The organism is Terrimonas alba, assembly GCF_042434975.1.
In the GTDB taxonomy this organism is placed as follows: domain Bacteria; phylum Bacteroidota; class Bacteroidia; order Chitinophagales; family Chitinophagaceae; genus Terrimonas_B; species Terrimonas_B alba.
In genome coordinates this window covers 288,357-497,729 of sequence record NZ_JBHMQM010000005.1, presented here as the reverse complement: position 1 = coordinate 497,729, position 209,373 = coordinate 288,357, and the positions used below count along the sequence as shown (strand labels likewise).

General features: G+C 41.4%; 186 protein-coding genes. 84 read left to right on the top strand and 102 right to left on the bottom strand.

Translation table 11 applies throughout. The features are described 5' to 3' along the window. A partial coding sequence (locus tag ACFEL9_RS17100) for a PKD-like domain-containing protein (RefSeq protein WP_385892606.1) occupies window positions 1-1,277 on the top strand: 1,277 nt, incomplete at its 5' end. Between the two features lie 98 nt (window positions 1,278-1,375). On the opposite strand, the gene ACFEL9_RS17095 is transcribed toward ACFEL9_RS17100, so the two are convergent. Next, window positions 1,376-2,626, bottom strand: a complete 1,251-nt coding sequence (locus ACFEL9_RS17095) for a C1 family peptidase (RefSeq protein ID WP_385892603.1) — start codon at window positions 2,624-2,626, stop codon at window positions 1,376-1,378. A 491-nt stretch (window positions 2,627-3,117) separates the two neighbouring features. Continuing rightward, the gene (gene acs / locus ACFEL9_RS17090) at window positions 3,118-5,067 is read right to left on the bottom strand and encodes an acetate--CoA ligase (protein WP_385892601.1); all 1,950 of its coding nucleotides are present in this window, start codon (window positions 5,065-5,067) and stop codon (window positions 3,118-3,120) included. Window positions 5,068-5,205: 138 nt separating this feature from the next. Between acs and ACFEL9_RS17085 the strand changes: the two genes are divergently transcribed. Then, a complete protein-coding gene (locus ACFEL9_RS17085) occupies window positions 5,206-6,735 on the top strand; it encodes an MFS transporter (RefSeq protein ID WP_385892598.1) in 1,530 nt (509 codons plus the stop codon). Between the two features lie 83 nt (window positions 6,736-6,818). Next, window positions 6,819-7,064, top strand: coding sequence for a DUF6814 family protein (locus ACFEL9_RS17080; RefSeq protein ID WP_385892595.1), 246 nt, complete (start codon window positions 6,819-6,821; stop codon window positions 7,062-7,064). Between the two features lie 20 nt (window positions 7,065-7,084). Here the strand turns inward: ACFEL9_RS17080 and ACFEL9_RS17075 are convergent, their stop codons facing one another. From ACFEL9_RS17075 to ACFEL9_RS17055, 5 genes are all read right to left on the bottom strand, one after another. Next, the gene (locus tag ACFEL9_RS17075; RefSeq protein ID WP_385892592.1) at window positions 7,085-8,947 is read right to left on the bottom strand and encodes a proton-conducting transporter transmembrane domain-containing protein; all 1,863 of its coding nucleotides are present in this window, start codon (window positions 8,945-8,947) and stop codon (window positions 7,085-7,087) included. Window positions 8,948-9,009: 62 nt separating this feature from the next. Next, a complete protein-coding gene (locus ACFEL9_RS17070; RefSeq protein WP_385892589.1) occupies window positions 9,010-11,655 on the bottom strand; it encodes a YbcC family protein in 2,646 nt (881 codons plus the stop codon). 87 nt (window positions 11,656-11,742) lie between these two features. Beyond that, complete coding sequence (locus ACFEL9_RS17065; RefSeq protein WP_385892588.1) at window positions 11,743-13,374, bottom strand: SulP family inorganic anion transporter; 1,632 nt, start codon at window positions 13,372-13,374, stop codon at window positions 11,743-11,745. Between the two features lie 118 nt (window positions 13,375-13,492). Further along, a complete protein-coding gene (locus ACFEL9_RS17060; protein ID WP_385892585.1) occupies window positions 13,493-14,152 on the bottom strand; it encodes a carbonic anhydrase in 660 nt (219 codons plus the stop codon). A 120-nt stretch (window positions 14,153-14,272) separates the two neighbouring features. Next, on the bottom strand, window positions 14,273-14,632 hold the full coding sequence (locus ACFEL9_RS17055; RefSeq protein ID WP_385892582.1) for a hypothetical protein: 360 nt from the start codon (window positions 14,630-14,632) through the stop codon (window positions 14,273-14,275). A gap of 291 nt (window positions 14,633-14,923) precedes the next feature. On the opposite strand from ACFEL9_RS17055, the gene ACFEL9_RS17050 reads away from it, so the two are divergent. From ACFEL9_RS17050 to nth, 8 genes are all read left to right on the top strand, one after another. Beyond that, window positions 14,924-15,559 carry a carbonic anhydrase gene (locus ACFEL9_RS17050; protein WP_385892579.1) on the top strand — a complete coding sequence of 212 codons (636 nt, stop codon included), beginning with the start codon at window positions 14,924-14,926 and terminating at the stop codon, window positions 15,557-15,559. A gap of 64 nt (window positions 15,560-15,623) precedes the next feature. Further along, window positions 15,624-16,727: a glycoside hydrolase family 130 protein gene (locus tag ACFEL9_RS17045; RefSeq protein WP_385892576.1), complete on the top strand. Its 1,104-nt coding sequence runs from the start codon at window positions 15,624-15,626 to the stop codon at window positions 16,725-16,727. A gap of 73 nt (window positions 16,728-16,800) precedes the next feature. Beyond that, window positions 16,801-17,721, top strand: a complete 921-nt coding sequence (gene gldA, locus ACFEL9_RS17040; RefSeq protein ID WP_385892574.1) for a gliding motility-associated ABC transporter ATP-binding subunit GldA — start codon at window positions 16,801-16,803, stop codon at window positions 17,719-17,721. 138 nt (window positions 17,722-17,859) lie between these two features. Then, a complete protein-coding gene (locus ACFEL9_RS17035; protein WP_385892572.1) occupies window positions 17,860-19,413 on the top strand; it encodes a DUF4832 domain-containing protein in 1,554 nt (517 codons plus the stop codon). Window positions 19,414-19,533: 120 nt separating this feature from the next. Beyond that, on the top strand, window positions 19,534-20,823 hold the full coding sequence (gene eno, locus ACFEL9_RS17030) for a phosphopyruvate hydratase (RefSeq protein WP_385892569.1): 1,290 nt from the start codon (window positions 19,534-19,536) through the stop codon (window positions 20,821-20,823). A 77-nt stretch (window positions 20,824-20,900) separates the two neighbouring features. Further along, window positions 20,901-21,215 carry an FtsB family cell division protein gene (locus tag ACFEL9_RS17025; RefSeq protein WP_385892566.1) on the top strand — a complete coding sequence of 105 codons (315 nt, stop codon included), beginning with the start codon at window positions 20,901-20,903 and terminating at the stop codon, window positions 21,213-21,215. An 88-nt stretch (window positions 21,216-21,303) separates the two neighbouring features. Continuing rightward, window positions 21,304-21,534 (top strand): hypothetical protein, encoded by a 231-nt coding sequence (locus ACFEL9_RS17020; protein WP_385892563.1) that lies wholly within the window; start codon window positions 21,304-21,306, stop codon window positions 21,532-21,534. Window positions 21,535-21,702: 168 nt separating this feature from the next. Then, window positions 21,703-22,353 carry an endonuclease III gene (gene nth, locus ACFEL9_RS17015; RefSeq protein WP_385892560.1) on the top strand — a complete coding sequence of 217 codons (651 nt, stop codon included), beginning with the start codon at window positions 21,703-21,705 and terminating at the stop codon, window positions 22,351-22,353. A gap of 57 nt (window positions 22,354-22,410) precedes the next feature. Here nth and ACFEL9_RS17010 read toward each other — a convergent pair whose 3' ends face one another. The 3 genes from ACFEL9_RS17010 to ACFEL9_RS17000 form a co-directional block, all read right to left on the bottom strand. Further along, entirely contained in the window at window positions 22,411-22,839 is a 429-nt protein-coding gene (locus tag ACFEL9_RS17010; protein ID WP_385892557.1) for a RidA family protein, read from the bottom strand. A 63-nt stretch (window positions 22,840-22,902) separates the two neighbouring features. After that, complete coding sequence (bamG, locus tag ACFEL9_RS17005) at window positions 22,903-24,162, bottom strand: BamG family beta-barrel-assembly machinery protein (RefSeq protein ID WP_512701523.1); 1,260 nt, start codon at window positions 24,160-24,162, stop codon at window positions 22,903-22,905. A 3-nt stretch (window positions 24,163-24,165) separates the two neighbouring features. Further along, window positions 24,166-25,500 carry a DUF4270 family protein gene (locus ACFEL9_RS17000; protein ID WP_385892553.1) on the bottom strand — a complete coding sequence of 445 codons (1,335 nt, stop codon included), beginning with the start codon at window positions 25,498-25,500 and terminating at the stop codon, window positions 24,166-24,168. 259 nt (window positions 25,501-25,759) lie between these two features. On the opposite strand from ACFEL9_RS17000, the gene ACFEL9_RS16995 reads away from it, so the two are divergent. The 4 genes from ACFEL9_RS16995 to ACFEL9_RS16980 are packed head-to-tail and all read left to right on the top strand — an operon-like array spanning window position 25,760 to window position 29,083. Continuing rightward, window positions 25,760-26,779 (top strand): Kelch repeat-containing protein, encoded by a 1,020-nt coding sequence (locus ACFEL9_RS16995; protein ID WP_385892546.1) that lies wholly within the window; start codon window positions 25,760-25,762, stop codon window positions 26,777-26,779. Beyond that, window positions 26,772-27,137, top strand: coding sequence for a DUF4907 domain-containing protein (locus tag ACFEL9_RS16990; protein WP_385892544.1), 366 nt, complete (start codon window positions 26,772-26,774; stop codon window positions 27,135-27,137). The genes ACFEL9_RS16995 and ACFEL9_RS16990 overlap by 8 nt, the downstream gene beginning before the upstream one ends. After that, window positions 27,112-28,395 (top strand): sensor histidine kinase, encoded by a 1,284-nt coding sequence (locus ACFEL9_RS16985; protein ID WP_385892542.1) that lies wholly within the window; start codon window positions 27,112-27,114, stop codon window positions 28,393-28,395. Before ACFEL9_RS16990 ends, ACFEL9_RS16985 begins: the two co-directional genes overlap by 26 nt. Then, complete coding sequence (locus tag ACFEL9_RS16980; RefSeq protein ID WP_385892539.1) at window positions 28,388-29,083, top strand: LytR/AlgR family response regulator transcription factor; 696 nt, start codon at window positions 28,388-28,390, stop codon at window positions 29,081-29,083. Before ACFEL9_RS16985 ends, ACFEL9_RS16980 begins: the two co-directional genes overlap by 8 nt. 50 nt (window positions 29,084-29,133) lie before the next feature. Here ACFEL9_RS16980 and ACFEL9_RS16975 read toward each other — a convergent pair whose 3' ends face one another. Beyond that, complete coding sequence (locus ACFEL9_RS16975; RefSeq protein WP_385892537.1) at window positions 29,134-30,978, bottom strand: 2-oxoacid:acceptor oxidoreductase subunit alpha; 1,845 nt, start codon at window positions 30,976-30,978, stop codon at window positions 29,134-29,136. Window positions 30,979-31,196: 218 nt separating this feature from the next. Here ACFEL9_RS16975 and ACFEL9_RS16970 point away from each other — a divergent pair, with 218 nt between their 5' ends. Then, window positions 31,197-34,055 (top strand): M16 family metallopeptidase, encoded by a 2,859-nt coding sequence (locus tag ACFEL9_RS16970; protein WP_385892535.1) that lies wholly within the window; start codon window positions 31,197-31,199, stop codon window positions 34,053-34,055. 72 nt (window positions 34,056-34,127) lie between these two features. On the opposite strand, the gene ACFEL9_RS16965 is transcribed toward ACFEL9_RS16970, so the two are convergent. Both ACFEL9_RS16965 and ACFEL9_RS16960 read right to left on the bottom strand, forming a co-directional pair. Further along, window positions 34,128-34,496, bottom strand: coding sequence for a hypothetical protein (locus ACFEL9_RS16965; protein WP_385892534.1), 369 nt, complete (start codon window positions 34,494-34,496; stop codon window positions 34,128-34,130). Between the two features lie 12 nt (window positions 34,497-34,508). Then, window positions 34,509-35,312: a TIGR00266 family protein gene (locus tag ACFEL9_RS16960; protein ID WP_385892531.1), complete on the bottom strand. Its 804-nt coding sequence runs from the start codon at window positions 35,310-35,312 to the stop codon at window positions 34,509-34,511. A gap of 191 nt (window positions 35,313-35,503) precedes the next feature. On the opposite strand from ACFEL9_RS16960, the gene ACFEL9_RS16955 reads away from it, so the two are divergent. Beyond that, window positions 35,504-37,570 (top strand): OPT family oligopeptide transporter, encoded by a 2,067-nt coding sequence (locus ACFEL9_RS16955; RefSeq protein WP_385892528.1) that lies wholly within the window; start codon window positions 35,504-35,506, stop codon window positions 37,568-37,570. Window positions 37,571-37,713: 143 nt separating this feature from the next. Here ACFEL9_RS16955 and ACFEL9_RS16950 read toward each other — a convergent pair whose 3' ends face one another. The 4 genes from ACFEL9_RS16950 to serS all read right to left on the bottom strand — a co-directional run bounded on the left by ACFEL9_RS16950 (window position 37,714) and on the right by serS (window position 42,691). Next, window positions 37,714-38,913 (bottom strand): DUF1501 domain-containing protein, encoded by a 1,200-nt coding sequence (locus ACFEL9_RS16950; protein ID WP_385892526.1) that lies wholly within the window; start codon window positions 38,911-38,913, stop codon window positions 37,714-37,716. A gap of 151 nt (window positions 38,914-39,064) precedes the next feature. Next, window positions 39,065-40,546 (bottom strand): DUF1800 domain-containing protein, encoded by a 1,482-nt coding sequence (locus tag ACFEL9_RS16945; protein ID WP_385892523.1) that lies wholly within the window; start codon window positions 40,544-40,546, stop codon window positions 39,065-39,067. Between the two features lie 92 nt (window positions 40,547-40,638). Beyond that, on the bottom strand, window positions 40,639-41,286 hold the full coding sequence (locus ACFEL9_RS16940; protein WP_385892521.1) for an outer membrane beta-barrel protein: 648 nt from the start codon (window positions 41,284-41,286) through the stop codon (window positions 40,639-40,641). Window positions 41,287-41,419: 133 nt separating this feature from the next. Further along, window positions 41,420-42,691 (bottom strand): serine--tRNA ligase, encoded by a 1,272-nt coding sequence (serS, locus tag ACFEL9_RS16935; RefSeq protein WP_385892518.1) that lies wholly within the window; start codon window positions 42,689-42,691, stop codon window positions 41,420-41,422. An 89-nt stretch (window positions 42,692-42,780) separates the two neighbouring features. Between serS and ACFEL9_RS16930 the strand changes: the two genes are divergently transcribed. Then, window positions 42,781-43,125: a hypothetical protein gene (locus tag ACFEL9_RS16930; RefSeq protein WP_385892516.1), complete on the top strand. Its 345-nt coding sequence runs from the start codon at window positions 42,781-42,783 to the stop codon at window positions 43,123-43,125. Window positions 43,126-43,177: 52 nt separating this feature from the next. After that, window positions 43,178-43,885, top strand: a complete 708-nt coding sequence (locus tag ACFEL9_RS16925) for a peptidylprolyl isomerase (protein ID WP_385892513.1) — start codon at window positions 43,178-43,180, stop codon at window positions 43,883-43,885. Window positions 43,886-44,044: 159 nt separating this feature from the next. Here ACFEL9_RS16925 and ACFEL9_RS16920 read toward each other — a convergent pair whose 3' ends face one another. Then, window positions 44,045-46,504: a TonB-dependent receptor domain-containing protein gene (locus ACFEL9_RS16920; RefSeq protein ID WP_385892511.1), complete on the bottom strand. Its 2,460-nt coding sequence runs from the start codon at window positions 46,502-46,504 to the stop codon at window positions 44,045-44,047. Window positions 46,505-46,691: 187 nt separating this feature from the next. Here ACFEL9_RS16920 and gcvH point away from each other — a divergent pair, with 187 nt between their 5' ends. The 4 genes from gcvH (at window position 46,692) to ACFEL9_RS16900 (ending at window position 49,028) form a co-directional block, all read left to right on the top strand. Continuing rightward, complete coding sequence (gcvH, locus tag ACFEL9_RS16915) at window positions 46,692-47,069, top strand: glycine cleavage system protein GcvH (protein ID WP_385892508.1); 378 nt, start codon at window positions 46,692-46,694, stop codon at window positions 47,067-47,069. 76 nt (window positions 47,070-47,145) lie between these two features. Beyond that, on the top strand, window positions 47,146-47,691 hold the full coding sequence (locus ACFEL9_RS16910; RefSeq protein WP_385892506.1) for an RNA polymerase sigma factor: 546 nt from the start codon (window positions 47,146-47,148) through the stop codon (window positions 47,689-47,691). Between the two features lies 1 nt (window position 47,692). After that, window positions 47,693-48,475 (top strand): anti-sigma factor, encoded by a 783-nt coding sequence (locus tag ACFEL9_RS16905; protein ID WP_385892503.1) that lies wholly within the window; start codon window positions 47,693-47,695, stop codon window positions 48,473-48,475. 166 nt (window positions 48,476-48,641) lie between these two features. Further along, window positions 48,642-49,028 carry a VanZ family protein gene (locus ACFEL9_RS16900; RefSeq protein WP_385892501.1) on the top strand — a complete coding sequence of 129 codons (387 nt, stop codon included), beginning with the start codon at window positions 48,642-48,644 and terminating at the stop codon, window positions 49,026-49,028. Window positions 49,029-49,438: 410 nt separating this feature from the next. Here the strand turns inward: ACFEL9_RS16900 and ACFEL9_RS16895 are convergent, their stop codons facing one another. Continuing rightward, entirely contained in the window at window positions 49,439-50,074 is a 636-nt protein-coding gene (locus ACFEL9_RS16895) for a hypothetical protein (protein WP_385892499.1), read from the bottom strand. A gap of 64 nt (window positions 50,075-50,138) precedes the next feature. Next, window positions 50,139-51,206: a peptide chain release factor 1 gene (gene prfA, locus ACFEL9_RS16890; protein ID WP_385892496.1), complete on the bottom strand. Its 1,068-nt coding sequence runs from the start codon at window positions 51,204-51,206 to the stop codon at window positions 50,139-50,141. A gap of 89 nt (window positions 51,207-51,295) precedes the next feature. Here prfA and ACFEL9_RS16885 point away from each other — a divergent pair, with 89 nt between their 5' ends. Next, window positions 51,296-52,462, top strand: coding sequence for an amidohydrolase family protein (locus ACFEL9_RS16885; RefSeq protein ID WP_385892493.1), 1,167 nt, complete (start codon window positions 51,296-51,298; stop codon window positions 52,460-52,462). 11 nt (window positions 52,463-52,473) lie between these two features. On the opposite strand, the gene recO is transcribed toward ACFEL9_RS16885, so the two are convergent. Both recO and porZ read right to left on the bottom strand, forming a co-directional pair. Beyond that, window positions 52,474-53,220 carry a DNA repair protein RecO gene (recO, locus tag ACFEL9_RS16880; protein WP_385892491.1) on the bottom strand — a complete coding sequence of 249 codons (747 nt, stop codon included), beginning with the start codon at window positions 53,218-53,220 and terminating at the stop codon, window positions 52,474-52,476. A 2-nt stretch (window positions 53,221-53,222) separates the two neighbouring features. Beyond that, window positions 53,223-55,520: a type IX secretion system anionic LPS delivery protein PorZ gene (gene porZ, locus ACFEL9_RS16875; protein ID WP_385892488.1), complete on the bottom strand. Its 2,298-nt coding sequence runs from the start codon at window positions 55,518-55,520 to the stop codon at window positions 53,223-53,225. Window positions 55,521-55,673: 153 nt separating this feature from the next. On the opposite strand from porZ, the gene ACFEL9_RS16870 reads away from it, so the two are divergent. From ACFEL9_RS16870 to ACFEL9_RS16845, 6 genes are all read left to right on the top strand, one after another. Beyond that, window positions 55,674-58,001, top strand: coding sequence for an efflux RND transporter permease subunit (locus tag ACFEL9_RS16870; RefSeq protein ID WP_385892485.1), 2,328 nt, complete (start codon window positions 55,674-55,676; stop codon window positions 57,999-58,001). A gap of 359 nt (window positions 58,002-58,360) precedes the next feature. Continuing rightward, window positions 58,361-61,732 carry a SusC/RagA family TonB-linked outer membrane protein gene (locus tag ACFEL9_RS16865; protein ID WP_385892482.1) on the top strand — a complete coding sequence of 1,124 codons (3,372 nt, stop codon included), beginning with the start codon at window positions 58,361-58,363 and terminating at the stop codon, window positions 61,730-61,732. A gap of 10 nt (window positions 61,733-61,742) precedes the next feature. Continuing rightward, the gene (locus tag ACFEL9_RS16860) at window positions 61,743-63,218 is read left to right on the top strand and encodes a RagB/SusD family nutrient uptake outer membrane protein (protein WP_385892479.1); all 1,476 of its coding nucleotides are present in this window, start codon (window positions 61,743-61,745) and stop codon (window positions 63,216-63,218) included. Window positions 63,219-63,228: 10 nt separating this feature from the next. Next, window positions 63,229-64,143, top strand: a complete 915-nt coding sequence (locus ACFEL9_RS16855; protein ID WP_385892476.1) for a zinc-binding metallopeptidase — start codon at window positions 63,229-63,231, stop codon at window positions 64,141-64,143. 73 nt (window positions 64,144-64,216) lie between these two features. Then, on the top strand, window positions 64,217-65,539 hold the full coding sequence (locus ACFEL9_RS16850) for a DUF4302 domain-containing protein (RefSeq protein ID WP_385892473.1): 1,323 nt from the start codon (window positions 64,217-64,219) through the stop codon (window positions 65,537-65,539). A gap of 145 nt (window positions 65,540-65,684) precedes the next feature. Further along, window positions 65,685-66,293 (top strand): hypothetical protein, encoded by a 609-nt coding sequence (locus ACFEL9_RS16845; protein WP_385892470.1) that lies wholly within the window; start codon window positions 65,685-65,687, stop codon window positions 66,291-66,293. Between the two features lie 93 nt (window positions 66,294-66,386). Here ACFEL9_RS16845 and ACFEL9_RS16840 read toward each other — a convergent pair whose 3' ends face one another. The 4 genes from ACFEL9_RS16840 to alaS form a co-directional block, all read right to left on the bottom strand. After that, window positions 66,387-67,568, bottom strand: coding sequence for a redoxin domain-containing protein (locus ACFEL9_RS16840; RefSeq protein ID WP_385892467.1), 1,182 nt, complete (start codon window positions 67,566-67,568; stop codon window positions 66,387-66,389). A gap of 38 nt (window positions 67,569-67,606) precedes the next feature. After that, the gene (gene gatB, locus ACFEL9_RS16835; RefSeq protein WP_385892464.1) at window positions 67,607-69,055 is read right to left on the bottom strand and encodes an Asp-tRNA(Asn)/Glu-tRNA(Gln) amidotransferase subunit GatB; all 1,449 of its coding nucleotides are present in this window, start codon (window positions 69,053-69,055) and stop codon (window positions 67,607-67,609) included. A gap of 106 nt (window positions 69,056-69,161) precedes the next feature. After that, a complete protein-coding gene (locus ACFEL9_RS16830) occupies window positions 69,162-70,163 on the bottom strand; it encodes a PDZ domain-containing protein (protein ID WP_385892461.1) in 1,002 nt (333 codons plus the stop codon). A 401-nt stretch (window positions 70,164-70,564) separates the two neighbouring features. Next, on the bottom strand, window positions 70,565-73,219 hold the full coding sequence (gene alaS / locus ACFEL9_RS16825; RefSeq protein ID WP_385892458.1) for an alanine--tRNA ligase: 2,655 nt from the start codon (window positions 73,217-73,219) through the stop codon (window positions 70,565-70,567). A 233-nt stretch (window positions 73,220-73,452) separates the two neighbouring features. Between alaS and ACFEL9_RS16820 the strand changes: the two genes are divergently transcribed. Next, a complete protein-coding gene (locus ACFEL9_RS16820; protein WP_385892455.1) occupies window positions 73,453-74,424 on the top strand; it encodes a M23 family metallopeptidase in 972 nt (323 codons plus the stop codon). Between the two features lie 12 nt (window positions 74,425-74,436). On the opposite strand, the gene ACFEL9_RS16815 is transcribed toward ACFEL9_RS16820, so the two are convergent. The 4 genes from ACFEL9_RS16815 to ACFEL9_RS16800 all read right to left on the bottom strand — a co-directional run bounded on the left by ACFEL9_RS16815 (window position 74,437) and on the right by ACFEL9_RS16800 (window position 78,544). Next, window positions 74,437-76,251 (bottom strand): bifunctional metallophosphatase/5'-nucleotidase, encoded by a 1,815-nt coding sequence (locus ACFEL9_RS16815; RefSeq protein ID WP_385892453.1) that lies wholly within the window; start codon window positions 76,249-76,251, stop codon window positions 74,437-74,439. A gap of 45 nt (window positions 76,252-76,296) precedes the next feature. Then, a complete protein-coding gene (locus tag ACFEL9_RS16810) occupies window positions 76,297-77,295 on the bottom strand; it encodes a c-type cytochrome (protein ID WP_385892450.1) in 999 nt (332 codons plus the stop codon). Window positions 77,296-77,412: 117 nt separating this feature from the next. Further along, window positions 77,413-77,946 carry a DUF6691 family protein gene (locus ACFEL9_RS16805; protein ID WP_385892447.1) on the bottom strand — a complete coding sequence of 178 codons (534 nt, stop codon included), beginning with the start codon at window positions 77,944-77,946 and terminating at the stop codon, window positions 77,413-77,415. 34 nt (window positions 77,947-77,980) lie between these two features. Next, window positions 77,981-78,544 (bottom strand): YeeE/YedE family protein, encoded by a 564-nt coding sequence (locus tag ACFEL9_RS16800; protein WP_385892445.1) that lies wholly within the window; start codon window positions 78,542-78,544, stop codon window positions 77,981-77,983. Window positions 78,545-78,995: 451 nt separating this feature from the next. On the opposite strand from ACFEL9_RS16800, the gene ACFEL9_RS16795 reads away from it, so the two are divergent. Then, on the top strand, window positions 78,996-79,688 hold the full coding sequence (locus ACFEL9_RS16795; RefSeq protein ID WP_385892442.1) for a thioredoxin domain-containing protein: 693 nt from the start codon (window positions 78,996-78,998) through the stop codon (window positions 79,686-79,688). 37 nt (window positions 79,689-79,725) lie between these two features. Here the strand turns inward: ACFEL9_RS16795 and ACFEL9_RS16790 are convergent, their stop codons facing one another. From ACFEL9_RS16790 to ACFEL9_RS16750, 9 genes are all read right to left on the bottom strand, one after another. Then, window positions 79,726-80,250 carry a TlpA family protein disulfide reductase gene (locus tag ACFEL9_RS16790; RefSeq protein WP_385892440.1) on the bottom strand — a complete coding sequence of 175 codons (525 nt, stop codon included), beginning with the start codon at window positions 80,248-80,250 and terminating at the stop codon, window positions 79,726-79,728. A gap of 73 nt (window positions 80,251-80,323) precedes the next feature. After that, window positions 80,324-81,745: an OprD family outer membrane porin gene (locus tag ACFEL9_RS16785; RefSeq protein ID WP_385892437.1), complete on the bottom strand. Its 1,422-nt coding sequence runs from the start codon at window positions 81,743-81,745 to the stop codon at window positions 80,324-80,326. 41 nt (window positions 81,746-81,786) lie between these two features. After that, the gene (locus ACFEL9_RS16780) at window positions 81,787-82,218 is read right to left on the bottom strand and encodes a DsrE family protein (protein WP_385892435.1); all 432 of its coding nucleotides are present in this window, start codon (window positions 82,216-82,218) and stop codon (window positions 81,787-81,789) included. Window positions 82,219-82,282: 64 nt separating this feature from the next. After that, window positions 82,283-82,492 carry a DUF6132 family protein gene (locus ACFEL9_RS16775; protein WP_385892432.1) on the bottom strand — a complete coding sequence of 70 codons (210 nt, stop codon included), beginning with the start codon at window positions 82,490-82,492 and terminating at the stop codon, window positions 82,283-82,285. A gap of 19 nt (window positions 82,493-82,511) precedes the next feature. Then, a complete protein-coding gene (locus ACFEL9_RS16770; protein ID WP_385892429.1) occupies window positions 82,512-82,721 on the bottom strand; it encodes a hypothetical protein in 210 nt (69 codons plus the stop codon). Beyond that, window positions 82,722-83,039, bottom strand: coding sequence for a rhodanese-like domain-containing protein (locus tag ACFEL9_RS16765; protein WP_385892426.1), 318 nt, complete (start codon window positions 83,037-83,039; stop codon window positions 82,722-82,724). It abuts the gene before it with no gap. Window positions 83,040-83,456: 417 nt separating this feature from the next. After that, window positions 83,457-84,863 (bottom strand): rhodanese-like domain-containing protein, encoded by a 1,407-nt coding sequence (locus ACFEL9_RS16760; RefSeq protein ID WP_385892423.1) that lies wholly within the window; start codon window positions 84,861-84,863, stop codon window positions 83,457-83,459. Window positions 84,864-84,918: 55 nt separating this feature from the next. Next, window positions 84,919-85,731, bottom strand: a complete 813-nt coding sequence (locus tag ACFEL9_RS16755) for a sulfite exporter TauE/SafE family protein (protein WP_385892420.1) — start codon at window positions 85,729-85,731, stop codon at window positions 84,919-84,921. Window positions 85,732-85,886: 155 nt separating this feature from the next. After that, window positions 85,887-86,519 carry a Crp/Fnr family transcriptional regulator gene (locus ACFEL9_RS16750; protein WP_385892417.1) on the bottom strand — a complete coding sequence of 211 codons (633 nt, stop codon included), beginning with the start codon at window positions 86,517-86,519 and terminating at the stop codon, window positions 85,887-85,889. Between the two features lie 188 nt (window positions 86,520-86,707). Between ACFEL9_RS16750 and ACFEL9_RS16745 the strand changes: the two genes are divergently transcribed. Next, window positions 86,708-87,259 carry a MerR family transcriptional regulator gene (locus ACFEL9_RS16745; RefSeq protein WP_385892414.1) on the top strand — a complete coding sequence of 184 codons (552 nt, stop codon included), beginning with the start codon at window positions 86,708-86,710 and terminating at the stop codon, window positions 87,257-87,259. A 163-nt stretch (window positions 87,260-87,422) separates the two neighbouring features. Beyond that, entirely contained in the window at window positions 87,423-87,935 is a 513-nt protein-coding gene (locus ACFEL9_RS16740; RefSeq protein ID WP_385892411.1) for a thioredoxin family protein, read from the top strand. Window positions 87,936-87,937: 2 nt separating this feature from the next. Here ACFEL9_RS16740 and ACFEL9_RS16735 read toward each other — a convergent pair whose 3' ends face one another. The 7 genes from ACFEL9_RS16735 to rsfS all read right to left on the bottom strand — a co-directional run bounded on the left by ACFEL9_RS16735 (window position 87,938) and on the right by rsfS (window position 94,574). Further along, window positions 87,938-89,026 carry a mechanosensitive ion channel family protein gene (locus tag ACFEL9_RS16735; RefSeq protein WP_385892408.1) on the bottom strand — a complete coding sequence of 363 codons (1,089 nt, stop codon included), beginning with the start codon at window positions 89,024-89,026 and terminating at the stop codon, window positions 87,938-87,940. A gap of 49 nt (window positions 89,027-89,075) precedes the next feature. Beyond that, window positions 89,076-89,888: a hypothetical protein gene (locus ACFEL9_RS16730; protein ID WP_385892405.1), complete on the bottom strand. Its 813-nt coding sequence runs from the start codon at window positions 89,886-89,888 to the stop codon at window positions 89,076-89,078. Continuing rightward, on the bottom strand, window positions 89,885-90,667 hold the full coding sequence (locus tag ACFEL9_RS16725; RefSeq protein WP_385892402.1) for a UDP-2,3-diacylglucosamine diphosphatase: 783 nt from the start codon (window positions 90,665-90,667) through the stop codon (window positions 89,885-89,887). Before ACFEL9_RS16725 ends, ACFEL9_RS16730 begins: the two co-directional genes overlap by 4 nt. An 8-nt stretch (window positions 90,668-90,675) precedes the next feature. Then, entirely contained in the window at window positions 90,676-91,098 is a 423-nt protein-coding gene (locus tag ACFEL9_RS16720) for a gamma-glutamylcyclotransferase family protein (RefSeq protein WP_385892399.1), read from the bottom strand. Between the two features lie 191 nt (window positions 91,099-91,289). Continuing rightward, on the bottom strand, window positions 91,290-91,925 hold the full coding sequence (locus ACFEL9_RS16715) for a LutC/YkgG family protein (RefSeq protein ID WP_385892397.1): 636 nt from the start codon (window positions 91,923-91,925) through the stop codon (window positions 91,290-91,292). An 89-nt stretch (window positions 91,926-92,014) separates the two neighbouring features. Beyond that, window positions 92,015-94,102: an ATP-dependent zinc metalloprotease FtsH gene (gene ftsH / locus ACFEL9_RS16710; protein WP_385892394.1), complete on the bottom strand. Its 2,088-nt coding sequence runs from the start codon at window positions 94,100-94,102 to the stop codon at window positions 92,015-92,017. Between the two features lie 67 nt (window positions 94,103-94,169). Beyond that, complete coding sequence (gene rsfS / locus ACFEL9_RS16705) at window positions 94,170-94,574, bottom strand: ribosome silencing factor (RefSeq protein WP_385892391.1); 405 nt, start codon at window positions 94,572-94,574, stop codon at window positions 94,170-94,172. A 136-nt stretch (window positions 94,575-94,710) separates the two neighbouring features. Here rsfS and ACFEL9_RS16700 point away from each other — a divergent pair, with 136 nt between their 5' ends. From ACFEL9_RS16700 to ACFEL9_RS16685, 4 genes are all read left to right on the top strand, one after another. Next, window positions 94,711-95,511, top strand: a complete 801-nt coding sequence (locus ACFEL9_RS16700; protein WP_385892390.1) for a biotin--[acetyl-CoA-carboxylase] ligase — start codon at window positions 94,711-94,713, stop codon at window positions 95,509-95,511. A gap of 69 nt (window positions 95,512-95,580) precedes the next feature. Then, complete coding sequence (locus tag ACFEL9_RS16695) at window positions 95,581-96,162, top strand: RNA polymerase sigma factor (protein ID WP_276503035.1); 582 nt, start codon at window positions 95,581-95,583, stop codon at window positions 96,160-96,162. After that, window positions 96,152-97,513 (top strand): porin family protein, encoded by a 1,362-nt coding sequence (locus tag ACFEL9_RS16690; protein ID WP_385892388.1) that lies wholly within the window; start codon window positions 96,152-96,154, stop codon window positions 97,511-97,513. Before ACFEL9_RS16695 ends, ACFEL9_RS16690 begins: the two co-directional genes overlap by 11 nt. 92 nt (window positions 97,514-97,605) lie before the next feature. Further along, window positions 97,606-97,983: a c-type cytochrome gene (locus ACFEL9_RS16685; RefSeq protein WP_276503037.1), complete on the top strand. Its 378-nt coding sequence runs from the start codon at window positions 97,606-97,608 to the stop codon at window positions 97,981-97,983. Window positions 97,984-98,067: 84 nt separating this feature from the next. Here ACFEL9_RS16685 and ACFEL9_RS16680 read toward each other — a convergent pair whose 3' ends face one another. The 4 genes from ACFEL9_RS16680 to ACFEL9_RS16665 all read right to left on the bottom strand — a co-directional run bounded on the left by ACFEL9_RS16680 (window position 98,068) and on the right by ACFEL9_RS16665 (window position 102,255). Then, complete coding sequence (locus ACFEL9_RS16680) at window positions 98,068-99,000, bottom strand: DUF5777 family beta-barrel protein (RefSeq protein ID WP_385892385.1); 933 nt, start codon at window positions 98,998-99,000, stop codon at window positions 98,068-98,070. Between the two features lie 53 nt (window positions 99,001-99,053). Next, entirely contained in the window at window positions 99,054-99,524 is a 471-nt protein-coding gene (bcp, locus tag ACFEL9_RS16675; RefSeq protein ID WP_385892383.1) for a thioredoxin-dependent thiol peroxidase, read from the bottom strand. Window positions 99,525-99,564: 40 nt separating this feature from the next. Continuing rightward, window positions 99,565-101,373 carry a peptidoglycan DD-metalloendopeptidase family protein gene (locus ACFEL9_RS16670; protein WP_385892381.1) on the bottom strand — a complete coding sequence of 603 codons (1,809 nt, stop codon included), beginning with the start codon at window positions 101,371-101,373 and terminating at the stop codon, window positions 99,565-99,567. An 84-nt stretch (window positions 101,374-101,457) separates the two neighbouring features. Continuing rightward, window positions 101,458-102,255, bottom strand: coding sequence for a hypothetical protein (locus tag ACFEL9_RS16665; protein ID WP_385892380.1), 798 nt, complete (start codon window positions 102,253-102,255; stop codon window positions 101,458-101,460). Window positions 102,256-102,425: 170 nt separating this feature from the next. Here ACFEL9_RS16665 and ACFEL9_RS16660 point away from each other — a divergent pair, with 170 nt between their 5' ends. The 6 genes from ACFEL9_RS16660 to ACFEL9_RS16635 all read left to right on the top strand — a co-directional run bounded on the left by ACFEL9_RS16660 (window position 102,426) and on the right by ACFEL9_RS16635 (window position 108,541). After that, the gene (locus ACFEL9_RS16660) at window positions 102,426-102,812 is read left to right on the top strand and encodes a hypothetical protein (RefSeq protein ID WP_385892378.1); all 387 of its coding nucleotides are present in this window, start codon (window positions 102,426-102,428) and stop codon (window positions 102,810-102,812) included. A 121-nt stretch (window positions 102,813-102,933) separates the two neighbouring features. After that, window positions 102,934-103,596, top strand: a complete 663-nt coding sequence (locus ACFEL9_RS16655; protein WP_385892375.1) for a DedA family protein — start codon at window positions 102,934-102,936, stop codon at window positions 103,594-103,596. Window positions 103,597-103,634: 38 nt separating this feature from the next. Continuing rightward, window positions 103,635-104,426 carry a TerC family protein gene (locus ACFEL9_RS16650; protein WP_385892373.1) on the top strand — a complete coding sequence of 264 codons (792 nt, stop codon included), beginning with the start codon at window positions 103,635-103,637 and terminating at the stop codon, window positions 104,424-104,426. 155 nt (window positions 104,427-104,581) lie between these two features. After that, window positions 104,582-104,788: a hypothetical protein gene (locus ACFEL9_RS16645; protein ID WP_385892371.1), complete on the top strand. Its 207-nt coding sequence runs from the start codon at window positions 104,582-104,584 to the stop codon at window positions 104,786-104,788. 274 nt (window positions 104,789-105,062) lie between these two features. Beyond that, the gene (gene carB / locus ACFEL9_RS16640) at window positions 105,063-107,906 is read left to right on the top strand and encodes a carbamoyl-phosphate synthase large subunit (RefSeq protein WP_385892368.1); all 2,844 of its coding nucleotides are present in this window, start codon (window positions 105,063-105,065) and stop codon (window positions 107,904-107,906) included. A gap of 164 nt (window positions 107,907-108,070) precedes the next feature. Beyond that, window positions 108,071-108,541, top strand: a complete 471-nt coding sequence (locus tag ACFEL9_RS16635; RefSeq protein ID WP_385892366.1) for a DinB family protein — start codon at window positions 108,071-108,073, stop codon at window positions 108,539-108,541. A 4-nt stretch (window positions 108,542-108,545) separates the two neighbouring features. On the opposite strand, the gene ACFEL9_RS16630 is transcribed toward ACFEL9_RS16635, so the two are convergent. The 3 genes from ACFEL9_RS16630 to ACFEL9_RS16620 form a co-directional block, all read right to left on the bottom strand. Then, window positions 108,546-109,208 (bottom strand): response regulator, encoded by a 663-nt coding sequence (locus ACFEL9_RS16630; protein WP_385892364.1) that lies wholly within the window; start codon window positions 109,206-109,208, stop codon window positions 108,546-108,548. Between the two features lie 2 nt (window positions 109,209-109,210). Beyond that, the gene (locus ACFEL9_RS16625) at window positions 109,211-110,014 is read right to left on the bottom strand and encodes a sensor histidine kinase (protein ID WP_385892361.1); all 804 of its coding nucleotides are present in this window, start codon (window positions 110,012-110,014) and stop codon (window positions 109,211-109,213) included. Window positions 110,015-110,724: 710 nt separating this feature from the next. After that, window positions 110,725-111,198 (bottom strand): hypothetical protein, encoded by a 474-nt coding sequence (locus tag ACFEL9_RS16620; protein WP_385892359.1) that lies wholly within the window; start codon window positions 111,196-111,198, stop codon window positions 110,725-110,727. A 335-nt stretch (window positions 111,199-111,533) separates the two neighbouring features. Between ACFEL9_RS16620 and ACFEL9_RS16615 the strand changes: the two genes are divergently transcribed. The 3 genes from ACFEL9_RS16615 to ACFEL9_RS16605 all read left to right on the top strand — a co-directional run bounded on the left by ACFEL9_RS16615 (window position 111,534) and on the right by ACFEL9_RS16605 (window position 116,327). Beyond that, entirely contained in the window at window positions 111,534-113,627 is a 2,094-nt protein-coding gene (locus ACFEL9_RS16615; RefSeq protein WP_385892357.1) for a ComEC/Rec2 family competence protein, read from the top strand. Between the two features lie 51 nt (window positions 113,628-113,678). Next, window positions 113,679-115,202 (top strand): bifunctional phosphoribosylaminoimidazolecarboxamide formyltransferase/IMP cyclohydrolase, encoded by a 1,524-nt coding sequence (gene purH / locus ACFEL9_RS16610; protein ID WP_385892354.1) that lies wholly within the window; start codon window positions 113,679-113,681, stop codon window positions 115,200-115,202. A 117-nt stretch (window positions 115,203-115,319) separates the two neighbouring features. Beyond that, window positions 115,320-116,327, top strand: coding sequence for a DMT family transporter (locus ACFEL9_RS16605; RefSeq protein WP_385892352.1), 1,008 nt, complete (start codon window positions 115,320-115,322; stop codon window positions 116,325-116,327). 31 nt (window positions 116,328-116,358) lie between these two features. On the opposite strand, the gene ACFEL9_RS16600 is transcribed toward ACFEL9_RS16605, so the two are convergent. From ACFEL9_RS16600 to ACFEL9_RS16590, 3 genes are read right to left on the bottom strand one after another with little or no spacing between them, the layout of a single operon-like run. Next, window positions 116,359-117,660 carry a polysaccharide deacetylase family protein gene (locus tag ACFEL9_RS16600; RefSeq protein WP_512701519.1) on the bottom strand — a complete coding sequence of 434 codons (1,302 nt, stop codon included), beginning with the start codon at window positions 117,658-117,660 and terminating at the stop codon, window positions 116,359-116,361. 13 nt (window positions 117,661-117,673) lie between these two features. After that, on the bottom strand, window positions 117,674-119,050 hold the full coding sequence (locus ACFEL9_RS16595) for a LutB/LldF family L-lactate oxidation iron-sulfur protein (RefSeq protein WP_385892346.1): 1,377 nt from the start codon (window positions 119,048-119,050) through the stop codon (window positions 117,674-117,676). 5 nt (window positions 119,051-119,055) lie between these two features. Then, window positions 119,056-119,670 (bottom strand): DUF3109 family protein, encoded by a 615-nt coding sequence (locus ACFEL9_RS16590; protein WP_385892344.1) that lies wholly within the window; start codon window positions 119,668-119,670, stop codon window positions 119,056-119,058. Window positions 119,671-119,885: 215 nt separating this feature from the next. Between ACFEL9_RS16590 and ACFEL9_RS16585 the strand changes: the two genes are divergently transcribed. Both ACFEL9_RS16585 and ACFEL9_RS16580 read left to right on the top strand, forming a co-directional pair. Beyond that, complete coding sequence (locus ACFEL9_RS16585; protein ID WP_385892342.1) at window positions 119,886-120,560, top strand: DUF2306 domain-containing protein; 675 nt, start codon at window positions 119,886-119,888, stop codon at window positions 120,558-120,560. A gap of 42 nt (window positions 120,561-120,602) precedes the next feature. Further along, entirely contained in the window at window positions 120,603-120,950 is a 348-nt protein-coding gene (locus tag ACFEL9_RS16580) for a hypothetical protein (RefSeq protein ID WP_385892341.1), read from the top strand. A 66-nt stretch (window positions 120,951-121,016) separates the two neighbouring features. On the opposite strand, the gene gldD is transcribed toward ACFEL9_RS16580, so the two are convergent. The 3 genes from gldD to ACFEL9_RS16565 form a co-directional block, all read right to left on the bottom strand. Beyond that, window positions 121,017-121,616: a gliding motility lipoprotein GldD gene (gene gldD / locus ACFEL9_RS16575; protein ID WP_385892339.1), complete on the bottom strand. Its 600-nt coding sequence runs from the start codon at window positions 121,614-121,616 to the stop codon at window positions 121,017-121,019. Between the two features lie 13 nt (window positions 121,617-121,629). Next, complete coding sequence (gene gldE, locus ACFEL9_RS16570; protein WP_385892336.1) at window positions 121,630-122,988, bottom strand: gliding motility-associated protein GldE; 1,359 nt, start codon at window positions 122,986-122,988, stop codon at window positions 121,630-121,632. Window positions 122,989-123,085: 97 nt separating this feature from the next. Continuing rightward, window positions 123,086-123,520, bottom strand: a complete 435-nt coding sequence (locus ACFEL9_RS16565) for a single-stranded DNA-binding protein (RefSeq protein WP_385892334.1) — start codon at window positions 123,518-123,520, stop codon at window positions 123,086-123,088. Window positions 123,521-123,739: 219 nt separating this feature from the next. Between ACFEL9_RS16565 and ACFEL9_RS16560 the strand changes: the two genes are divergently transcribed. The 3 genes from ACFEL9_RS16560 (at window position 123,740) to ACFEL9_RS16550 (ending at window position 126,266) form a co-directional block, all read left to right on the top strand. Further along, complete coding sequence (locus tag ACFEL9_RS16560) at window positions 123,740-124,132, top strand: hypothetical protein (protein ID WP_385892331.1); 393 nt, start codon at window positions 123,740-123,742, stop codon at window positions 124,130-124,132. 57 nt (window positions 124,133-124,189) lie between these two features. Next, complete coding sequence (locus tag ACFEL9_RS16555) at window positions 124,190-124,777, top strand: penicillin-binding protein activator LpoB (RefSeq protein WP_276503069.1); 588 nt, start codon at window positions 124,190-124,192, stop codon at window positions 124,775-124,777. A gap of 70 nt (window positions 124,778-124,847) precedes the next feature. Then, window positions 124,848-126,266, top strand: a complete 1,419-nt coding sequence (locus ACFEL9_RS16550; RefSeq protein ID WP_385892329.1) for a COG3014 family protein — start codon at window positions 124,848-124,850, stop codon at window positions 126,264-126,266. Between the two features lie 44 nt (window positions 126,267-126,310). On the opposite strand, the gene mutY is transcribed toward ACFEL9_RS16550, so the two are convergent. Then, complete coding sequence (gene mutY / locus ACFEL9_RS16545; RefSeq protein WP_385892328.1) at window positions 126,311-127,405, bottom strand: A/G-specific adenine glycosylase; 1,095 nt, start codon at window positions 127,403-127,405, stop codon at window positions 126,311-126,313. A gap of 144 nt (window positions 127,406-127,549) precedes the next feature. Here mutY and ACFEL9_RS16540 point away from each other — a divergent pair, with 144 nt between their 5' ends. The 3 genes from ACFEL9_RS16540 to ACFEL9_RS16530 all read left to right on the top strand — a co-directional run bounded on the left by ACFEL9_RS16540 (window position 127,550) and on the right by ACFEL9_RS16530 (window position 130,771). Beyond that, complete coding sequence (locus ACFEL9_RS16540) at window positions 127,550-127,867, top strand: HU family DNA-binding protein (protein WP_385892325.1); 318 nt, start codon at window positions 127,550-127,552, stop codon at window positions 127,865-127,867. 93 nt (window positions 127,868-127,960) lie between these two features. Beyond that, window positions 127,961-128,824 carry a tetratricopeptide repeat protein gene (locus tag ACFEL9_RS16535; protein WP_385892323.1) on the top strand — a complete coding sequence of 288 codons (864 nt, stop codon included), beginning with the start codon at window positions 127,961-127,963 and terminating at the stop codon, window positions 128,822-128,824. Window positions 128,825-129,217: 393 nt separating this feature from the next. Further along, the gene (locus ACFEL9_RS16530; RefSeq protein WP_385892320.1) at window positions 129,218-130,771 is read left to right on the top strand and encodes an Rne/Rng family ribonuclease; all 1,554 of its coding nucleotides are present in this window, start codon (window positions 129,218-129,220) and stop codon (window positions 130,769-130,771) included. Window positions 130,772-130,844: 73 nt separating this feature from the next. Here the strand turns inward: ACFEL9_RS16530 and ACFEL9_RS16525 are convergent, their stop codons facing one another. From ACFEL9_RS16525 to ACFEL9_RS16510, 4 genes are all read right to left on the bottom strand, one after another. Next, window positions 130,845-133,376 carry a M14 metallopeptidase family protein gene (locus ACFEL9_RS16525; protein ID WP_385892317.1) on the bottom strand — a complete coding sequence of 844 codons (2,532 nt, stop codon included), beginning with the start codon at window positions 133,374-133,376 and terminating at the stop codon, window positions 130,845-130,847. A 116-nt stretch (window positions 133,377-133,492) separates the two neighbouring features. Further along, window positions 133,493-134,857 (bottom strand): RagB/SusD family nutrient uptake outer membrane protein, encoded by a 1,365-nt coding sequence (locus ACFEL9_RS16520; protein ID WP_385892315.1) that lies wholly within the window; start codon window positions 134,855-134,857, stop codon window positions 133,493-133,495. Between the two features lie 20 nt (window positions 134,858-134,877). Further along, on the bottom strand, window positions 134,878-138,006 hold the full coding sequence (locus tag ACFEL9_RS16515) for a SusC/RagA family TonB-linked outer membrane protein (protein WP_385892313.1): 3,129 nt from the start codon (window positions 138,004-138,006) through the stop codon (window positions 134,878-134,880). A gap of 145 nt (window positions 138,007-138,151) precedes the next feature. Beyond that, window positions 138,152-138,847: a zinc metallopeptidase gene (locus ACFEL9_RS16510; RefSeq protein ID WP_385892311.1), complete on the bottom strand. Its 696-nt coding sequence runs from the start codon at window positions 138,845-138,847 to the stop codon at window positions 138,152-138,154. Between the two features lie 481 nt (window positions 138,848-139,328). Between ACFEL9_RS16510 and radA the strand changes: the two genes are divergently transcribed. From radA to ACFEL9_RS16475, 7 genes are all read left to right on the top strand, one after another. After that, the gene (radA, locus tag ACFEL9_RS16505; protein WP_385892308.1) at window positions 139,329-140,729 is read left to right on the top strand and encodes a DNA repair protein RadA; all 1,401 of its coding nucleotides are present in this window, start codon (window positions 139,329-139,331) and stop codon (window positions 140,727-140,729) included. Between the two features lie 43 nt (window positions 140,730-140,772). Continuing rightward, window positions 140,773-141,474 carry a ComF family protein gene (locus tag ACFEL9_RS16500; protein WP_385892305.1) on the top strand — a complete coding sequence of 234 codons (702 nt, stop codon included), beginning with the start codon at window positions 140,773-140,775 and terminating at the stop codon, window positions 141,472-141,474. A gap of 66 nt (window positions 141,475-141,540) precedes the next feature. Next, complete coding sequence (locus tag ACFEL9_RS16495) at window positions 141,541-142,935, top strand: choice-of-anchor Q domain-containing protein (RefSeq protein WP_385892302.1); 1,395 nt, start codon at window positions 141,541-141,543, stop codon at window positions 142,933-142,935. A gap of 91 nt (window positions 142,936-143,026) precedes the next feature. Then, window positions 143,027-143,545 carry a glutathione peroxidase gene (locus ACFEL9_RS16490; RefSeq protein ID WP_385892299.1) on the top strand — a complete coding sequence of 173 codons (519 nt, stop codon included), beginning with the start codon at window positions 143,027-143,029 and terminating at the stop codon, window positions 143,543-143,545. A gap of 80 nt (window positions 143,546-143,625) precedes the next feature. Continuing rightward, window positions 143,626-144,852, top strand: a complete 1,227-nt coding sequence (locus ACFEL9_RS16485) for a DNA polymerase III subunit (protein WP_385892296.1) — start codon at window positions 143,626-143,628, stop codon at window positions 144,850-144,852. A 250-nt stretch (window positions 144,853-145,102) separates the two neighbouring features. Continuing rightward, a complete protein-coding gene (locus ACFEL9_RS16480) occupies window positions 145,103-146,461 on the top strand; it encodes a PSP1 domain-containing protein (protein ID WP_385892293.1) in 1,359 nt (452 codons plus the stop codon). Window positions 146,462-146,543: 82 nt separating this feature from the next. Next, entirely contained in the window at window positions 146,544-147,311 is a 768-nt protein-coding gene (locus tag ACFEL9_RS16475; protein ID WP_385892290.1) for a DUF4241 domain-containing protein, read from the top strand. Between the two features lie 92 nt (window positions 147,312-147,403). Here ACFEL9_RS16475 and ACFEL9_RS16470 read toward each other — a convergent pair whose 3' ends face one another. Continuing rightward, window positions 147,404-150,283, bottom strand: coding sequence for a serine hydrolase domain-containing protein (locus tag ACFEL9_RS16470; protein WP_385892288.1), 2,880 nt, complete (start codon window positions 150,281-150,283; stop codon window positions 147,404-147,406). Window positions 150,284-150,405: 122 nt separating this feature from the next. On the opposite strand from ACFEL9_RS16470, the gene mutL reads away from it, so the two are divergent. Beyond that, a complete protein-coding gene (mutL, locus tag ACFEL9_RS16465) occupies window positions 150,406-152,298 on the top strand; it encodes a DNA mismatch repair endonuclease MutL (protein WP_385892285.1) in 1,893 nt (630 codons plus the stop codon). A gap of 168 nt (window positions 152,299-152,466) precedes the next feature. Here the strand turns inward: mutL and ACFEL9_RS16460 are convergent, their stop codons facing one another. The 4 genes from ACFEL9_RS16460 to ACFEL9_RS16445 form a co-directional block, all read right to left on the bottom strand. Continuing rightward, window positions 152,467-153,831: a D-alanyl-D-alanine carboxypeptidase gene (locus ACFEL9_RS16460; protein ID WP_385892283.1), complete on the bottom strand. Its 1,365-nt coding sequence runs from the start codon at window positions 153,829-153,831 to the stop codon at window positions 152,467-152,469. 10 nt (window positions 153,832-153,841) lie between these two features. Next, complete coding sequence (locus ACFEL9_RS16455) at window positions 153,842-154,894, bottom strand: Gfo/Idh/MocA family oxidoreductase (RefSeq protein WP_385892280.1); 1,053 nt, start codon at window positions 154,892-154,894, stop codon at window positions 153,842-153,844. A 9-nt stretch (window positions 154,895-154,903) separates the two neighbouring features. Beyond that, window positions 154,904-155,341 carry a putative toxin-antitoxin system toxin component, PIN family gene (locus ACFEL9_RS16450; protein ID WP_385892277.1) on the bottom strand — a complete coding sequence of 146 codons (438 nt, stop codon included), beginning with the start codon at window positions 155,339-155,341 and terminating at the stop codon, window positions 154,904-154,906. A 147-nt stretch (window positions 155,342-155,488) separates the two neighbouring features. After that, window positions 155,489-156,625, bottom strand: coding sequence for a formimidoylglutamase (locus tag ACFEL9_RS16445; RefSeq protein WP_385892275.1), 1,137 nt, complete (start codon window positions 156,623-156,625; stop codon window positions 155,489-155,491). Between the two features lie 126 nt (window positions 156,626-156,751). On the opposite strand from ACFEL9_RS16445, the gene ACFEL9_RS16440 reads away from it, so the two are divergent. The 4 genes from ACFEL9_RS16440 (at window position 156,752) to ACFEL9_RS16425 (ending at window position 160,924) form a co-directional block, all read left to right on the top strand. Continuing rightward, window positions 156,752-157,783 carry a phenylalanine--tRNA ligase subunit alpha gene (locus tag ACFEL9_RS16440; RefSeq protein ID WP_385892272.1) on the top strand — a complete coding sequence of 344 codons (1,032 nt, stop codon included), beginning with the start codon at window positions 156,752-156,754 and terminating at the stop codon, window positions 157,781-157,783. A 46-nt stretch (window positions 157,784-157,829) separates the two neighbouring features. Next, window positions 157,830-158,672, top strand: coding sequence for a 3-hydroxyacyl-CoA dehydrogenase family protein (locus ACFEL9_RS16435; protein WP_385892269.1), 843 nt, complete (start codon window positions 157,830-157,832; stop codon window positions 158,670-158,672). Between the two features lie 53 nt (window positions 158,673-158,725). Beyond that, window positions 158,726-159,730: an NAD-dependent epimerase/dehydratase family protein gene (locus tag ACFEL9_RS16430; RefSeq protein ID WP_385892267.1), complete on the top strand. Its 1,005-nt coding sequence runs from the start codon at window positions 158,726-158,728 to the stop codon at window positions 159,728-159,730. Window positions 159,731-159,856: 126 nt separating this feature from the next. After that, window positions 159,857-160,924 (top strand): carboxypeptidase-like regulatory domain-containing protein, encoded by a 1,068-nt coding sequence (locus ACFEL9_RS16425; RefSeq protein ID WP_385892265.1) that lies wholly within the window; start codon window positions 159,857-159,859, stop codon window positions 160,922-160,924. Between the two features lie 150 nt (window positions 160,925-161,074). Here ACFEL9_RS16425 and ACFEL9_RS16420 read toward each other — a convergent pair whose 3' ends face one another. Further along, the gene (locus tag ACFEL9_RS16420) at window positions 161,075-162,025 is read right to left on the bottom strand and encodes a UDP-3-O-(3-hydroxymyristoyl)glucosamine N-acyltransferase (RefSeq protein ID WP_385892262.1); all 951 of its coding nucleotides are present in this window, start codon (window positions 162,023-162,025) and stop codon (window positions 161,075-161,077) included. Between the two features lie 695 nt (window positions 162,026-162,720). Between ACFEL9_RS16420 and ACFEL9_RS16415 the strand changes: the two genes are divergently transcribed. The 4 genes from ACFEL9_RS16415 (at window position 162,721) to ACFEL9_RS16400 (ending at window position 165,927) form a co-directional block, all read left to right on the top strand. Then, window positions 162,721-163,596, top strand: coding sequence for a YicC/YloC family endoribonuclease (locus tag ACFEL9_RS16415; RefSeq protein ID WP_385892260.1), 876 nt, complete (start codon window positions 162,721-162,723; stop codon window positions 163,594-163,596). Between the two features lie 78 nt (window positions 163,597-163,674). Then, complete coding sequence (locus ACFEL9_RS16410; protein ID WP_385892257.1) at window positions 163,675-164,154, top strand: gliding motility lipoprotein GldH; 480 nt, start codon at window positions 163,675-163,677, stop codon at window positions 164,152-164,154. Window positions 164,155-164,162: 8 nt separating this feature from the next. Further along, on the top strand, window positions 164,163-165,155 hold the full coding sequence (locus tag ACFEL9_RS16405) for a sensor histidine kinase (RefSeq protein WP_385892256.1): 993 nt from the start codon (window positions 164,163-164,165) through the stop codon (window positions 165,153-165,155). Between the two features lie 64 nt (window positions 165,156-165,219). Then, on the top strand, window positions 165,220-165,927 hold the full coding sequence (locus ACFEL9_RS16400; RefSeq protein ID WP_385892253.1) for a response regulator transcription factor: 708 nt from the start codon (window positions 165,220-165,222) through the stop codon (window positions 165,925-165,927). Window positions 165,928-165,932: 5 nt separating this feature from the next. Here the strand turns inward: ACFEL9_RS16400 and ACFEL9_RS16395 are convergent, their stop codons facing one another. Together ACFEL9_RS16395 and ACFEL9_RS16390 are read right to left on the bottom strand one after the other, a co-directional pair. Further along, window positions 165,933-167,735: a BatD family protein gene (locus ACFEL9_RS16395; RefSeq protein WP_385892252.1), complete on the bottom strand. Its 1,803-nt coding sequence runs from the start codon at window positions 167,733-167,735 to the stop codon at window positions 165,933-165,935. A 106-nt stretch (window positions 167,736-167,841) separates the two neighbouring features. Next, window positions 167,842-168,549 carry an SDR family oxidoreductase gene (locus tag ACFEL9_RS16390; protein ID WP_385892249.1) on the bottom strand — a complete coding sequence of 236 codons (708 nt, stop codon included), beginning with the start codon at window positions 168,547-168,549 and terminating at the stop codon, window positions 167,842-167,844. A gap of 66 nt (window positions 168,550-168,615) precedes the next feature. On the opposite strand from ACFEL9_RS16390, the gene ACFEL9_RS16385 reads away from it, so the two are divergent. Then, on the top strand, window positions 168,616-169,311 hold the full coding sequence (locus ACFEL9_RS16385) for a YjjG family noncanonical pyrimidine nucleotidase (RefSeq protein ID WP_385892247.1): 696 nt from the start codon (window positions 168,616-168,618) through the stop codon (window positions 169,309-169,311). A gap of 96 nt (window positions 169,312-169,407) precedes the next feature. Here ACFEL9_RS16385 and ACFEL9_RS16380 read toward each other — a convergent pair whose 3' ends face one another. The 3 genes from ACFEL9_RS16380 to ACFEL9_RS16370 form a co-directional block, all read right to left on the bottom strand. Further along, complete coding sequence (locus ACFEL9_RS16380; RefSeq protein ID WP_385892244.1) at window positions 169,408-170,064, bottom strand: phosphatidylserine decarboxylase family protein; 657 nt, start codon at window positions 170,062-170,064, stop codon at window positions 169,408-169,410. Between the two features lie 109 nt (window positions 170,065-170,173). Then, a complete protein-coding gene (locus ACFEL9_RS16375) occupies window positions 170,174-171,094 on the bottom strand; it encodes a phosphatidate cytidylyltransferase (protein ID WP_385892241.1) in 921 nt (306 codons plus the stop codon). Window positions 171,095-171,173: 79 nt separating this feature from the next. Then, window positions 171,174-172,085 carry a CPBP family glutamic-type intramembrane protease gene (locus tag ACFEL9_RS16370; protein WP_385892239.1) on the bottom strand — a complete coding sequence of 304 codons (912 nt, stop codon included), beginning with the start codon at window positions 172,083-172,085 and terminating at the stop codon, window positions 171,174-171,176. A gap of 143 nt (window positions 172,086-172,228) precedes the next feature. Here ACFEL9_RS16370 and dusB point away from each other — a divergent pair, with 143 nt between their 5' ends. Further along, window positions 172,229-173,266 carry a tRNA dihydrouridine synthase DusB gene (gene dusB / locus ACFEL9_RS16365; RefSeq protein WP_385892236.1) on the top strand — a complete coding sequence of 346 codons (1,038 nt, stop codon included), beginning with the start codon at window positions 172,229-172,231 and terminating at the stop codon, window positions 173,264-173,266. Between the two features lie 111 nt (window positions 173,267-173,377). Continuing rightward, complete coding sequence (locus tag ACFEL9_RS16360; protein ID WP_385892234.1) at window positions 173,378-175,159, top strand: MutS-related protein; 1,782 nt, start codon at window positions 173,378-173,380, stop codon at window positions 175,157-175,159. Between the two features lie 47 nt (window positions 175,160-175,206). Here the strand turns inward: ACFEL9_RS16360 and ACFEL9_RS16355 are convergent, their stop codons facing one another. The 4 genes from ACFEL9_RS16355 to ACFEL9_RS16340 all read right to left on the bottom strand — a co-directional run bounded on the left by ACFEL9_RS16355 (window position 175,207) and on the right by ACFEL9_RS16340 (window position 178,433). After that, a complete protein-coding gene (locus ACFEL9_RS16355; protein ID WP_385892232.1) occupies window positions 175,207-175,533 on the bottom strand; it encodes a DMT family transporter in 327 nt (108 codons plus the stop codon). A gap of 86 nt (window positions 175,534-175,619) precedes the next feature. Then, entirely contained in the window at window positions 175,620-176,312 is a 693-nt protein-coding gene (locus tag ACFEL9_RS16350) for a glutathione peroxidase (RefSeq protein ID WP_385892229.1), read from the bottom strand. A 75-nt stretch (window positions 176,313-176,387) separates the two neighbouring features. After that, window positions 176,388-177,770, bottom strand: coding sequence for an aldehyde dehydrogenase (locus ACFEL9_RS16345; protein ID WP_385892226.1), 1,383 nt, complete (start codon window positions 177,768-177,770; stop codon window positions 176,388-176,390). 435 nt (window positions 177,771-178,205) lie between these two features. After that, window positions 178,206-178,433, bottom strand: coding sequence for a YtxH domain-containing protein (locus tag ACFEL9_RS16340; protein ID WP_385892225.1), 228 nt, complete (start codon window positions 178,431-178,433; stop codon window positions 178,206-178,208). Window positions 178,434-178,619: 186 nt separating this feature from the next. Between ACFEL9_RS16340 and ACFEL9_RS16335 the strand changes: the two genes are divergently transcribed. Both ACFEL9_RS16335 and ACFEL9_RS16330 read left to right on the top strand, forming a co-directional pair. Continuing rightward, window positions 178,620-179,078: a nucleoside deaminase gene (locus tag ACFEL9_RS16335; RefSeq protein WP_385892223.1), complete on the top strand. Its 459-nt coding sequence runs from the start codon at window positions 178,620-178,622 to the stop codon at window positions 179,076-179,078. 3 nt (window positions 179,079-179,081) lie between these two features. Beyond that, window positions 179,082-179,393, top strand: coding sequence for a DUF6958 family protein (locus tag ACFEL9_RS16330; RefSeq protein WP_385892220.1), 312 nt, complete (start codon window positions 179,082-179,084; stop codon window positions 179,391-179,393). Between the two features lie 47 nt (window positions 179,394-179,440). On the opposite strand, the gene ACFEL9_RS16325 is transcribed toward ACFEL9_RS16330, so the two are convergent. Together ACFEL9_RS16325 and ACFEL9_RS16320 are read right to left on the bottom strand one after the other, a co-directional pair. Continuing rightward, complete coding sequence (locus ACFEL9_RS16325) at window positions 179,441-180,853, bottom strand: SusD/RagB family nutrient-binding outer membrane lipoprotein (protein ID WP_385892218.1); 1,413 nt, start codon at window positions 180,851-180,853, stop codon at window positions 179,441-179,443. 10 nt (window positions 180,854-180,863) lie between these two features. Continuing rightward, window positions 180,864-183,971: a SusC/RagA family TonB-linked outer membrane protein gene (locus tag ACFEL9_RS16320; protein ID WP_385892215.1), complete on the bottom strand. Its 3,108-nt coding sequence runs from the start codon at window positions 183,969-183,971 to the stop codon at window positions 180,864-180,866. A 252-nt stretch (window positions 183,972-184,223) separates the two neighbouring features. On the opposite strand from ACFEL9_RS16320, the gene ACFEL9_RS16315 reads away from it, so the two are divergent. Beyond that, window positions 184,224-184,826, top strand: coding sequence for a superoxide dismutase (locus tag ACFEL9_RS16315; RefSeq protein ID WP_385892213.1), 603 nt, complete (start codon window positions 184,224-184,226; stop codon window positions 184,824-184,826). Window positions 184,827-184,958: 132 nt separating this feature from the next. Here the strand turns inward: ACFEL9_RS16315 and ACFEL9_RS16310 are convergent, their stop codons facing one another. Continuing rightward, complete coding sequence (locus ACFEL9_RS16310) at window positions 184,959-186,275, bottom strand: Gfo/Idh/MocA family protein (RefSeq protein WP_385892211.1); 1,317 nt, start codon at window positions 186,273-186,275, stop codon at window positions 184,959-184,961. Between the two features lie 11 nt (window positions 186,276-186,286). Further along, window positions 186,287-187,252: a formylglycine-generating enzyme family protein gene (locus tag ACFEL9_RS16305; protein ID WP_385892208.1), complete on the bottom strand. Its 966-nt coding sequence runs from the start codon at window positions 187,250-187,252 to the stop codon at window positions 186,287-186,289. A 148-nt stretch (window positions 187,253-187,400) separates the two neighbouring features. Between ACFEL9_RS16305 and ACFEL9_RS16300 the strand changes: the two genes are divergently transcribed. The 4 genes from ACFEL9_RS16300 to ACFEL9_RS16285 all read left to right on the top strand — a co-directional run bounded on the left by ACFEL9_RS16300 (window position 187,401) and on the right by ACFEL9_RS16285 (window position 189,906). Beyond that, window positions 187,401-188,318 (top strand): hydroxypyruvate isomerase family protein, encoded by a 918-nt coding sequence (locus ACFEL9_RS16300; RefSeq protein WP_385892206.1) that lies wholly within the window; start codon window positions 187,401-187,403, stop codon window positions 188,316-188,318. 39 nt (window positions 188,319-188,357) lie between these two features. Further along, window positions 188,358-188,948 carry a Crp/Fnr family transcriptional regulator gene (locus ACFEL9_RS16295; RefSeq protein ID WP_385892203.1) on the top strand — a complete coding sequence of 197 codons (591 nt, stop codon included), beginning with the start codon at window positions 188,358-188,360 and terminating at the stop codon, window positions 188,946-188,948. A gap of 87 nt (window positions 188,949-189,035) precedes the next feature. After that, window positions 189,036-189,389, top strand: a complete 354-nt coding sequence (locus ACFEL9_RS16290) for a SnoaL-like domain-containing protein (RefSeq protein ID WP_385892200.1) — start codon at window positions 189,036-189,038, stop codon at window positions 189,387-189,389. Window positions 189,390-189,408: 19 nt separating this feature from the next. Next, the gene (locus ACFEL9_RS16285; protein ID WP_385892197.1) at window positions 189,409-189,906 is read left to right on the top strand and encodes a DoxX family protein; all 498 of its coding nucleotides are present in this window, start codon (window positions 189,409-189,411) and stop codon (window positions 189,904-189,906) included. Here the strand turns inward: ACFEL9_RS16285 and yidD are convergent, their stop codons facing one another. The 19 genes from yidD to ACFEL9_RS16190 form a co-directional block, all read right to left on the bottom strand. Beyond that, the gene (yidD, locus tag ACFEL9_RS16280; RefSeq protein WP_385892194.1) at window positions 189,907-190,137 is read right to left on the bottom strand and encodes a membrane protein insertion efficiency factor YidD; all 231 of its coding nucleotides are present in this window, start codon (window positions 190,135-190,137) and stop codon (window positions 189,907-189,909) included. It lies immediately after the preceding gene. Further along, window positions 190,134-190,535, bottom strand: coding sequence for a ribonuclease P protein component (rnpA, locus tag ACFEL9_RS16275; protein WP_385892191.1), 402 nt, complete (start codon window positions 190,533-190,535; stop codon window positions 190,134-190,136). Before rnpA ends, yidD begins: the two co-directional genes overlap by 4 nt. A 119-nt stretch (window positions 190,536-190,654) precedes the next feature. Continuing rightward, window positions 190,655-190,810 carry a 50S ribosomal protein L34 gene (rpmH, locus tag ACFEL9_RS16270; protein ID WP_385892189.1) on the bottom strand — a complete coding sequence of 52 codons (156 nt, stop codon included), beginning with the start codon at window positions 190,808-190,810 and terminating at the stop codon, window positions 190,655-190,657. Window positions 190,811-190,995: 185 nt separating this feature from the next. Continuing rightward, a complete protein-coding gene (gene murI, locus ACFEL9_RS16265; protein ID WP_385892186.1) occupies window positions 190,996-191,823 on the bottom strand; it encodes a glutamate racemase in 828 nt (275 codons plus the stop codon). A gap of 118 nt (window positions 191,824-191,941) precedes the next feature. After that, the gene (locus ACFEL9_RS16260) at window positions 191,942-192,493 is read right to left on the bottom strand and encodes an OmpH/Skp family outer membrane protein (protein ID WP_385892184.1); all 552 of its coding nucleotides are present in this window, start codon (window positions 192,491-192,493) and stop codon (window positions 191,942-191,944) included. Window positions 192,494-192,602: 109 nt separating this feature from the next. Continuing rightward, the gene (locus tag ACFEL9_RS16255; RefSeq protein WP_385892181.1) at window positions 192,603-193,118 is read right to left on the bottom strand and encodes an OmpH/Skp family outer membrane protein; all 516 of its coding nucleotides are present in this window, start codon (window positions 193,116-193,118) and stop codon (window positions 192,603-192,605) included. Window positions 193,119-193,173: 55 nt separating this feature from the next. Further along, the gene (locus ACFEL9_RS16250) at window positions 193,174-195,903 is read right to left on the bottom strand and encodes a BamA/OMP85 family outer membrane protein (RefSeq protein WP_385892178.1); all 2,730 of its coding nucleotides are present in this window, start codon (window positions 195,901-195,903) and stop codon (window positions 193,174-193,176) included. 217 nt (window positions 195,904-196,120) lie between these two features. Then, complete coding sequence (gene uppS / locus ACFEL9_RS16245) at window positions 196,121-196,882, bottom strand: undecaprenyl pyrophosphate synthase (protein WP_385892176.1); 762 nt, start codon at window positions 196,880-196,882, stop codon at window positions 196,121-196,123. 91 nt (window positions 196,883-196,973) lie between these two features. After that, a complete protein-coding gene (gene porG / locus ACFEL9_RS16240) occupies window positions 196,974-197,831 on the bottom strand; it encodes a type IX secretion system protein PorG (protein WP_385892174.1) in 858 nt (285 codons plus the stop codon). Window positions 197,832-197,996: 165 nt separating this feature from the next. Next, window positions 197,997-198,875 (bottom strand): NAD kinase, encoded by an 879-nt coding sequence (locus ACFEL9_RS16235; RefSeq protein ID WP_385892173.1) that lies wholly within the window; start codon window positions 198,873-198,875, stop codon window positions 197,997-197,999. A gap of 55 nt (window positions 198,876-198,930) precedes the next feature. After that, on the bottom strand, window positions 198,931-200,397 hold the full coding sequence (locus ACFEL9_RS16230; protein WP_385892171.1) for a POTRA domain-containing protein: 1,467 nt from the start codon (window positions 200,395-200,397) through the stop codon (window positions 198,931-198,933). 71 nt (window positions 200,398-200,468) lie between these two features. Further along, complete coding sequence (locus ACFEL9_RS16225) at window positions 200,469-201,131, bottom strand: CBS domain-containing protein (RefSeq protein WP_385892168.1); 663 nt, start codon at window positions 201,129-201,131, stop codon at window positions 200,469-200,471. Window positions 201,132-201,169: 38 nt separating this feature from the next. After that, window positions 201,170-201,949 carry an alpha/beta fold hydrolase gene (locus ACFEL9_RS16220; protein ID WP_276504328.1) on the bottom strand — a complete coding sequence of 260 codons (780 nt, stop codon included), beginning with the start codon at window positions 201,947-201,949 and terminating at the stop codon, window positions 201,170-201,172. Between the two features lie 145 nt (window positions 201,950-202,094). Then, a complete protein-coding gene (locus ACFEL9_RS16215; RefSeq protein ID WP_385892165.1) occupies window positions 202,095-202,220 on the bottom strand; it encodes a hypothetical protein in 126 nt (41 codons plus the stop codon). A gap of 141 nt (window positions 202,221-202,361) precedes the next feature. Then, entirely contained in the window at window positions 202,362-202,700 is a 339-nt protein-coding gene (locus ACFEL9_RS16210; RefSeq protein ID WP_385892163.1) for a hypothetical protein, read from the bottom strand. Between the two features lie 138 nt (window positions 202,701-202,838). Beyond that, a complete protein-coding gene (locus ACFEL9_RS16205; RefSeq protein ID WP_385892161.1) occupies window positions 202,839-203,384 on the bottom strand; it encodes a CvpA family protein in 546 nt (181 codons plus the stop codon). 85 nt (window positions 203,385-203,469) lie between these two features. Next, window positions 203,470-203,922 carry a GatB/YqeY domain-containing protein gene (locus ACFEL9_RS16200; protein ID WP_385892160.1) on the bottom strand — a complete coding sequence of 151 codons (453 nt, stop codon included), beginning with the start codon at window positions 203,920-203,922 and terminating at the stop codon, window positions 203,470-203,472. 104 nt (window positions 203,923-204,026) lie between these two features. Continuing rightward, window positions 204,027-204,374: a gliding motility protein GldC gene (gene gldC, locus ACFEL9_RS16195; RefSeq protein ID WP_385892158.1), complete on the bottom strand. Its 348-nt coding sequence runs from the start codon at window positions 204,372-204,374 to the stop codon at window positions 204,027-204,029. A 36-nt stretch (window positions 204,375-204,410) separates the two neighbouring features. Further along, on the bottom strand, window positions 204,411-205,529 hold the full coding sequence (locus tag ACFEL9_RS16190) for a glycosyltransferase (RefSeq protein WP_385892155.1): 1,119 nt from the start codon (window positions 205,527-205,529) through the stop codon (window positions 204,411-204,413). A gap of 287 nt (window positions 205,530-205,816) precedes the next feature. Here ACFEL9_RS16190 and ACFEL9_RS16185 point away from each other — a divergent pair, with 287 nt between their 5' ends. From ACFEL9_RS16185 to murA, 3 genes are all read left to right on the top strand, one after another. Further along, window positions 205,817-207,016 carry a choice-of-anchor E domain-containing protein gene (locus ACFEL9_RS16185; RefSeq protein WP_385892152.1) on the top strand — a complete coding sequence of 400 codons (1,200 nt, stop codon included), beginning with the start codon at window positions 205,817-205,819 and terminating at the stop codon, window positions 207,014-207,016. Between the two features lie 161 nt (window positions 207,017-207,177). Next, window positions 207,178-207,879, top strand: a complete 702-nt coding sequence (locus ACFEL9_RS16180; RefSeq protein ID WP_385892150.1) for a DUF4290 domain-containing protein — start codon at window positions 207,178-207,180, stop codon at window positions 207,877-207,879. Between the two features lie 167 nt (window positions 207,880-208,046). Then, the gene (murA, locus tag ACFEL9_RS16175) at window positions 208,047-209,354 is read left to right on the top strand and encodes a UDP-N-acetylglucosamine 1-carboxyvinyltransferase (protein WP_385892147.1); all 1,308 of its coding nucleotides are present in this window, start codon (window positions 208,047-208,049) and stop codon (window positions 209,352-209,354) included. The last annotated feature ends 19 nt before the right edge of the window (window positions 209,355-209,373 follow it).

Below are 209,373 nucleotides of genomic sequence, written 5' to 3'. Positions count from 1 at the left end.
GAGACTTTACAGTCATTCTAAAAATAAGAGCAGCAAACGGTACCGTCTATGACTTCGCCAATTGCCATTACCCGGTAACGGTTAACCCGATTCCAACTTGCAGCATCGAAGGACCAGATCCTGTTTGCGGTGGTTCTACAGGTAATACCTATACTTCAACCGTTGACCCTGCAGGCGGTACGGTAACTCATAGCTGGTCAATCACCGGCGATGGAACTATTACCAGCGCTGATCTTACAGGTGCTTCTATCGAAGTGACAGCAGGTGCTTCCGGTTCTTATACTGTAACTGACAACATCACCAGGAATGGATGTATCAGCTCTTGTAGTAAAACTGTAACCGTCAATCCAGTTCCAACTTGCAGCATCGAAGGACCAGATCCTGTTTGCGGTGGTTCTACAGGTAATACCTATACTTCAACCGTTGACCCTGCAGGCGGTACGGTAACTCATAGCTGGTCAATCACCGGCGATGGAACTATTACCAGCGCTGATCTTACAGGTGCTTCTATCGAAGTGACAGCAGGTGCTTCCGGTTCTTATACTGTAACTGACAACATCACCAGGAATGGATGTATCAGCTCTTGTAGTAAAACTGTAACCGTGGATCCGATTCCAACCATTTCGACAGTTTATAATCCTCCTGGCTGTAATGACAAAACGTTTACGGTTGATGTAACTTCTCCAACTCTTGGATATACCTACAGCATCGATCAGCCAGGTAATGATGAAGATTTTTCTTCCCAAAATCAAACACCAACTACTCAAAACCCTGATGTTCATTTTACAGGACTTATTGCTGGTGACGGTTTTATTGTCACTGTAACTACCAACTTAGCCGGTTGCACAGCTACTTCAGAATGCGAAGGCAGCAACAATACGAATAGTTGTACAGACAATGAGGCAGTTTTAACAAGAACAGCTGCCACCAGTACCAATGTGGTCGGCATTACAGAAAAAACTGTAATCAATCCATCAACGAGAACTCTTGAAACTTATAAGATCGTTATGGAATCTCCAACAAAAGTGAACGCAGTTCCTAATCCTTATACTGATAAGGTGAGATTTGATCTTGTATCAGGAGTATCCGGTTATGGCTCGCTTGAATTGTACAATGTATTGGGCCAAAAGATAGGCGTTGTTTACCAGGGCTATATCCAGGCAGGCAGACCACTTTACCGTGAATATTCTGTTTCAAAAGGAAGCAGCGGCACGATGATTTATGTTTTCAAAGTAGGTGATCAAAAAGTGACTGGAAAATTGATAGGAGTGAAATAATTTTTTTAATTGATTCGTAAAATAAAATAGGCGCTTTTATGCGCCTATTTTATTTCACAGAACAAATTTTCTGTAGCTATTTACAGCTTATTTAAAAACTATGGATTGATCACATACGCTGCAACATCTCCCGTTTGGGGCAAGAAATCATAATCAATCCATGAATACCCGGCATCTCCCCATGATGTTCCCCAGGAGTTCATCACTTTATACGCATGCTTTGCATCATCATAGCCACAAATTGTCAAAGAATGGCCTAAACCGCCTGATCCGGAAAAAGATTTCCAAATAAATCCTGGTCCTGCCATCGGAAAACTTTGATCAAGAACAACGCTTATTATAAGCGGGTGGTTTTGGACCAGCAGATTTTTTATAGCTGTTATATCGCTTTTATACACTGATGAATAAGAAATAATCTTATAATTAGCAGCCTCATTTAATTGAGAACTGGTCGGTAAAAGTGAGCAACCATTTGTATTACTGTAAGGCATAGACTGCCAGGTGGAAACACCTGTGTTTTTTAGGAATTCAAGTGTTCTTATGGTTGATGCTCCTGATCCACAATCTCCAACCTTTGTTTGGTTGTATAAAAACTCAGGACTAAAAATGTTGCTTACGTAATCATAACTTGAAGCGTTGGTCTGGTAATAGTATTCAGCAGACCTCGCAGCATATCCGGCAGCAAATGCTACGCATGAAAACTCTCCTCCCTGATTTCCTACCGGAGGCATTACTAGCTGAAAACTTGAGGGGAGTGGCGTTGGTGGTACAACAACTGGTGGTGTATCGGGACATCCATCGGTATCCTCGAACCCATTTACGGTTTCCGCTTCAGCCGGGCAAAGATCTTGTGTATCGATAATGCCATCACCATCTGTATCGGGCACTGTATCCGGGCAACCATCTGTATCCTGGTACCCATTGACCGTTTCTGCCTGTGTGTCACAGGCGTCAGTGGCATCAGCAATACCATCGCCATCGGTATCAGTTGAAGTAGACGGTGCTGTGTCAGGGCATCCATCTGTGTCCTGGTAGCCATTCACAGTCTCCTTCAGTTTGGGACATCCATCACTCACGTCAGGAATGCCATCCCTATCAGAATCTTTTTGGGAAGATGTTCCACCTCTTGCACCCACCACCTGGTTCATTGAATTGTAAAACTCTGAAGATACGATCATGGGAACTTTTGCAATGGCACCGGGATCATCGGGAACAGTACCGGAAGTGCGTAGTTGAGATTTTTCCGAATCAGTGCTTTCTGTGTTATGGGAGACTTCTTTCTGACAAGCAGCAAACAAAATCGCTACAGCACACACAAATAGCCATAGTCGTGCGATTGGTGTTTTCATGGTTTTTCATTTACAGATTAAAAAATAAAATATTGGATCAACAGTCAGCTATAAGGCTGAACCGGTGCGTCTACAAAAGCCATTAATAGGTTGGGGAATAAAAAAGATAGGACTGTTTTCATCAGGGTATTGAATCAACATTATCTCCTCCTTCCCAAAATCATCACCATATTAATAATAATGCCAATGCCTATTGAAGCAACAAACATACCAGACAGGCCCAAAAACATTGATCTGAGGAAAGAAATTATCATGTTTAGCAATATGACTTCGAAAGCAATCAAAATAAATGTCGAAATAACACTTAGTAACTTTACGTTACTTATTAAGAATTATTGCGAACTTTTCCCCAAAATAATTTTTTTGAGTGGAGATGATTTAAAAGGTATGGTTTTTGGGTCTGTGAGTGAAAAATATTCAAACCGTATTCGAAAAACCTTTTAAAGCAGCATATCCGGCTGCTTTATTATTTTGTAGCAGCCGGTTTTACATTAAAGTTTTCCATTCTTTATTTCATCGACCACCGCAGGATCAAGCAAAGTAGTAGTGTCTCCCAAATTGGAAGTTTCTCCTTCAGCGATCTTTCGCAGAATGCGTCGCATGATCTTTCCGCTCCTTGTTTTGGGCAGACCACTTACAAACTGGATCTTATCCGGCTTGGCAATGGGCCCGATGATACGGGAAACAGTTTGCAAAATGTCTTTTCTCGTCAGTTCCTGGTCCCCATGTTTTGTGGCACTATAAATTACATAGGCGTATATGCCTTGCCCTTTAATGTCATGCGGATAACCTACCACTGCACTCTCGACAACACCAGCATGCATATTTATAGCATTTTCTACTTCGGCAGTTCCGATCCGGTGACCGCTTACATTTAATACATCATCTACCCGGCCGGTGATACGATAAAAACCTTCATCATTTTTCAAAGCACCATCACCGGTAAAATACAAATCTTCGTAAGTAGCAAAATAATTGGTACGGCAACGTTCATGATCACCCCAGGTAGTTCTTAAAATACCAGGCCACGGCGCTTTAATACATAAATTACCAGAAGTCACTAAAGCCCCTCCTTCGGATGGGTTTGGGGAGGCTTCTTTCCCGTTTTCATCTACCAACAATGGCTGTACACCCGGCATTGGCAAAGTAGCCCAGGATGGCACGGCTGGTGTCACTCCCGCCATATTACTGATTAATGCACCTCCTGTTTCGGTCTGCCACCAGGTATCTACAATGGGACATTTCTTTTTCCCGATATGTTCATCATACCAATGCCAGGCCTCCTCATTGATGGGTTCACCAACAGTGCCAAGCACTTTCAATGAAGAAAGATCTTTTCCTTTCAGCGGCTCCAGGCCAAAACCCATCAAACTGCGGATGGCTGTTGGGGCCGTATATAAAATATTTACCTTGTATTTATCCACGATATTCCAAAATCTACCGGCATCGGGCCAGGTCGGTATGCCTTCAAACATCAGGGAGGTAGCGCCTGCGCTCAATGGACCATACACGATATAGCTGTGGCCGGTTATCCAACCGATATCAGCGGTGCAAAAATGTATTTGACCGGGCTGGTATTGAAATACATTGACGAATGTATAATTTGTCCAAACCATATAACCGCCAATTGTATGCACGACACCTTTAGGCTTGCCCGTACTTCCAGACGTATATAATATAAATAAGGGATCTTCGGCATCCATTTCTTCTGCGGGAAAGGAAACTACACCGTCCTTCTCTACCTGTGATTCGGCATATTCCATTTCATCTTCCCACCACACATCACGTCCTTTGATCATGCTCACCGGCGTCCTGGTACGTGTATATACAATCACTTTTTTCACCAGCTTATTACCGATCAGTGCATCATCGATCACACTCTTTAGCGGAATATCTTTGCCACCCCGGTAAGCACCATCACAGGTTACGATAAACTCAGCCTTTGCATCTTCCAGCCTGTCTGCAATGCTTTGCGCTGAAAATCCACCGAAGATCACACTGTGAATAGCGCCGATACGGGCACAGGCTAATACGGCGTAAGCCAACTCCGGCACCATGCCCATATAAATACAAACCCGGTCACCTTTTTTTACGCCATTATTTTTTAGCACCTGGGCAAACTGGCAAACTCTTTTGTGCAAACGTTCATATGTAACAACTCTTGTTCGTTCTTCGGGATTATTGGGCTCCCAAATGATAGCTGGCTTATCCTTTAATGTTTCGAGATGACGGTCTATACAGTTTTCCGTGATATTTAATTTGCCTCCGGCAAACCATTCTATTTTCGGTTCTTTAAAATTCCAGTTGAGTACTTTATCCCATTTTTTCCTCCATTGAAAATGCCCGGCTATATCAGCCCAGAATGTTTCCGGCTCGTCAATGCTTTTTTTATAGGCTGCTTTGTATTCATCGTAAGATTTTATCTGGTAAGGATATGACATAAACAATCTGCTTTTTTTGGGGCCTTAAATGTACGAAGACAATTTTTTTTATTTCGCTGATAAATATCAATTCGTATTTTAAACCCTTGAAATAAAAGGATCGCAATAAATATTTGTATTCAAAATGAAAATTGCCAGATGAAAAACAATGCACCGAATGGAATTGTAAAAGTTATTTCAGCTTCGTCAGTTGGCACCATGATCGAATGGTACGACTTCTACATTTTTGGCATGCTCGCCAAAACTATCTCTACCCAATTTTTTCCCGAAGGCAATGCGACTGCGGCCCTGTTAAGCACACTCGCCATTTTTGCGGCAGGTTTTATCGTTCGGCCATTTGGAGCTTTGGTGTTTGGCAGATTAGGTGATCTGATTGGCCGCAAGTACACTTTTTTGCTAACACTTGTTCTGATGGGCGGTTCTACTTTTTTGATTGGCCTTGTGCCCTCCTATTCATCTATTGGCATTGCAGCACCTTTATTAGTTCTGCTATTAAGACTTGTACAGGGGCTTGCACTCGGCGGTGAGTATGGTGGCGCTGCCACATATGTTGCCGAACATTCACCTGCTAACAAGCGTGGTTTTTATACAAGTTGGATTCAAACAACGGCAACACTGGGTTTATTTGTGGCACTGGGCGTGATCATGCTGGTGAAACTAAATATGAGTGATGAGCAATTCAATGCGCATTGGGGTGGCTGGCGTTATCCATTTTGGATCTCGATATTGTTGGTTGCGGTGTCAGTGTATATACGGTTAAAAATGTCGGAGTCGCCGTTGTTTTCCAAATTAAAATCAGAGGGCAAGACTTCCACCAATCCATTAAAAGAGAGTTTCAGTCACAAAGCCAATTTTAAAATGGTATTGCTGGCTTTGTTTGGCGCCGTGATGGGGCAGGGTGTGATCTGGTACACCGGCCAGTTTTATGCACAAAGTTTTTTGGAAAATGTTTGCAAAATAGAGTTTGAACAAAGCCGTACGATCATGTTGTGGGCTATTGCCTTTGCAACACCTTTCTTTTTATTCTTTGGCTGGTTAAGTGATAAGATCGGGAGAAAATGGATTATGCTGGCCGGGATGTTGCTGGGGATTTTAACCTACAGACCTATATTTAATACTTTTCTTGAGGAAGCAAGTATTGAAAAAAATAATTTTACAAAATCTGCTATAGCTGTTCCTCTTATAAAGACAGAAGGCATCAAGGAAAGTATGGACTCTCTATGGATCACCACCACAACATTTTCTCTGTCGGATGGAAGCCGTTTTACTGAAATAAAAAAAGATACGTTGTCTGCGGAAACCGACAAAATCATTGGTTCCACTAAAAAAGAATACAAAGACAAACAACTTGCGAGTTCAACTTATTGGAAGTTCGTCGGGCTTGTTTTTCTACTAATACTGTATGTCACCATGGTTTACGGCCCCATCGCCGCTTTCCTTGTTGAACTGTTTCCTACAAGAATCCGTTACACATCCATGTCACTGCCTTATCATATCGGCAATGGTGTGTTTGGTGGACTAGTTCCCTTTATCGGCCTGTTATTAACAACAACGTATCCAAAAGATCCGTTGGTTGGCCTGTGGTACCCGATTGGGATCGCAGCATTATGCTTTATCATCGGCATTATGTACCTGCGAAATAAGATTGATAAAGACGTGAATGATTAAGGGCCTCCTCCCTATCCCGACGAAATGCCGGGACCATCAGGGTAGAGTCCCGGGCTTATTGAAATAATTTGAAAAAGACAATAATGAATACATTGAAAAAATATTTAGGAATTATCTGGCTATTGCTGGGACCAATTGTCATCTATTTTTTAATAAGTGGCGCTATCAGCAACATCGATCCTGCCGGTAAAAAGGACATTAACAATCCCGTTATCTGGATCATCATCATTGCCATCTTCACGCCTATTGCTATTGGGCTGATGATTTTTGGCTGGTACGCCTTCAAGGGAGAATATGATCACCTGCCTGAAGATTCGGGTGAATTGTGAGATGATAACACCGCGAATTGTCAGGATGATCTGAATGCAATAGGGTGATTGAGCTTTTTATGTTGACCCAAAAAGATGCGCAGGAAAATCCGGATCGCAGCCAGTTCGATAAAAATAAGACACAAAGCCAGCAGCGTTATGAGGAAACCCTGAGTGTGTTCGACATAAGTAAACAGTACATCAATCCCGACAAAGGCCGCTGTAATAGGAAAGCCCAGCATGCCAATGGCTGCCAGCAGGAATAAAAATGCAATGGTTTTTTCCTCATAAACATAGCCATGATAGTTATTGAGGGAAATATCTCCATCAATTGCCTTAATTTTTTGCAGACAATAATAGCCTAGTGCAAAAGCAATTGTTACGCCGCTGCCATAAAAAAGAATTTCAACAGCGTTAATATACTCCGCATTGATATTAATTCCTGCAATAATAAAAATATGGGCCAGCAATAAATATTGCCAGGTCAACAAGGCCGAGCCACGATGGGAAAATGTAAAAAGAATGATCGCTAAAGAAATAGATAGAAAAGTAACAGCAATATCTGTCTTTTGCGCCACGAAGAATTCTGGCTTATAGACCGAGCCAATCATTGCTGTCAATGCGATACAGACAAATGCGCCCAGGAAAATTTTAGAATTCAAAAAATGGAATTGCTTGCCTATCCATTTAAATGGGCTCCACAAATACCTGTACAATATGCCATCAAGGTTCCATTCTTTAATCCCGAGCATGTATAATCCGGCTTTTGCACCCTGCATCGGTTGCTGCTCTTGCGGACGATAATGAAAATACTGATGATGCACCAGGTAATTTAAAACTGATGGAGAAACCAATAACTGGTAGGTCCGTAAAAAAGCATTTCCTGCAAAATGGATTAAAGCGAGAATATGAAAACCCAATGCCACTTCAATAAATATGATACCGATTTGGGCAGCCGATGAATACGCAATCTGGGTTTTCACTGTTGGCTGCACCCTTGCTATTAATGTTGCAACTATTCCCGTCACTGCACCAACCGCGATGATAATTATTTTAATTGCTGTCATATCCTGCCAGAAGGGCCAGGTACGAAGCAAGATAAACACGCCGATATGAACGCTCAAAGAGCCATAAAAAATGGCAGACGATGAAGTGGGTCCTTCCATGGCACGGGGAAGCCAGGAGGTAAATGGAAATTGAGCGGATTTAATAGTGGCTGCCAGCATTATCATGATTGCAATAAATAAAGCCATTCCTCCGCCATGATCCTGTAATAGTGCGGTCATCCTTGCCTCGTTTAGCTGGGCAAATGTGATATTCTGGTGAGTGAGGTGATGCATCATCCACATAGCAAGAATCAATGCCAGGTCGCTTATGCGATAGTTGGAAATTGTTTTAAAAGCATTTTTCACCGGCAAATAACGATTACGATAAAAGGCGATTAACAGGAATGAAGAAAGACCGATGATTTCCCAACCAATAAACAGGGTTTCGAAATTGCCTGAAAAGATGATCAGGTTATAACCCAATGCAAAAAAAAGGATGGTATTGAAGAAGCGTTTATATCCTTCATCCCGGTGCATATAATAACGACTAAAGGTAGATACCAGGAAAAATAAAATGGCGCCGACAATACTGTAAACCGCGGTGATGTGATCGTAATAGAACTGGATCGCAAAAACAAAATGATGAGTTTTATAAAGCGTAGCGAAGTGTTGGTTGAAGGGAGTACTACCGTTAATAATCCACACCGCACAGTATACGACTGCCGCAACCACATAAAAAGCCTTGGTAAACTGTACAATCAGGGCAATAGGTTTTTCCTGTTTGTTTTGCCAAAACAAAGATGCTAAAAAAGCCACCAGGGGAATAAACACAAAAAGGCTTATGAGTTGAAGTAGCATTTGGCTGAGTTGATTCACTATATAAATTTTATGACAAGTAATGTTAAGCCTATGAATAACGGTCAATCCAACAGATACACCGGAAGATTCTCCTCTGTAGCATGTACAATATGATTTGTTTCCATTTCTTTAGCGTTCTCTACAAATTCTTCCATGTCCCTGATCGTTTTGATTTCTGCTGTATCAGTAATCGGTTCATACTTTGAAAACGAACCATTATGGAAATAATAAAACTGTTTTTCTTCCGGGTGAAATGACACGATATGCACCCATTCGTTTTTATACCACTCAAATACTTCAGGGGACGATTGAATGGCTTTCAACACAATGTCTGGCTGATGTTCAACGATTACCAACAACCTGACGGGGTCGTGCACTTCAATCATTTGCCAGGGAAGGCCGGGACGCAGATCACCATCACTGCTGTTGGCTACGCCAAACAGGCCCATTACATTGTGAGGCAGTTTAGTGCCGGCACCCATTTTTATATTATCCACTCTTGAGAAGTAATATTCAAGATTAATGCCTCCACACACCAAACCAATTGGTTTCATTACACCCGTAAGAATGGTCCCATCCGGGTCGGTTGTATAGTCATAGCTATTTAAGAAAGCTCTGCGATCAAGGAACAGACCCTTTGTAGTTTCTCTTCTTCCTATGATCGCTAAAGTATTGGTACCATGTCCCAGCTCTGGCCGGGGTTCGAATAAAGAAACACTGCGGTTATGGATAGCTTTGCGAACATGTTCTAATCTTCGCCGGGTGTCAATAGAAGCAAATCTTCGGCTTCTTTCTTTCGCATTTAAGTTTAATGCTGTTTCGAAGTTTTGTTTATTTATAAAATGACTCTTTAAATTTTCTTCGGTCAGAGGTTGTTCATCATAATACCCTATCACGTCCGCCGCAGTATCATGCATGCTGCCTATAAACTGTGTCGCTCCAGGAATTACAATGCCTTTTGTCTGCAGGATTTCTCTGACTTTCTGATGATTCAAAATAAATGCCTGCACTCTTGCATTGGTAGCGCCGGGTCTGCCGCTACAGGCGCCACAGTCATGGGCGCCGTGATGCGGATTGTTGGCACTACTGCTACCGTGTGCAACGATGTAAATGACCGGAGCAAAATTTTTGATCAGGCCAATACTCTTTAAAAACCCTTCCGCTCTTGTCGCCATTTCATCTATTGTATAACCTACCTGTAATCCATTTTCTATATTATCGGCATTTTTATTCTCAATCGTAAGCACTGACTGACGATCCATGTGTCCGTAGGCATTTGAAATAGCCGGGCTCATTGCAGGTTTAAACAGGTTGAGCACCGTTTTTATAAAAGCCCAAAAGCCGAGGCTGATACTAAGCGCAAAGCCCGTCAAAAATCCATGTGTATGTTTCGTATAAAGAGTTTCTCCTTTTCGTGTTGTTTTCGCTTCAAATTCTTTGATCAAATATTTTGGGGTTACCGGTGCGGGACAAAGCTTATCATAGAACTTGCTGCCCTGTTGCTGAAAATAAAATTCAACACCAAAAAAGCCGGGAGCTCCGAATGTTTCACAGTTTTTGTCAACAGCTTCTATATGTCGTCGTAAAGAACATTCTCTTTCATCTATACAAAAGATGGCCTGGAAACTGGGGTTGCGTTCTCCCCTGTTTTGCTTAACAGCCGGCACGCCATTCCCCATGGAAAGGGGCTGAGGAACTCCATTGGTTGAAAGCAGTTTCTTTTTATCATTCAGTTGAATGCCTTTCAATACCGAATCGTAATAGCTCCACTCAAATGCGTCTTGCCACAGCTCGATCACTTCGGCTAATTCCGTTTTTTCTATATCTGCTAACAGATCAATGGGAGGAGTGTCTACATGAATAACCAGGGGTTCCCAATTATTTCTGAAATGTGCATTCAATGCATCCAGTTCCAGCAATAATTCAAACTCGACCAGTTCCCTCAGCGTAATAATTTTCCTGTCCAATAATGTGTGAGGAGTATCTTCTACTGCACTTACAAAACCACTCCAGCCATGATGCGCAAATTGCTGGTCAAAAAGGTATTGTTCAAAATAGGCTTCATCACCCACAATGGTCTGCAACAATTCAGTAGTTGAATAATTGCCGGATAAAAATTTTTGTCTAACGGAACGGGTCTTAAAAAAGCTGACCGGGCTATTTTTCTCCAGTTCTTTTATACTATCAGTAAAACTTTTATTGCTTACCGGGAAATTTTCCACTGCAATACCCTGGTCCAAAAAAGCACAAAGGATACGGAACAACAGTGGATGTACTTTATTATCGAGGTCAATACGATAAACGCTTTTCCAGAGTTTTCTCAACTGCCCGATCCGCGGCTGATTAATAGTATCATATTCCTGGTACAGTAGCCTGTCCTTCCATTCAGAAACACTTTCCTTTTTATTCTCTATTATCATCAGCAACACATCCTCCCGTATCCTTCCTGTCTTATAAAGCTCCCGGTATTCATCCAACTGTAGATGAACCTGGAATCCAAAAATTTTAGACGCTTTAAAAATAGCGTCATAAAACTTCATGTGCTGAAAAGCATGCAATGAATTATGATGAATAAAATCCTTTAATGCCTGCTGTGAGGGCAAAAAATGCTTTAATTCATGCAGCACATGATTTTCATCAAAATGTGCATGGGTATCATTTCCTGCAGTAGACGTGATTTTATAAGCCTGAACTAAAGTAGGGTTCATTGGCATATTTTATTTTTTTACCAGATTTTACTCTTCCGATGCATCTTAAGAAAGTTCAATAAATATTCGTCAAAGGCTCTCTATCATTTATTTTTCAATGAAGAGCAGTTCTTTGTTTTGTAATACTTTCTTGCTTTCAATCACTTCATCTTTTTCAGAATGAACGTGCACAGCATCTTCCATTTTATAAGCCTTTTTGAAATTCAGCAGTTTTACACTGATGTTTTTATCCTTTGAACCGAAGTCTAAAAAGTCCCTGATCAGTTCCAATACATCATAATCGATATAAACAGTATTGGCTGCATTTATAACCACCTTGCTATTAGCCGGCAAATGAGCCAGCGTCTGTTTGATAGCTGCTTTGTTCAGAAATGATACTTCCTGTGCCAGGTCAATATGAATGGTTTCGCCTTCGTGGTGCCTTTCTTTTTTAAAAAAGTAAGCGAGTTTCATATTACCTCTCAGGATGAAAAATACACTGACAGCCAAACCAATTCCCACGCCTTTTAACAGGTCAGTTACTACCACTGCAATCACGGTAACAATAAATGGTACAAACTGATGCTTACCGTTATCCCACATGTGTTTGAAAACCTTTGGACTTGCCAGCCTCAAACCGATCATAATTAGAATAGCAGCCAGACTGGCCATGGGTATTTTATTCAGCAGAAACGGTATCGTTACTACTGCCAACAAAAGAAAAACCCCATGCGCAATAGCGGATAACCTGGTTTTAGCACCAGCATTGATATTGGCTGTCGTTCTTACAATAACAGAAGTCATGGGCAAACCGCCAATTAACCCTGATAATATATTACCAATACCCTGGGCCTTTAATTCAGTATTGGCGCCGGAGAACCGCTTCATAGGGTCCATCTTATCTCCGGCTTCAAGACATAAAAGTGTTTCAATACTTGCTACAATAGCAATAGTAAGACCCACAATCCACACATTTGGATTTCCAAAACCTGAAAAATCAGGCGTAGTGAACTGTCCAAGAAATTCCCTGAAAGAAGAAGCGGTCGGTAATGTTACCAAATGATCCTGCGATATCGCTAATTTTGATCCTGTTGCTTTGAATAATTCATTTACAATAATACCCATTGCCACCACTACTAAAGCTCCGGGAATTACCTTAATCTTTTTTAAGGAGGGAATTTTGTTAAAAGCAACCAGTATAGCCAGTGAAATCACTGTAATGATGATGGCTCCCAAATGTGCATAGTTTATGGAATTGATGATCTCCGTAAAGTAGCCGCTGCCTGCGCCATTTTCCAGGGCAAACCAATCACCTTCGTGTGCTTTATCATATCCGATTGCATGTGGCAGCTCTTTCTTGATAATAATAATGCCTATTGCTACCAGCATTCCTTCGATAACGGCCGTAGGAAAATAAGCCGAAATAGTTCCGGCTTTGACAAAACCAAGTGTCAGTTGTAAAAAACCTGCGATCAATACTGCCACCAGAAAAATTTCATAACCAAGGTCGGTAATAGCTACCAGGACAATTGCAATGAGACCGGCAGCCGGTCCCGATACGCTTACATTCGATCCACTTAACGAGCCGACCACTATACCAGCTATAACCCCACAAATAATACCTGCAAAGGGAGGCGCACCGCTGGCAACTGCAATACCCAGGCAAAGTGGCAAGGCTACTAAAAAAACTACTAATCCTGATAACAAGTCGGTTTTCAAAAATTTTGTATTAAGTTTCATCCCTGTATTTTTTTATTGTTTTTAGCCGAATGGACGCCCTATAACACTCTTTATGTTTCAAAAACTTTATATGGGCGTTTCATTTTATCTTTTTTAATCCATCAACCTTTTGATGATATTATTGAGCGTTGGCTAATTGTTTATTTTCCTTCTTTTTTTTAGTCAGGTTTTTAAAAAAATCTACGCTGCCATTCTCTACATTATAAATGCCGCCTACTAAACCGATCTCGCCTTTTTTAAACATTTCCTTGACGATATCACTTCTGGTCAATATTTCTTCCAGACTGTTCTCCACATTTGCATAGGCAACCTCATCGTGAAACAGGTGATTGTTGTTGTCCTGCAGTAAAGCTTTACTGATAGAAGGCTGAATACGGCTGAGCAGGGAGGTAATATGTCCGTCTGTCACACCTTGCCTGGCGCTTTTAATGGCGCCGCATTCGGTATGGCCAAGTACCATCAGCACTTTTGAACCGACATACTTGATTGCGTACTCAATGCTGGCCAGTATATCATTGTTTACAATATTGCCGGCAACCCTGATGCTGAAGATGTCCCCAAGTCCCTGGTCAAAAATGAGCTCGGTAGAAGTACGGGAATCCATACAACTTAAAATGACTGCGAAGGGATATTGTCCTTCCCTTGTTTCATTGATCATTTCAAGGTGATCATGATCGGCTTTGAGATTGTTAATAAAGCGCTGGTTACCTTCAACCAGTAGTTCATACCCCTGGTAGGGCGTAAGATTCTCTAAGAATTCTTTAGAATGCTTTCTCATCATATATATGTTTAAGTACATAGCTATTGCCCGCGGCAACACTATGCAGTAGAAAAAAATTATAACGTCAGAAAATTCTGGCTATGGTCAGCCAGGGATTAAAAATGCAGGCTTTATAGATTAAGCTGCGTTGGGTGGAGGCACTAATAATTCACCATGGAATGCATGATAGGTATCTGCATTCTCACATTTGTGGAAGCGGAAAATAATAGAAAAGAAATGTTCAGCATGATGCTGATCGTGCAGATATTCTTCTGAAAAAGAGCTGCTGTTGCCGGGAGCTTTTTCCTCGGTATTATTGCCAAAAGGGTTGGCACAATCGTCATCATCGGCAGTGGTAGCCGTCGCTTTCGATTGCTTGGTTATTTCCTGCTGACCAGCGTATACAAAGGGAGCACTGATAGTGAGCCATAGCAATGCCATGATCATAAAAACGGCTGATGCCATTTGTAAAGCATTATATGTCTTTTTTTCACTCATCAGAAGTATTGCAAAATAATCAATTGATTGTTTTGAACCAAACCGTTAGTGGATAAGTTTTGTAATATTATTATTAACAACCCGAATCAACTAACACCTGTTCTGTTTTATCCAGGTATCTATCTTTAGTGGTTACGTAAAACAAATACGATACCAACCAGACTAACTGTAACAGCACAGCAATACAATTGTTGGCTGGTATGAAAATTATTTCCAACCTTTTTCTGTTCATTGACATTAGAACCAGTAATCTTTAAATTAAAACTAAATTTGGCAATTGACTTACTCATTATGAAATCATACGAGGTCTTATTACATGAAAATAAAATATGGGCTGCAGGAAAACTTGCACAGGATCCGGGTTTTTTCGAACGGCTTGCTCATATTCAGACACCGGAGTTTCTTTGGATAGGCTGTAGCGACAGCCGCGTTCCGGCCAATGAAATCACCGGCACTGATCCCGGTGAAATATTTGTTCATCGCAATATTGCCAACCTGGTTATTCATACTGACGTAAATCTTTTAAGTGTTTTGGAATATGCCGTAGTGCATCTTAAAGTAAAGCACGTGATCGTTTGTGGTCATTATGGATGTGGCGGTATTAAAGCGGCTATGGGCAACAAAGATTACAAGCAGGTATTAAATATGTGGCTCCGTAATATTAAAGATGTATACCGGCACAACCGGGAAGAACTGGACGCTATCGAAGATGATGAACAAAGGGCTGACCGGTTGACAGAATTGAACGTAATGGAACAGACACAGCGCCTGGCAAAAACATCCATTATTCAAAAGGCATGGAAGACTGAACAACGCCCTGATCTGCATGGCTGGGTGTATGGATTAAAGGATGGACTCATTAAACCGGTACTTGAAATGAAAGCCGGGTCGCCAATTGATCCGCTTTATGAGTTTACGGATCTTTAAAATCTTAATAAATAAAAAGCTGTCCTGTGACGGCTTTTTTTATCTTTAAAAATAACTGCCTTCTATGCGATTACTTGCTATGCTTATTGCGACTATATTAGTTGCAGGTTGTAACAATACCCCTTCGTCCAAAAAACAGGACGAAAAACTTGATGAGTGGACAATCGGTCCTTTTGTAAAATCAACTGAAACAAACCCCATCTTGTTCCCCGACCCAGCTTCAGCATTTCGTTGTCCCATAAGGAACACAATAGTTAACTGGGAGGAAAAAGATGTGTTCAATCCCGCTGCTGTTGTAAGGCATGATACAGTTTTTTTATTGTACCGGGCTGAAGACAAAATTGGAAAGTTTGCCGGTACTTCAAGAATAGGCCTGGCCTGGAGCCTTGACGGATTAAATTTTACCAAATATCCTGCCCCGGTTTTTTTTCCCGATTATGATTCGTTGAAAAAATGGGAATGGGAAGGTGGATGCGAAGATCCCCGCATTGCGGAAGATGAAAATGGCACTTATTATTTAACCTATACCGCCTATGACGGAGATAAAGCAAGATTGCTGCTAGCCACTTCAACTGATTTGTATCACTGGACAAAGCATGGTCATGTTTTTCAAAAGGCTTTTAACGGAAAATATGTAAATGAATGGAGCAAGTCCGGTTCTATTATTTGTCAATACAAAAATGGAAAAGCTATAGCTACCAGGATAAATGGTAAATATTGGATGTATTGGGGCGATACGGATATCTTTCTCGCTTCATCGGGTGATTTGATTAACTGGACACCTGTGGAAAATAATGATGGCAGGCTTCTGAGTGTCTTCGGTCCAAGAAAGGGAATGTTTGACAGTGATTTGGTGGAACCGGGACCCGCCGCCATGCTAACCGATAATGGCGTACTACTTATATATAACAGCCGGAATGTACCTGCAAAAGGTGACACATCTCTGGCTGAAGGAACTTATGCCGTAGCACAAATTTTATTAGATAAGAATGATCCGTCTAAAGTAATCGACCGGATGCAAACCTATTTTATGAAACCTGATAAACCTTATGAAATAAGCGGCCAGGTCAACCAGGTATGCTTTGCAGAAGGATTGGTAAATTATAAAAGCAAATGGTTTTTATACTACGGTACAGCTGATTCGAAGATTGCTGTTGCAGTAAAGTAAAAGCCGGTAAACGGTCTGATTAGAATGAAACGAAATGATCTAAATTCGCAAATCAACAAGTGCAAAGCTGCCCATGTCAATCGAAGTAAGGAATCTTCTTAAAGTTTACGGCGAACAAAAGGCCGTCAATAATATTTCTTTTAAAGTAGACAATGGGGAAATCGTAGGGTTTCTTGGCCCCAATGGCGCGGGCAAATCAACAACGATGAAGATCATCACGGGCTACCTGCAACAAACCGGCGGCGAAGCTTTTGTATGCGGGATAAGTGTTGCGGAAAATCCATTAGAAATAAAAAAGAAGATTGGTTACTTGCCGGAGTTAAACGCTCTTTACTATGATATGTATGTGAAGGAGTATTTAGGCTTTATAGCAGAACTGCACGGCGTGAAGGATAAACAAACTGCCATAGAAGAAGTGATTAAAACAGTAGGCTTAACAGTTGAAAGTAAAAAGAAAATTGGCCAGCTTTCCAAGGGCTATAAGCAAAGAGTAGGTTTGGCAGCGGCACTCATTCATCAACCGGAAGTATTGATACTGGACGAGCCCACCAGTGGCCTCGATCCTAACCAGATCATTGAGATACGGGAAGTGATCAAACAACAGGGCTTAAATAGAACGGTTTTATTCTCCTCGCATATCCTACAGGAGGTAGAAGCCATTTGCGACAGGGTCATCATCATCAACAGAGGGGAATTAGTAGCAGACGATAAACTTAGCCATCTGCAGGCAGGAAATAAGGAAAACCATGTGGTGATTGTTCAATTCAACGAGCCTGTCAATAAAGAGCTACTGACTCAAATGAAAGAGGTGACAGGACTGGATCAAATTCAGCCATCGCACTATAAATTACATACGTCCAACCCTGAAATGGTTCGTAAACAAATACTCGAATTGGCGCTCTCCAACAATCTGAATATTGTCTCCCTGCAAAGCGAAAATCAAAGCCTGGAAGAAATTTTCAGGTCGTTGACAAATGCCGGCAATTTGAGTTGACTTCGAATTCTTTTTTGCTTAAATTAGTTGTGGGTATTAAGGCAACCACCATTTAAGGCAACCACAATTACTAACGTAGCACCCATCCTGATTTGCTTGCTGTTTCTTTTTTCCTGCAAAAAAGAAATCAATGAATCCTTGCCAGAGGCAAGACAAAATAGAACCGCGGCTTTTTCTTCTCAGAGCTTTTGTAACGCCTGCCAAACACAAACCCTTTATTTCCGTGGTATCCGGCCGGATGATGTAAACGGAAATGAACCGCTTCCCAATCCCGAAAGAGGCTTAAGACTGGAACACATGATGCAAGCCAGTACTCTGATGAATCCATTTAGCGGCCTGTATTACAAAAACAATATGCCGGCTATCCTCGAAACTCATGAAAAAACTTACAACGAAAAAACAAAGCTCACCCAGGTCTATTTTTATCTCACCGACTACCTGGGCACTAAAATACCAGGTAATGCTTTTAGCAATATGCAGTCAGTCTTTGACCAGCTAAAAACATCAGGCTACAAAGTGATCCTTCTTTTCGCTTATCGTTATAATGACAGAATCAGGTATGAGTCTTATAATGATATCCAAAGACATCTTACTCAATTAAAAAGCTTTCTTCAAAAAAATGAACCATTGATTTTTGCTTTCCAGGCAGGATTTCTGGGTTTATGGGGAGAGTGGCATCATTCAGGACTCGACAATCTCGATCTGGACAAAAAGTTGGTGATTCGTGACCTGTTGAATGCTTTTCCTCCCGGCAGAAAAATGCAGGTTAGAGAAACCATCTATAAAACTAACGCAGCAGGTTATATCAGGCAAACTGCTAACAGTCCTGTTTTATATTATCCTTTGACTCCGGAGGAATATAACAGGATCGGTTTTCAAAATGCTTATTTTGTATTAGACCAGGGGCCATATGCCCTGTGGGATTACCGCTATGGCGATGACGACTATAAGCTGGTGGAGAAAGAAGCCATTTCGTCCATTGTCGATGGCGAAATGCCATACGATGGACGTGACCCCTATGCATTTAACATGATCGCATTGGGTAATAGTGGTGGATTACAGGCCATCAAACGGATGCAAGCGCATGCCCATAGTAGCTTCAGTGTGGTTCATAATTATGCAACGAACATAGCAGCATGGAAAAAGCAGTTCTATTCCATTGGTCAGTTCAGGCAACAGCATATTGCCATTTCGCCGGATTATTTTTTAGATCAACAAGGACAGGAAATCACAAGAAGTGCATATGACTATATCCGGGATCATCTTGGATATCGGTTCCAGGCGACTGAAGCAACCATTCCGTCTTCTGTGAACCGGGGCGATTCTGCCAATTTCACATTGCAACTAAAAAATTTTGGCTTCGCTCCACTTATCAATAGCCGGCAGGTATATTTTGTATTGATAGACGAACAGGACAATATAAGAGAAATCTTAACCCCCGCAGATCCCACCAGCTGGATGCCTGTAGCTATGGCGGGAGAGAAACTTTATACGATCAACCAATCGATCTTGTTTGACGAGTCATTTAACCCCGGCAAATACCGGGTCGGGGTTTGGATGCCTGATTGCTCTTCAGAGTTGAAATATGATCCGAGATATGCCATCTACCTGGCAAATGGGAATATGGAATGGTGGCAGGACGCCGGGAATAAGTATCTCATCAATATCATTGGAAGTTTCCAGGTCAATTAACCGTTGGCTGATAACCGTTAGTACAAAAAACTCCGGCATTCTCACAATACTAAAGTTGATTACATTTGCAACCGCTTGCCAACGTCATTTATTTATCGTATTAAAAAACCAGTCAAAGCTATGAGTTACATTTCCGAGATTTTTGCCAGGCAAATTTTAGATTCAAGAGGCAATCCCACCGTGGAAGTAGATATTATCACCGATGAAGGTGCAGTAGGCCGTGCAGCCGTTCCAAGTGGTGCCAGCACCGGCATACACGAAGCAGTAGAATTGCGGGATGATGATAAAAAGAAATATTTAGGCAAAGGCGTTTTGAAAGCGGTGAAGAATGTGAATACCGTGATTGCTCCGGCTTTATTGGGCTATGATGTGGCAGATCAAACAGGGATTGATGAAATAATGATAGAATTGGATGGCACAGAAAATAAAGGCAAGCTCGGTGCTAATGCATTGCTGGCGGTGAGTATGGCGGTTGCCAAAGCGGCGGCTGAAGAAGCTTCTTTGCCACTGTATCGTTATATCGGTGGTACGAATGCCAAAACGCTTCCCATCCCGATGATGAACATCCTGAATGGCGGCGCTCATGCGGATAACAAAATAGATTTCCAGGAATTCATGATCATGCCGGTCGGAGCTCCCAGCTTTAGCGAAGGTCTTCGCTGGGGAGTTGAAATCTTCCACGCCCTTAAATCAGTGCTGAAGAAAAAAGGCTTTAGCACCAATGTTGGTGATGAAGGTGGTTTTGCACCCAATATTCAAAGCAATGAGGAAGCAATTGATACGGTGATGCAGGCCATCCAGGCTTCCGGTTACAAAGCAGGCTCACAGATTGTGATTGCAATGGATGCTGCTAACAGTGAATTGTGGGATGCTAAAAAGAAAAAATATGTTTTCCATAAAAGCGATGGCAAACAACTCAGCAGCGACCAGTTGGTAAAATTCTGGGAAGGTTGGGTGAAACAGTACCCTATTGTTTCCATTGAAGATGGTATGGCTGAAGATGACTGGAATGGCTGGGCTGCATTGACACAGGCAGTAGGCAGCAAATGCCAGCTGGTAGGTGATGATCTTTTTGTAACCAATGTTACCCGCCTGCAAACCGGTATTGACAAGAGTATTGCAAATGGCCTCCTCGTAAAAGTAAACCAGATCGGAACCATTACTGAAACCATCAATGCCGTGACATTGGCACAGCATAACGGATATAATACCATCATGAGCCACAGAAGTGGTGAAACAGAGGATACCACTATCGCTGATTTGGCAGTGGCGCTGAATTGCGGCCAAATCAAAACTGGTTCGGCTTCCCGTACCGACCGGATCGCCAAATACAACCAGCTGATCCGGATTGAAGAACAATTAGGAAGCAGTGCATTTTATCCAAAGGGAAAGATTAAATTTGGGAAATAAGCGTTGGCCGATGTTTGTTGATCGTTGCCCGTCGTTAAGACGATCAACGATCAACAGCCAACAAAAAACATCGAAACATGAAACTACTCACCCACATTCCTTCCTGGCTCAAAAACAAATACATTATTGCCATGGGTGTGTTTGCGGCGATTATGCTTTTTTTTGACAAAAATGATGTTTTTACCCAATCGGCCCGGAACAGACAGCTGAAAGACCTGCAGGAAAGCAAGCAGTATTATACTGATCGTATCGCTACAGAACGCAAAGAATTAGAGCAACTTAAGTCAAATCCGGGCACCCTGGAGAAGTATGCGAGAGAAAAATACCTCATGAAACGGGATAATGAAGACCTGTTTATCATTCCTGATGCACCTGCCGGAGATAATAAGTAGGTTTAAGGCAATAACGCCGTTAATTCTTCGTTATTAAAACTGGACAATTTTTCTGGATCTCACATTTTAGGACATTAATGGTTTGCGAATGACAAAATTTACCCCGGAGGACCTTTTAATGTATTTATACAAAGAAAGCTCTCCCCAACAGACTGCAGCCATTGCGCATGCACTCAGGTTGGACTGGACACTACGGGAAAAATTCAATGTATTAAAAACCTCCATGCTAAGGCTTGACCAAATCCAACAATCCCCACGCACCGAAGTGATTTTAAACATCCTGAACTACGCCCGTGAGAAATCAAAGGAAATGGTGTAACCCTTTCCGGTTTCTGATTTAAAAATTTAGCATCTGCCGATTGGTGGATGCTTTTTTTATGCCTTTTCTTCATTGCTATTTCTTTTCTCTTTCAACTCGTGGTTTTTATAGCCTGACTTGCTTATTTTGCCTTTTCCGGCTCCCCTTTAGGGGCTGGGGGTTTCATCTATGACAAGAAAACAGCGTTACGAGTTCGTAATCGATTATTTTGAGAAAAATGTTCCTGAGGCCGAGACAGAACTGATCTATGACAATCCTTACCAGTTACTGGTGGCCGTTATTCTCTCGGCACAATGCACGGATAAAAGAGTGAACCTAACCACACCGGCCATTTTTGAAAAATATCCCGATGTTAAATCATTAAGCCAGACAAACTTTGATGAACTGTTTCCATTGATCAAAAGCATCTCCTATCCCAATAACAAAACCAAACACCTCATCGGCATGGCGAAGATGGTTGAAGAGAAATTTGCGGGAAAGATTCCGATGACGGTGGATGAACTGGTGCAACTACCAGGTGTAGGAAGAAAAACAGCCAATGTAATCACATCGGTAGTAGATCAGCAACCGAATATGGCCGTGGATACACATGTAAACAGGGTAAGTAAAAGAATAGGATTAGTACCACAAACGGCTACTACTCCCTTAGCAGTAGAAAAAGAATTGGTGAAAAATATTCCCGAAGAGTTAATACATAAAGCTCATCATTGGCTCATCCTCCATGGGCGTTATATCTGCATTGCCCGAAATCCGAAATGCAGGGAATGTGGCTTGCAACAGGCTTGTAATTATTTTCAAAAAAAACTTCGAAACAACTGATACTATCTTCAACTCCGCATTCACTGTTTTCTAAATTAAAATTTAGTGGAGGTATATTCATTTCGGCAAATGCGCAATCAACTCCACTTCAAGTTTCGCATCAGCCATAAAAAGCCGGCTTATCTGAACCCAGGTGGCCGCCGGGAAATCTCCCTTATAAAATACTTTTCTCGCATCATTGTATTTCTTCATCGCTTCTATATCGGTAGTGTATAAATTTTCTTTGATCACATTCTGAAATGTAGCGCCAAATTGCTTCAGCGATCTTTCCAGCGCTTTGTAGACATTAGTGATACCTTCCGGAGTGATATCCGTCGCTACTGTTCCGGATATATACAAGACATTATCCACTTTCACTACCTGTGCATAGCCAGCCGATGTATCCTGGTCACTCCGCCAATGCCATTTTTGTTTCTGAATATTTTGTTGAGCCGGTAATTGGGTGGTAATAAAAATGCAACCAAGCAGCCAATAAAGCTTATACATAATTAAGTTTTCCTGTAAATTAATTCATACATCATTACCCCTTGTTCTTTTTATGACGACCGGTCAATCATATTTTCTTCCCTTACTCGCCAGGAAATCCCTGTAGGAAAAACTAAACGTTAATTGCACATAATTTTCTTTGATAAGCTTTTGTTGTGTCGTACCCCGCCTGCCCGCCTCCAATGAAAGTGTATATAAAAGTCCGTTACCGATAATACCGCCCATGCCTGCTGTTACGCCAAATTCTTTAATGGGCTGATTCCTTACCTGTAACCAGGAACTGTTGTAAAAACCACCAAGCTGGAAAAATCTTTTTTCCATCACCATATTCTTTACCCTCGCTTGCCGGGAAAATTCAACACCAGCGGAAAGCCGGCTATTACTGATCATTTGCCAGCCCTGTCCCCTGATCTTTAAAGATGACCAGTCTTCATAAACATAGTCAGCTGCAAACGTTGTTTTTTGATTATGCTTTAGCGCCAATCCTACCCCGTATGTTTCGGGCAGGCTAAACTTACTATATGTCAATGCCTCATTTTCCAATATAGTTGTATTATCCTGCGTAACGGTCAAGTACCTCTCTGATACCATTTTTGTTTTTGGAATATATTTTCCCCCAATAGAAAAATCAAGCTTTTTTGTAATGGGGGCAGAATAAATAGCACCAAACTGGAATCTCGCTTTCCCGTAGTAGTCCTGCACTTTTGTAGAAATAGCGGAACTTAGGTTCTCATCCACCACCGTTTCTGTTTGATTAATAGCGCCGGCGATAATAGAAGATCTTACGCCAAAGGACCAATGTTTACCCAGTGATACCGCATTGTTCCAATAGTACTCGTTCAATCCCCCATCTCCCTCGTAAGAAGCCAGGTAGTTGGCGGTGGAGCCTTCTACTGTTTGGGTTCCATAGAGTTTATAATTGACATTACTGTATTGACCAAAGCCGACACTACTCGCCCAATAATTATTCAGCTTTATACCCAATGACAATCGCTTTATCCAAAAATCTTTGTTGTTACTATTTGTCGCATCGATGGGATCGCCTTTGTACACAACGGATTTCCCCGTCACAGCAGCATCAACGATAAAAAAACTACGGGTAAGCCCGGCAATAGCAGCAGGATTGTTATCAATGACAAAATAAGAAGACCGTAAAGCCAAACCGGTCCCCCCCATGCCACTGGTACGATTGTAAGCCCTGGTGTCAATATCGCCAATTCCATAGATTGAATAAGGGCTGTTCATATTCTGCGAAAATGATTTTGCCGGAATAATGATAACAAGGCAGAAAAGAAAAGAAAAACATGTTATAGCGTGGCGCATGATTTACTGGTTGATGATCATAAATGATAATAGCAATTGTGATGGTTGACTCGCCTTTAAAAGATTGTTAACCACCAGCCTGTCTACATTCACTAAAGAAGTGGCTGAATTGTTTATTACAAAAACACCCCTGTTGCTGCTGCCGGTTGTGTACAGCAATTCATTGATATAACTGGTTATATTAAAACGGTAGTAATTGTTTTCACCATAGATGTCATCTGTAACAGGGCTTGCATACTGGACTGAATAACCAGTCGAATCCATGATGGTATTACCTGTGCTATTAGTAGCATCCGTCTGTGCCAGGTATAGTTGCGACGGCAACTTGTATTGATGTTTGTCAAACGACAGATAGGTTGGTCGTATTAATAGTTCCGCCTTCAGCAGCTTCACGATGTTTTCATTATTCAGTACCGAGCTCAGTGTTGGAAAAATCATTTTTAACAGTAAACCGGTACCGGGCTGTGTAAAAGAAAAACCATTTGTTTTATCAGCAACAATTTCGGTTGTTCCCGTTGTGCCGGGAATAAGACCTGTAGCCGACCTGTCAGTCAGAATTTGATTAAATGCATAACTGTTTGCCAGCGATGTAAAATCAGCGTGCTGGCTTTCAGGATAAGGGATGGTGTTATGATAGTGAACCCGCATCACCACGCTGCCTGCCGACCCCGTCAGGCCATATACGGCGGTTGTGTCATTATTATCTATTGCTATCGAAATACCGCGGAAATAATTCAGGAAATCATTCTCAGTGGTAATATCAGCAGCGGATTGACGCAATTTTGAAAACAATTCCAACCCTTTGTTATCATCCAGGCGGATGACAATTGAATCAACGGCATTGGGACTGATCTTTAGTGTTCTTGATCCAAGGAGTGATGGCTTTACAGCAACATCACTGGTATTATAGAGCTTATTATTGTAGCTATAACTTATAGCATTCGCTAATTCGTGCACCTGTATCGTTTGAGTCTTGCTGGTATCGCCGTAATAATAATGATTGAGCCGGACGATCAGGCTGAGCGAATCAAACTGGGCAGTGGCAGGTATTTCAGGCAGCGACGAGGGAACAGTCATTTGAAAAAAAGAACGTGCACTGACAGGCCCCAGGTAAGGATCTTTATAACGACCGATTAAAAATGCCGAATCACCATTGGTAGCAAATGAATCCGTGAGAACTGTGGAGACGCTAACATTAATAGTATCGGTAAAAACCAGGCTGGTGTAATTATTCTCCGGAACGGTGCCAAAAGCAATATCCTTTCTTTCGCAGGCATATAAAAAAAGAATAAGCACTGCGGGTGGTATGATTTTAAATCTCTTTATCAAATCATGCATAATAATTTCATTTAGTGCAATTGGCCGCAATTTATCCCGGCGTCCTGCGCATAATTTGTTATACTATATCAACTATCATTTAAAATCGGCGAATTCGACGGCCACACCGATAAATGATTTCAGGAATGTTTGCCTCAATTACTTCTGTTAAAAACAGGGTAATAGTTACCGATTCCTGATTCATCTATATGTTTGGTCTGTTCATCTATTTTAAGATAGTGTTGCATTCATCCGCCAATACTTTTATCAAAATTTTTTTATGACTAAAACAAAGGCATATTGGATCGGGGGACTGCTTATTTTATCATCTGCCGTCATTTCGCAGAGTTGCAGTAAATCAACGGACGACGACGAAGAACTGGTCGGCAATTGGAAACGCTATGATGATTTTGAAGGCAATGCACGCAGTGAAGCAGTAAGTTTTACAATCGGCGACAATGCGTATGTCACTACCGGCTCAACAAATACGGATCGTTTCAAGGATCTGTGGGAATACAATCTTTCACGCCGTTACTGGATACAGAGAGCCGACTTGCCCGGCGCAGCACGAAATTCGGCCGTTGCTTTCACTGTCGGTACCAAGGCTTATGTAGGTACCGGTTATGATGGTGTGTCAAAGCTGAATGATTTTTGGGAATATGACCCGGCCACTAATCAATGGACCCAGAAAGCAAATTTTGCAGGCAATGGCCGTTATGATGCTGTTGGTTTTGCAGTCGGTGCTAAAGGATACATCGCCTGCGGCTATGACGGCAACTACCTGAAAGATATGTGGGAATATGATCCGGTCGCTGATCAATGGACGCAAAAGGCGAGTGTGGGTGGATCAAAACGTTCAGCAGCTATAGCTTTTGTTACAAATAATAAAGGATATATCTGTTCAGGAAATAATAATGGCGAGATATTAAAAGATCTATGGATGTATGATCCGGCAGCCAATGAGTGGACTGAAAAAAAGAAGATCTATAATTACTCAGATGAAACCTATGATGATGATTATGGCACAATCGCCCGTCAAAATGGAGTTGCTTTTGCTATGGACAATTACGTATATATCACGTCCGGGGAAAATAGCTCTATCGCTTCGTATACCTGGCAATATGATCCGGCCAATGATAGCTGGGCAGAAAAAACGCAATTCGAAGGAACAGGAAGAACAGGTGCGGTTGCTTTTTCTTTAAATAATCGTGGTTTTGTATTGACCGGCAGAAGCGGGTCTTTGATGATGGACAATATGTATGAACTTTTACCCAATGATGAACAGGTCGACAATGACTAACCGGCATAATATTCTTGTAATAGGAATCTCTGCATTGATCGCTGTTGCCGTCTTCATTATTACAATTGACCGGTCATCCAAAAAAAAGAAAAACCATATCAGCACCTACGTGTATGAAGGTATCCATGGCTGGGGATATGATATCCTGGTGAATGATGAACTGTTTATTCACCAGGAGTTGATCCCCGCTATACAGGGCCAAACAGGATTTCAAACTAAAATGCAGGCTGAACAGGCCGCCCGGCTAATAATTAACAAAATGGAAAGAGGTCAACTTCCCACAGTTACTACATTTGAGCTTGAGCCGATACTTTCTTTAAACAAGACGCAGTATGATAAGCAGGGAACAACCAAATAACTTTCTGCATACTCTTTTTGGCTTTCAAAAAACAAAGAATAAAGCTCATATTTTACTGATTGTATTGATTCATGCTGCCGGCTGGTGCCTGCTTTTCATATTGCCGGTGTTATTATACCCTGTTCGTATCAACGACAATAGCTTTATCACCCGGGAATTGATTGACAAATCATTGCTGGTGATCTTATTTTATCTCAACTATTATTTTCTTATTCCCCATTTTTTTGAGAAGAAAAAATATGTCATTTATTTTTCGTTGGTCCTCCTGGCTTTCGTACTATATTTTTCATTGCATGTCAGCCTGCGTTTTTTTTACTTCCGTGGTGAAGGAAGGCCTTTTATACAAATGGTACGATCCAATGCGATAGATGCAAAAAAAGGCGGCTCCACTTTCATTGTAAATAATACGATTCAAGGTTTCGGTGTGCATGTAATAAGAGATTCGGCAGGTTTTGTCACTTCCTTTGAAGGACCAGGGTCTCCCAATGATTCGCTTATTCATACAGCATCACGACCACCTTTTCCTGAACCTTTTTTATTTGGCATACCAAGAGGCGCCTGGTTAATGACTTTAAACAATGCCATCAGCTCATTTACATTGCTATTGCTGATTGGCGGTTTTATCCGGCTCAGCTATTCGTTTATCCGCAATCAAAATGAAAAGAAAGCTCTGGAAAACGCTAACTTAAATGCGGAAGTAAATTTTTTAAAATCGCAGATCAACCCGCATTTTTTATTTAATACGCTGAACAGTATCTATTCCCAGGCCCATTCACGATCAGTGAATACGGAACACTCCATTTTAAAATTATCCGAACTTCTTCGTTATGTATTATACGATTCCGGCGATAATAAAGTGGAATTATCCAAAGACATTCAATACATCAATAACTATATCGACCTGCAGCGTCTCCGCCTTTCCCAAAAGATAAAGATCAATTATTCCGTTACCGGCAATATGGAGAGAAAAAAGATAGCCCCGCTTTTACTGATCACTTTTATTGAAAATGCGTTTAAACATGGCATCAGCTATTCGCTTGCATCCTGTATCGACATCAGCATCGTGATTTTTGAAAAAACATTAACGTTGTCCGTAGTCAATCCCATTTTGGAAAAAGATAGCTTTGAAACCGGTGGCCTTGGCCTAAAGAATGTAAGGAGAAGGCTTGAATTATTATATCCCGGTCACCAGCTCGATGTTTTTTGCAACGAAAGCCTGTACATCGTTAATTTAAAAATTGATTTAGCCAATGCTTAACTGCCTGATCATTGATGATGAACCACTGGCCCTGCAATTGCTGGAAGACTTTGTCAATAAAACACCTTACCTGAAACTGGCAGGTAAATATGAAGAGCCCTTGCAAGCTCTATCGGTGTTAGAGTCCCAAAAAATTGATTTGCTTTTTCTCGATATCAAGATGCCGGATATCTCGGGCATAGATTTCTACCGGTCACTGGTGAATAAACCTGAAGTAATTTTTACCACAGCTTATAGTGAATACGCTATTGACGGATTTGAATTAAAAGCGATGGATTACCTGGTAAAACCTATTTCGTTTGAAAAATTCATCACCGCCTGTAACCGGGTAAAAGAATTTATCGAAATAAAAAATCAAAGAGACAAAGCCAAAGAGTTTTTCTTTATCAATGTATCACATAAGATGCACAAGATCTTTTATGACGACATTTTATACCTGGAAGGATATAAAGATTATACCAAAGTGCATTTGATCAGCTCAAATAATCCTTTACTCATCTTACACAACCTGAAATACTTTGAAGACCTGCTGGATAAAAAACAATTTATCCGCATTCATCGTTCGTATATGGTTTCTCTGCGAAAGATCAATACGGCATCCAGGAAATCGGTAACGATTAATAATAACTCTTTGCCGGTTAGTGACAACTACAGGGATAGTTTTTTTTCTTTGATAGAACAGCATTAAAAAATCCACCAGTGCAAACTGATGGATTAAAACTATTATCTCAATTATTCTTATAAATACTTCTTGATCTCTTCCACTAATTCCGTCTTCGTAATTGGCACACCCATGATCTTGTGATATCCTTTGGCATCTACAAAATAAACATCACGGATAATTTTGATCAATTGTCCGTTGTTGATCTCGGGAACCAGGATAGTATCGAAATTGTGTAAGATCTCACCCAGGTTTTTTGGAAAAGGTCTTAAGTACCTGAGATGCGCATGGCTTACAGCATGACCCTTTGCTTGCAATTCAGCGACAGCCGATTTAATAGCACCAAACGTAGAGCCCCATCCTAATACAAGCACTTTCCCTTTATCAGCGCCGCTATCTATTTTTTGTTCAGGAATATATTCAGCGATCTTGTCCACTTTTTCCTGTCTTATTTTCACCATCAGCTGGTGATTCTCGGGATCATAGCTGATATTACCGGTGATGTTCTGTTTTTCCAAACCACCAATCCGGTGTTCTAAACCCGGCGTTCCCGGCACAGCCCAGGGGCGGGCCAGTTTTTCATCCCGCAAGTAAGGTTGCAGCTTTTCCTCTCCGTGCCCTAATTCTGTTTTGAATTTGACATGAATGGGAGGCAATTGATCTGTAGTCGGGAACTTCCACGGTTCGGCGCCGTTGGCGATATAGCCATCGCTTAAAAAGATAACAGGGGTCATGTGTTGTACAGAAATGCGAACTGCCTCATATACGGCATCAAAACAATCTGCCGGAGTGGCCGCAGCAATAACCGGCATCGGGCATTCTCCATTTCTTCCATAGTAAGCCTGCAGCAGATCACTCTGCTCAGTTTTTGTAGGCAAGCCGGTGGATGGTCCACCCCGTTGTACATCGACTATCAGCAGGGGAATTTCCAGCATCACTGCTAGCCCCATTGCTTCTGCTTTCAGCGCCATACCGGGACCGGATGTGGTTGTCACTCCTAATGCGCCCCCGTAGGCTGCACCGATAGCGCTGGTAATCGCCGCAATTTCATCCTCCGCCTGGAAAGTACGTACGCCAAAATTCTTATGTCTTGCCAGCTCATGTAAAATATCCGACGCCGGGGTGATGGGGTAAGAACCCAAAAACATCGGCAAGCCACTTACCTGTGAAGCGGCAATAAGACCGTAAGCCAGCGCCTGGTTGCCCATAATGGAGCGGTAAGCACCCGGCTCCATCTTAGCCTTTCCAACTTTATAGGTAGTAGTAAAGGTTTCGGTGGTATCGCCAAAATTATAGCCTGCCTGTAATACCCGGAGATTACTCTCCAGTATGTCAGCCTTTTTACCAAACTTTTCTTTCAGGAAGCTGGTGGTATTGTCCATATCCCTGTCATACATCCAGTAGAGAAACCCGAGTACGAACATGTTTTTGGCCCGGTCCTTTTCCTTCATACCCATGGTAAAGTCCTTCAGTGCCTCACGGGTCATTTTGGTGACATCCATTTTGATCACTTCGTAACTATCGAGGCTGCCGTTTTCCAACGGGTTTTCACCCTCGGGATAATTAGCAAGGCGGAGATTTTTTGAATCAAAGCCGTCGGTATTGACAATGATCTTTCCCCCCTTTTTCAATGCAGTAAGATTTGCTTTTAGAGCAGCCGCATTCATAGCCACCAGCACATCACAAGCATCGCCGGGAGTAAAGACGCGGTCACTGGAAAACCGGAGCTGGTAACCACTCACGCCGGGCAAAGTGCCCTGAGGGGCCCTGATCTCGGCCGGAAAATCCGGGAAGGTAGACAAATCAATACCTAACAGGGCCGTATTATTAGTGAATTGAGTACCTGTTAATTGCATCCCATCGCCACTATCACCGGCAAACTTTATAACTACATCCTGTAATACTTCTTGTTTGCGAATCATTGTAAAAAATTGTTTTGCAAAATTAGGGTAGTTTATGCTTGTTTAGCCAACCAAATTCGTAGACTTTAAAATTGATAAATGGTGCGGTTTGAAAGCCCAATTGTACTATTTTGCTAATTCTCTTAATCAAAAACTAATTAACAACACATGAAATGAGTCCCGACGTTTACAGTGGGGACGAATCGCATCTGGCTAATTTAAAAACAAAAAATCTACAGATGAAACAAAGACAAAAACTATTACTGCTGCATGCATTTGCACTACTTACAACAGTTGTGATAAATGCTCAGGCAAGACTGGTGGAAAAAGTCACCCGCAAGGGAGATGAACTGGTGATACCCTATGAGAAATATGTTTTGCCAAACGGCCTTACCCTTATCATTCATGAAGATCATAGCGACCCTGTGGCACATGTTGATGTGACGTACCATGTTGGTTCTGCCCGTGAAGAGATAGGAAAATCCGGCTTTGCTCACTTCTTTGAGCATATGATGTTCCAGGGCAGTGACCATGTTGGTGATGATCAGCATTTCAAACTGGTAACCGCATCAGGAGGAACATTGAATGGCTCTACCAATACAGACCGAACCAACTATTTTCAAACCGTACCTGCCAACCAACTGGAAAAAATGTTGTGGCTGGAGGCCGATCGCATGGGCTTTTTGCTGGATGCGGTAACACAAAAAAAATTCGAGAACCAGCGGGAAACCGTTAAGAACGAAAGAGGTGAACGGGTAGACAATGTTCCCTATGGTTTGCTTTTCGAAGAAATATCAAAAAACCTTTATCCGTATGGTCACCCTTACTCCTGGTTAACTATTGGATATGTGGAGGACCTGAACCGGGTGAATGTGGATGATCTGAAAAATTTCTTCCTGCGCTGGTATGGCCCCAACAATGCAACGATTACCGTTGGTGGCGACGTAACCTCAGAGCAGGTAATAAAACTGGTTGAAAAATATTTTGGACCCATTCCTGCCGGACCAAAAGTTGAAAAAATGCCGGCCATGGTGCCTACGGTGGACAAGCATCGTTTTGTTTCATACGTAGACAATTATGCCCGCCTGCCGATGCTGGTGAAGGCTTATCCAACGGTGCCTGATTATCATCCTGACCGTGCGGCGTTAGCTTGTCTTGCACAAATATTGGGGCAAGGAAATAACTCCTTCATGTATCAGCAGTTGACAAAAAAACAACAGGCGTTGCAGGCCGGATGTTTTAGCGTATTGTTCGAGTTGTCGGGCTTTTTCGCTTTCCAGGTAATTCCCTACCCAGGCAAACCGCTTTCAAACATGTATTACCAGTTGGATAATACATTGGACAGCTTTGAAGCAAGAGGAGTAACCGATGACGATATTGCGAAATTCAAAGGTGGTTATGAGTCACAACTGATCAATGGATTGCAAAGTGTAGCAGGTAAAGTGTCCCAGCTGGCAGCATTCCAAACTTATACCGGCAATCCAAACATGATCGGGGAACAATTGAAAACCTACCTCGCTGTTACCAAAGAGGACGTAATGCGGGTATATAATAAATATATCAAGCATAAACATCCTGTTGTAGTAAGCATATTGCCCAAAAACCAGGAAAAAATGATCGTGGGTGAAAACAATTTCAAAATTGACAACAGCAACTATACAGCCCCGGATTATGGCTATGCAGGATTAAAATATGTAAAAGCCAAAGATAATTTTGACCGAGCCGTGATGCCACCCAATGGCCCTAACCCGGTTGTAAAAGTGCCCGCATTCTGGAGAAAGGATTGGGAAAATGGAATTAAACTCATTGGCTCTGAAAATTCAGAGTTGCCAACGGTTACGTTGTCGGTTAAAATACCGGGAGGGCATTTACTGAACGCCAATGATCTTTCAAAAGCAGGCCAGGCATCTTTCTTCACCGACATGATGAATGATGATACCAAAAACTACACGGCTGAAGAAATGAGCAAGGAACTCCAAAAGTTGGGTAGCTCTATCAATGTATTTAGCGGTAACGATGATATTACCTTCCAGGTGCAGTCGCAAAAGAAAAACCTGGATGCTACGCTGAAATTGCTGGAGGAAAGAATGTTCAATCCCAAGTTCACGCAGTCAGCTTTTGATCGCATCAAAAAACAAAACCTGGAAAGTTTCAAACAGCAAAAAACGCAACCTGCCGCCGTAGCAGATAATGTATTTGCAAAATTGAATTATGGCGCCAACCATATCCTGGGTATCTCGGGTGATGGTGATGAAGAAACCGTGAAGGCTTTTACCATTGCTGATATACAATCATATTACGACAACTATATGACATCGCAGGATGCGGAGGTCGTGATCGTAGGCGACATCAAAGAGGATGAAATTTTACCCAAGCTTTCATTCCTGAACAATTTGCCCAATAAGAAAGTAGCGATCCCAACTATTGCCGCTGCACCTGCTGTTGAAAAAACAAAGATCTTTTTGGTGGATGTGCCGAAGTCAGCACAGACTGAATTTCGTGTTGGTTATGTCACAGGACTTAAATATGATGCCACTGGTGAATATTACAAATCTGGTTTAATGAATTATGCTTTGGGCGGAGCCTTCAATAGCCGCTTAAACATGAACCTGCGTGAAGACAAAGGCTGGACTTATGGTGCAAGAAGTGGCTTTTCGGGTGGTAAACAAACCGGCGATTATGAATTCAGTTCCGGCATCAGGGGCAATGCTACAGACAGCGCCGCCATTGAAATCATCAGGGAATTGAAAGACTATGCTGAAAAGGGAATTACTGAAGACGAATTAAGCTTTATGAAGAGTGCGATCGGCCAGCGGGATGCGTTGCGCTATGAGACCGGTTTTCAAAAAGCAGGTTTTATCGGCAACATTTTAGAATACAATCTGCCGGCGAATTATGTAGATCAGCAAAACAATATTGTAAAAACTATCAGCAAGGCAGAAATTGATGCATTGGCAAAAAAATGGATCAATACCGATAAAATGAATATCCTGGTGGTAGGTGATAAAGCTAAAATAGTACCCGGCTTACAAAAACTCGGCTATGAAATTATCGAGTTGGATGCAGATGGAAAACTCTTAGAGAAGAAAGCATTTTAGCAGATCATTTTGCTTAGATTGAAAACGCCACTCTTTTTTGAGTGGCGTTTTTTTAGTTATATACAGTTATATCTAAACCTCACGATAATTCTCTCCGTCAATTGCCTTTAGATATTTTCTGCCGTCTTCTAAAATCTTTGGGTCCAGATAAATATTGATATGGTTAATTGTTGGATAATCTAAAACCCAAAACAAATAGACCTGGAAATCATTTCTTATATCACCATTGAACTTATCTGCATTTGCAAAAATATCATTCAGGTAACCGCATATTTTTTGAATTAATTTACGATTTTGAATCGCATCAGCCGATAATTCTTTTAGCCATGAACCAATTGTACCAAGAGGGCTAATACCAGTTTCGATATAGTCTTCTTCGTCAAAAACGCTATAGCTCTTGAATTCAGGAATTTTTGAAATAAGATCATAGTATAAAATCATCTTCAATGCTTCTTATTCTCTCCCATCCAGTAAATTACCAAAACCTCCCAACAGGCTACCTTCTTCTTTCCGATTATAGGTGCCATAGGCCATGATGCGGCTTGCCAATCGACTAATTGGTAATGATTGTATCCATACTTTTCCAGGACCTGTTAACCTGGCAAAAAATAATCCTTCGCCACCAAATACGAGGTTTCTTACTCCCCGCACAAATTCAATATCAAAGTCAACACCAGGTGTATATGCTACTACACAACCTGTATCTACTTTTAAAACTTCACCATGTTTCAATTCCTTTTCGATCACATATCCTCCCGCATGCATAAAAGCGAAGCCATCACCTTCCAGTTTTTCCATGATAAAACCTTCGCCGCCGAATATACCTGTACCCAGCCTGCGTTGAAAATGGATGCCCACACTAACACCTTTGGCTGCGCAGAGAAAAGCGTCTTTTTGTGCAATGATCGTCCCGCCCAGTTCTTGCAGATCCATGGCAATGATCTTCCCGGTATAAGGAGCGCCAAAACTTACTTTTCTTTTTCCCTGGCCAATATTGGTAAAGGCGGTCATGAATAAGCTTTCACCGGTGAGTATGCGTTTGCCGGCACTCATCAGTTTACCAAAAAAGCCTGTTGGCTGTTGGGCTGATCCGTCACCAAAAATGGTTTGCATTTGAATACCTTCCTCCATCATCATCATAGCGCCACTTTCCGCTATGGCTGTTTCATTAGGATCTAATTCAATTTCTACAAATTGTAATTCTTCACCATAAATTTTGTAGTCGATCTCATGGTTTATCCGGGGTCTGCCGTTCATAATAAAAATAATTTTCGCCAAAGTTAATGAAGCAATATCCGTACAAGTATTACCAATTATATAAAAACGGTAAACGCACTTTTTAGACCGGTAAGTAAATTCTAAAGCTATGAGCTGTGAGCTGTGAACTGCGGGCCGGGAGAGCTAACGGTCATAAGTTTTTCCTTATCTTCCTGTAATAAAACCAATTTATGGCCGAACAAACCAACTTCAAACCATTTGTATCACCTGAAACGCAAATGGCCGAACTAACTGTCAAGTCAATCCTGACAGGTGCAGCTTTTGGAATTATTTTCGGTGCGTCTACAGTATACCTCGCATTAAAAGCGGGTTTAACTGTTTCCGCGTCCATACCCATCGCCGTTTTGGCCATAACGTTGGGAAGAAGATTTTTAAAAACCACAATTCTTGAAAATAACATCATTCAAACAACAGGATCAGCTGGTGAAAGTATTGCTGCCGGTGTTGTATTCACATTACCGGGCTTTTTATTTTTAAGTGAACCGGAGAGCGCCAGCTTCTTTAATTATTTCACCATACTTATCCTCGCCATTTTTGGCGGTATACTCGGCACATTAATGATGATACCGCTTCGACGTTCATTGATTGTAAAAGAACATGGCACTTTACCTTACCCCGAAGGCACCGCCTGCGCCTCTGTATTAAAAGCAGGCGAACGTGGGGGTGAGTTTGCCAAAACGGCTTTTATGGGTTTGGGCTTTGCATTTGCCTATGCCATTTTACAAAAGATATTTCATGTAATAGCTGAGGTTCCGGCATTTTTCACCAAACAAACCAATAAAGTATTTCCATCTGCAAGAGTAAGTGGTGAGATCACTCCTGAATATATGGGTGTGGGTTATATAATCGGACCAAAGATCGCAGGAGTATTAGTGGCTGGCGGTGTTTTAAGCTGGTTTGTGATGATCCCCTTATTGGCTTCCCTTGTTGATGCTTCTGTTATTGCCAATCAATTAGTCAAAATTGGTTACCTGGCTGATATTGCTAAACCGGGTGGCTCATTTGGTTGGGATCCTGCCACAAAAGATTTTGCGAATTGGTCGGATGCTATATATCGGGCTTATATCCGTCAGATTGGCGCCGGCGCTGTAGCAGCAGGAGGTTTCATCACGCTGGTCAAAACAATTCCTACCATCATCTCTTCATTTAAAGGAAGTATCGGTTCGTTGAAGCAGAGCGATGTGGAAGGAGTAAACGAACAAAATGTTCCGAGAACAGAAAGGGATCTTTCTATAAAAGTTGTTGGCATTGGCAGCCTTGTTTTATTACTCGTTATTGCCTTGTTGCCTAATACGCTTATTCCCGGCACCAATATCGGCAGCAAATTATTATTGGGCTTGCTGGTTATCATCTTTGGAGCTTTCTTTGTTACCGTCGCATCACGTATTGTTGGCCTGATCGGTTCATCCAACAGCCCCATCAGCGGTATGACTATAGCCACTTTAATGGGAACTTGTTTGATCTTTATTATGGTAAAATGGACGGGGCATATTTATGAGCCTATGGCACTCGTGGTGGGTAGTATGATTTGTATTGCGGCTGCGAATGCAGGTGCTACATCGCAGGATTTAAAAACAGGTTATCTTGTTGGCGCCACACCCAAATACCAACAAATCTCCTTGTTTGTTGGGGCTATTGTTTCATCACTGGCCATTGGTGCAACCATTAAAATATTGGATCAGCCCACAGCGGAAATGGCTGCACAGGGAATTCAGCATGCAATAGGCACGGATAAATTTCCTGCACCGCAGGGTACGTTGATGGCTACACTGATCAAAGGTATTTTATCTTTCAATCTTGACTGGCAGTTTGTGCTGGTGGGTGTATTTATTGCAATTGTAGTAGAGCTCTGCGGTATCAAAGCCTTGAGTTTTGCAATTGGGATTTATCTTCCTTTATCAACTACCTTACCCATCTTTATCGGCGGTGCTATCCGTGGCATTATTGAATGGAGAAACAAAAAGAGAAATATTCACGTTGCGCCGGAAGAGGAAGACCTTGGCAAAGGAAATCTTTTTGCAACAGGACTCGTAGCCGGCGGCGCATTGGCCGGTGTATTGGTAGCTTTTCTTTTTGCAAGTGATAAAGTAAGTGCCGGCCTGGCTAATCTGAATGCCGAACATGGACTGCAATCTGCTTTGGGAGGTGAAGGTTATAAATGGTTAGGTGTTGCCTTCTTCGCTTTGATGGGAATAGTATTGTACCGGATTGCGACTGGAAAAAACAAATCGATCTGACAATCTATCGGATCGATAAATATGTAAAAGTCCTGCTTCTTGCAGGAGTTTTGTTGATGGGTACGGATTAAAGTAATGCACTAAACCAACTGGTATCAAGGTACTTTATTTCAACAGCTATTTTTTGCTGTTGACAAATCATTTTAAATAAAGCCCAGGTGCTCATATTGATGTCCGAGTATTTTTTTATCGTCTGTATTCAACCATTTATTCAGCACGGTAGCATATACATTTTTAAAATCAATTTTATATTTCAGATCACCATCCTGCAGATCGCCGAGATCAGGCATGCCGTTGATCAAACCTTTTTGCTTCAATCCGCCGCTAACCAAAAACATATTATTAGCAGTACCATGGTCAGTTCCGCCACTGGCATTTTGCGATACTCTTCTTCCAAATTCTGAAAAGCTAAACAGCAATACATCCTCAAACCGGTTGTTTGTCTTCAAATCTTTTACAAATGCTTTTACCGCGTCATTCATTTCTGTAAATAAACGCTGCTGTTGTGCCCCCTGGTTAATATGTGTATCAAAACTGCCCAGCGAAACATAGTATACCTTGGTATTGATGTCAGAAAAAATGAGCGATGCAATTGTTTTAAGGCTATTACCTAATTGGGTCTTTGGATAATCCGCCGCTGTAGGATGCAACCTGCTTTGTTTAAAAATATAATCAGCAGAGGAAAGTGTTTGCGCCATCGTCTTGTACAGATAATCCACTGACTGTTCACCCGAATCCTGCTGGCGGCTCCGGCTTACATCACGGAAAAATTTTTCATTGGCTGTTCCGTATAAACGCTTCGGATCTTTTACCGCAATGCCATTCGTTGTATTACCCTTCATCGAAAGGCTCAATACATCATCAATTTCAATAGCCTGTGTGGGTTTATCGCAACCGCTGCATTGTGCATCCAGGTAACGGCCAATCCAACCCGAGTTCCAATACTCTGTACTCTGGCTGGCAGTCTGCCAAATATCCATGCTCCTGAAATGCGACCGGTCAGGATTAGGATATCCCACACTGTTGATGATGCCAAGGCTTCCATCGTCATGCAATTCTTTAAATCCGGTCAACGCGGGATGTAATCCCACTTCATCATTTAATACCAACGCTTTTGTTTTCTCAATTCCTAATTTTGGCCTGGCCTTATAGTACAAATCGTTTCTTACGGGGATAACGGTATTCAATCCATCGTTACCGCCACTTAATTGTAATACTACTATCACTTTATTACCTGCTGGCACCATCGCTTTGCCTTCAAATGCTTTCAAGAATTTTGGAAGCATCAGGGAGGCTGTTGCCAGTGAGCCGATTTGAATAAATTCTTTTCTTTTGATTTGCATATAAAACCCTCCAAACCTTCCTAAAGGGAGGCTTACCACTCACAGCCCTAAAAGAAATAAGTGGTTTATTTTTACGACAATTGTTGATTAAAGAACTTATAAAGAGCATTTATTATCTCCGACCTAAGTTTCCTCTTTAGGGCGACAGGCGTTAACAAAGTTGGTACTCGGGTGTACTCATTATTTGTATAGTCACCGAACGTATAAAACTATTCCTGTCGGACTCATCTGAATATTGCTTCAGGATGCCGGCATCTACTGCCGTTTTTGTTTGCAATAACACAGCGGCCATTCCATTGATCAGCTTATCCCGTTGCGTTTTTTCAAAATGAGCCAAATACAATTTCCAGTCTATATCGGCTTCGATCGGCTTTAGCGATTTGTTATATTTTTTTACTCCCTTCGTTTTCATTGCTGCATTTCCGGTTTGCTCTGCCGCGGGCTTCCCCATCATTTGGTCATCATCATCTTTTGGCGTTACATTCATTTCGTCTTCATCATTGATGAGTTGTGGAATACGCATTCTCATCATCAGGGTGCTGCTATCGATCCAAGATTTTCCACCTGGCCATCCGGCTACATTGGGTGGGTAGAATAATACTTGTCCCAACAAACGTTGCAGCACAATGATTGATTCCTGGTTTGCGATGGACATGGGCAACATTCGTTGCATTCCTGCCAATAATTCTACAGGAGCTTTGATCCGGTTCCCAATATTCTTTTCGTCATAGAACCATTCGCTGGTGAAAACATCTTCCATCAGTTTGCTGATTTCATATTTATTATTATAAAATCTCTCTGCCAGCCATTCTACTTTCTGCATGTCCGGTTGGTCATTGACAAAAAACTGGTAGAATTTTTTTGCGATAAAATGAGCCGCCTGTTTTTGTTCGAGTAAAATATCCAACACATCATCGCCATCAAGGTTACCGGTTTGTCCTAAAACAGTTTTATCACCATAATCATGCTGACCTTTCCGAAAAATAAATTCTCCTTTTGCATTGGCTGACCAGCCAGTAAATGCCCTGGCTGCTTCTTTAACATCCTGTTCAGTATAGTTACCTCTTCCCAATGTAAATAGCTCCATTACTTCACGGGCAAAGTTCTCATTGGGATGTCCTTTCCTGTTTTGTTGATTGTTTAAGAAGTTGAGCATGGCTGCTGACCGGGACACCTCTTTTAATAGAGTGCCGAAATTTCCCAATGCATTTCTGCGGATAATATCCAGTAAATCCTGTTGATAAAAAACATTCAGGTTACGACAGGCAAAATGTCCATGCCAGAAAAAAGCCATTTTTTCCCGCAATTGGGCACGGCTGTTAACCATTTGATTTAACCAATATAAATTCAGGTTGCGAACCCCTTCCCTGCTTTTTTGCTGCCGTAGTTTTTTTTCTTCCGCTGTCAGTTCTTTTTGCTGCATCCTGCCTGCCTGGTCTATCCCCATCATCAATCCCTGCAGGTAATTATCAGCCACATTAATATAGTCAGGCTTTTGAGCAGATGCTTTTACGAGGGCTTTATAAAATTGTTCGGGAGTGTATTGAGAAAGGTCATCGAGCTGCTCTACAGCAGGCCCAAAGCCTGCACGCCATAAAAGATGTTGATTCTTTAACTGGTTACTCAATGGCATGAATCTGATTTAGGCTGAGACTAAGAGAACGCCGCAAGGTTTAAATAGTTGCATGAACTTTTCTATAATAATATAATTCAATAAATACTAGGTTATTTCCCGATCAATAATCGGAATCCAAGATAAAGTGAGGATGTAGCATTACTCAAACTGCTATAAACACTAAAGCCATTGGATTTATAATCAACATTATTGCTATTGCTATTGCTTTCTCCTTTTTCATGAGAATAAGAAGCAGCTATAAGGTTATTAAATCCTGTCTCAAGGTGAAATTTTTTACCGACGGCATATGAAATACCAGGATTAGCGTTTATTCCTATAGTAGTTCTTTTTATCTCACTGGTGGTAAACGGGTCGTCCGTTTTTTGTTTGCTATAACCTCCATTTAGTCCTCCTTGTATAAAAAGGTAGAACCCGCTGCTGCCAATATTTTTATACTTCCTGATAAAAACACCTGCTCCGTATCCATGAGCCTTATTTTCAGTTCCCGGATCGTTTTCTGTATTGCTGACTGAGTAACTTAAGCTTCCGCCAACAACAAGATTGTCTTTTATAAATTTTCCAAATACCGGAGATATATTTAGCCCCTTTGACTTCTGATCGATTGCATTTTCCCATTCCGTCTTGTAGGTATATCCGCTAACATCTCCGCCCAAAAAGATAGATCCCCTTTTTATTTGGGCTTGTGCAGTTAAAACAAATAGAGATGCAACAATTAAAGAAAGTAAAGTTTTTCTCATGACGTTGATTTTTTAGGATTAAAAAAATATTCAACGCAAATATGAATAACAAAAAAGGAAACAAGAATGTATCCCGTTTCCTTTAACGAACAATTATCCTAAACAAAATAAAAATTCCGGAACCCATGCAGCATTATGAAATCATCCCGCCGCCAAAATAGCTATGTAATACTGTGGGAAGTTTTATTCCTTCCACTGATTGGTTATTCTCCAGCAAACAGGCCATTATCCTTGGTAGCGCCAATGAACTTCCGTTTAATGAATGCGCTAATTGTGTTTTTCCATTCCCATCTTTAAACCGGATCTTCATGCGGTTGGTCTGGTATGCTTCGAAGTTTGAAACAGAACTTACTTCCAGCCATCTCTCCTGTGCGGCGCTATATACTTCAAAGTCGTAGGTAAGCGCTGAAGTAAAACTCATATCGCCACCACATAAGTTTAAAATGCGGTAGGGCAACTCCAATGTTTGTAACAATTTTTCAATATGGGTCACCATTTCTTCATGCGCCGCGTAACTTTTTCCGGGTTGAGTCAGTTGAACAATCTCAACTTTTTCAAACTGGTGAACACGGTTTAACCCGCGAACATCTTTACCAAAGCTTCCCGCTTCTCTTCTGAAACAAGGTGAATAGGCAGTCATCCGTATAGGTAAGTCGGTTTCTTTCAATATCTCATCGCGGTAAATATTGGTAACGGGCACTTCAGACGTAGGGATCAGGTAAAAATTATCTTCCTGCATATAATACATCTGGCCTTCCTTATCCGGTAATTGACCCGTGCCATAGGCTGAAGCCTCATTTACCATAAAGGGAGGTAAGTATTCAGTATATCCCGCAGCTGTATTAAAATCTAAAAAGTATTGAATCAATGCCCGCTGCAGTTTTGCTCCTTTTCCTTTATACAGAGGAAAACCACTACCGGTAATTTTAGCACCGGTCTCGAAGTCAACGATATCATATTTCTTTATCAGGTCCCAATGAGGCGCCGAACCGGCAGCAAGCTGCGGTTTGTTGCCACCTTCTCTCACCACCACATTATCTTCAGGTGTTTTACCCGGCGGAACTTTCTCGGAAGGCAAATTTGGCAATGTTACCAGGTTGTCCTGTAACTGCTTTTCAGCCTGAGCAAGTTTGTCGGTGATGGGCTGCAACAGCAATTTTAGCGATGCCACTTCCGTCTTTTTTGCTTCAGCCTCTTCTTTTTGACCTTTCGCCATTAATTGGCCGATCTCTTTGGATGTTGCATTTATTTTTGACTGCGTATTATCAAATTCCAGTTGTGACTTTTTACGTTGATCATCCATGGCGATAATTTCATCCACCAGCGTTAAGTCTTTGAAATGTTTTATAGCCAATCTTTCCTTTACCCAATCCGGGTTTTGACGAAGTACCTGTAACTGCAACATCTTATAAAAAATTTTTGCAAAGATAACAGCCGTTAACGCATCCGTGAAATCAATCAAAATGCTTTTAATCCGTGACTATCTTTGCGGTTATGCAAATACAAGATGATTTACAAACAAGATGGTGGGCCCTTGAGGCAAAACTGGTGGAGCGATTTGGCAAAAAGCCCGACCTGGAAACCATTCTTTTCCTGATTGGCATGCAGGAAACCGGCATCATCAAAGAAAAAATAACCAAGGAACAAAAGCAGGACCTGATGCATGTAGCGGTTTGCACTGTATTGATGCCGAGCGGTTATTATGAACTGGAGCGGACCGACGAAGAAGGCTGGCCGCATTTCAAACAGTTAAAATCTATGCCCGAGATGAATCCTTTTGAACAGGAAAATTTTTTGAAAGATCATGTGTTGTTGTATTTTGAAGAAAATGGATTGTAGCATTCCATGGCAATGAACATTTGATGAAATCCATTAAACAATAGTTTGGCAAATGAAAAAAGGAGTAATTCTATTGATCGGCGCATTCATGGCGCAGATCTGCGTGGCTCAAAAGGAAATCGTTTTAAAAAAGAAAGACCGTAAGAAAGATGTGCTGTTGCAAACCAGCATGGGCAATATGCTGATCAGGCTTTCCGATTCCACACCGTTGCATCGTGATAATTTTTTAAAGCTGGTAAAACAACATTACTACGACAGCTCATTGTTTCACCGGGTGATCAACAATTTTATGATACAGGGTGGCGATCCCGGCAGTAAAAATGCTCCTGCGGGAAAACCTTTGGGTGAAGGCGGGCCCAGCTATACCATTCCGGCCGAATTCAGGCCCGGTTTATTTCATAAAAAGGGGGTGATAGCAGCCGCAAGGGAGGGTGATAATGTAAATCCGCAAAAAGCCAGTAATGGCAGCCAGTTTTATATCACCCAGGGAAAAAAATTTACCGATGGCGCCCTGGACACATTAGAAGCTTTTCGGTTAAATGGGAGAAAAATACCAGCCGAACAGCGGGAAGTTTATAAAACACTTGGAGGAACACCGCATCTTGACCAGGGTTATACTGTATTTGGCGAGGTTGTCGATGGCCTGGAGGTGATTGATAAGATTGCAGCGGTTCCAACCAGCAAAGCCGCCGACCGCGACAGGCCATTGGAAAATGTAATGATTGTAAAAGCTAAACTGGTTAAGCGAAAGAAAAAGTAATCTCCCAGGTAGCTTTAAAAATGTTAATTATCAATTTTCAATTCAACAGAGATTAAACTGTGCAGGAAAGACCGAAAATTAAGTTTGATGTTGAGCATTAAAAAAGCGGCGTTCATGTAAGACCGCCGCTTTTTTGATATTATTTAACTGATTTCTTATTTATTGTCCAGCCGGCGTTCCGGTACCACCGCCGCTGTTGGCTCTCTTGCTTTCATCTTCAATACCCGTATTGCGCTGGCGTGCTGCTTTTACCGTATTACTTCCAAAGCGATAACTAAAGTTTAATTTAACCTGCTGCATTTCACCATGGCCATTAAACCTGCTGTTTACTCCGGCAAAATTGGTACTGCCGGCCCATTTCATTGTTTTGAAAACATCACTCAGTACGCCTCTTACGGTTCCTTTGCCTTTGAACACCGTTTTTTGAAAACCTAAATCAATATAGCCCATCGCTTCAGATTTAATAACTCCCTGCCATACCGATGGTGAAATATACAATCCGCTTATTTCGCCTTTCCATCCTTTGCCGAGGTCAAAACTATTTTGCATAAAGTAGGTCAATGCAAATATCTTTTGGTTTACTTTTCTGTCACCCCCGCCAAAATCGGCTTTATAAATGGAATAAGAAGAGTTCATGGTAGCAAAAAAACTATACCACTTGTATTGGAAGGGATAACTGATGTTCAGGCTTGCAACATCCTGTGTAGCCAGGTTTTTCTTCATCAAAAATCCCTGTGTTTTGTTAATTGTATCCGGTAGTTGGGCAAAAACGTCCTGCACATGACTATAGTTAAGTACAGTGGTCAGTTTATACTTAAAGATATTTGTCAGACCGATGCTATTGGTGTACTGTGGCCTCAGCTCGGTATTTCCTTTCATATAAGTATATTCATTCAGCTTAAATTCAAATGGATTAAGATCCTGGTAAGCCGGGCGATCTATCCTGCGGCTATAAGATAATGTCCATTGATTCATTGGATTTTTATTGAATGATAATGACGCACTTGGGAAAAAGTCTGTGTAATCTCGTTTAAAAGTAGAATCCAAATGTTTGGTGTTGCCATTTTGTGTTTCAAATCCTGACGATATTCCCTTTGAATGTGTGTTTTCAGCCCTGACTCCAAATTGAATCATCAGGCCCTTCAATTGTTTGTTATAGTTAACATACAGGGCATTGATATTTTCTTTGTAGTCAAACAGGTTGTTTATGATCACATCATCAGAAGCAGATAAATCATCAGTACGGTTAAAATTATTATCTGTTTGAACAACGCCAATTTTTCCACCCACACCCAATTTACCACCTTTAAAATTTTGTTCATAATCGACCTTTAAAGAGTATAAATCAATATTGGTGGGTGCAATAATATTAGAAATTGTATGATTAATCGGGGTCACACCATCCTTTTCAAAATAATGGTTTGGCTGATATTGGATTGATCGTATTTTAAAGAATCCGTAGTCAGCATCAATGTTCAGATCTTTTCCATTGGCTTCTGTATGCTTGAAGTTAATATTCGTATTCACATTGTCCCGCTTCATATCGTTGCGATTAGTGGCTTTCAGAATACGAACAAGTTCTCCTGTGGGCATATAGGTAAAATACATTGGACCGGAAGTATTAAAATCATTATCAGCAAGGTTGCCGCTTACTACAGCACCCAATGTATTTTTCTTATCCATAAAATAATCAACTCCTGCCTTAAAGCCATGCGTATTATTTTTAAAAACCATTCTGTTGCTTTGGGCAAACAGTGTATCAAACTGCTCTTTCCGCAAATTGATTTTCATCAGGTAGTCGCCGTTATTATAGTTGTAGTTACCAAATACATTTATTTTGCCATTGCGGTGATTGAGGTTTACGCCTCCGTTGTACTTAGCATAATGTCCCTGTACATAACCCAGGTTAACAGATCCGTTTGTTCCAAATGCTTTATTTTTCTTTAACCTTATATTGATAATACCTGCATTACCGGCAGCTTCATATTTCGCCGAAGGATTGGAAATGATCTCTATGGATTCGATTTGTGCAGACTGCATACTTTTCAAATAGTTAGCAAGGTCAGCTCCACTCAATGGGCTTGGCTTTCCATCAATATAAACCTGTACGCCATTCTTACCGGCAAGGCTTATGTTATCATCTTTATCCACTGTTACTCCCGGTGACTTACGCAATAATTCAAGAGCGTCATTGCCAACCGAATTCATGGTTCCTTCTACATTGACGATCATTTTATCAGCTCTTACTTCTATCATTGGTTTTTGAGAAGTAACAGTAACGCCCTGCAAGGAGCCTTCCTTTTTAATCATACTTAGCTCTCCTACCGATACATCACCGGAACCGGATACTTCAATTGGCTTAGAATAAACCGGCGCATAAGCAACGTGTGAGGTACTGACAAGGTATCGGCCAACTGTATCTGTCTGGATACTAAATTTTCCCTGGTTATCGGTAACTGATAATTTTACAACAGAAGAGTCCTTTATTTTGAGCAGGGAAACAGTTGTTTTATCTACTGGTTTTCCATCCTGATCTTTTACAATACCTGAAATTGTTTGTGCAGAAACTGCCGAATTCAGAATAACGGCAATTAAAAAAAATGTAAATAGTTTTCTCATAATTGTTCCTTTTTAGATAAGGGACGCCAAAGATACCTGCGTGTCATAGAACTGTAAAGTCATTGCCGACCAATGGTGTAAAAACTGGCATGAACGGTGTCAATTTTTCGGTGAATTGCGAAAAAAAATATCGACCCGAAGATTTTATAGCCGGTTTTACTCATATTTGCGTTCTAAATCATTCATTATGAGTTATCCTGATAATCTTCGGTATACAAAGGACCACGAGTGGATCAGCCTTGACGGCAATATTGCAACGATTGGAATTACAGATTTTGCACAACGTGAATTGGGCGACATTGTATATGTCGAAGTAGAAACTGTAGGTAAAGCGCTGGCAACCGGGGCAGTTTTTGGAACCGTAGAAGCTGTAAAAACCGTCTCAGATCTTTTTCTCCCCGTTAGCGGAACGATCAATGAACTAAACCCTGCTTTGGCAAATGCGCCTGAACTGGTAAACAACGACCCCTATGGTGAAGGCTGGATGATCAAAATGACCGTAGACAACCCTGCTGATGTAGAGGGCTTATTGGATGCCAAAGGGTACGAAGCCATTGTGGGTTAAAACCGGGAACCTGTTTTGAACGTATATTTTATGCATGTTAAGCATGCAGATCAATTCCTTATAGCGAACCAACTATTTGAATTCTAAGATCACATATGGGGAACAGGAGCTTGTTGCTTTACTTCAACAACGCAATGATGACTCGTTTGGTTATCTCTACGATAATTATTCAGGAGCTTTGTTCGGTGTAATAAGTGCAATTATTGCTGACCCGGAAACGGCCAGGGATGTTTTGCAGGAAACTTTTATCAATATCTGGAGAAAGATAGAATTATATGATCCGGCCAAAGGAAGACTATTTACCTGGATAATGAATGTGGCGAGGAATGCCGCCATAGATAAGGTACGATCCAAAGGATACCAGGATTCCTTAAAAAACTACCCGATTTCTGAAAACGTAGATACAACCAATATTGGAAACGCCACTTTTACACAAGTGGATGATGTGGGATTGAAAAAGGTGCTGGGTAAGTTAAAAGAAGAAGCGAGGGTGCTCATCGACCTTTCCTATTTCCAGGGCTACACTCATGAAGAAATAGCAAAAATTCTCAGTATTCCGTTGGGGACCGTCAAAACAAGAATACGAAGTGCTTTAATTCATTTAAGAACAATGATCAAATAAAGTGAACGTACAGGAATACATATCGAGTGGCATTGTTGAAAGCTATGTGCTGGGACTGGCATCTGCAGAGGAGCAGGCTGAGTTTGAAAGCATGTGTCGGCAATATCCTGAAGTACTCCAGGCCCGCAATGAATTTGAACTTGTACTTGAACAACAGGCTACGCAAAATGCGGTGATGCCCCCCGCAATCGTGAAACAGCGGGTGATGGATGCTGCGCTATATAAAGAAGAAACAAAAGTTATAGCGATGCCTTCAGCAACAAAAACTAACTGGCTTAAATATGTTGCGGCGGCCTGTGCTATCTTGCTCGCCGGTAGCTTATTCTGGAATATTTCTCAATACAATCGCAATAAAAAACTACAGGCAAGTTATGATGAGGTTGTAAGAGATTATGACAGCACCGCTATTCGACTGGGTGAATTGGAAGATGAAATTGCCATGATCAGTCTTAATCCCAATGTAAAAATGGCTGCTATGAAAGGTATGGAAGCTTCTCCTGCTTCCTTCGCCACGGTATATTGGGATACTACTTCCAAAGATGTTTACCTGGTGGTAAATAATCTGCCGAGACCGGCAAGTGATAAACAGTACCAACTGTGGGCTTTACTCGATGGCAAACCCATCGACGTTGGAATGATCGACAATGACTCTTTCATTGGCGAAAAGAAACTCCTGCTCCGGATGAAGAATGTAGCCGGTGCACAAGCTTTTGCCATTACACTGGAGAAGAAAGGTGGCAACCCCACACCGCAAGGTTCGATGTACGTGATGGGAAATCTTTGATTCCTTCAATCCGCAATTCTTGTTTTATCGTATTTCATACAGGAAACCATAATTGCCATGAGTGATTTTGGATTCTATAGTTGGTTAAGAAGAGATCTTTTAAGGTCTCTTCTTTTTTATTCACCAGAATAAAAAATACCTCTATTATTGCAGCAAATTTTTGCCCTTGAAAAATCAAGTTCGTTTTTTTCTTCCTGCTGCTGGTTGGCTGATCGTTTCTACAGTTTTACTTACGCTTCCCGGTTCTGCTTTCCCGCAAGAAAACTGGCTCGACAAAATTTGGTTTGATAAGTGGGTGCATGTTGCCATGTTTGGGTTAATAACTTTTCTTTTATGCTGGGGGATATATAAAAAAAAGAGAGAAACAAGCCGCAGCCTATACACTTATTTCATGCTGGCAGCTGCGCTTTGTTTTCTCTATGGAATCGCTATGGAATTTGTACAGAAATTCTGGGTACCCAATCGTTCATTTGATGCAGGAGATATCGTGGCTGACGGAATCGGATCAGCCTTCGGCGGAATTTTTAGCTTTAGAAGGTATGCAAAAAAATAGACCCCTGTAGAAACAGGGGTCGCAACCAAAACTAACTGCTTATGAGAAAATTGTCTGCTTTTATATTTGCAATAACTTATTATCTATAGTACAAATTTACTGCCATTCTGCGGATCGATGCTGTTAACGAAATTCTAAAAGCCACATCGACCGAAATTCACCACATATCTTCCATTTCAAAGCCTCAACTGGGGAATTTTTTTCCTCTCAGGGCGATTCTACTATTCTAATAACGCCTGGAATGACGAGTTGTTTGTTAAAGAACTATTATAACTAACTCCGTGGTCTCTACACAGAACGCAGAAATCAGACCAATTACACAATATGACGCCAGATGAAATGAAAAACTTGTACTTCATCTAAAAATTATTTTGATCGATAGAAGAACTACGACGAATAAGTATAAAACATTAGCTGAAAAAACCCTTAATCAGTTCGGCGAAGCCTCTTCCGCTTCTTGCCTGCTGCACCTGGTTTTGCTGAGCGCCACGGGTCACCTGGTTAACAATATCCTGTAAATTAAAGCCGCCATTTCCACTGCTTTTCGCTAATTGTTCCAACAATCCCTGGAAATTAAATCCTCCACCTGATTCTGCAGTAGGGGTATTTCCGCCAGTAAGGGATCCAATAAGGTCGTTGAAGTCGAAGGAGTCGTCAGCAGGGTTATTACTGTTGGTTCGTGTAATTAAACCATTTAACACATTTGGAATAAGGTTATTTGAAATATTGCTGGCTTGCGATGGGCTCATATTGAATTTACTTACCAACTTACTGATCAGGTGCCCTATCATCATCACCACCATAGGATTTTTTAGTAACCCTGCCATACCACCCTGGGTAGATGGTTGGGTGACACCCCTGCCGCCTGTAAACATGGAAATGACGTCTTGTAAACCGCCACCGGCCAACATATTTTGCATACCGCCGGTAATGGTATTTGTTGCTTCTGCTAAAACGGCGTTATTCACTTCATTTGGAACATCAGGATTATTGACCACGGCATCCTGGCCAAATTGTTTCACGAGTTCAGAAATTTGTTCAAGCATCGTAGTATGGTTTAGATAGAAAGTTACTTTAATTTCTAAACACGATGCCCGGCGGAAAGATTATTTAATTGTTTTGGTTTGCCATTTTTTCCGAGTTTTCTGCGAACTGCAATGCATCAATAAACTCCTGGATATTGCCATTTAAAACGTCATCCAAATTATAAACCGTAAGGCCTATGCGATGATCAGTAACACGACCCTGGGGAAAGTTGTAGGTCCTGATCTTTGCACTTCGGTCACCTGTACTTACCAGGCTTTTTCGGTGCCTTGAAATTTCTTCTTCCTGTTTTCTTACCTGCTCTTCGTACAATTTGGTTCGCAGCATCTGCATAGCTTTTTCTCTATTGCCCAGCTGTGAACGCTCTGTTTGGCAAACTACTACAGTACCCGTAGGAATATGGGTAAGCATCACTTTTGTTTCTACCTTGTTTACATTCTGACCACCAGCTCCACCGCTTCGGGCCGTTTCCATTTTTACGTCCGCCGGATTTAATTCAAAATCCACTTCCTCGGCTTCTGGCATTACGGCCACCGTGGCTGCCGAAGTATGCACACGTCCGCTGGTTTCTGTATCAGGCACCCGCTGTACCCGGTGCACACCACTTTCAAACTTTAATGTGCCATACACTTCATCGCCTGTTACTTCAAGTTGTACCTCTTTGTAACCGCCGACAGTTCCTTCGCTTTCGCTTAGAATCGCCGTTTTGTAGCCTCGTCTTTCACAATAGCGGATATACATCCGAAGCAAATCACCGGCAAAGAGGCTGGCCTCATCGCCACCTGTTCCTGCCCTTATTTCGAGGATAGCATTCTTTTCATCCTGCGGATCTTTGGGAATCAGTAATTGCCGAATAAAGGCTTCCGCTTTCTCCTTTCTTTCTTCCAGCTCCGGAGCTTCGTCTTTTGCCAACTCTCTTAGCTCCTCGTCACCACCATTCAAAGCCTCTCGGTTAAAATCAATATCCTCCAGTATTTTTTTGTAATCATTATACGCAACCACAATTTTCTCCAGGCTTCGATATTCCTTGCTTGTTTCAGCAAAGCGTTTATTATTGCCCACTATTTCTGGATTGGTCAGCGCAATGCCCAACTGGTCAAATCTACCCTTTATCGCTTCAAGCTTATCTAACATAATTGTGGTTTGTGGGCGGCAAATTTAGCATTTTGACACAGTAAATCAGCTAAAGGCTTTCTCCCCTAATTTTATTCGACTTTTACATTATGGGTTTCAGAAAATTTTCGGCAACGCAATTATTTGACGGCTATAAATTGTCAGATGAGAAATTAGTGCTAATCACTACAAGCGAAGGTGTTATAGAAAACATTCTTCCGTTAGGTGAAGCTGGCGACGACATTGAATATTTTACGGGTATTCTGGCACCGGGTTTTGTGAATTGTCATTGTCACCTGGAGCTGAGCCACATGAAAGGTCAAATTTCCCAAGGCACGGGCCTGGTAAAATTTGTGTCGCAGGTGATGAAGGACCGGCATTCAACAGATGCTGAAATTTACGAGGCTATTGCGGCGGCTGAAGATGAAATGCTGGCCAATGGCATCGTGGCCGTCGGCGATATCTGCAATAATAAGTTCACCTTGCCGCAAAAGCAAAAAGGAAGGCTTTTGTATCACAATTTTATTGAAGCAAGTGGCTTCGTGCCTGAAATGGCGGAGTTGCGTTTCCAAAGAGCAGTTGATATTTTTAGTTCCTATGCCGAAAAATACGCTGTACCGGTTGTTTCAAATTCAATCGTTCCCCATGCTCCTTATTCGGTGTCGGAAGAATTATGGAAAAAAATCATTGGTTTTCCCGGCAATCAATTGCTCACCATTCACAACCAGGAAACAGCCGCAGAAAACGATTTTTTCCTGGACAAAAAAGGTGATTTCCTCGATTTATATCAAATGCTGAACACTGATATTTCCTTTTTTAACCCTACGGCAAAAACCAGCCTCCAAACTTATCTATCCAAATTTTTACCCAATCAACAGGTAATTCTTGTACACAATGTTCACACCGATCAAGCTGACCTTAGCTTTGCAAAAAGCTTACCCATATTCGGCCAACTGTATTTTTGTCTCTGCCCAAATGCAAACTGGTATATCACCCGACAATTACCAAACATTGAATCATTTATTAGAAACGAAGCTTCAATGGTATTGGGAACAGACAGCCTTGCATCAAACCACCAGTTAAGTATCACTGCCGAGATACAAACTATACTTCAGCATTTTCCTTTTATATCCATAGAAATGCTATTAAAATGGGCGACAATTAATGGAGCAAAGGCATTGCGAATGGATAGGACATTGGGCAGCTTTGAAAAAGGGAAAAAACCAGGGTTAGTTTTGTGCGATTCAAAGCTAACCGAATCAAAAAGACTGCTGTAGCCATTGAAATGTCAACCCAGGATCTCTCTCAGAACAGGCAGTGTTTTCATAGTGCCAAAATCTGGTATGTGCAACGCATAAAATACTTCATAACGGTACAAAAGATTTCGCCTGAAATCATGATTAAGTTTTATATCATTTAATTCAGCTGGCTGTTGCACCTTCAATAGTTGCGAGGTAACATATGCCTGTTTATCATCCAAAAAATGCGGGTGCGTTGGATGTTGATCAACAAATTCTCCTTCCTGCAGATCCAAACATTGATGTGAGGCAGAATAATTATCATTAACACGGAAACCGAAAAAAACCGGCAGGTGCAACGTGAAAAATAACGGAAGGTTTGCCGTAACCGTATTGTTGGCCTGGTCCAGGTGTAAAAAAGCGTCTTCTGCAAAATGGAAGAGATCCGGGTTGCTTTCAGGTTGCTTAAGGCATTTCGTGAGGAGTTCAATCATATATAAAGCAACAGCATTCTTTCGCACATCTGATAAAATGTGTTGGTAGATATGCGCCCATTTAAATTCTTTGATCCGCTGCAGTTGTTTCAGTTCATTATGATAGACAATCATGTCCAGGATGGCAGACGGTTGAAAAAGATTGGCTCTTCCACTTCCTTTTTTTGAAGCCACTCTAACGCCATTAACCAGGTATGACTGCATCCCAAATAGTTCGGTAAATATAGAAACGATCACACTTGTTTCGCCGTATTTGACTGTTCGAAGCACAATGCCTTTTGTATGATGCAGCTTATCCGACACGACTATTTATTTATAAAAACAATTTTTGCTACCTTCTTTTCCGTTCTCTCATCGTTGCTGACCAACACAAGATAAACACCTGTAGAGATTTTTCTTCCCCTGTAATCACGTCCATTCCAAACAGCCTGGCCACCCTGTGCCCTTGTTTGATATACCAACCGGCCATCAAGTTCTGTGATCTTTACGATGGCATTATTTACCAAGCCTTTTATACCAATGCTACCTGAATAAGCCGGAGGAACAGGATTTGGAAACACCGTTACTTCTTCATTTTTTTCACTTCCTTCGGTTGCGGTACTTCTGAACGAACAAATGCCTTTTGCAGTCGCAAAGAAAACTTCTCCTGTTTTTCCGTCGATTGCAATCTGTTTTACATCGTTACTCAATAATAAACTATTCTCTTCAGTAAATTGATAGATGACTTCCTCGCCTGTTGCACTGATGAGCCAAACTCCTTTTTTGGTTGCCACCCATTTTCTATTGGCTCCATCTACTGCGATGCTTCGCACTTCTTCACCCTTAAACAAATAACCGGCAAAATTGCCCTGCTGTATTACGGGCCATATCGCATCACAACCCTGGCCACTAAAAACATCCTGCGTACATTGAACAACGCCAATGCCATTATTGGTACCGACCCAGAGAAAACCGTTTTTATCTTTAGCTGCGCAAAAAACAATATCGCCGGGCAGATTGCCGGTTCCGGTGCTTAATTTCTTCCACCTGTCATCACCGCTATTTTCAATCGACGATCCGGGATCGAGGCAAAGCAAGCCACCACCTTTTGCAACCACGATCCATTTATAATTATTATCGTCGATTACAATTTGTGTCAACGAATTTTCGATGATCGGGAAGGGAATGGAAAACCGAATTAAACTGCCATCCGTTTTTTTCAGCAACAAAGGCTTGGAGGCGCCGTAATTGGAAATCCATAAATTATTTTCCCGATCAAAAGTCAAACCCGACACCCGGTAACTTTTCGGATCATTGATAAATGGATCTAAATAATTTTCCTTAAAAATTTCAAATACAGAACCTGGTGCTGCATGTAACAACCCATCACCAAAAGAACCTGCCCAAATAGTTTCATCCTTTGGGTCAACTGCAATGCTGATGAAGTCCCGTAAAGAATCCAGTTGCAAAAGGTGTGAGCCGTTCAAATTTGTCCATTTCCCTTCCCTTAATTGGTAAATGCCATTTCGATTGTTATCATTGGTCCAATTTGTTGTAACACTACCCGCGGCTGCATACAAGACGTTGTTGTAAACAAGCATCTCACCAGTCGCAATTGAATCCGGTGAGTTGGGCTGGTATTGTTCTTCCAATGACGTTCCCCGGAATTGCAAAAGTCCTCTTAGCTGGTCAGCTACCCATAATTCGTCATTTAAGAATAGTGCTTCCGCTGGATTGGAAGATCCGGTTGGTTGCTGAAGAGTGGTGAGTATTGACCCTGTACTGTTTAGAACTATGACCCTGGTGTCGCCATTTAGTTTTCGCTGGCAAAGAGTGATTTTATTTTCAGAAGCAGAAGAGTTTATAATAGTCCAGTCATCGGTGTAAAAAAAGCTCCAGGTGTTTCCATCGGGGGATATAAAGAGGGAGTCATCTTTTTCTGCTATGACCTTGTTGTCGATTGTAAAGACATTTTGAAATGCGCCAGCAGTTAAACCGTCGCTATGGTCCAGCAAAATCCAGTTGTTATGATCTGCCGGGTTATTGCCTGTTAACGGAGCTCTTTTTAGTCCTTCCTGCGTAGCAGCGTAAAAGAAATTTGCATCACTGGTAATAGCATTGACCTTTAGCTGGCTTCCCGAATTACCAATAAGCCAGGTGTCTTGTATCTCATATTTTTCGCCATCGATGACGATAATACCCAAGCCTGTTGACAGGTAGTAATTCTTATTTTTTGAATAGATGTTATAAATCGTTTTATCACCAACAATATTATCCCTTTTGATATCAGGTATGTTAATGACATCATTCCGGTACAGAATATCGATATTACTGCTATTATAAGCTATTACCAGTTTTTCATTTCTTACATCATAGCCAATAGCACTAATACCTGTTTCATTCAATCCTGTGGTTCGGCTAAAGCGTTCTATTGCATTTCCCCTTTTTTGAATAACAAATAAACTATAGGGAGTTGCGGCAATAATATTCTCGCCGTCAGTGGTGATGTCGAAGACACTCCGGTAGGGCAAATGATCTCTCCACAGGCCAATAGGGGTCAGCGGCTGTTGCGCTGCCAATGAAAAAGATGAAACTAAAAGGGTTATAAATAGTAGAGTTCTCACCCGTCAAAAATATTGCAAACAGTTGAATACAATTTTTACAGCTTAATGTCAGGGAATAAAGCCAAGATGAGACATTTTTATGTTTCTTTGCAGCCTTACCAGCATCCACCTATATCCTCTATTTTTTAATCAGGCTGGTAAAATATCAATACTATGTGGCGAAAAACCGGTCAATTCATCCTTGCTTATCGTTTCCCTCTTTTACTTATCCTTATAGCGGCAACAGCGTTGATGGGCTATTGGGCGTCGAAGGTGGAACTGAGTTATGAATTCAGCCGTGCCATTCCAGTTAACCACCCAGCCAACAAAACATACCAGGCCTTTAAACAAAAATATGGACAGGATGGCAACCTGCTGGTAATCGGTATTCAAACTCCTGACCTCTTTAAGGAAAAGATATTTAATGATTATGCCAGTCTGCATCGCCAACTGAAAAAAGTAAGCGGCGTCATAGATGTTATTTCTGTCCCGTCCGCTGTTAACCTGGTAAAACAGCCGGAAACCGAGAAGCTAAATGCTGTAAATATTTTTCCTGAAAAAACACTCAGCCAGTCAGAGATTGATAGCAGTGCTGCCGTCTTTCGGAGCCTTCCTTTTTATCAGCACCTTTTATACAACCCGCAGACAAATGCGTGGATGATGGGAGTAAGTATTGATAAAGTGATCATGAATTCCAAAAAAAGGAACGGCGTTGTAGCTGCGATCCGCAATTTGGCGGAAAGCTTTGGAAAAAATAATAACCAGGAAGTTTATTTGAGCGGTCTCCCGTTGATCCGCACAGAAATAGCTACCCGCATTGCCGACGAAATGAAATGGTTTTTGTTTGCCAGTGTTGTCTTATCGGCATTAATTCTTTTGTTATTCTTCCGTTCGTTCAGTGCGATGCTACTATCATTGGGTGTTGTGATAATCGGGGTGGTATGGAGTATGGCAACCATTCATCTCTGTGGTTACAAGATCACACTGCTTACAGCCCTCATTCCGCCGCTAATTGTTGTAATTGGTATTCCCAACTGCATTTATTTTCTTAATAAATACCACACGGCGTATAATGATACCGGCGATCGTAAAGAGGCACTGATCACAATGGTAAGCCGGATGGGAATCGTAACACTGTTTTGTAACCTGGCAGCGGCCATCGGCTTTGCGGTATTTGCCCTGACCAGAAGTGAAATATTACAGGAGTTCGGTGTGGTAGCCGGGATAAACATCATGGCTTTATTTTTTATCTCCCTTGTCCTGATCCCTGTTACGTTAAGTTATTTACCTGCTCCAAAGTCGAGACATACCAGGTACCTGCACAATCCACGGCTTAATCGCTGGCTTGACCGGTTGGAACGGTGGAGCTTAAATCACCGCAAGCTGATATATATAGTCACGTTAATCATTATCGCATTTTCCATAGCTGGTATTTTCCGACTAAAAAGCGTTGGTTATATTGTCGATGATCTGCCAAAAACAGATAAGATCTATACAGACCTCAAATTTTTTGAAAAGAATTTTAAGGGTGTAATGCCTTTGGAGATATTAGTTGATACCAAAAAGAAATATGGTGTCAGCAGAAATTTAACTAACCTGCTCAAGATCGATTCCTTATCCCAATACCTTGCTACGATGCCTGAAATTGCAAGGCCGTTAAGTATTGCAGAGGGATTAAAATTTGCCAAGCAGGCTTTTTTTGAAGGCGACAGCGCCAACTATTCTATGCCTGCAGAATATGACCTGCCAGCATTAGCTCAATATCTTAGTTTTAAAGGTGACACGGGCAGCGCAAAAAATTCTTTTTCAAAGCTGGTTTCCACTTTCATGGATACTGCGAGACAAGAGGCCCGTATCAGCATTTCAATGGCCGACGTAGGTAGTGCTCATCTTCCCGAAATCCTGGACAGCGTCAATAAAAAAGTGGACCAGTTATTTCCGAAAGAAAAATATACCGTACAATTAACCGGTACCAGCATCACCTTTTTAGAAGGCAGCAGTTTTATCATCAATGGACTAAAGGAAAGTGTTTTCTGGGCCTTCCTGCTGATCGCTCTTTGCATGCTTTACCTGTTCAAGTCGGTTCGGATTTTATTATGTTCGCTTATTCCCAATATCATTCCCCTGATCATTACAGCCGGAGTGATGGGTTGGGCGGGTATTCCGCTGAAACCATCCACCGTACTTGTTTTTAGTGTTGCGTTAGGAATTGCCATTGATATTACCATTCGTTTCCTGGTGAACTATAAACAGGAACTTCCGCATCAGCAGTTTGATGTAAAAGACACGGTTATTGAAACCATTCACAGTACAGGCATCAGCATTATTTATACTTCGCTTGTATTAATAGCCGGGTTCATCATTTTTAGTTTTAGTGGTTTTGGCGGAACGCAGGCATTAGGATGGCTTACTTCATTAACATTGGTAACGGCTACGTTCACCAACCTGGTATTATTACCTGCGCTACTTATCAATTTAATAAGGAACAAAAAAAGAAAATAGCTATTAAAGCTATTTCATAATTGGCACCGGTTAGAGCTTTCCTATACAGGCAAAAAAGCCGCCCTCATGCAGCGTTTTGCCTGTAAATACTCTCATTTTTAGGTTACGGACGATAACCGTAAACCAGCATTTGGTAGTTATTATTCCTTTCTTAAGATCTTACAGAACAAATAAACATTTACAGGAATATATTCCTGGTGAGTTTTGAACTGTCATGAAAAAGTAAAGAGATATTAATCAGCGTCTGTTGGATTTCAATGTTTTTGATAAACTCTTTGTAGTTTTATAGCAGTCTGTACTTCCTATTTTAGTTTGTTATTTTTAACTATATGATCTGAAAACCTATTTAAAATTAAAATATGAGTATAAAAGCGTTGGGACGATCCAATGTTAAATCCGTCAGAACTACCTGCTTCCTGAGTATTCTCCTTTTTCTTTTCTTCTTAGGACCTTCAGCAATTGCGCAAAGTGGCACAATACGGGGAAAAATTGTCGATTCATTGGGAGCTCCGTTACCAGGAGTATCCGTAACAGTCAAGAACACTACGAACGGTACAAGCACTAATGCAGCAGGGGATTTCGTTTTGAGCGGTGTGGCTGCAAGAGCTACAATAGTGATAAGTTATGTAGGACTCGAAACGCAGGAAGTGCAGCTGGCGGCCGGTCAAACATCACTTAACCTGACTATGCTGGCTGATATCACTAACCTGCAAGATGTGGTAGTAACCGGTTTTCAACGAATCGAAAAAAAGAAATTTACCGGGGCGGCAGTTACCTTAAGAGCTCAGGACATAAAAATTGACGGCGTGGTGGATGTGAGCCGTATGCTGGAAGGCAGGGCTGCAGGTGTATCAGTTCAGAATGTTTCCAGCACATTTGGGAGTGCCCCTAAAGTTCGGATTCGGGGAGCCACTTCTATCAATGGAGATAACAAACCGTTGTGGGTGGTAGATGGCGTGGTGCTGGAAGACATAATCAATATATCAAACGACCAATTATCAAGTGGCGACCCTTCTACTCTTCTTGGGTCTTCGGTAGCCGGCATAAATGCCAACGATATTGAAACATTTGACATTTTAAAAGATGCGGCAGCGACGGCATTATACGGTGCCAGGGCCATGAATGGTGTAGTAGTTATTACAACAAAAAAAGGTCGCTCCGGCCGGCTCGCTATCTCTTATACCGGCAATTTGAGTACCCAATTAAAACCTTATTATGGCGAATACAATATCATGAACTCGGCTCAACAGATGTCAGTACTAGGCGAACTGGAGAGAAAAGGTATTTTGAACTCTGACATCTTAAGTACGGCTAACTACGGGATATATGGAAAAATGTTCGACCTGATCAATACGCCGGACGCAAACGGAAATTTTGCGTTGATGAATACCACAGAGGCAAAGGCAGCCTTCTTAAAGAGATATGCATTGGCCAATACCGATTGGTTTGATATTTTGTTTAGAAATTCATTAGTGCAGGAGCATTCTTTAAGTATTTCTGCAGGTACGGACAAATCACAAAGTTTTTTTTCAACAAGTTTTTATAGTGATAACGGCTGGACCATTGCTGATGATGTAAAACGATATACGCTCAACTTCCGAAATAACTATAATTTTTCTGATAAACTAACAGCTGGCTTTATGACCGTTGGTTCGGTTCGTCAGCAAAAGGCACCCGGCGCTTTGAGCCGTGTAAGCAATCCGGTTTCGGGGCAATTTGACAGGGATTTTGATATCAACCCATTTAGTTACGCACTAAATTCAAGCCGCACGTTAACGGCTTACGACGAAAATGGCAACCTGGAATATTTTAGACGAAATTTTGCTCCATTCAACATCCTCGATGAATTAAAAAACAATTCTCTTGACATCAACGTGATCGATTTGAAGTTGCAGGGAGAATTGGGTTATAAGATCACCAAAAATTTACGCTACGAATTCATCGGCGCCCTTCGCTACGTGAAATCGACAAGAGAACACCAGATAACAGAAAACGCAAACATGGCCAATGCATACAGGGCCAATGATAATGCAACTATTGCCGCCAATAATAAATTTTTGTATACCGATCCCGATAATCCCGGCGCCGCTCCGGTTGTAGTTTTGCCATTTGGTGGATTTTATAACCGTACAGAGGACAAGCTTGTTTCCTATGATGTAAGAAACAGTTTGAACTATACCAATACGTTGAATGAAATTCATGCTATCAACATTTTATTGGGACAGCAGGTAAAATCAGCCGACAGGCAAAACTTTTCCAATACAGGGTATGGCTATCAATATGATAATGGCGGTATACCGTTTGTTGACTATCGTATTCTAAAACAAACCATCGAATCAAACTTTGTCTATTATGGAATGGGTAAAGAGTATGATCGTTTTGCCGCCTTTTATCTAAACGGCCAGTATACTTATGATAAAAAATATAATTTATACGGCACGGTTCGCTACGACGGATCTAATAAATTAGGATCCTCGCAAAAAGCAAGATGGCTCCCTACCTGGAGCTTTGGTGGCGCCTGGAATATGGAGCAAGAGCCTTTTCTTAGTGATGTAAACTGGATCGATTACCTGAAACTCAGGGCAAGCTATGGTCTTACAGCCAGCCTCGGGCCAGCCACTAATTCAGGAGTTGTGTTGAGAAGTCTGACCACTAACAGAACCTTTCCAACAGAAAGAGAGTCGGTGATACAAATTGCCAACCTGGAAAACTCTGACCTTACCTGGGAGAAAAATTATCAAACCAATATTGGTGTCGATGCCGGGCTCTTTAAAGGAAAAGTAAATGTAAGCCTGGATGTTTACCAGCGTAAAAGTTTTGACCTTATCAGCCTTATCAAAACTGGTGGTATAGGTGGCGAACCTATCAAAGCGGCTAACTATGCTGACATGAAAGCTCATGGAGCAGAAGCCTTGATTGGCGGGCAAATCATCCGCAAAAAAGATTGGGGCTGGAGAACTAATGTAACCTTCGGCTATAATACTACGGAAATAACCAATGCCAAAAACCAGCCAATCATTTTCGACCTTGTTAAAGCTGAGGGAGGAAATACCGTAGGTTACCCTGTCAATAGTTTATTTTCCATACGCTATAAAGGATTGGATCATATAACAGGTGTACCCACATTTTTAAATGAAAAAGGAGAAACAAGTCCCAACGTTTATTTACAGGATGAAAATATTTCTCAACTTGTTTTTGAAGGTTCTGTCGATCCGAAATTTACCGGCGGTTTTTCAAACACTTTTAACTATAAAGCCTTTTCACTAAATATATTTATTACATACCAGGCCGGTAATAAGATCAGGTTGTATCCTGCATTCAAAACTTCCTACAGTGATTTTGATGCAATGCCAAAAGAGTTCCTGGATCGCTGGGTAATGCCCGGTGATGAGCTGGTAACAAATGTTCCCTCGGTACTGGATGCTTATGAACGTTACCTGGTCAACGGAACCGGTGCGGCACCTTATAACAATTATAATTACTCAACCGAACGGGTGGCGGATGGAGGCTTTGTGCGTCTAAAAACTGTGTCGCTTGGTTACAACTTCAGCCCGGCTTTTTTAAAGCGGATAGGTTTAAATTCTTTATCCCTTACAGCAGTGTCAGCAAACCCCTGGCTGATTTATGCCGATCCTAAATTAAAAGGCCAGGATCCGGAATTTTTTAATACCGGCGGCGTTGCACAACCTATTCAAAAACAATTCACCCTTTCTATTAAAGCAGGACTTTAAATTGAAGACGATGAAAATATCTTACCTATATATTTCCCTTTGTTTGTTGGTTACAACAGGAATGGGATGCAAAAAATACCTGGAAAAAGAACCGGACAACAGGGCCCTGGTCAATACACCCGAAAAGGTTTCGCAGTTATTAGGAACTGCTTATCCGCAAGCTAACTACCAGGCTTTTGCCGAAACCATGTCAGACAATGTAGCCGACATCGGAAATGGCGGAAGTGATAATGTGATTCATGATCCGTTTTACTTCATTGACACCAAAGAAAATCAACAGGATTCACCGGAGTTTTATTGGTATGCCTGTTATTCCGCTATAGCAGCTGCCAACCAGGCTCTCAAAGTCATTGGTGAAGCCAGTAATCCTAATGATTATGTTGCTCAAAAAGGTGAAGCACTGGTTGCAAGGGCTTATGCTCACTTTATGTTGGTTAACTTTTTTTCAAAGTTTTATGATGAGGCGACTGCCGGATCTTCGCCGGGCATTCCATATGTAACCGAACCGGAAGATGTTTTTGTAAAACAATATGACAGGAAAACGGTGAAAGAGGTTTATGACATGATCGAAAAGGACTTACTGGCCGGTATTCCCCTGATACAGGATAAGATATATAAGGTACCAAAATATCATTTCAATAAAGCAGCAGCTTATGCTTTTGCGTGCCGGTTTTATTTGTTTAAAAAAGATTATCAAAAAGTAGTTGAGTACGCCAATCTTGCTATTCCCGGTAACAATTTTGCTTCTCACCTCAGAGGCTGGAATAGTTCTTATAAAAACATCACCGATGTAACCGAATTGTTCAAAATATATGCAAAGGCTACTGAAAATGCCAACCTGTTATTGGTAGAAACATCCTCCCTATGGTCACGTTATTATTATACCACCCGGTATGGAGTCGATGCCGATAAACAAGCCAGGATATTTCCTCGCCCCGATCCACTAACCGGAGGCAATTTTGCATTTGCATTATACTCCTTCGGAACCGATCATAAGCTTGTACCCAAAATCAATGAATACTTTGTAAAAGTATCTGTCAACGCGGAGATCGGTATTCCTTACGTGATGGTGCCGCTGTTCACTGTAGAGGAAGTGCTCTTTAACCGGGCGGAAGCTTATACTTATCTCGGCAATACCAATGCAGCTATAGCTGATTTAAATACATATGCCAGCACAAGAATCAATAACTACTCCTCAACGACACATAATATTACAGCTACAAAAATCAATGCAGTATTTGGCACATCGGATGTGCGGGTGGGCCTGATTGGCGCCATACTTTATTACAAAAGAGCTGAATTTATACATGAAGGAATGCGATGGTTTGATATACTCCGTTACAAATTACCCGTTGTTCATGCCACTTCGCCCGATCCTTCAGGAAATGTTACAATAATAGCCGAGCTATCTTCCGACGATCCAAGAAAAGTTTTACAAATACCACAATCAACATCCCTTTCGGGTTTAGAACCTAATCCACGATAAAAGATAGAATATGAAATCAACAAGAATAATAATAGCGACACTAACCTTTGTACTAGCGGTATCTTCCTGCAAAAAGGAAGATGACCTGGGCAGTGTTGATAATATACCGGGGCTTGGCGGTGATACATGGACACCCGGACCCATTGATAAATGGATATACGACACACTGACTGTTCCTTATAATATTGCTGTTAAATACAAATGGGACCAGTCTGAACTTTCACTTAACAAAACATTAGTTCCCCCCAAGGAAGAAAAAGTTACGCCGCTACTAAGTGCCATCAGCAGGGGATGGATACAACCTTATGTTGATGAGGCAGGCATTTCTTTTTTCAAAAATATTAGCCCAAAGTTTTTTATTCTCGTTGGCAGTCCTTCTTTCAATAGCGACGGTTCCATTACGTTGGGTACAGCTGAAGGTGGCAGGAAGGTAGTGCTGTATAATGTTAATAATTTTCGTACCAAGGGCATGCCGGGTTATATATTAAGTGATACTGATAATGTAAAAGAAGCTTTTCATACAATACATCACGAATTTGGACATATACTAGATCAGAACATTGTCGTACCGGTTGAGTTTAGCCAGTCCAGCGCAAGCTCTTATACATCCGACTGGACAAACGTTAACCCGCAGGACGCATTGAACGAGGGTTTTATTTCTCAATATGCCATTTCACACAAAAACGAAGATTGGGCCGAAATGGTTTCGTTGATGCTGGTTAATGGACGTGCATGGTTTGATAATCTTGTCAACAGCATTAACTATGCGGGCACCACTCCAAATGGAACGACGGCTGCAGTGGCTAAAGCAAGACTCAGGCAAAAAGAATCTGTGGTGGTAAGTTATTTTAAACAGGCATGGAATATTGAATTTTACAACTTGCAATTAAGAAGCAGGTACGCCATCAACTCGTTATTATATTGATTACAAAAAACAATATTGACTCAGTAAAACCTGAACAAAAAATACCGGTGACCGAAGCAATAAAAATTATTACATGAAAAAATTATTGATAATTAGTTTAATCATTACAGCGCTTATCTCATCCTGTAAAAAAGATGATGATCCGGTGTTTGAGAAATCAGCGGATGAGCGATTGAAGGAAAAACTGGATGCTTACCAGTCGCAGCTTTCGGGTGCGCAAAACGGCTGGAAGGGATTGTTAAAAACCAGTGGTGGCAACGGGTCTGCCTATAGTTTTTATTTTAAGTTCAATAACGACAACCGGGTATCGATGCTTTCAGACTTTGATGAGACGTCGGCAACGACCCTTAAAGAAAGTAGTTACCGCCTCAAAGCATTACAACAACCCAGCCTGCTTTTCGACACTTACTCTTACCTGCATTTGTTGGCCGACCCGGACAGTGATGTAAATGGCGGCGTTCCCGGTGGGGGGCTATTTTCCGATTTTGAATTTTATTTTGACTCAACCAGTACCGACAGTATAAAACTTGTCGGAAGATATAATGGCAGCCGGTTAACACTGGTAAAAGCTACTCCCCAGGAAGAACAGGCATACACCAACGCACAGTTGGCCGCCGGTTTGAACATCAATAAAATTTTGACTTATTTTAAAAGACTGACAATCGGTTCGCAACTCTACGATATAAAAATTGATCCTGTTACCCGCCAGTTTGTTTTCAGCTGGCTGGACGGCAGCGGGAATCTTCAGACCTATACAACAGGTTATTATTTTACTGCCGGAGGCATCGTTTTTACAAACCCGCTTGTAAATGGCTCACAAACCATTTCCGGCTTTGATAATTTAAACTGGAATGCTTCTACACAAACACTCAATCTAACTACCAATGCCACTGCCGCAACTATTACCGGTATTGTAGTTCCGCTAAAAGTAGATACAGGAGCACCAAGAAGATGGTGGAATTATGCAGTCAACAATGGAAACACCTATTGGATAACAGCAAAAGGATTTCATGTAAATGGAGTAGACGATGGTTTTGGAGTTCAGTCATTGACAAGCAGTGCCGGCCGGTATTTTTACTGGATCTATTGGCCGGGTGTTACAAGCAGCAATGATTTTTTTGGACCCGTTTTTTTGAATGCAGCCGGCACCGCTGTTGACATTGATTACGGGACGGCACCCAAACCCAATTTTACATCAGATGGAAGGGCGATATTCATCCTGGTGGGTGACTATGGCCCGCCTAATTTTTCAACTTACCCTACCACAGGACCCGCCGCACAGACCAGGAATTTGCTGTACAATGCAAGTGGTTTTTATTTTGTACAAACAAGCAATACCACTTACGATATGGTAAGTGCTGCAGACGGTAAATCCTGGATCACCTGGGAATTTTAATCAGCTAATTACTTAGAAACAACAGAAATACTTTGTTGGTTAGCCCTGTTTTTCTAAAAAGTTTGCATAAATTGATGGTAGATGTATTATCCGTCTTACTCCCCCTCATAACATCTAAATTTATTAATAATCAAAAACAAAGCTTATGAAACTGAAGATCTTTGCAATTCCTTACTGCTTGGTAATAGCAGCGCTGTTAATATTTTCTTCCTGTAAAAAAGGCGATACTGGCCCGGCAGGTCCCGCTGGTCCCGCTGGAGCACAAGGACCTGCCGGAGCTGCAGGACTTCCCGGAGCTCAGGGTCCGGCGGGTACAGCCAATGTAATCTATTCGGCTTGGACAGATGTAGCTTATGATGCTATAACTGATACAAATGGCACTGTGATTGATACTGTTGCATGGATTGCCGGAATTAACGCACCAAAGCTGGTCGATTCGATTTTACAAAGAGGGGAGGTAAAAGTGTACTTAAATGCTGGTACAGCTGCAAGTCCGGCTGTGTTCCCATTACCGATGTTTGACATATTTGCTTTACTCGGAGTATTTAATATCAATTTATATTTCACAGAGGGTGCCATCAATCTTTATTCTGATGAAGATGCTTCCACATTTACAGATAGTGGAGAAAAAGTATTTCAATATAGATATATACTCATACCCGGCGGAACTGCTGGACGAACAGCCCCGGGGGGTAAAACAATTGACTGGAATAATTACAAAGAAGTGCAGGCATATCTTGGCTTAAAAGATTAAATAGCCTCTTCAAAATAATATTTACGTCGCACCAATAATAAAGCCGGTCCCACTGACCGGCTTTATCGTTATTATTCCAATAATAATTTTGTTCTAGTGTAGCACTTCACCTAATTTATTTTCCAGCATCTGACCTCTTAATGCTTGTCCAATCACTTTACCCTGGGGATCTATTAATACATTAAATGGAATACCATCAAATCCATACAATGAGACAACCGGGCTATTCCAATACTGGAGGTCGCTGATATTGGTCCAGGTTAGTTTATCATCATTGATTGCCTTTAACCATTTGTCCTTTTGACCCGGTCTATCAAGTGATACGCCGAGGACAGTAAAATTTTTATCTTTGAATTGCTGGTACGCTTTTACCAGATTTGGATTCTCCTGGCGGCAAGGCCCGCACCAGCTTGCCCAAAAATCAACCAGCACATATTTACCACGGAAGGAACTCAGTTTTACTTCTTTTCCGTTTACATCAGGCATAGCAAAATCAGGGGCCTCTTTACCCACCCAGTTGGCCAGCATTTCTTTCTGTGCTTGCTGGTCCAAAGTGGCTTTGATGGCGGCTACCGCCTGGTGCGTGGGATATTTTTTTGCCGCTTCATTCACAATTGTTGTCACCTGCTCATTACTTAACGGCTCCAGTCCAAAACCAGCTCCATTTGCTGTTGACTGGTAGTAACCCAGCTCAAACATGATGAGGGCCGGATTATTTGCTTTAGCCAATGCCTCTTCAGAATAACTTTTAATTTTCGCAGCCAGCGATTTTTGTTCGGCCATCAACGGAAACAGTAAACTGTCGCCGGCACCACTTCTCTGCAAACTATCGGCCTGCCGGGCTATGCCAAAAATCTTTTGTAAGTCATTATTAAAAGCATACATAAAATCTTTCATCTGCTGGCTTGCCGGTGAACCTTCTACTTCATACTTTTCAGCAAACTCGCTGTTGTCTTTGCTCAGTTGAATAGTTAATTTGACTTTCTCTACATCATTGATCACCGAAGCAACAGGATATTTATTTTGATCGAGACGAAGATTGTAAACAACAGACTCACCAGCATCGGTTGTCAAAGAAAATTTTCCGTCTTTACCCAATGCCGCCGAATCGGCCAGCGTTGGCTGCATAGTAGCTGCGGGAATTTTTTCCAGGTAAATCATTTTTGCGTTGCTGTTGGAAACAGTTCCGCTGACTGAAAATTTCTTCTCTTTTGATGCCCCACCACACGAAACCAATATAATCGTTGCTAATCCAGCAACAAGAAAACTGCGCATATTTGATGATTTAAAATGACAACACCTGGTGCTGTATGTTATAGTTTAAGTTTCTCCAACAATATCTCATTGGTAGCTTTTGGATCGGCTTTTCCTTTTGACCGTTTCATTACTTCGCCTACGAATAAGGATAACAGGCCCTTCTTACCTTTTTTATATTCCTTTACTTTCTCAGCATGTTTCTCCAGGACCTCATTGATAATTGGCTCAAGACTACCCGCATCGGATTCCTGGATTAGATTTTGGCTGATCGCCAGTTGTTCGGGATCCTGTGAGGGCTCTTTTAACAGCAGGGAAAACAATTTGCCTGATGCAATAGAAAAGCTAAGTTTTCCCTTGTCAATCAGCGCTATCAATTTTGCTATTTGACCCGGGCTCAGTGGAAATTCCCCCACTTCTTTATTATTTTCATTCAACCATGATTTCACCGGTCCCAGCATCCAGTTGGATGCCGCCTTATGATTAGCTGTTTGTTCAGAAACCTTTTCAAAATAATCAGCGATCTCTTTTTCATCACTAAGGACATAAGCGTCATATTCCGGAAGTTTCCAGTCGGAGACATATTTTTTTACCCTCTCCTCCTGCAACGCCGGAATTGATCGGCGGATCGATTCAATAAAATCTTCCTCTAAATTGAAAGGAGTAAGATCAGGGTCAGGAAAATAGCGATAATCATCAGCATCTTCCTTGTCGCGAATAGCGAATGTAGTTCCGTTATTAGCATCAAAACTTCTCGTTTGCTGCAAAATCGTTTCGCCTTTTTCCAGCATACCCATCAACCGCTTTGCTTCAAAGTCAATGGCACGTTTAACATTCCGGATGCTATTGAGATTTTTTACTTCCACTTTTGTCCCCAGTTTGGAATCGCCCTTGCGACGTACTGACACGTTTGCATCACAGCGAAAACTTCCTTCTTCCATATTGCCATCGCAAACTTCCAGATATCTCACAAGCTTTCGTAATTCAGTCAGGTAACTATAAGCTTCATCGCTGCTTCGTATATCCGGTTCGCTTACAATTTCGATTAGTGGCGTGCCGGCCCGGTTGTAGTCGATACAAGTATTGTTTTCATCCACATCGTGCAGGCTCTTACCTGCATCTTCTTCCATATGAATCCGGTTGAGCCGGATCCTTTTCTCTTCGCCATTTACTTTTATCTTAACAAAGCCATTTTTACAAATAGGAGTCGTGTGTTGTGAAACCTGGTAGCCTTTGGGAAGATCGGGGTAGAAATAGTTTTTTCGGGCAAAATAATTTTGCCGCTCGATCTCACAATGACAGGCGAGGCCCATTTTAATTGCAAATTCAATGGCCTTTTTGTTCATTTTAGGCAGGGTGCCGGGATGAGCCAATGTTATCGGGCTTACCTGTGTATTGGGTTCGGAGCCATAGGCAATACTGTCGCCACAAAACAGCTTGCTTTGGGTAAGTAATTGAGCATGTACCTCCAGCCCAACTACAATCTCATATATATCCTGGTTGGTCATTTTTTTTAAAAGTCAGCAAAAATAACCCATTTTGGCGGGCTGAACTGTTATAAAAAAAGCAAACCCCGTCTTTTGAACGGGGTGCTGATGCTCGATGTATATATAATTAAAGATCTGCTGTTTTCAGCTTACGGGGAATTTTTACTTCCACGTTTTCTGTCCTGCCTTTTCTTAGCAATTTCACTTTTACTGAAACTTTGTCCTTATTTTCTTTCATCAATTTTGCAATTTCATCTGCACTATTTACGGCTTTACCATCTACTTCGGTAATGATATCATCTTCTTTAATACCAGCTTTTGCCGCATTGCCTTCTTCATCCACTTCTATTACATTTACACCTTTTCCATCTTCTGTATCCTGCACCGAAATGCCCAGTTTAGGACCGCCACCGGACCAGCTCCAATTCATACGAGGTGTAGCTCCACGGGGCAGCGTTTGTACATGGGGGGCAAAATCGCCCAAATCCATTTTAAAACCTTCCATGCCGGGGACAGTGGTAAAAACATTGACGCCTTTCCATTTGGTCAACTCGGCAGTAACAGTTTGTTCTTTTTTATCTCGCAGAAAAGTAACTACTACCTTATCACCGGGTTTACGGGCTTTAATAGCTTTCGAAAGATCATCAGGGCTTTCGATTTTTGAATCTCCTATTTTTATAATTACGTCTCCCTTTTTCAAACCTGCCTTTTCAGCCGCACTGCCCTCGGTGACATTCTCCACTTGTGCACCCTTGTCTGCCTGTTCGGTGGACACGCCCAACATGGCCTTATTTTCATCCATATTGAACATTTTAAAATGGTCACCATTAAAGTTACTGTTGAAATTGTCATTGCCTCCAAACGCCCACACATCTTTTATTTTGTGGCGCTTAACTGAAATATCACCATCCTTGTCATCGCCCTTAAGCTCTTTACCATTCACAATTACTTTATCACCAATTACTTCAACCACCACTTTATCCTCTTTTTTACCTTTGCGGGTAATGATGATCTGTTCTGCTTCTTTTTTTTCTTTGTCCTCTTTTTCTTTTTGGGCCAGCAACGAACCTGGCGCCATAAAGCCGGCGGCCAATATCGTCAAGGAAATCGTTTTAATAAGCTGTTTCATTTGTTATTGTTTTATTTATCTACGTTAATTTTCGTAGATCAAATATAAATACATTTCTCTAAATACGAAGCGTTTCGGAAATGTTAAATAGCTTTTATCAGCGAAAGGAAAATTTCAGGGATAAATGGGTGGAGATCTAACAATTGGCTACAAAAAGATCAGGCATAGTCTGCCATTGCCGTAATTTTACTAAGTAATTTCCGTCGTCTAAATATGCGGGATTTCGCAAATAAAATAGCATTTTTGACATCGCCACCAAAACGAACTGTGATACTCTATGTTAAAGATTTTAGCTATTAGCTGTATAGTCTTGTGTGTCATAATCATCATCTACGTTGTTATCATCTACATGGAGTCACGCAACTATAAAAATCCAAAAAAAAGAAAAAACCCTTACTGATCTACAAGAGCTCCCTGACCGCCTCAATCACCTGTTTCAAATTTCCCGCATCCTGTCCGCCTGCTGTCGCCAAGGTTTTCTGACCACCACCGCCACCTTTGATCAACGGCGCCACTTTTTCTTTGATGATTTTTCCGGCATCCAAATTTTTTGCCGAGGCTACTGTTTCTGACATGCCAATCGCTACAAATGGTTTGCCGCCGATATTGGCGCCTAAAACAGCCAGGTAGTTATTGAGATTGTTCTTCAGATCGAAGCATATCTTTTTCAATGCATCTGCATTATCTACTTCAATAATATCGCCAATAAAAGAAACTTCATTGATGATCTCATCCTTTTGCAACAATTCATTGCGGATAGCCACCAGCTGCCTGGCCTCTAATCTTTCAATCTTTTTTTCCAGTGTCGACTTATCCTCTATCAATTTCTCAATAGATTTCAGCGGGTCCTTTGTTTTTAAAAGCTCATTTACCTGTTTATACTGACTTATTCTTTCATTGACATACTGAATAGCACCGGCTCCTGTCAATGCTTCAATCCGCCGAACACCGGCAGCAACGGCGGCTTCGGAAACAATCGTAAACAAACCAATCATACCGGTATGACCGACATGGGTGCCGCCACATAGTTCAATTGAATATCCCGGATCGATTATTACCACACGAACCGTTTCACCATATTTTTCACCAAACAATGCCATAGCTCCCAGCTTCAAGGCTTCATCTTTCGGCAACTCTTTTATGATCACAGGAATATTGGCCCTTATCTTTTCATTCACCATCATTTCAACCTGTTTCAATTCTTCGTCCGTCACTTTGGAAAAATGTGAAAAGTCGAAACGCAATACATCCGGCGAAACCAATGATCCCTTTTGTGTAACATGGGTTCCCAATACCTGCCGTAAGGCTGCATGCAATAAATGGGTGGCGGTATGATTATAAGTAATGTTTTGGCGGTTTACCGGATTTACTGAAGCGGTCACCGTTGAAAAAATATTCTTTGGGAGCTTATCCGTGAATTGGAGGATAAGATCATTTTCTTTCCTGGTGTCTGTTACTAAAATTTCTTCCTCCTCGAAGGCTAAAACGCCTTTGTCGCCAATCTGGCCGCCACTTTCGGCATAGAAAGGGGTAGTTTCCAATACCAATTGATATTGCTCCTTTCCTTTGCTCTTCACTTTCCGGTATTTCACAACCTGTGTTTCTACCTGCAGATCATTATAACCGACAAAACTTGTTTTATCGGCTTTATGTACCTCAACCCAATCTTCAGTATCGACAAGTGTGGCGGCACGGGAACGTTCTTTTTGCTGTTTCATTTCCGATTCGAAGCCAGCCTCATCAATTGACAATTTATTTTCAGAAGCAATTAATCTTGTGAGGTCTATCGGGAAACCGAATGTGTCAAATAATTCAAACGCATTTTTCCCATCAATTGTTCCTGATTTGTTTGCCGAAATGATCTCATCAATTTTTTTCAGCCCCTTTTCCAATGTTCTCAAAAATGCTTCCTCTTCTTCCCGAATCACTTTGGTTACAAACTCAGCCTGGTTGTACAATTCCGGAAATACATATTTGAATTGTAATGCCAGTTCTACTACCAGTTGATTTAACAAAGGCTGCTTAAAATCCAAATAGGAATAATAATAACGCACTGCCCGCCTCAGTATCCGCCTGATCACATAACCGGCGCCGGTATTGGATGGCAATTGCCCGTCAGCGATAGTAAAACTGATAGCCCGGATATGATCGGCTATCACTCTAAAAGCGATCGCCTGCTTGACCCCCTCCAAACCTTCCCCCATAGGGGAGGCTTCATATTTTTTACCGACGATCTTTTCAGTAGCTGCGATGGTACCGGTGAAAACATCGGTGTCGTAATTGCTTTGTTTTCCCTGCAATACCCTTACCAGCCTTTCAAATCCCATCCCGGTATCCACGTGTTTGGCAGGCAATGGTTCAAGACTCCCATCTTTTTTCCGGTTAAACTGGATGAATACATTGTTCCAGATTTCGATCACCTGCGGATGATCATTGTTCACCAATGTTTTTCCATCCGCCTGTTTTCTTTCGTCAGCTGTTCTGCAGTCAACATGTATTTCCGTGCAGGGACCACAGGGACCGGTGTCACCCATTTCCCAAAAGTTATCTTTTTTATTGCCCAGCAAAATCCTGTCTTCAGCAATATATTTTTTCCATTCATTGTAGGCTTCTTCATCTTTTGGCAGGCCCTCTTTTTCATCGCCTTCGAATATGGTCACATACAGGCGGTCCTTCTCCAGTTTATACACCTCTGTCAGGAGTTCCCAGCTCCAGGCAATCGCTTCCTTTTTGAAATAGCCGCCTGCCGGACGGGCAGGATCACCAAAACTCCAGTTGCCCAGCATCTCAAACATGGTGTGATGGTAGGTATCCACTCCCACTTCTTCCAGGTCGTTATGCTTTCCGCTGACACGTAAACATTTTTGCGTATCGGCCACCCTTGGGTAAGAAGATTTTTTGTTACCCAGGAAGTAGTCTTTGAACTGGTTCATCCCGGCATTGGTAAACATCAGTGTCGGGTCATTTTTGATAACAATGGGAGCCGAAGGCACGATCTCGTGCCCCTTAGATTGAAAAAAATCAAGAAACTGTTTCCGTATTTCGCTTGAAGTCATTTTTTAAAAATTTTGGCCAAATGAGATTGATTTTTAGCAATTTTCGTCCGTTTGGCTGCCAGAATTGGGTTGATTTTTGCTATTGAACCGCCTATATTTGTTAATATTGATTTTTTACTAAATAAGCCGGCCGCCATTTCCGCCACAGCGGACTTGACGGCCGGTGGACAAAGGTAAAAGATTCGGACATTATGTAAGTACGCTTTGAAAACCAGTATAACGGCTGGTTGACTATGAAAAAAATCAAATATTACTATAACACCAATACACTGCGTTATGAAAAGCTGGAAGTACCTCTGCGGGTAAAGCTGCTCCGTATTTTCGGGTTTATAGCTGCAGCTCTCGTTACAGCTGCTTTAATCTCCTATTTCGCCTTTCAGTTTGTCGGCTCTCCCAATGAAAAATTGCTGCGGATGCAAAATGAACGCCTCAGCGAACGTTATGCCCGGCTAAGGGATAAGGTCAACTCACTTGATAAGCAAATGGCCGAACTCGAAAAAAGAGATAACCATGTATACCGCGCTATTTTTGAAGCCAATCCCATACCGGATAGTGCCAGGGCAAAAGAACTGGAAGCAGAAAAAGAGATCGCTACGGTAGAGGGAATGCCCAATAACCAGTTGTATTCCTCTATCGCCAATTCTTTGAATTTACTGACCAGCCGTATCGCGGCGCAGACCAAATCCTATCTTCAAATTGATGGCTTGATAAAAAACAAAGAGCAGCTTTTGTCGCATACACCTGCCATTCAGCCGGTAAGTAATAAAGACCTTAACCGAATTGCTTCAGGCTTTGGGTATCGGATCGATCCCGTCTACAAAACGGTAAAAATGCATGCCGGTCTCGATTTTGCGGCGCCAACCGGAACGCCCATTTATGCAACAGCCAACGGAACGGTGACTACTTCTGGAAATAAAGGCAATGGCTATGGCAATCATGTAATCATCAATCACGGTTACGGCTACGAAACCCTTTATGGCCATATGGTGAAAGTAAAACCAAAGGCCGGGCAACGGGTAACCCGCGGCGAAATAATAGGCTGGGTTGGCAGTACGGGAAAATCAACGGGGCCGCACTGCCATTACGAAGTGCATAAAAACGGAAATAAAATAGACCCGGTTTACTTTTTCTATAATGACCTGTCACCCGACCAATTCGACCGGTTGTTGAAACAAGCTGCCGCTTCTAACCAAAGTTTTGACTAATTATCCATTTATTTAAGTAAACTCATACCCAAAACCCACTAATTGGGTAAGCAATGAATTAGGTGCGTCCGTGGCGCTGCATCTTCCTTCGAGCCGTGGTGCAATGGGTGAATTTTTTGCCAGGTATTCTTCGATGACACTATGAAGGGTAGCATTTAGTTTTCTCGGTTCTTTCACACCTTGGGCACGGCAAATCGTCGTATCCGGATCGCCTTCTCTTTCACAGGCGATAAAAGTGTACTCTTTATTTAAGTCAACCGGCTTGCCGCCGACCTTTATCCAGTTTACCCTTTTTCCAAACTCATTGGCAATCGTAAAATTTACTTCCATGCCCTTGAAACGAACTACCCAGCCGCCAAAGCGCTGAGCAGGATCTTTGGCAAACGCATTCTGTAATTCAGTCTCCATCCAGTTCCATAATTGCCTGCCATTGATCATACCCCGTTTGGCTTCGCTGTCCACCGGCAGCATACTCCACAAATAATCTATCGTAATATCAGCCATGCCTGTTTGCGTATCAGGAACCAGGGGTGGGCAAAAACGGAAGCCGTTGCTGAGGGCAATATCCGGTTTAAACTTCCACATAATGGCATCAGTGATAAAATTATCCATCGGCGTTTCAATCACATAATATCGGACCAACGGTGTTTTGGTTTTGCCGATCACCCGGTTCAATTCCTTTTCGTAAGGCTTTCTTGCCTCTTCTACCAACCGTTTCATTTCCTCATCTTCTTTATATTTCGACGGATCCACGTCCAGCAGTTGATAATTATGATCCTTCACAATACCACTTTCTATTACTATGTCCAGTTTGGAAATAAATGAACCAAAAGCTCCCGGCTCAGTGACTTTTGCATGTTCACCCTGTATCGGTTGTCTTACCCGTTCATGGGTATCGGCACCCAATATGTAGTCCACTCCTTTTATTTGCGACATATTTGATAAACCTATTTGCTGCGCCAGGCCCATATGCGTTAACAAAAATATCATATCGCACTGTTCATATTCTTTTAAAACCTTTATGTATTTAGCAACGTTCGATTCGGGAAAAGTGAATTTGATGCCATCGCTGTAGGCGGGAGACTGGCGTTTGGGTGTAAGCGGGTCGTTGTAACCGATAAAACCAATTTTTATTCCGGCAATATGTTTTACAAAATACGGCGGGAAAATAAGATCCCCGTTTAATTCATCGTTTGTATCATGAAACATGTTGGCACATACTTTTACGGCATTATAGGCAAACATATCCCGCATCATCATTTCTTTTCCATACACCACTTCCCAATTGCCCGGGAGCATAATGTCGTAGTTGATGTTGTTCATCAGGGGTACAATCGCCTTGCCTTCACTTAACGCTGCCACACCACCACCCTGGAAGCAATCGCCGCCATCCAGCACCAATGTATTGGCAGGATTCTGACCACGCAATGTGTTGATCATTGTTTTTAACGTTGCAAAGCCGCCTCTCTTTTTATATACCGGTTTACCATTTTCAATAAAAAACTCATCGTGCACGGTCAACTGGGCATGTATATCCGCCGTATGAAGCAAACTGAGCATTGTCGCCTTACCCTTTTGCACAGCTTTGTTCTGCAGCATATTTTTTTCTTTATAAGCTGCATCATCGTTGATCAATGCCGCAGCAGCAAGCGGAGAAGATACAAGCCCTCCACCTATACCTAATCCCAGGCCCAGGCTTCCCGCCTTTTTAAGAAAATCGCGGCGACTATTGTCATGCAATTGAAGATGCAATTCCTTTTCAACTTTTGAAATATGCGTTTGATGACAGGACTGACAGGTACAGCGGGGTAAGTGTTTCATTGACATAATAATCGTTTTTGTCAGCAGCATTAGCTCTGCAATGCCGGCTATCTATTTGTTTTCATTCATTTTTTTCCTGGTCTCGACAATAGGTTTGAAGGGACCATATTTATGCTGTTGTTCAGTAAATCCATCACTATAAGGTCCAAAAGGATGATCGATGGGTTTTTTAGAAATATCCGGCCAATCCTTGCTCAGATCTTTGAAGGGACGTGGCTGCGAGTTTACATAAGCAGCGACATCCCATGCTTCTTCATCCGTTAATTGCGGCTCTGCATGTGAGGCTTGCTTGAAAGGCATGTTATCCCTAACATAACCTGCAAAACGGGAAAGCCTGAATAAACCAGCACCATTGTTATAGCTATTTGCACCCCATAGTGGGGGATAAGTATATCCAAAGCCGTTCGCATTCGCCACCCCTTCGCCATTGGCTCCATGACAAGTTTGACATTTGGCGGTATACACTAACTTGCCATTTGCCGGACTTGCAGCCCGATCCATATAGGACAGTTCGGTGATACCGGAGCCCGTCGGTTTCACGCCTTTTTTCACATCCTGTCCCACCCATTTAATGTAGGCGACTATCGCTTTCATTTCTTTGCTGTTGGTATCGAGAGCCTGGCCATTCAGGCTTCGTTCGAAGCAGTCATTCACCCGTTTCGGAATAGTTTCAATCGTACCGCTTCTATCACGAAACTTAGGGTAAGTAGAAAAGACTGCTCCATAATTATTGCCCCAGGTTTGCCGGCCGGCTTGCAGGTGGCAATTTTGGCAATTCATGCCATTGGTAATTTGCAATACTGTTCCATGCGGACCAAAATATCTTGCAGTGTTAGCTACAATATCTTCTCCATAAATCACCTGTTGTCTTACTTCGCCCTCCAATGTATTGTCGAGGTAAAGACTTGGAGCAACCCATTGATTAGGCGAAAGCTCCGCAGCAACCGGCTTTTCTTTACCTGATCCATCTATTACTTCTTTCGTCATCACAAATACGACCCCAAAGAGTAATAAGATGAGTGGCCAATTTTCTTTAAAGTTGATTTTCATACAACACAGCATTTATATCATTCGTTTCACCATTTTATAAATTTGGCGCAATGCCATCAATCCCGTTGTGATAACAGTCACAGATCAAAAAAATTCATCTTCACTCTTCTTACAGTTTTAATGCGGCAGCCTTTCCCTGAAATATCCGTATGTCCATGTACCCGCTATAGCACTTAATACAACGATGCTTACTATTAAAGCTCCTGTTCCTATTTGCGCAAACAATGGCCCGGGGCAAGCTCCTGTCAGTGCCCAACCTAAACCAAACAATAAACCGCCATATACTTGTCCCTTGTTAAACTTCTTGGGATGAAAGGTGATCTTTTCACCATAGATTGTTTTGATGTTAAGTCTCTTAATCAGGAAGACCGCTACAATTCCTACAACGACTGCAACACCAATTACACCATACATATGAAAACTTTGTAAGCGAAACATTTCCTGTATGCGAAACCATGAAATGACTTCTGCTTTTACAAAGACAATTCCGAAAATGAGTCCGACGACCATGTATTTGAAATTATACCACCAGGGATGTTTTCTCCTGGATTCGTTCACGCACATCGTATCCAGCGAACGGAGATCAAGGTCCTGGTTGGCCTGGTTGTCGCCACCGGCCTGAATCGTTTTTATTTCTTTTATTGCTTCCATTTTCTTAATCCTTTTTTATGTAATAAGGTAGCTTTTATAAACTCAGTATAAGTGGTGATATGAAATTTGCCATAATGAAACCGCCCACCATGAACATAATCGTAGCAACCAGGGAGGGCCATTGCAGATCACTCAACCCCATGATGGCATGACCCGATGTACAACCACCTGCATATCGTGCACCAAAGCCCACCAGAAAACCACCGCCAATAAGCATAATCACTCCCCTTGCACTTAGCAGGCTCTCCAAACTGAAAAGCTGTTTTGGCATCAGGTCGCTGGTATCGGTAATGCCATAACCGGCAAGTTCCGTAGCCAGTTTAGGGTTTATTTCTACCGGGTTGGGATTGGCCAATAGCTGTGTTGCAATAATGGCTCCGGCGAAGATGCCTGCAACAAAAAAGAAATTCCATACTTCTTTTTTCCAGTCGTATTTGAAAAATTGGATATTGGCCGGAAAACATGCAGCACAGGCATGACGCAAGTTAGCTGAAATACCGAAGTGTTTATTGCCAAGTATTAAAAGCGCCGGTACGATCAGGCCGATAATGCCTCCGGCTATATACCAGGGCCACGGTTGTTTTAATGTCTCTAACATAATTGCTGATATTTTAATGATGAGCAAAAATGCCGTTGAATAATACCGCTATCAGTGATTTACATCACTTATAAGAACGTCTTGATTGAATTGGCAAAATTTTAAGTCGTGTAATTGCTTTCAATATATAAATACTTCTTGCTGCCATGGAATGATTGTGATTTAACTCACACAGCTGAAGCAAGACAATTTTTTATTTTTATCAAAGTCTTTATAAAACAATAGCCTGAATTTATCAAAAGTTGTTGTTAACGAAGCGTCTCTGATTCGACAAAAACCCTTTAAAAAAAATATAGATAAAGTATAACAGTTATCAGTCATCATCTTCAATGTGCTGGCCCGGTTTTGATTAATTTTGAAACGATTTTTATTTTAAAATAACAAGCCCGGTTGTTTCTGTACCCTGTCTGCGTTGATAGCACCAGGTACATGCCCGGGGAAAAATAACACCATGAATAAGACCAGGTTTCTTTCCGCTATCGCCTCTATTGGTTTGTTTATTTCTTGTAATACTGCCGCCCAAAAACAAAATCTTTCAGCAGACGAATTTGAAAAAGCCATTGCTCAACCTGGAATCCAGTTATTGGACGTAAGAACTTTTGCGGAGTATCAATCAGGTCATTTGGCCAATGCGTTTCTTGCCGACTGGACAAACCGGGCTGAATTTGAAAACAGGATCAAATCATTGGATAAAAACAAAACAATATATGCCTATTGCCTTAGCGGAGCAAGGAGCAGTGATGCAGCTGAATGGTTGAGAAAAAATGGTTTTACTGCATATAACCTGTCAGGAGGTATTTCATCCTGGAGGAAAAATAACAAACCAATAGTGCAAGCAACGCAAGCCAACCAAATCACCCCGGAAGAGTATCTTGCTCAAATTCCTGCTGATAAAACGGTGTTGGTTGATTTCGGTGCTGAATGGTGTCCGCCCTGTAAAAAAATGGAACCAGTTTTAGACTTATTACAAGCAAAACATGGTCCAACCTTTCAACTTATTAAAATTAACGGTGGTGAACAAACCAAACTGTGTAAAGCTTTAGGCATTGATGGCTTCCCTACTTTTATTATCTATAAGAATGGAAAAGCAACCTGGCAAAAACAAGGACTGGTTGATATAAAAGAATTTGAAGCGCAGCTATAATCAAAAGGCCATGAAACAACTTCATGGCCTTTTGATCTTATTTAGAAAGCAATTTGATGTAGGCTTCCGTATCATAGTTTTCACCACCATTAATTCGATGCGTCATCTTTCCTTTCTCATCAAAAATAAATGTAGTGGGAATGCTCTGCACATTGAAAAGTGCAGGAAGGTTTTCGCCGGGGAAATAAACAGGCACAGACAGCCTGGCCTTTTGAGCAAACCTTACTCCGTTTTCCGGATTTTGATCAAGAGAAAGCAGCACAAATGCTGCTTTTGATTTATCAACTTTACCATACAGTTTTTCTATCGAAGGCATTTCGGCCCGACAGGGTCCGCACCAGCTTGCCCAGATGTTGACAAACACTTTTTTCCCCTTCAGATCAGCAAGATTTACGGGGTTACCCTGCAGGTCAAACATTTTAAAAGAAGGAATTGCGCCAACCGGTTTTTCCCCGGTTTCCATATTGTTGTCTACCGCTGGTTTCACCTCTTCCGCATTGCTCGTAAGACCGCAGTATACTAACGGAACAATGAGCAAAAACAAGAACACTTTTTTTAACATAAGTTTTTTTTATTGCGTTTTAGCGTAACGGATTCGATCATTTCATTTTGCATACAAGTATAGAAAACCTTTTCTAAAAATGATAGTTAAATATCAAATTCCACAAGTTCATGTTTACCTTGTTAATGATATGTCGCGGATCATCCGGCAGGTTGCCGGCTCTTCCTTTATGCACAAACAAAAGCTGGGATTCCAGGCCTTTTAATAAACCGTTGAATTGATACCTCAGGTCGATATTTAATTGGGTATAAGACGGCATGCCGTATTTATTTAATCGGAAATTTTCCGGTGCTGGCAAATCGTAATATCCAAATCCTGCTTGTGCTTTTACCCTCGCCTTAGATAAGGTATAGCCCAGCCTGGCCATATAGGCATGTACATCTCCGAAACCTTCATTTCTTTCCCGAGGCAAAAAAGTGTAAAAGGGTTCGCGACCCCATTCTCTTGGCAACAGGTATCGGCCATCTTTTGTGATCCGGTTATAATTCAACGATGCATCCCAAAAACTATTTTCCCAACCGATCCTGGCACCAAAAGTTCTGGCTTTATTGTCTTTTGGAAAATAAGTTTTAACAGGGTCTTCATTTCCTCCATTTTTTACCGCGTCCTGCCGGATAAACTGAATACTTGCTACCAGCTTACCGCCATTATACAGATCATGCTGTAAATCTGCCTGCAGCATAGCAGTGTTGAAAACATTTTCTGTGAAAAGCTCCCATGCTTTTATGGTTAAACCTCTTAAAGCCTGGTGGGTTATTCCCACCATGGCTACTCCCTTACTTTCAATACTACCTGCATAGCCTGATTTGGTACCATCCGGGTTTATACCTGCTGGATAAATACCTACCGACCTGCCGATGCCATACCATTTAACGGTGCTACGGGGAGACATCTCATATAAAAATCCTGCTTCAATTTGGGTTTGACCCTGCTTATTGATCTCTGCCCATATGCCTCCTACTTCGGTGGGTCGCATCCGGCCATCCTGCAGATTGATAAATGGCGTATTGAGCAATTGTTTACCGAAAACAATTTGGGAGTTCTTCCTGCTATATTTTAAATACAATTCTTCCAACCTGTCGATATCCGTTTTATTCTTTGGATCTTCTATATCAAACAGACCAATTTCATAACGATTAAGCTGGTTTGTTTTGACATCGGGCTTTGCCAAATTGGAAGAGGCCATATTAAAAACAAAGAAACCGCTTAAGCCCAACTGGAATCCTTTATAAGATGCTGTTTCATATTTTATGCCACCGCCGGTTGCATTAGCATAGTAGTCCGTCAGTCCCTTTGAATTATCAGTGGCCATGAAAAAATTACGCAAATGTCCATGAATGCTCCCTTTCTTAAAGGCATAAAGCAGCGAGGTACTGTCCTCTAAGTGCCCGACTGAGCTGGGTTTGTTTTCAGTATTTGGCAAATACTCCGTTTGTGCGTTTACTGTAGAAGCAATAAAAACAAAACAGGCACTCAATAAAAAACTTAGCTTCATTTTGTCCAACATTATTTTCATCACATGCCATCAAATGCTTATTAAAACCCGGCTTTTATATAGCTCCACCCCTGTTCCTGCTTCATCACAATTTCACCGATGCCCATAGGAACCACGCCTGCCCCAGGGATGATAGAAGATGGTTGAATATTCTTTTCCCGCATGGTATTTTGACAACCGACAAATACGACCCCCATTTTGGTGAAGGCAGCAATTTTCTCCCGTTGTGTTGTTTTTTCTTTCATCAGCAACTCAATTCCGGGTCCATGGGCTACAACCTCAATTAAAACACTATCACTCCAACCGGCTTTGACATTTTTTAGGTTGTTCATCAGTCCCTTCCAGGCAAGCGTGTCGTTGCTGCTTAATTGCATTACAATGCGATGTTTTACTATTTGGGAAGTTGCTGTTTGCGCTATAACTGATACATTGATGACAATAAAAGAGAATAATGCAATTAAACTTTTTTGCATGCGAACTGAATTTGAATGATTATGAATAGTTATTAAAGAGGTGTTTCCTGCTTTTCTGGAAATATCATGATGCAGAATTTGTTTTTCTTTGAAACATGCTGAAGAGTAAAGCCCCTATCACGGCAAAGTAAATACTGCTGTTAAGAGGCTTGGAAGTGATCGCACAAGCACCGGAGGTGCAACCAATAAATTTCCAATAAAAAAAACCGGCTGCTGCACCAGTGATGGCGCCGGTTAAAGGCAACCAGGCTCGTTTGAATAATTTGGATATCATCTTTAATTTTTTGTCTTTACTAATTATCCAATTTTTTACGACTCTGCGGAATGTTGCATCCCGTCGTGCCACAACACCCTACATTAAATACTCCGCTTAGTATAAATAATCCGCCAGCTACGCCTAATATAACGTCAGCCCTGTCTACCGCAAAATAAATGCTGATGACGCCCACCAGCATTCGCAGCACCCGCATGAAATTCCATCCCCTCGTTAACAGTTCTTTCATTTATTTTTTGATTTTATTATTGAGTAAATTCCAGGCTCCTCCGTTGTAACATTCAACACCGGCGGCCTGCAAGATGTCCCTTGCTGCACCGCTCCGGTTACCACTGCGGCAACAGGTAATGACAGGCTTATTTTTTATTTTCAGCTCATTCAGCTTGTTGTTAAGTTGATCAAGTGGAATATTAATTGCTCCGTTGATGTGCCCACTTTTAAACTCTGATGTGGTTCTTACATCCACAACCAAAGCGCCGTCTCTTACCAGCTCATCAAAATCAGTAGCTGGTTTTTGATTGAATATTTTTTTTAGAATGTTTAACATGCCTGTTTTTTTTAAAAGATATTTCAATTCGTCAATACCGCCTCCATTATAACTATTTTCAACGCCATGTTGACGAAGAAACATAACTGCCTGATCGTTGCGATTTCCGCTACGACAGTAAAATATTATCGGACCCTTTTTGACCTGTCAATTTCGTTTAAGCGAACCGGAAGCTGATCTAATGCAATATTGGACGCCCCTCTATGTGATCCATTTTAAATTCTATTTTTGTTTTTTTAGTAAGGGAAGGCCACCACAGCCTTCCCCCATAACCAACTATCGAACCATGAACACCTACCTTTTTATAAAAATGAGACACTGTACCATTAACCTATCCACGCCGTTCATCTTTACGTTGCAAATTTCAATATCATTTTTTCGGCCATCTATGACATAAGTCACAAAGCAGCCTCCCAACTATTTACCACTTACTACTGGATTACCTGCTTTTAACCAATCATTAATTCCTCCCGAGTAGTTTAATACATTGTTATAGCCGTTCTCTGCCAAGAGCGAGTAACCGATGGCGGCCCTGTCTCCACCCTGGCAATGGATCACCACTTTTTTATCCTTACTAATCTTGTCAAGATTGTTAAGAATAGTCCCGATAAAAACATTTTGGGCACTCTTTATATGACTGCGACTGTATTCAGCTTCACCCCGCAGATCTATTAGCTGTATGCCATTATTTTCATATAGCGGCTTGAATTCTTCCAGGGATATCACCTTTGATTTTTTCAATGGCCCGCCATTTACTTCCCATTCTCCTGTAGAAGGTATGTAACCATAAACATTATCAAGTCCAATACGCATCAACTTCCTGGTCAGATCGTCCAGTTGTGACTCATCGGCCAGCAGAATAAACGGTTCTTCGTAGCCGATAAACCAGCCGGCCCATGTAGCAAATGAATTATTGCCTTGTATATTAATACTTGCTGGTATGTAACCCCCCTCAAACTCTTTTTTATTCCGGGTATCTATCAGTTTGATATCTTTTGCTAATGCCGCTTTCAGCTCCTCATTAGTCAACTTCTTCAGTTGAGGGACTGAAATTAGCAACGGACGCCTGGTCTTATTCAACTTCTTCATCATCGCAAAATACTTTGGAGGCTCAGGCTGATCGGTTAACAAGTATTGCGTAAACCCTTTTTCGTCTTCGGCAAAATTGAAAGCCCAGTTCCTCGCTTTTTCATAGCCTACAGTTGTGCCTGGCACTGCTCCTAATGCTTTGCCGCAAGCAGAACCGGCGCCATGGCCTGGCCAAACCTGGACAAAATCAGGAAGTGCATTAAACTTTTGCAAGGATTTAAACATCTGGCTGGCACCTGCATCCTGCGTACCTTTCATGCCGGCAGCTTTTTCGAGGAGATCAGGTCTTCCAATGTCACCCACGAATACAAAATCACCGGTAAACAACATCACCGGTTGCTCACTTGCAGGTGTATCTGTTAATAAAAAACTGATGCTTTCAGGTGTATGACCCGGAGTATGTAATACCTGCAATTTCAGGTTACCGACCATGATCGTGTCACCGTCTTTTAAACCTTTATGCGGAAACTCATATTGCCAATCAGGACCACCTTCATCAGACAGGTACATTTCAGCACCTGTCAATGCGGCTAACTCCCGGGAGCCCGCCAGGAAATCAGCATGAATATGTGTCTCAAGAATATGAGTAATCTTCATGTTGTTTTCTTTAGCTATCTGCAGGTATGTATCTACGTCACGTTTGGCATCAATGACGGCAGCCACACCTGCTTTCTGGCAACCGATAAAATAACTTGCCTGTGCAAGACTCTTGTCGTAAATGTGTTGAAAAAACATAAGTGCTTATTTTTTTTGTTTATTATTTTATTTGTCAATTGATTTTTAAAAAGGATTAATGACTACCTGTTCCGGGGAACAACAATTCTCTTACGATTATATAAATGCCCATCACCAGTACGAACCAACCGAACCCCTTCTTCAAACTATCAGCAGATATTTTTTTGCTTAACAGGTTGCCGATGAAAATGCCAGCTATAGCTAACCCTGTTACTGAGAGCAGCAACGACCAGTCCATTACTTCATTACCCAAATCACCCGTAAATCCAATCAATGACTTGGCTGCAATGATCAATAGTGAGGTGCCCACTGCTTGCTTCATCGGTAATTTGCTTAACAATACGAGTGCCGGTATGATTAGAAACCCTCCCCCGGCGCCTACCAACCCTGTTAGCATACCTACTACCAAACCTTCTACCAGTATCAACGGATAATTAAACTTTTGTTCTGTTGCTTCCTGTATCACCGCTTTCTTTTTATTACGGATCATCGATACGGAAGCGAAGACCATTAACACTGCGAACAGAATCATCATGAGTAATGACTTAGTCACTACAATACCGCCAATAGTAAATAGCTCAGCCGGGATTGCGGGAACGATAAAAGCTCGTGTAGCGAAGACGGCTGCTATTGAAGGGATCCCGAATATCAAGGCGGTTTTTAGATTGATTTCACCGCCTTTATATTTTGGAAAACTGCCTACAAGACTTGTTGAACCTACGATGAAAAGAGAGTAAGCGGTTGCTACTACTGGCTGTACCCTGAACAGGTACACTAATACCGGTACAGTAAGAATAGAACCTCCACCGCCGATAAGGCCCAATGAAATTCCGATGACTAATGACGCTATATAACCAACTATTTCCATACTTTGTTATTTTCAGAACAAAGATGGATGCAACGATCTGCGCTATCTGTGATAGCAGTCACTTATAACAGAGGCAGGTAATAAGAGATTGTTAAATAGGAATGAGCAATAAAAAAAGCCCCTGGCGGGGCGACCTTGTTAGCGCAAATTATGATTCAATCCCTGACCCACTCAAATGAATTTCGATGGATGATGATCCAGCCGTTGCGTTCCATTTTTTTCATTAGCCGGCTAATCACTTCACGGGATGAATTTAAATCATTCGCTATTTCCTGGTGAGTTAACTTAACATACCTGCCCATCTGCTTTACCTGGTTGCTGAGATAAAATTCCAGACGCTCGTCCATATTTTTAAAGGCAATTTCATTGATTGTTTTTAACAGTTCTTCATAGCGGGACCGGTAAGTCCTGATCACGAAATAATGCCAGCTTTTATACTGTCCCAGCCACTTGTCCATGTATTGCAACGGAATAGTAAGAACGGTAACATCTGTCATAGCCTTTGCCAGTACCTGGCTTTTTTCGTGTTGATAAGCGCAAACCATCGATACGGCGCAAGCCTGGCCCGGTTGAATATGGTAAATAAAAAATTCGTTCCCATCACCGTCTTCCTGGTAAAGTTTTACGACGCCTTCCAACACCAGCATGGTGGAGCGAATAGGCTGCCCGATGTTTAGCAGAATATCACCGGCTGGCGCATGTTTGACAGTACCATGCTGGATCATTTCTTCATACAGGCCCTCTTCCAGTCCAGGAAATAATTGCTGAATTGTTTTTTCGTCGGTCATAAACTGGCTTTTTCGATTTCAAAACTACTGTTTAAATCAACCGCCGCGAGATAAGACAGCTTTTCAGCCGGAATAACGATCCAAATCCTGTTTGCAAATCTTATCCGCAAGCTTTTCTCATTTTTTCCACAGTTGGTATAACCTTTGTGGTGGAGCAAGCAACCTTGTATCTTTGTTGTTGAACTGCAATGGACAAACCGTTTACACAAATAACGTTCGATTTTGGTACTGCAACCGAAGAAAAAGAGCCAGTTTCTCCCGTTGAAACAGTTGCTATAGAAATTCCTGAGCCAGTTGAGGAAAAGGTAGAGCCAGTGGTAACCGCCGCTGTATTGGAGAAAAAGCCCGTTTCCACCAGGGGCCGCCGCTCTTTAAAGGAAATCGGCCTTAATGCAGATCTGATCCAGGTGCCGGAAGATGATGTTCTTTTCCAAAAACAATACTATTCGATCGGCGAAGTGGCAACCATGTTCCGCGAAAATCAATCACTGATAAGGTACTGGGAAACTGAATTTGACATTCTACAACCCCGCAAAAACCGAAAAGGCGACCGCTTCTTCAGGCCAGTTGATGTTAAGAACTTGGTACTGATCTATGACCTTCTCCGCCGCAGGAAATTTACCATTGAAGGCGCTAAAGATTATTTGAAAAAGAATAAAAAAGCGGAAGAAAAATTTGCCATGATACAATCGCTTGAAAAAATTAAAACTTTCCTGCTTGAGCTTAAGGCCAGTATCTAGTGCATCGTTTAATTGTCAAGTGGGTTTTATTCGTTTATTTCCCGAACAAATTATTCAATTGCCTGTTTTGTAAAAATGTAATGTCGATCATTGCAACTTTTACGATTGCGATTGCATCTTTTACAGGTCAGCCACTATTTTTACAGCTATTATGATTTCAAGCATGAAGAAGTTTATTTTTTTGTCTGTATCCCTGATCTCTCTAACTACATTATCCTTTGCACAAACTCAATATGAAGTGCTAAAAGATTACAATGGAAGTAAGATATTGAAAGGTATTATTTCAAGGGACATTATTACCAGTGATAGTTCATTCAAATGGTATAAACAAAACCTGCAACCTTATACCACAGGGAAAGATGCTGCTATTTTTGCAAAACACAAGGATAGTCTGCAGTTGGTTGTTTTCCTTGGTACCTGGTGCGAAGACTCACATGTAATTATTCCAAAACTTTTTCCATTCCTGGATGCGGCAGGATTTTCCAATGACCGTTTAACCGTGATTGGTGTAGACAGAAATAAGAAAACGATGAGCCATCTCAGCGATGCTTTCAATGTAATAAATGTCCCTACCATTATCGTGATGAAAGAAGGAAAAGAATTAGGCCGTGTTGTTGAATATGGCCATTACGGCATGGTGGAAAAAGAGTTGGCCGAAATTGCCGATAAAAAATAAGTCTATTGCTGGTTGGCAATTCGAACATCTGTACTTGCACCTGCAATTTCAACTTTCATTCCTTCCATCATTTTTAAAATTTCAAAGTTTACCTCTTCTTTTATTTTATTGAACTCCGCTTGCGTTACAGGCCCGGTAAAATAATCTACCAGGATGACAAAAGCAGATGAAGTAATATCATTGAGCAACACAGTGGAATTCTCAATCTCCGTTCTGCCGGTTATCTTCCTGATTCCGGCAATGAGTTCTTCCAACACAGGTGAAGGTGTAGACAATCCTACTTCTAATCTCAGTTCTGCCTTTCGTTGCGTACGCAATGAAAGATTGTCCAAAATCCCATCAACCATTTGTTTATTCGGTACTGTAATAAAAGTTTTTTGATCTGTACGGATACGGGTGCTTCGCAGGCCGATCTTTTCAACCGTACCGGTAAAGGTCTGGATCTTTACCACATCACCCATGCTGAAGGGCTTATCAAAAAAAATGATGAAGGAGGCGATTAAATTTTCCAGGCTTTCCCTTAAAGCAAGGGCAATGGCTGCACCTACGATGCTAAGACCGGTAAGAAGGTTGGTAATCTTATAGCCAAAGGTGTATTTTAAAATCATTAACAATCCGATAATGCCAATGACGACCTTGAAAAAATCTTTGAAGAAAATCACCAGTTGATTATCCGATGTGTCATGCATACGATCAGCCCGAATGTGAAGAATGATGGCGATGAAATCGATGATTCGTAGCAAAAGACGGATAAATGAAATAATCAACACCAGCGATGCTATGGTATGAATGAGTTCCTTTAGCGTAAGACGATAAATATCGACATCAAGCTGGTGAGGGAACTTCAGCTTATGTAAAGTAACAATAGCAACAAAAATTGCCAGGAAAAATCCCAGCGGTTTTGAGACAAGACTTGTAAATGACTTTCTATCGACATCTTTCCAGATTCGTTTAATAAAATGAAAAATGATTGCTGCCAGCGAATGGGCAACATATTTTTTTACAATGACAACAAACAAAATGATGATTGCAACGATGAGATAACTCCTGATCGTATTGTCGAGCCAGACCTGGTCGAGGAAATCATTCATGCCTAATGAAATTAAGCAGCTAAATTATTGAATCATTCCAGCATTTGGTTTAACGAAAACTATAAATCTCGATCGTTCCATTTTTTAACGCATAGAGCCGGGATGAGCTAAAATTGAAGGATTGACTTTGCATCAACTCTGCAGGCATATTCCATTCGTCAATCCTGAAAGTTTTGATGTCATAGCGATATAGTTTGCCGGTATCCGAGCCAAAAATATATTTACCGGCTACTTTGAAATTTTGCCAGCCCGGGATAAGAATCTTATTTTTTAAAGCCCCATAATAATCAAAAACAAATACGGCTTTCGTAGAATCATACAGGTAAACAAATTGGTCCTGGTCAAATATTTTCTGCGGAGCCGGCGCCTCGCCAAAAAGCTGGCGGAAATCAGGCGTTTCCTGTAATAAGGTCCCATCCTCCGCAATCTTTTTCAGCTTGTTTTCTACTTCATCATACACCCAAATCTTGTTATCATACGATTGCCCGATTGCACGAACCTGCAAAATATTTTGTTTTCGCAAGTCAATAATATTACGCACATTCAGCAACCGGTCCAATACAACGATAGTAGCAAAATCCCGGTAATACAATAAAATCTTCAATGGATTGGAAACATCAATCAGCGAAGCCTGTCCAAACTTTTTTACATCATTGAAAACAGCAACCGAATCGCCATTTGAGTTTAACTTTTTGACCTGGTTAGTGCTGCTCAATAAATAAATATTATCCAGGTTATCAACGGTGAATGCAATTATATCTCCCTTAACACCCCCTGTAAACCGGAAAGAACTATCTGCTTGTGCGGTGGCAACAAGATTAAAAAACAAACCACAGAGTATTATGAAAAGATATTTATTCAATTCCGGATGATTTTATCTTCATTTCCCTTATAAGATTTCAAGTCCAGCTGATTCCCGTCAAATACTGCATACGTAAAGTAACGTATCCAATCGCCGAGGTTAATATACCGGCTATTATTATTCAGACGATAATCGATGGCTAAGTGTCTATGTCCAAACACAAAAAAATCGATATGATTTTTTTTCAGCGTGTCTTTGCAATAGGTTATCAGCCACTCCCGATCCTCACCAAGAAAAACCTCTTCAGCCGATCCAGTCTGTGCCCTGCTTCTCCGGCTCATATAATTGGCAAGGCCCATGCCAACTACCGGTGGCAGTATACCAAACAACCACTGGCAGGCCGGGTTGCGAAATATTTTTTTTAAGCGTTTATAGCCATGATCACCCGGTCCGAGCCCATCACCGTGGCCAACGATAAACTTTCTGCCGTTTCGTTCAAATTCCTTTGCTTCATAATAAACCGGAATATTCAATTCCTTTTGAAAATAATCTTTCATCCACATATCGTGGTTGCCAACAAAAAAATGCATGGGTATGCCGGCATCCGATAATTCGGCAAGCTTTCCCAATAAACGAACATATCCCTTGGGAACAACCTGCCTGTACTCATACCAGAAATCAAACATATCGCCTACCAGGAAAATTTCGGCGGCATCGTGCTTTATTTCATCCAGAAATCTGACGATTATTTTTTCTCTTTCAAGGCTGGCCTCATAGTTGGGAGCGCCGAGATGAAAATCAGAAAGGAAATAAATTTTTTTACCGGAATTCAAATTCACGCCGCTGCTCATTTTTTATTGAGATAATCCAAAATATCACCCGAACTAAGAACAGGCTTTCCGCTGAGATCACCATTATACCAATAGATCCATGCAGGAACAATTGCATCATTTATGTATACATCCACCATTTCCCGGCGATAAAGCGGCTGCTCATCTTTTTCAACAACCACTCCTTCGTAATCGTCTAACTGTGCAATAGCCCAGGAAAACTCATTCTCATTTTTTATCAGGTATAATTCACCCTTTATAAATGAATCTTCCTGAACGGGTATGGCAGCAGGATATTCACCGGTATCAAACAGTTTTCCCTTCACTTTTGCTTCACCAAAAAGGTTAAAGTAATTACTGATGTATTGGTAGGCAGGGCTGTGAAACCCACTTCGCAGCGATCCATATACAAATACATAATAGGAAGCGTTATTTGTCATGGTCTAAAGATAAGCTAAGAGTTTAAAAGAGAGGAAGGAGTAAAAGAGTTACGGCCGAAAGTCTCTTCGTATTGGGTTAAAATCACAAATTGAAAAGAGGAGAAAGAAAGACACTGAAGCATGATTTCCTTCGGCGCCAAAAAGTAAAATTTTCAACACAACTCTTTTGCACTTCTTCCTCCTTTATCCTCTTAGCCCTCTACAAGAAATAAATAAACTTCTTTAGGACCATGTACACCAACCACCAAAGTCTTTTCAATATCTGCAGTACGGCTTGGTCCTGTTGCAAAAGTGATCAGGGAAGGAAGCGCATTGTTATATTTTGACTTTACATACTGCAATGCATCTTTTACATCGTACATCAGCTGGCTGGAGTAAGCCACGCAAATATGAATGGGTGCATACACACTGGTCGTCCGTCCGCTTGGTTGTCCTGCACTCATCACTATTGTACCCGTTCTTGCTACCAGGCATTCGCAGCTGGTGATGGACACATCGCAATTAGCAAGATCAGTTTTTACAATCCGGTCAGCAATTTGTGAACCCGCTGTTTTGAGTAAGTCCTCTTCCAGGCAATATACCTTCCGCCAGTCCATTTTTTTTACAAGGCTGCTTAATTGAAAAGCCAATTCCTGTTGATTGATGCAAAAAACAAATCGCCCTTGTAATTTGGTGAATTGTTCAGCAAATTCAATTTCCTTTTCCTGCTGCTCTGGTTGAAAAACAGATTCGTTGCCCTCACTTTTTGGAAAAGGAAGAGGCGTTGATTGACTCAACGCCTTCCGGATTTTTTTTAGTATGTTTTCTTTTGACGCGGAAACATTCATGCAAAGAAATTTAAGAAGTTCAAGAAGCTCAATAGGTTATGATGGACAACTGGTTGATTGGTTTTAAACCTTTTGAACTTTTGAAACCATTATGGCAAAGCTTTATTGGTTACGTCGCTGTCATAAGGTGGCACACCGGCGGATATCTCTCCTTGTTCGGCTGGTATCACTTCATCATCTACCAACGATTTCTTTTCTTCAAAGGGACGTTTACCAATTAAAGTTTCCACGTCGCTTTGGAACAACACCTCTTTGTTTAATAATGCTTCAGCAAGTTTTGTTACCTGTTCCCTCTTTTCTTCCAATAACTTCTTCGTTCTTTCGTAAGATTCTTCGATCAGTTTCCTCACCTCTTCATCAATGATCTTTGATGTCTCCTCTGAATAGGGCTTGGTAAATGAGTTTTCCTGTTGGGGGTCATAGAAACTCACATTACCAACTTTTGCATTCATGCCGTAAACGGTAACCATTGCATAGGCTGTCCTTGTGATCTGTTGCAGGTCATTTTGAGCGCCGGTCGAGATCTTTCCAAAGAAAATTTCTTCGCTGGCCCTTCCACCCAAAGTCATACAGATTTGATCGTTCAACTGATCGGTGTTATAGAGGTATTGCTCTTTCGGGGTGTATTGTGCATATCCCAGTGCAGCGGTACCCCGCGGCACTATCGTCACTTTCAACAAAGGATAAGCATGTTCAAGATACCAACCACAAATAGCATGTCCCGCCTCGTGGTAAGCAATGATCTTTTTTTCGTCGGGCGAAATAATCTTATTTTTCTTTTCCAGGCCGCCAATTACCCTATCCACCGCATCCTGGAAATCCTGCATATCCACTGCTTCTTTACCTTTTCTCGCGGCGATTAATGCAGCTTCATTACATACGTTGGCGATATCGGCACCGGCAAAACCAGGTGTTTGCTCCGCCAGCTTATGTACATCCAGTTTTTCAGATGTTTTGATGGGCTTCAAGTGTACTTTAAAAATAGCTTCTCTTCCTTTTACATCTGGTTTGTCAATTGATATTTGCCTGTCAAAGCGACCCGGACGCAGCAAAGCAGAGTCCAGCACATCAGGGCGGTTTGTAGCTGCCAGTACAATAATGCCCACATCCGTTCCAAAGCCATCCATTTCTACGAGCAATTGATTCAAGGTGCTTTCTCTTTCATCGTTGCTCATCATCACATTCTTACCCCGCGCCCGGCCAATGGCGTCAATCTCATCGATAAAAATGATGCAGGGGGCTTTTTCTCTTGCTTGTTTAAATAAATCCCGCACCCTGCTGGCACCAACACCTACAAACATTTCAACAAAGTCGGAACCACTTAAGCTGAAGAAAGGAACCTGTGCTTCTCCCGCCATAGCTTTTGCAAGCAACGTTTTACCAGTACCCGGAGGGCCTACCAACAGGGCGCCTTTGGGTATTTTACCACCCAGCGCTGTATATTTTTTGGGACTCTTTAAAAAGTCAACTATTTCCATCACCTCAACCTTGGCCTCATCCAGGCCAGCAACATCAGCGAAAGTGATATTTACTTTTGTGCCTTTATCAAACAGAGTAGCTTTCGATTTGCCAATATTAAAAATACCGCCGGGTCCCGCACCCCCACCGGCACCACCGCCCATTTTACGCATGAGCAGTATCCAAAGACCAACAAAAAGTAAAATCGGAAGCAGAAAAGAAATGGATTTGCTAAACCAGTCACTCTCGGTGTCAACGGTGCCAACATCCTTTATCTCGGGGTTGTCGGCATAAAACTTCCGCATATCGTCTTTGAAGGAGTCACCGGAAACGATTTTAAAGCTAAGATGCGGGCCTTCAGCACTGGTTTTGCCAAAGCCTTTTTCCAGCTTATCACTGTATTTTGCCAGGGAGCTTTTTTTCAAGTAAATCTTTACCAGGTTGCGGTTTGAGATAACTACATATTTTTCAACATCTCCTGCTTTCAAAACCTGCTGAAAATAATCCTGGTCAATGGAAGCGGTATTAGGTGAAAAAGGGCCGAATAGCTGAAATCCAATGAGTACAGCAAAAATGATGGCGTATATCCAATAAATACTGAATTTAGGTCCCCTGCGTTGCGATTGATTAGGATCTTCAGGCCCACCCCCATTCTGGCGATTTCCGAACCTCGGGCTACTATTCTTATCCTTTTTGTTATAAAATGGTTCTTGCGACATGTTAGTATATATTCCTGCTAATTAATGATTTTTAAGAGAAAAAGTTTGACGATTATAACATTTAACACTAATCTTCATGATTTTGCACGGATGCATCGCTCCACATTTCCTCCAGTTTATAAAATTTGCGGGTTTCGGTCAACATTACGTGCACGACAACATTCACATAATCAACCAATACCCACTGCAGGTTTTGATAGCCTTCATGATGATATGGATTTTCACCACACTTTTTCTTTACCTGCTCTTCTATATTTTCAGCAATGGCTTTGATCTGTGGCTGGTTACCCGCTTCGCAAATAATAAAGAAATCAGCAACAGCTTCATTGATTTTGCGAAGATCAAGAGAGACTACATTTTCTCCCTTTTTCTCATTAATCGCATCAATAATGGTTTTAATGATTTTGGACCGTTGGGTTAAGCGATTTGTACTTTTTAATTTACGGGTAGATAAGGCTGCAAGTTGTTCCAAATAAAAAAATATTTTTTAAGAAGTTATTATTCCCCGGTTATTAATTACAGGTAAGGGCGCCAAACTAATAACGTTTTTAAACAACCGTTACCCTGTAATCAGAAACTAGTTTACTTTGCTCAAAAATAACAATTAATTGCCACAACCTCCTTTTTACAGGACGCTTGGAATGCCATTTATTGAGCTTTCATCAGTAGATAGTACCAACAATTATGCCCTTACCCAAATACATGAAGGTTTGGCACGGCATGGAATGGCTTTTTTTGCGCATGAACAAGTTGCCGGCAAGGGTCAGCGAAATAAATCATGGACCACGGAGAAAGAAACCAGCCTGATAATAAGTATCGTTCTCGACCCGTCTCCACTGCAACTGGCACAACAATTTCAATTAAGTGCCTGTGTAGCTGCATCAGCCTGTGAGTTTTTGGATAAATATGCCGGCAAGAAAACCCGCATTAAATGGCCGAATGATCTGTATTGGCACGACAGAAAGGCAGGTGGAATATTGATTGAGAATGTGATAGGCAGCGGAAAAACCGGGACTAACGGGAGCCCGGTTTGGCGTTGGGCAGTAGTGGGTGTCGGCATAAATATCAACCAGGTAGCATTTCCACCCGAACTGAGAAATCCTATTTCGTTGAAACAGCTGACGGGTGGGGAATTTAATACTGTGGAACTGGCTAAAGAATTTTGCACTGTTTTCAATAAAAACTTTCAACACCTCGTCCATGGCGGCTTTGCAGATATTTACAATTTTTATATTGAACATCTTTATCAAAAAAACAGACTGGTAAAATTGAAAAAGGGAAACCGTGTTTTTGAAGCCACAATTAAGACCGTGAGTCCAGGTGGCCGGCTTGTGGTACAACATGCGTTGGAAGAAGAATTTGATTTTGGTTCAGTTGAGTGGGTGATGCCCTTCCTGTCCGCAAAATAGCGTAACTTAATAAAGCACAAGGCAACCTTTTAACTTTTATTACCGATTACTCTTTTAAACCAACCGGATTTGCTGTCGGAGCAGGAATTAGAAATACATATCAGGGGATGTACTCTGAATAAAAGAGAGAGCCAAAAGAAAATTTACAGCTCTTTCTATGGGTATGCCATGTCTATCTGCCACCGATATACCAACCACGAAGAAGATGCCACCGAAATCCTCAATGACGGATTTTTAAAGGTGTTTGTCGAAATATACCGATTCAAGCCGGCTTACACCGATACGGTTAGCTCCTTTAAGGGATGGCTTCGAAAGATCATGATCTACACAGCAATCGACCATTTTCGCAAAAATCACAAGCATCAAATGACTTCTGAGCTCAATGAGTCATATATGCACCTGCCAGCGACCGATGAAGACTCATTTTCAAAAATTGCGTACGAAGAAATAATAAATGCCATAAAGCGATTAACGCCAGGATACAGAACAGTGCTGAACCTCTTTATCATCGAAGGATTTAGCCATGAGGAAATAGCCAATCAATTAGGCATATCGGTAGGCACATCCAAATCTAATTTGGCAAAAGCCAGAAAACAATTACAAAAAATATTATCTCATCAAAATGAAATAGCCCATAAAAATGTGGTCTGACGAGTTACATAAGAAGATGGAGGAAGCCGAAAACAACAGCGATTCGTCGAACCATGAAAAAGCATGGGAAAAAATGGAATTGTTGTTAGACGAACATTTGCCGGTAAAGAAAAAAAGAAGACGCTTTATTTTTCTTTTATTTCCCCTGCTACTTGGAGGAGGTATTGTTTTATTCTTTCTTCAAAAAAGAGGCAATATTGATCAGTCAATTTCGCAGCAGAAAAACAGCACTGTTCAAAGCCCGGTCGCTTCTTCAAAAGATACCAATACTGTTAAGCTATCTGAAAAAATACCTTCCGGTGAAAACAACGATAACGTTATACCATTAATCGATGATGCGACAACTACAAAGACAGCACCCGGCAATCATTCAAATCAACAGGATCAATCCACGATAAAAAACGATTTAATTTCCCAAAAAGCAACCGTTACTAAATCGACTTTGGAACCTGTTCAAAAGCAGAAATACCCGCGAAGCAATCAACCAGTTAAAAACAAGGCTCCAAATAACAATCAAAGACCCGGTAATATTTCCGATCATAAAAACGACATAGCATCACAAGACGTGACTGTAACAGCCAAAGACAACGAAGAAAAAAAGAATATTGAAAAAATAAACGTGACACGGGTTGATAGTAGTTCTGTTGCCAAAATTCCGGGAGATACCTTAACCTCCCAAATCGATACAACCGGGAACAAAACAACTGAAACTGTAAAAAAAACAACCAAAAAAACTTCTTCTTTTAGCAAAAATTTGAGTTTCACTTTTTCTTTTGGACCGGACATCAGCAGTGTTGGGATTGACAGACCGGGTAAGTTAGCGCTGCCATATGGTATTGGAGTCAGCTATGATTTATCAAAAAAGATCAGTGTCCGGACAGGATTTTTTGTTGGCAAGAAAATTTATGATGCTGATTCCGCCGATTATCATCCGCCTGGCAATTTCTGGAATTATTATTCTAACCTGCAAAAGATAGATGCGAATTGCCTGGTTTATGAAATACCCGTGTCGGTTGTATATAATTTTGCACCTGGTAAAAAGCACAATTGGTTTGTATCGGGTGGGCTTTCCTCCTACCTGATGAAGAAAGAAGCATACGATTATTATTACAAAAATTCATGGGGACAACCACAGCTTTATCATCGCACTTATAAAAATGAAAATTCCCATTTCTTCTCCGTTCTCAATTTATCAGGAGGTTATAGATATTCCCTCAATGACCGTGTATCTGTAATGGGAGAACCTTATGTAAAGGTTCCTGTTAGTGGAGTTGGTTATGGCAAGGTAAAATTGAATAGCGCAGGTGTGCTATTTACAGTGAGTGTGAAGCCATTCCTGAAAAAAAATTAATCCCGGCTATTTTTTCAAGGCAACTTTTTTGTTGATCATTTCGATTTTATCAAAACAATAGTAATGATTTATTCACTCAACAAAAAAACCCGATGAAAAAAATATCTGTTACCAAACTTTCTCTTGTTCTTATGACCGGCGTTATATTATTCTCCTGCAGCAAAGGAGATAGCGGAAGCGATACTCCTCCGACCCAACCACCTGCAGCTTGTTCCGGTACACCAGGCCCACTGTTTAATGCCGTTAAAAGTGTAATCCAGGCGAATTGCGAAAGTTGCCATAACAATACTATTGCCAATGGAGGAATGAACTGGACCTCTAATTGCAATATCGTGACCAATAAAACCAGGATCAAAGCAAGAGCTGTTGACAACAATCCAACACCAATGCCACCGACTGGCCCACTTTCGCAAACCGACAAGGATAAAATCACCGCCTGGATCAATGCAGGTGGCAGGCTGACTGACTAATCCGACCATCAATGTCCCATACACAAAGGGTTCTTGTAAATACAAGAACCCTTTTTTGTAAACCAACCGTTCATGTTGTGAGAGCTACTTTCTATTCTTCTTTTTCCAAAAAAGATCAAAATCTCTTGACACCGTAAATCCCCACCTGAATTCACCATCGCCCCAGGAGGTTGCTGTTCCTGGAATAAAACGATTCTCCAGTATTTCGGTAGCGTTGGTAAAGTTCAAATGAAAAACGTGGCCTTCCGTTAACAGTTCAATTCCGACTCCCATCGCATCATAAAATTTAACGCCTTGTGTTTTGAAATAATCGATGCTGCTTTGACTGCGGAAAGTATGGAAGTAATCAAACAATAAACTAAACCTACCCCTCACCGGTAATCGAAAAGCCCCGCCAAGGGCAAACAAGGTGTTGTCATCCTCACTCGGCACATAATTTCTGTTGACCAGGGTTGGACTTAGTTGCAAGCTAACCTTACCAAACTTTCTTGCAATCAGTAATTGAACTGTCTCACTTAAACGGTCGCTAAAATCATCAAATGAGTTTTCCTGGTTGGCAACTATACTTGCCTTCATGGACGAAACAACAGTATTCGCAAATAGTGTAAGCGACAATGGATGTTTTGAATCATTGGCCTGTTGAAGCAGCCTGTATTTAAACCCTAATTCATATAATTGTTGTACGGAACCCGCACCTTTTGCCCTTGCAGCAATAAGATTAATGCGTTTACTCAAGCCATACTGAAAACCTATGCGGACATCGGTTGCATTATCAAGGCCGAAAAAATTTTTTACTCCTCCGTTATCTCCCGCAACGTCTCCAAAATTATGGGTGACTTTAAATTCCAATATACCTTTTGGCTGTAGTTCTACTGTATTAGCATTAATGAGCCTTGGCGAGGAAAATATCCAGATATAATCTGTTTCGGGCTGCTTTGGCGGCTCAATTATCGTAGTATCCTGTGAAATGGCTTCAATACCCGCTAACATAAAGACTCCCAATAATAAATTGCGCATGTTTTTTATTTTCCGACTAAACGGGAAAAGAAAAAACGAGGTTGCCTGTTATCTCAAGTCAGCGCATTCCATGCAGCAATGATCTCTTCCGCATGAGCTTTATTTTTTGGCTTTAAAAATATTTTCCGGATGATGCCTTTTTCATCGATAACAAAAGTGGTGCGCAGAACGCCCATGTATTCCCGGCCAAACATTTTCTTCTGATCCCACACGCCGAATTTTTCCAGGATATCATGCGAAGTGTCGGCAATCAGCGGAAAAGGCAGTTTGTATTTTATTTCAAATTTTTTTTGGGTCAATTCATCGTCGGGGCTTACACCGACTACTTCAAATCCATTTTTCTTTAGCAGGCCATAGTTATCACGCAGGTTGCACGATTCGATCGTACAGGTAGGAGATCCTGCTTCGGAATAAAAATACAATACCAGTTTTTTGCCTTTGTAGTCAGCCAGCGAAACTTTTTTCCCGTTTTGATCTTTACCGGTAAAGGCGGGCGATTTATCGCCTTCTTTTAATATAACCACGATTAATATGATTTAAAAGGATTGTGAGGTAATAATATTATTACTTTTTCCTGGCTTTCTTTCTTACACTGCCGGCTTTCTTTTTGCTACTTGTTTTTCTTGTAACTTTTTTCTTTGGCGGTGGAGTGTAAGGATATTTTTTAAACCACCAACTTTTGGTTGTGGTATTGCCGGCAAGGTCTTCAACAGTTACCCGCAGCTCATGAACACCATACGGGCAACGCTCATCAAATTTATAAATATAAGCCCGGCCTTTATCATTGGTAAATCTTAACCACTGACCATCCAGTTCAGCCCTAAAATTTTTTACATCAAAATTGTCATCGGGCCAAAAAATAATTCTTGATGCAGCACTAAGATTTATGGTGTCCCCATAACCCAATTCGTTTATTGTAGGAGGCGCCAAATCGAGAAAAGCCTGGAAATTTCCAAATTCATTAAAATCCGCTACAAGAAAACCGTTTTCATATTTCGCCTTATGGATCGTTCTTTTACTCCCATACGATCTTCTTATCATCACTTTGTCATACCATTTACCGGGCAATGATTCGGTTGGTTTTATCCGCACGGTAAAGTTGTAGTGCACAGGCATGGATGGATTATTAAGCGAATATTCCGGCGAAAGACTACCCGCACTTTGTTTGTTCGTTGTGTAATAGAAAACCGGAACGGTATCATATAAGCAATCTTCCGGCATGTAGACTTCAAAGTCCTTTTTTTCCAACACATTTATTTCGCCGGGTATAAAATGCGGATGGGCAGCCGGGTGAGCCGATTCAGTTGACAGGTTGCCGTCATACTGGACCGAAAAGCTTACCTGCGACTTGTTGAAATAAGCATCGCTTACTTCTATCCTGATATTATGGACAGTAGTATCGGATAATACAATCGTGCCATCTCCATTGTATTGTGTATAGACAGGGCCATAGTCTCCGGGCAACTGTGATAGATGTTGCAGGTAAGGGCCGCCATTATATTTATAGCGGTAATCGATTTGCGCATTCATATACCGGGTGGCATCGTACCCTATACTATCTATTTCAAATACTACCACTGGCTTATTGTCGACAAATAACTTGGCGGAGTAAATGCCATCCTGATTATTAGAACCGTTTATTCTATCATACGCCTGTATGGCAAAACTCAATTTAGTTAGCCCTGTCTTTAGTACTGGCAGCGATGAAATGGTGTACCCGCCCGGCCCTTTTTTTAATGGATAAAATTTTGGTGTTTGTTCATATACGCTAAAGCTCCGATCATATAAAGCCAGTTTCACAATCGTTGGCGGCACATTATCGGTTAAAGGAAGTCCAAAAAATAAAGGGTTAAGACATTTATCCGTTTTGGTGTCCCTGATCTCAAAATGAACATGTGGTCCACCGGAACCGCCGGTATTACCACTATAAGCAATAAAACTTCCTTTAGTTACCGGGAATTGCTGTGGTGTAAACTCGAGTGTGATATCCCATGTTTGTTGTTTGTATTGCTGTTCCGTCACATATTTTTCAAGTGCCGGATAGAAGTCGTTCAAATGGGCATACAGTGTTGTCAATCCATTTGAATGATTGATGTAAATAGCACGGCCGAAACCAAAAGGTTCTATTTTGATTTTTGCAATATAACCGGCAGCGGCCGCATACACCATTTGATTTTCCTTTTGGGCGGTCCTTATATCAAGCCCCATATGCCAGTGATTGTTGCGTAATTCACCAAGGTTGGCGACAATTTCAGGTTTCAGGTTAAGTGGCCAGCGGAAATAACCCTTGGGGTAATTTTTAATTCCTGTCTGGGCCCGGAGAAATAAACAACAAAAGATTGAAATGGTTAATACGGAAAAATATCGCTGCATGCTGCAAAAATAGTGTTGTATAAAATTAAAACGCCCTGGCTATTTTAAGCCGGGCGTTTGTAAAATACAAGCCGGTTAACGGGATCAATTGTTTAGCCCGGAAAAAATATAGCTTAGGGATAGACCAATATATGATCCTGTTACTCCGTATTGTCCTTCCAAAATTGGTTGTGATGGTAAGTCAAAACTGTAGCTAACCTTAGCAAATTCAGTAAAGGACATATTTATTTTAACATTAGCCCTGATGGAATTTTTCCTGGGCAATTGCCAGGTATAACCGCTCGCAATATGATAATTCAACCACGGTTTACCATGATTATTGCTGTTCTGACTTCTTGTCAAATATTTATAGGTCCTTCCGTCATACAGGAAAACTGCATCAAAGCCCTCAACAGTTCTATTTATTGAGAATAAAAGACTAATACCAATATTTGTATTCCATGAGTTTTCTATACCACTATTCCACCTTCGTTCTATCTCTACCGGTATTTTAAAATAAAATAAATCCATTTCCCTGGAAAGAGCCTTATTTGAGGTAATATCAGAGCCTGTTGGCGGGTCAAACATTTCTTTAGGAATCGCATAATCCAAATTATGTCCGATCACTCCGCCACCTGCCCCAAATATCAAAGAATAATTTTTTTCAAATTCATAGTGATAGTTTATCAGTGCTTCAAAGCTCAACTGGGGGGCTGATTTTAGGCTGTATTTTTTTGTGTCACCTTTTATATTGGACTTAGCTGCTATTGCAAGAGGAATTACGGTAACACTGAAATATCTTTTTGCTGAAAAAAACTCCGCCTTATCAAACTTAATATCTCTACCTGCATTCTGCGCATCCGCAGAAGCAAGCATCAGAAATAAAAAAAGGGAATTGTTCAATATATATTTAAGGTACATACGTAAATATAAATCAGGTGAACCACCCGGCAAAGTACTAAGGCCCTGGTTCAAATAGAATGGTAATCATTAAATTGGCTTTATTAAAATAATAACATTTATCCCGGCAATTTTCTGATACTTTTGCACCACAAAATTTATTGATATCAACAATGTGGCTGAAAATAAATACCCGGTTTAGTTATAAGTCAATTGCTGTATTTATTTTTCTTTTTTTGAACTTTATCCTTGCTGCAGCCCCGTTCATTAATGCAGCTTCGGTAAATGCCACTGTGGTCAATGCCACCGGACCCATTTCACAAAATCATGCATCCGACCAGGAGGAGAACAATCACCCGAATCATTTGCTGGAAAACAAGCATGAATACCACCATTCCACCCGAAGCAAACAAAGGGCTCCTGGTAGCTCCTGCACCTCCGGTCAACAGGATTTTTCTTTCATCGCTACTGTTGGTCAACCGGCACGCAAACATGCCGGCAATTCTTTTCTGGTAAGGCCGGCCTATTATCGCCTTCTTTTTCTCCATCACCTGTTTTGATCATAACTCGTGATCGGCTAATACTCTGCTATTCCCTTTGCGTCCCGGGCGACATTTTTTGATTTTGATCAGACTTTCAACAATAGATATATTATTAAATACCCTTCACTCAATCACTATTATGCAAACGATCATAGAATTTTTTAGTAACCTCACCGACCCGGCATGGATCATGGCCCATGGCGGGTTATATATTGTCGTACTTATTGTTTTTATCGAAACCGGTTTCCCATTCGGATTCTTTTTACCCGGTGATTCTCTCCTTTTCATCGCTGGCATGGTAATCGCCAATGCCCTTGCTCCATTCAGTTTGCCTTTGCTCAATCTCCTCTACTGGGTTGTGCTGATAACTACTGCCGGTACATTGGGTAATTTTGCAGGCTATTGGTTAGGGAGAAAATCGGATGGCCTGCTGTTTCAACGGAAAGACAATTGGCTGTTCAAGAAAAAATACCTCATCCAGGCTAAGGAGTTCTATGATAAAAGAGGCGGAGCTGCCATTGTGATGGCAAGGTTTCTTCCTATCGTCCGGACCTTTGCACCCATCGTAGCCGGTATTGTAAAGATGAATCCAGGAAAATTTGCCCTGTACAATTTTGTGGGCAGCTTTTTATGGGCCGGCAGCATTGTAACGGCTGGCTTTTTATTAGGCGAAAATGAATGGGTAAAAGAAAACCTGGAAAAGATCATCATTGGTATTGTGATAGTGACCACTGCGCCTGTCATACTGAAGATGCTGATGGGAAGAAAAAAGAAAGCCCCGGCAAATTCACTGGCCGGTTAATTGTACTACTCAATCTTATTTATTAAAATTTCAGCGTTATGGATTTTGTCTTTCCCGACTTTGCCAACCCGGGCGTTTGGATAAGCCTGCTTACGCTTAGCTTTCTTGAAATTGTACTGGGAATTGATAATATCATTTTCATTTCCATCGTTGCCGGCAAGTTGCCTAAGGATCAACAGCGACGGGCCCGTAATATTGGATTAGCCCTGGCAATGCTTTTCAGGGTGGGTCTCTTACTTTGTATTAATTGGATCATCAGTTTAAAAGATCCTGTGCTGACCCTCCCATCTATCCCCGGTATTTCCGAAAACGGTCTGGCTTTAAGTTTTAAAGATCTAATCCTGATTGCAGGTGGAATTTTCCTGATCGTCAAAAGCACATTAGAAATTCATCATAAATTTCAACTACCCGCCACGGATGAAAAAAAGAGCCGGAAAAATCTGGGCTTTGGTTCCGTCATTTTTCAAATTGTCCTGGTTGATGCTATTTTCTCTTTCGATTCCATTCTCACGGCCGTTGGCCTGGTCGACAATGTCATTATCATGATCATTGCCGTGATCATCTCAATTGGTATTATGATGCTTTTTGCCGGGCCAGTGACCAGGATTATTAACCAGCATCCGACACTCCAAATGTTGGCGCTCTCATTCCTTGTCGTCATTGGTGTGGTTTTGATCGCCAGTGGTCTTCACCAGGAAGTAAGCAAGAGTATCATCTATTCATGTCTATTCTTTTCATTGGCGGTAGAAATGTTAAACATCAGGCTAAGAAAACGGGCAGAAATTACGCTGCCCAATCAGCCGATGGATAACCAGTCAACTCATATTTAGGATGACAGGCTTGATCTTCATCGCAGGGAGTTAACAGTTTTTTAATGCTGATAGCCAACCTTCACATTGTAATATTGTTAATCATTCAAGCCATATATTTCTGGCACGATATTTTAACAGTATAGCACTACATATGATTATAAAATGGACGGGTTATGAAAAGGATTATTTCTACTTTATTGTTTAGTTTGATCATGGTAGCGGGCTTGTTTATCGGAATGATAAAGGGCCAGGAGGTTCGTAACAGGTGGGTGAGTAAAATGAAGACAAGGCATGAAGAAAGGAGATCGAACAGTGTAGCAGAAACACCACAAGGTGAAGTGGTGCTTGATGAAATTGAAATGGCTACTTATCATAGCTAACATCAATCCAGGCAATCGTTATAAGAGCTTATCCTAACGATTGTACGTCTATATATAGAAAAGAACCAGTTAAAAGAACTGGTTCTTTTTTTATGAATTGTCCCGTCCTGATATCACTAACATTTTTTCACAATAGCACTTCAAACCGGATAGATTCCCGTAGTTTTGCGTCCCGATAACAATCGGGATTTAACCGCTTCAAAACCCCGCCTTCGGACGGGACTGGTTCGCTTTCTTTGCAGTGTTCAGGATGGCGGCCATCTTTAAAAAGAAAATGCCAAAAGATACTTCTATTCAGTCGGTCCTGATCATCGGTTCAGGGCCTATTATTATTGGACAAGCCTGTGAATTTGACTATTCAGGCACACAGGCAGCCCGCAGCCTTCGTGAGGAAGGCATTAAAGTTTACCTTATTAACAGCAATCCGGCCACCATCATGACAGATCCTATGATGGCGGATAAAGTCTACCTGTTGCCGCTTACGGTAGAAAGTATTGAGCAAATCCTGGAGGAGAACCAGATTGACGCAGTGTTGCCGACCATGGGTGGACAAACGGCTCTTAATTTATGTAAAGAAGCAGAGGACCTGGGGATCTGGGAGAAATTTGGCGTAAGACTAATTGGAGTAGATATAAAGGCCATCGATAAAGCGGAAGACAGGGAAAAATTCCGTCAATGGATGATTGAACTGGGAGTTCCCGTAGCCACTGCTAAAACGGCCAACTCATTTTTAGAGGGAAAAGAGTATGCACAGGAAATCGGGTTTCCGCTGGTAATCCGCCCTTCCTTTACACTGGGAGGAACAGGTGGCGGTTTTGTGCATGATAAATCGGAACTAGATGAGGCCCTGAACCGTGGCTTGCAAGCTTCGCCCATACATGAGGTGCTGGTGGAACAAGCGGTATTGGGCTGGAAAGAATTTGAGCTGGAACTATTAAGAGATAGCGGCAACAATGTCTGTATCATTTGTACAGTTGAAAATTTTGATCCCATGGGTGTGCATACCGGAGATTCCATCACGGTGGCCCCGGCTATGACACTTAGCGATACAGCTATGCAACTCATGCGGAATACAGCGATCATGATGATGCGGGATCTCGGAAATTTCGCCGGCGGATGTAATGTGCAATTCGCCTTAAACCCCGCCACAGAAGAGATCATTGCGATCGAGATAAACCCAAGGGTAAGCCGGTCATCGGCACTGGCCTCAAAAGCTACCGGCTATCCAATTGCAAAAATCGCCGCTAAACTTGCCATCGGTTATAACCTGGATGAACTCGAAAACCAAATCACAAAAACCACCTCTGCTTATTTCGAACCGGCTCTCGACTATGTAATCGTAAAAGTGCCCCGTTGGAATTTCGATAAATTCAAAGGCGCCAACGATACATTGGGTTTGCAAATGAAGAGTGTAGGTGAGGTAATGGCAATTGGCAGAAGTTTTACCGAGGCCATTCAAAAAGCCTGTCAGAGCCTGGAGAATAATGCCGTAGGTCTCGGTTATTATGGAAAAAGCCTGATGCATGCAGAAGAAATACTGGAATACATTAAAGTGCCCAAGTGGGATAGACTATTCAGGATCAAAGATGCCCTGATGGCTGGTATTTCGGTTAGTTCAATTTCCAAAGCTACTAATGGCATCGATCGCTGGTTTATTTATGAAATACAGAAGATCGTAAACCTCGAAAAGGAAATTGCGAAATATAAACTTGCTACCATTCCGCTGGAACTGTTGCGTGAAGCAAAAACAATGGGCTTTAGCGATGAACAGCTTTGCCGCATCATGAATGACGGAAAAGAAGATGAGCTGTATGAAAAAAGAAAGGCTGCCGGAATCAAGAGAGTTTTTAAAATGGTAGATACCTGCTCTGCAGAGTTTGAGGCGAAAACTCCTTACTTCTACTCTACTTTTGAAAATCAGCCTGCGGGTAATGAGATTCTTTCTAATGAGTCAAAAGTTTCGGCTAAAAAGAAAATAATTGTATTGGGTTCTGGTCCCAACAGGATTGGCCAGGGCATTGAGTTTGACTACTGCTGCGTGCATGGTTTATTGGCCATTAAGGAATCAGGGTATGAAGCCATCATGGTAAACTGTAATCCTGAAACGGTAAGTACAGATTTCGATATGGCCGACAAACTGTATTTCGAGCCGGTGTACTGGGAACATTTGTGGGAAATAATTGAACATGAAAAGCCGGAAGGAGTAATTGTTCAATTGGGTGGACAAACTGCGCTAAAATTGGCTGAGCGTTTACACGAAAAAGGGATAAAGATCATTGGTACTTCTTATGACAGCATGGATATAGCAGAGGACCGCGGTCGTTTTTCAGACTTGCTGAAAGAGCTGGGAGTTCCCTATCCTGACTATGGTACTGCATACGATGTAGATGAAGCTGTGGAAGTTGCTAATAAAGTAGGCTATCCCGTTCTGGTTCGCCCATCTTATGTACTCGGTGGTCAGCGAATGAGAATTGTGATCAACGACGAGGAAGTTGAAAAAGCGGTAGTGAGCTTATTGAAACATATTCCCGGAAATAAGATACTGATCGATCATTTCCTGGATCGTTGCCAGGAGGCTGAGATCGACGCCATCTTTGATGGAGAGAATTTTCATGTGATGGGAGTGATGGAACATATTGAGCCTGCCGGTATTCATAGTGGAGACAGTAACGCCGTTTTACCCGCCTTTAACCTGACCCCGATGGTAGTAACTACCATGGAACATTATGCAGAAAAAATTGCACGCAAACTCAATATTAAAGGTTTGATCAATATACAGTTTGCAGTAAAAGATGGTAAAGTGTATGTGATAGAAGCTAATCCAAGAGCTTCCCGAACAACACCATTCATCGCCAAGGCTTACCAGATCCCTTATTTAAATATAGCAACCAAGGTGATGATGGGCACTCATACACTAAAGGATTTCAAGTTTGAGAAAAAGCTAAACGGATTTGCTATCAAAGAACCAGTATTTAGTTTCAACAAATTCCCGGGTGTAAATAAAGAGCTCGGACCCGAAATGAAATCAACCGGTGAGGCAATACGTTTTATCAAAGACCTTCGCGACCCTTATTTCAGGCAGCTTTATAAGGACAGGAGTATGTATTTAAGTAAATAAGAACCATGATTTTTGAGATTTAAAAGGATTTTGAGGATTTTCTCAAAATCCTTTTTATTTGTAATGCATCCTATTGGGCGAAGTAGTCACACAATATTCAGCGGAGATTCTTATCGTTCATAAAAGAAGAAGCAAGGCATTAATTGTTTTCGTAACTTTTTTGAATGAAAAAAGAACTTCAGTCAATTATCAGCAATCTTGAAAATACGCTGGATGGAACTCCCTGGTATGGTCGTCCTGTCTATGGTATCTTGCGTGAAATTGATCCATCGATTGTATATAAAAAGCCATCTCCCAATTCTCATTCCCTGGCTGAGCTTTTGTATCATATGTTAACATGGGCAGAATTTACATTGAAGCGAATAGAAAAAGATAATTCACAGGATCTTGCTGCTTTTGAAAAACTAGATTGGCGGCAAATAGATCCGGCTGTTCATGACTGGGACGAGGGTCTGGCCGCTCTGATTGCTACTCACCAACAAATCATTGCACTACTACAAACAAAGGATGAATTCTTTTTGAGCGAAACCGTGGATTATCGCCAATACAATTTTCGTTTTTTGTTAAATGGCCTGATCCAGCATAACATTTATCATCTGGGTCAAATAGCCTATGCGGTAAAACTGCTAAGCTGAAAGATCACAATTCAATAATTTTATTTTTTATCGCATACATCACCAGCCCTACGCGGCTGTGCACTTTGAGTTTAGCAAACAGCGCTTGCCGGTAGTCGTCTACCGTACGGGGACTAACGTACATCTTATCAGCAATCTCTTTATAAGACAGTTCGGAGCAGGTCCATTTTAAAAACTCTTTCTCCCTTTCATTTAGCACTACTTCCTTTTCCTCTACATTCACCACGTCATTATGCAGTCCGCTAATTAGCTTGCCCGAAACATATTCAGATAAGTAAACATTTTTATTCATGATTGTATCGAGAGCTTCTTTCAGTTCTTCCGGACTGGCGTTTTTTAACAAATAGCCTTTTGCTCCCAGCCGGAAAATTTTAATAATTGATTTTTCATCACTAAGCATGGAAAGCGTCAACACTTTTATTTGCGGATACTTTTTATATAGCCACTGTGTGGTTTCAAATCCATCCATTTCGGGCATATTAATGTCGAGCAGGACAATATCGGGCAATATATTTTTAGTGATTTTATCGCACAGGTCTTTACCGTTATCTGCTTCCATTATTACGCTATATCCCTCAAACGTATTTATCAGTTTTGCTAATGCGCTGCGCAACAAACTATGGTCATCTGCGATTGCTACCTGTATATTTTTGTTTATTCTGGTCATCTTTATTCTGCATTCAGGGGAAGCCTGATCGTTGTTTTTGTTCCACTCCCGGGTTTACTGTCGATGGCTATTTGTGCGCCGATTAGTTGTGCCCGGTTAAACATACTTTTTAATCCGACACCCTTATAAGAAGTGGTGGACTGTTGTTTTTCCGTCACGTTAAATCCAATACCGTTATCTTTTATCTCCAGGCAAAAAAGGTCCGGCTGATAGTCCAAATTGACACCCACTTCGCTTGCCTTGGCATGTTTTAAAATATTATTGACTGTTTCCTGGAAAATACGAAACAAGAAAATGGATTTTTCTTCATTAAACGGTATTTCAGTACCCTCCCGGTGAAAATGAACCTGCAATATACCTGCATTTTTTAATGCATATAATTCAAACTGGATAGACTCGGCCAGGCCTACCTGGGCAATGCGGTCAGTATGAAGCCCCTTAGTGAGATTAGAAAGATCTACAATCGCTTTATTTAAAACTTCCTGCGAATGACGAAGTGGCTCTGCAGCAGGATGGCCCTTCTCAATTGGCAAGATGGATAAAGTAAGTTTAGTCACTGATAACATCTGGCCAATATTATCATGCAGTTCCTGGGCGATAGATTTGAAGGTGTTTTCCTGGATTTCCAGTTGCGACCGCAGCGCTTCCTTTTCATAGATTGCCCGTATCTTTTCCAACTCCTGTTCCTGCCGTTGCTGTCTCCGTTGATACAAAAAAAGGATGGTAACAATAAAGCCTACCAGCAACAGACCCAGGATGATGCCTATGATCGTTACGAAATATATTTCCTGGTTTTGAGTCGGCATAAAAATGCAATAGTATATAGCGAGTATAAAAATATATTTAAGATGATGATGATGGCATAGAAATTTTTGATAACAAGGGCCGAGATACTGCTTAGAAAATTTGTCAGGCCATATAAAGGAAAACCGCAACAATAAAAAAATAACAGCCCGGAACAAATCCAAAATGCCGGAGTGTTCTTCAGCTTGATGGCTTGTGGTATTTTGAATAGCTCAAAAAAATAATAAACACATGCGGCCACTATCAGCAAACATCCGATAGAATAAGTAACCGTATGAAATGCACCTATTCGCTGAATGAAAATTATATTACCTGAAGCTGCCATGGCATACAACAATAAGGTATAACGCAGTACAAGTTTCATTTTATGATTACCAATAATAAAACTTACTAATAAAAGATAAAAGCAAAACTCAAATACAGTAAAGAAATTGTATAACCAAACGTTGGGTTGCTGCCGGTCCGACAACCTGGCTCCTATAATCTCAACAGTTAAGGTCGTTATGAGAAAAGGAGGAAATAGCAAAAGGTATAATGGTGTTTGTCGCCTGTTTAAATAAACTGTCAGGCTGACCAAAAAGCTGATGGCGATAAAGTATATATATAAAGGAAAAGAAAGCATCTCATTTATTAAAAGTTTAAAATTAGCATTATAAATAAAAAACCTCCCATTTACGGGAGGTACTTAGGAAAGGTTTATATGGTTTTCAATTTAGGCTACAATGATTCCGTCCTCTCCTTTGTCAATAATGGTAATTCCAACGCCTCCGAAATCGTCTTTACCACAATAAGGTGGGCAGATACTTCCTGCATTCCATGCCAAAATACTTGATCCCTTTTCTGTGCTGATGTATATGTCTTTGTTTGACTCGCCGGCTTCTGATACTTTATGTTTTGTGGCCACCAAAACAATTGTTTGCCTTCCGGCATACAAGGGTTGCTCTTTATAATCCTGGTCGTACGCCCCAAAATATAATTTGATACCATCGGCACCATGCTCTTTGCTTTTTTCAATAAAACGCTCCAACTCCTCAATACTATACCAAACGCTGAGGGAATCCTCTTTTCCCAACCGCCTGGAGTTATGCACCCATCGCTGTTGTTTATAATTTTTGACGACAGTATCGACATGCCTTGTGTCAACCTGCTTCCCGGATATTAGCGATTTTTTTTGTGTCTTTGTCATGGCCTTAATTTTTAAGATGATCGTAAAATTGTTTGTCGGGTAAATCTATTAAGGAGGGCATGACAATCTTTTTTATAAACTATAAAAAAGCAAACAATTATAAATTAAATTAATTTATAACATTTGGATTGTCAAATATTAGCGATGATTTTATGAAAAAAAATCCGTGAAAAAAGCGAAAATTACCCGTAAAAAAAATGCTAATCTGACCGTATAAAAACGAAAGCTCCCGGGGTGGGAAAACTGATTTTTTTCCATTAATAACCCATGAACCAGCACAAAAATTCGCTATTAAATAGTGTTGCAGGATTTAAAGATTTGAAGTAGCTTCTCTTATGCCATCGTCCAACCATTACTTTCTAAAAAGAACACCCTTTATCCGGCTGCTGCTTGCACTGATAATTGGCATTGTCTTTCAGTGGTATTGCCAGGTACCGATAACAGCCTGGCTGATTTTATTTGCTGTCTCTTTTCTAGCCACCCTGTCATTTTTTTACCTCCCGCTTTTTAAGCGATATCATCTTGGTGCTTTAAATGGCTTATTTATTATGATTCCATTTTTATCACTGGGAGCCATTCTTGTCTTTAATAACGATATCAGGAACAATCCAAATTGGATGGGTCATCTATACAATGAACAGGATGTCGTGGTCGCAACAATTGAAGAACCCCTGGCGGAGAAAACCAAATCATTCAAGGCCGACGCAACGATATCATCACTGATAAAAAATGGCGGTGCAGTCCCTGTTAAAGGCAAAACAATTATCTATTTCCAAAAAGACTCCTCCATATCCAGGCTGAAATATGGATCACAGATCATTTTCAGGAAATCACTACAGGAAATTAAAAATTCCGGAAACCCCGGCGGTTTTGATTACAAGCGTTATTCCCTATTCCATGGAATGACACACCAGGTATACCTTAAAGCCGGAGAATTTGTGGTACTCAATGAAAAGAAGAAACAAAAATGGAAGGAATTTATATATGCATCAAGAGAAAACGTGCTGGATATTCTCCGGTCAACTATCAAAGGTGAAAAAGAGCTGGGCCTGGCAGAAGCATTACTGATTGGCTATAAAGACGACCTTGATAAAACACTTGTTCAATCCTATACCAATACCGGCGTCGTACATATTATTGCTATTTCCGGGCTTCACCTGGGACTGATATATTGGTTGCTGCTATTATTATTAAAGCCACTGCAAAAGCAACCCTATTGCAAATGGTTGAAACCGGTTATTGTTATTAGTGGATTATGGTTGTTTAGTTTTTTAGCAGGAGCGCAGCCTTCCATTCTCCGGTCCGCAGTTATGTTTACCTGCCTGGCATTGGGAGATAGCCTTGTTAAAAAAACTTCCATTTATAATACATTGGCCTTTTCAGCCTTTCTATTGCTTTGTTATAATCCTTATTGGCTTTGGGATGTCGGATTTCAACTTTCCTACTCCGCCGTTTTAAGCATTGTTGTTTTCATGAAGCCTGTTTATCAATGGTTTTATGTGAAGAATAAAGCGCTTGATTTTATTTGGAAAATCAATGCTGTTACAATTGCAGCTCAAATACTAACTCTACCAGTTAGTATTTACCATTTTCATCAGTTTCCTATGCATTTCTTGCTTACTAATTTCGTGGCGGTACCGTTATCAAGTATCATACTGGTCGGCGAAATTTTTCTTTGCGTCTTATCGTTTGTCCCGTTTGTCGCTTCATTTATCGGCAAACTTATATCCTGGCTTATTTGGGTAATGAATGGCTGGGTGGAACGAATAGAGGCTTTACCTTTTTCTTTGTGGGATGGATTGCAGGTAAATATCATGCAGGTCCTCGTTCTCTTTATTTCTATAGCCGGTTTTAGTTATTGGTTGCTTGAGAAAAAGAAACCAGGCTTAATAACAGGTCTTATTGGCTTGCTTCTATTTTTTACTATCCGCAGTATTTCATTTTGGCAGGCTGTCGATCAACAAAAGCTTATTGTCTATAACGTGCCGCAACGCCAGGCTATTGATTTTATTACGGGGCGCCAGTTTATTTTTTGTGGTGACAGCGATTTGTTGAAAGACGACTTCATCAGAAACTTTCATTTGAAACCGTCACGAATTCTGCACAGAACTGAACCGGCCCCGGAGATGGATAACCTCAATTTTCAGGGTCATTACTTCTCCCCCGGCAGTAAAAAAATTATGCTGCTTGACAGCACCGTACACTATAGCAAAGCCGGCCCCAAGCATTCGATTGATGTTTTGATCATTTCAAAAAATCCCAAATTGTATATTCCCCGGCTTCACACTTCCTACGAAATAAAGCAGGTAGTTTTCGACGGGTCGCTTCAACCCTGGCGGGTAAATTTTTGGAAAAAAGATTGCGACTCACTCAACATTCCTTATCATGATGTCACGGAGAAAGGGGCTTTTGTGATGAACCTGAATTAAACTACTTTTGCGGCTCTTTAGCGATTTGCCCGCCTTTTTTAATTACTAGTTATGACAAAAAAGATTCAATCTGCACTTATTTCTGTTTTCTATAAAGATGGCCTTGAGCCAATTGTAAAGACATTGGCTGAATTGGGCATCACTATCTATTCAACCGGAGGTACGCAATCGTTTATTGAAAAATTGGGGATCAACGTAGTACCTGTTGAGGACCTTACCTCTTACCCTTCTATTTTAGGCGGCAGGGTAAAAACATTGCATCCATCCGTTTTTGGCGGCATTTTAGGAAAAAGAGAGGATGAAACCCATGTGCAGGAAATGAAGCAATACAATATCCCTGAAATTGATTTGGTGATCGTCGATCTCTATCCATTTGAGGAAACGGTTGCGTCTACAACAGATGAAAAAGCAATTATTGAAAAAATTGACATTGGTGGCCCATCCATGATCCGTGGAGCAGCTAAAAATTTTAAAGATGTAGTTGTGGTCGCTGCAAAAAAGGACTATGCATTATTAGAACAATTACTAAAAGATCAAAAAGGCGAGACAACACTCGAGCAACGAAAAGCATTTGCTGCCAAAGCATTCGAAACAGTTGCTCATTACGATGTGGTAATCGCAAAATATTTTAACCCTGCTGAATCATTGCATTTTTTAGAGTCGATCACGGATCCAAAAACAATGCGCTATGGTGAAAATCCACATCAGTCAGGTGTTTTCTATGGCAACCTTGATCAATTATTTTCCCAGTTAAACGGCAAAGAACTTTCTTATAACAACCTGGTTGATGTAGATGCGGCCGTGCAATTGATTGGTGAATTTGGCCCCCACCAAAGCCAGCCCGTTTTTGCGATCATTAAACATACCAACGTTTGCGGCGTATCCCAGAGGGCTACTACGAAAGAAAGCTGGGATGCTGCGCTTGCCGGAGATCCGGAAAGTGCCTTTGGTGGTGTATTGGTTACAAACGGCACCGTTGATAAAGCAACTGCGGAAGCTATTAATGAAATATTTTTTGAAGTGTTGATAGCCCCATCATTTGATGAGGGCGCATTAGTGATTTTAAAATCGAAGAAAAACAGGATACTGCTGCAATTAAAATCTCAACCAGCCGCAAAGGAACAATATAAATCAGTCTTGAATGGCGTGTTGGTGCAGGGAATTGATGAAGGAAATTATAAAGAATGGAACGAAGCTGGCGGAAGAGAAACAACTGCTGCCGAAAAAGCTGACCTCGAATTTGCCAACATAGTCTGCAAACATTTAAAGTCAAATGCGATCGCATTGGTCAAAAATAAACAACTGGTGGGTAAAGGCTGCGGACAAACAAGTCGTATCGATTCCTTGCGCCAGGCAGTTGAAAAAGCAAAACAATTCAAATTTGACCTAAGGGGAGCTGTGATGGCCAGTGATGCATTTTTCCCTTTCAACGACTGTGTACAATTAGGAAATGAAGCAGGCATCGCTGCATTTATTCAACCCGGTGGTTCCATCAGGGATAAAGATTCCATTGATTATTGCAAAGAACATAATCTTGCGATGGTGATAACAGGCATGCGGCATTTTAAACATTAGGTGTGAACCTGGATTTGGGAGGATTAAAAGGATTAGGAGGATAAGGCAGCGGATACAACCATTTCAATCGCTGTAAACTGGATTCCTGGAAAAAAAAATTAACTCCCGAACTACAAGATGGCTTTTTGGGATCTCAATAAAGTTATTTTAAAGCCAGCCGGCAAATCACTAAAGACAATGTCGGTGCTGAATCCCCTTACTATTCATAAAAAAGGAACACGGGCAAAGGCCATTTTTTGTCTTGCACTTGTGTGCTTGCTGTGGGGTACCACATGGATCGGCTCCAAAGAGGGAGTACGTTATATGCCGCCATTGCAGTTAGCCGGCATCCGTCAAACACTCGGTGGGCTCTTTTATGTTTTATATTTTGTTGCTAAGGGCGAAAGATGGCCGGGAGGAAAAGAATGGCAATCCATTGTTATACTAAGTTTTCTAAATTTTTTATTGGCCAACGGGTTAAGCACCTGGGGTGTTAAATATATATCGGCCGGACTTGGAGCGATCATCGGTTCTATTTTCCCATTATGGATCGTGGTGATTGGATTGTTTTCTGCAAGGTCAGGAATTCCGGGTAAAGCAATTACGGGTTTGTCACTTGGATTTGTTGGGATCTGCATTATTTTCTATCAGCACTTACAGGATTTCTTTGTCGCCGACTTTCGATTTGGTATTCTGTTGTCGCTGGCTGCTACCTGGGCTTGGGCGTTTGGAACGATCTATACAAAAAAACATGCAGCAGGTTTTAATCCTTATTTCAGCATCGGATTACAAATGATGATTTCAGGAATTACATTGTCTGGTATTGCGTATGGCACTGGCCAAACAATGCCGGTTGTTTCGATTCCCTGGCAAGCATGGGCCGCTATCATTTACCTGGCTGTATTCGGCTCCGTTATTTCTTTTATGGCCTATTTATATGCACTGCAAAGGCTTTCTACTGAACAAGCTTCCTTATATGCCTATATTAATCCGATAGTCGCCATACTGCTGGGTTGGATGATTTTTTCAGAAACCCTTACCATATTTATGATTGCCGGTGGCCTGGTAACGTTACTTGGCGTGTACCTGGTTAATCAGGCTTATAAGGTACCGGTATCAACAATGCCGGAAGCCGAGGGAGTTTGAACCCCTGGTCCTAAAAGAATTTCAGCATAAACTATTTTCCTGTTTCTTTAATAAACTGTTCATACACTTCTTTCCACCCGGTAAAGAGTTTGTCTGTTCCCAGGAAGTGGTTGTGCCAGATCATAATAAAAGTGCCGTTCACTGATCTGACCACATTATAGTAGTATCTCATTTCATCCAACGCCTGTTGGGCCGAATATTTTTGTTCATAAAAGGAGTTTGCCTCCATAAAACAGAAAGGAAACAGCATCAAATTCGTTGTTTGTTCTTTTTCCAAATCATACCAATAAAAAGGCGTGGCGGCAGAAGCCCTGAACCCATTGATACTGCCATACCCCATTGAAAAATCAAACTGGATACCATTATCAATCAGCCGTCGGAAAGTTCCCGGTAAAGTGAAACGAATATAGTGTTGTCGTGACGAAAGAATTTTATTACCTGTAAAGTTTGATAAAGTATTCATTTCTTTTTCCAACAACTCATGCTCATCACCGCTTCGCCATGAAGGATGAATACCGACAGGGTAACGAATGATATGATCACCGATCAACGTCTGCAAGGCTTTTTGTTGCGGCAAAATATTTTTATCGTACCTACCATTCTTCTCTGCCACTAAAAAAAAGTAATACGGCTTCACCCGATTTTCTTCATGCAGGCGATGTAGCCAGTCATAAGTGTCAAAAGGATCTTTTACCTTACCCCGAAGCACCGCAATTCTTTCTTTCGCCTGCTTCCAATTACGCTTAATGAGTGACTGCACCAAGCCACCCAAACTGCGCCGCCATCCTTTACATTTATAGGACCAGGCAATATCAATATCATAAGTCGGAAGAAATGTGAATGCTGAGTAATGAAGGATGAGAGAGGGAAATTTTTGTTTTAATGTCTCTTTGAAACTTCTTATCCAAAGATTGACCAGGGGCTTATCTAAAAATCCTTCCCTGAAGGCCAAAGAGTTTTCATGGGCATAACGGTCATACATATCTTTTTGATGAGGAAGGTATTCTTCGTAGCGGCTTAGCAAATAAAAAGAAGCAGCAAAAATATCAAAGCTCAATTCTCCTCCTGTCCTGAAAAATGCTTTGTTGCCATTTACTTCAAAAATTTTTAACGCCTGATCGCTGATACCGGATTCGAATAACAGGGAATGCGGTTGTAACCAAACCTCATCTGTTGATTTTCTCTCCGGGCTATAATTGATCTTTGGAACATTGCTTCCGGCATAAAAGTCTTTATCCGTTGTTAATTCGAATGGCTTTCCGATAATTTCCTTTCCGAAAAAATCAGCCACGTATTGGAGGCGGGGAGTAATTTTTGTAGTGTATATCAGCACCTATGCAAAATAACTATTTGCCATTCTTTTCCTTCCATTGCTGGTTAAATGATTTTTTGGGAAATTCAAGCTTACCACGATGTTTGGTCCACGCTCCTGCTACTTTATTGATGAACCAACTTTTGGTACCACCACCTGACATATTCATCCAGGAGCGGCGAAGCATCGCTTGCTTCCACATTTTCCAAATCATTTTTTCTGAAAAATCGGCAGCACCTTCTTCTACGGCTTCATGCCTGTTTTCCAATAATAGCTCGTGCAGATTTATTTTTACGGCGCACACTTCGGTACAATTGCCGCATAACGATGAGGCATTACTTAAATGTTTCCACTCACCCATGTCCTTAAGATGTGGAGTGATAACAGCGCCGATGGGCCCACTGTAGGTAGACGCATAGGTATGCCCGCCAATATTTTTATATACGGGGCAGGCATTCAGACAAGCGCCGCATCGGATACAATACAGGCTTTCCCTTGCCTTTTCATTGGCCAGTATGTTGGTACGGCCATTGTCCATCAGGATCACATACATCTCTTCAGGGCCATCCGATTCTCCCGGTTGCCTGGGGCCGGTAACGATCGTATTATATGAAGTGATACGCTGGCCAGTTCCATAAGTAGCCAGCAATGGCCAAAACAAACCGAGGTCTGTCATGGAGGGAATTACTTTTTCAATACCCACCACCACGATATGTGTTTTCGGCATAGAACAGCTCAATCGTCCATTGCCTTCGTTTTCCGTAATAGCAATGCCACCAATATCTGCAATGATAAAGTTGGCGCCGGTGATTCCTATCTCCGCCTGGCGATATTTCTCCCGCAAAATATCCCTGGCAACAAGAGTGAGCTGCTCAGGTGTAAGCTGCGGATCGGTTCCGAGTTTTTCGGCAAAGAGTTGAGCAATATCTTCTTTGCTTTTATGCATGGCCGGTGTAACAATGTGATAAGGTGGTTCGCCAGCCAACTGCTGTATATATTCTCCCAGGTCCGTTTCTATACTTTCAATCCTTTTTTTTTCAAGAAATTCATTGAGATGAATTTCCTCGGTGGCCATGCTTTTGCTCTTGACAATGGTCTTACAATTTTTTTCTTCGCAGATCTTGCCAATTTCTTCCAAAGCCTGTTGAGCATCTTCAGCCCATATCACTTTAGCCCCCCGGTTGGTAATGGTTAACTCGAAATTTTCCAACTGCATATCCAGAGTTTCAATAGCCCGCCATTTAATATTCTTGGCTCTTTCCCTGGCAAGATGTAACCCGGCAAACTGCATTTTGCCCTGCGGCACCGCAGCATTGTATTTGCCCATGTTGAAGTTGATGGTCTTGCGATGGTTACGGTCGGCGGCTTTTGCTATGCTTTTCGTCTTAAAGGCTGCAGCGGTTTCTTTCACAGTAGTTACTTTTCTTTTACTTCGTAATAATCTTTTGCGATGGTATCCAAAGTTTCGTAAAAAGCTGACCCGAATTTACGGGTCAATGGTTCTTTTAAAAACTGGTAAACCGGAATTTTTAATTTTTCACCCAGTTTGCAGGCAGGGCTACACATTTTTTCCCTTGGTGAGTAGTTCACTCTTTCATAATCACCATGCTTGCCTGGCTTGGCAATAATGGGGTACAGATGACAACTGATTGGTTTTTTCCAGTCGATGATGCCATCATAATAAGCCTGTTCAAAAGCGCATTTGATAAGGCCATTCGGTTCCCGGTATGCATATACACATATTTCGTTGTCGCTGGGAAGAGTTGGTGTGACCCAGCCAAATTCCCTATCATAAACGTAGAGGCCTTTTTTCCCGATTTCTTCAATGGCGGATTCAGTAAGGTAAGGCCTCACTTTGTCATACACTTCATCAATGACCTTTAGCTCCTTATTTTCCAAAGGCGCCCCGGCATCACCATCTTCACAACAGCCACCCTTGCATTTGGAAAGATCACAAACAAATTGTCTTTCAACCACATCATCACTGATCAGTATGTTATCAATCACTATCACAATATTCAATTTTCGCAAAGATAATGTTTACTTCACAGTGCACCTGTTACGGCTCAAAACCTTGCCCATTAGCCCTTTGCTCCGAAGGCTATTGGCCGCTTGTATTAAGTAGGTAATGAATCATCTTATGCTCCAAAGATCACCCGGTAATAAAATTTCCATTTAACAAAGTACTAACAGCGGGTTTGTGTGAACTGCGAAAAAGGCCGCATCTAAAGCAAAAAACCAACTGTATGCCTAACTCGAGGCGGCTTACTCTCCAACAATCGGTTAAAGTGTTTTTCCAGTTATTATTTTGGATACCGGTCACAGCGTTTAGCCTTTTACTTGTTTATAATACCATTCCTTATTTTTCATTCAGCAAGGATTTTAGTTTTATCGAAGAAAGAAGCCTGCTGTTTTCTAACAGTGTTTACAACAACGCATTTTATATTCACATTTTTGCAGGCGCTATCTGCATTCTGACTGCTCTCATACAGTTTTCAAGATATATACTGAAAAGATCAAGAGCTATTCACCGTTGGTCGGGCAGAGCATACGTATTTGTTGTGCTATTTCTTGGTGCACCTACTGGTCTTTATCTGTCATTTTTTGCAAAGGGAAGCATTTGGGAAAGAAGCCTATTTCTTTTCATGGCCCTCACCTGGTTTATTACAACCCTATACGGCCTCACTACCATAAGAAAGAAAAATGTTCTGGCACACAAGATCTGGATGATGCGATCCTATGCTATGGCCATGACAGCGGTTACGTTCCGTATTTATCATATCCTGTTTTACTTGTTGGGCTGGGGTCACCTGGAGAACTATGAGTTGTCACTTTGGATCAGTGTAATAGGCAATATGCTTTTTGCAGAAGGGATCATCTACCAAAAAAGCAGGGTCTACTTAAAAACTTTTACAACCTGACGATTAAAAATTTTTCTCATAAACCTTTAAACTTTAGAAATTATGAAACCAGTTCTCTACGTTGGCGCCGCATTAATGATCGGCGCAAGTGTCTACGGATTTGTTGACTACAAAAAAGCATCCCGGTCGGCGTCGTTCCAAAAAATGTATGAAGAAAAAAAGCAAACTCCTGTAGTAACGCCGGCTCAGCAGGTAAAGCCCGACAAGCAGGAAGAAACTATTGCAAAAAAAGAAAGGACGAAGCCGGAGGCAAGCAACAAAAAAACTTCCGCACCACTTTTGAAAACACGGAAAGCAACGGCAACAAAAAAGATCCATTATAAAGAATTCAGCCGTGCCCCGCTTCGCGAAGACCAGGAAATAACTCCGCCGGCAAAATCAAAAGACTAAACTTAAAAATAAAAGTGCAGAATGATGATGAGGTTCCTTATCCAATCCTCCTTTCGGGGAGGATTTTTATTTCCACTTCAATGTATTAATCAGGTGTAACAGATCTTTTTTTAGAAAATCATTGACTATGCCCAGCGAATCTTCATTGGGTGAAGCATTAAAATATAAAGCACCGCGGAGAAAATGCCGGGTGGAGTCGGTCAGGAAAAATTGATTGGCTGTTGCAGTATTGCCACTCAATGAAAAATAAATTCCCTCAACGCCATTCGGCGTCCGCACCAGGCTGTCATTAATACCGGTGGAAACGTCGGTATGTTGTTTATAGGCCATCTTAAATCCATCATTCACCAGGGAATCAAAATTATTTTTTTGTACTTCTTTATAACTGATATAAATACGTCCACCAAAACGGGGAATATCGATATTGAGCCACCATTCATTTTCAGGCCTGGCATCGAAAAAAGAAGTGTCTTTTGAAACCGTGGAGTACACCGGGTATTCAAAAGTGTAAGGATAACCGGGCTCATTAAACGGCTGGTATTTTTTTTCAGGAAAATCAATATGGAAATAACCTGTTTTCTTATACGTATAAGGGCTGTTGCAAGAAAAAAGAAACGCTATTAAGCTTAAGAAAAAAAGGGAGAAAGAAAAAAAGCGAATATTCATCAGGAGATTATTACTATTTTTTTACAGTTACTTTTACCAGCTTCAGGCGGTTTTTATCAGACTCCATGACCGTAAACTCAAAATCGCCGGCATTGATTACATCATTCACCTTTGGAAACTCACCGGCAAGTTCCAGTACCAAACCACCCACCGATTCACTTTCACCTCTTACCTTATCAAATGTATCCATGGGCAAATGCATTATTTTACACATATCATGTATCATAGTCTTCCCTTCAAATACATAGTTATTATCATCCAGCTTAGGATTTGAGCTCTCCTCTTCATCGAATTCATCTTTTATGTCACCTATCACTTCTTCCATAATATCTTCCATGGTAACAATACCACTGGTACCACCAAATTCATCCACCACTACAGCAAAATGAACCCGCTTGGATTGAAAGTCACGAAGAAGATCGGCAATCAATTTTGACTCCGGCACAAAATAAGGATGGCGCATCAATGGGTGCCAGTCAAACCCATCACTTTCCTGCAGGAACGGAATAAGGTCTTTCGTATTCATGATACCCACCACTTCATCTAGGTTGTTCTTATAGACCGGCAGACGGGAGTAGTGCAGGTTTTCCACTTTATTAATTAACTCCTTAAAGGAAGAGTTGTAGTTGATACCATTTATTTCCAGCCTGCTTCGCATGATCTGCTTTACCGAAATGGTTCCAAACTTCACTATGCTTTTCATGATATTTTTTTCTTCCAGTGAAGCTTCTTCGTCTGTTTTTATATCAATAGCCGCATCCAACTCCTGGATGCTAACAGCCTCGGACCTGTTGGCGCCCATTCTTTTTCCAATACCATCGGCCAAAGACACCACCCATCGGCTGATACGCCGAAAAACAAGGTGAACCGCTTCTACTACTACCGCCGATCCATAAGCAAACCGAAGGTTGTTTTGGGTAGCCCACACTTTTGGCAGAATCTGGCCCAGGAAGATCAATATGAAACTGATAATAGCTACCCTCAACAAAAGTTCGAACAGGTAACTCCAGAACTCACTTCCAAAAATATTAAGTGTACCGTAGGGCAAATATTGGTTGATTAAAAATCCTGCCAGCACCACCATACAGATATTTAAAAAAGTGCTGGCAATGAGCAGCGAGGCAAAAACTTCCTTCGGTTCATCCAGGAAATTGATAATGCGTTTGGCCGCCGGATGCTGTTTTGTTTTCAACATATTAATATCCTTATTATTTAAGGAAAATATGGCTACTTCAGCCCCGGATATGGTAAACACCAACAGCAATAGCACCAATAACAGGAAAACCAATAGGGTGGCTCCTTGTGGATTAGTAGCGAGAAGGGTGAAGGAGAAACTATTTTGCAAAAAATTAATGATCGAATGACTCTCCAATGCAAGGTGTTTTAGTGATCGGTTGAATTATAAAGGCAGGTCAAAACGGCCTGCCGGTTATATTAACAACAAAGTTATTGTTTTAATTATATACTCCTTAAAAAGGGAGGTTTTCAGATGGATCTCCTAAAGGTGGATGGGAATCAGCGCTGCCAAGGTTTTCCATGCCGCTGCTATCAATAGGTGTGCTCGTGCCTTCCATTCGCTTATCCAGCATGATGAGATTATCACCCACTACCTCGGTGGCAAATTTGCGGTTGCCGTCTTTATCCTCCCAACTCCGGGTTCGCAGACGACCTTCGATATAAACGAGGCTGCTTTTATGTAAATATTTTTGGGCCAACTCGGCAAGTCCGCGCCATAGTACCACCGTATGCCACTCTGTCTGAGATACCAGCTTGCCCGTTCTGTCTTTAAATGTTTCTGTTGTAGCCAGTGGAAATTTTGCAACACCAATATTTCCTTCAAGGAACTGTACATCCGGGTCTTTACCCAGGTTGCCGATAAGCATTACTCTATTTACACCTCTCATATGCTTTTCTTTTTCTGATTAACAATTCTCTTCAAGCCTGCTTATTTAAAGTTAATTTTTTTTAGTGGAATGAAAAATTTTTAAAAGCAAGAGGGTTTTAACTAAGAAGGCTTTCAATTCAAACCTCAAAATCCCCATTTAAACCAACATTTAACTACTGCTTAACGGCCGGAAGAGTACTTTAGCCTTGACAATTTTTTGCAACCTAAAACAGATGCTATGCAAAAGTTTCTACACTATTCTCTTTTTTTTGCAGTTGTTTCTTTGCTCCACCTGGTTTGTTTTGCCCAGCTGGACCTGGCGCCTAATCAAAATCCCAACTATGCTGTCAGCAGGTCAAAGTATATGAAAATAGCCGATTCATTAAATGAGTGGCATAGCACGACACAGCAACAAAACTATAAGGCCATCGATTGGTTAGCTGACAGACGTGAAGCAAGAGTCGATCGGCGTGAGTTTCGCCAGCAACTTCGGTTAGAAAGAGCAAGAAATATGGGCTACCCTTACTATTATGGCAATTACCACGGAAATTATCACCGTCGTTACTACAATAACTACAGGGGAAACCGCTTTCACATTTCGCCCTGGTATGGTTTAAATTTTTGGTGGTAACATGAAGTAATCAACAAACATCTTTAATCTTCTTACATTATCTTATAAATTATTCCAATGAAAAAAAATATACTATTTGCGCTAACCTTTTCAGGCGTCATTTTTTTGGCCGGCTGCTCTCATAAGGTAACACGTATTGACCCTGCTGAACAGGTAGATATCAGCGGACGCTGGAACAATACCGATTCCCGTCTCGTAGCTGAAGACATGACTAATACAATTCTAAGAGCAAATTGGCTTACTGATCACCTGTCATCCAAAAGTGGACAGCGGCCAGTTGTGATTGTAGGATTCGTTTCCAACAAAAGCCATGAGCATATTGAGGCGGAAACTTTCGTAAAAGATGTAGAAAATTCTTTTGTAACCACGCAGAAAGTGAGGTTGGTACAAGGCGGTAAGAAAAGAGAAGAGCTAAGAGCCGAAAAAGCGGACCAGCAAACCAATGCCAGTGTCAGCAGCATGAAAAAATTTGGATTGGAGCAGGGGGCGGATTATATACTTCAGGGTTCTATCAACTCAATCGTTGACTCGCATAAAAGAAAAAAAGTAGTCTATTATCAAACTAATCTTGAACTCACCAATATTGAAACCAATGAAGTGGTATGGATCGGTGAGAAAAAAATAGCTAAATACGTAAAGAACTAGGCTTTCGCCGTCGTTTTATCCAGGCGACTGTATTGACATGTCACTTCCCCGGTTACATATTTATCAGCTAATGCTGTTTATTGCACTGGTATTGATGCTTTCTTCCTGTGCCAGTTATAATAAGCAGGTCGGTATTTACTATACTAATCTCCGGGAGGGCAATTATGAAAAGGCGGCTGTTTCGCTTGACAATAACAAGCTTTTAAAAAAAGATAGAAACAAATTGCTTTACCTGCTGGAAAGGGGTAAGGTATGTCACCTGTTGCAACAATGGGACAGCAGTAATAACTATTTTAATGAAGCTGACCTGATCATGGAAGTTGCGGGGACATCGGCAAAGGATATTGCCCTTGGCACTTTGCTAAATCCTATGATGCAAAGCTATAAGGGTGAGGATTTTGAAAAATATCTCGTGCACTATTATAAGGCATTAAATTATTTACAGCTTGGAAATACAGAGGACGCATTGGTAGAGGCCAGGCGTATTACTCTTCGTACCAATACGCAGGAAGACAAAACAGGTAAAAACAAATATTCCGAAGATGCTTTTTCACTCATGCTGCAGGGTATGATCTATGAAAAAGCAAACGACTGGAACAATGCTTTTATCGCCTATCGGAATGCCGCTGATGTGTTTCTTGAAAAAGACGGCAGTTACTACGGAACGAAAATGCCCGATCAATTAAAAAAAGACTTGCTTCGTTCTGCCTGGCAAAGTGGTTTCACAGATGAATTGAACAGGTATGAAAAACTGTTGAACACGAGCTTTTCCAATGAAACAAATTCCGGCGGCGGAGAAGTGATTTTATTTTGGGAAAATGGATTGGCGCCTGTCAAACAGCAGGAAGATATTTATTTCTCACTTTTCAAAGACGCTGGCGGTAGTTTTATGTTTAAGGATGCCGGTGGACTTTACAGTATTCCGTTTGATCACAGGAGCGGTTACAATACAAATGATATAAAGCTGGAAAATCTTCGCAGTTTTCGGGTGGCACTGCCCAGGTATGAGGCCCAACCGCTTTTTTATTCAGGAGCCAATCTTCAATTGAATAACCAACACTATTCGCTTGAGCCCGCAGAAAATATCAATACCCTGGCTTTTGCAACACTAAAGGAAAGAATGCTCAAAGAATTGTCTTCAACCTTAACAAGACTGGCAGTAAAAAAATTCGCCGAAGCAGCATTACGACCTAAGGAAGAAAAGGAAGACAAAAACAAAACTGAGGAGCAAAAAAAGAAAGAGCAAAAAGAAAAAGCTGCCCGTGAAGCGCTGGCCTTGGGGATGCAGATCTTCAACTTTGCGACGGAAAAAGCTGATACCCGCAACTGGCAAAGTCTGCCGCATACTATTTATTATACAAGAGTGCCGCTTCAAAAAGGAACAAATAATATTACACTTCAATTAACCGGACCATCTTCATCAGCTGTTCAGCTTTTGGTAGAGGGAAATGGAGGGCTGCAGTTTCAGAATGTGTGTACACTGAGATAAAAATGACTACTCCCGGCGATCGAATAATCATATCCAAACTTTACTTAAAACAAGTTCTGCATTTCCCGATTTTCAAAATACTGATTAATAAATTTTGGGAAGGCAAATTTTTTCAACTCATTTTTTGTCACCCAGATCACCTCATTACTTATCGTTGTTTTTTTCTTTACCCGGATAGTAATAAACTGCCCCGCTATCAATTGGTGGGAAAGCTGTTGTTTGAAAAGTGGTGAGACAGCAACCACTTCGTACCTGCCTTTTTGTAGCCAGCCGTTTTTTTCCGCCTGCTCCAGTATTTTTTTTGTATCAGCTTCTTTGATCGTCTCTTTCATCGGGTATTCATACAGATGTTGCCAGATGTCTTTTTGCATCCTTTGCTGAATAGCCACTTTTCCGTCCTGCTCCAATACCAGGTAATAAAACCATCTCTTTTTTATGGTAATCCTTTTCCCCTTTACCGGCAGTTCGTTAATCTTACTATGAGTAAAAGCGAAACAGGTTTTATTAAAAACACAATCTTCACAAAGCGGCGCTGCCGGTTTGCAAATAATGGCGCCAAAATCCATGATGGCCTGGTTATATATACCTGGTTGGTCCTTATCAAGCTTTTCATTAGCCAAACGGGTAAAATATTTCTTTCCTTCCGTAGAATCGATGGGAGTTTGGATGCCATAAATCCGGGATAATACCCTGAAAACGTTGCCGTCCACTACCGCATGCGGCAGGTTAAAGGCAAACGATGAAATAGCGGCAGCTGTGTATGGGCCAATTCCTTTCAATGCCTTTATTTCTTCATAGGCAACCGGAAATTCTCCGTTCAATTCTTTGGAAATATAACGGGCCGTGGCGATCAGGTTTCTGCAGCGGGTATAATATCCCAGGCCTTCCCAAAGCTTAAACACTTTAGCATCAGGGGCTTTAGCCAGTTGATGAACATTCGGAAATGCTTTAATGAAGCGGTGATAATAATTCAATCCCTGCTCCACCCTTGTCTGTTGCAGAATGATCTCACTGAGCCAAATTTTATAGGGATCCTTCTCTCCTTTCCACGGCATTTCCCGTTTGTTTGCAAGCTTATTCCAGTTCAAAAGAAGCCGGGAAAATTCAGCTGTGCCGGCCTTTTTATCGAGTTTTTTCACCGTTCTAATAAGATATAAATTTTAATTATTTGCCATTTTTGGAAATATGGCTTTGAATTTGTTGTAAAAAAATAAGGCTATCCCTTTGACTATCATCATTTTTTGTCTTAAATTGGCATTACAAACTACTTAAACCTCATAAAAATGAGAAAAGCCGACCTCGTAAACCAAATATCAGAAAAGACTGGAATCCCTAAAGTAGATGTCTTAGTTACACTCGAAACCATGTTTAAAGAAGTAAAAGACACCTTGTCTGCCGGAGAAAATATTTATATCCGTGGCTTCGGTAGTTTTATCACCAAAAAAAGAGCTGCAAAGATCGGGCGCAACATTAAAAAGAATATTGCAGTTCATATACCTGAGCATTATATCCCGGCTTTTAAACCTGCCAAGGAATTTGTTGCCGAAGTAAAGAAATTAAAAGAACCCAAGCCAGACCAAGGGCCGGGTGAAGATATTTAATTCTTTATTTAAGAATATTTTACCTGCTTCAAATCAATTTTATTGGCATTGTTAATCATCCCAACGGTAACTTTGCTCTCCAAATTATAGCAAGTGAAGAAACCGCAGTGGATTACAATTGGCATCGCCATTTTATTAGTTATTGGCATTTTTTTATTTGGCAGAACTACCCCCAACAAAAAAAATACTGTTGAGGCAACACATACTGAGAATGACGGTCATGATCATGGTAATCAGGCCGCTATTTCTATTGACTCCATTCTTACTCTTGCCAAAAAACAACTTAATCCAGCGCAGGTCACCCGTCTCAGCATGCTGGAAAATTCCATTTCGAGAGGAGATGTAAAAGAGCAACAATTAAAAGTATATCACCAACTTTCTCATTTTTGGGGCGATTCTATGCGCCTGTTTGCTCCTTATGCGTGGTATGAGGCGGAAGCAGCGAGATTGGAAAATTCGGAAAAAACCCTCACCTTTGCTGCCCACTTGTTTTTAGATAATCTGCAACAGGAGCAAAATCCTGATCTTATAAAATGGGAAGCAGGGCAAGCTAAAGATTTGTTTGAGAGATCTTTGAAGATTAACCCGGATAATGATTCATCCAAAGTTGGCCTGGGAGCCTGCTATCTTTTTGGAAATATTTCCACTAACCCTATGGAGGGATTAGGCAAAATAATGGAGGTAGTTAATAAAGACAGCACAAATATCTATGCCCAGATGACTTTGGTGAAAGGTTCTATCCTTTCCGGGCAAATAGACAAAGCAATCAATCGTTTATCTACTGTACACCGCCTTCAACCGGATAATATTGAAGCTATATTGATGCTGGCTGAAGTATATGAAAGAAAGGGAGATAAGAAAATCGCTGCGGATTGGTACAAGAAGAGTTTACAATACATCAAGCGACCGGATGTGAGAACAGAGATAGAAAAACGAATTACTGAATTGGGTAAATAAGTTTATGGTTTAATAGTTTACAAGTTTGAAGTGTTGATGTGGGAATCCAGCTTTAGGCCTAAACTTTAAATGTATTATATAACAAGTTTTAAAAAATTATTTGAGTATGCCTTGTGGTAAGAAAAGAAAGCGTCATAAAATTGCGACGCACAAGCGTAAAAAAAGACTGAGAAAAAACCGTCATAAGAAGAGGAAATAATTCTTTCTTTTCTTAGTACAGAACTGTGCTGTCCGCCGCGGCGGACAGTCCAGTTTCAGTTGACTGGTTGTTTTGCCGCCCGTATTAGTTTGCATCCCCGCCAATTTGCTGCAACTTTATCCCACCGCAATCAATGTACGGATTACTGGCAACCGGGTTTACAGCACTAAGGACATTCATTTATGTAAGCTGTAATGAACAAAGAACTCATTATTAATGCTGCTCCTCAAGGCGTTGAAATTGCTTTGTTGGAGGATCGGAAGTTGGTGGAATTGCATAGCGAAAAAAGCGATGCCCGTTTTGCCGTGGGAGACCTTTATCTTGGAAAGGTAAAAAAGCTCATCCCTGGCCTAAATGCCGCATTTGTAGAAGTAGGCTTTGAAAAAGATGCGTTCCTTCACTATACTGATCTCAGTCCCTACGCCAAATCATTGCTGAAGTTCACGGCGCAGACCATGAACGATAAAAGTGAAAATGGTCTTGATTTTGGCAAATTTGAAATAGAACCGGAGATCATCAAAACAGGAAAGATCAACGAAGTGTTGGGCGGAAAGCCGAATATCCTTGTTCAGATCCTGAAAGAACCGATAGCCGCCAAGGGACCAAGGTTGAGTTGTGAAATATCTCTGCCAGGACGTTTTGTAGTGATTACCCCCTTCAACAATATTGTTGCCGTTTCCCGTAAGATACACTCTTCGGAAGAAAGAAAAAGACTGCAGAAAATAGTTGAGGCCATCAAGCCTAAAAATTTTGGTGTGATCGTTCGCACTGCCGCTGAAGGAAAAAATACGGCTGAATTGCATGAAGACCTTTCTGAACTGGTAGAAATGTGGAAGACCATTCAGCGAAATCTGAAAGGATCTGCTGCACCAGCGAAGATTTTAAGCGAGCAAACAAAAACAAATAGCATTCTCAGGGATCTCCTAAACGCTGATTTCAATCGCATAGTGGTAAACGACCGCACTATCTTTACTGATACAAAAAATTATATTCAGCGTATAGCTCCTGAAAAAGCCGATATCGTTTCTTACTATCAAAATGGCTCTCCCATATTTGATTCATTTGGTATAACCAAGCAGGTGAAATCATCATTTGGGAAAACAGTTAACCTGAACAGCGGTGCTTACCTTATTATCGAGCATACGGAAGCATTGCACGTTATCGATGTGAACAGCGGGTACAAAAGCGTAAGCAATAACCAGGAACAAAATGCCCTGGAAACAAACCTTGAGGCTGCCGAAGAAATTGCCCGCCAATTACGTCTTCGTGACCTGGGCGGCATCATCGTGGCAGACTTTATTGATATGAAGCTGCCGGAAAATAAACGGAAGCTGGTGGAGAAAATGGAAGAGTTCATGGAGCCTGACAGGGCGAAACATGCTGTGCTTCCAATATCAAAATTTGGCATCATGCAGATTACCCGCCAGCGCATGAAGCCTGAAGTAAACATCAATACACAGGAAGTTTGCCCAAGCTGCAACGGTACCGGTAAAATATCTTCTACCTTGTTGCTCGAAGATGAGATTGAAAAAAATCTTAATTATCTCATTACCCATCAGCATAAGAATCTGAAACTGGTGGTGAACCCCATCATGTACGCTTATCTCACCAAAGGATGGCCCTGGAAAACGAAGATGGCAGCATGGAAAAAGAAGTTTGGACAAAAAACAAGAGTAGAAGCGGATACCAACTATCATCTTACTGAATACAAATTTTTTGACCGGCATGATGAAGAGATAAAGCTCTGATTCATTGGCTTGAAAATAGTAAAGGCCGGTTTTATTTGATGAAACCGGCCTTTTTAATTGTAGAATTATTCTATTACTGTCCCACAAAAAAAATCGCATTGCAAAACATCAGTTTTCCGTTTTCCCAAAAATTTCGAAAGAGCACATTGTCGGCCAGATAAGAAACTGATCCTTTTCCCATATCCTGTACGGCGAAAAGCAGCCCGTCTTTCAATTTATCCTTTAACTTATATCCTACAAACCCGGCGACCTGGTTTGTTTTTTTAATTACACCTGTATTCCATCCTCCTTCTTTAATAAAATCATACACGTTTGTATCCATTTTCAACGTATGATAATAATTAGGGTAGCCATACATCAGCGGGTGTGTGTTATCAATCTCTACCTTGTAAATTGAGCCCGGTGTTGATGCCGGAAGTCCGTCTCTTTCCCGGTTTTCAAAAGTAGTGAGCAACTTATAGGGATCTTTTTTGGCAGCCGTATCTTTATCGTCGTCTTTTTTTAGATGCATCACACTCCAATCCTGTTTTGATAGTTGTAACACGGCATTTTCCAATGCTACCACCCGGCCGCCGTTCCGTATCCATTGTGCAAATTGTTCTGCCAATGGCTTCTCATTCAGGAAGCGATAGTTGCCGTCAGGCATTATTAATACATCAATCTTATTCCAATCAGCCCGGTTAAAATCATTAGCATTGATTAACGTGATGGGGTAATCCAGTTGCTGCTCAAAGAAAAACCAAACTTCTCCTGCCGCATTTGATCCTACACCTTCTCCAGTCAACATCGCTACTTTTGGTGCTTTAACAGGATGCACTTTTGAGCTGCCAAAATCAAACCCCTTGTCTACCATCCCGGAAGTTACGGGACTCATTTTAATGCCGCTCTCGCTACACACTTTACTCACCATCGTCCATAACCCCGCACCCCATTTATCATTACCATGTTTCAAAATAATGATTGAGCCGCGGCCAAACTGGTGACCCTTGATTTCAAATGGCATTTCAGCAAACCGAACCTTTACTCCCTGCTTTAATAACTGTGCAGTGGCTTTCGCCGAAGACATTCCCTGCCATTTTATGACATATCCATAAGCATCTGCATTGCTATTTTGTAACTCTTCTTTTTTATAAGGTCCGGTGACATTGATTTTCTCCTTGCTGGCAAAAGTCGTCAGGCCATATACATAAGGCAATGACCAGGCAGTAATATCGTACGTGACAGAGTCAACTAATTTTGATTGTGGCTCAAATAATACCTTTACCATCGTGGCTTTCGGTTGCAGGGCACTGATCACCATATCACCGGAGGAAATGCTAAACGCTTCATCTTTGGCAGTATGATAATTATATCCTCTTCCATTTCCGCTTCCTGTGCCATATTGAATATCATTTTTATCCAGCAACTCCCGCAATACCTTAATCCTTTCACCATCACCAGGATTGTTTTTAACTACATAAGTTTTATAATCTCCTACCAATCCGGCTACTCCATTACTAAAAAATTTTCTGAACTCCTTTATCAATGCCGAAGTATTTTGAGAAGTGATTTCAATTGTGCTGAGCGATGTGGTATAATGGTGTATCGCTCTGTCGTATAATGTCAGGGTATCTCCCTCATCGGTATCGACGCCTAAGCCGCCAGCACCACCACCGCCTTGTTCATATGTCATTCCAATTGCTCCATTATAAACAGGATAGGTATCGCCGTAAGAAGGATAGAACAGATCAAATATTTCTTTGGTAAAATAAAGCCAGCCATTCTGATCAAAATATTTTGCGTGATTTCTGCCAATAGTAGCCTGGAAGTCCCGTTGCCATTGCGTAATAGCCTCGTGGTACGGTTGTGCCGCAGGAGCAAAATAATATGGTTGATTGATTCCCTGTTCATGATAGTCGACATGAACCTGGGGTAACCATTGATTGTATACCGCCATCCGTTGTTTACTTTCCACTTGTGTTTGCCAGGCCCAATCCCGGTTCAGATCAAAATTGTAATGATTCGTCCTGCCACCCGGCCACGGCTCCCGGTGTTCACGGGCATCGAGTCTTGCATTGTAGTTTGTACCTACCACTGAATTAAACCAATTAACATAGCGATCCCTTCCGTCGGGGTTTACACAGGGATCTATAATGACAAGCGTATTCCTGAGCCAGTTTTTTGTTTGAGCATTTTTAGGATCAACTAATGAAAATAACGTCAACATTGAAGCTTCTGACGATGAGGTTTCATTGCCATGTACATTATAGCTAAGCCATACTATGGCAGGCATGTTTTCATTTGGAGCTGCCTTATCCTTTGCAAGTCCTGCGAGGCGGAGATTGTTGATCCGGATATTTTCGAGATTAGAAATATTTTCTTCGGTTGAAATAAATGCCAGGAATAAGGGTCTGTGTTCATTGGTTTCTCCATACTGCTGCATCTTTACTGAAGAAGGCATTGATTGAGCAACGTGTTGAAAATAGCTTACTACTTTCCAGTGTGGGGTATATCTTGAGCCAATTTTATAACCGAGGAATTCTTCGGGAGATTTTAGTTGTGCAAATTGTGCAAAAGAACTTATCGCTAGCAGAAGAAGGGGGAACAAGATCATTTTTCTACTCATGAAAAAAAGATTTTAGCGAAGTAATGAAAAAAAGAAAGGTGAAAAGCCTGAATTTGAATCATTCAATTGCTTTTCACCTCGCCGTATCTAAAAAACAGTACAATAAATTACATTAATCAATAGCCCTCGTTTTGAGTAAGATTAGAATTTACTTTCCGCTCTCTGTCAGGAATTGGGAACACCAATTTTGGTGAGTTCCAGGCAAGTGGGCCAACACTTCCCTGTGTACGCTTTATATCACCCAAAGTAAATCCCTCAAAAGCTAATTCCAATTTTCTTTCCTTAAGGATAAGCGCTAACGTCAGATCGCCAGCAGCATACGAACTTAAATTTACTCTATCCCTTATTGTATTGATATCATTGACAGGAGCGTCCCCCACTGCAGTACCCAATCTAAAATTAGCTTCAGCCCTGGTTAAATACATCTCCGCCAGCCTGATTATATGAACTGCCGAATATACCATGTCAAATTTACCCGTTCTGATAGAACCATCGTCGTAGTAAATTGACAGGCGATCATCATTGGGTTCAAACTCATTTATGAAAGAAGTCGATATATCAATATCTCCGCGGCCGAGGGGTGAAAAATAGGTGTTGAAGCTGTTCGTTCCCTGCGAGTTTGTAACCTGCATTGCAAATATGTCCTCTTCGGTATTTCCGATTACTTCGTTTGTATTATTGGAATTAAATGGAAAAGCATCAACATAAGTCGGAGCAAGATTGAATTGGTTTGATTCAATGACCCTGCTGGCAGCGGCGGCCGCATTTGCATAATCTCCTTTTTGTAAGTACACCCTTGACAGCATAGCCGCAGCCGCATATTTGGATGCGAAAAACCCATTAGAAGCAGGTAATAGAGCTTCGGCTTCTGTAAGATCTTTAATAACCTGTGCATACACTTCAGCTACTTTTGCTCTTGGCTTTTTGTCTTCTTCACCCAGAGGTGCCCTTGTTGGTTCCAATACAAGCGGAACACCATCGTTATTGGCAGGATTGCCATCATTCCATGCTTTGGCGTATAATCTCACCAGGTCAAAATATAATGAGCCCCTGATAAACTTTGCTTCACCTTCTACACGATCCTTTTTATTGGGCAGCACTATATCTACTGCGCCTAATACATTGTTTATATCGTTTATGGTTTGGTAAGCATCTGTCCAGGTATCAGTAACATCAGAATTATCGACCGGAATTTGCTTATTATAAATCTGGGTCATTGTTTGAAATGTACCGGACCAGTTTATTGTGGCCGATGAGTTCCCTAACAGTTCACTTCTAACAAACAAAGAACCGCCATATACATCTGCATCTCCCAAATCGGAATAAGCTCCCACCAGGGCCGCTTCTACATCCGAACTGGTCAGCAAAGCTTCATTTTCATCGATACTCTGGGTTGGATCAATATCCAATTTCTTTTCGCAAGATGTTGTCATTACAGCCACAAAACTTGCTATGATTGTAACATGGAAAATATTTTTCATAATCAGATTATTAATTTTAATTAAAGGCCAATGTTGATTCCGAAAACAAGTGCTTTAACCTGGGGAGCTGAATAAAAATCCACCCCCTGGTTAATATTGCTTGCCTGGTAGTCAGCATTCACTTCAGGATCCCATCCTTTATAATTTGTGATAGTGAAGAGGTTTTGCCCTCTGACATACACACGGACTCTGTCAAGCTTGATTTTATTCAAAATAGATTTAGGTAGATTATAGCCTAGAGAAACAGCTTTCACCCGCAGGTAAGAACCGTCCGAAATATAACGGCTTGAGTTATTGGTTCCGTTAGCTAAAAATTGTCTTGCTTCGGGAACCATTGTAATATCTCCTGGTTTTTTCCACGCATTTAATTGATCCCTTGTTTGATTATCAAAACCATTACTACCACTGGCCGACATATATTGACCACCTCCATTAAAAATTTCATTTCCTTGTACCCCCTGCAGCAATATCTCAGCATCGAGCCCCTTAAAAGCAAAAGTGTTTCTCATGCCATAGATAAAATCTGGATTGGGATTCCCAATTACGACATCAGCCGCCTGGTTATAGTCATTGGTAGTACTTCTGTCCAAAGAACCGTCAGCCTTAGGCGTATTCAAAATGTATAAGGCGTCTCCATTATTGGGATCTGCACCTGCAAACTCTCTTGCTACAAATACCCCCAACGCCTCACCTTCGCGAGCCCTGTTAACCTCACCTAAGCCTAACTCCTGACCGTTCAGCTCCTCAATTTTATTTTTATTTAACCCAAAGTTTAGACTTGTGGACCACCTGAAATCCTTGGTAACAACATTATCTGAATTGATAGTAAACTCAATTCCTTTGTTTTTCAACTTGCCGACATTGTTGATTTGTGTAAGAAAACCTGTTGTGCCCGGTACCTCTACATTTAACAACAAGTCTTTGGTCTTCCTGGAATATACATCCACCTCGGCGGAAATTCTATTATTTAAAATTCCAATTTCAAAGCCGACATCCACACTAGAAGTTGTTTCCCATTTTAAATCAGGGTTGGCCAACTGTGAAGGATGTTGACCTGGTGTGCCAGCATATGCTGCATCCCCTGAAAATAATCCTAAGGAGCTGAAGTTTCCGATTTCAGCATTACCAGTCAATCCATAACTTCCTTTCAACTTAAGAAAACTGATAAGATTAGACTCTTTCAGGAAATTTTCTTCAGACAATATCCATCCGGCAGAAATGGCTGGGAAAAATCCCCACCGACTGTTTTTTCCAAATCTCGAAGAAGCATCAAATCTTCCACTTACATTCAGCAGATATTTGTCCATTAGCTTATAATTAGCCCTGGCGAAGTAGGATAAAAACGAAAACTCAGTTTCCGAGGACGAAGCATCTGATTTTGTAGCGGCACTTGCTAATTTTTTATATGCTTCGGAAGGAAAGGCCTCTGCAGTTCCGGTAGTGTTTATCAAATTTTGATTTTGATAACTCATACCCACCGTCGCTTCGATGTCGTGATTTTCGTTGATTAATTTATTATACCTGAAAAAGTTGTTTGTAGTGAGGTTTAACAACATATCGTTTGAAGTAAAACCACCACCTCTTGGATAACCATTATTTCTTTCAGTAACTGGTGAATAGTAAGCTTCTTCCAACTGGCTAAGTTGATCTACTCCAAACTCCGTTCTAAAAATTAGGCCACTAAGTATTTGTGCCTGGCAATAAATGTTGCCCAAACTTCTGCTAACCGTAGTAAGATAAGAAGCTCCGTCCACACTCAGTAAGGGATTATAGTATACAGGATAATTTGTGTTTGGACCGCCCGGATTGCTCGCTCTGTTGGGATCAGAAGCTCCACTTAATTTTCCGGTACGTGGATCGATAATTGGCGTAATTGGAGATAGTGCAACAATCTGTAAAGGAGTTGCAAAGCCGTTATCATTCGTTATCCTGTTATTTAAAGTGCGGATGAGAGCCAGATTGACGCCAAGACTTAACCAATTGTTGATCTTGTGGTCAAGATTTAACCTTCCGCTATATCTTTTCAGATCATTACGAACCATAATACCTTTTTGATCGAGGTATTGTCCGCCGACATAAAATGTTGTCTTATCATTTCCCCCACTTAAACTTAAATCGTATTGAGAGATAGGCGCTCTTTGAAAAGCCTCGTCCTGCCAATCTGTATTAACCTTGTAAGTTTTATAATCATCATTTCCTGCAGAATATCTTCTCATTCGACTTTCGGCGAACGCAACGTAATCATCGATTGCCTCCTGCTCGGAGCTATATCCCGAAAGCCCATTGGCAAAATCATACCTTCCTCCTCCTTCAGCTGCCTGGTATGTATATTTCACAAATTCTTCGGCATTCATAAACTCCATTTTATTGGTAGGTTTTTGAAGGCCTGTGAAAAAACCAAAGTCAATTTTTGATTTTCCTGCCTTACCTCTTTTAGTGGTAATTAACACAACTCCATTGGATGCCCTTGAACCATAAATAGCAGCTGAAGAGGCATCTTTTAAAATTTCAATTGACTCAATATCATTTGTATTAATATCGGCAAGGGGACTTGTAGTGGCGCCATTACTTGACAAATCGGCGGTAATGACGGGAATACCATCTATAACATATAAGGGCTCGTTGCCCGCAGTTACAGATGAAGCTCCACGTATTCTCACCTTAATGGCCTGACCAAGTTTACCATTTTGTTGTTCTACAAAAACGCCAGCAGCCCTACCCTGAACCGCACTTTCGAAGCTTGTTACGGGAGTATTGCCTAACTCCTTAGCTCCAACTTTTGCGACAGACCCGGTAATGTCCCGTTTTATTTTAGTTCCGTAACCAACAACAACTACCTCGTCCAAATTTTTTGTTTGGCCGGCTACCAACGCAACATCAATGGAGATTCCCGTAATTGCAACCTCTTTACTATCATAACCTAAGTAAGAAAAGGTCAATGCGGAGGCTTTTTCAGGCACTTTTAAAGAAAAGGTTCCATCGGCTCCTGTCATCGTTCCCGAACTGGCTCCTTTTACAATCACCGAAACTCCTGCAAGTGGCGTTCCATTAGCATCGGTTACCTTTCCTGAAATTGTCTTGGTTTGAGCCCATAAAAAATGGCAGCATAATAATAGTGCTGCCAGTAATAATTGCTTAGGTTTTCTCATTAGTATAAAGTTTTGATTAAAATGTGATTGCTATGACAAACTTAATGGATTTGATGCCGCATCAATGCTTTAAATACTAAAAATGCAGTATTAAACAAAAAAAGGATGACCATGGCATCCTCTAAAAAAATCATATATGAATTAATTATTCCCTATCCCTGCTTCCCAAATAAAGCATAATATATTGAACCAAGGTTACCACCGCTGCAAGGGCTGCTACCACATAAGTCATCGCCGCCCACTTTAAAGCATCTTTGGCTTTGGGATATTCATCCGCTGTTGTTGCATTGGTGTGGTTAAGCCAGGCCAAAGCTCGCCGGCTGGCATCAAATTCCACCGGCAATGTAATTAAGGAGAACAAAACTGTTACAGCCATCAGAATGATGCCTACCAACAGGACAGTGGTATTACCACCCGAGGCCGCCATAATTACACCTACCAATAAAATCCAGTTTACCAGGTTTGAGCTGATTTGGACTGCCGGAACCATTTTGCTCCTCATGGTAAGCCATTGATAAGCCGTAGCATGTTGCACAGCGTGGCCGCATTCATGAGCAGAAACGGCGGCAGCAGCCACACTTGTGCCGTTATAAACATCGGGACTGAGGTTAACAGTTTTATTAACAGGATTATAATGGTCTGACAAAAAGCCGTCTACAGAAATTACTTTTACATCATATATCCCGTTCTCTCTCAGCATTTTCTCCGCTATCTCCCTTCCTGTCAAGCCATTCCTTAGGGGTACTTTGCTATACCTGGAAAACTTGCCCTTAAGAATCATAGAAACCAACATACTTATCCCCAAAAAGAGGAAAGAAACAATCATAATGGATGGTGTCATTTCGATAAATTTTTAAGTTGTTTATAAACTATAACAAACTTGCAGCCATTTAGATTAACGCCTAATTTTCAGCCTTTTTGTCACTTGATTAAATGACTTTTCTGTAGATGGCCGAAAGATTCACCCAAGACGGATCATTTAATTAAATACAAGAAAATCAAACTATTATAAGGTGTTTTTCATCGCCGTCACCATTGACATTGAAATTTAATCTATCGCCGGAAGTTATTCACAGCACAAAAATTTTATTTTGAAATGTTGGCTAGAATTGTAACTTAGCTATAGAATTTAATGGGTTAGTAAGTAAGGGGGTCAATCAAAAGATTGGCCCCTTTTACATTTAAAAGGCTACGCAGTTTTTCCAGTCTCCCGATTTCCCCTTTTGGTCTTTACGAATAATTTTTTCTTGTTCAACATCCCATCTTTTCCCAATTCTTAACTAATCTTTTATTCAACTATTGCTATCAGTTATCTTTATCGCATGAGTAAAGTTAAAACAACTTTCTTCTGTCAAAATTGCGGTTATGAAAGTGTGAAGTGGATCGGACAATGCCCATCATGTGGTCAATGGAATACGTTTGTAGAAGAATTGATTCAAAAAGAAACAAAGAAAACAAACGATTGGAAAAATTATCACGAAGAAAAAAGAAGCAACCGGATCTTATCACTAAGTGAAGTTAAAAGCGGTGAAGAGAAGAGATTAGTTACAGCAGACATCGAGCTTAATCGTGTATTAGGCGGAGGCATCGTTCCCGGAAGTATTATTTTGGTGGCAGGAGAGCCGGGTATAGGCAAGTCAACGCTGTTTTTACAAAACGGGTTGTGGTTAAAAGACACCACAGTACTTTATATCAGCGGCGAAGAAAGTGAGCAACAGATAAAGATGAGAGCTGACCGGATGAAAATAATTCCTTCCGTCACTGGCGGATCAGTAAACCCAACAGAAAATTTTTACTTGTTGACTGAAACGTCTACGCAGCAAATTTTCCAGGAGATCAAAAAACTGAAGCCGGAGCTTGTTATTGTTGATTCAGTTCAAACCTTGCAAACACCCCTCATCGATTCATCACCTGGTTCAGTATCACAAATCAGGGAATGTGCGGCGGAGTTTCAGCGCTTTGCAAAGGAAACAAACACCCCTGTTATTCTCATAGGTCACATTACAAAAGATGGCAGCATTGCCGGACCTAAAATCCTCGAGCACATGGTCGATACGGTTTTACAGTTTGAAGGTGATCGTCATTATGCCTATCGCATTCTTCGCACGTTAAAGAATCGCTTCGGCAGCACATCTGAGTTAGGAATTTATGAAATGACGGCTGAAGGCATGAGAGGGGTTATCAATCCCAGTGAAATATTGATAACTCAAAAGGAAGATCAGCTGAGCGGTATTGCCATTGCGGCAACGATTGAAGGTATGCGGCCTCTGCTGATAGAGGTACAGGCCTTGGTAACACAATCCGTATATGGAACCCCGCAACGCACTGTGAGCGGTTTTGATCTCAGGCGCCTGCAACTTTTGTTAGCCGTGCTGGAAAAAAGAGGTGGCTTTCATTTTGGCTTAAAGGATGTTTTTTTGAATATTGCCGGGGGCCTTAAAGTAGAAGACCCCTCGATTGACCTGGCTGTTCTCTGCGCCCTGCTTTCGTCGTATGAAGATGTTCCGTTAAGTCAACACATTTGTTTTGCCGGCGAAGTCGGATTGAGCGGAGAAATAAGAGCCGTTAACCGAATTGATCAACGGATTGCAGAAGCGGAAAAACTGGGGTTTGAAAAGATCATTGTCTCAAAATATAACCAAAAGGGTTTATCCAAACAGAAGTTTAATATTGAAGTCGTGACGATGGGACGTGTGGAGGAGGTATACCAGTTTCTCTTCTAAATATAAATAGTAAACTTTAATAGGCGAGCAGGCAATTATTTCTATGATAAGTTTAAAGGAGATACGGGACTCGGTTGTTCACTTGCTATTTCCACATATTTGTAGTGGGTGCGGAAATGATATACTCGACCCGTCATCTGCTCTTTGCCTGCGCTGTATGGATGCCATGCCCGAAACAAATTTTGAATTGCATGCGAACAACCCTGTTGAGAAAAAACTGTGGGGACGAATAAAACTTGAAAGCGCCACTGCACAATATTATTTCACAGGTGAGTCATTGATGAAGCGGCTGATGCATCAATTTAAATACAAAGGGAATAAGGAACTGGGGCTGCAGTTGGGTAAAATGATGGGTGAAAGCATCAGCAGATCACGCAGATTTGATGTAGATGCATTAATACCCTTACCTCTTTTTGCCGCTAAAGAGAAAAAACGTGGCTACAACCAAGCTACGGTTCTTTGCGAAGGAATAGCCGAAAGTTTACAGGTGCCTGTACTAAAAGATAGTATTATCCGTTCTCAACATACCGACACCCAAACCCAAAAAAGAAGGATTGAGCGTTGGCAAAATATGGAAGGTAAATTCATACTTGTAAAACCAGAGACCATCCGGGATAAACATTTACTGCTGGTGGATGATGTGATCACCACCGGCGCCACATTGGAAGCTTGCGGTGCAGAGCTTTTGACAGCAGAAAATGTGCGGTTAAGTATAGCCACGTTATGCACGACTGCACATTCCTGAACAACTATAAAATTCAAAAGGTTCTGTTTATTTTTGATGCTGCTGAATCCTATTTAAAATTAACTGATGAGAATTGCCTTACTGATTACGCTGGTCTTTGTTCTTCTTTTACATTCCTGCAGGAAAGATTCATTGATTACTTCCCCTGATGCCAGCGTGGCAATTACCGTCGACACACTTCATTATGACACCGTTTTTACATCGGTGGGTTCTGTTACGCAGTCATTCAAGATCATTAATGATAACGACCAAAAACTACGGCTTACTTCTGTAAAACTAATGGGTGGTGCCGCCTCTAACTATAAAATGAACGTGGACGGACTCTCCACAACTGAAGCTTCCAATATAGAAATTGAAGCCAATGACAGCATCTATGTTTTTGTGCAGGTGAATGTAGATCCCAATGCCGGCAATCTCCCCTTCATCATTCGTGATAGTATACAGGTAAGCTACAATGGCAAAAATAAATGGGTGCAGTTGGAAGCCTGGGGGCAAAATGCACACTTTCTTCGAAACAAAGAGGTTATTTCCAACGAAACCTGGATCAATGACCTGCCTTACGTGATACAAGGTTATTTGTATGTGGACGCAGGACAAACTTTAACAATGGAAAAAGGCTGCCGCATTTATATACATGCCGATGCCCCCATTATTATTGACGGCAGTTTGAAAATAAATGGTGGAAAAGACACCATTGACCGTGTATATTTCCAGGGCGACAGGTTAGATGAACCCTACAAAGATTTTCCTGCCGCATGGCCAGGCATTTTTTTCAGAACGAGCAGTAAAGACAATTTGCTGAATTATGCCGTTATAAAAAACGCTTACCAGGCGATTGCCTTGCAGGACCTGGCCCCTAATGCTAATCCAAAACTCACGTTAAATGAATGTGTGATCGATAATGCCTATGATGCGGGTATCATTGCTCTAAACTCCAGCATTAGTGCTACCAACTGCCTGGTGAGTAATTGCGGAAAGAATATTGCGATAGGAAAAGGTGGAAACTATGAATTCAATCATTGCACCGTGGTCAGTTATCCCAACCTTTTTATTCAACATAAAGAGCCGGTACTGAGTGTCAGCAATACAGATGGTACTGCTACAGCTCCGCTAAATGCACTGTTTAGAAATTGTATCTTTTGGGGCGAAGATGGCTCAGAAGATAATACACTGGTGGAGAATGAAGTGGTGGTGACAAAAGCTGCCAGTGACATAGTAAACTTTGACTATAACCTTTGGCGTGCCAAGACCCCTCCCCAAAATATTACCAGCCAAAATATTATCAGTAATACTCCACCGTTGTTTGATAGTGTTGATATTTCAAAAAATTATTACGACTTCAGGCTAAAGCCAGGCTCACCAGCTGTGGATGCAGGAAAACTTACTTCGGTCAATATTGACCTGGACGGAAACCCGAGGCCAGCAGGTCAACCCGACCTTGGCTGTTTTGAGAAGCAATAGTCTGAACCGGGATTTATAGGATTTTTTAGATTTTTAAGATTAAGGCTTACTTACCTTTACATCCTATTTTTAATTGTTTCAACTCAAAAACATGAAAACGTTATTATTGACATTATTGCTTTCTGCAACACTAACAGGAACGTCTATATATGATTTTAAAGTAGCAGGACTCGATGGCAACGAAATTGACTTCGCTAAATTCAAAGGGAAAAAGATCATGATTGTAAATACCGCTTCAAAGTGTGGTTTGACTCCACAGTATGAAGGTTTGCAGCAGTTATACAACAAATACAAAGACAAATTAGTCATCATTGGTTTTCCTGCCAATAACTTTAATGGACAGGAACCGGGTAGCAAAGAAGAGATAGCTGAATTCTGCAAAAAGAATTATGGTGTTACTTTCCCTATGGCTGATAAAGTATCAGTGAAAGGGGATGATATAGCTCCCATCTATAAGTTTTTGGAAGAAGAAGCTGCAAAAAAAGGTCTGGCTGACCCGGTGAAGTGGAATTTTGGAAAATTCCTGGTGGATGAAAAAGGAAATCTTATCGCCACATTTGCGCCAAAGACCTTGCCGATGAGCGACGAAATTTTGAAGTATTTAAACTGATTAATACATTCTTGAATAAAAAGCGGACGGGAGATACCTGCCCGCTTTTTTATTTATAATTAAAATTTATTTTCGCTACCATGCCATTCAGCAATATCATAGGTCAACAGGAAGTGAAAAATAACTTAGTAGAGCTGGTTCAGCAAAACCGTCTCAGTCATGCTTTATTGTTTATAAGCAAGGAAGGAAGTGGCGGACTGCCGTTGGCTTTATCCTTTGCTGAATATATTGTTTGTGAAAAAGTCAATGGAAGAGAAGCTGCAACTGAACCGGTGGCATCACTTTGTGGTGAAGAATCAGCACCGGCAACAGCTAACCGGCAACCAGCGACCGACTCCTGTGGCACCTGTCCTGCCTGTGTAAAAGCGCAGCAGTTGATTCACCCCGACATTCATTTTTCTTACCCGGTTGTTACAAAAAAAGCGGGCAGCCCCCCGATCAGCACTGATTATATCACCGAGTGGCGGGAGTTTATAAAAAACTATCCTTATGGTAATGTGTATGACTGGCTGCAGTTTATTGGTGCGGAAAATAAACAGGGAAATATCACCGCACAGGAGTGTAACGATATTATCCGCAAGCTAAACCTGAAAAGTTTTGAAAGCGAGTACAAAATATTAGTGATGTGGTTGCCGGAGTACCTGGGCAATGAAGGCAATAAACTGCTAAAACTGATCGAAGAACCGCCGGCCAATACTTTATTTATACTCGTTGCGGAAAATGAGTCGCTTATTCTGCCAACTATTGTCAGCCGCTGCCAGGTGATTCGCATCCCGGCGCTTGAGACCACTGATATTGAAAAGGCGTTGATTGAGAGAAATAAAACCGAAGCTGCAACAGCCCGGCAGGTAGCCAGTGTAAGTGAAGGCAACTACCGCGAAGCACTTCAACTGGTGGAGCACTCGGATGAAGATTGGCAAAGCCTTTTGCGGGAATGGCTAAATGCCATCATGAAAACAGGACCGATTGCACAAACCAAATGGGTAGAAGAAGTGAGTAAGCTTGGTCGGGAAAAACAAAAACAATTTCTTCGTTATTTCAATCATTTACTGGAGCAGGCTATCCGGCTCAGGGTTATGACATCTGATAGCGGTCAGACGGGAACCGTCAGACCGGGTTCGGAGCAGGACTTTGCCCAACGGCTGAACAAAATCGCCGGCATAGAACAACAACAGGCGATCATTGAAGAACTGGATAAGGCCAGTTATTATATAGAAAGGAATGCTAATGGGAAGATGCTGTTTCATGCCCTCACCATTAAAGTATATCATATCATTCAGGACAAAATTGTATTTTTGACGGATTGAGGAAAAAGTGATGCCGGCTCGGATAGTGAGACATAACCCGGTTGCAGATTTTGTATTATTAATTATTTAGTTGTGTTATTCGTTTCTACATATAGTTTTTATGACGCTTCTTGCTTGCTATCTTCCCCCGACATGTCGAATAGCGAACAGAACGTTGAAGAGTGCGACGCAACAATAGCTTAATAGACATACTGCAGCGGGGCAAACAAATTCCCTTCTTCCTCGTTTAAATTACAAAGTAATAACTACAATGGGTTGTACAAGTTGCGGTACCGCTACAGGCGGTAAACCAAGCGGATGTAAAAGCAACGGCGGATGCAGTACCGGCGGGTGCAACCGTATGAATACATACGACTGGCTTCATAACCTGCCCATAGCAGATATGGACAGTGCCTGTAAAGTGATTGAAGTAAGCTTTAATAAAGGAACCCGGAAAGATTTTTTCAGAAACCCTTCTCTCCAGCAATATGAAAAAGGCGATATGATTGCCGTGGAAGGGGTGAGTGGTTTTGATGTGGGTGAGGTTTCACTAACCGGCGAGATCGTCAGGCTGCAAATGAAAAAACGTGGCGCCAGGGAAGATAATCCTGAAATGAAAAAAGTGCTGCGCCCCGCCAGCGACCGTGACCTTGACCTGATGTCACAAAATAAAGCCCGCGAACCGGAGGCGGTGATTCGCAGCCGTGCTATTGCGAAACAGTTGAAACTGGAGATGAAGATCAGCCAGGTAGAAATGCAGGCAGATGGCAGAAAAGCAACTTTCTTTTATATCGCCGATGGTCGTGTCGATTTTCGGGAACTGATCAAAGTATATGCATCGGAGTTTAAAGTAAAAGTGGAAATGCGCCAGATAGGTGCAAGGCAGGAAGCGGGTAAAGTGGGTGGCATTGGTAGTTGTGGCCGTGAACTTTGTTGCAGTACCTGGCTCACTGATTTTAAATCGGTGAATACGGCAGCGGCACGTTACCAGAATCTTTCGATCAACCAGGCAAAGCTAAGTGGGCAATGTGGACGTTTGAAATGTTGTTTGAATTATGAGCTCGATACTTACCTGGATGCCTTGCAACATTTCCCTGACAACTGTGATACACTCAGAATAGCGAGGGGTACGGCATTTTTGGCGAAGAAAGATATTTTCAAAAACCTGATGTGGTACACGTTGCCGGATAGCAATAAACAATACCCGCTAAGTATTGAACGGGTGGTAAAAATCAGGTCGCTGAACCACCAGGGCGTCTTCCCAGAAGAACTGGAACCGGTAGAAGTAGTTTCTTCCAAACCAAAAGAAGTGGAGCCTGAAATGGCTGACCTGGTTGGACAGATTAGCTTGCAGACATTGGAGAAAGCGGAAAAGAAACGTCGTCATCAACAGAAGCAAAAAGGGCCGGGGGGAAAACAGCAACAGCAACCTTCGGCAGGCTCAGGGGGTGACAGAAGACAACAACCTTCGGCCAACGCAGGTGGCAACAGGGCTCAACAACCACAGGGCAACAGGCCGCAAAGACCACAGGGAGGCCAGGGTCAGCAAGGTGGAGCCAATCAAAACAGACCTCAACAACAAAGACCGCAAGGGCCGAGGCAACAGAGACCGCCGCACAAGGGAAATTGATTTTTGGGGCACAGATTACATAGACTAACACAGAAAAAAGATCCCGCTTTAACGAAGAGTATCGACAATTGTAAGCAATCTTATGATATCAGCAATACCATTCTTATCAGCATTGATAATTTTGTCTTCATGTAACAACAACCAGCTAATAAAAAAAAGCCAATTTAGTTTTGAGACGAATCGGTTAGATACTTCAAAGCCTTATCTAACGACTACTTTCCCGGGTAAAACATATCCTCAAATCTTTGCAGCTGCATTTCATGCGGATACCAAGGCAAAACAAGACGACATTACTTATATTTTTCATAGCTATGAGTTAGGCAAAATAAAAATTGAAAGTGGAAAAATCATAGCATGTGACCCGATTGTTATGCATGATTCCAGGCCCTTTACTCAAGTTTTTCCAATCGGCCAATTCCTAGTGACTCTTGCAATAGCAAAGACATCCAATTATGAAAGAGTTGCATTCAGTAGAATAACTTTTTCAAATAACCCTGTTTCAAAATGGGAGCTTGCTCTAAAGGAAGGGCAAAAACCAATTCCACTAAAGGATACAAGTTTTTATTGCTATGGTGTTGATGCTGGCACTGGAATATTTATTGATTCAATTGCAAACAAATCTTTTAATCAAAAGAGCCATGCTGAATGGAAAGATGTTTTCATAACCAAAGCTGAGAAAAATGGAAATGTAGGATATATTCATGAGTTCGAAACACATAACCTTGCTACATTTTCAACTGGCTATGGCGATGGATGCTATGCAACATATGTTGGTATTGACAATGCCGGAAATGTTTGCCAACTGTTGACCGATTTCGGGCTTGTTGACTGGTGGAAACTTGATAAATAGAAACAACCTATCTACCGTTTACTTAATTTCAAGCTTGTTCTTGATGTGCAAACATTTTCTGAAAGCGATTTTAATGTTATGAAACGATATACTTAGTCCTTTATCACACTATACAACACCTCCTGTATCTTCGGCCTGATATTCATTTGTCCAAAACGTGGATTGTCTCTCGTTGGATTTACCCGGTTGGAAAGAAATACATACACCAGGTTTGCTTTCGGATCTACCCATACGCAGGTGCCCGTAAAACCGGTATGACCAAAAGTTTCCGCTGAGGCACTGGCTGATGGATAGGGCTCCGGTCTCTTAGCATTATCTTTCTCCGGTTTATCAAAACCAAGGCCGCGGCGGCTTGTTTTGCTGTGATAGGCGGTGAATAATTCGATCGTTTCTTTTTTAAAATATCGTTCGCCATTAAAAACTCCCCCATTCAATAACATCTGGTAAAGCATCGCCAAATCATATGCATCGGAAAATAAGCCGGCATGTCCCGCCACACCGCCAAACATCGATGCTCCTTCATCATGCACATCTCCCCGTATCAACTGACGGCGAAAATGTTCTTCTTTTTCAGTCGGGACAATTTTATCAACCGCAAATTCGGCCCTGGGTTTAAAGCCAGTCGTCCGCATTCCCATCCGGCGATAAAAAGTTTTTTCTACATACTCATTCAGCGGCATACCGGTAATGGCTTCCACCACTTTACCTAAATAAATAAAATCATTATCGCTGTACACATATTTATTGGCAGGGCCCAGCGGACTCGCTGCAATCCGGCTCATCAATGTATCTTCCCAATCATTGCGCAGGTATAGGTTTTCAGCCACCCGGTATTCAAAGCCCGGCTTCTTTTTGTCGCTATACAAAGCTGGATTGGGAGCGCCGGTGACAGAATCGATCGTTTCCTTATAAAAAGAAATAAAAGGAACCAATCCCGCCTGGTGCATGAGTATATCATCAATCTGTAGTGAAGCCTTATTAGTGCCCCTCACCGCAGGCAGGTAATTGCCCAATCTTTTTTTCAGATCCAGTTTTCCCTGTTCATATAATTTCATGACGGCAACAGTGGTCGCAGAAATTTTTGTCACTGATGCCAGGTCAAAAATGCTCTCCACATTCATGGCCGGCGAAGAGTCGTACTCATAATTGCCAAATGCCTTATTGTACAAAATTTTTCCCTTGTGTACCGCCAGTACCACGCAACCGGGAAATGCTTTTTTGGCAATCGCATCGGCAACGATAGAGTCAATAGCATCTAATTTATTTGGCGGAAGGCTGGCCCGCACCGGTTTTACACCTCCGTGTACAATGCCGGCCCCGGGCTTAAAACCACAAACGCTTACCGGCAACCTACCCATGGAAACAATCTTTGATTCCAACAGATCAGCGGCCGCTTGTTGGGTGATATCATCATCCTGGTAACAGGCAATAAGGTTAGTTGCATCGCAGAAATTGGAAATGGCCAGCACATTGCCAAACACAAAAGTGGCGGCATTGAAGGATTGTAATTCTTTCACGAGGTTGACCGCAACAGGACTGATCAGGTAATTATTCGCCGGCCTTAGATTATAGTCATGTACGCCGATCACAATTGATTCATACTTGCCCTCTTTAATGGCAGTTAAAATTCTTTCCGGGTCCTCATCTTTATAGGAAAAGAAATAGGTATCCGCATCCTTATCTTCTTTTAACCTTTTGCCGAATGCATTTAGTTCGGCTATCCCGATTCCCACGTAAGCTATTTTTCTTTTGCCGGTGACAGGAAAAGCTTTGGATTCATTTCGTAATACAGTCAACGAATTTTTTGCCACCTCAAATCGTATTTCGTTTGTTTTTGCATTCAGATCTTCCAACAGGTTCTCTGTATTGATGGGCTGCCATTGATACAAGCCAAGCTCATATTTCGCTTTCAACACTTTTTTTACTTTCTCATTGATATCGTCCCAGCTGAGTGTTTTTTCTTTGATGGCATTTTTTACCGCATCAATTGTTTGTTCCACATCTTCGGGCAGGCAAAGCATATCATTGCCGGCAATCAGCGACTCAACGGCAATCGTGCCACCGGGAAAATATTTTGCCACTCCCTTCATCTCCAGTGCATCTGTAAACACAAGACCCCTGTACCCAAGTTCGTATTTCAGTAATCCTGTTACTGCATTCGTTGAAATAGAGGTGGCCCGGTTAGGGGTGCTGTCGATAGCTGGAATAGAAAGATGGGCAATCATAACGCTGCCCACACCTGCATCAAATAATGCTTTGAAAGGCATTAATTCTGTTTCCTGCAGTTGCTCAATGCTTTTGTTGACAATGGGCAGATCGTAATGCGAATCGACATCCACATCCCCGTGGCCGGGAAAATGTTTGGCGCAGGCCATGATGCCGGCATCCTGCATTCCTTTCATATAAGCCACGCCAAACCGGGCCACTTTAGTTTTATCTTCTCCAAAAGAACGATAACCAATGACAGGGTTATTGGGATTGTTATTAATATCTACCACTGGTGCATAGTTCACATGCACACCCAAACGCTTACATTGCTCCCCTACTGCCAACCCCATTTTATAAACCAGCTCATCATCATTTAATGCACCGAGTGTGAGCTGGTAAGGAAATTTGGTAACACTGTCGAGTCGCATGCCCAACCCCCATTCGCCGTCTATAGTAATCATCAACGGCGTTTTGGCCATGCTTTGATAGGCATTGGTCAGGTCAGCTTGTCGTACCGGGCCGCCCTGGAAAAAACATAAGGCGCCCACATTATATTTTTGAATATCATTGGTCACTTTCGTAATATGATCAGGACCGAGATTGGAATGAGCCCTGATGACCATTAGTTGTGCAATCCTTTCTTCCTTGCTAAGGCTATTAAAAACACTATCGACCCAGGCGTTGGCGGAAAGCCCACTTTTATACTGTGCAGTTGAAAGAAGTGGAGTCGCAAAAAACAGCAGAAATAATGCTCTTTTTATCATTATGATAGTAAATTATTCTATATAAGTAAAACACCGCTAAAATTAATTGTTTTGATGCCAGGAAATCGTGAAGAGTTGCTTAAAAGGCAAATTGCTATTTTTGCCGGCGGAGAAAATTAATTGTGCCAGATAAGATTCTATTATTACCCGATAACATAGCCAACCAGATAGCAGCTGGTGAAGTGATACAGCGACCTGCCAGTGCAGTAAAGGAATTGCTGGAAAATGCGGTCGATGCAGGAGCCACTGAAATCAAATTAATCATCAATGATTCAGGTAAATCATTATTGCAGGTAATTGATAATGGAAGCGGCATGAGCGAAACAGATGCAAGAATGTGTTTCGAACGGCATGCTACGTCTAAGATCACCAGCATCGACGATCTCTTTCATATTCGCACCATGGGTTTTCGGGGTGAGGCCTTGGCCTCCATTGCAGCGGTGGCCCAGGTAGAATTAAAAACCAAAAGAGCGGAAGATGAGGCGGGGGTTTATATAGAAGTAGAGAATAGTGTTGTAAAAAAGCAGGAACCGGTTGCTGTACCGAATGGCACTAATATCGCTATGAAGAATCTATTCTTCAATGTGCCGGCAAGAAGAAATTTTTTAAAAAGCAATGCTGCCGAAATGCGGCATATTGTGGATGAGTTTACAAGAGTGGCCCTGTCTTTTCCGCATATTTTCTTTTCATTGATCAGTAATGGTCAGCAGGTTTTTCACCTGGAGGCTGGCAGCCTGAAACAACGAATTATTCAATTACTCGGCAATACTTACAATACGAAACTGGTATCAGTAAAAGAAGAAACGGATTACATGAATATTTATGGTTTTGTTGGCAAGCCTGATACGGCCAAGAAAACCAGGGGTGATCAATACTTCTTCGTCAATAGCCGCTTTATCAAAAGTGCCTACCTGAACCATGCGGTGATGAATGCCTACCAGGAAATGGTAGCTATTGACAGCTTCCCCATGTATGTGTTATTCATCGATCTTGATCCTGCGGTAATAGATGTGAATGTGCATCCTACCAAACAGGAAATAAAATTTGAAGACGAGAAGATCATTTATGCGTTTGTGCAGGCAGCGGTGAAACATGCATTGGCCCAGTACAGTGTTACCCCTGCGCTGGATTTTGACCTCGATGCGTCGATACAACAGCTACCTTCCATTCAACAACCCTTTACAGAAGAAAAACAATCAGCGGCATCATCTTCGTCACTCTTCAAAGGCTTTACGCAAAAAAACCAGGCTCATTTTATCGAGCCATCGAAAAAAGCTGAATTAAAACATTGGCGGGAGTTCTATGAAGATGGAGGGAAGAGGCCAGAGACCGGAGGTCAGAAGTCAGAAGTTGGCAGTTGGCAGTTGGCAGACCGAGATCAGAAGCCGGAAGAATATTCTCAAACGAGTGATCCAATTCATATATCAGACTTCGGACACCAGACCTCAGACCTCGAATTGACCCAATTACTCAATACCTATATTGTCGTTCCTTCTTCAAAAGGATTTATGCTAATCAACCAGCAATCAGCGCATGAAAGAGTATTGTATGATCAATTAAAAGCTGCTGGTCAGGGTAAGCCTATTGCCACACAACGAAGCATGTTTCCATCCACTATAGAGTTGGCACCTGCTGATGCAGTGATACTGGAAGAACTGATGAGTGACCTGCAGGAACTGGGCTACATGATCGAGCCATTTGGTAAAAATACTTTTGTCATACAGGGCACTCCTGCGGACCTCGACGCCGGCAATGAAAAACAGGTGCTCGACCTTTTGATTGAACAATACAAACACTTCAACCCCGAATTAAAATTTTCAAAAAGAGAAAAATTAGTTCGTTCGCTGGCAAGACAACAGGCAATTAAGACCGGAACACGATTAACAGAAAGAGAAATGAAACAATTGGTCACTGATCTGTTTGCTTGTGAACAGTCTAATTCAACGCCTGATGGCAATCCAACTTATTTAGAATTTAAGCAGGAGCAGTTGGAGAGAATGTTTAAAACCCTCTAAATCTCTCCGCCGCGGCGGAAGACTTGCCGCCGCACAGATCGGATATTCGGGAAGGTTTATTGATTTTGAAATTTTCTGACAGGAGAATTAAGCTTTCATAGTAATCTTCGAAAAGCGAGGGCTGTGATAAGATGGTCCCGACGATACGTTGGTATCGGGAGAAGGCAGCTAATATTTATTCCTCACCTGCTGCAAAAACTTCTCCACTGCCTTTCTTACATCAGTGGGTGAAGCCCGGTGATTGTTGACCAGCACGGAAAAAATTAATTGCCTGTTTTTCTTCGTGTATAAAAAGCCGCTGATAGCGACTACTCCGGAAAGCGTTCCTGTTTTGGCATAGATAAAGTTGCTGTCTGCAACATAATAATTATCGAGTGTGCCCCTGCCACCGGTCGGGAAAATAATTTTGATGCGTTCCATCCCAAATTCTTGTCTCATCCTATTTAGAATAACAACAAAATCCTGTGGTGTAAATAAATTATAACGACTGAGACCGGAGCCATCCACCCATCTCGGTTTTTGAGGCAGGTCTTTAAAATCTGTTTTTAAGATAGTATCAATAATCTTTGCATCATTCATCACACCCAGCCGCTCATTGCTGACCATTTGTAGTGCCTGCTCGGCAAAGAAGTTATCACTCCGATGCATCATGAGGCTGAGCATCGCATCAGTTCGTTGAGAGAAAATCTTTTTTGCATTCTTTAATGAAGTGTTTTCAGACATTGCCAGCTTCAAGCCCCGCACAGTATCTTTTAATAATGAAATAGCTAATGCAGTAGAGGTAATAAAAGGTATTTCTTCATTTTTTATAGCCGATGAGTCCGGCTTCCATAAAAATTTGTTTTCACACATTACCCGGTTAAAAGAATATTTATTGCTGCTTCTGTCAAAACCGGGAGCTGATTCTTTTCCGTCGTAAGCAAATTCAAACTGGCCGGGAAAGATGTTAATACCCTTTTCCGATCCCTGAATATGCACCACATTTCCATAGATAGGAAACTGGCTTCGCTCAGCCATATAATAAGTCGCATAGTCACCCCATGACCAGCCGGCACCCCAGGGTGTATCTTCCCATTGATGAGCGGTAGTCAATAAATATTCAGCAGCTGTATCTTTTTTGAAAAAATCAATTACTGGTTGCTTTGCAAAATCCGGGTGTAGTAAAGTCGGGTCACCCGTCGGTTGCAACCAGAATGATTTTTCGCCTTTATTATTCTGAAAGCCAACATACCTTAGTCCGACCAAACTATCCCCCAAATATTTCATCGCAGCATAGCAAGTCGGTATCTTGGCATTACTCGCGGGAACAAAATATTTATCGCCCTGGTAATCGTACCAATATTTATTTGTAGTTGGCTCATAAATGCTGATGCCTACATGTGCTGTTTGCAAGGCGGGTACATCCAGCACATCCTTATCTGCAGATTTGGCTATCGTCTTTTGAACAGAACAAGAAGCAAGAAGTAAATACGAAGTAAGAACTACGAAATACGAAAAACAAGAACCAGTTTTCCTGAATTGAAAATTGAGCATTGAGAATTGGTTAATGAACGTTTATAATTCGTCCTTCTTTGGCGCTTTGCTTTGCCGCTTCAATAATGCGAATAATCTTCACACCGTCTGTTCCGGGGACAGGATTGGGCGCCACCCGGTGGATGGCCATGTGTATATCGGTAAAGTAACTCATGTAATTCCCGGGAGTTGATAGCCTTTTTTCTTTTATTTCTTTTCCATCTGCAACAATATTTAAAAAACCATCTGGTTCTTCCGGCGCAGGACACCAAGTGTCTATTGTTGGTGTTATCCCTTTCAGTAACTGCGTTTCCTGTAAGTCGGAACGTTTCTGTAAAAAAGTTCCTTTTGCACCATTCAGGATATATTCCGGCACCGGTTCTTTTGCAAAGCAGGTACCTTTTAACCGAACCCGGAAAGTAGGGTAGTATAAAAGGAGTTCAAAATAATCATCTACCGGGCTTCCATCCCGCATCGCCATCATATCGGCAAACAGTGACTGTGGTTGGCCAAACAATTGTAAAGACTGATCAATCAAATGGGCACCCAGGTCGTAAGTAGTACCAGCACCGGGCAGATCTGTTTCTTTATGAACTTTATAACTTATTTCAGGTCGGTAACGGTCATACCGGATCTCCACTTCTTTTATTTCTCCTAACAATTTATTCTCCAATACGTCTTTTACCATTTTATAGTCGCCGTCATATCGACGATTTTGATACACGAACAGCATTACGTTATTTTCACCGGCAAGTGCAACCAATTCTTCGGCTTCCTTCGAAGTAACGGTAAATGGCTTTTCAACAATAACATGTTTACCTGCCCCAAGAGCTTTCTTTGCATAGTCAAAATGTGTTTGCACAGGTGTGTTAACGATAATAAGTTGAAGAGATTCATCAGCGATTAGTTCATCAACTGACCGGCATAACCTGGAATCAGGGTATTTTTCTCTCGATTCGTTTTTACTTCGTTCTACGATTGCTGTCAATTCGAAACCCGGATGGTTTTGAATAAATGGCGCATGAAATAATTTGCCGCTCATGCCATAGGAACAAATACCGGTTTTGATAATAGAGTTGCTCATGTATATTGATTATTTTTCTTTGTTTTCATCCAGGAAGGGCTCAAATTCTTCCAGCCGCAACGTGTTGATCTTTGGAAAATTTATTGTTTTCAAAATATCAAAATGCCTGTCATTGGTTATTAAATAATCCGCATCAGCGGCAAAAGCACAATCTGTAAATTTATTATCGGCTGCATCCTTAGTTATCAGTTGAAGCCGGAAATAAGTGTTAATGAAATGCACGGAAGATAATTTTGTAAGCGTTTTGACCACGGCTCTTGCAACTTCAAGCGACCAGTGTTCTTCAATTTTTTCTTCATACTCGTGTAATATTTCCGTCGTCAGGTAAACCTCTACTTTCTTCTCAGTTATGGCTTTATAAAACCAGTGCCAGGGCGACCGGTTTGATATGGATTCCAGTAAAACATTTGTATCAATAACCACTTTCATCTTGTTGCTCCTTGTCATGCTGAACGAAATTCATGTCCTGGTCATATAGGCTTTTCAGAAGTAAACACGTATCAACCTGGATGTATTTCACCTAACAGCCTGATGAAATTTATAAATCAAAGACACCTTCAAACTAAGTTCTCCGCCGCGGCGGAGACAGGGGCATTATCCTCTCTCCTGAGCCCTCAACCAACGCTCCGGTATTTCATTACTGCTTGCCAATAAGTAATCTTTATAACTGCAGGCGATATAACGATGGTCAGGTAGCTGCATCCACCATCTTCCCGTTTTTTTGCTTTGTAAAAACGTGGTTTCTATTTCCGCAAAAGCCATGTGATATTCATTGAACGATTCTTTCTCATGTAGCTGGGCTTCCCGTTTGCCGCGGCTGCGGCCATCGATCACATACCAAAGCATCTGGCTGATTTGCCTGGCGGTCAGTTCATCCCTATCATGTTGTGCATTGTAACCATAAACTCCAATGCTTTTTACATTCTGACTCATACCCGCATAGCGCATCAGCACACAAGCTTCCTCGCCATTCAGCCCATTGGGAGAAACAGTATTGGCCGGCGCATACGCACTGGCAATAGCTGATAGGTCGAACGAGAAGAGATCACTATTGCGGATTACCGGTTCCATTTCTTCAATGCTTTCTTTCACATGTCCCACCCGGAAGCAATCAAACCGTAGTTTGTCCATAGTCTCCAGCATCCGCGGATGCACATAATAACTTTGAAAGGCGATATGATTATAATGTCGCAGGTAGTTTGGCTCACCGGTCAGCATTTCCATCAAAAAATTTTCATGCCTGAAAGGTGAATCAATATTCAAATCAATCAATGCATCCACGCAGGAGGCTTCGATCGATTTTTTATTACCGGTATAAGCGTGGTATTGTGCCAGCGTGAGATCATGCGAGCCTCCAAGAATGATCACCGTTTTGCCATCATTCATTAGCTCATTGATCACCGTCTTCAACGCTGCATACGAATCACCAAAGGACGAACCCGCTTTTACATTACCAATATCCGCCATACGGATATCTGTATGCCAATAATAAAGCTGGTAAAAATGCCTTCGGATAATATCGGGAGCTTTACTCTCTCCACCGATCAGCCCACTGCCCCGCTGTTCGGCGCAACCCACCAGAACGATTTGCACTTCATCCAGTTCAGGAAATTCTTCATCATATACCGGGATGATCCTTCCGAGCTGACCATCCTTATAACCTTCATCGTTGGAGATCTCATGCAGGTTAATAGGAGACAGAAAGTCGGAAATGTTTAAATAGTCTGACATGGTTGCAAGATAAATATCTGAACCGGGATTTAGATAGATCGATAGGATTAAAAGAGCATTCCAGGTAAGGCTTCGCCAAAATCATTTAAATCTAAAAAATCGGAGTTCTGACTTATTTTTGCCGCTATGGAGCAATTGTTACAGCAGATAGAAGAATATAAACAAGAGATCAGTGCATTCAAGGCTACCGACGAAAAGCAGGTAGAAGAATTTCGCATTAAATACCTGGGCACGAAGGGCATTGTGAAAGCCATCATGGGTGAAATGAAAACGGTACCAGTTGAAAAGAAAAAAGAATTCGGTCAGATTCTCAATGAATTCAAAGTTTTCACCGAAGAAAAATATGCGCAATTAAAAGAAGCAGCGAACAACCAGCAAGCGGGAACCAGCAACCTAATAGACCTTTCACTTCCCGGTGATCCTATTCCCATTGGTAGCCGCCACCCGGTAACGTTGATGAAAAACCGGATCGTATCCATTTTCCAGCGTTTGGGTTTTGCTGTAGCTGAAGGTCCCGAGATCGAAGATGACTGGCATAATTTCGGCGCATTGAATTTACCTCCGCATCATCCTGCCCGCGACATGCAGGATACTTTTTATATACAGCAAAATCCCGATTGGGTTTTGCGTACCCATACCAGCAGCGTCCAGATTCGCGAAATGGAAAAAGGCAAACTGCCGATCCGCATGTTAATGCCCGGCCGTGTGTATCGCAACGAAACAGTGAGTGCCAGAAGCCATTGCTTTTTTCACCAGGTAGAAGGTTTATACATCGATGAAAATGTTTCTTTCGCCGACCTGAAACAAACCTTATATTTTTTTGTAAAAGAAATGTATGGCAAGGATGTAAAGGTTCGTTTCCGCCCGTCTTATTTCCCTTTCACAGAACCAAGTGCTGAAATGGATGTGAGTTGTTTTATCTGTGGAGGCAGCGGTTGCAATATTTGTAAGAAAACAGGCTGGGTAGAAATATTGGGTTGCGGTATGGTTCATCCCAATGTATTATCCAACTGCGGTATCGATCCCAATAAATACACCGGCTTTGCATTTGGTATGGGTATCGAACGACCCGCTATTTTGAAATATGGCATCAATGATATTCGCTTATTCAGTGAGAACGATGTCAGGTTTTTGAAGCAGTTTACGAGCTCGATATAGGGTGAACTTATTAATATCCCTTTAATCCAATCAATCTGCCCAAATCATGGTTCAGACAATTTGCATCTGTGGCGCCGGCACTATGGGTAGCGGAATTGCACAGGTAGCCGCTCAGTCTGGTGTAGCTACCATTTTGTATGAGCTGAACCCATCTGTTTTAGAAAAAGCAAAGTCTTCCATTGAGAAAAGTCTGCAAACGCTGGTTGAAAAAAGCAAGCTCGATGAAGCAGGTAAGCAGGAAATAATAGCCCGGATACAATTTACCGGTGATATCAATCAATGCAGGGCGGATGTTTTTATCGAAGCCATTATCGAAAAGCCGGAGGTAAAAATTTCACTATTTAATCAATTAGCAGAATTGAATAAGGTTGATGCCATATTTGCCAGCAATACCTCCTCATTATCCATAGCTGATATTGCGAAGCAGGTAAAAAATCCGGAACGGGTTATCGGGATGCATTTTTTTAACCCGGCGCCAATCATGAAGCTGGTAGAAGTAGTGAACACGAATTACACGAATGAAGAAACAACACGAATTATTATTGCCCTTGCCAGGCAAATGGGAAAAACACCGGTTGTTTGTAAAGATTCCCCCGGCTTTATTGTAAACCGGGTGGCAAGACCTTATTATATTGAAGCATTGCGCCTGGCAGAAGAAGGCACTGCTGATTTTGCAACTATAGATAATCTGTTGGAAGCATCGGGTTTTAAAATGGGACCATTTAAGCTGATGGATCTGATTGGCAATGATATTAATTATGCAGTTAGCTGTTCGGTATACGAACAATTGAATCACCCGGAAAGATTGAAACCTTCGTTTATTCAGCAGGAAAAAGTGGAAAAAGGAGAGCTGGGAAGGAAAACGGGAAAGGGCTATTACCAATACTAGTTGATCGGGAAAAAGAATGATATAGGTATCTTCGCAGTTATTAATTTGTCAACTTGTCGAATAAAATACTTGTAACCGGTGGCACGGGGTTTCTTGGTGCTTATCTCATCAAAGAATTAGTTGAACGAAAATATGCTGTTCGTGCTATCCGGCGCAGCCAGCAACTTCCCTTTTATATTTCCAAAGAAATTTTTAACCAGGTTGAGTGGGTAGATGGCGACATACTGGATGTGATTTCATTAGAAGATGCAATGGATGGAGTTGACAAAGTGATACACAGTGCGGCTATTGTTTCTTTTGACAAAAAACACAGAGCGAACATGTATCATGTGAATGTCGAAGGAACAGCCAACGTGGTAAATATGTCGCTGGAAAAAAATATCAGCCGCTTTATCCATATCAGTTCGGTCGCTGCATTGGGTAGAACCGCACATGGGGGCAAAGTGGATGAGGAAAAAAAATGGGACGAAAACGGTGTCAATACTCATTACGGTAAAAGCAAATACAAAGCAGAGCTTGAAGTGTGGCGTGGCTTTAGCGAAGGACTTGAAGGTGTCATTCTTAATCCCAGCACATTTTTAGGTTATGGTGACTGGAATACCAGCAGCTGCTCCATTTTTAAAAAAGTATACGATGGGTTCAAATGGTTTGCCCCTGGCATTAACGGTTTTGTGGATGTGCAGGATGTGGCCCGGGCTACTATTGCATTGATGGAGTCTGATATCACTGAACAACGCTACCTGATCAACGGCGAAAACTGGCCCTTTAAAAAACTGCAGGATACTATTGCCGAAAACATGGGTAAACCAAAACCTAGCCGCCTCACCACTCCCTTTATTTTAAATGCGGCCCGCCGACTGGAAAAATTAAAATCGATGATCTCGGGCCATAAGCCGTTGTTAACAAGAGACAGCATTAAGGTCGCACTAAGCCAAACTTATTTTGACAATCATAAGTTTTTACAGGCAGTACCTGATTTTTCTTTTACTCCCCTGGAGCAAACCATCGAAGAAGCCTGTCGGAAATACTTACACAACCTTGGTGCTGTGCAACACTAACAAACATCGCTCCATCGTTTAAGCATTTATTAACAACAAGCAAAAACTTAAAAGTAATTTCCACAGCGGAACTACGCTATCTCCACCGACTGGCAATTCGTATCTTTAAACATTAACTCAGTTTCTATGCAAAAACTACGTTTGATACTTTTTTTCCTGGTATCATTATTTTCAACTCTTGTTTATGGCCAGTTTACCGTAGAAGGTAAAATTGTGGATGCGGAGAGTAAAGAACCTTTGAACGGCGCTTCAGTGTATTGTCAAAACACCACGATCGGTACCACCACTAATAAACAAGGAGAGTTTTCACTTCAGTTAAAATCCGGGGGGTATGAACTGATCATCAGCTATACCGGCTATCAAACAAAGCAGATACGCATCAGTCATGCCGATAGCAAAATACCCGATATCGAAATGGCAAAAGAAGAAAAGAGCCTGGGAGAAGTGATTATTAAAACAAGTAACGAAGTAAAAGACGGCTGGACAAAATATGGCGGCTTTTTTATGGATCATTTTATAGGTACTACACCTAATGCCGCTAAAACAACACTCTTAAACCCGGAAGTGCTGAAGTTTTACCTGCTGAAGAAAAGTAATAAGCTGAGGGTATTGGCCACCGAACCTTTGCAAATTGAAAATAAAGCTCTCGGCTATAATCTTCGGTACCAATTGGACTCATTTATCTATAACTACAATAATAATATCAACTCTTACCGCGGATTTTGCCTGTACACTGAGATGGAGGGTGAGGACAGCCTAAAAAAGGTATGGGCAGCAAACCGGGAAAAAGCCTATGGTGGATCAAAACTTCATTTCATGCGGAGTTATTATGACAGCGCTTTATTAGAGGAAGGATTCACTATTGATTTGCTGGACGAGAATGACAATAAAAAATTCAACCGCGTTGAAAATATTTATGATACCACTTATTATGGAGCATTGGATAGCACGATGCAGATTGAAATCTGGTTTCCACGAAAGATCAGCATCACCTATACCAAAATGCGGCCGGAGTCGGAATACCTGAAACAGTTTAAACTTCCCAGGAATGTGCCGGTTCAACTTTCCTATATCGATATGACGGATGCTATTGCCATTAAAGAAAACGGATATTATTACGATCAGAAAGACTGGATCAACCAGGGATACTGGAGTTGGAAGAACTTAGCGGACCAGTTGCCATATGATTATTAGAAACCCTCCCGCCCCCCTAAAGGGCGGCCACCAATGCACAGCCCGCGCAAAATATTATTGATTCTTAATTTCTGCATTAGTAGTTTCAAGATCAATAAAGCTATTCAACTATCCGGGTCTGTGCGACAGCAAGTCTCCCTTTAGGGAGATTTATTTAGAGGGTTTCATTACTTTTTCCCAAAGTTGCGGGATACGTTTTATCCAAACGAACTCTTTCATTTTTTCCCTGGCATCTTCCACGGGTGAGCCGAAATATACTTTGCCGCCTGCAATTGAATCTTTCACCCCACTCTGTGCATATACCACCGCATCTTTTCCTATGGTTAGCGTTTTACTTACTCCCACCTGCCCCCAGAGTATCACATTATCTTCAATGGTTGTTGCGCCGGCAATGCCTACCTGAGCTGCAAACAAGCAGTTCTTACCTACTACTGTATCGTGCCCGATATGCACCAGGTTATCGATTTTGGTACCTGCTCCTATCCGGGTATCACCACTCACTCCCCTGTCAATGGTGCAACCGGCTCCTATTTCAACGCCGTTTTCTATAACCACCCTGCCACAACTCAGCATTTTTTTATAGTGAATATCACGGTTGGTTTTTTTATTGTAATAAAACGCATCACTGCCAATCACTGTTCCTGCCTGTATCACTACATCATCCCCGATCACACAATGATCCAATATCGTCACATTGGGATAGATTACACAATTTTTCCCGATTGTTACCTGATTGCCGATATAGGCATTGGGCATTATTACTGTTCCCTCACCAGCTGAATAGGAAGAACTGAGCAGCTGCATCGAGGGATTAAATGGCCGGAAATGTTTCACTATAGTTTGATATGCCTCGAAAGGTTCGGGTGTAACCAGCAAAGCCTTGCCGGAAGGAAAATCGGTTTGCTGATTGATAATTATAAAGCTGGCAGCGGAATGAATACACTTGTCATAGTACTTTGGATGATCCACAAATACCAAATCACCTTCTTCTACTTTATGTATTTCATTTATCCCGGTTGCAGAGGCACTGGTATTACCAATTAACTCTGCACCGATCAGTGCAGCAATTGTTGTAAGCGGAACGGGTTTATCAAAACGCATACAGGAATGATTTGCGCAAAGGTAAATGGTATAAACAGCCGGATTATTCCGATAGAGATCATTTTTTCTTCGGGTTTACTGAGCTCCGCAAGAAATTTTAAAAATATTTTCCGTCGTCTTTATTACAGTTTGCCGTCATTAAATTGAATTGATAACTGACTTTGTAAGAATGGATTTTCATTGACATTAAATACCATTCAGTAAAAGTTGCGCAATGAAACGCTTGCTGCATCAATGTTACAGGCGATTGAAAAAAATAAAATTCATTGGTTGAAGTAAACGATGATAAGAAGATCTTCCATCATCATCATTTAATCGGTAGTAAAAAGCTTTGTCCTTATCCACAAGCCAAAACAAAATGTGAATAAAATTCTTAATAAAAATTTTTTAGATAGTAAAAATTATATTTAATATTGTGTTGGGAAATTCGTTTCCCTGTACTTACTAACCCATCCATTATAATGATCCCTTCGAGTAATCGGAGGGATTCTTATTTACTCCCACCTCTAAAGGGGAGTAATAAGAAAATATAAACCGGGTTATTTGAATAATGCATTGTTGTTTTTCGGATAATCAAACTATTGTTGCGCAGACCACATCACAAACAAATAAGAAAAGAAAAAAGCAGATCACTACTATAGTAATATTGGTAAGCAATAATAAAATATCTTTATAGCCAATCAAAAATCCTATACATGCTGAAATCCATGACCGGCTTCGGAAGAGCCGAAAATAACGTGGGAGACAAAACCTTTCTTATCGACATCAAGTCCCTCAATGGAAAACAATTTGAATTGCAACTCCGCTTACCTGCAATCCTGAAGACTTATGAGTTTGACATTCGCCGCTTACTTTCAGAACGGTTAGGCCGGGGAAGTGTTGATTGCATCATTAGTCTTAAAGAAACGGGATCTGCCAAACCTGTAACCATTAACACCGACCTGGCAAAGGCCTATTATAAATCATTATCGGAACTCTCGGCGGATCTGGGTCTCGATCCATCGCATATACTCAGCACCCTGGTAAAATTGCCCGAAGTGATCACGCCGGGGAGCGATACATTAAGCGACACTGAATGGAATGAATTCAAAGCGATACTATTGTCTGCCATAGAAAACATCAACCAGCACAGGCTGGATGAGGGCAAGTCGCTGGAAGATGAGTTGGTGATCCGGATCAATAACATTCTCGACAACCAGCAGGAGGTCATCAAGCTGGAACCTCTCCGGCAAAAAAAGATCAGGGAGGGTATCACCAAGCTATTGGAAGAAAATGTAGGCAAAGAAAACTACGATGATAACCGGCTGGAACAGGAGCTTATCTATTACATTGAGAAAATAGACATCACGGAAGAACAGGTGAGGTTGAAAAACCATTGCGATTATTTTATTTCCCTGCTCAATGAAAATGATGAATCGAAGGGTAAGAAGCTATCATTTATTCTGCAGGAGATAGGGCGGGAAATAAATACCACCGGGTCAAAAGCCTATGATTCCGCCATTCAAAAGCTGGTGGTAATCATGAAAGATGAACTGGAAAAGGCGAAAGAGCAGGTTTTAAATGTGCTGTAAATAAAACGCTGCTGGCTTGTAGTCCCGGGCTACAGGTCTAACGGGTCGTTTCTTAATTATATTTGCAAAAAACTACTCTTGAAATTTTTTACGTCCATCAAACCTGTTCTGCTGGTTGCTCTTATCCCGCAGCTCGTAGCTGTTTCCTGCACCACCATTGACTTGTATGAAAAAAGTGTAACCATTCCCGGCCATCAATGGAAAAGCAGCTTTAAGCCGTCGTTTGATTTTACGATAAAAGACACTTCAGCGCCTTATCGCTTATTTTTCATCTTGCGCCACAATGAGAAATATAATTTCAATAATATTTTCATCAATGTGTATGTCAAAGGGCCGGGACAGGATACTGTCCAGAAAATACAACAAAACCTGGTGTTGGCCACCAATGATAAAGGCTGGCTCGGTACCGGCATGGACGATATTTATGAGCATAGAATTCCCCTTGGCCCCGATCAAAGTTTAAGAGCCGGCAATTATACATTCACGATAGAGCAGATCATGCGGGAGGATCCGCTCGAAAATGTTTTAAACGCAGGTTTGCGTATTGAAAAGAAATAAAACGATAAATGCCAGGAACCAGCCGAAAAAAAATAAGAAGGGCAACGATTATTTACTGGCTCATGCTTATTTATATTGTTGCCGCATTAGCCTGGTGGTTTATTTCACTGCAAAGCCAGAGCAATGCCCTCGCTGATTTTAAACTCAAACAATTAAACGCCACTATCGATAGCAGTTCCTCGCCGCAGCTCTACCAGGCCGAATACAACTTAATTGCCGATTTTAAAAAAAGGGAAGCTGTCAAACATGTTAGTGAAGGGCTTTTCTTTTTCGCCCTGATTGTGATAGCCGCCATGTTTGTCTTCCGAACCGTCCGGCGTCAATTCAAATTACAACAACAGCAGCAAAATTTTATGATGGCGGTAACGCATGAACTGAAAACACCCATTGCCGTCGCCCGGCTCAACCTGGAAACGATGCAGAAATATGCCCTTGACCCTGAAAAACAAAAAAGGCTTATTCATACTACACTCGAAGAGACCTCGCGACTGAATTTTCTAACCAATAATATTTTAATTTCTTCACAACTGGAAGGCGGTGGTTATCAATTTTCAAAAGAGGAACTGGACCTCTCGGATCTATTAAAAGACTGCCTCCATGATTTCAGAAACCGTTTCCCGGAAAAAGAGTTTACAGAAAATATAGAACCGGATACGGAAGTAAAAGGCGATCCGCTGCTTTTACAGATATTGATCAACAACCTTATTGAAAATGCGATCAAGTATTCGCCTAAGGAGACACCGATAAAAGCATCGCTGAAGAAAACAGATACCGTAGTGGAATTGGAAATCACCGATGAAGGGCCGGGTATTCCGGATGAAGAGAAGAAGAAAATATTTTATAAGTTCTACCGAATTGGCAGCGAAGCTACCAGGAAAACAAAAGGCACCGGCCTGGGCCTGTACCTTTGCAGCAAGATAGCTGACGATCATAATGCGGACATTTCGGTGACAAACAATACTCCCCGCGGCAGTACTTTTGTTGTCAGATTTTTTATCTGAAATGGGTTATCGCTATAAGATGAAACAACTTAAATGAGATCAGTTTATTTACAATAAAAAGGTCATGAGCCGGGAAAAAAAACCATCTATTCTTTTGGTGGAGGATGAAGAAAATCTTCATGAAGCTTTAAAACTAAACCTGGAGCTTGAAGGGTACGAGGTAACATCGGCTTTTGACGGAGCGTCTGCTCTGAATACCATTAACAACGAATATTTTGACCTGATCATCCTGGATGTAATGCTCCCGGAAATGGATGGCATTAATGTGGCTGAAACGATCCGAATCAGTAATAACGAAGTTCCCATACTTATTCTGAGTGCTAAAAACAGCAGCGCCGACAGGGTGCTGGGTTTAAAAAAAGGAGCTGATGATTATTTGACCAAACCCTTCAACCTGGAAGAGCTTCTGCTAAGGGTGCACAAACTCATTAATAAAAATAAAAAACTGCAGGACAGGTCTACTGTTGGCAATACTTATTCATTTGGTGATAACCTGATTGACTTTAAAGCCCAGGAAGCTTCCACCAAATCTGGTCAGAAGATACAATTGAGTAAAAAAGAAACCATGCTGCTCAAACTACTCATTGAAAATAAAAATGAAGTAGTGCCAAGAGAAAAAATATTACAGGCTGTTTGGGGGTATAATGTATACCCCACTACCCGTACCATCGATAATTTTATATTGAACTTCCGGAAATATTTTGAAGATGATAGCCGGAACCCCAGGTATTTCCATTCGGTAAGAGGAGTGGGCTACAAATATTCTGAGTAAAAAACTTATTGCCTTGTTCGCTGGCTTATTTTCTCTATGGATGATTGGGCTCTTTCCAGCAACTTCATTTTAGCCGTCCCGTTAGTATCTGCATTGATAAAAATATCCATCTCACATTGCTCCAAAATATCCAGCATCTCCTTTTGTTCTCCGCCTGCAATTCCCGCCTCGTTCATCGCCTGCAACAAATTTGCTTTATTGGCTTTGCTTCCTCTTAAATTGAACTGCTCGCTGAGAAAAGTCCAGACACAGTTTCGCAGACTGGTATAAAAAGTTTTGTCGTCTGCTTCAGACAAAATGAAGGCAGGTTGTAACCATTGAATAGTTGGCGCAGGTTTTGTTTCCCGCATTTCCGGCACTGGTTTGATTTTTTTCTTCTTTCTTATCCAAAAAAATAGCAAGGTTCCGAGTGCAATCAACAGGGCCAATAAACTCCATTTTTTATAGGCACCCTTTCCCGGGGAGATCAGTCTATTATTTTTTTCTTCCGCAACAAACTTTTTTTCTTTACCGGTTACACTAATACTGATCGGTTTAGTGATTAGCTTTTTGTAGCCATTGCTATCGGGATTGAAAAAAGAAAAACTGATAGCTGGCAGCTCATACCTGCCGGGTTTGGCGGATACAAACCGGAAATGAAATTCCCGCCTTCCGGTCATTGGGGAGTTTTCATGTGATAAATAATCTTTGACGATGGGTTCAAAACCTTCAATTCCTGCAGACCATTGCACAGCAGGCGGAGATAACTGGGTAAAATTTCCTTTACCGCTTATGGTGATGACGAAGTCGGCCTCTTCATTTTTTGCCAATTCACTCTTTTCTACATACGCATCAATAGAAAATTTGCCAGTGGCGCCATTGTATTCGGCAGGTTTATTCTTTGATGGCGTTGCTTTTACCGCAATAGCAATCGGTTCAGTACTCATATTATTTTCATAGACCACCGTATTTTCTTTTTCAATACTTCTTGTCTCCGGCAAAACACCTTCTACGATTTCCTGTTCCGTTTTTTTGTGCACAGCACTTTTTGAAAACTCCACTTTATTCTGCACCTCCATTGGATCAATGGTAAACAGTCCCGCCTGCAATGGATACAATTGCACTTTCCTGACAACATGAACATCGAATTTTTTCCCTCCTACTACTTCGGTCGTCATCATTTTATTGTTCAGGCTGATCATATCCTGCACCGTAAATCCATAAAATCCCGGGTTCTTAACGATGTCTGATTTGGATTCCAGTCTTGAATACAACTTGAAAATAGCAGTGACCGGCTCGCCAACATAGCAGGCCCTTTTGTCAACCGCCACTTTCATAAAAAGATTGTGGCGCATTTTTTCATAAGGGTCTTCCCCGGGTGCTAAGAAATAATCTTCATTAGGCTCTGCCAATTCCTGCTGCGAGCCGTGGCCACCTGCCGCAGCTTTACTCAGTACTTCGATCTCCGCATTCTGACTTTTTATATAGTTATCTCCAACTCTTGCGGCTGCGCCGGGAATAATGAACTTGCCAGGCTTTGCCGCTACAAGGGTATACACAATATTTTTTAGTTTGCTGGCGCCATCAATGCCATATGCTGATCCAACATAGACATTTGGTCCGCTGACAGACCTAAATCCTTTAAAATCCGGTGGGAAAAATTCGTCTTCTTTGTCCAGGTTTTCCAGCACATACTGCACCTGGAAAGGTTCACCCGCCACAATCGGACCCTGCGTCACAATAGTTTTAAAAACCAATTGCGCCTGTGTGCAGATATAAGGCTGCATCGACAATAAAAAAATGATTGTATGTGACAAAAATTTCCTCATCAAATCATTTACTAAAAATAAAAAACCATAAATGAGAAATAACGCAAATGGGATGAATGGAAAAGTTTTTCCTATTTTGAAAATTTTCCCCTTTAGGGGCAGGGGTTCAAAGGTCACCTAATTGCGGCCTCATCACAATATCTTCCACACATGCCTGTGGCGAAAGCAAAGCTGTTGCATAAACCATCCGGGCAATATCCTCTGCCTGCATGATCCGCTGAGGATCGATGCCGGCATCTTTCCATGAATCGGTGTAAGCTGCACCGGGGTAAACTGCCGTTACCTTTACTCCAAAAGGCTTCATTTCATGCCGCAGATTCTTAGAGAAACCTGCCAAAGCAAATTTGCTGATACTGTAAGAACCGCCATTGGGATAAGCCTGCAAGGAAGCTATCGAGCAAATATTGAAGATATGACCACTCTTCTGTTTGACCATGCCGGGTATAAACATCCGGGTGAGATGATAGGGGCCCAGCAGGTGAGCAGCTAACATTTCTTCCAACACACCGTCTTCTTCATCATACACATTACCGGGAACAAAGGGTCCTGCATTATTTACCAGGATGTCAATTCTATCCACCTGTTCCATCACCCAGTTTGCGAATTTTTTTACTTCTTCTTTTATACTTACATCGCATTGCCGGGTATAGATACTGGTGCGGGGAAAACGTCCCTGCAATTCTTTGCCTGTTGCCTGCAGCGATTCTATATTACGGGAGCATAAAAAAAAACTATGCCCTTGTTTGTCGTCTGCGAATTTTTCAGCGATTGCCTTTCCAATTCCTTTTGATGCACCGGTAATTACAATATTCATAACAATGAAGTTTGGAATACGAAGTACGAACTTTTTTTATGCAAATCGTAGTTCGTATTTTGCAAGATGAAATACAAACATCTTTTCTTCGATCTGGATCATACCCTGTGGGACTTTGAAGCTAATGCCCGACTTACTCTTGAAACCTTGTACGAAGATTTGAATTTGCAGGAAAGAGGCGTACATGATTTCACGCTGTTTTATAAAAACTACCTGGCTCATAATGATCATCTCTGGGAACATTACCGAAAAGGATTGATCAGGCAGGATGAACTGAGAATAAAAAGAATGCGGCTGGCCTTGCTTGATTTCAAAATAGCTGATGAAGAATTATCCGAAAAGATGAATGTGCAATTCCTGGACCTTTTACCCACCCGCAATATCTTATTTCCTCACACCAAAGAAATACTACAATACCTGGCTGATAAAAACTACGAGCTGCATCTCATTACGAATGGCTTTGAAACCGTGCAACACAATAAGCTAAAACATTCCGGTCTCGCAGGATTTTTTAAAGAAGTAATCACTTCCGAAGGCTCCAATAGCATAAAACCCAACAAAGAGATTTTTGAATACGCCTTTCAAAAAACGAATGCCATTCCTGCTACCAGCATTATGATCGGTGATACTATTGAAGTGGATATAGTAGGCGCTATGAATGCCGGCATCGACCAGGTCTTTGTGAATCATACCGGAATAACCACGGATTTCAAACCTACGTATACCGTGAGTTCATTAAAGGAGTTGGAAGAAATATTTTAGAAAGCTTCGAGCGATGAGCTTTGAGCTACGAGCAGAAAATTCAATTATCCGGGTCTGTGGATGGGCAAGTCTCCCTTTAGGGAGATTTAGAGGGTTCTACCATTCTGCAATCACGGTTACCCCACCCTGCGGAGTATCGCCAATCTTGACATTTATTTTAGTGCCGAGAGGCAACAAGAGATCAACTCTTGAACCAAACTTAATAAAACCCATTTCATCCGTTTGTTTCACCACCTGTCCGGCCTGTAAATAGTTCACAATTCGTTTGGCCAATGCTCCCGCAATTTGTTTTACCAAAATTTCTTTTCCATCTTTCCTATACACAACACTATGCCGTTCGTTTTCTGTAGATGATTTCGGGTGCCAGGCCACTAAATATTTTCCTTTGTGGTATTTGCTATACATGACTTCACCACTTACCGGGTTGCGGTTGACATGCACATTTAGTGGGCTCATAAAAATAGAAACCTGTATGCGGCGATCATTAAAATATTCATCAGCCTGAACCTCTTCAATGGTCACTACTTTACCATCAGCCGGGGCAACGATAGCGTTTTCATTGATCGTAGGCACTCTTTTAGGAACACGGAAAAAGGAAACCAGGAAAATAAACAACCCAACGGTGACAAGGGCAATGATGGCAGTAATAACCGGGTAGTCAAAACTTAACAGGTAAAATGAAAGCAGGTTGATCACAGCTAAAATGATGGCGCTCCAGGCTAACGTAGGATATCCTTCTTTATGGATGGTCATTAGGTTGATATTGAGCTGCAAATATAGTGAAGCCCCCTAAATCCCCCTAAAGGGAGACTTGCCACTCACAGACCGGATATTCAATAATTTTTTTGATCTTGAATTTTTCTTACTGCATGAAGAGTTTTACAAAAAACCAAACAAAAGGCGTTGCCAGCAATAGTGAATCAAATCGGTCTAAGAAACCGCCGTGCCCCGGCATGATTTGGCCGCTGTCTTTTACACCAGCCATTCGTTTTAATTTGGATTCGAGAAGATCACCGAATGTTCCGAAAATAGCTGAGATACCAGCAATTGAAAACCATACAACTTTAGGAAACCAAAAATGATACCCCGGAAAAACAATGTCTGTTGGTAAAGAACTAAACAGGAAGCCCACCGCCAGGATGCATAAAATAACGCCCCCAATTGTTCCTTCCCACGTTTTTTTTGGTGAAATTTTCGAGAGTGGACTTTTGCCAATAAAAGAACCAACAACGTAGGCCATAGTATCGTTAATCCACATTGAAACAATAATTACACATGGCAATAGAACTGGGAAATAATCAAGTGGGGGAAAGTATCCTATCCCAAAATCATAGAAAATCTTTCTTACAAAACCACTCAAATCCATCATCAATCCCCAACTCAATGATATATAAACAAGCCCCAATGCCGCAGCCCCAAATGATTTTAATTCAATCTTGTGTTTTTGAAAAATTCCTGTTAGCAATAAAATAAAGCCGGCTGCCGACACCGGCAATGAAAAATTTTCTTTCAACCCATAACCACCTATACTGTAAGCAGGCCCGCAAAACCAAAGCATCAGGCCATAACCGATCAGCATCAAACCCAGCTTTGTATAAATGTGAAAATAGGTGGTATTAATTTTTTCTACCAGTTTGAAATACTCCCACCAGCAACCAAAATGAATGACTGAAAATAATACGAGGAAACTCCAATGATTCCACAGCAACCCGCCAAGCATTATCACTACAAAAACAATTGCAGTTAACGCCCTTGTCCGGAATGTTTGCCAGTTAAACGCCATGTTGGAGTGAAAAGTTTTTGGTTCTAAGTTTTATAATTGCGGAGATCATTTTTGATAGTTTTACAGCTTCCGACTTCTGTCATCCGACCTCTGATCTCCTACTCTCCGAAACTCTTTTAAATGCAACGAACAATACAATTACCACTGGCACTGCAACAATTCCCCAAAACGTATTGGCATCCTGCTTCATCGCTTCCCGTATCGGTTTACCCTGTTGAATAGACATATATAATAAAGTAATCGCAAGCGCATTATTAATAAAATGTGCCAGTATGCTCAACCAGAGTTTACCGGAATAATAAAATAACGCACCCAATACCAATCCAAGGAAAAACCGTGACAAAAACCCATAGAATGAAAAATGCGCCAGGCTAAACAGAATGCTTACAATGATAATCGATAGCCATGGCCGGTTGGTACCACGGGTCAGGAAATTTTGCAAACCACCCCGAAACAATGTTTCTTCACACACGGCCGGCAAAAAAGCCATTACCACAAGAGCGATAAAATAATCCCAACCTGTTTTTAAGCTGACGATAGCCGACACCTGCCTGTTGTACTCATCTTCCATTTTGTCAAACTTTATCTTCCAGTTCGGCGAAAGTGGAAATTGGTTGGTGAAATAAGATAATGACGTGGCCACCAGTAAAGATGAGCCAATCAGTAACACAACAAGACCCACCTGGTTGATCGTAATACCTTGTGAAGAATAACCTAATAACCTGAATGGCCTCCTGTTAAGCAATGCAGCGGTGATAATGGTAGGAACCAGGAAACCGATGATAGCTGTCAAGCTTTGAATGATCTTCATTACGTCACTATTTGCCGGGTCGGTCATCCCCTGCTCCATCTCTGTAAAACTTTTGCCTGTAAACTGGTACCACACCTGGGCTCCGATAGTAGAAGCCAGCACAAGGCCGGCAACCGCAAATGCAATCAGCATAAAAAACCCAGCCAGGTAGGAAATGCCTTTAGAATCGTTATCATACATAGTTTTCAGCAATAAGTCTGTAAATTTGCAGGCTTCCGCCGGAAGGCGGCAGGCAAAAATAGAGGACAGTTGGCAGATGACAGTTATTAACAATGGATTTCTTTTCTAACCCATTTACTGTCAATGCCAATTTTTAAATCAGCATGGTTAAAATAGGCAACATATCACTCCCGGAATTTCCGCTTCTCCTGGCCCCAATGGAAGACGTCAGCGATCCACCATTTCGTGCCGTCTGCAAGGATAATGGCGCCGACCTGATGTACACCGAGTTTATTTCATCAGAAGGTCTGATCCGGGATGCGATCAAAAGCCGTAAAAAACTGGACATTTTTGAATATGAACGCCCGGTAGGCATCCAGATCTTTGGTGGCGATGAAGAAAGCCTGTCCCTGGCTGCCAAAATTGTTGAAGTCACTAATCCCAATCTGCTGGATATCAATTTTGGCTGCCCTGTAAAAAAAGTAGCGTTGAAAGGAGCCGGCGCCGGTGTGTTAAAGGATATCGACCTGATGGTGCGTCTAACGTCTGCCGTTGTCAAATCCACGTCACTTCCGGTTACCGTCAAAACCCGCCTGGGCTGGGATGATAATACCAGAAATATTGAAGAAGTAGCGGAAAGATTGCAGGATGTTGGCATTAAAGCGTTGGCCATTCATGGCCGTACCCGCACCCAGATGTATAAAGGTGAAGCCGATTGGACGCTGATAGGTAAAGTAAAAAATAATCCCCGCATTCAAATTCCCATTTTTGGAAATGGCGATATCGATTCACCTGAAAAAGCATTGGAATATAAAAATCGTTACGGCATCGATGGCATCATGATCGGTCGTGCAGCCATTGGTTATCCGTGGATCTTTAACGAGATCAAACATTTTATGCGGACAGGTCAGCATTTAGCTCCGCCAACCATTGAAGACAGGGTGGAAGTTTGCCGCAAGCATTTGCGCAAATCCGTAGAATGGAAAAATCATGTTGTCGGCATCAATGAAATGCGCCGGCATTATGCTAACTATTTAAAGGGATTACCCAATATCAAAGAATTTCGCAATCGCCTGGTGACATTGAAAACAGAAGAAGAAATAAATGCAGTGCTGGATGAAATAGTTACTATCTATGCCGGTTATGAATTTGAACATACGCCTATTGAACTGGTGAACTATCACGAGAAATGCCCGGTGTAATGATGGAGCGATCGGCATTGCTGTGATGAGCGCAGTCGAAGGATCATCTTCGTTGCGTCGTCCCGATATTTATCGGGATACTTCCTGTTCTTTACTCAACAAATTTGGAGAATGCCCTTACTTACTTACCAGTCTCTTTTATCAAAATACAACGCCAAAGCCAATTCATTAACCCAGCAGCTACGTTGGTTTAGCCTGCTCCGGCTGTTGTTTTTTTGTGGCTTTATTTATCTCGGTTTTAAGTCTATTCAAACCGGGGATCGCATTTTGATCATTTCGACTATTGCATCGTTGATCATCTTCCTCCTGTTTATCCGGGTATATGACAAACTTCACAGCAGTGCATCCTTCTATAAGGAACTCGCCAAATTAAACAGTAATGAAATTGATTTTTTAAAAGGCCAGCCGTCGGTTTATGCAGACGGAAAAGAATATACCGATCCGCATCATCCCTATTCTTATGATCTTGACCTGTTTGGCGAAGGCGGCTTATTTGCCTGGCTCAACAGAACCAGTACTTCCTTTGGAAAAGAAGCACTGGCGCAATCATTACTACATCCTGATACCAGGCAAATAAATGAACGACAGGAGGCAATCGAAGAGTTAACAAGCAAGTTGGACTTTCGTCAATACCTTCAGGCGCACGGTTCATTGCTCGATACAAAAGAAAAAGAATTGCAACAACTAAGAGCATGGTTAACTGCCGAACCTGGTTTTACCAATCAAACAGTTTACTGGCTGTTAATGCTTTTTCCTTTAGCCACAATTGGTTGTCTTGTATACTATTTTGCTTCAGAGCAGGAATCTGCGTTAAATACTTTTTATTACCTGTTTATCGTCAATCTTATTACTGCCGGCGTATTTGCTAAAAAAATATCGGCACACTTATCCGTATCTACTTCTGTCACCAAAATACTACAGCAGTTTGCCGGCCAGTTGCACCAGTTGGAAACGCAATCCTTCCAGTCATCTTTGTTGAAACACTTGCAACAAGGTTTGAAAATGGGCGACATCATGGCTTCCCGATCTATTGCAAGACTGGCTTCCTTGTTTAATTATCTCGAAACAATTATCAATCTCGTCGTAAGCATTTTATTGAACGGGCTTTTTCTTTTTCATATTCATGTCTTATATGCTCTGGAAAAGTGGAAGCAAAAAAATGGCAGCCACGTACTGCCGTGGCTGGAGCTTTTGGGTGAAGCAGAGGCCCTGAACAGTTTCGCTAATCTCTCTTTTAATAACAAATCATTTTGTCGTCCGCAGTTGAGCGAAAACGAGACTCTTGTAGCCATTAATATGGGACACCCGCTGATTCGCAATGAAAAAAGAATTACCAACAGCATTTCATTTGCTGAGCACCGGTTTGTGATTCTCACCGGTTCCAACATGTCGGGTAAAAGCACTTTCCTTCGCACTCTCGGTATCAACCTGGTGCTGGCAAGAGCCGGAAGCAATGTATGCGCCGATCAATTTAGCTTTTATCCATATGCCGTGCATGTAAGCATGCGTATCACTGACTCCCTGCAGGATAGTGAGTCGTTTTTCTATGCAGAATTAAAAAGATTGCATAGCATCATAGAACAATTGAATGATGGAGAAAAAACCTTTGTGATATTGGATGAAATTCTACGGGGCACCAATAGTAATGATAAACACAACGGTACCATTGGTCTCATCCGTAAATTGGTATCGGCCAATGCCTGCGGTATCATTGCTACTCATGATCTCACCGTGTCAAAACTGACGGAAGAAAATAACGGTTATATCAGTAACAAGTGCTTTGAATCGGAAATCATCAATGATGAGCTTGTCTTTGACTATAAACTAAAAGACGGTGTATGCACCAAACTCAGCGCTTCCTTTTTGATGAAGAAAATGGGAGTAATTGATTAGTCCATGGTTGATAGTCAACAGTAGCAATTGCTTGTTTTAGAAACCTACTAATGAGTTGTAACTACCTTCAGCCCGATTATTGACCCTATCAGCATCGTAATAAAAAACAACCGCCAGAAATCGGCAGGCTCTTTAAAGAAAATAATACCCATCAATACTGTACCCACAGCACCAATTCCGGTCCATACAGCATAGGCTGTACCCATGGGCAACGTTTGAGATGCTTTGAATAAAAGGAACATGCTGATAGCGAGGCAAACAAAAAAGCCAATCATCCATAATGTGGTATTGCTTCCTGTTTCTCTTGCTTTTCCCAGGCAGGTGGCAAAGCCTACCTCAAACAAACCGGCAATAATTAACAGCATCCAATTCATGCATTAAAAATTGAAAGATAAAATTGAAAGATACCGGAAACCTGCCTACCGGACAGGCAAGCTGGTAACAGGAAGCCAATCTTAAACTACTCATCAAGATTAATGGCGCTGATCACCTCCTCGCTCAAAGGCGAAACGGCGGTGTCAAAATATTTGATCAATTTTCCATCTTCATCTACCAGGTATTTGCAAAAATTCCAGGTTGGCTCCTGATCATTCCAGCCGTTCAATTCAGGGTAGGTGAGCCATTTGAAAACTTCATTTTGTTTATCGCCTTTTACCACCACGCTTTTTTTTGCTAATGGAAAGGAGACACCAAAATTCTTCTTACAAAAGGCAGCTATTTCCTGGTCGCTTCCTTTTTCCTGTTCTTTAAAGTCATTGGCCGGAAAAGCAATGACGACTAGTTTATCTTTATTATCATCGTATAATTTTTGCAGGCCCTCGTATTGATTTGTATAGCCGCAATCGCTGGCCGTATTCACCAGTAAAATCTTTTTTCCTTTAAAAGTTCCCAGTTCGAGTTCACTGCCATCATTTAAATGCACGGACAGATCATGAATAGATCTTAAGGTGGTTGTACCTTCTGAATGTTCCATCACTTTTGTTTTTTTGCCGGTTAATTTATTAAACCACATCAACGCCGGATAAACAGATTTAAACACCTTTTGCCGATAAGTCATAGTTTTTGAATTTCTGTTCACAATAGCAACGTATGCAAAAAAGATACCTGTCAACAGGAATATTACAACCAGGAATCCTTTTAGTTTACTGCGCATCTGAAAAGTTTTAAATCTATGAGTACCCAAAACCTGTTGAACCTGCTCCCGCCTGGCTTTTCTCATTGTCCATTTTTACCTGATCAATTTTTTAAATAAAGCCAATCTGCCATTAAAGGGGGGATACTTGATATTTGGATCAAACCAGGTTGGCGTTTTCATTACTGCTTTTTTATGACTAAACGTGTCAAATGAATACTTTCCATGGTAGTTACCGGTTCCACTAAAGCCTCTTCCACCGAAGGGTAGGTGATGATTGGTTAAATGCCAGCTGCTGTTGTTTACACAGCCCCCACCAAATGGAACAGACGCTAACCATTCGCTTTCCTTTTTTTTGCTGGACGTAAATACATAAAAGGCGAGTGGATTGGGATTACGACCAATAACAGTTTTCGCCTCTTCCGTGCTGGTGAATGAAATTATTGGCAACACCGGCCCGAAAATTTCCTCCTGCATTACTGCGGACGCTGATGATACTCCTGTTAAAATAGTTGGTTCAATAAAGAGTGTTTCTTTGCGGAACCTCCCGCCATGCTCAATTGTTCCCGATGACAGGTAATTGAGCACCCGGTTAAACTGCTTTCCGTTGATCATTTTGCCATAGCTGTAGCTTTCCTCAGGTTTTTCGCCGAAAAAGTTTATGATCGATGATTTCAACGCAGCTAATAATTCATCTTTCCTTGAAGCATGCACCAGCACATAATCGGGCGCCACACACATTTGGCCTGAATTAGAAAACTTGGCAACAGCGATTCTCCTGGCGGCCACCTTAATATCAGCATCGTCTTCTACCACGCAGGGACTTTTTCCGCCGAGCTCCAAAGTAACCGGTACCAGGTTTTCAGCCGCCATTTTGTAAATCATTTTTCCTACCGCGGTATTGCCGGTATAAAAAACATGATCAAATACAAAACTCTTCATCATCTGCGGAACGACGACCGACCCCTCTCCTTCCATCACTAAAACATAGGATGGTTCAAATGTTTCTTCCACTATTTTTTTGATCACAGCTGCCGTTGCAGGCGCAGATTCGCTGGGTTTTAAAACAACACAGTTACCGGCAGCCATTGCCCCAACCAATGGATTGATCAATAATTGAAAGGGATAGTTCCAGGGGCCGATAATCAGTACAACTCCCAGCGGCTCTTTCATTACTTTACTCGAAGATGGGAGGTTGACAAGGTTTGTCGCCAGTCTTTCCGGGTGCATCCAGCGTTTTAGATTTTGAAGAGCATTGTTTATTTCAGCCAACACAAAACCTATTTCTGTTACCCAACTTTCTTCGGGACTTTTTTTCAGATCTTCATATAAAGCTTTGTATAATGATTGCTCATGGTTGGTGATGGCCGTTTTAAGCTGTATCAATTGCTTTTTACGAAACGCATACGGCTTTGATGTTCCTCTTTCAAAAAATTGTCTGATACCGGCAAGCTGTTCATTAAATAATGCTGTATTCATCCATTCGGTTTAGTCAGGTCAAGTTAGGAAATTACCAGTGTTTTGTGGAAAAATGTCTACAAGATAGCAGCAGGTATATCTTCAAAAAAAGCCACGTATTCCAACCAAATGTATTTGACTGCTGACTGGATTTACCCTTAGTTCGTTTTTATAAAAAACACTAGCAGAAAGAATTAAGAAAAGGATTTCCCGTAGCAGCAAAAAAATACATACAAAGGGATGACAACCATTTTTGGTTGGCCCTAAAATTGTCCCCTTTTTATTGGTGATCCTTAACCTTTATGCATATATGCAAGTTACTGTGAGTTCCGTCTATCTCTATGATGGCAATTAATTGCCTGAATATTTCAGGCAATTATTGTACTCATACCCATTGAAAAATAATAAAGCACCTGCGGTTTCGCAGATGCTTTTATTTTTTTAAAAGCAGTTATATCAAATCATTTCGTTCTTATAGGAACGGGCTTCCTGCCGGGCAAAGTCTTCAACATCATCTTTCATCGAATCGAATTTATCCGTAATCGAGTCAACCAGGTCATTGAATCTGTTTTTTAAATCTCTGCCCCTGTTTGAAATTGTTTCACGGGTTTCTGATCCTTTTGCCGGGGCAAAAAGAATTCCCGTCAGTAACCCTGCGCAAAAACCAATGAGTAATTTATTCATAACGATTATTTTAAAGGTTAAAAGAATCAGTTTCTCTAATCTACCAAAATATCATGCCACGCTCCAAAAAATTGTTGCGCGGGCATTTTGTAATTTCACGCTGCTATTGGTTCCCTATTGAAAAAATTCAACTGGTAGATGCTAAATGTTTCAACAGCGAACCTTATTTGATTTACCCCGAAAATTGTGTGGTTCATCCTTTTTTATATGACGCATGAATATTTTATGATGCTGGCACTGAAGGAAGCCCGTCTGGCTTTTGAAGAAGATGAAATTCCGATTGGAGCTGTAGTAGTTTTAAACGAAAAAGTGATAGCAAGAGGTCGCAATATGACAGAAAAATTAAATGACCCTACCGCACATGCGGAAATGATTGCGCTTACTTCTGCATTTAATTCACTAGGCAGCAAGTATTTGCCCGAAGCAACTTTGTACGTAACTGTAGAGCCCTGCCTGATGTGCGCCGGCGCTATTTATTGGAGTAAGCTGGGTAAGATCGTGTATGGCGCCGATGATGAAAAAAATGGCTACAAAAAAACAACGGCTGCCAACTGGCCGTTCCATCCCAAAACAGAGTTAATTAGAGGCGTGCTTAAAGAAGACTGCGCCAAACTGATGAAAGATTTTTTTAAACCCAAAAGGTAGCTTATGGCAAAAACAACTAAACCTGCTGCAAAAAAAATAACTGTAACACATCCTGAAACAGGAACCGAACGGCAATTTGATGCCGCTGTCTATGAACCATTCAAAGCTGCCATCCTGCAAAGTTTGAAGGGAAGCAAGGGCAAAACATTTACAGAGTTGACGGATGACGTAGTATCAATCATTCGAAAAAAAATGCCTGATTTCAAACGGTCGATACCCTGGTACACGATTTCTATACGACTCGACCTGGAAACAAGGGGTGTCGTAGAGACTTTTGTTGAAAAGGGAAAGAAGCTGAACCGGCTGAAAAAATAAGGGCCGTAATTTCTTACGACCCTTAATCAACTTACTAACTATATTTTTTATTGATCCCACCAAAGTTTTTGATCAAGGCCCGAAACAGCCGGAACATTTTCCCCGTTCCTCGCCTCCTCTGTACTTGGGTATCCTACCCGCCGTACAAACGTTGAAAGTACAGCGTTAACAGGCAATGTAAAGTCCTTGTACTTATAATCGTATCGGCGGGCATCTGTCCATGACTCAGGATTCAGGAACATGGCCACATATTTTTCTTTAAAAAGAAGGTCTTTGGTAAAAGCTGCCGCCCCTACAGCCACAGCAGGGTTGGTCAGATAAGCATTTTTTTCTGCTGCCGGCACGCCGATCTTATCCATATTGGCTGCGATACCATCCAGATATGCCTGATAGGACCCGTCTTTATCTGTAGCAAATTTGGCTTCTGCTTCAATAAATTTCATTTCAGCATAAGTTAAAAGCAATAAAGGAGCTCCTGATTTAGAATAAAATCCATCTACTGAAAGATAGCTTTCTTCATCATCAGTTCCTGTGCCAATACGACCAGCCCCATTCACGGTACCACGATAATCATTGAATTTGGTAAGCGTGGCTATACGGGATAATCTCGGATCAACTACCCCATAGGTATCACCATTTAATGCATTTACAAATTGTTCGCTTAACCAACCATCCAATAAATTCACTGTATTGTTATAGGCAGCCTGGTTCCAGGGACTGCGGGCGACAAAAGTTTTCAACTGGGCATCATCACTGTTTGACGTATAAGCACTGCTTAATGCAGCTAAGATATTTGCTGGGTTATAAGCCGCTGTTTTGCTGACCCTGTTCAATAATCTTGCTTTTAAGGCATTAGCGGTTTTTATCCATGCGGACACAACACCGGAATGAATAAGGTCATTTGATGGATCGATTACAATGCCGGGGTCAGCCTTATTCAGTTGTGTTATGCCCTCATCGATAAGTTTAAGACATTCAGCGTACACATCTTCCGCTTTATCATATGATGGCTTCAAAATGTTTTTATCAAGTGCCTGGGAATATGGAACATCGCCAAATAAGTCGATCAGCAAACTCATGTTCATCGCTTCCGTAATTGCGGCTACGCCAATATGCTGATACGCATTTTTTTCTTCTGCAAGTGATTTCATTACCCGGCTATCCTGGATGATATCATACACTGATTGCCAGATACCAGGCCTGTCAACATCATCATACGTATCAGAACCTCCGGAGGCACTGGGAGAAGCGAGGTATTGCATATAATATGAGGTGAAGTCGCCCGCTCTGTAAACATTGAGACCCGTTTGATAAGTGACATTTGCCAGCAAAGCATTGATCGGTGGGTTATCTGTTTGATTGGGGTTAGACTGGTTAACATCCAGGTAGCCTTTTTTACACCCCGTATTGCTAAAGATCAAGACAGGTAATAAGGCGATATATATTATTTTCTTAAACATAGTTCAGAATTTAAAATTGAAGGTTTAAGCTGATCATAAAACTCCTGATACCCGGATAAGTAAACCCTGAAAAAGCGTCTGATGTGTTGCTGCCTGCAGGGTCAGAGCTTGATTCCGGATCAAAACCAGTGAAATCAGTTTTTAACCAAAGGTTATTCCCTGTTAATGAAACAGTAGCCGCATTTAAAACCTTTGTTTTAGAAAGAATGTTAGTAGGCACTGTATAAGCAAGAGCTAAAGACCTTAACCTTATCCATGATGCATCTTCGATAAAATTTTCGGAGGCACCCCGGTAATAATTGCGATAATAACCGTTACCATAGTTCACACCATCAGGGCCAGTAGCTTGTCCCAGGTAAACAGCTTTTGTATTTTTTGATCCATCTGCTAATACTCCATCAAATACAATTGTTTCAGTTCTGTTTTCAGTAAACTTCGCAGTACCGAAAGCAGCCATAAAATTAGCAAACTGGTTGTAGCGATGTTGTCCTTCCCGTACATCCAATAGTGCAGACAAAGAGAATTGTTTGTATGTAAAGGTTTGTGTAGTGTTAAATATCCACTTTGGAAGAGAGCTTCCTAAATAACGCTGCCGGGTGTCAATAACCGGGAACCCATTAGCACCTATAAGCAGGGGCTGGTCTTTTGCAATTGTTATTCCATCATCGGGTTTGCTTCCATAATAACGCTTATAGCTTCTGCCAAACAAAGCGCCGTAGGCATATCCGGGAGTCAATTTAGAAGTAACAGTCGAGCTAACATATCCAAACTGTGAGCCTAATACGATTTCATTTAAGCCCTCATTCAATTTTATTACTTTGTTAGTATTGGTAGAAAAGTTATAGCGCATGTCCCATGTAAAATCTTTCGTTTTTACGGGAATAGCAGAGAGAGTAATTTCCAATCCTTTATTCTCCAGCTCACCGGCATTTACCTGCGCTTGATCAAACCCAGTAGCATTTGATATTTTAGCTGGCACGATAAGATCTTTACTCTTTGCTTTGTAAGCAATCAGTTCTAATCCCAGCCTGCTTTTCAAGAAACGCAATTCAGTTCCTATTTCATAAGTGGTGGTAAACTCTGGTCTCAGGTTCGGATTTCCCAGTGTGTTTACTTGTGTAAACGGAACAGAAGATCCAATTGGAGTACCGGGAGCAAATGCAGTTACAATACTGTAGGGATCGCCATCTTTGCCTATTTTGGCATAGGAAAGTTTTAATTTACCGTAGTCCCACCATTTAGGCAAATTGAATTGCTCAGAAAAAATATAACTCACACTTGCTGATGGATAGAAATAACTCCGGTTATCTGGCGCCAACACACTTGTTACATCATTACGTGCAGTCAGGTTTAAGAATAACAAACTTTTCCATCCGAGGGTAAGGTCTCCAAAAAAACCATAATTTCTTGCATCACTGATTAGGCTGTTAGCCAACACTTTTTTTGTGTTTTGCAGCAAAAACAAATCAGGCACAACAAGCGTGTCGCCCATTGTGCTTACTCTTCTAAGTTTTATATCCCTGAGATCATGTCCCGCTTTAAAATCAATTGAAAAAACATTATTAATCGTGTGGCTAAAATTGGCGATTGCAGTAGATGTGATTATCCTGTTTCTTAGATTGTATTCGTAAATAAACCCCATGTCATTATCGCCGAGTATCAATTCACCTACTGTGCCCTTGGGTCCGGGTGCAGTATGTGTCCTGGCATCCGAATAAAAATCATTGCCAAAACGATAAGTAAAGTTTAACCATTTAACGGGAGAATAATTAATAAACGCACTGGCAATAGTACGGTTCACATTATCAACAAAACGATTGGTCGCCAGTGTATATACCGGGTTATCATTTTCAAGGCCATAGTTTTTTTGTGTGCCATCTGGCTTTATATAATCCATGACATCCCATCTCGGGGACCAATAAATCAATTGTTCGCCATAACGGTCAGCATTTACACGGGTACCGCCTGAGTTAATGAAATTGACTGAAGCGCCTGCCTTTAGTTTTGGGCTGATAGTAAACTGTGAGTTTAGCCTCGCATTATAACTTTTATAATCGCTAAAAGGGATAACGCCATCGTGCTGGAAATAGGACATTGCTCCAGCAAGTTGTACTTTTTCTGTACCGCCGGTCAGATTAACAGTATGCCTGGTTTGATGACCCGTTCTATAACCTCTTTTAAAATTGTTGAAAATTTCATTAGGGTGTGTTGGGTCTATAGCCTTTGCATCTTCAACAGTTGGTCCCCATGACGGCCAAAAGCTTGTTTTGTCATATACACCAAGATAGCCCTGCGTAAATTTATTTTGGACATCAGGTGTTTTATTAACTTCATCAATGCTATACATTCCATTATATCCAACCTGCAATTTTCCTGCTTTGGCAGATTTTGTAGTAATAAGTATAGCGCCGTTAGCTGCCCTGATACCATACAATGCTGTAGCTGCACCGCCGCGTAAAACAGAAACGGACTCAATATCGTCAGGGTTTATGTCTGCCGCTCTGTTTGACATACCACGGGTTTCTGCACCACCAGTGGTGAATGTGCTATTATCGATTTCAACTCCGTCAACAATAAACAAAGGCTGATTATTTCTTCCTCCATCAAGCGAATTGATACCTCTTATTAAAATTCGTGCGCCCTGACCCGGTCCTCCTCCGGCACTGGATATTTGAACCCCCGCTACTTTGCCTTGTAAGGCATTCACGACATTCGACTGATGGTTTCTGTTCAACTCTTTACTATCAACCTGTTGAACAGTAAAACCAAGCGATTTTTTTTCCTTCTTTATGCCAAAGGCCGTGACGACCACCTCCGATAATGCTCCTGATTCACTAAGCTGAACATTAAAAGAGGATGCATTTCCAACAGCAAATTCCTGCGTATTAAATCCCGCAGAGGAAACAACCAGAATTACATCTGAACCCGAAACCGTGAGGTTGTAAATACCGTTTTCATTAGCTGTAGTGCTTGATGAAGTGCCTTTCCATTCGACCGTAGCAAATGGAACAGGGTTGCCGGTATTACTTGTAATAGTTCCGGTAAGCACCCTTGTCTGGCTTAGTACACTCATTGGAACAATGAGCAGCCAACAGACTAGATTGGTTATTCTTCTCATTTGAATTAGTTTAAAGTGTGCAGTGATTTAATAGCAGACAAGAAAATTACGCAAAAAGCGGCTTCAGATTGCCGTATCTTCAGGAAAAACTGATAGAATTTTTTCAAAATACCTGATATAACCTGCAAAAAAACGCAAACAGGAAAAATTTGCGGCTATCCAAGATTATTGATGCTGAGTCAACACTAAGGCAATAAATTTGTTATCCGTTTCAAACAGATAGTCATTTTTTACAACCTTAAATCAATAGTTATGGCATTTACACTACCTGCGCTGCCTTATGCACCCGATGCATTGGAACCGCATATCGACAAACAGACGATGGAGATTCATCATGGAAAACATCACCAGGCTTATGTTGACAATCTTAATAAAGCAATTGCCGGTACAGAGCATGAAAATAAATCGATCGGGGAACTGATAGCTAATGCAGGAAAAATTTCTCCGGCTGTTCGCAACAATGGCGGCGGTCACTGGAACCACAGTTTTTTCTGGGAACTGCTTTCAGCAAAACCAGGCAAACCTTCAGGCAAGCTGGCCGATGATATCAATGCAACATTTGGTTCATTAGAAGCATTACAGGAAAAAGTAAATACAGCAGGTGTTACCCGGTTTGGATCAGGTTGGGCATGGCTGATCGTAAAAGATGGTAAACTGGAAGTAACATCAACTCCTAACCAGGATAATCCGCTGATGGATGTAGCCGAAGTAAAAGGTACACCAATCCTTGGTATTGACGTGTGGGAACATGCCTACTACTTAAAATATCAAAACAAACGCCCTGATTACCTCAAGGCGATCTGGAACGTGATCAATTGGGATAAAGTAGCAGAGCATTATAATAAGGCCAAATAATCTGAACCAGGATTTTTAGGATTTAAAGATTTATTAGAAATAGAGAAGCTTTCGGACAAACCGAAAGCTTCTTTTATTTAAAGATTTAAGGTTAATCTCATGATCAGATAATCCTATAAATCATGGTTCAGACTAAAAATATTTCGTCTTCCCAGGAACCGCGACAGGATAATAGCCATCGTCATCAGGCAATACAGGTGGTAAAGCATTCCAGTCAAATTTCTTCGGCATAATATCAATACCGGAATTGATTGCTTTATCCCATTCAATTATTTGACCGCTGTAAGTAGCCATTCTTCCCATGATAGATGTCATGGTACTTTTTGCTCCGTTTTCGGCATCTGCAAATTTGTATTCACCTTTTGCAATAGCAGCAAACAGTTCATCGTGCTCGTTTTGATATGGATTGTTTTCACCTTTTTTATCAAAACGGAACAACTCCTTTCCTTTTGGATCTTTTATCACCGCAGCATCTCCGTGTATCACACCTTTTGTACCAATCAGCATTTCGTCCACCCGGCTGGCGGTACCAGGAATATGGCGGCATTGGCTATTTAATACCGAGCCATCTGCATATACAAACTCAACATAGTGGTGGTCAAAAATTTCTCCATATTCTTTTCCTTTTCTTACCTGGCGACCACCCATGCCTTGCGCTTTTACAGGGTATGCACCTTTGAACCAGTTCATCACATCAATATTATGAATATGCTGCTCTGTGATATGATCACCGCAAAGCCAGTTGAAATAATACCAGTTACGCATCTGGTATTCCATCTCGGTTTGACCATACTGACGCTTCCTCACCCAAACACCATCATTATTCCACCATACCTGTGCCGAGGTAATATCGCCAACCAGGTTTTTTCGTTTGTATAATTCACGGTAAGAATTTTGGTAGCGGCGCTGTAATCCTACTATTACGTTCAGCTTTTTCTGTTTGGCTATTTCCGCCGCATCCAATACTCTTTTTATACCTGCAGGATCGGTAGCTACAGGTTTCTCCATGAAGACATGTTTGTTTTGTTTGATCGCCTCTTCAAAATGTATTGGCCGGAAACCGGGAGGTGTTGTCAATATGACCACATCAGCAAGCGGAATAGCTTTTAAATAAGCATCGAAACCCACAAATTTCCTTTCGGCAGGCACGTCAATTTTTGACTTCAACGAAGCGTCTTCGTTTTGTATGGTTTTTAAACATCCCTCCAGCCTGTCGCTAAAGGCATCGGCCATTGCCACCAATTTTACATTTTGCTTCGATAGCAAAGCTTGCATGGCAGCGCCTGTGCCACGACCGCCGCAACCAACTAATGCAACTTTGATAACATCATCTGAGCCCGAAAAAAAGTTGGCTTTACTAAGTAAAGGTGCGGCAAGCAATCCGCCGGCAATCAGTGAAGATTGCTTCACAAACTCTCTCCGGCTATTGTTTTGGTTATCCATGTTCATGGTTGTTGTTTTTAAAATCCAAGATATGTTTGAAAAAATGTTTCAACTTCTTCTTCGGTAGGCTGTGCTGCCGGTCTTACGATTCTGAACCCAACAAAAGGCGCATCGGCATTCCACCATTTACTTTTTGGAATTTGCGGATCCCTCCTGTTCCAAACAAGATCTGACATCAGTCTGTTGGCACTACGCAGGTCCTTTGCTTCACTGTTATAAGCACCACCTTTTACTGTTCGTGGATGTCTTGTTTCGGGCAGGCGAATAGGATCTGTAGATGTGCCCGACAATGAACTGTAATAATCCGGTTGATATTGATCCAATACCCACTCGCCTACATTTCCCAGCATATCATACAGGCCCCATGCATTTGGTTTTTTCTGGCCTACCTTATGGTATTTGTTTTCGCTGTTATTACTATACCAGGCATACTCACCTAATTTGGCAATATCGTCACCAAAGGGATAGGCAGTCGTTGAACCGGCACGGCATGCATATTCCCACTCAGCCTCTGTGGGTAAACGATAGAACACTCCGGTTTTTTTGTACAACCATTTACAATACATCAACGCACCATACTGTTGCATACTGTTAGCCGGAAATCCGCCGTCTTTTCCCATTCCTAACGTCATATCAATATACGGCGAACTGGGTCTTGTGACGGCGTCTGTTGCAATATTCTGGCTAAGGGAGGCATCCAGGAAAAACTGGTTAAACTCGTCGTAGGTTACTTCATAAGCACCCATCCAGAATGGACTAATTTTTACAGTATGCTGCGGTGTTTCATCTGCTTCTTTAGCTTTATCTTTCTCACTGCTTCCCATCACAAACGTCCCGGCAGGAATGGGAACCATTGAAAATTTCAGGGAAGAACCAGGTATGTCCTGTTCATACTTTTTAAAAGTAGTATCGGCAATGGAAGGCTGGGCTTGTAAGGAAGAGAAACCGCTTATGGCAAGCACAAACAAAATCGATTTTTTCATCGCTCCGAAGATAAAACAAGTTATCAGTTAAAATTCACAATATTCAACAGACGAAAAAAATTATACAATCGTTTGCATCCCGTTTTTTCTGTTAAATCTTTTGTTTTTGAACAAAATATATGATTAAATTGAAGGCTCAACTAAACTTATGAATCGCAGAAATTTTGTACGCAACGGTGTGCTTGCCGGAGCTTCTCTTACTACCGCCACTCAACTTTTTGGAAAAGAAAATAAAAAAGAACAAACGGCTGATAGGCCTTTTAATCTCAACTATGCCTTTCACGATGGCATGTTTAAAAATCATGGCGGTGATGATTTTATTGACCAGATAAAATACGCTTATGATAAAGGCTTTCGCTCCATTGAAGACAATGGGTTGACAGGCCGTAGTACCGAGCAACAAACCAAAATCGGCGAAACCCTCGCAAAGCTGGGGATGACAATGGGTGTTTTTGTGGTGCCAAAGGGAGGCAATTCCGCCAACTCTCTTGCCGCCGGTAAAAAAGAATATATTGATATTTTTCTGCAGGGCTGCCGTCAATCGGTAGAAGCAGCTAAAAGAGTGAATGCAAAATGGGTTACCGTAGTCCCCGGAGATTTTGAAAGAAATCTACCGATAGGTATACAAACAGGCAATGTAATTGATGGCCTGAAAAGAGGTGCAGAGGTTCTCGAACCACATGGTATCATCATGGTACTGGAAGCCTTGAGCGATAGTCCTAATCTTTTTTTAAGAACTACCGACCAGGCCTATGAAATTTGCCGTGGAGTAAATAGCCCCTCCTGCAAAATTTTATACGACGCCTATCACATGCAAAAGAACGAAGGCAACCTGATCAAAAATATTGAATGGGCATGGAACGAGATTGCCTATTTCCAGATTGGAGATAATCCTGGCCGTAAGGAACCGACTACCGGCGAGATCAATTATAAGAATGTGTTCAAATACATTTATAACAAAGGATACAGGGGCGTCATGGGCATGGAACATGGTAATTCAAAGCCGGGGAAAGAAGGAGAACTGGCTTTAATAAAAGCCTATAGAGAAAGCGACGACTTCCTGTAACAGGATGGTAGGCTGATTGATTGTTTAATGGCCTGAACAATGTTTGAAAGCATTCTTAATAATGTAGCCCGTTTTATTGATCTTACTCCGATAGAAAAAGATCAGTTTACTTCACTTATTCAAATTAAAAAGCTACGCAAACATCAATATCTCGTACAGGAAGGTGATGTATGCCGGTTTGAAGCCTTCATCAACAAGGGGAGCATGCGTTCTTTTTCGGTTGACGACAAAGGCTATGAACATGTGGTGCTATTTGGCATTGAAGATTGGTGGATCGGTGATTTGTATAGTTTTTTCACGCAAACGCCTTCCCGGTACAATGTGGAAGCATTGGAAGACGCAGAGTTATTTTGTTTGGACAAGCCGTCGTTGGAGAAATTGTATAGCGGGATCCCCAAGTTTGAACGATTTTTTCGGATACTGATACAAAATGCCTTTATCGCCCAGCAACAACGCATCATAGCCAACATGAGTCAATCGGCTGAAGAGCGATACACTGATTTCATCAACCGCTACCCGCAATTTGAAAAACGTTTCCCTCAGTATCATATAGCTTCTTATCTTGGCATCAAGCCTGAATCGCTAAGCAGGATACGTGGACAACGAACCAGGAATAAACCCACCTCTTAACCTACATCAATCGCATTTCTTAACTGGTGTTATTGGAACAGCGCTGTTCCTGAAAGCAATTTTGTGCTTCACTAAATAAAAAAAACAATGAACACTATTGCAGAAAAACCCGATGACCTGAATAGCCTTTTATCACCTGGTCACTTATTAGAAGCATTCGAAAAACATTATCATGACGAAGTAGTCATGCAGGAAAATACCTCATCTCCTAGTATCGCAAAAAATGCTAATCGTTTACGGGAAAAAGAATTCCTGAACAGCATTGTCGAATTCCGGACTGCTCGTGTGATGGATACCGCCGTATCAAATAATGTCTCCTTTGTAAAATGGCATTTCGACTATACATACAAAGATTGGGGTGTCAGAAATTATACCCAGGTTTCCGTTCAACATTGGAAAGACGGTAAAATAATCAACGAGCAATTTTTTTATGGCAATTAAAACGTACATGCAAGATCATATGTTAAACATAATTTTTAAAACAACGGACAGTTTCAATTGGCTGTTATTACGTATTGCGTTAGGAGTAGTAATGCTGGGCCATGGCCTGCAAAAATCACTTGGTTGGTTTGGCGGCTTTGGCTGGGATGGAAGCATGCATTATTTCACCGACTTTGTAGGCCTGCCATCTTCGCTTGCAGCTTTTATTATTTTGATTGAATCAGCAGGAGCCATTCTTTTAATACTGGGTGCTGGTGGCCGCATAATGGCAGCCCTGATGGGAATTGTAATAATCGGTGCCTTAATTGTAGATCATTCAGCACATGGTTTTTTTATGAACTGGCTAAATACACAAAAGGGAGAGGGAATTGAATTTGATATTTTGTTCTTATCGATTGCAACAGTCCTTTCTTTTAGCGGCAGCGGCAAATTTTCGATAGACCGGTGGTTGTATAAAAAATGGGAGAAGAAAACAGTACCCAAGAATATTATACCGCAGCAAATGGCCCGTGCCTGATTAGGGTACCGGATCATACCCGCTGCCTCCCCAGGGATGGCAACGTGCTATTCTTTTTATAGCCAGCCAAAATCCTTTGAACAATCCATGTTTCTTAAACGCTTCCACAGCATAATGAGAACAGGTAGGTGTAAACCTGCATTTGGGACCAAGCCATGGTGAAACTGCCGACTGGTAAATCTTTATCAGCCCGATAAAAGGAAGACTTAAAATATATAAAAATCTCTTCACGAAGTTTTATTAGTTATACTGATTAGCCTGGTTAATGCCAGCCTTACACTTTTAAAGACTTCTTCATAAGCCGGCATTTCCTTGCCGATATAAATAAAAAAAACGTTCAGTCGTTGGTTTTGTTCTTTTAGCTGTGCCTGCAATTCATTTTTTTGTAACCGGTATGCCTCCTTTGTTAATCGTTTGACACGATTTCTTTCTACTGCTGTTTTAAAAACACGGCTGCTGGCGGCAAATCCCGCCTGTAATGGAATTGATCCATCTTTGTCCTGGTCCTGGTAAGAATAAAAAATGCGAAAAGGAAGAATGACAAACCGCTGTCCGCTGCTAAACAACTGTTCTATTTGCTTCCGGCTTTTCAGCCTTTCTTTTTTTCCTAAAGTAAACTGCTTGGCCACAGATGAACACAGATTTACACAGATTATTTTATATAGCAAAATAGCCTCAAAAACTTGAGGCTATTACTATTTTCAGAGTCTCTGTAAGCCTTTCCGCCTGCGGCGGAAGGTTTGGAGGGTTATTTCAATTTTCTTTCATCGGAAACAGTCAGCTTCTTACGGCCTTTAGCACGGCGGCTTGCCAATACTTTACGTCCGTTTGCAGTAGCCATACGTTTACGAAAACCGTGTACAGCTTTACGACGCTTACGATGAGGTTGAAATGTACGTTTCATAACTATTTTTCTTTTTTCACTTTTTGAAAAGTAGCCGGGAGAACGGCCGGGTTTCAAGGTTCACCAGCAGGTCACCACACCCGCTGTTTGTGAAAGGACGGCAAAGGTAAGGGAAGCAAGTCAGAAGTAAGAAGTAAGAAGTCAGAAATTTTAGCATTCATCTTTAGTCGCTGAAATGCAGTTTTTTAGCTCAGGTCAATATGCTGTGACTTTACCACTTCACCAAAAAAGATGCTGGCATGGTTATCAAAATCTTCCGTGGAATCAGTGGTATAAAACGCTCTCTCTCCATTTTTGCTACAGGCCGTTTCGATTTCGGGGTGGCGTAACAGGTAATCCTCCAGGCTTTCTGCTACAATCTCACCCTGAGAAACCAGCTTTACCCCCACTGGCAGGTATTCCTGTATTTTTTCTCTTAACAACGGGTAATGCGTGCAAGCCAGCAACAACACATCGATAGTATTTCCTTTCTCAAAAATGGTTTTCAAGTTCTTTTTGACAAAGTAATCAGCGCCGTGACTTTCAAATTCGTTATTCTCCACCAATGGTACCCACATAGGACAGGCTTCCTGGTATACTTTCAGACCAGGAAAAAACTTCGCAATTTCTATGGGATAAGAATTGGACGCCACCGTGCCATTGGTTGCTAAAATCCCAATGCTATTGGTTTCAGAAAAGCTACCAATTATTTCTGTAGTCGGCCTTATTACACCAAGCACCCGCTTTTCCGGGGCGATTTTTGGAAGATCATTTTGCTGTATAGTTCGCAAGGCTTTTGCAGAAGCCGTGTTGCAGGCTAGTATTACCAAAGAACATCCTTGTTCAAAAAACCATTTGACACATTGCAGCGTATAATGGTAAACGGTATCGAAGGAACGATTGCCGTAAGGGGCCCTGGCATTGTCACCCAGGTAGATATAATCGTACTGCGGAAGTTTATGAATGATCTCTTTCAAAACCGTTAAACCACCATAGCCCGAATCGAAGACACCGATAGGATTTGCTTTTTGCATAGAACAAAAATAAGAACAATGAAAAGGTTTCCGGTTTCCTGTTGCCAGTTTCAGGCTTATAAAAAGAAAACCCCATTACACAGTAACAGGGTTTTCTTTTTCAAATTATAAGTTAGGTTTATTTACCTACCGGAGGTTTGTAACCAGGTAACAACTGTGGAGGTATTGTGACATTTAGTTTTTTAGCCACGGCCTGCAATAAGTTATCTGCATCCGGTGCTACGATGATAGATTCACGGGACACAACATAAGCGTATCCTTTTTCTTTTGCTACGGCATTAATAGCATCCTGGATCTTTTTCATAACAGGTGCTAACAATTGAGACTGCTTGTTCTGAACAGCTTCCTGTGCTATTTGTTGCCAGTTCTGAAGTGTCTGGGTCAACTGCCCTAATTCTTTTCCAATTTGTTCTTTTACAGCAGCAGGAGCGGGGTGAACACTATCTCTGAAAATGCTGTCTTTGTATTGATAAGTTTGCAGCAAAGACATATACTCTTTGCCCACAGTATCTCTTTGATAGATCTGCATCACCGAATCGATTTTTACTACCTCAGGCATCAGGTATAAAATAGTTTCTGCATCAATGTAACCTATTTTAGTTTGTGCCTGTACCCCGCTTCCGGCGATCAGCAAACCAACAGCTACTGCAAGCATTTTCAAATTTTTCATTTGTTTCTTTTTTGTTTTCTCCCTTAAGCAGGGTTTTCAATTTTTATTTTTAGAGATAGTTTTTATCAACCTTTAGTTGCTTGTTTTGTTTTCTTTAACAGTTGAACGATCAATTTCTAACCCCCAATTCCCGCAGCACATCTTCGCTCTTATCCAGTTTAGGGTCGGCAAATATAATGGTAATTCCTTCACTTTTATCAAGCACAAAGTCGTAGCCCCGCTGAGTGGAAATTTTCTGAACGGCATTGAAAACCTTGTCCTGTACCGGTTTGATAAGCTCCTGGCGTTTTTTAAAAAGATCGCCCTCAAAACCAAAGCGTTGTCTTTGGAGATCCCGCAACTCTTTCTCTTTTAGAAATAGTTGATCCTCTCTTTTCTTCTTCAAATCTTCACTCAACATTACCTGCTCTGCTTCATAGTCTTTATACATTTTATCAAGAGCGGATTGTTTTAAATCGATATCCTTCTGCCAGTCGGCAGCTATCACATCCAACTGCTTTTGTGCATTGGTATATTCCGGCATTTTATCCAGGATATAGCGGGTATCAATAACGGCATACTTCTGTGCCTGTGCCATAAAGCCAACAAGCAATAAGCAACAGGCAATAAGCAATTTTTTTTTCATATCGGTAAGTTTGTTTTGAAAATTAATCCCACTTATTATTCCCCATTCATCCCTTCTATTCTGGCTCAAAACCCAGCATAAAGGTAAATCTCGATGCATTTTTCAATCCTCCACCCGGCTGGATACGATCAATACCGATACCATAGTCAAACCCTAACAAACCAAACATCGGCAGGAAGAAACGCATACCTACACCAACACTGCGACGAAGACGGAATGGGTTATAATTTTTAAAATCATACCAACCATTGGCCGCTTCAAAAAATGTAAGACCATAGATGGTACTACCCGGATTTGTAACAAGCGGGTAGCGAAGTTCCAGTTGGTATTTATTAAAGATGGTAAAATAGTTATTAGCGTTCTGCTGATCGGGGTTGATGGTTGGGTCTGAAGATTCATACACAGGATAACCACGATGCGCAATGATATCATAACCCAACAGACCGTAGTTGTTGGTAAGACCAGCATCACCCACCTGGAAACGTTCAAATGGTGAATAACCCAGTTTGCTATTGTACCGCCCCATGAAGCCGTATTTGGCCGCCATTTTCAACACGAACTGCCTGTTCTTATCAGCACCGGTTGGTTTACCAATAGGCACATACCATTCGGCATTGAAACGCCATTTATGGTACTCCGGATTTTTATAGGGATCTGCTGAGTTTACCAGGTCAGGATTAAATAAAGTATATGGCGGTGTAAGTTGAACACTTGCTAAAAAGCTGGAACCACTTCTTGGGAAAATCGGATCAAACACGGAAGACCTTTGCAAAGCCAGTTTAAAGCTCAGGTTGTTTGAGGTACCATCAGCCGAGGCTCCCGGAAAAATTCCGTAGTTACGCCTTTTATATTGCGTAAAGCTCAATGAATAAACGAGGCTGAAATAATCATCCGGCCATTTTAATTGCTTACCTAATGAAACCGAGAAGCCATTTACTTTTAAATAATTGGTATCAGATCTTGCATTGTCAATACGACCGGTAAACGGATCAAATGCATTCGAATATTTACTGTTATTATAAGCCAGCGTCAGAGAGTTTCTCTTTTTACCACCCAGCCATGGCTCGGTAAAGGAAAAGCTATAAGAGCGAAAGGCCTTACCATTCGACTGAACACGAAGACTTAGCTTTTGACCATCCCCGGTTGGTAATGGATCCCACGCAGTTTTCTTCCAGATATTTTTAATGGAAAAGTTATTGAAAGTAACACCGAGAGTTCCTGTCAAACCAATACCACCACCCCATCCGGCAGACAACTCCAATTGATCGGATGATTTTTCTTCAACTTTCCAATTAATATCTACGGTACCGTCGTCCGCATTGGGAACTACTCCGGGCTCAATTTTTTCCTGGTTAAAATATTGCAGATTGCCCAACTCACGGGTGGAACGAATCAGGTCAGTTCGACTAAACAACTCGCCGGGAAGTGTTCTTAACTCGCGACGAATAACATGATCTTTTGTTCTTTCGTTACCGGCGATGGTTACGTTTTTGATCCTCGCCTGCGGACCTTCGGTGATCCGTATTTCATGATCTATTGTGTCATTATATACAGCCGTTTCAACAGGATCAACACGGAAGAACAGGTAACCATCATCCATATAGTAACCGCTGATATCACCACCTTCCTGCGACATTTCCTTACCCAGGCGTTTATTTAGTATCTCAAGATTGTATACATCGCCTTTGTGAATGCCTAACACCATATTCAACAATGAATCGGAAAATTTAGCATTACCTTTCCAGGTAATATTGCCGAAATAATATTTTCTACCCTCATTCACTTTTATGTCAACATAGAGTTTATTGTCTTTTGTAAGCTGCGTATCGGCAATGATCTGTGCATCACGATAACCAAGAGAGTTGTAATACTGTAATACTTTCGCTTTATCCTCTTCGTACTTGGTAGGATTAAATTTTGCGGAGCTGAATAATTTGAACCGGAAATAAGGGTCCAGCACTTCTTTTGTTTTGCTCAGCGAAAGAAAACCCCAATCTTTCATGTATTCTTTAAAACTGGGTCTTTTTGTAGCACCATAGGGGCTTTCATATTTGGAAGGGAATAGCGTAAACTTGCTCATTTCCTTTGTTCCCTTCATTTGCTTCTTCAATTTCAGGTCAGCCACTTTTTCGTTTTCAAAGAAATTCACTTCATCGATTCTCACCTTCTTTCCTTTGTCAACATAAATCGTCATGGCATTGGAATTCGGGAAGGCCGGATCCGGTTTTTCATCAATACGGATGCTTACGTTCTGAAATCCTTTATCACGATAATATTTGGTAATAACTTCGTTGATGTTTCGCCGGATGTTTTCGGTAATAATGGTTTGCTTTGCCAGGCCTATTTTTCCTTGTAGTTCGTCGGCTTCGGTCTTTTTTATACCAACAAATTTGAAGTTGCCCAGTCGTGGCCGTTCTGTTACGCTAATTTCAATGCTTACCCTGTCGTCCTGGATTTTGGTGACATAAATCTGAATTTCGGAAAACAGTTTTTGGCGCCACATGTTAGCGATGGCTTTCGCAAAAATATCACTCCCGGGATGGGTAAATTTATCTCCTGCCTGCAGGCCCGAGATCGATAAAACGATAGCTGTATCCAGGTGCTTGATCCCTGTAATGCCCACTTCGGCAATGGTGTATTCTCTTGGAATTCTTGCATTCTCCCACTCTAACAGTTTGGGGTCAACAGAGGTAGGTTTGGTAGTATCATCTTGTGCCTGTGCAGTAAGTACAGAGCCAATCAAAATTATCAGTAAAGCACTTAGCCGGAGTGAAAGTCGTTGCATGTGTTTTTGTTCAAGTCAGACTGAGCCCGCCATCGGCGGGTACTGCAATTTGTTTGTTTGTATTTTATAAAAAACCGCCAAACTTTTGTTGCGGCGGCAAATTAACGGTAAATATCGAAAGTGTTTGTTAAAAGAGAGTCAGTTATATAAGATCAAAAAGTCATGAAAGTCAAAAAGAAAAGCCCACCAGAATTGACTTATAACTCTTATGATTTTCTTATTGGCTGACGGCCTCCCCGGCTACCTGTTCGCCCGTTTTTCCGAACCTCCTCTGCCGGCCCTGGTAATCAACGATAGCTTCATACAGGTTTTCTTTCCTGAAATCCGGCCAGCGGACATTGGTAAAATACAATTCCGCATAAGCCAATTGGTACAACAGGAAATTGCTGATTCTAAACTCACCACTGGTCCTGATCATCAACTCCGGGTCAGGAAAATCGCTTGTACAAAGAAATTTTTGTAATGTATCCTGGTCAATCTCGTCAAGATTAAGCCGGCCCTGTTTTACTTCAAAGGCAATATTTTTTACAGCGTTTAATAACTCCCACCGTCCGCTATAACTGAGTGCCATCACCAGGTTGAGACCCGTATTTTCTTTGGTAATTTCCAGTGCTTCATTTAACTCCTGGCGGGCATATTCCGGCAGCATATTCATGTCACCGATCACATGCAGCTTAATGTTGTTTTTATGCAAGCTTTCTACTTCCTTACGAATGGTGCTCACCAATAATTCCATCAGACCGATCACCTCGTACTCGGGTCTATCCCAATTTTCGGTAGAAAAAGCATAAAGCGTAAGATAGCCAATACCCAATTCGGCACAGCCTTCAACAATATTGCGAACACTTTCCACGCCGTGGAAATGACCATACAGCCGGTCCTGCCCTTGTTCTTTCGCCCAGCGTCCATTGCCATCCATTATAATGGCAATATGCCGGGGCAACCGGGCCTTATCGATTTTGTCCAAAAGCGCTGACATATTAGTGTTTTTCCTACTGCCTTGAAACAGGGAAGCAAAGGTATCAGATTTGATGGGATTCAGGCGAATCTGATTCGATAATTCTTGGGCTTTAATTAGCCGTTGGACACTTATAAGATTGCAGGTTAAAAGTGAGGTGAAACATAGCAGTAATAAACTGGTCCTTTTGCTTGCTGTTTCCCCTTTGCCTGCCTGGGATGCCGATTGGCTCGCCGATTTCTCCGGACCGGTCATGCAAGCGGTATGCTTCAGACGGACTGCCGTCAGGATTTCCTGGAAATATCGAGGGGTCAACGTATGTTTTGCTTACATCGTCAAGATAATCGGTGTTGGTATAGCGGTGCAAAATTTCAAAACCAATATTGAGCCGTTCATTCAACGAATATTTTATACCGGCTCCGAATGGGATGGAAATGCCCATCGTACTGTACTGTTTACGATCGGGATATTGTGCACTTCCCTGTCCTTCTGTTCCAAGTGGACGAAGAAAGACTTTTTCCTTATCCAGGTAAGCAAATGGATCATAGCTAAAAGCTCCCACGCCGAAAGTGATATAGGGTGTCATATTAAAACCAGGCTCACCGGGCATAAACCGGAAGAAATTAAAATCGCCCTGCAAAGCGAGTTCCCACACATTGCTGTTGAAACTCAGGTTGCGACGATACATGTATTCATTATCCTTATTGTAGATATCAGAATATCCAAGACGGGCAAAACTGGCAGCAATACGGCCGGAAATATAGTTGCTGAAATTTTTACGGAAGAAAACAGTAGCCGCCATTTTAGGCCTGTTGAATTTTGCACGGGTGTTTAGGTCACCAAAATAATGAGCAGCACCAAGGCCAATACCAAATTCTCCCTCTTGAACAATAGAATTTTGCGAAGCGGATCTACCGGGCAGTAATAAACCACTTACTGCTATCGCAACTACTACAAAAACATTTTTCATTCGCTTATTTTTGATTTTAAACCGCCAGTTTGGACTTCTATCCTATTATTTCTCCATCAATTGGTGGTGGGATGAAAAAATTACAAAGGCCGGTTTATCATATCCTGGTAGTAGGTTCGGAAAAAATAATAACGCCAAAATAGCAATTTTCTTTTATCTGCGCCACTAATTTCTTTTATCCAGGCCCCAGGTAAGTTTATTGTGCAGGGTTTGCAAAAAGCTATTTTCACTAAGCCGCAAAAGGCTGATCGAGAAGCTCTCTTTTTTTACGGCCAGTGATACGTTTTTGCCTACTATTTCCCGCCGGGAATCGAGGGAGCAAATGATATTTTCAGAACGGCTCTCCACTTCAAAAGAGATAATGTTATCGTCAGGAACGATGAGTGGTCGTACGTTTAAATTATGCGGCGCTACGGGAGTAATGACAAAACTGCCCGACTCAGGAAAAACAATCGGACCACCACAACTCAACGAATAACCTGTAGAACCGGTAGGGGTAGCCATAATCAATCCATCCGCCCAATAGGTGTTCAAAAACTCACCGTTGAGATAGGTATGAATTTTTATCATCGAGGCTGTATCCCGTTTGTGGAGGGAAAACTCGTTTAATGCATAAGGCACATTTCCAAACAGCGGTAAGTCGGCATCAAGATGTATCAGCGTTCTTTTATCGACTATATAGGTTCTGTTAGCAATGGCCTTCACCGCCTTTTTTACTTCGTCCTGGCCAATACTGGCTAAAAAACCCAGCCTTCCAAAGTTGATGCCCATGATCGAAATAGACTTATCCCGGACAAGTGTTACTGTATCCAGCAGGGTACCATCTCCGCCAAGGCTTATAATAAATTCGACTTCTTCCGTAAGATCTTCCGACAAAGAAAAAACAGTTGTGTCCGCCGGTAACCTGATGATATGTTTTATCTGTTCGTAGAACTGCCGAAAGATAACCGGTTCGATCATCTGTTTTTCCAACTCATCAAAAAAAACCTGCACATTTCCCTGCTGATCTTCTTCCATTATCCTGCTATAAATAGCTGCTTTCATCCTGGTCAAAATTTATTTAATACACAGGTCGCAAAAAATCCTGTCTTTATCTGTATCAGAAAACACTTCTTTTATGTATAAATATACCGTTTTGACCCAATTGATTAAATGACCAATCAAGTTTCAGGGTAAAGTCATAGATGGTGGTAATGTCAAGGCCAAAGCCACCGGTGAAAAGCATTTTATTAGAGAGCGAATTATTTCCCGGCTCCGGGTGACGAACATACCCTGTATTGCCAAACACCCGGGCATATATGTTGAAAGGAATTCTCTGGGGTGCAATCCTTTTGGTACCAGGAATCCTGATATTAAAATTGATGAGCTTCCTGGTGTAAGCTGCTTTCAGGTAACCTGCGGCTACACCATCAATAACATAATATTCATACCCCTGCAGGTAAGCGTCTTCATAACCCAATAATTTCTGATTAAAATAAGGTTGCCTGAATGGCAGCTTGACAGCACCATAAGCATTTAGACTGAAGAAAGATCTTTTCCCTGTAGGCCAATAGGCTGATGCCCTGGAAGTGAGTTGTAGTAAGTTAAAGGCCGAAGTGAAACCCTTTTTCTTTACCGAAACTTCTGCGGCATACCCCCTGGAAGGATACGGTATATAATCCAGGTCATAATAAGTCATCATGTAATACAGCTCGGGAAAAGATACCTGTTTTATTCCTTCTCCAAGATAATTGGGATTGAGCGCAGCAACAGTATCAGCTACTTTTTCCCGGGTATATCCTATCCCAAACCGGTGCCTGGTTTTTATTGCTTTCCGGTAGGTAAGTTCGCCAGTAACGATCGTGAAATTGCGAACATAATTTTCGTCCTTTAAAAAAACCTGCTTATCATTTTCACTCATATAGTTCATCTCCCTGTTCTTGCCGGTAGCAAAAAAGACATTCATTCCCCACTTCATCTGCTTATCTATATAAAGCCTGTCATAACTAAAAGAAAACTGCCGGGTATATCCGCTGATAACCCAGAGTCTCAGCTTATCATTTCGCCCTGTTACATTGTTGTAAAGCAATTTGCCCCCATAGTTTACCCGTTTTAAACTGCCTTTTTGCTCTACCAGCCACTGGTTAAGATTTCTGTCAACCGGCTTAAAGTAAGGGACGGGAAAAATATACCAACGCTCTCTGACCTGCACCAATATGTCAATATTATAGCCCTCGAAACTTTTTAATGCTACGATCACTTCGTGAAAAAGAGAAGTATTCATTAATTGTTTACGGGCAACTTCGAATTGACGCACCAGGTCTTGCAATAGGAACACATCACCCGACTTAAAAGGAATTTCCCGGAGTATGATATTGGGCCTGGTTACTCTATTGCCCTCAATAACGATATTTCTTACAAGAAAGGGCTTTTCATTATGAGAAGAAGTGGAGCTGTCAAGTATTGCTGCAACAGAATCGTAGGGAACAAACATATCTTCTCCACCCGGGGAGTGTTGTGCAGAGATACCCTGACAGCAAGCCAATCCCAACCAGAGCCATAAAAAATATTTCCTTTTCCTCTGCATAGTCTCAATCTACAAGATCCTCTAAATTAGCCGGATTTCTGCACCTGCAATCAAAGTAGGAATAAATATTGTCAGATCTTAAGATAATTCATGAGGTTGTCATAATTACTCTTCAACTCGTTGGCATAGTGTTCCTCGCCAAAAAAGTATTTTACATTATACTCATAGCGCTGAAAAGTAGAAACAATGTCTGATACTTCAGGTTTGTTGATCCTGATAGTGACCTGCATAATTCCTGTCTCGGGGTCGTTGGATGTATTCAGTTGTGTGATCTGTGCGTCGTTTGTTTCAACCAGTTTGCTGATCTCATTAAAAGAGTACTGGTGGCTATCCATCTCCAATACAATGAGACCGCCCGGCTCATTCAGGCTCATAAAATTTGATGCGTGTTTCAGCAAGTCAATATAGGCAACAGCCCCCACAATATCATTTTCATTGTCCACAATCGGAACCACACTTAATCCATTTTCAGCTGCCAACTGGATGGCTTTAAGAAAGTGCTCGTTATTTTTTACAGAAATATTGCCGAACGATTGATTTAAGTCATTTAAAACAGTATGGTCATTATCGACCAGCATCAAATCATCTTCACTGATCAATCCTATATATTTTTCGCCGTCTACTATGGGAAGATGAGCCACCTGGTTATCATTCATCAGTTGAAGAGCCTGGTACACTTTATCCTGCGGGCGCAGGTAAGGCAATGTCTGGGATTGTAATTCTCCTGTTAACATGGATAGCGGCTCCTTATTTTTTACAAAGACCCCAATGATCAGCTAACTGTTGCAGGTTCATTGAGTTTTTTCAAAAATTTATGAAGGATCATATTGAACTCATCAGGCACCTCCATCATGGGTGCATGGCCACATTTATCAATAAAGTGGAGTTCACTGTTGGGGATCAATTTGTTAAACTCCCTGGCTACAAAAGGTGGAGTAATGGTGTCATTGTTTCCCCAAATTAATAACGTAGGAAGTTTAATTTGATTGAGTTCCTCCCCCAAATTATTTCTGATAGCACTCTTCGCCAAAGCAATAATCTTGATGACCTTCAGCCGATTATTAGTGATCCCAAATACTTCATCCACTAATTCTTTGGTAGCCATTTTTGGATCATAAAAAGTCAACTCTGTCTTTTTCCGAATATATTCATAATCGCCTCTTTTGGGATAGGAATCACCCATTCCATTTTCAAAAAGACCAGAACTTCCGGTGAGAATAATTGATTTGATGCAATCAGGCTGACTTTTCAGGACATATACCAATCCGACATGTCCGCCCAGCGAATTACCTAATAGGTGAACATTTGTATAGCCTCTCGTCTCAATAAATTTGTTAACGAATTTGGCCAAACCACCTACAGATGTGTGCAATATATCCATATCAAGCAGCGGTAGTAAGGGTACCACTACTTTATTATATTGTTTAAAATATTCAATCAGGCTTTCAAAATTGCTTAATGCTCCAAACAGACCATGTAATAAGACCAGCGGCTCTCCTTCGCCTTCTTCGATAAATCTGAACTTATTATCCTGTTTTATTTCGTAACTCATTTGCTCCGGATCATTAATTTTTTACTAAAATAATCGTTTTGCCGCAATTTTTTTATCGCTTCACTAAGTCTTTACTTATGGCTACAAAGATAACAGCCTAAAATGCAATTAACGGAATTTCAATCTCTTTTAATTGCGAACCTCATTAAGGATACAAAATTTTAAAATAGAATCGCTGAATAGGACGAAAATACCAGGTAAGCAGGATTAATAATGCAATGATGGCGCTGAATACCCGGTTATTGGGATAAACAACCGCTATGGCAGACATTTACTATAAGTATACGAATATATTCAAGTTAAAAGATCCACCTGCGCTGATCAGGAATAGCACCACTATTGACAAGGCTGACAAGAATAAATGCCGATAATAGAAATAATTGAACACGGGCCAGATAATGCTCAAATAGCATCACAATAAATAATAGTATTGAGGAAAAATAGTCTGCACAGTTACATACTGTCGCATAGCAGGTGTAGATGGGCGATACAACCTGGCCACATTCAATAATTTTCTTTCCAATATTGATCTGAAACGAGGATCAAGGTCATCCGGTTTGCCAGACAATACTTTCCACTTTGCTTTTACTCCTTTAGTATAGCTAAGTTCATTATAGATCTCGGGTGGAAGATGAAAATGCTGCCTAAAAAAACTGTGACTGTTGAGTGGTTTGGTAAGGCCATAAACAATTTGTAGATCTTTTTTTTTCGTGCATAACGTGCTGAACAACTTATTCCAGATGATCAGCACGTTACCATAGTTTTTATCAGGGTATTCAGAATTTGAGGATGATGAATGCCATGATGATTAGGTGTAATCAAAAATTTTTCAAACCGGCCTTTAGCAATTAAAAGATCAGCACCACACTTTGGTTGTCGAAAAAAGTCATTAAGGATTTTGCCCGGCAGATTGAGCCACTCCCCCGAAGAAATTTTGGAGATCTGTGAACATGCCCTTGAATACAGGAACCACTGAAGCAAAACCGTCAATCACTTTTGGTCCCAACGGGTGAATATAAGGATAGCTTACAGAATTGCCGGTTGTGGCTGGTTGTAACAAGTTGATCTGCCCGGCATAAAAAAGAATTACACTAAAAACAAGAATGTAAATAGTAATATATAATAATATTCCTCCGAGCCGGTTCACCCAGCCCAACATTGAAATTTCAACTGTTTTTTGAATGAGGTTTGCACCAAGCCGGATCAATAATACGACCAATATAAAAACTACCGCGAAAGAAATAACAGGCAGCCAGGCATCAGAAACTTTTATGGCTGTGCCAATATAACCGGCTGCCACTGTTGAAAGCTTTATAGCTGCAGCCAGTCCGATAATAACAGCAATAAAAGAAAAAACGCCTACTATCAAACCCCGCTGATAGCCTTTTATTATTGCTAATGCTAAAACAACAATTAAAAGGATGTCAATAAACATGCTGTGGGTTTACCTGCTTAACGTGAGGGCGGATAGATTTAGTTCTCCTTAATCTATAAAAAAATACTAAACTTAATATGTGCTCTTATTTAGTCAAAAGCTCTTTTACCAGGGCCGAAATAGTTTTTCCATCAGCCCTTCCGGCAAATTGCTTGCTTGCTATCCCCATTACTTTACCAAGGTCAGCAGGTGAACTGGCGCCGGTTTCAGCAATGATCTTGCTTAAAGCCTCTTTTAACTCCTCCGCTGAAAGCTGCTTTGGCAAAAATTTTTCAATTATGTCTATTTCTTCCCTCTCCTTTTGAGCTAGTTCGGGACGATTTTGTTTTTCAAAAATCTCGAACGAATCTCGACGCTGCTTTACCAATTTTTGCAAAAGTTTTATTTCATCTTCTTCTTTCAATTCACCGCCAGCACCTTCAGAAGTTTTAGCAAGAAGTATAGCTGCTTTGATAGCACGAAGGCTGCGCAATGCAGCTTCATCTTTTGCAAGCATTGCCGCTTTCAGCTCAGCCATGATTTTTTGTTCGAGAGCCATATAAAAAAAATTTTAGTTTATTGTTTGCGGTTTATAATTGATATAACCTGTAGTCACAATTTATACTTTACCGCTGATTTCCGACATCCTGCCTCTGGCCTCTTCTAGGCTTTATTTTCTTTTATTTGCTTTTCACGGAATTTCTGGTAAAAATCCTGCGCAAACTTTTTCATTTCGCCTACCATTTCTTTGTGATTGGTAGCTCTGCCGTAAGTATCCGCCATTGTCATCATAGTCTGGTAAAAAAAATCGGCCATTTCATCCACCATCATATCTTTTGTCCAAAGATCGATTCGCAGCGCTGTTTTTTCCGCTCCATCCCAAAAAGACAGCATCATGGCCTTTGCTTTCTGCTCGTTATCAACAGTTGTATCAGAAGCATTCCACGTAATAGCATCGGGAATCCGGTTCTCATCAGTGTGTACATTAATATTAATACTTGAAAGATTCATGTGTTTCTAAAATTAAAGGGGGCAAAGGTAATTAAATCATTCCATGGCTCTCAGAATGCCTTGCCAAAAAAGAGTTGCGGCCCTTTCCGGGTTATTGACAGCAGCAATCCTTTTACCTTTCTCAATAAGCTGGTTGCGCAATGTTTCATCCTTATATAATAGCATCATCTTTTCAGCAAGTTCCTGGTGACTGGTGACATCCGCATATAAGGCTGCATCCCCGGCTATCTCCTCAAATGCAGAACCCGGCGAGGTTATCACCGGAACGCCGCTACTCATCGCCTGGAGTAAAGGAATATACTGATCCTCGCAAGGCGAAGGAAAAACCATTCCATAAGCAGCCCCCATCAAAAAAGCCAATTGCTTTTCGCCTTCCAATACCACAGTTACTATATCATCACGGTATTTATAACTCCGCAGGCTTTCCATAAATTTCTTATCCAAACTGCTTGATGCCAATACAAATTTCCAATCGGTCTTTTGACGCTTTTTAAATACTGAAAATGCCTTTAAAAGATTGGTCAGGTTTTTAAGCAGGGAAACATTGTCAGCATAAATAAAGAAATTTTTCCCACCGGTATATTGAGTTCTTATCTCTGCTTCTTCGTTTTCGTCAAGGCAGCGAAAGAGATCGCCGGCGACACTATTTATGACATGTAGTTTCTCTTCTTCAACCCGGTAATTGGATAAAATGGCGGCTTTAGAAAAATTTGAAAAGGTGATAATACTTCCTGCTTTTTCAACAGCCTTTCGCATATGTCTTTTTAAAAAAAACAGGTGTGTTTTTTTTAGAGTAGAGGAAGGCTGCAAAAAGGAAAGATTTGGCAGCATTATACATTGCGGAATCCGGGTGTTGAAAGAGCAGTATCCTGCGGGTGAAACAAAAATATCAGCTTTATATTTTTTCAAAAGCGAAGGAACTTTTATATCATACCAGTATTTGTGCTGAATACGATTATTAATTTTAGGACCGGCTACAATCGTTCTCACGTTTTCATCGAAAAAAAATTCGGGTGCATGCGGTCGATCGGCAATGAGAATAAAATAATCGTCACATTGTTGCTTTATAAGACAGCGCAATAATTGATATACAAAAAGCGCATATCCATTTGAAGGTTTCCGTGATAAAAGATTTGTATCAATGATTATTTTCATGGCCGCTGCAAAGTTAACCGGTTCGGTATCGGTATTTTGCAGGTAAAAAATACTGGTGTCACCCGTATAGCTTCTTTGTAAAAAAGGCTGATTACCTGATTTTTTTATCGTTTTATACCGAAGCTATTTCCTGTTTCAGGCTTCGACTATTTGCAAGTCATTTTACTGATAAGGTTCGCTTATTACTGCACATCAAAACGGGCATTTATACAATTGTGCGATGTTACCCACGGGTCTACCTTTACGCCATAGAGAGAATCCAATAGGCAGGACACAAATCATCGCCTATGAACCGTTTATACAAAAAACTTTTTTTTAAATTACTGTTTTTATGGATCGCCTTTTTTGTTTCACACAAAGGCCTCGCTCAGTGCCCGGACGGGTATGGAGCTCCCACCACCAGTGTTGCTTTTGATACCAGCTTCGCTATTCCGGCGGGAAACACATCGATGCCGGTTTATTTACCCAAGTTTGACCCTTCTGACGGCATGGTCAATTGTATGCGGCTTTGCCTTACCATTACTGGTATCGTCGATAGCTTGTCTTTTGAAAACAACCAGGTGGCGCCTCATACTTATACGGCAAGTTATTCCAGGACGGATATGCTAACCGGCCCTGGTTTGAGTACACCTATATTTAACAGTGATGGTAAAAATTACTCATTTCCCCTTTTGGGACAGGACGGAGTGCCGGGTTCGGGTCCGGACTTCGGCAAGGTGGTCAATGACACCGTGCTCAATGCCAAATCCAACTGTGTTACCATCACAAATTCGGGGGACCTGACCCAGTTTTACGGTCACGATAGCCTCCTATATAATTATACTATCAATGCAGGGGTGAGTATTTCAAGTGGAGGAAATGCCTCAATCGGAATTGCGACTTCCGGACAAGTGAACATTCGTTTTGAATATTGTTATTGCCCCGCCATGGTGCTTCCTTTAAACATTCGCACCTTCAATGTTTATAAATTAACCAATCAAAATGTGGATTTGAAGTGGGAAGCAGACGATGATCAATCCAGTTATTACTATGAAGTAGAAGTAAGTAGAGATGGTACAAATTTCTTAAGTATTGGTACTTTTAATAAAAACATTGAAACAATCAGTCCATATAAAATGACATTTACCGCGAACAATGGTGAGACAGGAACGTTTTATTTCAGGATAAAGCAGGTCTATGCCAACGGGTACATTCGCTATAGTAATATTCGGCAGGTAGTACTGGAAAGTTCCGCAAAAACAAAATTTTCTATTTATCCCAACCCCTCAAAGGGTATTGTTGGTATCAAATTTGATAATAAAACGAAAGGAATTTTTAAAGTTCTTGTTTATACTACGCTGGGACAGATGGCGGTGTCAAGAGATTTAGCTGTTGATTTTGGATCGCCTTACATGGAGTTAGCAAGATTAGAGCCGGGTGTTTATTGGGTTAGGCTTACCGATAAAAAAAGCCTTGAAACCAGCGTAACTCAACTTTTAATTAAATGACCTCTTAGGTGGAAGAGGATGGTGGCTTGTAAAAGGGGCCTTGGTTCGGGGCCCCTTTCTTTTTTTAGAACCCCAAGCCCCTAAAGGGGCTTACCGACAATACCTGACTTTCGGACTTCCGATTTCTTTCTCTACATTTGTTACTCTACTTACAACCTTTTATGGAATATAACACGACGAGAAATAACCTGGCTATGCGTGAATATGGCAGGCATGTTCAAAAAATGATCGAGCACCTGCTGAGCATTGAAGACCCGGAAAGGCGCCAGCGAAATGCGCAGGCTGTGATCGAACTCATGGGATTTCTCAATCCTCACCTGAAAAATGTTGAAGATTTTCGCCATAAACTGTGGGATCACTTGTTTTTTATTTCGGATTTTAAACTCGACGTTAAATCACCTTATCCCATACCCACAAGAGAATCACTGAGCGAAAAGCCGCAACCGCTCCCTTATCCAAAACGTCATCCGAGACACTCTCATCTCGGCAAAAACCTGGAAATAGTCATCAAAAAAGCATTGAAGGAAGAAGATCCTGAAAAACGATCCGGATTCGCAAATGCCATTGCTTATTATATGAAGTTGGCTTATAACAACTGGCATAAAGAGACTGCGCACGACGACGCCATCCAAAGTGAATTGACAGGCATAACCAATGGACAATTGACCTTTACCAATACACCTTATGTAAAAGCATTCCGGCCACAGGATAGCCGCGGCGATAGAGACCGGGGGGGCTATGGTAAACAGAGAGGCAAATTTCAGCAACGCAACGGCGGTGGCGGAGGTAATGGCGGCCAATTCCGAAATGACAGAAATGACCGGGGTGGCGGCGGTGGAAAGTTTAAGAAAAAAAGATATTAATCATAAATAAAAAGTTATTTGAAAGGTTGACAGGTTTGCTTGTCAACTTTTTTCTTTTTTAAGAACAGCAGGAGTAGTTGCAACAGAACTTTGTTGCCAATCCTATCAAATATTTACCTTGCAGCCATCCTTATTAACTAATAATCTGATCAACTTTTAATCATATCATGCATTCATTCGAAGTACAAGGTGGAAAAAAACTTTTTGGCGATATTATTCCCCAGGGCGCAAAAAACGAAGCGCTGCAAATTATCAGTGCTGTTTTACTTACGCCAGAAAAAGTCATTATCAAAAACATTCCCGATATTCTTGATGTAAACTTATTGATTGAATTATTAGGTGAAATGAATGTGAAAGTGGAACGGCCCCAACGTGACACATGCATTTTCCAGGCTGATAATGTAAACATTGACTACCTCCACAGTGAAGCATATAAAAAGAAAAGTGGCAGACTCAGGGGGTCGGTAATGTTAGCGGGGCCCATGCTGTCACGCTACAGAAAAGCTTTTATCCCTAAGCCCGGTGGCGACAAAATCGGAAGACGAAGGCTGGATACACATATTATTGGTTTCGAAAAGCTGGGGGCAAAATTCAATTATCACCCCGAAGATGGATTCTTCCATTTGGAAGCACCTAACCTAAAAGGAATGAATATGCTGATGGATGAACCTTCCGTGACAGGTACAGCCAATATAGTAATGGCTGCAGCAATGGCAAAAGGAACTACTACAATTTATAACGCAGCCTGTGAACCGTATTTACAACAGCTGTGTAAAATGCTCAACCGCATGGGAGCAAAGATCAGCGGAATAGGCAGCAATTTATTGACAATAGAGGGGGTCGATTATCTCGGCGGCACGGAGCATCGCATGTTGCCGGACATGATAGAAGTGGGTTCGTTTATAGGTTTAGCAGCGATGACACAGAGCGATATCACTATTAAAAATGCAGGAATAGAACATCTTGGAATAATTCCTGAAAAATTTCAGCAGTTAGGTATTAAAATGAATTTTAAAGGTGATGATATCCATATCCCTTCACAGGAAATATATGAAGTGCATCGCTACCTGGATGGAGGTGTATTAACAGTATACGATCATCCCTGGCCCGGCTTTACACCGGATCTTCTGAGTATCGTATTAGTAACAGCCATTCAGGCAAAAGGCAGTGTGTTGATCCACCAAAAAATGTTTGAAAGCCGTTTGTTTTTCGTGGACAAGCTGATTGATATGGGAGCCCAGATAATATTGTGCGACCCGCATCGTGCAGTTGTTATTGGATTGGAAAGAGAACAACAACTGCGTGGCATTACCATGAGCAGTCCTGATATACGGGCCGGTGTTGCTTTATTGATTGCCGCACTCAGCGCCGAAGGGAAAAGCACTATCCAGAATATTGAGCAAATCGATAGAGGATATCAATATATCGATGATCGGTTGAAAAAATTGGGAGCTGATATTAAAAGAATAGAATAAGCCGCATACAGGGTTTAGA

Bases quoted from the DNA above. Each gene is read 5' to 3' on its own strand.
- uppS (WP_385892176.1), bottom strand. From the start codon at position 196,882: ATGTCAGCGCTTTTGGACAAAATCGATAAGGCCCGGTTGCCCCGGCAT.
- ACFEL9_RS16635 (WP_385892366.1), top strand. From the start codon at position 108,071: ATGAAAAAAGAACTTCAGTCAATTATCAGCAATCTTGAAAATACGCTG.
- ACFEL9_RS16670 (WP_385892381.1), bottom strand. From the start codon at position 101,373: ATGCAGCGATATTTTTCCGTATTAACCATTTCAATCTTTTGTTGTTTA.
- ACFEL9_RS16485 (WP_385892296.1), top strand. From the start codon at position 143,626: ATGCCATTCAGCAATATCATAGGTCAACAGGAAGTGAAAAATAACTTA.
- ACFEL9_RS17080 (WP_385892595.1), top strand. From the start codon at position 6,819: ATGAATACATTGAAAAAATATTTAGGAATTATCTGGCTATTGCTGGGA.
- ACFEL9_RS16615 (WP_385892357.1), top strand. From the start codon at position 111,534: ATGCCATCGTCCAACCATTACTTTCTAAAAAGAACACCCTTTATCCGG.
- ACFEL9_RS16500 (WP_385892305.1), top strand. From the start codon at position 140,773: ATGATAAGTTTAAAGGAGATACGGGACTCGGTTGTTCACTTGCTATTT.
- ACFEL9_RS16885 (WP_385892493.1), top strand. From the start codon at position 51,296: ATGGGTTTCAGAAAATTTTCGGCAACGCAATTATTTGACGGCTATAAA.
- ACFEL9_RS16740 (WP_385892411.1), top strand. From the start codon at position 87,423: ATGAAGAAGTTTATTTTTTTGTCTGTATCCCTGATCTCTCTAACTACA.
- ACFEL9_RS16320 (WP_385892215.1), bottom strand. From the start codon at position 183,971: ATGAGAAGAATAACCAATCTAGTCTGTTGGCTGCTCATTGTTCCAATG.
- bamG (WP_512701523.1), bottom strand. From the start codon at position 24,162: ATGCGCCACGCTATAACATGTTTTTCTTTTCTTTTCTGCCTTGTTATC.
- ACFEL9_RS16840 (WP_385892467.1), bottom strand. From the start codon at position 67,568: ATGCGCAGTTTTCTTGTTGCTGGATTAGCAACGATTATATTGGTTTCG.
- gldD (WP_385892339.1), bottom strand. From the start codon at position 121,616: ATGAATATTCGCTTTTTTTCTTTCTCCCTTTTTTTCTTAAGCTTAATA.
- ACFEL9_RS16560 (WP_385892331.1), top strand. From the start codon at position 123,740: ATGCAAAAGTTTCTACACTATTCTCTTTTTTTTGCAGTTGTTTCTTTG.
- ACFEL9_RS16405 (WP_385892256.1), top strand. From the start codon at position 164,163: ATGCCAGGAACCAGCCGAAAAAAAATAAGAAGGGCAACGATTATTTAC.
- ACFEL9_RS16355 (WP_385892232.1), bottom strand. From the start codon at position 175,533: ATGAATTGGATGCTGTTAATTATTGCCGGTTTGTTTGAGGTAGGCTTT.
- ACFEL9_RS16780 (WP_385892435.1), bottom strand. From the start codon at position 82,218: ATGCAAAAAAGTTTAATTGCATTATTCTCTTTTATTGTCATCAATGTA.
- serS (WP_385892518.1), bottom strand. From the start codon at position 42,691: ATGTTGCAGTTACAGGTACTTCGTCAAAACCCGGATTGGGTAAAGGAA.
- ACFEL9_RS16460 (WP_385892283.1), bottom strand. From the start codon at position 153,831: ATGCTCAATTTTCAATTCAGGAAAACTGGTTCTTGTTTTTCGTATTTC.
- ACFEL9_RS16950 (WP_385892526.1), bottom strand. From the start codon at position 38,913: ATGCAAATCAAAAGAAAAGAATTTATTCAAATCGGCTCACTGGCAACA.
- ACFEL9_RS16350 (WP_385892229.1), bottom strand. From the start codon at position 176,312: ATGCGCAGTAAACTAAAAGGATTCCTGGTTGTAATATTCCTGTTGACA.
- acs (WP_385892601.1), bottom strand. From the start codon at position 5,067: ATGTCATATCCTTACCAGATAAAATCTTACGATGAATACAAAGCAGCC.
- ACFEL9_RS16830 (WP_385892461.1), bottom strand. From the start codon at position 70,163: ATGAAACAGCTTATTAAAACGATTTCCTTGACGATATTGGCCGCCGGC.
- ACFEL9_RS16370 (WP_385892239.1), bottom strand. From the start codon at position 172,085: ATGTATGATAACGATTCTAAAGGCATTTCCTACCTGGCTGGGTTTTTT.
- ACFEL9_RS16985 (WP_385892542.1), top strand. From the start codon at position 27,112: ATGATAAGCAGGGAACAACCAAATAACTTTCTGCATACTCTTTTTGGC.
- ACFEL9_RS16285 (WP_385892197.1), top strand. From the start codon at position 189,409: ATGTTAAACATAATTTTTAAAACAACGGACAGTTTCAATTGGCTGTTA.
- ACFEL9_RS16795 (WP_385892442.1), top strand. From the start codon at position 78,996: ATGAATAAGACCAGGTTTCTTTCCGCTATCGCCTCTATTGGTTTGTTT.
- ACFEL9_RS17085 (WP_385892598.1), top strand. From the start codon at position 5,206: ATGAAAAACAATGCACCGAATGGAATTGTAAAAGTTATTTCAGCTTCG.
- ACFEL9_RS16605 (WP_385892352.1), top strand. From the start codon at position 115,320: ATGGCTTTTTGGGATCTCAATAAAGTTATTTTAAAGCCAGCCGGCAAA.
- ACFEL9_RS17075 (WP_385892592.1), bottom strand. From the start codon at position 8,947: ATGCTACTTCAACTCATAAGCCTTTTTGTGTTTATTCCCCTGGTGGCT.
- ACFEL9_RS16345 (WP_385892226.1), bottom strand. From the start codon at position 177,770: ATGAATACAGCATTATTTAATGAACAGCTTGCCGGTATCAGACAATTT.
- ACFEL9_RS17025 (WP_385892566.1), top strand. From the start codon at position 20,901: ATGAAACTACTCACCCACATTCCTTCCTGGCTCAAAAACAAATACATT.
- ACFEL9_RS16180 (WP_385892150.1), top strand. From the start codon at position 207,178: ATGGAATATAACACGACGAGAAATAACCTGGCTATGCGTGAATATGGC.
- ACFEL9_RS16895 (WP_385892499.1), bottom strand. From the start codon at position 50,074: ATGCTTGAACAAATTTCTGAACTCGTGAAACAATTTGGCCAGGATGCC.
- ACFEL9_RS16790 (WP_385892440.1), bottom strand. From the start codon at position 80,250: ATGTTAAAAAAAGTGTTCTTGTTTTTGCTCATTGTTCCGTTAGTATAC.
- ACFEL9_RS16735 (WP_385892408.1), bottom strand. From the start codon at position 89,026: ATGAATGATTTCCTCGACCAGGTCTGGCTCGACAATACGATCAGGAGT.
- ACFEL9_RS16990 (WP_385892544.1), top strand. From the start codon at position 26,772: ATGACTAACCGGCATAATATTCTTGTAATAGGAATCTCTGCATTGATC.
- ACFEL9_RS16555 (WP_276503069.1), top strand. From the start codon at position 124,190: ATGAAAAAAAATATACTATTTGCGCTAACCTTTTCAGGCGTCATTTTT.
- ACFEL9_RS16785 (WP_385892437.1), bottom strand. From the start codon at position 81,745: ATGAAGCTAAGTTTTTTATTGAGTGCCTGTTTTGTTTTTATTGCTTCT.
- ACFEL9_RS16530 (WP_385892320.1), top strand. From the start codon at position 129,218: ATGAACAAAGAACTCATTATTAATGCTGCTCCTCAAGGCGTTGAAATT.
- ACFEL9_RS17065 (WP_385892588.1), bottom strand. From the start codon at position 13,374: ATGAAACTTAATACAAAATTTTTGAAAACCGACTTGTTATCAGGATTA.
- ACFEL9_RS16845 (WP_385892470.1), top strand. From the start codon at position 65,685: ATGAAACTGAAGATCTTTGCAATTCCTTACTGCTTGGTAATAGCAGCG.
- ACFEL9_RS16690 (WP_385892388.1), top strand. From the start codon at position 96,152: ATGTGGTCTGACGAGTTACATAAGAAGATGGAGGAAGCCGAAAACAAC.
- murA (WP_385892147.1), top strand. From the start codon at position 208,047: ATGCATTCATTCGAAGTACAAGGTGGAAAAAAACTTTTTGGCGATATT.
- ACFEL9_RS16225 (WP_385892168.1), bottom strand. From the start codon at position 201,131: ATGTTAACAGGAGAATTACAATCCCAGACATTGCCTTACCTGCGCCCG.
- ACFEL9_RS16300 (WP_385892206.1), top strand. From the start codon at position 187,401: ATGAATCGCAGAAATTTTGTACGCAACGGTGTGCTTGCCGGAGCTTCT.
- ACFEL9_RS16630 (WP_385892364.1), bottom strand. From the start codon at position 109,208: ATGACCAGAATAAACAAAAATATACAGGTAGCAATCGCAGATGACCAT.
- gldA (WP_385892574.1), top strand. From the start codon at position 16,801: ATGTCAATCGAAGTAAGGAATCTTCTTAAAGTTTACGGCGAACAAAAG.
- ACFEL9_RS16250 (WP_385892178.1), bottom strand. From the start codon at position 195,903: ATGCAACGACTTTCACTCCGGCTAAGTGCTTTACTGATAATTTTGATT.
- ACFEL9_RS16340 (WP_385892225.1), bottom strand. From the start codon at position 178,433: ATGAATAAATTACTCATTGGTTTTTGCGCAGGGTTACTGACGGGAATT.
- ACFEL9_RS16490 (WP_385892299.1), top strand. From the start codon at position 143,027: ATGAAAACGTTATTATTGACATTATTGCTTTCTGCAACACTAACAGGA.
- ACFEL9_RS16295 (WP_385892203.1), top strand. From the start codon at position 188,358: ATGTTTGAAAGCATTCTTAATAATGTAGCCCGTTTTATTGATCTTACT.
- ACFEL9_RS16945 (WP_385892523.1), bottom strand. From the start codon at position 40,546: ATGCCATTGAGTAACCAGTTAAAGAATCAACATCTTTTATGGCGTGCA.
- ACFEL9_RS16980 (WP_385892539.1), top strand. From the start codon at position 28,388: ATGCTTAACTGCCTGATCATTGATGATGAACCACTGGCCCTGCAATTG.
- porG (WP_385892174.1), bottom strand. From the start codon at position 197,831: ATGAAAAATGTTTTTGTAGTAGTTGCGATAGCAGTAAGTGGTTTATTA.
- ACFEL9_RS16940 (WP_385892521.1), bottom strand. From the start codon at position 41,286: ATGAGAAAAACTTTACTTTCTTTAATTGTTGCATCTCTATTTGTTTTA.
- ACFEL9_RS16750 (WP_385892417.1), bottom strand. From the start codon at position 86,519: ATGACCGACGAAAAAACAATTCAGCAATTATTTCCTGGACTGGAAGAG.
- ACFEL9_RS16290 (WP_385892200.1), top strand. From the start codon at position 189,036: ATGAACACTATTGCAGAAAAACCCGATGACCTGAATAGCCTTTTATCA.
- ACFEL9_RS16965 (WP_385892534.1), bottom strand. From the start codon at position 34,496: ATGATTTTATACTATGATCTTATTTCAAAAATTCCTGAATTCAAGAGC.
- nth (WP_385892560.1), top strand. From the start codon at position 21,703: ATGACAAGAAAACAGCGTTACGAGTTCGTAATCGATTATTTTGAGAAA.
- ACFEL9_RS16215 (WP_385892165.1), bottom strand. From the start codon at position 202,220: ATGTCTGCCATAGCGGTTGTTTATCCCAATAACCGGGTATTCAGCGCC.
- gcvH (WP_385892508.1), top strand. From the start codon at position 46,692: ATGAGTTATCCTGATAATCTTCGGTATACAAAGGACCACGAGTGGATC.
- ftsH (WP_385892394.1), bottom strand. From the start codon at position 94,102: ATGTCGCAAGAACCATTTTATAACAAAAAGGATAAGAATAGTAGCCCG.
- dusB (WP_385892236.1), top strand. From the start codon at position 172,229: ATGGTTAAAATAGGCAACATATCACTCCCGGAATTTCCGCTTCTCCTG.
- ACFEL9_RS16420 (WP_385892262.1), bottom strand. From the start codon at position 162,025: ATGCGTTTTGATAAACCCGTTCCGCTTACAACAATTGCTGCACTGATC.
- ACFEL9_RS16375 (WP_385892241.1), bottom strand. From the start codon at position 171,094: ATGGCGTTTAACTGGCAAACATTCCGGACAAGGGCGTTAACTGCAATT.
- ACFEL9_RS16930 (WP_385892516.1), top strand. From the start codon at position 42,781: ATGCAAATACAAGATGATTTACAAACAAGATGGTGGGCCCTTGAGGCA.
- ACFEL9_RS16450 (WP_385892277.1), bottom strand. From the start codon at position 155,341: ATGACAAGGAGCAACAAGATGAAAGTGGTTATTGATACAAATGTTTTA.
- ACFEL9_RS16870 (WP_385892485.1), top strand. From the start codon at position 55,674: ATGTGGCGAAAAACCGGTCAATTCATCCTTGCTTATCGTTTCCCTCTT.
- ACFEL9_RS16745 (WP_385892414.1), top strand. From the start codon at position 86,708: ATGGACAAACCGTTTACACAAATAACGTTCGATTTTGGTACTGCAACC.
- ACFEL9_RS16470 (WP_385892288.1), bottom strand. From the start codon at position 150,283: ATGATAAAAAGAGCATTATTTCTGCTGTTTTTTGCGACTCCACTTCTT.
- ACFEL9_RS16715 (WP_385892397.1), bottom strand. From the start codon at position 91,925: ATGAATGTTTCCGCGTCAAAAGAAAACATACTAAAAAAAATCCGGAAG.
- ACFEL9_RS16475 (WP_385892290.1), top strand. From the start codon at position 146,544: ATGATATCAGCAATACCATTCTTATCAGCATTGATAATTTTGTCTTCA.
- ACFEL9_RS17070 (WP_385892589.1), bottom strand. From the start codon at position 11,655: ATGAACCCTACTTTAGTTCAGGCTTATAAAATCACGTCTACTGCAGGA.
- ACFEL9_RS16625 (WP_385892361.1), bottom strand. From the start codon at position 110,014: ATGCCGACTCAAAACCAGGAAATATATTTCGTAACGATCATAGGCATC.
- ACFEL9_RS16440 (WP_385892272.1), top strand. From the start codon at position 156,752: ATGGAGCAATTGTTACAGCAGATAGAAGAATATAAACAAGAGATCAGT.
- ACFEL9_RS16380 (WP_385892244.1), bottom strand. From the start codon at position 170,064: ATGACCATCCATAAAGAAGGATATCCTACGTTAGCCTGGAGCGCCATC.
- ACFEL9_RS16315 (WP_385892213.1), top strand. From the start codon at position 184,224: ATGGCATTTACACTACCTGCGCTGCCTTATGCACCCGATGCATTGGAA.
- ACFEL9_RS16655 (WP_385892375.1), top strand. From the start codon at position 102,934: ATGCAAACGATCATAGAATTTTTTAGTAACCTCACCGACCCGGCATGG.
- ACFEL9_RS16995 (WP_385892546.1), top strand. From the start codon at position 25,760: ATGACTAAAACAAAGGCATATTGGATCGGGGGACTGCTTATTTTATCA.
- ACFEL9_RS17020 (WP_385892563.1), top strand. From the start codon at position 21,304: ATGACAAAATTTACCCCGGAGGACCTTTTAATGTATTTATACAAAGAA.
- ACFEL9_RS16305 (WP_385892208.1), bottom strand. From the start codon at position 187,252: ATGAAAAAATCGATTTTGTTTGTGCTTGCCATAAGCGGTTTCTCTTCC.
- ACFEL9_RS16805 (WP_385892447.1), bottom strand. From the start codon at position 77,946: ATGGAAGCAATAAAAGAAATAAAAACGATTCAGGCCGGTGGCGACAAC.
- gldC (WP_385892158.1), bottom strand. From the start codon at position 204,374: ATGAATCTTTCAAGTATTAATATTAATGTACACACTGATGAGAACCGG.
- ACFEL9_RS16495 (WP_385892302.1), top strand. From the start codon at position 141,541: ATGAGAATTGCCTTACTGATTACGCTGGTCTTTGTTCTTCTTTTACAT.
- ACFEL9_RS16860 (WP_385892479.1), top strand. From the start codon at position 61,743: ATGAAAATATCTTACCTATATATTTCCCTTTGTTTGTTGGTTACAACA.
- ACFEL9_RS16775 (WP_385892432.1), bottom strand. From the start codon at position 82,492: ATGATATCCAAATTATTCAAACGAGCCTGGTTGCCTTTAACCGGCGCC.
- ACFEL9_RS16960 (WP_385892531.1), bottom strand. From the start codon at position 35,312: ATGAACGGCAGACCCCGGATAAACCATGAGATCGACTACAAAATTTAT.
- ACFEL9_RS17050 (WP_385892579.1), top strand. From the start codon at position 14,924: ATGAAATCATACGAGGTCTTATTACATGAAAATAAAATATGGGCTGCA.
- ACFEL9_RS16975 (WP_385892537.1), bottom strand. From the start codon at position 30,978: ATGATTCGCAAACAAGAAGTATTACAGGATGTAGTTATAAAGTTTGCC.
- ACFEL9_RS16855 (WP_385892476.1), top strand. From the start codon at position 63,229: ATGAAATCAACAAGAATAATAATAGCGACACTAACCTTTGTACTAGCG.
- ACFEL9_RS16755 (WP_385892420.1), bottom strand. From the start codon at position 85,731: ATGGAAATAGTTGGTTATATAGCGTCATTAGTCATCGGAATTTCATTG.
- ACFEL9_RS16645 (WP_385892371.1), top strand. From the start codon at position 104,582: ATGAAAAGGATTATTTCTACTTTATTGTTTAGTTTGATCATGGTAGCG.
- gatB (WP_385892464.1), bottom strand. From the start codon at position 69,055: ATGACCAACCAGGATATATATGAGATTGTAGTTGGGCTGGAGGTACAT.
- ACFEL9_RS16455 (WP_385892280.1), bottom strand. From the start codon at position 154,894: ATGAGCAACTCTATTATCAAAACCGGTATTTGTTCCTATGGCATGAGC.
- prfA (WP_385892496.1), bottom strand. From the start codon at position 51,206: ATGTTAGATAAGCTTGAAGCGATAAAGGGTAGATTTGACCAGTTGGGC.
- ACFEL9_RS16230 (WP_385892171.1), bottom strand. From the start codon at position 200,397: ATGCAGAGGAAAAGGAAATATTTTTTATGGCTCTGGTTGGGATTGGCT.
- alaS (WP_385892458.1), bottom strand. From the start codon at position 73,219: ATGACTTCAAGCGAAATACGGAAACAGTTTCTTGATTTTTTTCAATCT.
- ACFEL9_RS16235 (WP_385892173.1), bottom strand. From the start codon at position 198,875: ATGAAAGCAGCTATTTATAGCAGGATAATGGAAGAAGATCAGCAGGGA.
- ACFEL9_RS16435 (WP_385892269.1), top strand. From the start codon at position 157,830: ATGGTTCAGACAATTTGCATCTGTGGCGCCGGCACTATGGGTAGCGGA.
- ACFEL9_RS16445 (WP_385892275.1), bottom strand. From the start codon at position 156,625: ATGTCAGACTATTTAAACATTTCCGACTTTCTGTCTCCTATTAACCTG.
- purH (WP_385892354.1), top strand. From the start codon at position 113,679: ATGACAAAAAAGATTCAATCTGCACTTATTTCTGTTTTCTATAAAGAT.
- ACFEL9_RS17000 (WP_385892553.1), bottom strand. From the start codon at position 25,500: ATGCATGATTTGATAAAGAGATTTAAAATCATACCACCCGCAGTGCTT.
- ACFEL9_RS16220 (WP_276504328.1), bottom strand. From the start codon at position 201,949: ATGAGTTACGAAATAAAACAGGATAATAAGTTCAGATTTATCGAAGAA.
- ACFEL9_RS16310 (WP_385892211.1), bottom strand. From the start codon at position 186,275: ATGAACATGGATAACCAAAACAATAGCCGGAGAGAGTTTGTGAAGCAA.
- ACFEL9_RS16255 (WP_385892181.1), bottom strand. From the start codon at position 193,118: ATGAAAAAAAAATTGCTTATTGCCTGTTGCTTATTGCTTGTTGGCTTT.
- ACFEL9_RS16680 (WP_385892385.1), bottom strand. From the start codon at position 99,000: ATGCGCAATTTATTATTGGGAGTCTTTATGTTAGCGGGTATTGAAGCC.
- ACFEL9_RS16955 (WP_385892528.1), top strand. From the start codon at position 35,504: ATGGCCGAACAAACCAACTTCAAACCATTTGTATCACCTGAAACGCAA.
- ACFEL9_RS16385 (WP_385892247.1), top strand. From the start codon at position 168,616: ATGAAATACAAACATCTTTTCTTCGATCTGGATCATACCCTGTGGGAC.
- ACFEL9_RS16480 (WP_385892293.1), top strand. From the start codon at position 145,103: ATGGGTTGTACAAGTTGCGGTACCGCTACAGGCGGTAAACCAAGCGGA.
- ACFEL9_RS16765 (WP_385892426.1), bottom strand. From the start codon at position 83,039: ATGTTAAACATTCTAAAAAAAATATTCAATCAAAAACCAGCTACTGAT.
- ACFEL9_RS16525 (WP_385892317.1), bottom strand. From the start codon at position 133,376: ATGAGTAGAAAAATGATCTTGTTCCCCCTTCTTCTGCTAGCGATAAGT.
- ACFEL9_RS16580 (WP_385892341.1), top strand. From the start codon at position 120,603: ATGAAACCAGTTCTCTACGTTGGCGCCGCATTAATGATCGGCGCAAGT.
- rpmH (WP_385892189.1), bottom strand. From the start codon at position 190,810: ATGAAACGTACATTTCAACCTCATCGTAAGCGTCGTAAAGCTGTACAC.
- ACFEL9_RS17055 (WP_385892582.1), bottom strand. From the start codon at position 14,632: ATGAGTGAAAAAAAGACATATAATGCTTTACAAATGGCATCAGCCGTT.
- ACFEL9_RS16205 (WP_385892161.1), bottom strand. From the start codon at position 203,384: ATGTTTATTGACATCCTTTTAATTGTTGTTTTAGCATTAGCAATAATA.
- ACFEL9_RS16415 (WP_385892260.1), top strand. From the start codon at position 162,721: ATGCTGAAATCCATGACCGGCTTCGGAAGAGCCGAAAATAACGTGGGA.
- ACFEL9_RS16330 (WP_385892220.1), top strand. From the start codon at position 179,082: ATGGCAAAAACAACTAAACCTGCTGCAAAAAAAATAACTGTAACACAT.
- ACFEL9_RS16185 (WP_385892152.1), top strand. From the start codon at position 205,817: ATGAACCGTTTATACAAAAAACTTTTTTTTAAATTACTGTTTTTATGG.
- ACFEL9_RS16550 (WP_385892329.1), top strand. From the start codon at position 124,848: ATGCTGTTTATTGCACTGGTATTGATGCTTTCTTCCTGTGCCAGTTAT.
- ACFEL9_RS16865 (WP_385892482.1), top strand. From the start codon at position 58,361: ATGAGTATAAAAGCGTTGGGACGATCCAATGTTAAATCCGTCAGAACT.
- ACFEL9_RS16390 (WP_385892249.1), bottom strand. From the start codon at position 168,549: ATGAATATTGTAATTACCGGTGCATCAAAAGGAATTGGAAAGGCAATC.
- ACFEL9_RS16260 (WP_385892184.1), bottom strand. From the start codon at position 192,493: ATGAAAAATTTGAAAATGCTTGCAGTAGCTGTTGGTTTGCTGATCGCC.
- ACFEL9_RS16585 (WP_385892342.1), top strand. From the start codon at position 119,886: ATGCCTAACTCGAGGCGGCTTACTCTCCAACAATCGGTTAAAGTGTTT.
- ACFEL9_RS16770 (WP_385892429.1), bottom strand. From the start codon at position 82,721: ATGAAAGAACTGTTAACGAGGGGATGGAATTTCATGCGGGTGCTGCGA.
- ACFEL9_RS16820 (WP_385892455.1), top strand. From the start codon at position 73,453: ATGAAAAAAATCAAATATTACTATAACACCAATACACTGCGTTATGAA.
- ACFEL9_RS16800 (WP_385892445.1), bottom strand. From the start codon at position 78,544: ATGTTAGAGACATTAAAACAACCGTGGCCCTGGTATATAGCCGGAGGC.
- radA (WP_385892308.1), top strand. From the start codon at position 139,329: ATGAGTAAAGTTAAAACAACTTTCTTCTGTCAAAATTGCGGTTATGAA.
- ACFEL9_RS16190 (WP_385892155.1), bottom strand. From the start codon at position 205,529: ATGAAAATAATCATTGATACAAATCTTTTATCACGGAAACCTTCAAAT.
- ACFEL9_RS17060 (WP_385892585.1), bottom strand. From the start codon at position 14,152: ATGAGAAAGCATTCTAAAGAATTCTTAGAGAATCTTACGCCCTACCAG.
- ACFEL9_RS16925 (WP_385892513.1), top strand. From the start codon at position 43,178: ATGAAAAAAGGAGTAATTCTATTGATCGGCGCATTCATGGCGCAGATC.
- ACFEL9_RS16425 (WP_385892265.1), top strand. From the start codon at position 159,857: ATGCAAAAACTACGTTTGATACTTTTTTTCCTGGTATCATTATTTTCA.
- ACFEL9_RS17095 (WP_385892603.1), bottom strand. From the start codon at position 2,626: ATGAAAACACCAATCGCACGACTATGGCTATTTGTGTGTGCTGTAGCG.
- ACFEL9_RS16720 (WP_385892399.1), bottom strand. From the start codon at position 91,098: ATGACAAATAACGCTTCCTATTATGTATTTGTATATGGATCGCTGCGA.
- ACFEL9_RS16360 (WP_385892234.1), top strand. From the start codon at position 173,378: ATGCCCTTACTTACTTACCAGTCTCTTTTATCAAAATACAACGCCAAA.
- ACFEL9_RS16510 (WP_385892311.1), bottom strand. From the start codon at position 138,847: ATGACACCATCCATTATGATTGTTTCTTTCCTCTTTTTGGGGATAAGT.
- ACFEL9_RS16810 (WP_385892450.1), bottom strand. From the start codon at position 77,295: ATGAAAATCAACTTTAAAGAAAATTGGCCACTCATCTTATTACTCTTT.
- ACFEL9_RS16395 (WP_385892252.1), bottom strand. From the start codon at position 167,735: ATGAGGAAATTTTTGTCACATACAATCATTTTTTTATTGTCGATGCAG.
- ACFEL9_RS16400 (WP_385892253.1), top strand. From the start codon at position 165,220: ATGAGCCGGGAAAAAAAACCATCTATTCTTTTGGTGGAGGATGAAGAA.
- ACFEL9_RS16565 (WP_385892334.1), bottom strand. From the start codon at position 123,520: ATGAGAGGTGTAAATAGAGTAATGCTTATCGGCAACCTGGGTAAAGAC.
- ACFEL9_RS16540 (WP_385892325.1), top strand. From the start codon at position 127,550: ATGAGAAAAGCCGACCTCGTAAACCAAATATCAGAAAAGACTGGAATC.
- carB (WP_385892368.1), top strand. From the start codon at position 105,063: ATGCCAAAAGATACTTCTATTCAGTCGGTCCTGATCATCGGTTCAGGG.
- ACFEL9_RS16515 (WP_385892313.1), bottom strand. From the start codon at position 138,006: ATGAGAAAACCTAAGCAATTATTACTGGCAGCACTATTATTATGCTGC.
- ACFEL9_RS16850 (WP_385892473.1), top strand. From the start codon at position 64,217: ATGAAAAAATTATTGATAATTAGTTTAATCATTACAGCGCTTATCTCA.
- eno (WP_385892569.1), top strand. From the start codon at position 19,534: ATGAGTTACATTTCCGAGATTTTTGCCAGGCAAATTTTAGATTCAAGA.
- ACFEL9_RS16815 (WP_385892453.1), bottom strand. From the start codon at position 76,251: ATGTCAATGAAACACTTACCCCGCTGTACCTGTCAGTCCTGTCATCAA.
- ACFEL9_RS16760 (WP_385892423.1), bottom strand. From the start codon at position 84,863: ATGTTTTTTCAACACATTTACGACAAGAGTCTTGCACAGGCAAGTTAT.
- ACFEL9_RS16325 (WP_385892218.1), bottom strand. From the start codon at position 180,853: ATGTTTAAGAAAATAATATATATCGCCTTATTACCTGTCTTGATCTTT.
- murI (WP_385892186.1), bottom strand. From the start codon at position 191,823: ATGCAAAAAGCAAATCCTATCGGTGTCTTCGATTCGGGCTATGGTGGT.
- ACFEL9_RS16520 (WP_385892315.1), bottom strand. From the start codon at position 134,857: ATGAAAAATATTTTCCATGTTACAATCATAGCAAGTTTTGTGGCTGTA.
- ACFEL9_RS16920 (WP_385892511.1), bottom strand. From the start codon at position 46,504: ATGAGAAAACTATTTACATTTTTTTTAATTGCCGTTATTCTGAATTCG.
- ACFEL9_RS17010 (WP_385892557.1), bottom strand. From the start codon at position 22,839: ATGTATAAGCTTTATTGGCTGCTTGGTTGCATTTTTATTACCACCCAA.
- ACFEL9_RS17045 (WP_385892576.1), top strand. From the start codon at position 15,624: ATGCGATTACTTGCTATGCTTATTGCGACTATATTAGTTGCAGGTTGT.
- ACFEL9_RS16200 (WP_385892160.1), bottom strand. From the start codon at position 203,922: ATGGCTCTCGAACAAAAAATCATGGCTGAGCTGAAAGCGGCAATGCTT.
- ACFEL9_RS16685 (WP_276503037.1), top strand. From the start codon at position 97,606: ATGAAAAAAATATCTGTTACCAAACTTTCTCTTGTTCTTATGACCGGC.
- ACFEL9_RS16970 (WP_385892535.1), top strand. From the start codon at position 31,197: ATGAAACAAAGACAAAAACTATTACTGCTGCATGCATTTGCACTACTT.
- ACFEL9_RS16660 (WP_385892378.1), top strand. From the start codon at position 102,426: ATGTGGCTGAAAATAAATACCCGGTTTAGTTATAAGTCAATTGCTGTA.
- ACFEL9_RS16650 (WP_385892373.1), top strand. From the start codon at position 103,635: ATGGATTTTGTCTTTCCCGACTTTGCCAACCCGGGCGTTTGGATAAGC.
- ACFEL9_RS16620 (WP_385892359.1), bottom strand. From the start codon at position 111,198: ATGACAAAGACACAAAAAAAATCGCTAATATCCGGGAAGCAGGTTGAC.